Annotated in this window: 217 protein-coding genes, 3 tRNA genes and 1 pseudogene (1 of these 221 running past the window's edge); 98 read left to right on the top strand and 123 right to left on the bottom strand. The window is 72.5% G+C overall.

From position 1 onward, the window contains the following. The 10 genes from ACU436_RS20055 to ACU436_RS20010 all read left to right on the top strand — a co-directional run. A protein-coding gene (locus ACU436_RS20055; protein ID WP_459027426.1) for a TAXI family TRAP transporter solute-binding subunit crosses the window boundary here: on the top strand, positions 1–385 show its 3' end. It extends 605 nt beyond the left edge of the window; 385 of the gene's 990 nt are visible here — the last part of the coding sequence; its start codon lies beyond the left edge, outside the window; the stop codon is at positions 383–385. 91 nt (positions 386–476) lie between these two features. Then, positions 477–869 carry a hypothetical protein gene (locus ACU436_RS20050; protein WP_459027425.1) on the top strand — a complete coding sequence of 131 codons (393 nt, stop codon included), beginning with the start codon at positions 477–479 and terminating at the stop codon, positions 867–869. Between the two features lie 3 nt (positions 870–872). After that, positions 873–2,846 (top strand): TRAP transporter permease, encoded by a 1,974-nt coding sequence (locus ACU436_RS20045; RefSeq protein WP_459027423.1) that lies wholly within the window; start codon positions 873–875, stop codon positions 2,844–2,846. A gap of 53 nt (positions 2,847–2,899) precedes the next feature. Next, positions 2,900–3,694: a DeoR/GlpR family DNA-binding transcription regulator gene (locus ACU436_RS20040; RefSeq protein ID WP_459027421.1), complete on the top strand. Its 795-nt coding sequence runs from the start codon at positions 2,900–2,902 to the stop codon at positions 3,692–3,694. Positions 3,695–3,720: 26 nt separating this feature from the next. Continuing rightward, complete coding sequence (locus tag ACU436_RS20035; RefSeq protein WP_459027419.1) at positions 3,721–4,746, top strand: autoinducer 2 ABC transporter substrate-binding protein; 1,026 nt, start codon at positions 3,721–3,723, stop codon at positions 4,744–4,746. Beyond that, a complete protein-coding gene (locus tag ACU436_RS20030) occupies positions 4,746–6,272 on the top strand; it encodes a sugar ABC transporter ATP-binding protein (RefSeq protein ID WP_459027417.1) in 1,527 nt (508 codons plus the stop codon). Before ACU436_RS20035 ends, ACU436_RS20030 begins: the two co-directional genes overlap by 1 nt. Beyond that, positions 6,269–7,270, top strand: coding sequence for an ABC transporter permease (locus ACU436_RS20025; RefSeq protein WP_459027415.1), 1,002 nt, complete (start codon positions 6,269–6,271; stop codon positions 7,268–7,270). The genes ACU436_RS20030 and ACU436_RS20025 overlap by 4 nt, the downstream gene beginning before the upstream one ends. After that, complete coding sequence (locus ACU436_RS20020) at positions 7,267–8,343, top strand: ABC transporter permease (RefSeq protein ID WP_459027413.1); 1,077 nt, start codon at positions 7,267–7,269, stop codon at positions 8,341–8,343. Before ACU436_RS20025 ends, ACU436_RS20020 begins: the two co-directional genes overlap by 4 nt. Next, the gene (locus tag ACU436_RS20015) at positions 8,340–9,089 is read left to right on the top strand and encodes a class II aldolase/adducin family protein (protein WP_459027411.1); all 750 of its coding nucleotides are present in this window, start codon (positions 8,340–8,342) and stop codon (positions 9,087–9,089) included. Before ACU436_RS20020 ends, ACU436_RS20015 begins: the two co-directional genes overlap by 4 nt. Before the next feature lie 264 nt (positions 9,090–9,353). Further along, the gene (locus tag ACU436_RS20010; RefSeq protein WP_459027409.1) at positions 9,354–10,004 is read left to right on the top strand and encodes a hypothetical protein; all 651 of its coding nucleotides are present in this window, start codon (positions 9,354–9,356) and stop codon (positions 10,002–10,004) included. A gap of 17 nt (positions 10,005–10,021) precedes the next feature. Here the strand turns inward: ACU436_RS20010 and ACU436_RS20005 are convergent, their stop codons facing one another. Beyond that, complete coding sequence (locus ACU436_RS20005; RefSeq protein WP_459027407.1) at positions 10,022–10,903, bottom strand: LysR substrate-binding domain-containing protein; 882 nt, start codon at positions 10,901–10,903, stop codon at positions 10,022–10,024. 120 nt (positions 10,904–11,023) lie between these two features. Between ACU436_RS20005 and ACU436_RS20000 the strand changes: the two genes are divergently transcribed. The 10 genes from ACU436_RS20000 (at position 11,024) to ACU436_RS19955 (ending at position 20,582) form a co-directional block, all read left to right on the top strand. Next, entirely contained in the window at positions 11,024–11,485 is a 462-nt protein-coding gene (locus ACU436_RS20000; protein WP_459027405.1) for a tripartite tricarboxylate transporter TctB family protein, read from the top strand. A 164-nt stretch (positions 11,486–11,649) separates the two neighbouring features. Beyond that, positions 11,650–13,182, top strand: a complete 1,533-nt coding sequence (locus ACU436_RS19995) for a tripartite tricarboxylate transporter permease (protein ID WP_459027403.1) — start codon at positions 11,650–11,652, stop codon at positions 13,180–13,182. Then, positions 13,179–14,144, top strand: coding sequence for a tripartite tricarboxylate transporter substrate binding protein (locus ACU436_RS19990; RefSeq protein ID WP_459027401.1), 966 nt, complete (start codon positions 13,179–13,181; stop codon positions 14,142–14,144). The genes ACU436_RS19995 and ACU436_RS19990 overlap by 4 nt, the downstream gene beginning before the upstream one ends. After that, positions 14,134–15,765 (top strand): thiamine pyrophosphate-binding protein, encoded by a 1,632-nt coding sequence (locus tag ACU436_RS19985; protein ID WP_459027399.1) that lies wholly within the window; start codon positions 14,134–14,136, stop codon positions 15,763–15,765. The genes ACU436_RS19990 and ACU436_RS19985 overlap by 11 nt, the downstream gene beginning before the upstream one ends. Then, positions 15,762–16,421, top strand: a complete 660-nt coding sequence (locus ACU436_RS19980; RefSeq protein ID WP_459027397.1) for a 3-oxoacid CoA-transferase subunit A — start codon at positions 15,762–15,764, stop codon at positions 16,419–16,421. Before ACU436_RS19985 ends, ACU436_RS19980 begins: the two co-directional genes overlap by 4 nt. Then, the gene (locus tag ACU436_RS19975; protein ID WP_459027395.1) at positions 16,418–17,059 is read left to right on the top strand and encodes a 3-oxoacid CoA-transferase subunit B; all 642 of its coding nucleotides are present in this window, start codon (positions 16,418–16,420) and stop codon (positions 17,057–17,059) included. The genes ACU436_RS19980 and ACU436_RS19975 overlap by 4 nt, the downstream gene beginning before the upstream one ends. Further along, positions 17,056–18,006, top strand: a complete 951-nt coding sequence (locus tag ACU436_RS19970; protein ID WP_459027393.1) for a tripartite tricarboxylate transporter substrate binding protein — start codon at positions 17,056–17,058, stop codon at positions 18,004–18,006. Before ACU436_RS19975 ends, ACU436_RS19970 begins: the two co-directional genes overlap by 4 nt. Further along, positions 18,006–18,968: a Bug family tripartite tricarboxylate transporter substrate binding protein gene (locus tag ACU436_RS19965; protein WP_459027391.1), complete on the top strand. Its 963-nt coding sequence runs from the start codon at positions 18,006–18,008 to the stop codon at positions 18,966–18,968. Before ACU436_RS19970 ends, ACU436_RS19965 begins: the two co-directional genes overlap by 1 nt. Positions 18,969–18,976: 8 nt before the next feature. After that, a complete protein-coding gene (locus tag ACU436_RS19960) occupies positions 18,977–19,750 on the top strand; it encodes an SDR family oxidoreductase (protein ID WP_459027389.1) in 774 nt (257 codons plus the stop codon). 145 nt (positions 19,751–19,895) lie between these two features. After that, the gene (locus tag ACU436_RS19955; RefSeq protein ID WP_459027387.1) at positions 19,896–20,582 is read left to right on the top strand and encodes a pentapeptide repeat-containing protein; all 687 of its coding nucleotides are present in this window, start codon (positions 19,896–19,898) and stop codon (positions 20,580–20,582) included. A 9-nt stretch (positions 20,583–20,591) separates the two neighbouring features. Here the strand turns inward: ACU436_RS19955 and ACU436_RS19950 are convergent, their stop codons facing one another. Then, entirely contained in the window at positions 20,592–21,344 is a 753-nt protein-coding gene (locus ACU436_RS19950; protein WP_459027385.1) for an SDR family oxidoreductase, read from the bottom strand. A gap of 10 nt (positions 21,345–21,354) precedes the next feature. After that, positions 21,355–21,876: a class I SAM-dependent methyltransferase gene (locus ACU436_RS19945; RefSeq protein ID WP_459027382.1), complete on the bottom strand. Its 522-nt coding sequence runs from the start codon at positions 21,874–21,876 to the stop codon at positions 21,355–21,357. 19 nt (positions 21,877–21,895) lie between these two features. Between ACU436_RS19945 and ACU436_RS19940 the strand changes: the two genes are divergently transcribed. After that, positions 21,896–22,690 (top strand): helix-turn-helix domain-containing protein, encoded by a 795-nt coding sequence (locus tag ACU436_RS19940; protein WP_459027380.1) that lies wholly within the window; start codon positions 21,896–21,898, stop codon positions 22,688–22,690. 863 nt (positions 22,691–23,553) lie between these two features. Next, on the top strand, positions 23,554–23,862 hold the full coding sequence (locus ACU436_RS19935) for a hypothetical protein (protein ID WP_459027378.1): 309 nt from the start codon (positions 23,554–23,556) through the stop codon (positions 23,860–23,862). On the opposite strand, the gene ACU436_RS19930 is transcribed toward ACU436_RS19935, so the two are convergent. From ACU436_RS19930 to ACU436_RS19910, 5 genes are all read right to left on the bottom strand, one after another. Further along, positions 23,846–24,055, bottom strand: a complete 210-nt coding sequence (locus ACU436_RS19930; protein ID WP_459027376.1) for a ferredoxin — start codon at positions 24,053–24,055, stop codon at positions 23,846–23,848. The genes ACU436_RS19935 and ACU436_RS19930 overlap by 17 nt on opposite strands. Further along, positions 24,052–25,254 carry a cytochrome P450 gene (locus ACU436_RS19925; protein ID WP_459027374.1) on the bottom strand — a complete coding sequence of 401 codons (1,203 nt, stop codon included), beginning with the start codon at positions 25,252–25,254 and terminating at the stop codon, positions 24,052–24,054. The genes ACU436_RS19930 and ACU436_RS19925 overlap by 4 nt, the downstream gene beginning before the upstream one ends. A gap of 106 nt (positions 25,255–25,360) precedes the next feature. Next, the gene (locus ACU436_RS19920) at positions 25,361–26,908 is read right to left on the bottom strand and encodes a DHA2 family efflux MFS transporter permease subunit (RefSeq protein ID WP_459027372.1); all 1,548 of its coding nucleotides are present in this window, start codon (positions 26,906–26,908) and stop codon (positions 25,361–25,363) included. 3 nt (positions 26,909–26,911) lie between these two features. Further along, on the bottom strand, positions 26,912–27,670 hold the full coding sequence (locus ACU436_RS19915; RefSeq protein ID WP_459027370.1) for an efflux RND transporter periplasmic adaptor subunit: 759 nt from the start codon (positions 27,668–27,670) through the stop codon (positions 26,912–26,914). 72 nt (positions 27,671–27,742) lie between these two features. Then, positions 27,743–29,434 (bottom strand): HlyD family efflux transporter periplasmic adaptor subunit, encoded by a 1,692-nt coding sequence (locus tag ACU436_RS19910; protein WP_459027368.1) that lies wholly within the window; start codon positions 29,432–29,434, stop codon positions 27,743–27,745. Between the two features lie 161 nt (positions 29,435–29,595). Here ACU436_RS19910 and ACU436_RS19905 point away from each other — a divergent pair, with 161 nt between their 5' ends. Further along, positions 29,596–30,237 (top strand): TetR/AcrR family transcriptional regulator, encoded by a 642-nt coding sequence (locus tag ACU436_RS19905; protein WP_459027366.1) that lies wholly within the window; start codon positions 29,596–29,598, stop codon positions 30,235–30,237. A gap of 14 nt (positions 30,238–30,251) precedes the next feature. Here ACU436_RS19905 and ACU436_RS19900 read toward each other — a convergent pair whose 3' ends face one another. The 8 genes from ACU436_RS19900 to ACU436_RS19865 all read right to left on the bottom strand — a co-directional run bounded on the left by ACU436_RS19900 (position 30,252) and on the right by ACU436_RS19865 (position 39,481). After that, the gene (locus ACU436_RS19900; protein ID WP_459027364.1) at positions 30,252–31,118 is read right to left on the bottom strand and encodes an NAD-dependent epimerase/dehydratase family protein; all 867 of its coding nucleotides are present in this window, start codon (positions 31,116–31,118) and stop codon (positions 30,252–30,254) included. Between the two features lie 4 nt (positions 31,119–31,122). Beyond that, a complete protein-coding gene (locus ACU436_RS19895) occupies positions 31,123–32,400 on the bottom strand; it encodes a mandelate racemase/muconate lactonizing enzyme family protein (protein ID WP_459027363.1) in 1,278 nt (425 codons plus the stop codon). Beyond that, positions 32,397–33,218, bottom strand: coding sequence for an RraA family protein (locus ACU436_RS19890; protein ID WP_459027362.1), 822 nt, complete (start codon positions 33,216–33,218; stop codon positions 32,397–32,399). Before ACU436_RS19890 ends, ACU436_RS19895 begins: the two co-directional genes overlap by 4 nt. A gap of 20 nt (positions 33,219–33,238) precedes the next feature. Then, positions 33,239–34,015: an IclR family transcriptional regulator gene (locus ACU436_RS19885; protein ID WP_459027360.1), complete on the bottom strand. Its 777-nt coding sequence runs from the start codon at positions 34,013–34,015 to the stop codon at positions 33,239–33,241. After that, complete coding sequence (locus ACU436_RS19880; RefSeq protein WP_459027358.1) at positions 34,012–36,009, bottom strand: ABC transporter permease; 1,998 nt, start codon at positions 36,007–36,009, stop codon at positions 34,012–34,014. Before ACU436_RS19880 ends, ACU436_RS19885 begins: the two co-directional genes overlap by 4 nt. Before the next feature lie 5 nt (positions 36,010–36,014). Beyond that, positions 36,015–37,442 carry an extracellular solute-binding protein gene (locus ACU436_RS19875; RefSeq protein WP_459027356.1) on the bottom strand — a complete coding sequence of 476 codons (1,428 nt, stop codon included), beginning with the start codon at positions 37,440–37,442 and terminating at the stop codon, positions 36,015–36,017. A 201-nt stretch (positions 37,443–37,643) separates the two neighbouring features. Beyond that, positions 37,644–38,768, bottom strand: coding sequence for a Gfo/Idh/MocA family protein (locus ACU436_RS19870; RefSeq protein WP_459027354.1), 1,125 nt, complete (start codon positions 38,766–38,768; stop codon positions 37,644–37,646). Then, positions 38,765–39,481 carry a FadR/GntR family transcriptional regulator gene (locus ACU436_RS19865; RefSeq protein WP_459027352.1) on the bottom strand — a complete coding sequence of 239 codons (717 nt, stop codon included), beginning with the start codon at positions 39,479–39,481 and terminating at the stop codon, positions 38,765–38,767. The genes ACU436_RS19870 and ACU436_RS19865 overlap by 4 nt, the downstream gene beginning before the upstream one ends. Positions 39,482–39,534: 53 nt before the next feature. On the opposite strand from ACU436_RS19865, the gene ACU436_RS19860 reads away from it, so the two are divergent. From ACU436_RS19860 to ACU436_RS19850, 3 genes are all read left to right on the top strand, one after another. Further along, on the top strand, positions 39,535–40,689 hold the full coding sequence (locus ACU436_RS19860) for a mandelate racemase/muconate lactonizing enzyme family protein (protein WP_459027350.1): 1,155 nt from the start codon (positions 39,535–39,537) through the stop codon (positions 40,687–40,689). Next, a complete protein-coding gene (locus ACU436_RS19855) occupies positions 40,686–41,384 on the top strand; it encodes an RraA family protein (protein ID WP_459027349.1) in 699 nt (232 codons plus the stop codon). The genes ACU436_RS19860 and ACU436_RS19855 overlap by 4 nt, the downstream gene beginning before the upstream one ends. Before the next feature lie 109 nt (positions 41,385–41,493). Further along, positions 41,494–42,093, top strand: coding sequence for a hypothetical protein (locus ACU436_RS19850; protein WP_459027347.1), 600 nt, complete (start codon positions 41,494–41,496; stop codon positions 42,091–42,093). A 270-nt stretch (positions 42,094–42,363) separates the two neighbouring features. Here ACU436_RS19850 and ACU436_RS19845 read toward each other — a convergent pair whose 3' ends face one another. Continuing rightward, the gene (locus tag ACU436_RS19845; protein ID WP_459028157.1) at positions 42,364–43,584 is read right to left on the bottom strand and encodes an adenosylmethionine--8-amino-7-oxononanoate transaminase; all 1,221 of its coding nucleotides are present in this window, start codon (positions 43,582–43,584) and stop codon (positions 42,364–42,366) included. A 199-nt stretch (positions 43,585–43,783) separates the two neighbouring features. On the opposite strand from ACU436_RS19845, the gene ACU436_RS19840 reads away from it, so the two are divergent. Both ACU436_RS19840 and ACU436_RS19835 read left to right on the top strand, forming a co-directional pair. Next, on the top strand, positions 43,784–44,107 hold the full coding sequence (locus tag ACU436_RS19840; RefSeq protein ID WP_459027345.1) for a DMT family transporter: 324 nt from the start codon (positions 43,784–43,786) through the stop codon (positions 44,105–44,107). Between the two features lie 59 nt (positions 44,108–44,166). Continuing rightward, entirely contained in the window at positions 44,167–44,646 is a 480-nt protein-coding gene (locus ACU436_RS19835) for a TetR/AcrR family transcriptional regulator (protein ID WP_459027344.1), read from the top strand. Positions 44,647–44,961: 315 nt separating this feature from the next. Here the strand turns inward: ACU436_RS19835 and ACU436_RS19830 are convergent, their stop codons facing one another. Further along, positions 44,962–45,537, bottom strand: coding sequence for a TetR/AcrR family transcriptional regulator (locus tag ACU436_RS19830; RefSeq protein ID WP_459027342.1), 576 nt, complete (start codon positions 45,535–45,537; stop codon positions 44,962–44,964). An 83-nt stretch (positions 45,538–45,620) separates the two neighbouring features. Between ACU436_RS19830 and ACU436_RS19825 the strand changes: the two genes are divergently transcribed. From ACU436_RS19825 to ACU436_RS19815, 3 genes are all read left to right on the top strand, one after another. Then, complete coding sequence (locus ACU436_RS19825; protein WP_459027340.1) at positions 45,621–46,190, top strand: dihydrofolate reductase family protein; 570 nt, start codon at positions 45,621–45,623, stop codon at positions 46,188–46,190. A 77-nt stretch (positions 46,191–46,267) separates the two neighbouring features. Continuing rightward, entirely contained in the window at positions 46,268–46,660 is a 393-nt protein-coding gene (locus ACU436_RS19820; RefSeq protein WP_459027338.1) for a DUF4189 domain-containing protein, read from the top strand. A 16-nt stretch (positions 46,661–46,676) separates the two neighbouring features. Beyond that, positions 46,677–47,420, top strand: coding sequence for a dienelactone hydrolase family protein (locus ACU436_RS19815; RefSeq protein ID WP_459027336.1), 744 nt, complete (start codon positions 46,677–46,679; stop codon positions 47,418–47,420). Here ACU436_RS19815 and ACU436_RS19810 read toward each other — a convergent pair. The 3 genes from ACU436_RS19810 to ACU436_RS19800 all read right to left on the bottom strand — a co-directional run bounded on the left by ACU436_RS19810 (position 47,396) and on the right by ACU436_RS19800 (position 48,616). Beyond that, complete coding sequence (locus ACU436_RS19810; RefSeq protein ID WP_459028155.1) at positions 47,396–48,064, bottom strand: AAA family ATPase; 669 nt, start codon at positions 48,062–48,064, stop codon at positions 47,396–47,398. The genes ACU436_RS19815 and ACU436_RS19810 overlap by 25 nt on opposite strands. Before the next feature lie 14 nt (positions 48,065–48,078). Further along, positions 48,079–48,411 (bottom strand): TFIIB-type zinc ribbon-containing protein, encoded by a 333-nt coding sequence (locus tag ACU436_RS19805; RefSeq protein WP_459027334.1) that lies wholly within the window; start codon positions 48,409–48,411, stop codon positions 48,079–48,081. A gap of 61 nt (positions 48,412–48,472) precedes the next feature. After that, a complete protein-coding gene (locus tag ACU436_RS19800) occupies positions 48,473–48,616 on the bottom strand; it encodes a hypothetical protein (RefSeq protein ID WP_459027333.1) in 144 nt (47 codons plus the stop codon). An 18-nt stretch (positions 48,617–48,634) separates the two neighbouring features. Here ACU436_RS19800 and ACU436_RS19795 point away from each other — a divergent pair, with 18 nt between their 5' ends. Further along, complete coding sequence (locus ACU436_RS19795) at positions 48,635–49,042, top strand: hypothetical protein (RefSeq protein ID WP_459027331.1); 408 nt, start codon at positions 48,635–48,637, stop codon at positions 49,040–49,042. On the opposite strand, the gene ACU436_RS19790 is transcribed toward ACU436_RS19795, so the two are convergent. The 4 genes from ACU436_RS19790 to ACU436_RS19775 form a co-directional block, all read right to left on the bottom strand. Continuing rightward, positions 49,029–49,319, bottom strand: coding sequence for a DUF1905 domain-containing protein (locus ACU436_RS19790; protein WP_459027329.1), 291 nt, complete (start codon positions 49,317–49,319; stop codon positions 49,029–49,031). The genes ACU436_RS19795 and ACU436_RS19790 overlap by 14 nt on opposite strands. Before the next feature lie 145 nt (positions 49,320–49,464). Continuing rightward, positions 49,465–49,662, bottom strand: a complete 198-nt coding sequence (locus ACU436_RS19785) for a hypothetical protein (RefSeq protein ID WP_459027328.1) — start codon at positions 49,660–49,662, stop codon at positions 49,465–49,467. 29 nt (positions 49,663–49,691) lie between these two features. Then, positions 49,692–49,808 (bottom strand): DUF1905 domain-containing protein, encoded by a 117-nt coding sequence (locus ACU436_RS19780; protein ID WP_459027327.1) that lies wholly within the window; start codon positions 49,806–49,808, stop codon positions 49,692–49,694. Positions 49,809–49,948: 140 nt separating this feature from the next. After that, the gene (locus ACU436_RS19775; protein ID WP_459027325.1) at positions 49,949–50,410 is read right to left on the bottom strand and encodes a protein-tyrosine phosphatase family protein; all 462 of its coding nucleotides are present in this window, start codon (positions 50,408–50,410) and stop codon (positions 49,949–49,951) included. Between the two features lie 182 nt (positions 50,411–50,592). On the opposite strand from ACU436_RS19775, the gene ACU436_RS19770 reads away from it, so the two are divergent. The 4 genes from ACU436_RS19770 to ACU436_RS19755 all read left to right on the top strand — a co-directional run bounded on the left by ACU436_RS19770 (position 50,593) and on the right by ACU436_RS19755 (position 52,523). Continuing rightward, entirely contained in the window at positions 50,593–51,315 is a 723-nt protein-coding gene (locus ACU436_RS19770; protein WP_459027323.1) for an aspartate/glutamate racemase family protein, read from the top strand. A gap of 122 nt (positions 51,316–51,437) precedes the next feature. After that, complete coding sequence (locus tag ACU436_RS19765; protein WP_459027321.1) at positions 51,438–51,566, top strand: hypothetical protein; 129 nt, start codon at positions 51,438–51,440, stop codon at positions 51,564–51,566. A 161-nt stretch (positions 51,567–51,727) separates the two neighbouring features. Further along, positions 51,728–52,102 carry a YidH family protein gene (locus ACU436_RS19760; protein WP_459027319.1) on the top strand — a complete coding sequence of 125 codons (375 nt, stop codon included), beginning with the start codon at positions 51,728–51,730 and terminating at the stop codon, positions 52,100–52,102. 70 nt (positions 52,103–52,172) lie between these two features. Further along, positions 52,173–52,523, top strand: a complete 351-nt coding sequence (locus tag ACU436_RS19755; RefSeq protein WP_459027318.1) for a DUF202 domain-containing protein — start codon at positions 52,173–52,175, stop codon at positions 52,521–52,523. 7 nt (positions 52,524–52,530) lie between these two features. On the opposite strand, the gene add is transcribed toward ACU436_RS19755, so the two are convergent. Continuing rightward, positions 52,531–53,553 (bottom strand): adenosine deaminase, encoded by a 1,023-nt coding sequence (gene add / locus ACU436_RS19750; RefSeq protein ID WP_459027316.1) that lies wholly within the window; start codon positions 53,551–53,553, stop codon positions 52,531–52,533. A gap of 316 nt (positions 53,554–53,869) precedes the next feature. Between add and ACU436_RS19745 the strand changes: the two genes are divergently transcribed. Continuing rightward, complete coding sequence (locus ACU436_RS19745) at positions 53,870–55,183, top strand: right-handed parallel beta-helix repeat-containing protein (protein WP_459027314.1); 1,314 nt, start codon at positions 53,870–53,872, stop codon at positions 55,181–55,183. Between the two features lie 3 nt (positions 55,184–55,186). Here the strand turns inward: ACU436_RS19745 and ACU436_RS19740 are convergent, their stop codons facing one another. The 6 genes from ACU436_RS19740 to ACU436_RS19715 form a co-directional block, all read right to left on the bottom strand. Next, on the bottom strand, positions 55,187–56,554 hold the full coding sequence (locus ACU436_RS19740; protein WP_459027312.1) for a sensor histidine kinase: 1,368 nt from the start codon (positions 56,552–56,554) through the stop codon (positions 55,187–55,189). A gap of 12 nt (positions 56,555–56,566) precedes the next feature. After that, entirely contained in the window at positions 56,567–57,253 is a 687-nt protein-coding gene (locus tag ACU436_RS19735; RefSeq protein ID WP_459027310.1) for a response regulator, read from the bottom strand. 356 nt (positions 57,254–57,609) lie between these two features. Next, positions 57,610–58,095 (bottom strand): MarR family winged helix-turn-helix transcriptional regulator, encoded by a 486-nt coding sequence (locus ACU436_RS19730; RefSeq protein WP_459027309.1) that lies wholly within the window; start codon positions 58,093–58,095, stop codon positions 57,610–57,612. A gap of 78 nt (positions 58,096–58,173) precedes the next feature. Then, on the bottom strand, positions 58,174–58,773 hold the full coding sequence (locus ACU436_RS19725) for an ABC transporter permease (protein WP_459027307.1): 600 nt from the start codon (positions 58,771–58,773) through the stop codon (positions 58,174–58,176). Between the two features lie 16 nt (positions 58,774–58,789). Next, positions 58,790–59,341 carry a TetR/AcrR family transcriptional regulator gene (locus ACU436_RS19720; protein WP_459027305.1) on the bottom strand — a complete coding sequence of 184 codons (552 nt, stop codon included), beginning with the start codon at positions 59,339–59,341 and terminating at the stop codon, positions 58,790–58,792. A 65-nt stretch (positions 59,342–59,406) separates the two neighbouring features. Then, positions 59,407–60,453: a medium chain dehydrogenase/reductase family protein gene (locus ACU436_RS19715; RefSeq protein WP_459028153.1), complete on the bottom strand. Its 1,047-nt coding sequence runs from the start codon at positions 60,451–60,453 to the stop codon at positions 59,407–59,409. A gap of 104 nt (positions 60,454–60,557) precedes the next feature. Here ACU436_RS19715 and ACU436_RS19710 point away from each other — a divergent pair, with 104 nt between their 5' ends. Further along, positions 60,558–61,205, top strand: a complete 648-nt coding sequence (locus tag ACU436_RS19710; protein ID WP_459027304.1) for a TetR/AcrR family transcriptional regulator — start codon at positions 60,558–60,560, stop codon at positions 61,203–61,205. Here ACU436_RS19710 and ACU436_RS19705 read toward each other — a convergent pair. Continuing rightward, a complete protein-coding gene (locus tag ACU436_RS19705) occupies positions 61,196–62,077 on the bottom strand; it encodes a PaaX family transcriptional regulator (RefSeq protein ID WP_459027302.1) in 882 nt (293 codons plus the stop codon). The two genes, ACU436_RS19710 and ACU436_RS19705, sit on opposite strands and share 10 nt — an antisense overlap. Positions 62,078–62,183: 106 nt before the next feature. Between ACU436_RS19705 and ACU436_RS19700 the strand changes: the two genes are divergently transcribed. The 3 genes from ACU436_RS19700 to ACU436_RS19690 all read left to right on the top strand — a co-directional run bounded on the left by ACU436_RS19700 (position 62,184) and on the right by ACU436_RS19690 (position 64,376). After that, the gene (locus tag ACU436_RS19700) at positions 62,184–63,497 is read left to right on the top strand and encodes an MFS transporter (RefSeq protein WP_459027300.1); all 1,314 of its coding nucleotides are present in this window, start codon (positions 62,184–62,186) and stop codon (positions 63,495–63,497) included. A 33-nt stretch (positions 63,498–63,530) separates the two neighbouring features. Then, the gene (locus tag ACU436_RS19695) at positions 63,531–63,932 is read left to right on the top strand and encodes a DoxX family protein (protein WP_459027299.1); all 402 of its coding nucleotides are present in this window, start codon (positions 63,531–63,533) and stop codon (positions 63,930–63,932) included. Between the two features lie 132 nt (positions 63,933–64,064). Beyond that, positions 64,065–64,376, top strand: a complete 312-nt coding sequence (locus ACU436_RS19690; RefSeq protein ID WP_459027297.1) for an EthD family reductase — start codon at positions 64,065–64,067, stop codon at positions 64,374–64,376. Between the two features lie 38 nt (positions 64,377–64,414). Here the strand turns inward: ACU436_RS19690 and ACU436_RS19685 are convergent, their stop codons facing one another. The 6 genes from ACU436_RS19685 to ACU436_RS19660 form a co-directional block, all read right to left on the bottom strand. After that, entirely contained in the window at positions 64,415–65,191 is a 777-nt protein-coding gene (locus ACU436_RS19685) for a PIG-L deacetylase family protein (RefSeq protein ID WP_459027295.1), read from the bottom strand. After that, entirely contained in the window at positions 65,188–65,310 is a 123-nt protein-coding gene (locus ACU436_RS19680) for a hypothetical protein (protein ID WP_459028151.1), read from the bottom strand. The genes ACU436_RS19685 and ACU436_RS19680 overlap by 4 nt, the downstream gene beginning before the upstream one ends. 193 nt (positions 65,311–65,503) lie before the next feature. Then, entirely contained in the window at positions 65,504–92,407 is a 26,904-nt protein-coding gene (locus ACU436_RS19675; RefSeq protein WP_459027294.1) for a preprotein translocase subunit SecA, read from the bottom strand. Between the two features lie 77 nt (positions 92,408–92,484). Further along, the gene (locus ACU436_RS19670; protein ID WP_459027292.1) at positions 92,485–93,123 is read right to left on the bottom strand and encodes a response regulator; all 639 of its coding nucleotides are present in this window, start codon (positions 93,121–93,123) and stop codon (positions 92,485–92,487) included. Further along, on the bottom strand, positions 93,120–94,253 hold the full coding sequence (locus ACU436_RS19665) for a hypothetical protein (protein ID WP_459027290.1): 1,134 nt from the start codon (positions 94,251–94,253) through the stop codon (positions 93,120–93,122). Before ACU436_RS19665 ends, ACU436_RS19670 begins: the two co-directional genes overlap by 4 nt. Continuing rightward, on the bottom strand, positions 94,246–95,382 hold the full coding sequence (locus tag ACU436_RS19660) for a sensor histidine kinase (RefSeq protein ID WP_459027289.1): 1,137 nt from the start codon (positions 95,380–95,382) through the stop codon (positions 94,246–94,248). The genes ACU436_RS19665 and ACU436_RS19660 overlap by 8 nt, the downstream gene beginning before the upstream one ends. A gap of 453 nt (positions 95,383–95,835) precedes the next feature. On the opposite strand from ACU436_RS19660, the gene ACU436_RS19655 reads away from it, so the two are divergent. Beyond that, positions 95,836–96,396 (top strand): hypothetical protein, encoded by a 561-nt coding sequence (locus ACU436_RS19655; protein ID WP_459027287.1) that lies wholly within the window; start codon positions 95,836–95,838, stop codon positions 96,394–96,396. Between the two features lie 110 nt (positions 96,397–96,506). Beyond that, on the top strand, positions 96,507–97,931 hold the full coding sequence (locus ACU436_RS19650) for a PepSY-associated TM helix domain-containing protein (RefSeq protein ID WP_459027285.1): 1,425 nt from the start codon (positions 96,507–96,509) through the stop codon (positions 97,929–97,931). Here ACU436_RS19650 and ACU436_RS19645 read toward each other — a convergent pair. Continuing rightward, on the bottom strand, positions 97,852–98,346 hold the full coding sequence (locus tag ACU436_RS19645) for a hypothetical protein (protein WP_459027284.1): 495 nt from the start codon (positions 98,344–98,346) through the stop codon (positions 97,852–97,854). The genes ACU436_RS19650 and ACU436_RS19645 overlap by 80 nt on opposite strands. Positions 98,347–99,027: 681 nt before the next feature. Between ACU436_RS19645 and ACU436_RS19640 the strand changes: the two genes are divergently transcribed. Next, positions 99,028–99,873, top strand: a complete 846-nt coding sequence (locus tag ACU436_RS19640; RefSeq protein ID WP_459028149.1) for a helix-turn-helix domain-containing protein — start codon at positions 99,028–99,030, stop codon at positions 99,871–99,873. Between the two features lie 95 nt (positions 99,874–99,968). Here the strand turns inward: ACU436_RS19640 and ACU436_RS19635 are convergent, their stop codons facing one another. Both ACU436_RS19635 and tatB read right to left on the bottom strand, forming a co-directional pair. Further along, positions 99,969–100,895, bottom strand: a complete 927-nt coding sequence (locus ACU436_RS19635; RefSeq protein WP_459027282.1) for a ferritin-like domain-containing protein — start codon at positions 100,893–100,895, stop codon at positions 99,969–99,971. Positions 100,896–101,124: 229 nt separating this feature from the next. Continuing rightward, complete coding sequence (gene tatB / locus ACU436_RS19630; protein ID WP_459027281.1) at positions 101,125–101,427, bottom strand: Sec-independent protein translocase protein TatB; 303 nt, start codon at positions 101,425–101,427, stop codon at positions 101,125–101,127. Between the two features lie 250 nt (positions 101,428–101,677). Between tatB and tatA the strand changes: the two genes are divergently transcribed. Next, entirely contained in the window at positions 101,678–101,926 is a 249-nt protein-coding gene (gene tatA / locus ACU436_RS19625; RefSeq protein WP_459027279.1) for a Sec-independent protein translocase subunit TatA, read from the top strand. 7 nt (positions 101,927–101,933) lie between these two features. Next, positions 101,934–102,848 (top strand): twin-arginine translocase subunit TatC, encoded by a 915-nt coding sequence (gene tatC, locus ACU436_RS19620; RefSeq protein ID WP_459027277.1) that lies wholly within the window; start codon positions 101,934–101,936, stop codon positions 102,846–102,848. 100 nt (positions 102,849–102,948) lie between these two features. Here the strand turns inward: tatC and ACU436_RS19615 are convergent. The 4 genes from ACU436_RS19615 to ACU436_RS19600 all read right to left on the bottom strand — a co-directional run bounded on the left by ACU436_RS19615 (position 102,949) and on the right by ACU436_RS19600 (position 105,949). Beyond that, a tRNA-Arg gene (locus tag ACU436_RS19615) sits at positions 102,949–103,021 on the bottom strand. A gap of 56 nt (positions 103,022–103,077) precedes the next feature. After that, positions 103,078–103,167 (bottom strand) — tRNA-Ser (locus tag ACU436_RS19610). Positions 103,168–103,221: 54 nt separating this feature from the next. Next, entirely contained in the window at positions 103,222–105,192 is a 1,971-nt protein-coding gene (locus ACU436_RS19605) for an acetoacetate--CoA ligase (RefSeq protein ID WP_459027276.1), read from the bottom strand. Positions 105,193–105,250: 58 nt separating this feature from the next. Next, on the bottom strand, positions 105,251–105,949 hold the full coding sequence (locus tag ACU436_RS19600) for a dienelactone hydrolase family protein (RefSeq protein ID WP_459027274.1): 699 nt from the start codon (positions 105,947–105,949) through the stop codon (positions 105,251–105,253). Between the two features lie 61 nt (positions 105,950–106,010). Between ACU436_RS19600 and hisC the strand changes: the two genes are divergently transcribed. Next, entirely contained in the window at positions 106,011–107,063 is a 1,053-nt protein-coding gene (hisC, locus tag ACU436_RS19595) for a histidinol-phosphate transaminase (RefSeq protein WP_459027272.1), read from the top strand. A gap of 51 nt (positions 107,064–107,114) precedes the next feature. On the opposite strand, the gene ACU436_RS19590 is transcribed toward hisC, so the two are convergent. Together ACU436_RS19590 and ACU436_RS19585 are read right to left on the bottom strand one after the other, a co-directional pair. Continuing rightward, on the bottom strand, positions 107,115–107,390 hold the full coding sequence (locus ACU436_RS19590) for a GlsB/YeaQ/YmgE family stress response membrane protein (RefSeq protein WP_459027270.1): 276 nt from the start codon (positions 107,388–107,390) through the stop codon (positions 107,115–107,117). A 137-nt stretch (positions 107,391–107,527) separates the two neighbouring features. Continuing rightward, entirely contained in the window at positions 107,528–108,208 is a 681-nt protein-coding gene (locus ACU436_RS19585) for a response regulator transcription factor (protein WP_459027269.1), read from the bottom strand. A 312-nt stretch (positions 108,209–108,520) separates the two neighbouring features. Here ACU436_RS19585 and ACU436_RS19580 point away from each other — a divergent pair, with 312 nt between their 5' ends. Beyond that, a complete protein-coding gene (locus ACU436_RS19580) occupies positions 108,521–109,624 on the top strand; it encodes a glycoside hydrolase family 16 protein (protein WP_459027267.1) in 1,104 nt (367 codons plus the stop codon). Between the two features lie 73 nt (positions 109,625–109,697). Here ACU436_RS19580 and ACU436_RS19575 read toward each other — a convergent pair whose 3' ends face one another. Both ACU436_RS19575 and ACU436_RS19570 read right to left on the bottom strand, forming a co-directional pair. Continuing rightward, complete coding sequence (locus ACU436_RS19575) at positions 109,698–110,717, bottom strand: MsnO8 family LLM class oxidoreductase (protein ID WP_459027265.1); 1,020 nt, start codon at positions 110,715–110,717, stop codon at positions 109,698–109,700. Between the two features lie 54 nt (positions 110,718–110,771). Beyond that, positions 110,772–110,969 (bottom strand): hypothetical protein, encoded by a 198-nt coding sequence (locus ACU436_RS19570; protein WP_459027263.1) that lies wholly within the window; start codon positions 110,967–110,969, stop codon positions 110,772–110,774. Between the two features lie 119 nt (positions 110,970–111,088). Here ACU436_RS19570 and ACU436_RS19565 point away from each other — a divergent pair, with 119 nt between their 5' ends. Continuing rightward, a complete protein-coding gene (locus ACU436_RS19565; RefSeq protein ID WP_459027261.1) occupies positions 111,089–111,826 on the top strand; it encodes a maleylpyruvate isomerase family mycothiol-dependent enzyme in 738 nt (245 codons plus the stop codon). Here the strand turns inward: ACU436_RS19565 and ACU436_RS19560 are convergent. Further along, positions 111,813–112,379: a helix-turn-helix domain-containing protein gene (locus tag ACU436_RS19560; protein WP_459027260.1), complete on the bottom strand. Its 567-nt coding sequence runs from the start codon at positions 112,377–112,379 to the stop codon at positions 111,813–111,815. The two genes, ACU436_RS19565 and ACU436_RS19560, sit on opposite strands and share 14 nt — an antisense overlap. 48 nt (positions 112,380–112,427) lie before the next feature. Between ACU436_RS19560 and ACU436_RS19555 the strand changes: the two genes are divergently transcribed. Next, on the top strand, positions 112,428–113,597 hold the full coding sequence (locus ACU436_RS19555; protein ID WP_459027258.1) for a benzoate/H(+) symporter BenE family transporter: 1,170 nt from the start codon (positions 112,428–112,430) through the stop codon (positions 113,595–113,597). 73 nt (positions 113,598–113,670) lie between these two features. On the opposite strand, the gene ACU436_RS19550 is transcribed toward ACU436_RS19555, so the two are convergent. Beyond that, entirely contained in the window at positions 113,671–115,704 is a 2,034-nt protein-coding gene (locus tag ACU436_RS19550; RefSeq protein ID WP_459027256.1) for a M3 family metallopeptidase, read from the bottom strand. A 6-nt stretch (positions 115,705–115,710) separates the two neighbouring features. Between ACU436_RS19550 and ACU436_RS19545 the strand changes: the two genes are divergently transcribed. Together ACU436_RS19545 and ACU436_RS19540 are read left to right on the top strand one after the other, a co-directional pair. Then, entirely contained in the window at positions 115,711–116,130 is a 420-nt protein-coding gene (locus ACU436_RS19545; RefSeq protein WP_459027254.1) for a nucleotide triphosphate diphosphatase NUDT15, read from the top strand. A 34-nt stretch (positions 116,131–116,164) separates the two neighbouring features. Next, positions 116,165–116,941: an arylamine N-acetyltransferase family protein gene (locus ACU436_RS19540; RefSeq protein WP_459027253.1), complete on the top strand. Its 777-nt coding sequence runs from the start codon at positions 116,165–116,167 to the stop codon at positions 116,939–116,941. On the opposite strand, the gene mftG is transcribed toward ACU436_RS19540, so the two are convergent. Beyond that, the gene (mftG, locus tag ACU436_RS19535; protein WP_459027251.1) at positions 116,942–118,351 is read right to left on the bottom strand and encodes a mycofactocin dehydrogenase MftG; all 1,410 of its coding nucleotides are present in this window, start codon (positions 118,349–118,351) and stop codon (positions 116,942–116,944) included. 20 nt (positions 118,352–118,371) lie between these two features. On the opposite strand from mftG, the gene ACU436_RS19530 reads away from it, so the two are divergent. After that, positions 118,372–119,631: a M18 family aminopeptidase gene (locus ACU436_RS19530; RefSeq protein ID WP_459027250.1), complete on the top strand. Its 1,260-nt coding sequence runs from the start codon at positions 118,372–118,374 to the stop codon at positions 119,629–119,631. Here ACU436_RS19530 and ACU436_RS19525 read toward each other — a convergent pair. Then, on the bottom strand, positions 119,615–120,499 hold the full coding sequence (locus ACU436_RS19525) for an NAD(P)-dependent oxidoreductase (RefSeq protein WP_459027248.1): 885 nt from the start codon (positions 120,497–120,499) through the stop codon (positions 119,615–119,617). The genes ACU436_RS19530 and ACU436_RS19525 overlap by 17 nt on opposite strands. Positions 120,500–120,636: 137 nt before the next feature. Between ACU436_RS19525 and ACU436_RS19520 the strand changes: the two genes are divergently transcribed. Further along, positions 120,637–120,867 (top strand): hypothetical protein, encoded by a 231-nt coding sequence (locus ACU436_RS19520; RefSeq protein WP_459027246.1) that lies wholly within the window; start codon positions 120,637–120,639, stop codon positions 120,865–120,867. Between the two features lie 6 nt (positions 120,868–120,873). Here ACU436_RS19520 and ACU436_RS19515 read toward each other — a convergent pair whose 3' ends face one another. Continuing rightward, positions 120,874–122,085, bottom strand: a complete 1,212-nt coding sequence (locus ACU436_RS19515; protein ID WP_459027244.1) for an MFS transporter — start codon at positions 122,083–122,085, stop codon at positions 120,874–120,876. Positions 122,086–122,168: 83 nt separating this feature from the next. Here ACU436_RS19515 and ACU436_RS19510 point away from each other — a divergent pair, with 83 nt between their 5' ends. Together ACU436_RS19510 and ACU436_RS19505 are read left to right on the top strand one after the other, a co-directional pair. Then, complete coding sequence (locus tag ACU436_RS19510) at positions 122,169–122,705, top strand: phosphotransferase-like protein (RefSeq protein ID WP_459027243.1); 537 nt, start codon at positions 122,169–122,171, stop codon at positions 122,703–122,705. A 56-nt stretch (positions 122,706–122,761) separates the two neighbouring features. Continuing rightward, a complete protein-coding gene (locus ACU436_RS19505) occupies positions 122,762–123,082 on the top strand; it encodes a putative quinol monooxygenase (RefSeq protein WP_459027241.1) in 321 nt (106 codons plus the stop codon). A 132-nt stretch (positions 123,083–123,214) separates the two neighbouring features. On the opposite strand, the gene ACU436_RS19500 is transcribed toward ACU436_RS19505, so the two are convergent. Beyond that, a tRNA-Ser gene (locus tag ACU436_RS19500) sits at positions 123,215–123,302 on the bottom strand. A 69-nt stretch (positions 123,303–123,371) separates the two neighbouring features. Between ACU436_RS19500 and ypfJ the strand changes: the two genes are divergently transcribed. Then, entirely contained in the window at positions 123,372–124,292 is a 921-nt protein-coding gene (gene ypfJ, locus ACU436_RS19495) for a KPN_02809 family neutral zinc metallopeptidase (RefSeq protein ID WP_459027239.1), read from the top strand. Between the two features lie 501 nt (positions 124,293–124,793). Here ypfJ and ACU436_RS19490 read toward each other — a convergent pair. Further along, positions 124,794–125,438, bottom strand: a complete 645-nt coding sequence (locus tag ACU436_RS19490; RefSeq protein WP_459027238.1) for a GNAT family N-acetyltransferase — start codon at positions 125,436–125,438, stop codon at positions 124,794–124,796. A gap of 54 nt (positions 125,439–125,492) precedes the next feature. Between ACU436_RS19490 and ACU436_RS19485 the strand changes: the two genes are divergently transcribed. The 5 genes from ACU436_RS19485 to glfT1 all read left to right on the top strand — a co-directional run bounded on the left by ACU436_RS19485 (position 125,493) and on the right by glfT1 (position 129,718). After that, on the top strand, positions 125,493–126,479 hold the full coding sequence (locus tag ACU436_RS19485; protein ID WP_459027236.1) for an NAD(P)H-quinone oxidoreductase: 987 nt from the start codon (positions 125,493–125,495) through the stop codon (positions 126,477–126,479). A 34-nt stretch (positions 126,480–126,513) separates the two neighbouring features. Continuing rightward, on the top strand, positions 126,514–127,065 hold the full coding sequence (locus tag ACU436_RS19480) for a bacterial proteasome activator family protein (RefSeq protein WP_459027234.1): 552 nt from the start codon (positions 126,514–126,516) through the stop codon (positions 127,063–127,065). An 82-nt stretch (positions 127,066–127,147) separates the two neighbouring features. Then, positions 127,148–128,023: a galactan export ABC transporter permease subunit Wzm/RfbD gene (gene wzm / locus ACU436_RS19475; protein WP_459028147.1), complete on the top strand. Its 876-nt coding sequence runs from the start codon at positions 127,148–127,150 to the stop codon at positions 128,021–128,023. 7 nt (positions 128,024–128,030) lie between these two features. After that, complete coding sequence (gene wzt / locus ACU436_RS19470; RefSeq protein ID WP_459027233.1) at positions 128,031–128,795, top strand: galactan export ABC transporter ATP-binding subunit Wzt/RfbE; 765 nt, start codon at positions 128,031–128,033, stop codon at positions 128,793–128,795. Then, positions 128,792–129,718, top strand: a complete 927-nt coding sequence (gene glfT1, locus ACU436_RS19465; protein WP_459027232.1) for a galactofuranosyltransferase GlfT1 — start codon at positions 128,792–128,794, stop codon at positions 129,716–129,718. The genes wzt and glfT1 overlap by 4 nt, the downstream gene beginning before the upstream one ends. A gap of 115 nt (positions 129,719–129,833) precedes the next feature. On the opposite strand, the gene ACU436_RS19460 is transcribed toward glfT1, so the two are convergent. After that, complete coding sequence (locus ACU436_RS19460; protein ID WP_459027230.1) at positions 129,834–130,514, bottom strand: ArsR/SmtB family transcription factor; 681 nt, start codon at positions 130,512–130,514, stop codon at positions 129,834–129,836. Positions 130,515–130,579: 65 nt separating this feature from the next. On the opposite strand from ACU436_RS19460, the gene ACU436_RS19455 reads away from it, so the two are divergent. Next, positions 130,580–130,990 (top strand): nuclear transport factor 2 family protein, encoded by a 411-nt coding sequence (locus ACU436_RS19455; RefSeq protein ID WP_459027228.1) that lies wholly within the window; start codon positions 130,580–130,582, stop codon positions 130,988–130,990. A 3-nt stretch (positions 130,991–130,993) separates the two neighbouring features. Here ACU436_RS19455 and ACU436_RS19450 read toward each other — a convergent pair whose 3' ends face one another. After that, positions 130,994–131,407 (bottom strand): GtrA family protein, encoded by a 414-nt coding sequence (locus tag ACU436_RS19450; RefSeq protein WP_459028145.1) that lies wholly within the window; start codon positions 131,405–131,407, stop codon positions 130,994–130,996. A gap of 163 nt (positions 131,408–131,570) precedes the next feature. Continuing rightward, positions 131,571–132,974: pseudogene (locus ACU436_RS19445) on the bottom strand (MFS transporter); the annotation flags it as partial. Between ACU436_RS19445 and ACU436_RS19440 the strand changes: the two are divergent. Together ACU436_RS19440 and ACU436_RS19435 are read left to right on the top strand one after the other, a co-directional pair. Then, positions 132,964–134,643, top strand: a complete 1,680-nt coding sequence (locus ACU436_RS19440; RefSeq protein WP_459027226.1) for a DUF885 domain-containing protein — start codon at positions 132,964–132,966, stop codon at positions 134,641–134,643. The pseudogene ACU436_RS19445 and the gene ACU436_RS19440 sit on opposite strands and share 11 nt — an antisense overlap. A 171-nt stretch (positions 134,644–134,814) precedes the next feature. Beyond that, entirely contained in the window at positions 134,815–135,360 is a 546-nt protein-coding gene (locus ACU436_RS19435; RefSeq protein WP_459027224.1) for a dihydrofolate reductase family protein, read from the top strand. Here the strand turns inward: ACU436_RS19435 and ACU436_RS19430 are convergent. Further along, on the bottom strand, positions 135,351–135,950 hold the full coding sequence (locus ACU436_RS19430; protein WP_459027222.1) for a DUF1707 SHOCT-like domain-containing protein: 600 nt from the start codon (positions 135,948–135,950) through the stop codon (positions 135,351–135,353). The two genes, ACU436_RS19435 and ACU436_RS19430, sit on opposite strands and share 10 nt — an antisense overlap. Before the next feature lie 59 nt (positions 135,951–136,009). Here ACU436_RS19430 and ACU436_RS19425 point away from each other — a divergent pair, with 59 nt between their 5' ends. The 3 genes from ACU436_RS19425 to ACU436_RS19415 are packed head-to-tail and all read left to right on the top strand — an operon-like array spanning position 136,010 to position 138,505. Beyond that, positions 136,010–137,371, top strand: a complete 1,362-nt coding sequence (locus ACU436_RS19425; protein ID WP_459027220.1) for an FAD-binding protein — start codon at positions 136,010–136,012, stop codon at positions 137,369–137,371. Continuing rightward, positions 137,368–138,123 (top strand): decaprenylphospho-beta-D-erythro-pentofuranosid-2-ulose 2-reductase, encoded by a 756-nt coding sequence (locus ACU436_RS19420; protein ID WP_459027218.1) that lies wholly within the window; start codon positions 137,368–137,370, stop codon positions 138,121–138,123. Before ACU436_RS19425 ends, ACU436_RS19420 begins: the two co-directional genes overlap by 4 nt. Before the next feature lie 13 nt (positions 138,124–138,136). Then, entirely contained in the window at positions 138,137–138,505 is a 369-nt protein-coding gene (locus ACU436_RS19415; RefSeq protein WP_459027217.1) for a YciI family protein, read from the top strand. 17 nt (positions 138,506–138,522) lie between these two features. Here the strand turns inward: ACU436_RS19415 and ACU436_RS19410 are convergent, their stop codons facing one another. Together ACU436_RS19410 and ACU436_RS19405 are read right to left on the bottom strand one after the other, a co-directional pair. After that, the gene (locus ACU436_RS19410; RefSeq protein ID WP_459027215.1) at positions 138,523–140,028 is read right to left on the bottom strand and encodes an acyltransferase family protein; all 1,506 of its coding nucleotides are present in this window, start codon (positions 140,026–140,028) and stop codon (positions 138,523–138,525) included. A 160-nt stretch (positions 140,029–140,188) separates the two neighbouring features. After that, the gene (locus ACU436_RS19405; protein WP_459027213.1) at positions 140,189–140,827 is read right to left on the bottom strand and encodes a nitroreductase family protein; all 639 of its coding nucleotides are present in this window, start codon (positions 140,825–140,827) and stop codon (positions 140,189–140,191) included. Between the two features lie 54 nt (positions 140,828–140,881). On the opposite strand from ACU436_RS19405, the gene ACU436_RS19400 reads away from it, so the two are divergent. Further along, positions 140,882–143,833, top strand: a complete 2,952-nt coding sequence (locus ACU436_RS19400; protein ID WP_459027211.1) for an arabinosyltransferase domain-containing protein — start codon at positions 140,882–140,884, stop codon at positions 143,831–143,833. 78 nt (positions 143,834–143,911) lie between these two features. Then, positions 143,912–145,819, top strand: a complete 1,908-nt coding sequence (locus ACU436_RS19395) for a glycosyltransferase (protein WP_459027209.1) — start codon at positions 143,912–143,914, stop codon at positions 145,817–145,819. Positions 145,820–145,836: 17 nt separating this feature from the next. Here the strand turns inward: ACU436_RS19395 and ACU436_RS19390 are convergent, their stop codons facing one another. Continuing rightward, the gene (locus ACU436_RS19390) at positions 145,837–147,840 is read right to left on the bottom strand and encodes a glycosyltransferase (protein WP_459027207.1); all 2,004 of its coding nucleotides are present in this window, start codon (positions 147,838–147,840) and stop codon (positions 145,837–145,839) included. A gap of 241 nt (positions 147,841–148,081) precedes the next feature. Between ACU436_RS19390 and ACU436_RS19385 the strand changes: the two genes are divergently transcribed. Together ACU436_RS19385 and ACU436_RS19380 are read left to right on the top strand one after the other, a co-directional pair. After that, entirely contained in the window at positions 148,082–148,549 is a 468-nt protein-coding gene (locus tag ACU436_RS19385) for a hypothetical protein (RefSeq protein ID WP_459027206.1), read from the top strand. Between the two features lie 121 nt (positions 148,550–148,670). Then, positions 148,671–149,867, top strand: a complete 1,197-nt coding sequence (locus tag ACU436_RS19380) for an MFS transporter (RefSeq protein WP_459027204.1) — start codon at positions 148,671–148,673, stop codon at positions 149,865–149,867. A 79-nt stretch (positions 149,868–149,946) separates the two neighbouring features. Here ACU436_RS19380 and glf read toward each other — a convergent pair whose 3' ends face one another. Continuing rightward, complete coding sequence (glf, locus tag ACU436_RS19375; protein ID WP_459027202.1) at positions 149,947–151,143, bottom strand: UDP-galactopyranose mutase; 1,197 nt, start codon at positions 151,141–151,143, stop codon at positions 149,947–149,949. A 122-nt stretch (positions 151,144–151,265) separates the two neighbouring features. Here glf and ACU436_RS19370 point away from each other — a divergent pair, with 122 nt between their 5' ends. The 3 genes from ACU436_RS19370 (at position 151,266) to ACU436_RS19360 (ending at position 155,530) form a co-directional block, all read left to right on the top strand. Further along, the gene (locus ACU436_RS19370) at positions 151,266–153,212 is read left to right on the top strand and encodes a DUF6541 family protein (protein WP_459027200.1); all 1,947 of its coding nucleotides are present in this window, start codon (positions 151,266–151,268) and stop codon (positions 153,210–153,212) included. A 17-nt stretch (positions 153,213–153,229) separates the two neighbouring features. Continuing rightward, complete coding sequence (locus ACU436_RS19365) at positions 153,230–154,861, top strand: hypothetical protein (protein ID WP_459027198.1); 1,632 nt, start codon at positions 153,230–153,232, stop codon at positions 154,859–154,861. 90 nt (positions 154,862–154,951) lie between these two features. Beyond that, on the top strand, positions 154,952–155,530 hold the full coding sequence (locus ACU436_RS19360) for a Uma2 family endonuclease (RefSeq protein ID WP_459027196.1): 579 nt from the start codon (positions 154,952–154,954) through the stop codon (positions 155,528–155,530). 20 nt (positions 155,531–155,550) lie between these two features. Here ACU436_RS19360 and ACU436_RS19355 read toward each other — a convergent pair whose 3' ends face one another. The 6 genes from ACU436_RS19355 to ACU436_RS19330 are packed head-to-tail and all read right to left on the bottom strand — an operon-like array spanning position 155,551 to position 161,240. After that, positions 155,551–157,251, bottom strand: a complete 1,701-nt coding sequence (locus ACU436_RS19355) for a hypothetical protein (protein ID WP_459027195.1) — start codon at positions 157,249–157,251, stop codon at positions 155,551–155,553. Continuing rightward, positions 157,248–158,156 carry a glycosyltransferase family 2 protein gene (locus ACU436_RS19350; RefSeq protein ID WP_459027193.1) on the bottom strand — a complete coding sequence of 303 codons (909 nt, stop codon included), beginning with the start codon at positions 158,154–158,156 and terminating at the stop codon, positions 157,248–157,250. Before ACU436_RS19350 ends, ACU436_RS19355 begins: the two co-directional genes overlap by 4 nt. Then, positions 158,153–158,575: a DUF2304 family protein gene (locus tag ACU436_RS19345; protein WP_459027191.1), complete on the bottom strand. Its 423-nt coding sequence runs from the start codon at positions 158,573–158,575 to the stop codon at positions 158,153–158,155. The genes ACU436_RS19350 and ACU436_RS19345 overlap by 4 nt, the downstream gene beginning before the upstream one ends. A 6-nt stretch (positions 158,576–158,581) precedes the next feature. Then, positions 158,582–159,316 carry a glycosyltransferase family 2 protein gene (locus tag ACU436_RS19340; RefSeq protein ID WP_459027189.1) on the bottom strand — a complete coding sequence of 245 codons (735 nt, stop codon included), beginning with the start codon at positions 159,314–159,316 and terminating at the stop codon, positions 158,582–158,584. Positions 159,317–159,328: 12 nt separating this feature from the next. Beyond that, positions 159,329–160,618, bottom strand: a complete 1,290-nt coding sequence (locus ACU436_RS19335; protein ID WP_459027187.1) for a lipopolysaccharide biosynthesis protein — start codon at positions 160,616–160,618, stop codon at positions 159,329–159,331. Positions 160,619–160,634: 16 nt separating this feature from the next. Beyond that, complete coding sequence (locus ACU436_RS19330; protein WP_459027185.1) at positions 160,635–161,240, bottom strand: class I SAM-dependent methyltransferase; 606 nt, start codon at positions 161,238–161,240, stop codon at positions 160,635–160,637. 198 nt (positions 161,241–161,438) lie between these two features. On the opposite strand from ACU436_RS19330, the gene ACU436_RS19325 reads away from it, so the two are divergent. Further along, on the top strand, positions 161,439–161,756 hold the full coding sequence (locus tag ACU436_RS19325) for a ribbon-helix-helix protein, CopG family (RefSeq protein ID WP_459027183.1): 318 nt from the start codon (positions 161,439–161,441) through the stop codon (positions 161,754–161,756). Positions 161,757–162,198: 442 nt separating this feature from the next. Here ACU436_RS19325 and ACU436_RS19320 read toward each other — a convergent pair whose 3' ends face one another. Then, positions 162,199–163,389, bottom strand: coding sequence for a helix-turn-helix domain-containing protein (locus tag ACU436_RS19320; RefSeq protein WP_459027181.1), 1,191 nt, complete (start codon positions 163,387–163,389; stop codon positions 162,199–162,201). Positions 163,390–163,454: 65 nt separating this feature from the next. Here ACU436_RS19320 and ACU436_RS19315 point away from each other — a divergent pair, with 65 nt between their 5' ends. The 3 genes from ACU436_RS19315 to rfbD are packed head-to-tail and all read left to right on the top strand — an operon-like array spanning position 163,455 to position 165,800. Continuing rightward, positions 163,455–164,408, top strand: coding sequence for an NAD-dependent epimerase/dehydratase family protein (locus ACU436_RS19315; protein WP_459027179.1), 954 nt, complete (start codon positions 163,455–163,457; stop codon positions 164,406–164,408). Next, positions 164,405–164,953 carry a dTDP-4-dehydrorhamnose 3,5-epimerase family protein gene (locus ACU436_RS19310; protein ID WP_459027177.1) on the top strand — a complete coding sequence of 183 codons (549 nt, stop codon included), beginning with the start codon at positions 164,405–164,407 and terminating at the stop codon, positions 164,951–164,953. The genes ACU436_RS19315 and ACU436_RS19310 overlap by 4 nt, the downstream gene beginning before the upstream one ends. A 1-nt stretch (position 164,954) precedes the next feature. Continuing rightward, a complete protein-coding gene (gene rfbD, locus ACU436_RS19305) occupies positions 164,955–165,800 on the top strand; it encodes a dTDP-4-dehydrorhamnose reductase (RefSeq protein ID WP_459027175.1) in 846 nt (281 codons plus the stop codon). Here rfbD and rfbB read toward each other — a convergent pair. The 11 genes from rfbB to ACU436_RS19250 form a co-directional block, all read right to left on the bottom strand. Beyond that, on the bottom strand, positions 165,781–166,761 hold the full coding sequence (gene rfbB, locus ACU436_RS19300; protein WP_459027173.1) for a dTDP-glucose 4,6-dehydratase: 981 nt from the start codon (positions 166,759–166,761) through the stop codon (positions 165,781–165,783). The two genes, rfbD and rfbB, sit on opposite strands and share 20 nt — an antisense overlap. A gap of 9 nt (positions 166,762–166,770) precedes the next feature. Next, on the bottom strand, positions 166,771–167,658 hold the full coding sequence (gene rfbA / locus ACU436_RS19295) for a glucose-1-phosphate thymidylyltransferase RfbA (protein WP_459027171.1): 888 nt from the start codon (positions 167,656–167,658) through the stop codon (positions 166,771–166,773). A gap of 9 nt (positions 167,659–167,667) precedes the next feature. Next, entirely contained in the window at positions 167,668–168,594 is a 927-nt protein-coding gene (locus tag ACU436_RS19290) for a decaprenyl-phosphate phosphoribosyltransferase (protein ID WP_459027169.1), read from the bottom strand. Continuing rightward, positions 168,591–169,172, bottom strand: a complete 582-nt coding sequence (locus ACU436_RS19285; RefSeq protein WP_459027167.1) for a phosphatase PAP2 family protein — start codon at positions 169,170–169,172, stop codon at positions 168,591–168,593. The genes ACU436_RS19290 and ACU436_RS19285 overlap by 4 nt, the downstream gene beginning before the upstream one ends. 136 nt (positions 169,173–169,308) lie before the next feature. Further along, a complete protein-coding gene (locus tag ACU436_RS19280) occupies positions 169,309–170,103 on the bottom strand; it encodes an HAD family hydrolase (RefSeq protein ID WP_459027165.1) in 795 nt (264 codons plus the stop codon). Positions 170,104–170,149: 46 nt separating this feature from the next. Next, positions 170,150–171,193, bottom strand: coding sequence for a MerR family transcriptional regulator (locus ACU436_RS19275; RefSeq protein WP_459027163.1), 1,044 nt, complete (start codon positions 171,191–171,193; stop codon positions 170,150–170,152). Between the two features lie 26 nt (positions 171,194–171,219). Continuing rightward, on the bottom strand, positions 171,220–171,612 hold the full coding sequence (locus tag ACU436_RS19270; RefSeq protein ID WP_459027161.1) for a PIN domain-containing protein: 393 nt from the start codon (positions 171,610–171,612) through the stop codon (positions 171,220–171,222). Continuing rightward, positions 171,609–171,869, bottom strand: coding sequence for a type II toxin-antitoxin system Phd/YefM family antitoxin (locus tag ACU436_RS19265; protein ID WP_459027159.1), 261 nt, complete (start codon positions 171,867–171,869; stop codon positions 171,609–171,611). Before ACU436_RS19265 ends, ACU436_RS19270 begins: the two co-directional genes overlap by 4 nt. Positions 171,870–171,936: 67 nt before the next feature. Then, positions 171,937–172,398, bottom strand: coding sequence for a DUF350 domain-containing protein (locus tag ACU436_RS19260; protein WP_459027157.1), 462 nt, complete (start codon positions 172,396–172,398; stop codon positions 171,937–171,939). A gap of 11 nt (positions 172,399–172,409) precedes the next feature. Continuing rightward, complete coding sequence (locus tag ACU436_RS19255) at positions 172,410–173,576, bottom strand: glutathionylspermidine synthase family protein (RefSeq protein WP_459027155.1); 1,167 nt, start codon at positions 173,574–173,576, stop codon at positions 172,410–172,412. Then, positions 173,576–174,205 (bottom strand): hypothetical protein, encoded by a 630-nt coding sequence (locus tag ACU436_RS19250; protein WP_459027154.1) that lies wholly within the window; start codon positions 174,203–174,205, stop codon positions 173,576–173,578. Before ACU436_RS19250 ends, ACU436_RS19255 begins: the two co-directional genes overlap by 1 nt. A 183-nt stretch (positions 174,206–174,388) precedes the next feature. Between ACU436_RS19250 and ACU436_RS19245 the strand changes: the two genes are divergently transcribed. After that, the gene (locus ACU436_RS19245; RefSeq protein WP_459027152.1) at positions 174,389–175,795 is read left to right on the top strand and encodes a septum formation family protein; all 1,407 of its coding nucleotides are present in this window, start codon (positions 174,389–174,391) and stop codon (positions 175,793–175,795) included. 47 nt (positions 175,796–175,842) lie between these two features. Continuing rightward, positions 175,843–176,181, top strand: coding sequence for a metallopeptidase family protein (locus ACU436_RS19240; RefSeq protein WP_459027151.1), 339 nt, complete (start codon positions 175,843–175,845; stop codon positions 176,179–176,181). A 10-nt stretch (positions 176,182–176,191) separates the two neighbouring features. Here ACU436_RS19240 and ACU436_RS19235 read toward each other — a convergent pair whose 3' ends face one another. Next, positions 176,192–176,839, bottom strand: coding sequence for a histidine phosphatase family protein (locus ACU436_RS19235; RefSeq protein ID WP_459027149.1), 648 nt, complete (start codon positions 176,837–176,839; stop codon positions 176,192–176,194). After that, positions 176,836–177,780 carry a prephenate dehydratase gene (pheA, locus tag ACU436_RS19230; RefSeq protein WP_459027148.1) on the bottom strand — a complete coding sequence of 315 codons (945 nt, stop codon included), beginning with the start codon at positions 177,778–177,780 and terminating at the stop codon, positions 176,836–176,838. The genes ACU436_RS19235 and pheA overlap by 4 nt, the downstream gene beginning before the upstream one ends. Positions 177,781–177,802: 22 nt before the next feature. Between pheA and ACU436_RS19225 the strand changes: the two genes are divergently transcribed. Further along, entirely contained in the window at positions 177,803–178,345 is a 543-nt protein-coding gene (locus ACU436_RS19225) for a macro domain-containing protein (RefSeq protein WP_459027146.1), read from the top strand. A gap of 207 nt (positions 178,346–178,552) precedes the next feature. On the opposite strand, the gene ACU436_RS19220 is transcribed toward ACU436_RS19225, so the two are convergent. Further along, positions 178,553–179,431, bottom strand: a complete 879-nt coding sequence (locus tag ACU436_RS19220; protein ID WP_459027144.1) for a hypothetical protein — start codon at positions 179,429–179,431, stop codon at positions 178,553–178,555. 117 nt (positions 179,432–179,548) lie between these two features. Here ACU436_RS19220 and ACU436_RS19215 point away from each other — a divergent pair, with 117 nt between their 5' ends. Beyond that, positions 179,549–180,358, top strand: coding sequence for a DUF2470 domain-containing protein (locus ACU436_RS19215; RefSeq protein ID WP_459027142.1), 810 nt, complete (start codon positions 179,549–179,551; stop codon positions 180,356–180,358). Here the strand turns inward: ACU436_RS19215 and ACU436_RS19210 are convergent. Both ACU436_RS19210 and ACU436_RS19205 read right to left on the bottom strand, forming a co-directional pair. Next, entirely contained in the window at positions 180,351–180,668 is a 318-nt protein-coding gene (locus tag ACU436_RS19210; RefSeq protein WP_459027141.1) for a DUF3817 domain-containing protein, read from the bottom strand. The two genes, ACU436_RS19215 and ACU436_RS19210, sit on opposite strands and share 8 nt — an antisense overlap. Before the next feature lie 8 nt (positions 180,669–180,676). Beyond that, entirely contained in the window at positions 180,677–181,108 is a 432-nt protein-coding gene (locus ACU436_RS19205) for a hypothetical protein (protein ID WP_459027140.1), read from the bottom strand. A 36-nt stretch (positions 181,109–181,144) separates the two neighbouring features. Between ACU436_RS19205 and ACU436_RS19200 the strand changes: the two genes are divergently transcribed. Beyond that, positions 181,145–181,960, top strand: a complete 816-nt coding sequence (locus tag ACU436_RS19200) for a CPBP family intramembrane glutamic endopeptidase (protein WP_459027138.1) — start codon at positions 181,145–181,147, stop codon at positions 181,958–181,960. A 75-nt stretch (positions 181,961–182,035) separates the two neighbouring features. Here the strand turns inward: ACU436_RS19200 and ACU436_RS19195 are convergent, their stop codons facing one another. After that, a complete protein-coding gene (locus ACU436_RS19195; RefSeq protein WP_459027136.1) occupies positions 182,036–182,977 on the bottom strand; it encodes a DUF5926 family protein in 942 nt (313 codons plus the stop codon). Positions 182,978–183,052: 75 nt separating this feature from the next. Here ACU436_RS19195 and ACU436_RS19190 point away from each other — a divergent pair, with 75 nt between their 5' ends. Further along, on the top strand, positions 183,053–184,225 hold the full coding sequence (locus tag ACU436_RS19190; RefSeq protein ID WP_459027134.1) for a cytochrome P450: 1,173 nt from the start codon (positions 183,053–183,055) through the stop codon (positions 184,223–184,225). On the opposite strand, the gene ACU436_RS19185 is transcribed toward ACU436_RS19190, so the two are convergent. The 16 genes from ACU436_RS19185 to ACU436_RS19110 form a co-directional block, all read right to left on the bottom strand. Further along, positions 184,188–185,153: a DUF4328 domain-containing protein gene (locus ACU436_RS19185; RefSeq protein ID WP_459027132.1), complete on the bottom strand. Its 966-nt coding sequence runs from the start codon at positions 185,151–185,153 to the stop codon at positions 184,188–184,190. The genes ACU436_RS19190 and ACU436_RS19185 overlap by 38 nt on opposite strands. Before the next feature lie 14 nt (positions 185,154–185,167). Next, a complete protein-coding gene (locus tag ACU436_RS19180; protein ID WP_459027130.1) occupies positions 185,168–185,500 on the bottom strand; it encodes a rhodanese-like domain-containing protein in 333 nt (110 codons plus the stop codon). A gap of 124 nt (positions 185,501–185,624) precedes the next feature. Beyond that, the gene (locus ACU436_RS19175; protein ID WP_459027128.1) at positions 185,625–187,289 is read right to left on the bottom strand and encodes a solute symporter family protein; all 1,665 of its coding nucleotides are present in this window, start codon (positions 187,287–187,289) and stop codon (positions 185,625–185,627) included. Next, positions 187,286–187,573: a DUF485 domain-containing protein gene (locus tag ACU436_RS19170; protein WP_459028143.1), complete on the bottom strand. Its 288-nt coding sequence runs from the start codon at positions 187,571–187,573 to the stop codon at positions 187,286–187,288. Before ACU436_RS19170 ends, ACU436_RS19175 begins: the two co-directional genes overlap by 4 nt. A gap of 319 nt (positions 187,574–187,892) precedes the next feature. Continuing rightward, positions 187,893–189,641, bottom strand: a complete 1,749-nt coding sequence (locus ACU436_RS19165) for a sodium/solute symporter (RefSeq protein WP_459027126.1) — start codon at positions 189,639–189,641, stop codon at positions 187,893–187,895. A 51-nt stretch (positions 189,642–189,692) separates the two neighbouring features. Further along, positions 189,693–191,432: a sodium/solute symporter gene (locus ACU436_RS19160; protein ID WP_459027124.1), complete on the bottom strand. Its 1,740-nt coding sequence runs from the start codon at positions 191,430–191,432 to the stop codon at positions 189,693–189,695. 6 nt (positions 191,433–191,438) lie between these two features. Further along, the gene (locus tag ACU436_RS19155; protein ID WP_459027122.1) at positions 191,439–192,800 is read right to left on the bottom strand and encodes a hypothetical protein; all 1,362 of its coding nucleotides are present in this window, start codon (positions 192,798–192,800) and stop codon (positions 191,439–191,441) included. After that, complete coding sequence (locus ACU436_RS19150) at positions 192,797–193,669, bottom strand: LytR/AlgR family response regulator transcription factor (protein ID WP_459027120.1); 873 nt, start codon at positions 193,667–193,669, stop codon at positions 192,797–192,799. Before ACU436_RS19150 ends, ACU436_RS19155 begins: the two co-directional genes overlap by 4 nt. 132 nt (positions 193,670–193,801) lie before the next feature. Then, positions 193,802–194,674: a S49 family peptidase gene (locus ACU436_RS19145; protein WP_459028141.1), complete on the bottom strand. Its 873-nt coding sequence runs from the start codon at positions 194,672–194,674 to the stop codon at positions 193,802–193,804. A 101-nt stretch (positions 194,675–194,775) separates the two neighbouring features. Continuing rightward, entirely contained in the window at positions 194,776–195,981 is a 1,206-nt protein-coding gene (locus ACU436_RS19140; RefSeq protein WP_459027118.1) for a sensor histidine kinase, read from the bottom strand. Positions 195,982–195,989: 8 nt separating this feature from the next. Further along, the gene (locus ACU436_RS19135) at positions 195,990–196,865 is read right to left on the bottom strand and encodes an Fpg/Nei family DNA glycosylase (protein WP_459027116.1); all 876 of its coding nucleotides are present in this window, start codon (positions 196,863–196,865) and stop codon (positions 195,990–195,992) included. 4 nt (positions 196,866–196,869) lie between these two features. After that, complete coding sequence (locus tag ACU436_RS19130) at positions 196,870–197,313, bottom strand: hypothetical protein (RefSeq protein ID WP_459027114.1); 444 nt, start codon at positions 197,311–197,313, stop codon at positions 196,870–196,872. Positions 197,314–197,373: 60 nt separating this feature from the next. After that, the gene (locus tag ACU436_RS19125) at positions 197,374–198,606 is read right to left on the bottom strand and encodes a cytochrome P450 (protein ID WP_459027112.1); all 1,233 of its coding nucleotides are present in this window, start codon (positions 198,604–198,606) and stop codon (positions 197,374–197,376) included. Between the two features lie 11 nt (positions 198,607–198,617). Beyond that, positions 198,618–199,142: a methylated-DNA--[protein]-cysteine S-methyltransferase gene (locus ACU436_RS19120; RefSeq protein WP_459027110.1), complete on the bottom strand. Its 525-nt coding sequence runs from the start codon at positions 199,140–199,142 to the stop codon at positions 198,618–198,620. Positions 199,143–199,486: 344 nt separating this feature from the next. Then, positions 199,487–200,092, bottom strand: coding sequence for a TetR family transcriptional regulator (locus ACU436_RS19115; RefSeq protein ID WP_459027108.1), 606 nt, complete (start codon positions 200,090–200,092; stop codon positions 199,487–199,489). 77 nt (positions 200,093–200,169) lie between these two features. After that, positions 200,170–200,514 carry a winged helix-turn-helix transcriptional regulator gene (locus ACU436_RS19110; RefSeq protein WP_459027106.1) on the bottom strand — a complete coding sequence of 115 codons (345 nt, stop codon included), beginning with the start codon at positions 200,512–200,514 and terminating at the stop codon, positions 200,170–200,172. Between the two features lie 61 nt (positions 200,515–200,575). Here ACU436_RS19110 and ACU436_RS19105 point away from each other — a divergent pair, with 61 nt between their 5' ends. Then, positions 200,576–201,733 carry an enolase C-terminal domain-like protein gene (locus ACU436_RS19105; RefSeq protein WP_459027104.1) on the top strand — a complete coding sequence of 386 codons (1,158 nt, stop codon included), beginning with the start codon at positions 200,576–200,578 and terminating at the stop codon, positions 201,731–201,733. Here ACU436_RS19105 and ACU436_RS19100 read toward each other — a convergent pair. From ACU436_RS19100 to ACU436_RS19070, 7 genes are all read right to left on the bottom strand, one after another. Next, entirely contained in the window at positions 201,698–202,288 is a 591-nt protein-coding gene (locus ACU436_RS19100) for a carboxymuconolactone decarboxylase family protein (protein WP_459027102.1), read from the bottom strand. The genes ACU436_RS19105 and ACU436_RS19100 overlap by 36 nt on opposite strands. A gap of 17 nt (positions 202,289–202,305) precedes the next feature. Next, the gene (locus ACU436_RS19095; RefSeq protein WP_459027100.1) at positions 202,306–202,740 is read right to left on the bottom strand and encodes a VOC family protein; all 435 of its coding nucleotides are present in this window, start codon (positions 202,738–202,740) and stop codon (positions 202,306–202,308) included. Continuing rightward, a complete protein-coding gene (locus tag ACU436_RS19090) occupies positions 202,737–203,537 on the bottom strand; it encodes an alpha/beta fold hydrolase (protein ID WP_459027098.1) in 801 nt (266 codons plus the stop codon). Before ACU436_RS19090 ends, ACU436_RS19095 begins: the two co-directional genes overlap by 4 nt. A gap of 49 nt (positions 203,538–203,586) precedes the next feature. Further along, the gene (locus ACU436_RS19085; protein WP_459027096.1) at positions 203,587–203,994 is read right to left on the bottom strand and encodes a helix-turn-helix transcriptional regulator; all 408 of its coding nucleotides are present in this window, start codon (positions 203,992–203,994) and stop codon (positions 203,587–203,589) included. A 76-nt stretch (positions 203,995–204,070) separates the two neighbouring features. After that, positions 204,071–205,114 (bottom strand): ABC transporter substrate-binding protein, encoded by a 1,044-nt coding sequence (locus ACU436_RS19080; protein ID WP_459027094.1) that lies wholly within the window; start codon positions 205,112–205,114, stop codon positions 204,071–204,073. 10 nt (positions 205,115–205,124) lie between these two features. Then, positions 205,125–205,967: an ABC transporter permease gene (locus ACU436_RS19075; RefSeq protein WP_459027092.1), complete on the bottom strand. Its 843-nt coding sequence runs from the start codon at positions 205,965–205,967 to the stop codon at positions 205,125–205,127. Next, positions 205,964–206,743: an ABC transporter ATP-binding protein gene (locus tag ACU436_RS19070; RefSeq protein WP_459027090.1), complete on the bottom strand. Its 780-nt coding sequence runs from the start codon at positions 206,741–206,743 to the stop codon at positions 205,964–205,966. The genes ACU436_RS19075 and ACU436_RS19070 overlap by 4 nt, the downstream gene beginning before the upstream one ends. Before the next feature lie 500 nt (positions 206,744–207,243). On the opposite strand from ACU436_RS19070, the gene qcrB reads away from it, so the two are divergent. The 3 genes from qcrB (at position 207,244) to ACU436_RS19055 (ending at position 210,174) form a co-directional block, all read left to right on the top strand. Beyond that, complete coding sequence (gene qcrB, locus ACU436_RS19065) at positions 207,244–208,830, top strand: cytochrome bc1 complex cytochrome b subunit (protein ID WP_459027088.1); 1,587 nt, start codon at positions 207,244–207,246, stop codon at positions 208,828–208,830. A 105-nt stretch (positions 208,831–208,935) separates the two neighbouring features. Beyond that, the gene (locus ACU436_RS19060) at positions 208,936–209,637 is read left to right on the top strand and encodes a DUF4386 domain-containing protein (protein WP_459027086.1); all 702 of its coding nucleotides are present in this window, start codon (positions 208,936–208,938) and stop codon (positions 209,635–209,637) included. A 249-nt stretch (positions 209,638–209,886) separates the two neighbouring features. Further along, on the top strand, positions 209,887–210,174 hold the full coding sequence (locus ACU436_RS19055; RefSeq protein WP_459027084.1) for a hypothetical protein: 288 nt from the start codon (positions 209,887–209,889) through the stop codon (positions 210,172–210,174). Between the two features lie 3 nt (positions 210,175–210,177). On the opposite strand, the gene ACU436_RS19050 is transcribed toward ACU436_RS19055, so the two are convergent. The 5 genes from ACU436_RS19050 to ACU436_RS19030 all read right to left on the bottom strand — a co-directional run bounded on the left by ACU436_RS19050 (position 210,178) and on the right by ACU436_RS19030 (position 215,979). After that, a complete protein-coding gene (locus ACU436_RS19050) occupies positions 210,178–210,825 on the bottom strand; it encodes a response regulator (RefSeq protein WP_459027082.1) in 648 nt (215 codons plus the stop codon). Further along, the gene (locus tag ACU436_RS19045) at positions 210,822–211,976 is read right to left on the bottom strand and encodes a sensor histidine kinase (protein WP_459027080.1); all 1,155 of its coding nucleotides are present in this window, start codon (positions 211,974–211,976) and stop codon (positions 210,822–210,824) included. The genes ACU436_RS19050 and ACU436_RS19045 overlap by 4 nt, the downstream gene beginning before the upstream one ends. Further along, a complete protein-coding gene (locus tag ACU436_RS19040) occupies positions 211,973–212,794 on the bottom strand; it encodes a CPBP family intramembrane glutamic endopeptidase (RefSeq protein ID WP_459027078.1) in 822 nt (273 codons plus the stop codon). The genes ACU436_RS19045 and ACU436_RS19040 overlap by 4 nt, the downstream gene beginning before the upstream one ends. A gap of 139 nt (positions 212,795–212,933) precedes the next feature. Beyond that, positions 212,934–214,157, bottom strand: coding sequence for a glycosyltransferase (locus tag ACU436_RS19035; RefSeq protein WP_459027076.1), 1,224 nt, complete (start codon positions 214,155–214,157; stop codon positions 212,934–212,936). 115 nt (positions 214,158–214,272) lie between these two features. After that, a complete protein-coding gene (locus ACU436_RS19030; protein ID WP_459027074.1) occupies positions 214,273–215,979 on the bottom strand; it encodes a TM0106 family RecB-like putative nuclease in 1,707 nt (568 codons plus the stop codon). 164 nt (positions 215,980–216,143) lie between these two features. Between ACU436_RS19030 and ACU436_RS19025 the strand changes: the two genes are divergently transcribed. The 5 genes from ACU436_RS19025 to ACU436_RS19005 all read left to right on the top strand — a co-directional run bounded on the left by ACU436_RS19025 (position 216,144) and on the right by ACU436_RS19005 (position 219,569). Further along, a complete protein-coding gene (locus tag ACU436_RS19025) occupies positions 216,144–216,653 on the top strand; it encodes a DUF6474 family protein (RefSeq protein WP_459027072.1) in 510 nt (169 codons plus the stop codon). A gap of 84 nt (positions 216,654–216,737) precedes the next feature. Further along, positions 216,738–217,244 carry a hypothetical protein gene (locus ACU436_RS19020; protein ID WP_459027070.1) on the top strand — a complete coding sequence of 169 codons (507 nt, stop codon included), beginning with the start codon at positions 216,738–216,740 and terminating at the stop codon, positions 217,242–217,244. 41 nt (positions 217,245–217,285) lie between these two features. Beyond that, positions 217,286–218,014 carry a YcnI family copper-binding membrane protein gene (locus tag ACU436_RS19015; RefSeq protein WP_459027068.1) on the top strand — a complete coding sequence of 243 codons (729 nt, stop codon included), beginning with the start codon at positions 217,286–217,288 and terminating at the stop codon, positions 218,012–218,014. Next, on the top strand, positions 218,011–218,580 hold the full coding sequence (locus tag ACU436_RS19010) for a copper resistance CopC family protein (RefSeq protein WP_459027067.1): 570 nt from the start codon (positions 218,011–218,013) through the stop codon (positions 218,578–218,580). The genes ACU436_RS19015 and ACU436_RS19010 overlap by 4 nt, the downstream gene beginning before the upstream one ends. Beyond that, a complete protein-coding gene (locus ACU436_RS19005) occupies positions 218,577–219,569 on the top strand; it encodes a copper resistance D family protein (RefSeq protein WP_459027066.1) in 993 nt (330 codons plus the stop codon). Before ACU436_RS19010 ends, ACU436_RS19005 begins: the two co-directional genes overlap by 4 nt. Here the strand turns inward: ACU436_RS19005 and ACU436_RS19000 are convergent. Genes ACU436_RS19000 through ACU436_RS18990 form a run of 3 tightly spaced genes read right to left on the bottom strand, consistent with a single transcriptional unit; the run spans position 219,566 to position 222,094 of the window. Beyond that, positions 219,566–220,963: a dihydrolipoyl dehydrogenase family protein gene (locus ACU436_RS19000; RefSeq protein ID WP_459027064.1), complete on the bottom strand. Its 1,398-nt coding sequence runs from the start codon at positions 220,961–220,963 to the stop codon at positions 219,566–219,568. The genes ACU436_RS19005 and ACU436_RS19000 overlap by 4 nt on opposite strands. After that, positions 220,963–221,622, bottom strand: a complete 660-nt coding sequence (locus ACU436_RS18995) for an NAD(P)H-binding protein (protein WP_459027063.1) — start codon at positions 221,620–221,622, stop codon at positions 220,963–220,965. The genes ACU436_RS19000 and ACU436_RS18995 overlap by 1 nt, the downstream gene beginning before the upstream one ends. Positions 221,623–221,641: 19 nt before the next feature. After that, positions 221,642–222,094 carry a DUF4442 domain-containing protein gene (locus ACU436_RS18990; protein WP_459027061.1) on the bottom strand — a complete coding sequence of 151 codons (453 nt, stop codon included), beginning with the start codon at positions 222,092–222,094 and terminating at the stop codon, positions 221,642–221,644. A 233-nt stretch (positions 222,095–222,327) separates the two neighbouring features. Here ACU436_RS18990 and ACU436_RS18985 point away from each other — a divergent pair, with 233 nt between their 5' ends. Continuing rightward, the gene (locus ACU436_RS18985; RefSeq protein ID WP_459027059.1) at positions 222,328–223,020 is read left to right on the top strand and encodes a haloacid dehalogenase type II; all 693 of its coding nucleotides are present in this window, start codon (positions 222,328–222,330) and stop codon (positions 223,018–223,020) included. A gap of 42 nt (positions 223,021–223,062) precedes the next feature. On the opposite strand, the gene ACU436_RS18980 is transcribed toward ACU436_RS18985, so the two are convergent. Then, on the bottom strand, positions 223,063–223,800 hold the full coding sequence (locus ACU436_RS18980; RefSeq protein ID WP_459027058.1) for a class I SAM-dependent methyltransferase: 738 nt from the start codon (positions 223,798–223,800) through the stop codon (positions 223,063–223,065). Between the two features lies 1 nt (position 223,801). Next, positions 223,802–224,920 (bottom strand): 5-methyltetrahydropteroyltriglutamate--homocysteine S-methyltransferase, encoded by a 1,119-nt coding sequence (locus ACU436_RS18975; RefSeq protein WP_459027056.1) that lies wholly within the window; start codon positions 224,918–224,920, stop codon positions 223,802–223,804. Between the two features lie 54 nt (positions 224,921–224,974). On the opposite strand from ACU436_RS18975, the gene ACU436_RS18970 reads away from it, so the two are divergent. Further along, positions 224,975–225,808, top strand: coding sequence for an LLM class F420-dependent oxidoreductase (locus tag ACU436_RS18970; RefSeq protein ID WP_459027054.1), 834 nt, complete (start codon positions 224,975–224,977; stop codon positions 225,806–225,808). A gap of 147 nt (positions 225,809–225,955) precedes the next feature. Here ACU436_RS18970 and ACU436_RS18965 read toward each other — a convergent pair whose 3' ends face one another. After that, a complete protein-coding gene (locus ACU436_RS18965) occupies positions 225,956–226,240 on the bottom strand; it encodes a hypothetical protein (protein WP_459027052.1) in 285 nt (94 codons plus the stop codon). Positions 226,241–226,361: 121 nt separating this feature from the next. Between ACU436_RS18965 and ACU436_RS18960 the strand changes: the two genes are divergently transcribed. Both ACU436_RS18960 and ACU436_RS18955 read left to right on the top strand, forming a co-directional pair. Continuing rightward, a complete protein-coding gene (locus ACU436_RS18960) occupies positions 226,362–226,604 on the top strand; it encodes a DUF2630 family protein (protein WP_459027051.1) in 243 nt (80 codons plus the stop codon). A gap of 14 nt (positions 226,605–226,618) precedes the next feature. Next, positions 226,619–227,236 carry a nucleoside/nucleotide kinase family protein gene (locus ACU436_RS18955; RefSeq protein ID WP_459027050.1) on the top strand — a complete coding sequence of 206 codons (618 nt, stop codon included), beginning with the start codon at positions 226,619–226,621 and terminating at the stop codon, positions 227,234–227,236. Positions 227,237–228,149 lie beyond the last annotated feature (913 nt).

The raw sequence follows: 228,149 nt of genomic DNA, 5'->3' as shown, positions 1-228,149 counted from the left end.
GTTCTGGTCCGGCGGCCTGCCGACGGGCGCCCTGGTCGACCTGGCGACGACGGGGCAGATGGTGCTGATCCCGACCGCGGAGTACTCCGGGGCGCTGGTGTCGAAGTTCGGCCCCTACTACCAGACCGAGGACATCCCGGCCGGAACGTACGAGGGGCAGGCCGAGGCGAGCCCGCAGGTCGTCGTGCCGAACGTGCTGATCGTGCGTTCCGACATGCCGCAGCAGATGCAGCAGGACATCACGCGGACGGTCTTCGAGAACAAGGCGCAGCTCGCCACCGTGCACCCGGCGGCGAACGAGCTCGACCCGGCCACGGCCGGCGATGTCGGTTTCGTCGACGTGTGCCCCGGCGCGAAGGCTTACTTCGATCAGGCCGCCGGCTAGGCGGTCCGTACCGCGCGCGATCGCTGCCGTTCTCGCCGCGGGCCTGCTCGGAGCGGGATGTGCCGGGGCGGAGCCGGGTCCCGCCCTCACGGTGCGCGACGGCGGCGGCGCGCTGCTGACGCAGGTGCCCCTGCCTGCGGCGGAGTTCGCCGTGAGCTACCGCAACTCGATCTACGGGACGCTCGCCGAGGAGCGCTACCGCGTGGCCGGCGACGGGCGGTTCGGGCTGGTCGAGCTGGCGGCCGACCAGCTCGCGGTGCTGGAGGAGTACTACGCCGTGCCCGGACCGGTGCGCGCGGCGCCGGACGGCGACCGGCGCAGCTGGGTGGCAGAACCGCGCGACCACCCCGTGTTCGGCGAGCTGGCGATCGCCGCCACGGCGCTCGGCGAGCGGACGCTGCTGGTGCCCGGGCATGCGCCGGTACCGCTACCCCCGCTGGTCACCGACGGGGTCACTGTCGTTCTCGACGTCGAGATGAGGTAGCTGATGACCGCACGCCCCGACGGCGACGAGGTTCCCGCCGTCGACGAGGAGGCGCTGCTCGCCGAGTTCGAGGCCGAGAAGCCGGCGCGACGGCTGTCCGGGCTGCCGCTGCGGGTGGTGCAGGTGATCGGGGCGATCCTCACCCTGTACGGCCTGTGGTGGGTGTTCAACCCGATGCCGGCGCAGCTGTACCTGCCCTCGTTCCTCGCGATCGGGCTGGTGATGACGTTCCTGGTCTACCGCGGCTGGGGCCGCTCGCAGAAGGCCACCACCGACAACCCGCACGTGCTGGACTGGGTGCTCGCCGTGGTGGCGCTCGTGCCGTTCGTCTACATCGTGGCGGACTGGGACTCGTTCTTCCGCCGCGCCGTGGTGCCCACCGACCTCGACATCGTGATGGGCACGCTCGCGATCCTGCTGGTGCTGGAGGCCGCCCGGCGCACGGTCGGGCTGCTGGTGCCGCTGGTGGTGGTCGGCTTCCTCGCCTACGCCTACTTCGGCCCGTACTTCCCCGGCCCGTTCGCCACGTCGTCCTTCGGGTGGGAGCGCCTCGTCGGCCACAACATGATGGGGACCCAGGGCGTGTTCGGCGTGCCGATGGAGGTCGCCGCCACCTACATCATCCTCTTCACGTTCTACGGCGCGGTGCTCACGGCGTCTGGCGCCACCCGGTTCTTCATCGACCTGTCCTTCTCCGCGTTCGGGCAGTCGGGCGCCGGGCCGGGGCGCACGGTCACGCTCGCCGGGTTCCTGCTCGGCACGGTGTCGGGCTCCGGTGTGGCCACCACCGTGACGCTCGGTGGGGTGGCGTGGCCGCTGCTGCGCAGGGCCGGCTACCCGCAGGAGCACGGCGGCGCCGTGCTGGCCGCCGCGGGCATCGGCGCGATCCTCTCCCCGCCCACGCTGGGCGCGGCGGCGTTCATCATCGCGGAACTGCTGAACGTCTCGTACCTGCAGGTGCTGATCTGGGCGACGATCCCCACCCTGCTGTACTACCTGGGGATCATCCTCGCGGTGGAGATGGACGCCCGGCGCTACCGCACCCACGCCATCGACCTGGAGGTCCGCCCTCCGGGCGCCCTGCTGCTGCGGTTCGGCTACCACTTCAGCTCGCTGGTGGCGATCGTCGTGTTCATGGCGCTCGGCCTGACGCCGTTCCGCGCGGTCGTGTACGCCACGGTGCTGGCGTTCGGGCTGAGCTTCCTGGAACGCGGTGCGTGGATGACGCCGCGGCGCATCGGCGAGGCGCTCGCCACCGGTGCAACCGGGGCGCTCTCGGTGATCCCCGTGATGGCGGTGGCCGGGATCATCGTCGGGGTCATGACGCTCACCGGGCTCGGGCTGAAGCTCGCGGGGATCATCGTGGCGCTCGCGGGCGGGAGCCTCGCGCTGACCGCGATCTACTCGGCGGTGGCGGTGGTGCTGCTCGGGCTCGCCGTGCCGGTGACGGCGAGCTTCATCATCTCGTGGGTGATCATCGGCCCGGCGCTGCAGAACGTCGGCGTGCCCGGCTACGCCGCGGCGATGTTCATCTTCTACTACGCGGTGCTCTCCGAGGTGTCCCCGCCGACGGCCCTCTCGCCGTTCGCGGCGTCGGCGATCACGGGCGGGCGCGCGGTGCCGACGATGTGGCTCACCTGGAAGTACACGCTGCCGGCGTTCCTCGTCCCGTTCGTCGTGGTGCTCTCCCCCCAGGGGGTGGGGCTGCTGCTGGAGGGCGGCATCGGCACGGTGGTGGTCGCGGCGCTCGCGTCGGCGGCCGCGGTGGGCGCGCTGGCCGTCGTCACCGGGGCGTGGCTGTCCGGGCCGGCCGGTTGGCCCGAACGGGTGCTGTTCGCGGTGGCCGCGGTCGCGCTGCTGGTGATGGCGCCGCTCTCGCTGGGGATCGGCGTCGTGGCGGCGCTGGCAGGTGTCGGAGTGCACCTGATACGCCTTCGAAAGAAAGCGGATAGCAATCAACCGGAAGTCGAGAACTAGCAGTTACCAAACTGTTCGTTGACGCTTACGACGGTGCTTCCTACGGTTCGCGCGTGGCGGGCATCGCGGAGCACGAGCGGCAGCAGGAGGTGCTGCGCCTGCTCGACGTCGACGGCCGCGTGAGCGTGACCGATCTCGTCCGCCGCTTCGGTGTCACCGCGGTGACGATCCGCAAGGACCTCGAGGTGCTGGAGCGCCGGCACCTGCTCGCGCGGGTGCGCGGCGGGGCCGTCACGGCCGACGGGGCGGACGAGGGCGCGTTCGAGATGCGGCTGCGCCACGGGGCCGCGGCGAAGGCCGCCATCGCGCGGGCGGCCGCCACGCTCGTGCCCGACGGCGCCGCGATCGCGCTGGACTGCAGCACCACCTGCTACCACCTCGCGCAGGAACTGCGCGGACGGCGCAGCCTCATCGTCGTCACCAACGGCCTGCGCGCCGCCGAACTGCTCAGCGACAGCGGGGTCACCGTCGTGCTCCCCGGGGGCACGCTGCGGCGCTCGTCGTGGTCGGTCGTCGGCGACATCGGCGACGTGGTGGTGAGCCGGGGGCGCCTGACGATGGGCTTCTTCGGGATCCGCGGGCTCTCCCGCGAGCACGGCCTGATGGAGCTCTCGGTGGAGGAGACCACCGTGAAGCGGAGGCTCGCCGCCGCCTGCGTCGACGTCTACGGCCTCTTCGACTCGTCCAAGATCGGCCGGTTCGCACTGCACAGCTTCGTGCCCGCCCAGCGGATCGCCGGCCTGTTCACCGACGACGCGGCGGAGCCCGACGCGCTCGCCGGCTTCGCGGAGCAGGGCGTCAAGATCCACCGCGTACCCGTCGACGACACACCCGAGACGTCCGCCTGACCACAGGCGAAGAGGAAGGAGCGAGGATGCTCAGCAGGCGCATCACCGCGGCACTGGCCGTGGCAGCAGCGGGGGCGCTCGCCCTCACCGGCTGCACCCAGCAGAACCCCGGGGGCGGGGGTGGCGGAGGAGGCGGCGACGACAAGGTCAGCGTCGCGTTCGTGCCCAAGCTGCAGGGCATCCCCTACTTCGAGGCGATGAACACCGGCGGCCAGAAGGCCGCGCAGGAGCTCGGCATCGAGTGGATCTACCGCGGCTCCTCGACGGCCGACCCCGGCGCCCAGACCGAGATCGTCAACTCCCTCATCCAGCAGCGGGTGGACGTCCTCGTGGTGGCGCCGAACGACCCCGACTCGATGGCTCCGGTGCTGCAGGAGGCCGCCGACGCCGGCATCAAGGTCATGACCGCCGACACCGACGCGCCCAACTCCGTGCGCGAGGCGTTCGTGAACCAGGCCTCGCCCGACGGCATCGGCACCGCGCTCACCGACTCCCTGCTCGCGGCGATGGGCGGCCAGGGCAAGTACGCGATCGTCTCGTGCGGCCAGACCGCGGCGAACCTCAACTCCTGGATCGAGGTCCAGAAGAAGGTCACCGCCGAGAAGTACCCGAACGCCGAGATCGTCGACATCGTCTACGCGGGCGAGGACGAGGCCCAGTCGGTGACGATGGCCAAGGACCTGATGAACGCCCACCCCGACCTCACCGGCCTCGTCGGCGAGTGCACGGCGTCGGCACCGGGTGTCGCCAAGGCGGTCACCGAGGCCGGCAAGACCGGGCAGGTGTTCACGGTCGGGCTGGGCACGCCGCAGTCGATGAAGCAGTACCTGGAGAACGGCTCGTCGTCCGCGGCCATCCTGTGGGACGTCGAGCAGCTCGGCTACCTCACCGCGTGGGCCGGCAAGCAGCTGGCGGCCGGCACCCCGTTCCAGGCGACGAACAACGTGAACGCCGACCTCCCGGCCGTCGCGTGGGACGAGGGCAGCAAGGAACTGCTGCTCGGCGACCCGCTGCAGATCACCACCGAGAACGTCGACCAGTACCAGTACTGATGGGAGAGGCCCTGCTGCGCCTGCGCGGCGTCCAGAAGCGCTACGGCGGCGTGCGGGCGCTGCGGGGTGTCGACTTCGACGTTCTCGCCGGCGAGGTGCACGCCCTCGTCGGGGAGAACGGCGCCGGCAAGTCCACCTTGATCAAGATCGTGTCGGGCGCCGAGGTGGCCGACGAGGGCACCGCCGAGATCGACGGCGCCCCGCTCACCGGCGGGAACACCCAGGCGGCCATGGAGGCGGGGATCGCCACCGTCTACCAGGAGCCGCACCTGTTCGGCGAGCTCACCGTGGCCGAGAACGTGTTCCTCGGCCGCGAGCTGCGACTTGCTTCTGCTCGCGGCGCGGGGGCAGGGCGGGTGGACTGGGCCACCCAGCGCACGCGGGTGGGCGAGCTCCTCACCCAGATCGGGCTCGACCCGGCGATCGGCGACGTCCGCGTCGCCGACCTGCCGGTGGCCGAGCAGCAGCTCGTGTCGATCGCCAAGGCGTTCGCCCACTCGGCGAAGGTGCTGATCCTCGACGAGCCGTCGGCGATCCTCACCGACCGGGAGATCGACGTGCTGTTCGGCGTGGTCCGCAACCTGCGTGCCGCCGGCGTCGGGATCATCTACATCTCCCACCGGCTCGACGAGCTGTCGCAGATCAGCGACCGCGTCACCGTGCTGCGCGACGGCGAGGTGGTCGCCAGCAGGCCGACGAGCGAGCTGTCCGTGCGGCAGGTGGCCGAGCTGATGGTCGGCCACGAGCTCGGATCGGCCGCCTCCGACCGGCCGGCCCCCACCGGGGAGCCGGTGCTCGCGGTGACCGGGCTCGGCCGCACCGGGGGGTTCAGCGACCTCGAACTGCAGGTGCGCCCGGCCGAGGTCGTAGCGCTGTACGGCCTGGTGGGGTCGGGCACCGGCGAGATCGCCCGCGCCCTCTACGGGGTGAACCCCGCCGACTCGGGCACCGTCGAGGTGGACGGCGCCGCGGTGCGGCTGCACTCGCCGCAGGACGCCGCGGCGGCCGGCATCGCCATGCTGCCCGGCAACCGCAAGCAGCAGGGTGTGTTCGCGAACAAGTCGATCGCGTTCAACATCTCCAGCGCCCACCTGCGCCACCTCGCGAAGCTGGGCTTCTGGTTCGACCGGCGCCGCGAGCGCTCGATCGCGGAGGACTTCCTGCGCCGTATCTCGATCAAGGCGCCCGACGTCGGCACGGCCGTCGGGGCGCTGTCGGGCGGCAACCAGCAGAAGGTGGTCCTCGCCCGCCAGCTCGTGCGCGCACCCCGCGTGCTCGTGCTGGAGGAGCCCACCCAGGGCGTCGACGTCGGGGCGAAGGAGGAGATCCACCGCCTCGTCCTGGAGCTGGCCGACGGCGGCAGCGCGGTTCTCGTCATCTCGACGGATCTGCCGGAGGTGCTGCAGCTCGCCGACCGGGTGCTGGTCGTGCGCAAGGGGGCGGTGGTCCGGGAGTTCGAGCGCGGCGCGAGCCAGGCCGGCGTGCTCGCGGCCGCGGCGGGCGACGAGGGCGAGGCAGCGGCGTGAGCAGCACAGCAACGGCGGTGGCCGCACCGGTTCGCCGCAGACCGCGGGTGCGGGCGATCGAGGGGCAGGAGCTCGCGCTCATCGCGGTGGTCGGCCTGCTGTGGGTGGTGCTGACGCTCGTCACCGACACGTTCCTCACCACCGGCAACCTGCAGAACATCCTGTTCACGGTGGCGCCGATCGCGCTGATCGGGATCGGGATGACGGCGGTGATCGTCACCGCCGGGATCGACGTCTCGGTGGGCAGCCAGGCCGCCGTCGTGATGGTGGTCGTCGCGCTACTGGTGCGCGACTCCGGGCTGCCGTTCCTGCCCGCGGTCGCCGTGGCGGTGGTGGTCGGCCTCGTACTCGGCGCCGTCAACGGCCTGCTGGTGGCCTACGGCGGCATCCACCCGATCATCGTCACGTTCGGCACGCTCAACATCTACCGGTTCGTCTCGCTGCAGATCTTCGGCACCGAGCAGGTGGCGGGGGTGCCCGCCACGCTCTCGCCGATCGGCGGCGGGATGGAGGGCCGCCTGCTCGGCGTGCCCACGGCCTGGTGGCTCACGCTCGTGCTGGCCGCCGGCATGTGGTGCTACATGCGGTACTGGGCCACGGGCCGGCACCTCTACGCCGTGGGCGGCGACGCGTTCGCCGCGCGGCTCGCCGGCGTGCGGGTGCGGCGCCGCCAGATCAGCGCGTACGTGCTCACCGGGGCGTGCGTGGGGCTCGCGGCGTGCGTCCTCATCGGCAGCGGCGGGCTCGTGCAGCAGAACGTCGGCACCGGGCTGGAGCTGCGGGTGATCGCCGCCGTCGTGATCGGCGGCACCAGCATCATCGGCGGCCGCGGCACCGTGCTGGGCACGCTGCTCGGCGCACTGCTGGTCGGCACCGTGGGAAGCGCCGTCACGCTGCTGTCCTGGCCCACGGAGCTCGCGCAGCTGTTCATCGGCCTGTTCATCCTCGTGGCGGTCGGGGTCGACCTGCTGCGCGAGCGGCGGAGGAGCGCCCGATGACCGAGATCGAGACCGTTCCTCCCGCGGAAGGCACCCGCGCCGAGGGGCTCGCAGCGAGGGTGCTGCGCATCGGGCTGACCGAGCGCGTGGTGCTGCTCGCGGTGCTGCTGGTCGTCGTGATCGTGTGGTTCCGGGTGCTCGGCGCGGGCGGCTACCTCGTGGCGCCGTACGACGTCCGCTACCTCGGCAACGCGCTCGAGTCGATGGTGCCGTTCGCGCTGCTGGCGGTCGCGGAGCTGTTCGTGATCGTCTCCGGGCGGGGCGGGATCGACCTCTCGGTGGGCGCGATCGTGTCGTTCGCCGGTATGGCGTTCGGGCTCATGGTCGGCGTGTGGGGATGGCCGCTGCTCCCCTCGATACTCGGGTGCATCGTCGTGGGCGCGCTGCTCGGCGCGGTCAACGGCGCGCTCGTGGCCTACGTGCGGTTCCCGGCGCTGATCGCGACCCTCGCGACGTACTACGCCTACAGCTCGCTCGCCCTGATCAGCAACGCGAACGCGCCGATCTCCACTCCCCCGGTCGTCGCCCTGCACTCCCTGACCAGGAACGTCAACCTCCCGGCGCCGCTCCCGCCCGTCCCCCTCCACGTGTTCACGATCCTGCTCCCCTGCGCCGTGCTGGCCTGGGTGGTCATGTCGCGCTCGACGTACGGGCGGTCGCTCTACGCGGTGGGCACCAACGACGTGGCGGCCGCGTACGCCACGCAGTCGGTGGCGCGCACGCGGTTCACGGCGTTCGTGCTGTCCGGGCTGCTCTCCGGCGTGGTGGCCGTGGTGACGGTGGGCCAGTTCGCCTCGGCGCGCCCGGACGCCGGCATCGTCGGCAACGGGATGGCCCTGCCCGCGATCACCGTGGCCGTGCTGGGCGGCGTCGCGATCCAGGGCGGGATCGGGAAGGTCGGCGGGGTGCTGGTGGCGGCCCTGCTCGTCACCTGGCTGAACGCCGGGATGCTGCTGGCGTTCCCGGAGGGCGCCGAGGGCAGCCGCTACCAGCTGCTCGCGCTCGGGCTGGTGCTCGTGCTGTCCGCGCTGCTCAACACGGTCGCGCTGCGCCGCTACGGGAGGCTGTCGTGACCTTCGCGGTCCGGCCGTCCGAGGTGCCGGCGGAGCTGGTGGCGCTCACCCGGCGGATCGGCGACCCGGCGGCGGACCTGGTCGTCCTGGCCGAGGGCAACACGTCCGTGCGCCTGGGAGGCGACCGCTTCGCGGTCAAGGCCAGCGGGTCGCGGATGGACCTCGCCGAGGCCGGGGACTTCGTCGTCGGCGAGCTGCCCGAGCTCGTCGACGTGCTGGAGCGGGGCGGCACGGACCAGGAGTCGCTGTCGCGGGTGCTGTCCGCCGGCGCGTCGCGCGCGTCGATCGAGACGCTCGTGCACGTCGTCGCGCTCGCCGCCGGGGCCACCTGGGTGGCGCACACGCACCCGACCGCCGTCGTCGGGCTGCTCGCGGTGCGCGAGGCGCAGCAGCTGTGGTCGGCACCGCTCTTCCCGGACGAGGCCGTGGTGCTCGGCGAGCCGCTGTGGGTGCCCTACGCGGCGCCCGGCATCGCGCTCGGTACGGCCGTCCACACCGCCGTCCGGGACCGGCTCGACCGCGACGGCACCGCACCCCGGCTCGTCCTGCTCGGCAACCACGGCATCGTCGCCCTGGGGGCCACCGCCGCCGAGGTGGAGACCATCACGACGATGGCGGTGAAGGCCGCCCGCATCCGCACGGTGGCCCTGGGCGCCGGCACGATGTCTCCCTTGGACAGGGACCACGCGAGGGAACTGTCCGATCGCCCGGACGAGGCGGCCCGCCGCACCCGCCTCGGCTCATGATCTGAAGTATCGGTTGCTCATTGTCGTGGTGACAGCAATGGACAACCGATTCTCGAGATCATGGAACCGGACGGGCGGCGGCACCGTCAGTGCCGGGCATGTCCATCGATCTCAGCCGGCCGTTCCGGGCGTCAGCCGCTGTCGCCGCCGGGTTGCTGACCTGGGGTGAGGTGCGCGGGCCGCGGTTCCAGAAGCTGTTCCCCGACGTGTACGCGCCCGCCCACCTCCAGCCGGACATCGCGCCGCGATCGGAGGGCGCAGCGGGTGCTCGTCGCGGGACGTGGGGTGCTCGCCGGGTACTCGGCCGCCGAGCTGCTCGGGGCCTCCTGCGGGCCCGCGGACGCACCGGCCGAGGTGCTCCTGCTGCGACCGGGCGGCCAGAGCTACCGCTGCCCCGGCCTGCGGGTCCACCGCGATGTCGTCGATCCGACGGAGACCACCGAAGTCCGCGGTTCTGGCGTCACCACGGCCATCCGCACCGCTTTCGACCTCGGACGCTGGGTGCCGTCGTTCGTCGAGAAGGTGGTCGCCGTCGACGCGCTGGCGTTCGGGTGCAAGATCGCGCTCGAGGACGTCGCCCGAATGCGGCTGCTACACCCCGGTGCGTGGGGCGGCCGGCACCTCACCGCCGTGCTGCGACAGGCCAACTGCCTCGCCGAATCCCCGATGGAGACGCGGATCCGGATGGCGCTGCTGGCCGGCGGGCTGCCGCCACCGGGCGTCCAGTTCGAGGTGGTGGCCGCCGGGCGGGTGCGCCGGCTCGACCTCGCCTACCCGGAGGTCAAGCTCGCGATCGAGTACGACGGCGCGGACCACCGCACGCAGGGGCGCGCGCACCTCGACCTGCTGCCGCCGAGGTCTCGTCGCCTCATGATCCGAAGTATCGGTTGTCCATTGCTGCCGCCACGACCATGAGCAACCGATAGTCGCGATCATGGGAGGAGCTCGGCCGCCACCCCCAGGAAGCCGGACAGGATCCTCGACTCGTCGCCCGGGCGCCAGGTCAGCGCCACCGGGACCCGGACGTCGGCGCCCGTCACCGGGCGGAAGGCCACCCCCTCGAACTGCAGCCACTCGGCGGAGGCCGGGAGCAGCGCCACGCCGACGGCCGCCGCGACGAGTGCGACCACGGTGTAGGTGTCCTGGGCCTCCTGGACGACGCGGGGCCAGAAGCCGACGTCCGCGCAGGCCCGCATCGCCGTGTCCCGCAGGTTCGAGCCCTGCCGGTCGGGGTAGCTGACGAAGTTCTCCCCGGCCAGATCGGCCAGCGGGACGGAGCGGCGGGCGGCGAGGGGGTGCTCGTCCGGCAGCACGGCCACGAGCTCCTCGTCCAGCACGGTGCGGCTCTCCAGCAGCGCCGGGATGGGCGCGCGCAGCAGGGCCACGTCGATGCCGCCGTCGACCAGCGCACTGATCTGCGCGCCGCTGAACACGGAGGGGTGCAGCTCCAGCCGCACGAGCGGGTAGCGCACGCGGTAGGCGCGGGTCAGCCGCGGGAGGAGCCGCCAGGTGGTCGCACCGGTCAGCCCGACGCGGATCTCGCCGCGCTCACCCTGCTCGGTCCGCAGCACCGACTCGCGGGCGCGGTCCGCCTCGGCGAGCACGCGGCGGGCGTGCTCGAGGAAGACCGTTCCCGCATTGGTGAGCCGGACCTGGCGGGTGGTGCGTTCCAGCAGCCGCACCCCCAGGTCGCGCTCGAGGTGCTTGATCTGCTGGGAGAGCGGCGGCTGCGCCATGTGCAGGCGCGCCGCGGCCCGCCCGAAGTGCAGCTCCTCCGCCACGGCGGTGAAGGCCCTCAGGTGCCGCAACTCCACGATCAGCTCCCCATTGATACGAATTCGGTCTCAGTCGTCCCGACATCTTGTATTGGACCGGCCCTGCCCGCACTGCATACGTTCAGTCATCAGACATCCGGCCTCAGGGAAGAGGTGCAGATGGAGCAGCCGCGCGGGCAGCTGTACCGGATCGGTCCGTTGATCGTCGTGGCCGTGGGCGTCGGCGCCCTCGCCGGCTCGGTCGCGCTCTCGCTGGGCGAGCTCACCGCTCCGGGTCCGGGCCTGTGGCCGTTCGTCGTGGCGTTGCTCCTCACCGGCACGGGGCTCGTCCTCCTGGTGGTCGACGACCCCGCCGACTACGAGCCGTTCACGCGGGGCTCGGCCCGGATCGTGGGCGGGCTCGCGGGTCTCGCCGTCTTCGTGGCGGTGTTCGAGGTGATCGGCTTCCTGCTCCCGGCGTTCCTGATGCTCCTGCTCTGGCTGCGGGTGTTCGGGCGCGAGTCGTGGCGGTGGTCGGTCGGGCTGGCGCTCGTCGGGTCGGTCGGCCTCTACCTGCTGTTCGACACCGCGCTCGGGGTCCGGTTCCCCGACGACGTGGTGGCCGGGCTGGTGGGTGGCTAGTGCCCCCCGCCGGAGGTCCAGTGCTTGTATCGGCAGATCCAGGTTTCCTCTGGGTGCGCCGGCGGGCCGGACTCGTATGGGACATACCTGGCCGGTTCGCCGGTGCGGCCAGGGGGAAGCTGGGCCGTCGAGATATGTGTTGGACCTTCGACGGGGGGCACTAGGTGGGCCTGCTGGACGGGATCGCGCAGGGGTTCGCGGTCGCGCTCGACCCGGTCAACATCCTCTACGTCTTCCTCGGGGTGCTCATCGGCACGGTCATCGGGGTGCTGCCGGGCCTCGGCCCGACGGCGACGATCGCGCTGCTGCTGCCGCTGACGTACGAGATCGAGCCGCACACGGCCGTGATCCTGCTGGCCGGGATCTACTACGGCTCGATGTACGGCGGCACGATCACGTCGGTGCTGCTGCGCCTGCCCGGCGAGGCGGCGTCGGTCGTCACCACGTTCGACGGCTACCAGATGGCCAAGCAGGGCCGCGCGGGCCCGGCGCTGGGGATCGCGGCGCTCGGGTCGTTCATCGGGGGCGTGCTCGCCGTCATCGGGCTCGCGGTGCTCGCGCCGCCGCTCGCGGCGCTGGCCGTCTCCTTCGGCCCGCCGGAGTACGTGGCGCTGGCCGTGCTCGGCATCCTGCTGGTGACCTACCTCGGCACCGGGTCGGCGCTCAAGAGCCTCAGCATGGCTGCGCTCGGCCTGCTGCTCGCCACCGTGGGCCAGGACCCGATCGCGGGCACCACCCGGTTCACGTTCGGGCAGGTGGCGCTGTTCGACGGGCTGGACTTCGTGGCCGTCGCGATGGGCCTGTTCGGTGTCGGCGAGATCCTGCACAGCCTCGAACGCACCGAGAAGGTCCAGGCCGTCACGCAGAAGATCAAGAACATCTGGCCCAGCCGCAAGGACCTGCGCCAGTCGGCGGGCGCGATCGGCCGCGGCAGCGTGCTCGGCTTCCTGATCGGTGCGCTGCCGGGCGGCGGCGGGGTGGTCTCGTCGCTCGCCTCGTACGCGCTGGAGAAGCGGCGTGCCAAGGACCCGAGCCGGTTCGGCCGGGGTGCGATCGAGGGTGTCGCGGGCCCGGAGACGGCCAACAACGCGTCGTCGACGTCGGCGTTCATCCCGCTGCTCACACTCGGCATCCCGTCCAACGTCGTGCTCGCGCTGATCTTCGGCGCGCTGCTGGTGCAGGGCATCACCCCCGGTCCGCAGCTGATCGACCAGCACCCGGAGATCTTCTGGGGCGTGATCGCGTCGATGTTCGTCGGCAACCTCATGCTGCTGGCGCTGAACATCCCGCTGGTCGGGGTGTTCGTGCAGATCCTGAGGGTGCGCGCCGGGATCCTCGCCGCGTTCGCCCTGCTCCTCACGATGGCCGGCGTCTTCTCGATCAACAACGACGCCACCGACATGTGGGTGGTGCTCGCGTTCGGCCTGCTCGGCTGGCTGATGAAGAAGACCGGCTTCGAGCCCGGCCCGCTGGTGCTGGCGTTCGTGCTCGGGGAGATCCTCGAGCGCGCCTTCCGGCAGACGATGCTGATCTCCGGCGGCAGCCTGGGCGTGTTCGTCACGCGACCGATCTCCGGCGGGATCCTCGCCGCGACCGTGTTGATCATCGTGGTCAGCATCGTCACGGCCCGCCGCAGGGCCCGCGTGCTGCACCGCCACGACACCCCCGAACTCACGCCCGCCGAGGGAGACCGATGAACCGCCTACGCCTCGCCGCCGCGCTCGCGGTCGCGCTGCTGCTCGCCGCGTGCGGCGGGCAGGCCTCCGAGGAACCGGAGGCGTACCCCTCCGACCAGATCCGGCTGCTCGTGCCGTACACCGCGGGCGGGCCGACCGACATCGCCGCCCGCTCGCTCGGGAAGTTCATGGAGACCTCGCTCGGGCAGACGGTCGTGGTGGAGAACCTGCCGGGCGCCTCGGGTACCACGGCCTACCAGGAGCTGCTCTCCTCCGAGCCGGACGGCTACACGCTGTCGATGGTCGCTTTGCCGACGGCCGTGCTGAACTACCTGACCAACGACGTCGGCTACACCCGCGACGACTTCGCCATGGCCGGCGTGATCACCCAGGTGCCCTCGGCGCTCGTCGTGCCGGCGGCGTCGCCCCACGCCGACCTCGCGGCGCTCGTCGCCGCGGCACACGCCGATCCCGCGCTCGTCAGCGTCGGGACCCCGGGGGCGACCAACACGCACGCCGCGGAGACCCGCCGGATCACCCAGCTCTACGACGTGCCGCTCACCGTGGTGCCGTTCAACGGCGCCCAGGAGGTGTTCGCGGCGCTGCTGGGCGGCAACATCGTCGCCGGGTTCGTCAACGCGTCGCAGGACCTGATGCCCTTCATCGAGTCCGGCCAGCTCCGGGTGCTGGCCGTCGGCACCGGGGAACGGCTGCCGTACCTGGACGCACCCACGTTCGCGGAGCAGGGTTACCCGGAGATCACGCAGAGCACCACGACGTTCGGCGTGATCGCCCCGGCCGGCACGCCACAACCGGTGCTCGCGCGGCTGGAGGAGACCATGCGGGCGGCCTCGGCCGACCCGGAGACCCGGCGCGGGCTCGACGAGCGCTACGTGCCGGAGCAGTTCTTGGGCAGCGCCGACCTCACGGCGCTGTTCACCGAGACCGAGCAGACGTTCAAGGGGGTCGCGAGTGGCGGATAACGGGGCAACAGCACTGGTCGAAGCGCTGCGGGAGCTGGGCGTCGAGCTGGCGTTCGGGCTGCCGGGCGTGCACAACCTCGCGGTGTGGGAGGCGTGCGCCGAGGCCGGGATCCGCCTCGTCGGCGTGCGGCACGAGCAGGCCGCGGCGTACGCCGCCGACGGCTACGCGCGCACCACCGGCCGGCTCGGCGTGGCGGTCGTGACCACCGGACCCGGCGCGGCCAACACGCTCGGCGCCACCGGGGAGGCGATGACGTCGGGCGCGCCGGTACTGGTGATCGCCACCGACATCCCCACGACGGTGCGGCGGCCCGGCGTCTACCGCGGGGTGCTGCACGAGACCCGCGACCAGGCCGCCATGTTCGCGCCGGTCACCAAGGTAGCGAGGACGGCCGCGGCGGCGGCCGACCTGTACGCCGAGGTGTTCGAAGCCGGGCGGGCGGCGCTGCGGGCGCCCACCGGCCCCGTCTACCTGGGGGTGCCGACCGACCTGCTCACGTCGGCGGTGACCCGGCGAACACCCGTCGAGGCGGCCCCGCCGGGCCCGCCGGAAGCGGACCTCGACACCGCGCTCGCGCTGATCGAGCGCGCGGAGCGCCCGCTGCTGTGGGTCGGCGGCGGCGCCGTGCGCTCCGGCGCCGGGGACGCCGTGGGCCTGCTCGCCGAGCGGCTCGCCGCACCGGTCGTCACCACCTACCACGGGCGTGGTGTGCTGCCGCCCGACCACCCCTGCCTGGCCCCCGCCCTCGCCCACGTCCCGGCCATCGGCGCCCTGTGGGACGAGGCGGACCTCGTCATCGCGATCGGCAGCGACCTGGACGGGATGACCACCCAGAACTGGCGGATGCCGCAGCCGCCCACGCTGCTCGCGATCAACGTCGACGCCGTGGACGCCGGGAAGAACTACCGGGTCGACAACGTCCTCGTGGGCGACGCGCGCGCGGTGACCGAACGGCTCGCCGCCGCCGTCCCGCAGCGGGACGGGCTGGACGTGCTCGCGGTGCAGATCCGCTCGATGCGCGAGCAGGTGACCGCGCTCGTCCGCGAGGAGGAACCGCAGGCGGCCCTGCTGCTCGACACGCTCGACCGGCTGCTGCCCGCCGACGCCACGGTGCTCGCCGACATGTGCATCGCCGGCTACTGGGTGGCCGGCTTCCACCGGGTGCCCGGCCCGCGCCGCCTCGCGTACCCGATGGGCTGGGGCACGCTCGGCTTCGCCTTCCCCGCAGCGCTCGGAGCGGCCGCGACGGGCACCGGGCGAGCGGTCGCCGTCGTCGGCGACGGCGGGTTCCTCTTCGCCTGCGGTGAGCTGGCCACGGCCGTGCAGGAGCGGCTGCCCGTCACCGTCGTGCTGGTCGACGACGGGGGCTACGGCATGCTCCGCTTCGACCAGGAGCAGTCCGGCGTGCCCACCCGCGGGGTCGACCTGGTCACGCCCGACTTCGTGGCGCTCGCCCAGGCGTTCGGGGTGCCGGCGGAGGCCGTCGACGGGTTCGGCGAGGTGTTCGAGGACGCGCTGGCCAAGAGCCTCGCGGCGGACGGTCCGTCGCTGGTGGCGGTGCGGGCCGCGATGACGCCCCCGCCGTCCACCTCGCCGCGCTGGTACCGGGCGGCGGGATGATCGACAAGCGGGTGGCCTCCCTGGCCGAGGCCGTGGCCGATGTGCAGGACGGCGACACGGTGCTGGTCGGCGGGTTCGGCAACTCCGGTGTGCCGGTCGAGCTGGTGCACGCGGTGCTGGACCTGGGTGCGCGGGACCTCACGATCGTCACCAACAACGCCGGCAGCGGCGAGACCGACATCGCCGCGCTGATCCGCGAGCGGCGGGTCCGCAAGATCGTCTGCTCGTACCCGCGGTCGGCGGGCTCGGTGTGGTTCGAGAAGCTGTGGCGGGCCGGCGAGATCGAGCTGGAGCTCGTGCCGCAGGGCACGCTCAGCGAGCGGATGCGGGCCGCGGGCGCGGGGCTCGGCGGCTTCTTCACGCCGACCGGGGCCGACACGCCGCTCGCGCAGGGCAAGGAGGTCCGCGTGATCGGCGGCCGCCGGCACGTCTTCGAGGAACCGCTGCCCGCCGACGTCGCGTTGATCAAGGCCGATCTCGCGGACCGCTGGGGCAACCTCGTCTACCACTCCGCCGCCCGCAACTTCGGGCCGGTGATGGCCACCGCGGCGCGGCTCACGCTGGTGCAGGTGCGCGCGTTCGTCGAGCTCGGGGAGCTGGACCCGGAGGCGGTCGTGACACCGGGGATCTTCGTGGACCGGGTGGTGATCCCATGAGGTTGGACAAGCGGCAGATGGCCGCGCGGGTGGCCCAGGACATCCCGGACGGCTCCTACGTCAACCTCGGGATCGGGCTGCCCACGCTCGTCGCGGACGTGGTGCCTCCGGGCCGGGAGATCGTCTACCACAGCGAGAACGGGATCCTGGGGATGGGACCGTCGCCCGAGGCGGACACCGGGGACCCGGAGCTGATCAACGCAGGCAAGCAGCTGGTGACGCTGCTGCCCGGCGGCGCCTACTTCCACCACACCGACGCGTTCGTGATGATGCGCGGCGGCCACATCGACATCACGGTGCTCGGCGCGTTCCAGGTGGCGGCGAACGGCGACCTCGCCAACTGGGCCACCGACGACGCCACGCTGCCGCCCGCGATCGGTGGGGCGATGGACCTCGCGGTCGGCGCCCGGCGGGTGCTGGTCATGACCACCCACACCACCAAGGACGGCCGGCCCAAGCTCCTGCCGGCCTGCACCTTCCCGCTCACCGCCGCGGCCGTGGTGGACCGCGTCTACACCGATCTCGCCGTGCTCGACGTGACACCGGACGGTTTCGTCGTCCGGGAGATGGTGCCCGGCATCACCCGGGACGAGCTGCAGGCTCAGACCGCCGCCCCACTGCGCTGGGAAGCACCATGAGGATCATCGGGTTGCTCGTCGGGCTCGCCCTGCTGGCGGCGTGCGGCGGTCAGGCGCCCGCCGCGTTCCCCGGCGAGGAGATCCGGCTGCTCGTGCCGTACGCGGCGGGCGGTCCCACCGACCTCACGGCACGCGCCTACGGCGAGTTCCTCGAACGCGACCTCGGCCAGCCGGTCGTCGTGGAGAACATGCCCGGCGGCTCGGGCGCGCTCGCCACCCAGGAGCTCGTCCAGGCCGAGCCCGACGGCTACACGCTCTCGCTGATCACCGCCGGCACCACCGTGCTGACGCCGCTGGTGAACGAGGTGGGCTACACCGCCGCCGACGTCACGCCGGTCGGGGTGCTGTCGGAGGTGCCCTCGCTGCTCGCGGTCGCCGCGGACTCGCCGCACCAGGACATCGCCGCGTTCGTGGCGGATGCCCGGGCGCGGCCCGGCGCCGTCACCGTCGGTGTGCCGGGGGCGTCCACCCCGCAGGGCGTGGAGCTGCAGCGGCTGCGCGACGAGCACGGCGTGGAGGTCACCGCCGTCCCGTTCAACGGCAACGCGGAGATGACCACCGCGCTGCTCGGGCGCAACGTCGACGCCGTCCTGATCAACGCGTCGGAGGACGTCACCGAGAACATCGACGCGGGCGAGTTCCGGCCGCTCGCGGTGTCCACGGAGGAGCCGCTCGACTGGCTGCCCGGGGTGCCGACGCTCGTGGCCGCCGGGTTCCCCGGCCTGACCCTGTCCGGCTCGACGTTCGGGCTGGCCGGGCCGGCCGGGCTGCCCGAACCCGTCGTCACCCGGATCGAGGACGCGCTGCGCCGCGGCCACGCGGACCCGACGGTCGTCGAGACGGTCGGGGAGCGCTACCTCGGCCCGCAGTTCCGCAGCGCGGCCGACATGCGGACCGTGCTCGACCACACGCAAGCCGTCTACGAGCCCATCCTGGGAGGGTCGTAATGAGACGAGTGTGGATCGCGCTGGCGGCCGTGCTGGCCGTCTCCTGCTCGGCGCCCGACACCCCGGACGAGTACCCGAGCCAGGAGATCACCGTGCTCGTCCCGTACACCGCGGGCGGGCCCACCGACCTGGCCGCCCGCACCATGGGCGCCCACCTGGAGAAGGCGCTCGGGCAGCCGGTGATCGTGGAGAACCTGCCCGGCGCGGCCGGGTCCGTCGCGATGAACGAGCTGGTGGGGAGCGAGCCGGACGGCCACACGCTCACGCTCGTCGCGGCCCCGTCCACGGTGGTCACGCCCATGATCCAGGACGTGCCCTACGACGCGAGCTCGTTCGTGACGATCGGCGTGATCACCGAGGTCCCGTCGGTGCTGGCGGTGCCGGGAGACTCCCGGTTCCCGGACGCGGCCGCCTTCCTGGACGCGGCCCGGCAACGGCCCGGCGAGCTGACCGTCGGCACGCCCGGCGCCACCACCTCGCAGGCCATCGAGCTGCGCCGGCTGGCGGGCGAGTACGGCGTGCAGGTCACCGTCGTGCCGTTCAACGGCAACGCCGAGCTCATCCAGGCCGTGCTCGGCGGGGCCGTCGACGCGGTGCTCGTGAACGTCTCCCAGGACATCCGCGCCCAGTTCGACGCGGGCGCGTTCCGCCCGCTCGCGATCAGCCCGGCGGAACGCGTCGACTACCTGCCGGACGTCCCGACGCTCGCCGAGCTGGGCTTCCCCGACCTCACCTACAGCACGTCCGTCTTCGGGCTGGGCGCCCCGGCCGGTACCCCGCCGGAGATCGTCTCGCGGCTGGAGTCCGCGATGCGCGAGGGCCTGGACGACCCCGCGGTCCGGCAGCAGCTCGACGAGGCCTACGTGCCCGACGAGTTCATCGGCGCCGCGGAGTTCCGGGAACGCCTCGACCAGATCGTCCGCGTCTACGGGCCCGTGGCCCAGGATCTGAAGGGTGGTTGACTCGGGCCATGGACTTGGGACTGAAGGGACGCACCGCCGTCGTGCCCGGCGCGACATCGGGCCTCGGCCTCGCCGTGGCCCGCGCGCTCGCGGCCGAAGGGGCGAACGTCGTACTGGGCGGGCGGCGCGGCGATCTCGTGCGCGAAGAGGCCTCCAAGCTGCCGTCCGCGGTGGGGATCGAGATCGACATCACCGACCCCGCCGCAACGGACGCGCTGGTCGGCGCCGCGCAGGAGCACTTCGGCCCGGTCGACGTGCTCGTGCTCAACGGCGGAGGCCCGCCGCCCGGGGTGGCGGTCGACTTCACCCCCGAGAAGCTCGCCGACGCCGTCGCACTGCTCGTGCAGCCGCACCAGCGGCTCGTCCAGGCCGTGCTGCCGGGGATGCGCGAGCGCGGCTTCGGCCGGATCGTGGCGATCGGCTCCGGCGGCGTGCAGGCCCCGATCGAGCGCCTCGTCGCGTCCAACGCGGGGCGCGCCGCGCTCGCGGGCTACCTCAAGACCCTCGCCACCGAGGTGGCCGCCGACGGCGTCACCGTCAACATGGTGCTGCCCGGCCGCATCGCCACCGACCGCGTCGGCGTGCTCGACCGCGCCAACGCCGAGCGCTCCGGCAGGACCGAGGAGGAGGTGCGCGAGGCGGCCAAGGCCGCGATCCCGACGCGGCGGTACGGCACGCCGGAGGAGTTCGCCGCGGTCGTGACGTTCCTGGCCGGCGCTGCCGCCTCCTACGTCACGGGCGAGCAGGTCCGGTGTGACGGCGGGTTGGTGCGGACGCACTGACGGATCGCTCAGGGCTCCCGATCGGTGACCAAGGGCAGATGGTCGCTCCCAGAGATCGACTGACGACCATCTGCCCTTGATCGGCGACGGCCGGGTCCCGCTCGGTGACCAAGTGCTGTCGGCCCCACCCCGTACCGTCGGGCGCGTGGCTCCCCGAGGCAGCAGGTCCCGCCCCACCAAGCGCCGGCCCGAGCCGCCCGACCTGCCCACCGAGCTGGAGGCCGCGCCCGTGGTGGTGGAGGGCGGTGAGCTGTGGGACTGCGTCGAGGCCACCGCGGAGGTCCGGGTGCCCGAGCGCGTGGCCGACCTGCGGATCCACGAGAGCCGGTGGGGCGGCGGGAGCCTCGCGGGCGTGCGCCTCACCGGCCTGGAGTGCCGGGACGTGGAGTTCGTCCACTGCGACCTGTCCGGCGCCCGGCTCGAGGAGGCCCTGCTCACCCGGGTCGTCTTCACCGACTGCCGGCTCACCGGCACCGCGTTCGACGGGGCGCAGCTCACGGACGTCCGCATCGCCGACAGCACCGCCGACCTCGCCGGGTTCCGCATGGCGAAGGCGCGGTTCCTGCTCGTGGAGAACACCTCGCTGCACGGCGCCGACTTCTACGATTTCGACGGGGAGCACTGTGCGCTGCTCGGGTGCGACCTGGCCGAGGCGAGCTTCGACACGGCCCGGCTGCGGGAGACCGACCTGCACGGCTCCACCCTCGACGACGTCCGCGGGGTGCTCTCCCTGCGCGGCACGCGGATCAGCCCGGACCAGATCGTCCCGCTGGCCTCCGGCCTGCTCGACGCGCTGGGGATCCAGGTGACGGACCAGGCGTCCTGGTCCTAGTGGTCCCCACTAGCCGCGGCCGAGGAACGGCATCTTCGTCGCGGCGATCGTCAGGAACGGGACGTTCGCGTCCAGCGGCAGCCGGGCCATGAGCAGCACGGCGTCGGCCACGTGCGCCGGGTCGAACGTCGGCTCCGGGCGGACGCTGCCGTCGGCCTGCCGGGCACCCACCGAGATGCCGGCGGTCATCTCGGTGGCGGCGTTGCCGATGTCGATCTGCCCGCACGCGATGTCGTACGGGCGCCCGTCGAGCGCGATGGACTTCGTCAGGCCGGTGATCGCGTGCTTCGTGGCCGTGTACGCGGCGCTCCCGGGGCGCGGCACGTGCGCGGAGATGGAGCCGTTGTTGATGATCCGGCCGCCCTGGGGTCGCTGGGCGCGCATCGCGGTGAACGCCTCGCGGGCGCAGAGGAAGGAGCCGGTCAGGTTGGTGGCCACGGTGGACGTCCAGGCCTCGACCGGGATCTCGTCCACGCTGCCGGACGGGCCGAAGGTGCCGGCGTTGTTCATCAGCAGGTCGACCCGGCCCCACCGCTCCCGCACCTCGGCGAACAGGCCGGCCACGGACTCCGCGTCGCCGACGTCCGTGGGCACCACGAGCGCCGACGCCCGGCCGTCCGCGGTCTCCTCGAGCGCCGCCGCCCGGCGACCGGCGAGCGCCACCCGGTAGCCCGCGTCGAGCAGGGCCGTCGCCACCACCCTCCCCACACCCGAGCCCGCACCCGTCACCACTGCCACATCGCCGTCCGTCACGAGTGACATGATCTCCTGCTCAGGCGACCTGCGCGACCACGCAGCCTGCGCGGCCGCTCGCCAGGTCGGCGACGTGCCGCTCCACGACCGTGAACCCGCCGGCTTCGAGCACGCCGGCGAGCCGCCGGACGGTCGGCTCGGTGGACGCGGGGTCGAGCGGCTGGAACGGCAGCGCGAACCGTCCGCCGGGCGCCAGGTGAGCGCGCACGACCGCGAGCTCGCGGCCCGGATCGCCACGCAGGAGCACCGGGACGTGGATCGCGAAGGCGAGGTCGAACCGGGCGCCGTCGAGGTCGGCCTCGTGCAGCGCCGCCACCCGGAACGCCGCTCGCCCGCCGGCCACGTGCGCGGCGTTGCGCCGGCCCGCCGCCTCGATCATCGTGGCGGAGCGGTCGATGCCGAGGATGCTCCCGCCGTCGAGCCGCTCGCACACGAGCGAGACGGCCACGCCGTGCCCGCAGCCGATCTCGAGCACCCGGTCGTCGGGACGCACGCCCAGCGTCTCGACCGCCCACCGCAACCGCTCCGCCGCCGGCGCCATGTGTGGAAGCATCGCAGTCGTGCGGCACCTGACCAGGCTGGCCTCCGCCGAGGACGTCGCCGTCGACGACCTGCGGATCGTCGAGCGGACGCGCGCGTGGACCGCGCCCGAGCACACCCCCGGCCACCAGCTCGTCTTCGTGCGGCGCGGCGCGTTCGGGCTGCGGCTCCGCAGGGCGGAGACGACGGTGGACCCGGTCTCGGCGTTCGTGCGCCGCCCGGGCGACGAGCAGAGCATCGCCCACCGCCCGGGTCGTGAGGACGTCTGCACGGTGGTCTCGCTCGGCCCAGGGCTCGCGGCCGACGTGCTGCCGTGGCGGCTGCCCACCGCGCTGCGCACGTCCGGCCGGATCGACATGGCCCATCGCGCGCTGCTCGCCCAGGCCCGGCAGGGCACGGACGGGTTCGAGCTGTCCGAGCGGGTGGTGTGGCTCGCCGAGGCCCTGCTCCGCGAGCCCGCGCGCACCCCGGCCCGCGACGGCACCCCGTCCCACCGGCGGCTCGCCGACGCGGCGCGGGAGGTGCTGGTGGCGGATCCGGCGTTCGACGGCCTGGACCGGCTCGCGCGGCTGCTCGGCGTCTCCCGGTCGCACCTCTCCCGCGTGTTCCGCGCGGAGACCGGCGAGACCCTCACGCGGTTCCGCCTGCGCCTGCGGGTACAGGCCGCGCTCGACCGGCTCGCCGACGGCCACCGCGACCTCGCCGGGCTGGCCGCCGACCTCGGGTTCGCCGACCACGCGCACCTCACCCGGGCGATGCGGGCCGAGGTCGGCGACCCGCCCAGCCAGGTGCGGCGGTTCCTCGGAGCGCCCTGAACAACTCGCGCCTACTGCGCGACGCCCAGGCGGCGCCCTTGCCGCGTTGGACACCTTGGTTCACTCATTTGTTCCGTAAGCGGGCTTGGGTCGCTGCTCGCGCCGGCCACCTCGGAACGGGTTGATCGCCGCGATCGCGACATGACTGCTGGCGTGAGGGTGTTGCCGGATCGTCGCTGAGCCTGTCACGACGGTGCACCGCTGCGGTGGGCGCGCCGTGGCCGGCCGGTCACGGCCGGGCTCCCGCTTCGTCCTGGCCCGGCGCGTGTCCACTCCGGCTGATCCCGACCCCGCCGCCTTCGGTGGGTGGCCAGGTTGGGTGCACTACCGGGCCCTGGGCGATCGTCGTGCGTTCCGCGGAACCCTGCTGGGGTTGTCCACAGCCTCGAGATCGACGTGGTGGGGATCGGTTCAAGATCGAACCCCGATGAGGTCTACGTCGTCCCGGTGGACAACTTCGCCGGCCGGGTCCCCGCCGGCATCCGGCTCCGGCCCGTGATCGGCGGTATCGGCTGTCCATGGTTGTGGCAACGACGATGTGCACCCGATAACGGCAGGTCAGGGCGGCGATCAAGGGATGATGGTCGCTGTTGAAGATCGACTAGCGACCATTTCGCCTTGATCGCCGAACGCCAGCGCGGCCGATTCAGCAACACCCTCTGTGTGAGCGTCAGGTCCCGATTCCGTCGATCAAGCAGGCCACGGACCGGCTGGGCCACCGCGAGCAGCGGGCATCGGCCCGGTCGGCCGCCTTGCGATGACACCACCTGGACGCCGTTCGCTACGGCCGGAGTTGTTCAGGACCCTCCGAGGCGAGCACGAATCGTCAAGCCGCGCGCCGGGGCGCCGCGGAGGATCAACATATGATCATTCGAGTCTGGAGCGCCCGCACGTCCGGTGACCCCCACGGCTACGAGCACGAGTTCCGCGGCCACGTGCTCGGCGCGCTGGGTGGGATCGCCGGCTTCCGGGGCGCCTACCTGCTGCGCCGGACCACGGCGGCGAGCACCGAATACGTCACCCTGACGATGTTCGGCTCGCTCGCCGACGTGCGCCGGTTCTCCGGCCCCGACGTCGACGCGGCGAACGTCTCCCCGGCCGCGCGGGCGGCGCTCGACGACGTGGACGAGCGCGTGCGCCACTACACGGCCGTGGTCACTCCTCCTCGGTGAGCGACAGCGCCCCGGACGGGCAGTTCGCCACGGCCTCGCGCGCCGCCGCCGCGTCGGATGGGTGCTCGTCGAGCACCACGACGATGCCGTCGTCGTCCTGGTCGAACACCGCACCGGCGGTGAGGACGCAGAGCCCCGCACCGATGCAGACGTCGCGGTCTGCGTGCACCCCGGCCACCAGGTCTCCCTTCACCACGTCACCTGCAACGACGTCAGACCGTAGATGACGTGGAAGCTGCGGAACTCGGCGGTGCCGGGCACCTCGGCCAGGCCGGGGAACCGCTGCAACAGGGCCGGGAAGCCGATCTTCATCTCCATCCGGGCGAGCGGCGCCCCGAGGCAGTGGTGGATGCCGTGGCCGAAGGCGACGTGACCGGCCCCGCCGCGGGTGACGTCGAGCCGCTCCGGGTCGGTGCGCAGCTCCGGGTCGCGGTTGGCGGTGGGGAGCGCGCACATGACGATCTCGCCCGCAGCGATCGGCTGCCCGGCGATCTCGGTGTCGACGGTGGCGACCTTGGCGGTGCCCGAGTGCACGATGGTCAGCCAGCGCAGCAGCTCCTCCACCGCGGCGTCGACGCGGTCCGGCTCGTCCCGGACGATCGCCAGCTGGTCCGGGTGGCGCAGCAGGGCGAGCGTGCCCAGCCCGAGCATGTTGGCCGTGGTCTCGTGCCCGGCGATGAGCAGCAGCGACGCTATCCCGATCAGCTCGTCGGTGGTGAGGTCGTCGCCGTGCTCGCGCACCAGCATGCCGAGCATGTCCTCGCCCGGGTCGGCCTGCGCCCGCGCCACGAGCTCCGCCATGTAGGCCCGCGACTCCTCCCCCACTCGGATCCGTTCCTCGATCGGGAGGCCCAGGTCGAGCTGGCGGGTGGTGCGATCCTGGAACGCCGCCCGGTCGGTGTACGGCACGCCGAGCAGCTCGCAGATCACCAGCGACGGCACCGGCAGGGCGAACTCCGCCACCAGGTCGGCGGGCGGGCCGGGCCGCTCGATCGCATGCAGGTGCTCGTCGACGATCTCCCGGATGCGCGGCTCCAGCCGGCGCATCCGCCGCACCGTGAACTCCGGGGTGAGCATCCGGCGCAGGCGGGTGTGGTCCGGCGGGTCGGCGGCGAGGAGGTTCCCGGCCCGCATCCGCGCGAGCTCCTCGGGGGTCACCTCCGGGCCCCCCTTGCGGCGCCGGAAACGCGCGGGCATGCGGGCGTTGCTGAAGCGCTCCGGATCGCTCAGCACCTCCCGGACGTCGGCGAACCGGGTGACGAGCCACGCCTCCATACCGAACGTGTTGCGGATCCGCTCGATGCCCGTCCCGGCGCGTACCACGGCCAGCTCGGGCACGGGATCGAAGCCGTTGCGCTGCATGTGCACGGGCAGCGTTGGTGCTGTTGTCACCCGGACCTCCCCGACGACGCGCGCCCTCGTGACGCGCTCCTCCAGGAAAGACGAGGAGCGCCCACCGGGGAGTTCCGGCGTCACCCGCCTGCGCCTCAGAAACCCCTCAGTCGGCCATCGCCGGGCCCGCACCCCCGGCGGGCGCGCTGCGCCCGTGGCGGAGGAAGCAGGCGAGCACGACCGCGGCGCCGGTCATGATCGTGGTGATGAACATGACGTCGTCGAGGGACGACACGAAGACCTGCGTGTTGGTCTGCTGGTAGATCGCCATCGTGCCCAGCACCTGACCCGTCTCCCCCGGCCCGAGGTCCGGCATCATCGAGGGGTTCATCAGCCCGCTGCGGTCGGCGTTCAGCTGGGCCTGCTGGATCGTCATGAAGGCGGTCAGCGCGGCGAGCCCGAGCGCCGCCGAGACGCGCTGCACGACGTTGTTGAACGCGCTCGCCGAGCTGACGATCGTGGGCGGCACCGCCGAGATCCCGCTGGTCATGATCGGCATCATGCACAGCCCCGTGCCGAAGGCCCGCAGGCACAGCAGCCCGATGATCTCCCCCTGCGACGTGACGGCGGTCAGGTCCCGCATCATGTAGGTCGCGATCATCATGATCGTCAGGCCGATGACCGCGGGGACGCGCGCTCCGATCCGGTCGTAGATCTGGCCGGCGATCGGCATGAGGACGAGCATGACGAGCGCCTGCGGCATGAGCAGCAAACCGGCCTCGAACGCCCCCAGCCCGCGCGCCTGCTGCAGGTACACGGGGATGTAGAACAGCACGGAGAAGAGGCCGATCGAGAGCACCGAGATCAGCAGCAGGGAGTTCGTGTACGGCCACACCCGGAACACCCGGATGTCGAGCAGCGGGTTGTCGACCGCGTTCTCGATGACGACGAACAGGGCAAGGCACAGGACCCCGAGGATGATCAGGATCACCGTGGGGTATGCCGTCCACCCCCACGACTGCCCCTCGGAGAGCGCGAGCAGCAGCGACGAGAGGCCGGTGGCGATCGCCAGGAAGCCGAGGAAGTCGAACCGGCCGGCCGGCTGCCCGGTGAACGCGGGCAGGAGCATGAAGGCCGCGATCGCCCCCAGGACACCGACCGGGACGTTGATGAAGAAGATGAGCCGCCAGTCGACGTACTCGACCAGGTAGCCACCGAGGGTCGGACCGACGGCGGGCGCGACGACGACGCCGAGCCCGTAGATGCCCATCGCGCTGCCGATCTTCTCCTTCGGCACGATCTGGTAGAGCATCGAAAGGCTCACGACCGGCAGAACGCCGCCCGGGATGGCCTGCAGGACCCGGAAGGCGATCATGCTGTCCAGGTCCCACGCCACCCCGCAGAGCGCCGATCCAGCCGCGAAGGACAGCAGCGAGATGATGTACAGCCGGGTCATCCCGACCCGGTTGGCGAGCCACGAGCTCGCCGGCACGATCACGCCGAGCACCAGCGTGTAGGACGTGGCGATCCACTCGATGTCGTCTGCGGTGACCCCGAAGATGTTCTGCATCTTCGGGATCGCCACGTTGACGATGCTCGTGTCGAGCACCGACATGAACATGCCGGAGACGAGCACGATGAGCGGGAGCAGCCAGCCTCCCCCGCCGCCTGCCGCGGGAGCTTCCGCGCGGGACGGCGCCGCCGCTTGCGTCACCGCTCAGCCTTTGTGGATCTTCACGGTGACGTTCATGCCGGGAACGATCGCCAGGCCCTCCGGGTTCTCGATGTTGATCTTCACCGGGATCACCTGGGTGACCTTCTGGAAGTTGCCCGAGGTGTTCGACTCCGGGAACACCGAGAACACGCCCGCGGCGCCGCCCTGCACCTCGCGCACCGTGCCCCTGAACGTGTGGCCGGGGAACGCGTCGACGTCGATGTCGACGAGCTGGCCGGCGCGGACGTCGTCGATGTCCGTCTCGTCGACGCGCGCCGTGACGAAGATCTTGGAGAAGTCGTAGGCCACGGCCAGCTCCGTGCCCGCCGTGACGTACGTGCCCTCGACCGCGTTGTTGACGGCGACCGTGCCGTTGCCCGGCGAGCGCACCGCCATCTCCGGCTGGACGAACGCGCCCTGGATCCGGATGCGCCCGACGACCTTGTCCTCCTGCAGCTCCGCGCCCTGCGTGGCCCTCCAGTCGATGACCGTGCCGCTGGTGGGCGCGTTGACCGAGATCTTGTCCCCGTCGACCTGCGCGTTGTCCGTGGTGACGTAGTTCTGCGCGTCGATGAAGTACCAGGCGGTGACCCCACCGCCGGCCACCACCGCGAGCACGAGGATCACGATCAGGGCGATCCGCGTGCCCTTCGACATCTGCCGCTTCTGCTTCGGCTCCTCGCCGCCGCCGCCGGTGGTGGCGGCGGTGTTCTCGCCGCTCCTCGCGTCGGTGCTCCTGCCGTCGCCACTGCCGTTGCTCACTGTTGATACCGGCTCCGTGACCGGGCCCTCAGACATCGACCGACTCCCTCACCCGCTCGAGTATCCGCTCGTTCACCGTGCAGCGGGCAACAGAACCTGCTGCCCCTCCCGCAGGCCGGAGAGCACCTGGGTGCGGTCCGCCCCCACCTTGCCCGCCTCGAACGGCATCGGCTTCTGGGTCCCGTCGGCGTCCACGACCGTCACCGTCGGCCGGCCGTTCTCCTGGCGCACCGCCGAGGACGGCACGGTGAGCACGTTGTCGAGCTCCTCGGTCACGACGGTGGCACGCACCGTCTGACCGTCCTTGATCCGCGGGTCGCCCTTCTGGACGACGATCGTCGCGTAGTAGCTGACGACCCCGGAGATGGCCGTGCCGGTCGGGGCGACCGACAGCACCGTGCCCTCGAGCGTGACGTCCGGGACCGCGTCGACCGACACGTTCACCTTCTGGTTCGCCTGGATGGTCGCCGCGTCCGACTCGTTGAAGGGGACGACCACCTGGAACGCGTCGATGTTGTCGAGCACCAGGAACTGGGTGCCGCCGGGCCGGGCGGGGTTGGCGCCGACCCCGGCCGCGGCCTGCGCCGACGACGCGGAGTCCACCCCCGGGATGCCCGCGGAGCTACCCGGGGCGAGGGCGCTCGTGCCGCTGCTCGGCGACAGGTACTCACCCACCACGCCGTTGAGGGCCGAGACGGTGGCGGCCACCGGCGAGCGCAACGTCGCGTTGTCCACGTCGCGCTGCGCGGCGGCCACGGCCGCCTGCTGGCTCACGACGGCGCCGCGCTGCTCGTCGATGTCGAAGGGCCGGTCCGACTTCGCCGAGTCCGCGTTGTTGCGGGCGTTCACCACGCCCTGCTCCGCGTTCGCGATCGAGAGCTCGCCGCTGGCCCTCTGGTTGTCGCGCTGCTTCTCCGCGGACTCGACCGCGTTCTTGCTGACCACGACCTGCTGCTTGGCCTGCACGACCGCCTGCTTGTCCGCCGGGATGGCGCTGCAGGCGGTGGGGTTGCCCGTCGACACCAGCGGCTGCGACGAGAGGCTCGGGGCGAACACGCCCGACGACCCCTTGGTGCTGCCGTCGTCGTCCTCGTCGTCGTCCTGGCTGCCCTCGGTGCGCCGATTCCCCGCAGCGCTGTCGCTGTCGTCGGTGTCGCCGTCGTCGGTCGTGGGGCCGCTGTTGGACACCATGCCGTCGTCGTCGCCGCACGCCCTCTGGTCGGCGTGGAGCTTGTCCTCCGCCTTGTCCAGGGCCTTCTCGTCGATGTCGAGCTTGCGCTTGGCGTTGTCGATCTCCTGCTCGGCCGCGTCGAGGGCCTCGTCGGCCTGCTTGCGCGTCTTGTCCAGGATCTCCTGGGACGCGTCCAGCGAGTCCTCCGCACCGGAGGCGACCGGCGAGTTGGTCAGCCGGCCGAGGGCCGCCTGCTGCGAGTCGAGCTGCCCCTGCTGCTGCTGGAGCGCCTGGCGCAGGGCGAAGTCGTCGATCGTGGCGATCACCTGCCCCGGCTCGACGCGGTCACCGACCTTCACGAAGACGTTGGTGAGCTGGCCGCCGTTGGGAAAGCCCATGTTCTGCTGGCTGGCCGCGGTCATCGACCCGGTCCCGGACACCCCACTCGTCACCGCGGCACGCTCGACGGTGGCGGTGGTCGGTCTCCCGGACTCCTCGGTCGTACACGAGGCCAACAGCAGAACCGCCAGGGCACCGCAGCCCGCCACGCCGATCTGCTGCAGCCGTCCAGTCGGCACCCGCCGCCTGTTCATCCGCTGCACGCTCCCCTCCCCAAGATGCGGCACAATCACCACGCTCTGGAAACGAGAGAGGAGTCTCGCAGATACCGCTTCGCTCGATCGAGGGACCCCCGATCATGGGAAATAGCGCTCCGTGCTGATAGAACGCTGAGAACCAGTCAGGGAGGACGGCCGTGGGAGACGAGCAAGAGCCGCGTCTGCGGGCTGACGCGCGCCGCAACCGCGACCGTATCGTCGCCGCCGCCAAGACCTGGTTCGCCACGCACGGGCCCGAGGCGCCCACCGAGGAAATCGCCCGATCGGCTGGCGTCGCACCGGGCACGATGTACCGGCACTTCGCCGACCGGGAGGCCCTGATCCGGGCCGTCGCGGTGAACAACCTCGACCACGCGCTCGCCGAGGCCCACGCCGCCGTCGACGAGGAGGGCTCCGCGTGGGACGCCCTCGTGCGCATCCTGCGCCAGTCGCACGAGCTGCGGCTGTCCTTCCGGCTCCTCACCGCCTATCCCCACGTGCTCGCGGTCCTCAAGAAGGAACGCGAGGCCGACCGCGCCCGCCGGCAGATGGTCGACCTGCTCGACCGCGTGGTGCGCCGGGCACAGGCGGAGGGGACGCTGCGCTCCGACGTCGGCACCGGCGACGTCGCCGTGATGTTCGCGCTGCTGGCCCATCCGCTGTCCATCGAGTGGTCCGACACGGCGCAGCTGGCGTCGGAGCGCTGCATGGCGCTCCTCCTCGAGAGCCTCCGGGCCGGCGGATCGCACGTCACGCTGCCCGGACACCCCATCTGGCCGGAGCACATGACACCGCAGTGACCTCCTCGCCGCGCTCAGGCCGAGGCCGGGAGGCGGGACCGTTCGCCGGGGCCGATCTCCGGGTGGTCGTCGGAGGGATCCCAGCCGAGACCGGCCGTGGCCCGGGCCGTGGCGTAGAACCCCGCGGTGCCGGCCATCGACGTCCGCAGCGGCACACCCGGGTACCAGCGGGCCGCGAGCTCGGTGCTGGGCGTCGCGGTGGTCGTGCGGTCGGCCACGACGTGGTAGACGGCGTGGCCCGGGGTCGGGCGGAGCACCGCGAGCAGGCAGGCGGCCGCCGAGGCGTCGTACGACACCCAGCCCCACAGGTCCTTGCGGTTCCCCTCGTCCTGGCCGTTCCGCAGTGCCGACGCCTCGTCGTCGCGCAGGCCGTGCAGCCGCAGCGCGGAGAACGCGACGCCCGGCCGGCGGCGCGCGAACGCCGCCGACTGCTGCTCCACGATCCACTTCGAGAGGCTGTACGGGTCCTCGGCGTAGGTCGGGTGGTCCTCGTCCACCGGGAAGTGGTCGTAGCGCGGCGCGGCGCTGTAGACGCCGCCGATCGCGTTGATGCTCGACGCGAGGCAGACGCCGTCCAGCCCGTGCTCCTCGGCGGCGACCAGCACGTGGTAGGTGCCGTTCACGTTGACCCGGTGGACCTCCGGCTCCGGGTAGCGGGGGTGCACCAGCCCGCCCAGGTGGACCACGCACTGCGCTCCGGCGAGCGCGGCCCGGGCCTCGTCCAGGTCGGTGAGGTCGGCGGTGCGCCACTCCACCCGTCCGTCGGTCTCGCCCGCGACGCCGGGCAGGTCGGTCGCGATGACCTCGTGCCCGGCGCGCAGGGCCCGGGCGACGACGTGCCGGCCGAGCCGGCCCGCCGCGCCCGTCACAGCGATTCGCAAGGTCCTAGCTCCAGAGGCGGTCGTTGGCGTGCTCGCCGTCCCAGTGGGCGGTCTCGGCGAAGAACACCGGGTCGCGCGGGTCGAGGTGCTCGCGGAACAGCTCCTCGTTGATGTCGCCGAACCCGAGGCCGGGGGTGTCCGGCACCGTGATGAAGCCGTCCTGGATCAGCGGGCGGGGCAGGCCCGTGACCAGCTCGCTCCAGAACGGGACGTCCGCGGCGTGGTGCTCCAGCGCCAGGAAGTTCTCCGTGGCCGCCGCGAGGTGCACGGAGGCCATCGTGGCCACCGGCGACGCCGCGAGGTGCAGTGCCATCGCGACCCCGCGCTCCTGTGCGTAGTCCCCGAGCCGCTTGGTCTCGGCGATCCCGCCGGAGGTGGCGGGGTCCGGGTGCACGACGCGGATGGCGCCGGCGTCGAGGAGCGGCTTGAAGCCCTCGGTGAGGTAGATGTCCTCCCCGGTGCACGTCGGCACGGCCACGGCCTCCGTGAGCTGGCGCCACTGGTCGGTGTACTGCCAGGGGATGAGGTCCTCGATCCAGGCCAGCGTGAACGGTTCGAGGGCCCGCCCGATCCGGATGCACGAGTCGAGGGCGATGTGGCCGAAGTGGTCGGCCGCGAGCGCGACGTCGTAGCCGACGATCGATCGCACGGTGTCGACGTAGCTCGCCAGGTGCTCCACGCCCTTGGGCGTGACCTGGATCCCGGTGAACGGGTGCATCGTCGTGACGTCCTCGCGGGCGCCGGGTGGGACGACGAGCGTGCCGGGGACGTCCCAGAGCAGCGAGATGCCCACATCCATCTTGAGCATCGTGAAGCCGCGGCTCTTGCGCTCCAGCAGCCGCTCGCCCATCTCCTTCGGGTCCGACAGCGACGGCGTGTCGGCGTAGCACCGCACGGTGTCCCGGAACCTGCCGCCGACCAGCGCGTACGCGGGCACGCCGTACGCCTTGCCGGCCAGGTCCATCAGTGCCATCTCGACGCCGGACACGCCGCCGCCCTGGCGGCCGTGGTGCCCGAACTGCTTGATCTTGCGGAAGACCTTGTCGAGGTTGCACGGGTTCTCGCCGACGATGCGGCTCTTGAGCGCGAGCGCGTAGGTGGCGCTCGCGCCGTCGCGCACCTCGCCCCAGCCGACGAGCCCCTGGTTCGTGTCGATCCGCAGGATCGACGACCGGAACGGCACCCCGACCAGGTTCGCCACCCGCACATCGGTGATGCGCAGGTCGGTGGGCCGGGACCCGGTGCTGACGTACTCCTCGCTGATGGTGCTCGTGCTCGTCACGCGTTCTCCTTGCGCCACTGCTGGAAGTCGGCCTCGATGTCATCGGCCCAGGTCGGGACGTCGATCTGGGCGCTCGTGTAGCGACGCTCGGCCAGCGCCTGCTTGCCGAAGACGTCGCGGACGCGGGTGTCCTCGCTGGTGGCGGCCACCGCCTCGGCGAGGTGGGCGGGGATCACGGCGATGCCGGTCGGCGTGCCGAGGATGACGTCACCCGGCAGCACGGTGGCCCCGCCGATCCGGATCGGGATGTTGATCCCGGCCAGCGTCACCCCGCGGATCGGCGTCGGGTCGACAGCGCGGTGGAAGATGTTGACGCCACCGGGCAGCTGCTGCAGACCCTGCAGGTCGCGGATCCCGCCGTCGATGACCGCGCCCACACCGGTACGGGAGGCGACGGCCGTGCCCAGGTTGTCACCCACCACGGTGCCCTCGACGATCTTGCCGAAGATGTCGACCACCATGATGTCGCCGTTCTCGAGGGTCTCGATCACCCAGGAGTTCTGGCGGTCACCCTCCAGGTGCCCCTCCCGGGCGCCCGCGGCGACGACCACGGCGTCCAGGTCGGGGCGGTGCGGCAGGAACTGGGCCGTGACCGCCCGGCCGACGATCACGGTGCCCGGGTGCGTCTCGCGCCAGTCGCCCGCGAACTGCCGCACGTAGCCGGCCTGGAACAGGTGACCCCACGCCTCCTCCGTGGTGGCGAGCTTCAGGCTCGCCAGCACCTCGTCGGGCACGCGGGGCCGGCCCGACCCGAAGCGCTCACCGGTCCACGCCCCGGTGAGCTCCTCGAGATCGTCCTTGCCGGGATGGATGCGCACGTCCGCTTCGCCTTCTTCCTCTAGATCAGATCGGTCATTCCGTCAACGGTGGCTTTCAGCAGCGGCGCGTAGCCGAGCAGCTCGGCCCGGTCGACCGCGAACGTCACGGTCGAGATGCTCACGCCGCCGCGGGGCCGGCCCGTCCGGTCGAGGACGGCCGCGCCGAGGCAGCGCACGGTGGCCTCGTTCTCCTCGTCGTCGACGGCGAAACCGCGCTCGCGCACGGCGGCCAGCTCGGCGTGCAGGGCGGGGAGATCGGTGATCGTGGCCGGGGTCCTGGTCGGCATGCCGGACGAGGCCACGACCGCGTCCACCTCCTCGGGAGGCAGGTGCGCGAGGACCGCCTTCCCGATCGCCGTGCAGTGCAGCATCAGCTGGTTGCCCACCCTGGACCGCATCTCGTACGGCTTGTCGCTGTCGACCTTGTGCAGGTAGACGGCGTGGTCACCGACGCGGACCGCCAAGTGCACCGTGTTGCCGCCCGCGCCCTCCTGCAGCCGGCGCAGCGCGGGCACGACGCCGGCCGACACGACCGACACGATCTGCGCACCGAGCCCGGACAGGCGGCCCCCGACGCCGTAGCGCCCGTCGCCGCAGTTCTCCGCGAACCCCTCGGCCGTGAGCGTGGACAGCACGCGGTAGGCCGTGGAGCGGGGCACCGCCGCGCGCTCGGCCACGTCCATCAGCCGGTGCGGGCCGTCCGGCACGGCCAGCGCCTCCAGTATCCGCATCGCCTTCTCGACGGACGTGCCCGCTGCGCTGCTGCGGCCCCGGCGGGTGGGGAGAGCTGAGGTCATCCCTTCACAGCACCTGCAGTCAGTCCCTCGGTCAGGAACCGCTGGCCGAACGCGTACATGAGCACCACGGGAATGCTGATCAGCAGCGACGCCGCCGCCAGCTGGCCCTGCGGCACGACGTCGCCGAAGATCATCGACTGCATGCCGACGGGCAACGTCTTGTACTCGTCCCTGGTGATGAACACGAACGCGAAGAGGAACTCGTTCCACGCGTTCGTGAGGGTGAACAGCGCGACCGCGAGCAGCCCCGGCTTCGCCAGCGGCAGCACGATCCGCACGAACGCCCCGAACCGCGTGCACCCGTCGACCAGCGCCGACTCCTCGAGCTCGGCCGGGATCGACCGGAAGTAGCCCACGAGCAGCCACGTGGCGAACGGCAGCGTGAACGTCGGGTACGTGATCATGAGCGACCACAGTGAATCGTTCAGCCCGATGCCGCTCATCATCTGGTAGAGCGGGATGAACAGCAGCGCTCCGGGCATCACGTAGGTGAGCAGGATCGTCACCGTGAAGCTCTCCGAGCCGCGGAACTTCAGCCGGGCCAGCGCGTAGCCCGCCAGCGCGGCGCAGATCAGCGCGACCACGGTGGAGACCACCGACACCAGGACGGTGTTGATGTACCAGGTGCCGAACGCCCGGCCCGAGAAGAGGCTCGTGAACTGCTCCGTGCTCCACGGCGTGGGCCACAGGTCGTTGGTGCGCATGACGATCTGGTCGTCCGACTTGAAGGCCGTGACCGTCATCCAGTACAGCGGGGCGAGCACGAACGCCAGCAGGGCGACGAGCGCGAACCCCGAGCCGACGCCGTTCACCAACCGGGCCGCCGCCTGGTTGCCGCGCGCGGCGAGGGTGGAGACGATCCGGCCGACGGCGGCGGCGAGCAGGACGCACACACCCAGCACGAGCGCGGCCTTCCACACGATGTGCGGGGAGGCCCAGACGAGCAGCAGCACCGCGACGACGACCACCACCCACGGCATCGCCTTGCGCTGGGCCGGGGTGAGCCGGCTGCGCCCGAGGTCGCTCGTGCCGGGGCCGTCGCTGCGCCGCATCATGCGCACGAGGACCAGCACGAGGATGCCGACGATCGGCAGCATGACCAGGGTGACCGCGGCGCCCGCGCCCAGCTGCAGCTGCTGGATGGCCTTGGAGTAGGCCACCATCACGTACGGGGCCGTGGCGTCACCGGGCCCGCCCTGCGTCATGAGCCAGATCAGGTCGAAGTTGTTGAACGTCCAGATCGACGACAACAGCGTCGTCACGATCATGACGTGGCGCAGACCGGGCAGCGTGACGTGGCGGAAACGCTGCCACGGCGATGCGCCGTCGACCATGGCCGCCTCGTGCAGGCTGCCGTCGATCGCCTTGAGCCCGGCCAGGAAGGTCACCGTGAAGAACGGGATGCCCTTCCAGACGTTCACCAGGATGACCGCCGGCATCGCGAGCGCGGGGTCCGACAGCCACTCGGCGGGCCAGCTGTCGACGAGCCCGATCGCGGCGAGCACCGGCCCGATCCCGGAGTCGGTGAGCAGCACGTTGACGCTGCCGAAGATCGGGTCGAACAGCGACCGCCAGGTGAACGCCGTGACGACCGTCGGCACCACCCACGGCAGCAGGATGATGCCGGCGAGGACGGCCCGGCCACGCCGCATGTGGTGCAGCATCAGCGCCGCGATGAGACCGAGCGTGACCTTGAAGATCTCGGCGTAGGCGGTGAAGACGAACGAGTTGAGCACGCCGGTGTGGAACACCGTGTCGTGGACGAGCGCGGTGTAGTTGTCCAACCCGACGAAGACCGACTCCGCCCCGTGCCGCTCGGTGGTGCTGGTGATGACCGAGCTGACGATCGGGTACAGGATCAGCGCCGCGATCAGGACCCCGGTGGGTGCGAGGAACGCCGTGGCAAGGCGCCAGTCCCGCCCGAGCAGCCGCTGCGAGCCGCTGAGCGAGGACTGCCCGTCGGACGCCGGGCGGGTCGGCGCCGGCGGGCTCACAACGGTCACTGCTTGTAGCCCTGCTGCTCGAAGATCTGGACGATCCGGTTGTGGGTGTCGGCCACGGCGTCGGCCGGACGCGTGCCCTGGATGACCGACTGCATCATGTCGGTGAGCAGGTAGGCCGCGATGGCGGCCTGCTGGCCGGGGCTCGGCGGCTGCGGGAACTTGTAGCCGGTGGCGGTCGTGATCGGCAGCTCCTGCCGGGTCTGCTCGCGGATCGGGCCGAACGCCGGGTCACCGTTGGTGTAGTACGGGTCGGAGTCCCACACCTTGTCCCAGGACGGGTTCACCAGGCAGGGCGCCTCCTTCGCGACCCCGAGCAGGGCGGACCCGCTGACCATGAACTTCGCCACCTGCTTGGCGAGGTCCGGGTTCTTCGCCCCCTTGAACACGACGAAGGAGTTCGACTGGCCGTACGCGAGCGGCTTCTCGATCGCCGGACCCGACGCACCGTTGAACGGGTGGGTGTTCTCGTAGACCGGGTTGCCCTTGGTCTTCGAGTCGGCGTAGACGCTGTACTGGTTGTTGGTGAGCCCGATGATGTTCGCGAGCCAGTTCTCGTTGTTGCTGGAGTCGGTCCAGCTCTCGATCCCGGGCGGGAGCATGGGCTCGTACTTGGGGTTCGTGTAGATGTCGCCGATGAACGTGACGGCCTCGACGGTCTCCGGGGAGTTGAGCATCACCTTCTGCCCGGTGTTGTCCGCGATCGCGCCGCCGTAGGCGTTGATGACGGACTCGATGAACCCGTTGGCGTCACCGGAGCGGTTGACCGTGATGCCCCACCCGAAGCGCCGCTTCGACGGGTCGGACACCGCCAGCGCGTTGTCGCGCAGCTCCTCCCACGAGTAGACCGGCTTGATCGGGAGCCCCTTCTCCGCGTACCAGTCCTTGCGCAGGTACATCCCGGCCGCGATGAAGTGGTACGGGATCGCGAACCAGCGCCCGTCGAACACGCAGTAGTTGGTGGCCTCCGAGGCGGGCTCGCCGTAGAGCCCCTTCATCTCCTCGACCACGTCCGTGAGGTCGGTGAGGTCGCCGAGGTTGTGGAGCTGGCCGACGAACCGCTGGTCGCTCATGAACGCCAGGTCGCGGGCCGTGCCGGCCTTCACCTCGGCGTCCATCTTGGCGACCATGTCGCCGGAGTCGCCGGACACCAGGTCGTTCTGGACGGTGGTGCCGGTGGCCTGCGCGAAGGCCTGGAGCGACCGGTCGAGGGCCTGGTTGGCGGCATCGGAGTACAGCTTCTGGGAGAGCATCCCCACCGAGCCACCGCGGTACTGCGCCGCGGCGTCGAGGACTTCCTGCGGAACCTGGACGTCCACCTTGGGAGCGGCGGGCTCGCCGCCGCACGCGGTGAGCCCGACCGCGCCGAGCGCGCTCATTCCCAGGAACTTCCGCCTCGACCAAACGAGTCCGGACTTCTGTGCCATGACGACTCCTCCCGCGTCCTTGCGGTGGATCAGGTGTCTACGGGGTGACGGTGCTGCCGACGGGTCAGGAGGCACGAGCCCTTCGGGGGGACCCGCAGCCGCCCCTCTGCCAGGAGCGAGCTCTGCGCTTGCTTTTTACTTAGTGAAACGCCGTGCCGTGTAGTGCGATCGCGGTCACACTATGGGGGCCGGGGGACCGTGTCAACGGGTCATTTCGCCCGAGATCTCGCGCGTCCCGGGAAGGCCGTCGAAGAGGTCCGCCGCACCTCGCGGGCGCCACAGCGGAACACCCCCTTCGGCGGGGTTCTCGAGCTCGACGACCATGGCCCGCTCCGCCGAGTCGAGCGCCGCGAGGACGATCCGCATGTTCGCCACGCTCTGCGCGATCGTTCCCACCACCGGCCCGCCGTGGCGCACGGCGTCGGCGAAGTCGCAGAGCTCGGCGTAGTAGCCGTTGTCGATGCCGCGGAAGACGTCGCTCCCGGTGGTGCCGTCGGCCCGCAGCAGCGTCACGCGCCGCTCCGCCTCCGGCCCGGACAGCACCAGCACACCCTCCGTGCCGTAGAGGCGCATGTCGTTCGGCTCCTCCGGAACCGGCACCTCGGAGTAGCAGGCGGTGTAGTTGCCGATCGCGCCGCCGCTGAACGTCAGGTTCAGCGCGAGGTCCGACGGCGAGTCGATCGTGCTGTTGGCCCACTGCACCGCCCCGTGCACCCGGACCGCATCACCGCAGAGCATCCGGATCTGCGCGATGTCGTGCACACCCGCGTCGAGGTGGACCCCGCCGCGGTACTGCGGCTGCTGCCGCCACGGCGTGCTGGTGAACCGGCCCTCGCGCGGCACCAGCTGCCCGGCGCGCCGGTACGCCATCAGGTGCAGCTTGCCGATGGCACCGTCGTCGACCAGCGCGCGGGCGTGCCGGATGTCGTCGCGGTAGAAGTAGTTCTCCCCGACCAGCACGACCTGGCCCGGGAAGTCGCGCTCGAACGCCAGGAACGCCCTCGCCTGCTCCTCGTCGGTGCCGGTCGGCTTCTCGCAGAGCAGGTGCTTGCCCGCGACCAGCACGTCCCTCGCGATCCCGTAGAGCAGCGGGATCGGCACCGAGACCAGCACCGCGTCGACGTCGTCGCGGGCGAGCAGGTCGCGGTGGTCCTCGTGGAACCCGGCGGCGCCGACCCCGCTGTAGGCGGCGAACCGCGCCGCCTGCTCGGGCGACCGGTCGGCGTACGCCGTGACGACGAACCGATCCGGCATCCGGCGCAACGCCGGCCAGTGCAGCTTCTCTACCGCCAGCCCGGTGCCGATCAGGCCGAGCCGGATCCTCATCGCTGCCCCTCCTTCCGAGCGAGCAACGGGGCATTGCCCTGTACGTGGGTGCGCATGGCGGCCCGCGCGGCATCCGGGTCGCGGGACTCGAGCGCCCGGTAGATGAGCGCGTGCGCCGTGGTGGCGTTCGGCAGGCTCCCCTGGTTCGTCACCCGGCGGCTGGCGGTGCCCAGCCAACGCGCCGAGTACATGATCCGGTCGAGGATCCGGTTGTTCGCGGCCTGGCAGATCTCCATGTGGAACTCGTGGTCGACCTCGAGATAGGCGTCCGGGTCGGACTCGAGGCTCGCCATCCGGTCGAGCGCGTCACGCAGGCGGGCGAGGGTCTCGTCACTGATCTCGGCAGCGGCCATGGCCGCGAGTTCCGGCTCCAGCAGCTCGCGCATCTGGTGCAGCTCGCGCAGCAGACCGTCGACGTGCTCCTCGGGGAGCCACTCGGCGAGCAGGGGGCTCAGGTAGTCCCACTCCGCCTGCGGGCGGACGACGACCCGGCGCCCCTGGGCTATCTCGACGATGTCGAGCGACGCGAGGATCTTGAGCGTCTCCCGGGCCACCACCCGGGAGACGGCGAACTCACGCGAGATGTCCAGCTCGGACGGTGCACGGCCCGCCTCGATCTCCCCGTTGACGATCCGCCGGGTCAGGCGTGCGGCCACCTGCACCGGGAGGGTGCGGACCTTGACAACGTCCGCGGTCTCTTGTCTCCTCGGCATGTCATCAGCTTATATGACATGTGGCTTTTGTCACCTCTTCCAATGGAGGAAGCATGCGGATCGTCGACATCCGAACGGCAGTGGTCGCGTACCACGGCGAGGCCACGCTGGTGCGGATCGACACCGACGAGGGCATCACCGGCTACGGCGAGGCGAACCCGGACTCGGGTGCCGGCGGCGTCGTGGGGCTGATCGACAAGTTCAAGCACCTGCTGATCGGCGAGGATCCGCGCAACGTCGAGAGGTGCTGGGAGAAGCTGCGGCGCCGCGTCTTCGCGGGCCCGCAGGCCGGCGTGTTCGTGATCGCGCTCTCCGGCATCGAGCTGGCGCTGTGGGACATCGCCGGTAAGGCGGCCGGCCAGCCGGTGCACCGGATGCTCGGCGGGAAGTTCCGCGACCGGATCCGGATCTACGCCGACTGCGGCGACGGCGACGACCCGTCGGGCTCGATCTCCGGCTGCGTCGACCGCGCGCAGCGGATGGTCTCCGAGGGCTTCACCGCGATCAAGTTCGACATCGACGACCTGCACCACCCGGCCAAGTACGACGAGTTCAACCACACCGTGAACGCCGCCGAGCTGCGCTCGATGGTCGAGCGGGTGGCGGCCGTGCGCGAGGCGATCGGCCCGGACGTCGACCTCGCGATCGACCTGCACGCCCGGTACGACGTCCCGAGCGCCTGCAAGATCGCGTGGGCGCTGGAGCCGTTCGACCTCATGTGGCTCGAGGAGCCGGTCCCGGCCGAGAACATCGACGCGCTGGTCCGGGTGCGCGCGCAGACCCGCACCCCCATCTGCGTGGGCGAGAACCTCTACCTGCGGTGGGGCTTCCGGGAGCTGCTGGAGAAGGGCGCGGTCGACGTGATCGAACCGGACGTGCCAAAGTGCGGCGGCCTCGCCGAGGCCAAGAAGATCGCCAACCTCGCGGAGATGCACTACGTGCCGTTCGCCCCGCACCTGGTCTCCACGCCGCTGGGCACGATGGCCACGGCGCACCAGTGCGGCGCCATCCCCAACTTCCTCGTGCAGGAGTGGCACGCGCTCGAGGAACGCGAGGTCTGGGACAGCTACGTCCACGCCCCGGACGGCAGCGGCTCGATCGTCAAGGACGGCTACATCACCCTGCCCGACACCCCCGGCATCGGCGTCGAGCTCGACATGGACGGCGTCCGCAAGCACGCCGTCCCCGGCTTCGGGATCTTCGAATGACGGGGGCGGGCATGGACGTGGCCCAGACCGCGAAGCGGCTGAAGGCGCTCTACACGGCGGTGGCCTACGACATCATGGACGAGATGGGGCTGCCGCATCAGTGCCTCGACCTCGCGATCGCGCCGCTCGACCGCTCGATGCAGGTGGCCGGCCCCGCCTACACGGTCATGGCCGGGCCGGACATGCGCGAACGTTCCGAGATGCCGCCGAACACGAAGCTCGCCGACTTCGGCGTCTTCACGCAGATGTACGACGGCTGCGTGGTCGTCGTCGGCGCGGCGGGCGAGCGCCAGAGCGGCATCTGGGGCGAGCTCATGAGCAACGCCAGCCGCGCCCGCGGCGCCACCGGCGTCGTCATCGACGGCGGCATCCGCGACGGCCGGCTCGTCCGGGAGATCGACGGCCTCGGGGTCTTCGCCCGCTACACCTCGCCGATCGAGTCGCTGCGCCGCTCCCGGATCCGCGACATCGAGGTGCCGATCTCGATGACCGGCACCCTGACCAGCCAGGTGCGCGTGAACCCCGGCGACTGGATCTTCGGCGACGAGGACGGCGTCCTCGTCATCCCGAAGGACGCCCTCGACGAGGTACTGGCGAAGTCCGAGGAGGCCAAGGACATCGAGGACAAGGTCCGCGAGGAGGTGCAGGCCGGCGTCCCCGTGATCGACGTCTACAACAAGTACGGGCGGTTGTAGCAGCACCCCGATCGCTGGCCGAACGGCACTTTCGTCCCAAAAGTTGGTACGAACGTGCCGTTCGGCCAAGCATTTCCAGGAGCCTGCCCGCATCGCTATGGTCTGATCCGTGGACTTCGGGTCGGTTGCGGACTGGGTGAACGCCGTAGGAACGCTCGGCGCTTTCGGTGCCGCCCTGTTCGCCGGAATCGTGGCCGTCCGCAGCTACCGGACCCAGCAAAGGTCGATCGATCGTCAGCTGGCCGCCCATACCGAAGACCAAAACCGGCGGGTGCAGGGCGAACGCCAGTCGCAGGCGAGCAAGATAGCGGTTTGGGTGAATCGTGGGCGGCACCGCTGGACCGTGCACGCAGCGAACACCAGCGGCCTACCCGTCTACCGCCTCACGGTGCGCATATCAGGCGAGGAACCTCCGTTCTCGGTTGCGATAGAACGAGGCACGCAGGACCCCATCCCGGCCGATACCGCTCACAAACTCACCAACGCCCTGCGCGTCGTGCTCGATCAACGCAACGCCCTCCACATGGAGCCGAACAAGCTGCACGTCGCGATCACCTTCACCGACGCGGCCGGGATCCGCTGGCGACGAGACGAGCGCGGGAAGCTCGACGAGGTGCCGGACTCCTTCGACTTCGGCGAAGTCGATGAACGGCTGATCGACAGGCTGGTTCCGAGGCACGACCACCGAGACGACCGGGGGATCCTCTGACTCGGAACCCCGACCCACCGCCGCCGCGCAGATGCGGGCCAGGTCCTCTTCGCCCGTGCCGGAGCGCGGCATCGTGTAGCTCAGTTCGGGGCCAGGCACAGGATGTAGCCGTCCAGCCCACTGCCGCGCTGGATGCCCGACGTCGCTCCCGGCGAGGACCCGCAGGCCATGTCGATACACGCCCATGATCGGCGGATCGGCGCATTCTCGGGCCATATTCGCCCGCTTTCGCGCCGAAGCAACGATCATGGCCGTGCCATCGGGTGCCGATCAGCCCGCCGCGGCCGCGGCCACCGCGGCCGCGCAGATACGGGCCAGGTCCTCGTCGTCCGTGACGTAGGGCGGCATCGTGTACACCAGGTCGCGGAACGGGCGCAGCCACACACCCTCCCGCACGGCGGCGGCGCCCGCCGCGGCCACGTCGACCTCGTGGTCGAGCTGCACCACCCCGATGGCGCCGAGTGCGCGCACGTCGCGCACCCCGGGCAGGTCGCGGGCCGGTTCCAGGCCGGCGTGCAGCCCCTTCTCGATCCGGGCCACCCCGCCGCGCCAGTCGCCGCCGAGCAGCAGGCCGAGCGACGCGTTCGCCGCCGCGGCGGCGAGCGGGTTGCCCATGAAGGTGGGCCCGTGCGCGAGCACGGACAGCTCGCCGCGGGAGATCCCGTCCGCCACCTCGGGCGTGCACAGGGTGGCGGCCATCGACAGGTATCCGCCGGTGAGGGCCTTGCCGACGCACATGACGTCCGGGCTCACGCCGGCGTGGTCGGCACCGAACAGCTCGCCGGTGCGCCCGAACCCGGTGGCGATCTCGTCGAACACCAGCAGGACGTCGTGGGCGTCCGCGAGCTCGCGCAGGGCCTGCAGGTAGCGCGGCGAGTGGAACCGCATGCCGCCCGCGTTCTGCACCACGGGCTCGACGACCACCGCCGCCACCTCGTGCGCGTGCCGCTCGAGCACGTCCGCGAGGTGCTCGACGTAGGCGGGCTCGAAGTCCCGGGGCGGGGCGTCGGCGAATACCTGCTCCGGCAACGCGCCGGCCCAGATGTGGTGCATCCCGCCGTCCGGGTCGCAGACGGACATCGGGTGCCAGGTGTCGCCGTGGTAGCCGCCGCGCCAGGTGAGCAGGCGCTGCCGCTCCGGGCGGCCGCGGGACCGCCAGTACTGCAGGCACATCTTGATCGCGACCTCGACGGAGATCGACCCCGAGTCGGCGAGGAAGACGTGCTGCAACGGCTCGGGAGTGACCTCCACGAGCGTCGTGGCCAGCCGGATCGCCGGCTCGTGGGTGAGCCCGCCGAACATGACGTGGCTCATCCGGCCGACCTGGTCGCGCACGGCCTCGTCCAGCACCGGGTGGGCGTAGCCGTGGATGGCCGACCACCACGACGCCATCCCGTCGACCAGCTCGCGCACCCCGTCCACCGGCTCCGCGAGGCGCAGCCGCACCCCGGCGGCGGACTCCACCAGGTAGGGCGCCCGCACCCCGGGCATCGGCGAGTAGGGGTGCCAGACGTGTTTCCGGTCCAGGTCGAGCAGCTGGGCGGCGGTGAGTTCACCGGTGGGCACGGGGCCTCCTCGGTCGTTGGCCGGGCACGGTGACGATGCCAGCTCGCACCCTTGCCCGGGACGGGCGCCCCACCGTCCACTAGAATCTGGAGCGTTCGCTCAGGTTTCTGCTCCGGAGGTCCCTGTGCCCTGGCTCTTCCTCGCCGGCGCCATCGTCACCGAGGTGATCGCGACCACCGCGCTCAAGATCTCCGAGGGCTTCAGCAGGCCCGTCCCGTCGATCATCGTGGTGGTCGGCTACATCGCGGCGTTCGGCCTGCTGTCGCAGGCGCTCGTACGCGGCCTGGCGATCGGCGTGGCCTACGGCGTGTGGGCGGCGCTCGGCGTGGCGCTCGTCGCGGTCGTCGGGGCCGCGTTCTTCGGCGAGGGCCTGACGGCGGTGCAGATCGGCGGCATCGCGCTCGTGATCGCCGGGGTGCTCGCCCTCGAACTGGGGGCGGCACACTGACCACCGACGGACGCAGGCGCAAGGGCGAGCAGCGCCGCAGGCAGCTCCTCGACGCCACGATGCGCGTGATCGAGCGGGCCGGGGTCGCGGCCGTCAGCCAGCGGGTGGTGGCCCAGGAGGCGGGCGTCCCGCCCAGCGCCGTCACCTACTACTTCCCCGCCGTCGACGACCTCCTCGTCGCGGCGCTCGCCGACTGCAACGACTGCTATCTGCGCGAGCTCGACGAGTGCGCCCGCGATCCCGATCCGATCGCGGCGCTCGCACGCCTGATCACCGACGGCACCGGGGCGAGCCGGGCATACGTCGCGGCCGAGTACGAGCTCTTCCTGATGGCGGCCCGCCGGCCGGAGCTGCAGCCGGAGGCCGCCCGCTGGACGGCCGCCGTCGACGCCTTCCTCACGCCGCACACCCGCAACCCGATCGCGCGCGCCGGTGCGGCCGCGGCGATCGACGGCCTGCTCCTGCGCTGCTTCGTCGCGGAGGCCCCGCCGAGCGCCGACGAGGTGCACCAGGTGCTCGCTCGACTGCTCGGGGGATAGCCCGTTGCGACGAACGGCACTCCCGTTCGATAGGTCGGACGGAAGTGCCGTTCGTGCAACAGAAGGTCGGGGCTCGGGCGGATCGGGGCCTGGTGATCGATCCCAGATGCGGGAATTTGCCCTCACTAGGGCGTTGCGCGTGGTCTCGTAGCGATCAAGGTCGCAGGATCGGTCCGAGTTGCGGTGGATCGCCCTGCCCGAGGCGTTGAGCGGGGTCTCGCAACGATCATGCCGCCGAGTCCACGTCCGAGGCGGGCCCCACCTCACGGCTTCACCGACGCCTCCGAGCCGCGGGCGCAGCTGAACCCCGCCGGCCTACATCGAGGGCAGGATGCGCTCGACGACGTCGGTGACCAGGTCGTGGACCTGCTCCTCCGGGAAGACGTCGGGCAGGGTGAGCTGCTCGAGGATCAGCCAGTTGAGCGCGAGGTAGAGCGCCACCACCGTGGTGGCGTCGCCCGGCAGCCCGGCCTCCTCGTGGTAGCGGATGTTGGCGTCGACGTCGGCGCGGATCCGCTTGCTGAGCAGCGCGCGCAGCTCGGGCCGGCGGGTGCTCTCCAGGCGCAGCTCGAGGAGCGCCAGGTAGCCGGAGCGGAACGCGCTCACGCGCTCCACGACGTCGTGCATCAGCTCGGTGACGCGGTCGCGGTCCCGGGGCTCGGAGAGCCCGGCGGTGATCGTGGCGGCGTCGGGCTCCAGCCGTTCGTAGAAGCGGATCCCCACCTGGGTGAGCAGCTCGTCGCGGCTGCTGAAGTAGTTCGACGCCGTGCCGACGGGCACCTGCGCCTCCGTGTCGACGGCTCGGAAGGTCAGCCCCCGCGCCCCCTCCCTGGCGAGCACCTCGATCGCCGCGTCCAGGAGCGTCGCCCGCCGGGCCGGGTTCTGCCGCATCCGCATCTCCTCCTGTTGACACCACTTCAGATGTAGTACTACGTTCACACCACTACAAGTAGAGTAGTACAGAGGAGGCGCTCGTGCGAAGGCTCGTCTACTACGTCGGTATGACCATCGACGGCTTCATCGCCGCCCCGGACGGGAATGCCGACTTCTTCCCGGTCACCCCGGACGTGGTCGAGTTCATCGTCGGCTCCTACCCCGACGCCCTGCCCACCCACATCCGCGAGCAGCTTGGGGTGGACGTCCCGAACCCGAACTTCGACGTCGGCGTGCAGGGGCGCACGACGTTCCAGCCGGCCCTCGACATCGGCGTGACCAGCCCGTTCGCACACCTGCAGCAGATAGTGGTGTCCACGAGCATGGCCGGGAGCCCCGACCCCGCCGTCGAGGTCGTCTCGTCCGGCATCGCCGAACGGATCCGGAAGCTCAAGGCCGAGGACGGCAAGGACATCTACCTGATGGGCGGATCCAGGCTGGCGGGGTCGCTGCTCGCCGAGATCGACTCGCTCGTCCTGAAGGTCTACCCGCTGGTGGCCGGGGCCGGGATCCCCCTGTTCACCACGGACTTCAGCCCCACCGCCTTCACGCTGGCCGGAACGCGGACCCTCGAGGGCGGAACGGTGATCCTCGACTACGACCGGACCTGATCCGGCACCGGCCCCAACCGATTCGCGTCCCCACCGGTCGTCCCCGTCACAACGAGGAACTCCGAGGGAGAGCGACCATGATGTCCATCCGTTCCATGATCACCCGGGCGACCGTCGGCGTGGCACTCGCGAGCGGCGTCATGGTTCTCGGCGCGGCCCCGGCGAACGCCGGCCCGAACTCGTGGGCCGCGATCGCGATCTCCGTCGAGACCGGCAACATCGGCTACGCCTACGAACAGCCCTCCGGCGCCGCCGCGGCGAGCGCCGCGGTGAACGGCTGCGACGCGAGCGACTGCCAGGAGGCGGTGCGCGTGACGAACGGATGCGCGGCGGTGGCACAGGCGCGGAACCTCGCGTGGGGCTGGGCGTACGCCGCCTCCCTGGACGAGGCCAAGAGCGAGGCGGTCCGCTCGACCCCGGGCAAGGGCGCGCGCGTGCTGGCCTACGCCTGCAGCGGCGCGTACCGCTGAGTCCTAGGGTGGGGACGTGACTCGCGTCGACGTCGAAATCAGCACCCCCGACGGCACCGCTCCCGCCTCCCTGCACCTGCCCACCGGCGACGGGCCATGGCCCGGGGTGCTGCTCCTCCCGGACGCGGGCGGGCTGCGGGAGACGATGCGCGTGATGGCCGACCGGCTCGCAGGCATGGGCTACGTGACCCTGGTGCCGGACGTCTACCACCGCGAAGGCGACTGGCCGCCGTTCGACGTGGCGACCGTGTTCACCGACCCGGACGAGCGGGCCCGGCTGGGCCGGTACATGGGCAGCCTCACGCCGGAGCTGATCACCTCGGACACCGGCGCCTACCTCGACTTCCTGCTGGCGCGTCCCGAGGTCACCGGCGCCGCGGCCGGCACCACGGGCTACTGCATGGGCGGCCGGCTCTCGATGATCACGGCCGGCGCGCACCCCGACAAGGTCGCCGCGGCGGCGTCGTTCCACGGCGGGGGGATCGCCGTGGCGGACGACCCGCACAGCCCGCACCTCGCAGCCGGCCGCATCACCGCCACCGTGTACGTCGCCGGGGCGGAGGAGGACGACCACTTCACCCCGGAGCAGGCGCGGCTGCTCGACACGGCGCTCACCGATGCCGGCGTGCGGCACACCGTGGAGTTCTACCCCGCGAAGCACGGGTTCGCGGTGCCGGACAACCCCACGTACGACACGGCCGCCGAGGAGCGGCACTGGAAGGCGCTCGAGACGCTCTACGGGTCCGTGCTGCAGGCCTGACCCACGCCGCGCCGCACCCACTCGACGACGCGGCGCGCGGTCTCGGCGAGCTCGACCGCGGTGGTGTCGAGCAACTCGACGGGCGGGTCGAGGGTCGGCCCCTCCCGGCTCAGCCAGTCGTTGAACTCCACCGTCTCCGCGATGCGCAGCTCGTCCCAGCCGCGCCACGCCGGGCGAGCACGCAGCCGGGACCGCAGCGCGTCGGGGTCGGCCACCAGCGCCAGGTAGTGGATCTCCCCGACGAAGGCGCGCTCCGGCCGCCGCTCGAACTGCTCCGGCACGACCGTGCCGACGAGCACCACCGGGCGCCCGCCCTGGTGGATCATCCCGGCCATCCGCAGCCAGGTCCGGCGGAAGTCCGCGAAGTCGTCGGCCGGGTGCTGCAGGCCGGCGGCCCAGAGGACGTCCTGCTCGACCACCACCGCCGTGTCCGCGAGGGACTGCGGGAGCAGGCGGGCCACCGTCGACTTGCCCGCCCCGCTCGGGCCGGTGAGCGCGAACAGCGGCAGCCGCCGGAACGGCTGCCGGTGTCCGCACTCCCCGCAGATCAGCACCGGCGCGTCGGGTGCGACGACCGGGTTCGCGAACCGGACGCCACAGCCGAGGCAGATCTGCAGGTCGACCGGGCGTAGTTCCTCGCTCAGCGCTGTCTGCTCGCTCAGCCGAACAGCTCGTCGAGGAAGCCCTTGCGGCGCTTGTGCCCCTTGTGGTGCCCGTACGGCGGCGGCGAGTCGCTGTAGTGGCCGCGCTGTTGCCCGTAGGGCGGCGGGGAGTCGCTGTAGTGCCCGCGGTGCCGCTGGTGAGGAGGAGGTGAGTCGGCGTAATGGGGCCGAGAGCCCCCGTGGCCGCCGTAGAAGCTCTGTTCCGCGTTGGCGATCTGCTCGAGCTCGCCGCGGTCGAGGAAGATCCCTCGACAACCCTGGCACTGCTCGATGTGTACGCCACGCCGGTCGACGGTGTGCATCAGGTTCTGACACTTCGGACAGATCACCCAACTGAGGGTAGCGCGGGCGGTTGCGGACCGTGCACCCCCAACCACCCGCGGACACCACTCAGAAGTCCATGCCGCCGGAGGGCCCTGCCGGGGCCGGGTTCTTCTCCGGCTTGTCGACGATCTGCTTGAGCGGAGCCTTCACGAGAAGACCGCCACCCGGGAAGCCCTCAGCACCGCCGCTCTGCGCCTCGCACTGCAGCACGGCCCGGAGAACGTGCGCGTGGACGACATCGCGGAGGCCGCCGGGGTGTCGCCCCGGACGTACGACACCTACTTCTCGAGCCGCGAGCAGGCGATCGTCGCCGCGATCTCGGCGGAGCGGGCCCTGCGCATCGCCGCCGCGCCGCGGGACCGTCCGGCCGACGAGCCGCTCGCCCGCGCGGTCGTCGAGGCCGTGGTCGAGCAGCACGTGGCGGAGGCCGAACCGGGCAGCCCGGCGTTCGCGCTGCTGACCTCGGCACCGTCGCTGCGGGCGAGCGTGCTCGCGGCCGCGGTGTCGGCCGCCGCCCGGGTGGCCGCCGGCAGCTGGCTCCGGCCCGCCGGCGGGGCTCGTCGTGGCGCCGGCCACCTCGCTCGCCGACGCGCTCGCGCACATCGCCCCGCGCTGGAAGCCGTCAGCGCCCCGTGATCCGCTCGCAGAGGTGCACCGTGACCGTCTCGCCCGGACCCTTGCCGATGGCCCGCTGCAGGTCGCCCTTCACGGGGAGCTTGTGCCTGCCGTCGCCGAGCGCCATGAAGGAGCTCCGGAACGGGTGCCCGTCCACGGTGCCGCGAACCTTCACCAGGCCCCGGGTGCCGAAGAACTCCGCCGACCCGGGCATCACCACGTAGGTCCAGCCACCGGGGCTCGAGCTCTTCTCCAGGACGGCGCTGAACTCGTGATCGAGGGACTGGTTCTCGGTCATCGTTCCTCCTCGGCGGGACGTCCACGATGGCCGCCCACAACCGGAACGTCGAGGGCGGTCCCCCGTTCTCGACCTACCCGCCGACGCCGCCACCGCCGACGCCCTCGCCGCGCTCGCGGAACCGGGGCTGCTGCTGCGCTGACGCTCAGCCCGGCAACCTCAGGTGGTCGGCGCATCGGGCCCGCCGACCACCAGGCGCTGCCGTGGTGGGACCGAGCAGCTCCAGCAGCCACAACACGACGTAGGCGGCGGCCGCGCCCGCTACCCCGGCCGGAACGAGCACGAGCGCGGCCATCCACCCGAGCTCGGCGACACCGGCCCGCCCGGGCGGCTGATCACTCACATCGACAGCTCACCACAACGGACCGCGAGTCAGCTGAGCCGTTCCTCCAGCCGGAAGGCCACCTCCTCCCCCGCCCGGTGCTTGCCGATCAGCGCGCACAGCGCCGCCCGCACCGGCAACCAGTGCGGACCGGCGCCGGACGGCATGAGGGTGGCCGGTTGCCGAGCAGCTCCGCGGAGCCGGGAACCGTCACGTAGGTCGGGAAGGAGCCCTCCTTCTCCAGAGGGGCGGTGAACGAGAAGTCGAGATGCGTCATGCGAGGGGATTCGCCCGGCACGGCGCGGATTCATCGGTGCTCGGCGAACCAGGCGATGAAGCGGCGCTGACCGGGGGTCTCCACCGCGCGCGGCCGGTAGTGGCCGCGGGTCCAGGCCACGGCGTCCTCCGCGGGGTGCCCGGCCAGCACGGCCATGCAGGCGATCACGGTGCCGGTGCGGCCGGTGCCCCCGGTGCACGCGACCTCGACCCGCTCCCCCGACCGGGCTCGACGATGGGCCTCGACGATCTGCGCGGCCGCCTCGGCGGGGTCGCGCGGGGTGCGGAAGTCGGGCCAGTGGAGCCAGGTGGCGGGCCAGTCGGGCCGCCACTCCGGGCCCCGCCGGGGTAGCAGGCGCCGCCGGCCCGGGGGGAGCCCGAGGTAGAGGCCGAACTCGGGCAACGGCCCGGCCGGGAACGGCTCGCGACGGCCGCGACCGCGCACGAGCGTGCCGTCCGGCAGCGCGACGGCGCCGGTGAGCGGGCCGGTCATGCCACCTCTTCGGGCTAGTGGATCACGTACACGTGGGTACCCGGCCGGGTTGCGGCAGGCCCCTGGAGGGCCACTCACCCATACTCCCGCTCTCGCCGGCCGCACTTATAACCGGGCCAACGCTTGACGGGCGCATCCCCCGGCGCACACAAATAGCAGCCGGAGCAGGAAGGAGCGGCACCGTGCGGCTGCTCGTCGTCAACGTCAACACCACCGCGGCCATGACCGCGGCCATCGCGGCCTCCGCGCGCTCGGTCGCCGCCGCGGACACCGAGATCATCGGGTTGACCCCGACGATCGGAGCCGAATCGGTCGAAGGCAACTTCGAGAGCTACCTCGCCGCCGTGGCCGTCATGAACACCGTCGTGACGTACGACGGCCCGTTCGACGCGGTGGTCCAGGCCGGGTTCGGCGAGCACGGCCGCGAGGGCCTGCAGGAGCTGCTCGACGTCCCGGTCGTCGACATCACCGAGGCGGCCGGGCACGTCGCCTCGCTCATCGGCCACCGGTTCTCCGTGGTCACCACGCTCGACCGCACCGTCCCGCTCATCGAGGGCCGGCTCGCGACGGCCGGGCTGGCGGCCCGCTGCGCATCGGTCCGGTCGAGCGGCCTGTCCGTGCTGGAGCTCGAGGAGGACCCGGCGATGGCCGTCAAGGCGATCGTCCGGGAGTCCGAGCTCGCCGTCCGCGACGACCACGCCGAGGTGATCTGCCTCGGCTGCGGCGGCATGGCCGGGCTCGACGAGGCGGTGCGCCGCGCGACCGGCGTCCCGGTCGTCGACGGCGTCACGGCCGCGGTGAAGCTCGTCGAGAGCCTCGTCGGGCTGGGCCTGTCCACCAGCAAGATCCGCACCTACGCGCCACCGCGCCCCAAACGCATCACGGGCTGGCCCCTGCGCCCCTGAGCGGCAGGAGGACAGGCGTGGGCGGCGGTGGCCCACTGATTCGGCGCGACTTCACAAACCCGAGCGGGCCTTCACAGAAGGCCGGCGCCAGGCCGGCGCTGTGTGAAGCCCACCGTGGGTTTGTGAAGTCGCTCCGGGCGTTCCGAACCTTCGCGTCGACGGCGGGGCTGATCGCCCGCGCGCTCGGGGCCACGGCCGTGTCCACGAGTGGGACGGACTCGACGTACTTCCACAGCGCGAACCCGATCTGATGCGGGGTGGCGACACCCACCGCGCGCCGGACCCACGCGGCGGGCCGGCTCCCGTTCGGCGCGAGCCGTGGGATCGGTACCACAGCCGGCGTGAGGCGAGATCGGTCTCAGTCGCTGGGAGAACCTTCGATATGACCGGACATTGTGATGGACTGGCACCGATGAGTCGTCCGGTCGTGTCGCGTCGCTTCCCTCGCTGGGTGTTCGGCGAGGGCAGCGAGCCCGACCCGCGGTTCACCCTCGCCAACGAGCGCACGTTCCTGGCCTGGATCCGCACCTCGCTCGCCCTGCTCGCGTGCGGTATCGCGCTCGAGGCCGTCGCCCCGCCGATGCAGGCCGACCTGCGGTTCGCGGCCTCCGTGGTGCTGATCGTCCTGGGCCTGCTCACGCCCGTGCAGGCGTGGTTCGCCTGGAGCCGGGACGAGCGCGCCATGCGGAAGGGCTGCCCGCTCAGCGCGCCCTCGCTGATGGTGCCCCTGGCGATCGGCACGGCCGTCACGGGCGTGCTCCTCCTGGCGGCGCTGCTGTTGCGGTGAGCGAGCTTGCGAGCGAATCAATGTCACTGCGCCCGCGCGAAGCGCCCGGCGAAGCGCAGCGAGGCCGGGCGTGAGCGACGGCGGCCGGCTCTTCGACCCCGGGCTGCAGCCCGAGCGCACCGCCCTGGCCTGGCGCCGCACCGGCCTGGCCGTGGCCGTCGGGGCGTTCCTCGGCATGCGGGTGCTCGCCCCGGCGCTGGGCGCGGGAGCCGTGGTGGTCGGGTTGCTCGGGCTGGCCCTGGCCGCGCTGCTCGTCGTCGGCTCGACGCGCCGGGCACGCCGCGTCGAGGCCGCCCTGTTGCAGGACGGCTGCCTGACGTCCGGCCCCGGCGGCCGGCTGGTCGCGACGGTCTGCATCTCCTGCACGGCCGTCGGGGTCGCGGCGCTCGTTGCCGTCGTGGCCGCGCACGCGGCCCGGTGACCCCGCCTCATGCACCGTCCGAGGCCGCGTACTCGGCCAGCTCGTCGAGGTAGCGGGCGCGCTGCTCGTCCGACAGCCATGCGATCTCGAACGCGTTGCGCGCGAGCTGCACGAGCTCGGCAGGGGTCAGGTCGGCGACCCTCGCCACCATCAGCAGGTTCTCGGCCACATAGCCGCCGAAGTAGGCCGGGTCGTCGGAGTTCACGGTGACGCGCACCCCGTCGCGCAGCAGCCCGGCGATCACGGGGGCCTTCATGTCGCCGGTCACGAACCCGTTGGAGATCGGGCAGCAGGTGAGCCCGATCCCGCGGTCGCGAACGACCTGCACCAGCCGCGGATCCTCGACGACGTTGGTGCCGTGGTCGAGGCGCTCCACCCGGATGTCCTCGAGTGCCTGCCGGATGTGCTCGGTGGTGTCCTCCTGGTCGATGTCGCAGTGCATCGTGAGGTGCAGACCCTCGGCGCGGGCCTTCGCGAACACGTCCGCGAACTTCGCGGGCGGGTTGCCCCGCTCGTCGGAGTCGAGACCGAGGCCGAGGATGCGGTCCTTGAACGGCAGCGCCGCGTCGAGCGCCTCCATCGCGCTCTCGGCCGGCAGGTCGCGGACGATGCACATGATGAGCGCGCCGGCCACGCCGAGGTCGCGCTCGACGTCCTGCAGGGCGCGGTGGAAGCCGCGGATCACGACCTCGAACGGCACCCCGCGTCCCATGTGCACCTGCGGGTCGAAGAACATCTCCGCGTAGCGGACGTTCTGCGACGCCGCCCGCACGAGGTAGGCGTGCGCGAGGTCGTAGAAATCCTGCTCGGTGACGAGCACGTCCATCGCCGGGTAGTAGACGGCGAGGAACGAGGCCAGCGAGTCGAACCGGTAGGTGGCGCGGACCTCCTCGACCGTGCGCTGCCCGATGTCCACCGCGTTCCGCTCGGCGAGGGCGAGCTTCAGCTCCGGCTCGAGGGTTCCCTCCAGGTGCACGTGCAGCTCGCACTTCGGCAGTCCGGCCACGAACTCGCTGAGTTCCACGTCCATACCCCGCATCGTGCTCCAGGTGCCGGCCTCGTCGCGACGCCGACGAGCCGGATGGGCACCCGAGCGACCGGCGGTCGAGGGGCGACGGGTGCTTTCGTCAGCTGATCGTCAGGTGCTCCCCGCGCGTCTGCGCCCCGGCCCAGGCGCGCGTCGATCGTCGCGTCCCGGCCGGTTCTCCCGCAGGTCAGAGGCGTATCGACGGGACACGTCACCTCATCGAGCGGGCGTCGGTCCACCCGCCGGCCCTCACTAACGTCCGACGTGGCGAGATGCAGGGACCTGGGAGGGAGCTTTGTCGCCCGTGAGAACGTCGAAAGTGACCCTTCTGACTGTGGTCCTCGTCGGTGTGCTGGCGCTACTCATGAGCGCGTGCTCGACACCACCGGATCCGATACCGCGCCGGGAGGTGCCCGCCGACAAGTCCGTGGACCCGGCCAAGCCGTGTTCCCGCGACGCGAAGGCCGGCCCGTCGAACGCCACCGCGGACTCGTCCGACATCGACGTCCGCTACGACCGGGCCACCAGAACGATAACGCTGGCGCGCGGCGAGAACGTCTCGATCCCGGCGCTGAGCCACGAGGTGAACGACTCCCTCCTGCACGAGGTCGAGCCGGGCACGTGGCTGCTCGACGCCAGCATCAGCGTGCTCGCCGGTGCGTCACTGCAGATCAGCGCACCGGACGTGCGTTGGCTCAGGATGGCCAGCGGCGGTGGCGCGGTCACGGCGATCACGGCGCTCGGCGGCGGCATCTCGATCGCCGGATCCTGCGTCACGTCGTGGGACGACGGCACCCAGCGGGTCGACGAGGACTACAAGGACGGTCGCAGCTTCTTCCTCGCCCGCGACGGCGCCACGATGACGATCGACGACGCCGAGCTGCGGTTCCTCGGTTCCGGTGCCGTGGAGTCCTACGGGCTGTCCTGGCGGACCGAGGGGACCACGGGTCACATCAAGAACAGCGTGATCTCCCAGCTCTACTACGGGCTGTACTCGTACGAGATCGACGGCCTCGAGGTCACGGACAACGAGTTCCACGACAACGTGCTGTACGGGGTGGACCCGCACACGCACTCACGCAATCTGGTGATCGAGCGCAACGTGGTGCACGACAACGGGAAGCACGGGATCATCCTCGCCGAGGAATGCACGGACAGCGTGATCCGGGACAACATCGTCTACAACAACAAGCACCACGGCATCGTGATGTACCAGGACTCCGACCACAACATCATCGAGGGCAACGAGTCGTTCGGCAACGCCGCTCAAGGCATCAACATCAACGACTCCAACGAGAACACCATCCGCAACAACAAGGTCTACGACAACAACGAGTCGGGCGTCGGCCTCGCCCAGACATCACGCGACAACCTGGTCGAGGGCAACCAGCTGCGCGGCAACAAGAAGGACGGCATCCGGCTCGTCAGCGAGACCGCCACCACGACGGTGCGCGCCAACTCGATCGGGCGGAACGGCCGGTACGGGATCTACATCGACACCATCAGCGGGTTCGACCTCACGAAGAACGTCGTCTTCGGCAACCGCATCGGGATGGTGGTCCGGGGGGACCCGATCGACCAGGGCGACAACCAGGTGTTCGACAACACCGAGGGCGACATGATGGCCCGCTGACCGTCACCGCTCGGTCTCCGGGAGCTCGACGACGAAGCGCGCCCCGCCGCCCGGCCGGTCCTCGATCCACACCGAGCCCCGGTGGTACCGGACGTGCTGTGCGACGAGCGAGAGCCCGAGCCCGGTGCCCCAGCCCTGACCCCGCTGCCCGGCCTGCGTCCCGCGGGCGAAGCGCTCGAACACCCGGTCCCGCAGCTCCGCGTCCACCCCGGGCCCGGCGTCGTCGATCTCGAGCCGCGCCCGCCCGGCCCGCCGCAGGACCGCCACCCGTACCGGGCCTCCCGCATACCTGTCGGCGTTGTCGAGCAGGTTGGCCACGGTCCTGTCGATCCGGCGCCGGTCGCCGTGGACCAGTACCGGCTGGTCCGCGAGCTCTACGGTGCGCGGTGCCACCGGCCGCCCGTCGAGGACGTTGCGCACCAGCTCTCCCAGGTCCACGACCTCGCTGCTCAGGTCGCCGGACTCCTGGTCGTCCCGGGATATCTCGAGCAGGTCGACGACCATCCGCTCGAACCGATCGACCTCTGACAGCAGCAGGTCCAGCGCCCGGCCGGCCGTTCCCGTGAACTCGTCCCGGCGGCGGCGCAGCACGGCGGCCGCGTTCGCCATCGTCGTGAGCGGCGACCTGAGCTCGTGGCTCACGTTGCCGGCGAACCGCGCGTCCCTCCGGACCCGCGACTCCAGCTCCTCGGCCGTGTCGTTGAACGCCGTGGCGAGGGCGGCGAGGTCCCGGTCCGCGTAGCCCGGGAGCCGGGTCCGCAGGTCCCCCCGCGCCATCCCGGCCGCGGCGGCCGTCAGGTCGGCCAGTGGGCGCAGCGCGCGCCTGCTCGCCCACGCACCGAGGGCGAAGCCGAGCAGGCCGCTCGCCGCGACCCCGCTCGCAAGAACGATGCCGAGGAAGCTGAGCGTCCGGTTCAACTCCACCAGCGGGAAGAGCTCGACGTAGACGTCGGGGCCGGTCGCGACCGGGAAGGTGGCGACGACCACCGGGACCCGCTCCACGACGAGCCGCTCGGTCTCCGGGACGCCGCTCCGCGCGCGAGCCAGCTGTGATTCGGGCAGGGCCGCCGGGTCGACCCGGCGGCCGCTGGTGATCCACCCTTCGGGTCGCGACAGGAGCACGGTGGAGTCGGAATCGGACGTCAGGCCGGCGAGCAGCTCGTCGAGACCCTCCGCACCGGACTTCAGCGAGTCGTCGATGAGCCGGACGTTGACCTCGGCCTGGCGGGCGGCGCTCATCTCGCGCTGCCCCAGCATGTAGTCGCCCGCCAGGTTCCAGGTCGCGGTGGCGAGCGCGCCGGCGAGCAGGAGGGAGGCCAGCCCGAAGGCCGTGGCCACCCGCCAGCGGAGCGTGAGCCGCAGGATCGACACGTTGGCCTCGCCCTACCCGGCGTTGCCCGCCTTGTATCCGCGGCCGCGCACGGTGAGCACCCGCTCGGGCTCGTCGGGATCGCGCTCGATCTTGCGGCGCAGCCGCCGGATGTGGACGTCCAGGAGCCGGGTGTCACCGAAGTAGTCGTATCCCCACACGCGCTTGAGCAGCTCCTCCCGGGTCACGACGCGCCCTTCCGCGGCAGCGAGCTCGACGAGCAGGCGGAACTCGGTGCGGGTGAGGTGCACCTCGGCGCCGCACCGGCGAACCACGTCCTCCTCCGGCAGGATCTCGACGTCGCCGATCACGAGCGAGCGCCGCGGCTCGCCGGGGTGGTGCCGGCGGCGCAGGAGCGCACGGATGCGCGCGGTGAGCTCGCCCGCGACGAGTGGTTTGGTCACGTAGTCGTCGGCGCCCGCTTCCAGCCCTTGGATGACGTCCGCCGAGTCGGTCCTGGCGGAGACGATGATGATCGGAAGGTCGCCCTGGGCGCGAAGGGTCCGGCACACGTCGAGGCCGTCCACTCCCGGCAGCATGAGGTCGAGCAGGACGACGTCCACCGGGGTGGTGCCGAGCAGGCCGAGCGCCTCCTCCCCCGACGCGGCCTCCACGACGTCGCAGCCCTCGTCCGCCAGCGCCAGCCCGAGGGCCTGCCGGATCCGCTCGTCGTCCTCCACCAACAGGAGCCGGGCCTCCACGACGTGGATTCTCGCCGATCAACCGAGCACGCGGTCGTCGGGTCCCGCGCCTGAGCCGTTTCGCAAGTCGACCGTCAGGTTCGCCCGGCAGATGCCGACCTGACGAGGAGCTGACGATGGGCTCCGCCCCCTCGCCGCTGCCACGGTGTGCCGGATAGAAAGGTGCGGGTGGCCGGCAGCCCGAGATCGGCACGGGCAGGCCTCGTGCCGGATGGCCGGGAGCGGTGGAGGCGACGGGGCCGACCCGATCCGGCGAGGGCGGTATCCGGCCTGGGGCGCGGCTCCCGGGGCTCCGGCCACCCACCCCGGTCCCTGGGAGCTACCGACCCGACGCGCGCGGAGTCCGCGCCGGGGGATCAGTCGGACGTCGTCCAGCCCAACGCCCAGACGTCGCGGTGGGGCAGCTCACCGGCCGCCGCGGCGAAGGAGCGCAGGACGTTCGTGAGCGCGCGCCGCCGAGCGGCCGGCATCCGGTCGAGGATCTCGGCGATCGCGACCCGCCGGTGGGCCATCACCTGGGCGACGAGCTCGCGTCCGGACGGGGTGAGCTCGAGCAGGAGGTTGCGGCGGTCGGCGGGGTTGTCGCGGCGGTCCAGCAGGCCAGCGGCGACCAGGCGGTCGCAGGCGCGGGTGGCGTTCGACGGGTGGATGCCGAGCCCGTCCGCGACCGCGGCCAGGTTCAGCGGCCCGCGGCTCATCACCATCACGAGCAGCCGCAGCTGCGGCAGCGTCACGACGTCCTCGACCATGGCGACCGATCGCGCGCTCACCCCGACGAGCACCCGGGCGGCGAGCATGACCGCGTCGACCTCGTCCACCGGCTCCGGCTGCGCGCTCGCCATCGCGACAGTGTGCACGTCCCGGGGCACCGTGTGCGACAGCGCATCACGTGCATGGGCGCAACCGTCCGGGCTGGGACACTAGCCGCGGGCGGCGAGCCGGCGACGTTCCAGGACGGCCGCGACGGCGAACCCGCCACCACCGGCGACGGTGAGGACCCAGAACAGGCTGGGGATCCCGAGGAACAGGGCTGCGGTGGAGGTCAGGGCGAGCCACGTACCGAGGCCGTAGTGCAGGACGTTGCGGCGGGCGGCACCTTCGCCGAGGTAGAGCACGCCGACGAGGAAGCCCGACCAGGTCGGCCACAGCATCGTCTGCAGGTCGGGCCGGCCCAGCTCGGCGGTGAGACCGGTGATGGCGAGGAACAGCGCGGCGAAGGCGCTGATCCAGGAGAGCCCCAGCAGCTTCCCGGACAGGAGGTCGTGCCGGCTCGCGCCGCGCTGGGCCCGGTTGGCCGCGAGCATGGCGAAGACGGAGCCGGCGACGAGGCCGGCGCCGAGGAGGGTCATCGGCAGCCAGGCGGGGAGGGCGACCAACGGGTCGGGGCCCAGCGAGACCGCGGAGGCGCCGTGTCCGAGGACGTAGGCGAGCCCGAAGCCGACGTAGGCGGCGCGGCTGTCGACGTCGCCGCCGGTCGTGGCGGGAACGGTGGCCGGGGCGGGCAGGGTCGCGGCGTTCATGATCTCTCCGATGGGGTCAGGTGACGACGAGACGGGACAGGGGAGCGGCGATCCGGCGGACGATGTCCGCCGGCCAGGGGTATGACGTCGCGACGGCGTGCTGGTGGGCGAGACCGTGCAGGCCCATCCAGAGCGCGATCGCGTCGGCATCCGGGTCGGTGCTGGTGGACCGGCCGGCGGCGACGCATTCGGTCAGGGTCTCGGTGAGGATCCGCACCGGCTCGGCACCGAGGGCGGTCGGATCCTCCGGGGCGTGGGCGCGGTCGAACATCGCGCGGTACCGCTCGGGGTGGCTGTCCGCGAAGTCGACGTACGCGCGGCAGGCGGCGACCAGCCGGAGGCGGGGATCGTCATCGGCCGAGTCGATCGCCGAGCGGATCCGGTCGGCCAGCTCGACGAAGCCCTGCCGGACGACGGCCAGCACGATGGCGGGCCGGTCGGGGAAGTGCGGGTAGATCGAAGGGGCGGAGATCCCGACCCGGCGGGCCACTGCGCGCAGCGTCACCGCCCGCTCGTCACCACCCGCGTCGAGCAGCTCCGCCGCGGCGGCCAGGATCTCGGTGCGCAACAGCCGACCCTCTCCGCGGCGGCTCCTCGGCCGGATGCGGGTGCGGCGGCCGGCTGCCACGGCGATCACGCGTCCGGAACGATGACGACCTTGCCGGCGACGGTGCGCGACTCGGCCAGCGCCAGGGCCGACCCGGCCTCCGAGAGCGGGAACCGGCCTGCGACCTGCGCGGTGAGGACACCGTCGGCCAGGAGCCGGAACACGCTGCTGAGGTCGTCGCGCAGCCGGGCACGGAAGGCGTCGAGGCGGCGGCGCCCCGCCCAGAAGTTGTAGAAGCGCGCCGACCGGCCGTTGGGCAGCAGGTTCCACGCCATCAGGCGGGCGAACAGCAGCAGCACCGGGAGCCGGGAGTCGCCCTCCTCGTCCTTCGTGGCGGCGGTGCCGTAGGACACCAGCGCCCCGCCACGGCGCAGCAGCCGCCACGACTCGGTGATCCCGGGGCCGCCGACGTGGTCGAACACCGCGTCCACGCCGTCCGGCGCGATCTCGCGGATCCGCTGGTACATGTTCGGGTCGCGGTAGTCGACGGGCGTCGCGCCGAGCTCGCGCACAGCCGTGTGGTGCCGGCTCGACGCGGTACCGATCACCGTGATCCCGGCGTGGCGCGCGAGCTGGACGAGCGTCGTCCCGACGCCGCCGTTGGCGCCCAGCACCACGATCGTCCCCCCGGAGCGGACCCGGGCGACGCGGTGCAGCATCTGCCACGCCGTGATCCCGTTGACGACCACGGTCTCGGCGGCGGCCGCGTCCACGCCGTCCGGCACGGGCACCAGGTCGGCGACGTCGATCAGCTGGTGGGAGGCCCAACTCCCGATCTTGGTGGCGGCGGCGAACCGGTGCCCGACCAGCGTGGGATCCACCCTCGGCCCGACGGCGGTCACCGTGCCGACCACGTCGTAGCCGGGAACGAACGGGAACGGCGGCTGGTCGTAGTACTTGCCAAGGCGCATCTGCTGCTCGGCGAACGACACGCCGGTCGCGTCCATGCGCAGGACGGCCTGGCCCGCGGCCGGTGCCGGGAGCTCGCGCCTGCGCACCTCCAGGCCGTTCGACTCGACCTTGCCCGGCAGGACGACCTCGGTGATGTGCGTGGTGACGGCGGTGCGGTCCATGTCAGCTCCGTTCACGTAGGTAAGCTTACGGCCGTAAAGCTACACACGTTCACCTACAGAGCGCAAGACAAACACAAGTAAGTTTTCAGGTGTAAGCTGACGGCATGTCAGAGGAGCCCGCCACGTCGACCACCCGCACGCGCAACCGCCGCGGCGAGGGCGCGCGACTGCGCGACGACATCGTGGCCGGCGCCGTCGCACTCCTCGACGAGACCGGCGACGAGACGTCGGTGACGCTGCGCGCCGTCGCCCGCCGGGTCGGGATCACGGCACCCTCGATCTACCGCCACTTCGCCGACCAGCCCGGCATCATGCTGGCCGTCGTCCAGCAGGCCTTCGACGAGCTGGATGCGGATCTGCACCGCGCACGGGACGCCGCGGGCGACGATCCCCGGGAACGGCTCTTCGCCGTCTGCACCGCCTACCTGGAGTTCGCGCGGAGCCGTCCCGGGCGCTATCGCACGATGTTCGGGGGGCTCTGGATGCCCGACCTGGAGGCGAGCTCCATCACCGAGGCGGACATGCACGCGCTGGGCCTGGACAGCCTCGGGCTGCTCGCCGAGGTCCTGAGCGACTGCGTCGCCGCGGGCATCGCCACCAGCACCGACCTGTCCGCCGACGCGGTCGCGCTGTGGGTCGGTCTACACGGGCTCGCCCACCAGCAGTCCGTGACCGTCAGCTTTCCGTGGCCTCCGGACATCACCGAACGCCTCGTCGGCGCGCTGGCACACCTACGCCGAAGTTATTCATGATCGTGGCGGTCGTCAGCCATCTGTCTGATCTCGACGAGTTCGGCCGCGAGCGACTCGGCGGCAGGCTCGTACTGCGCCCGCAACCGCAGGGCGACGTGCTCGGCACGCACCGCAGGCCAGTCCGCCGGCAGGTACTCCACCGGTAGGCCCGGGTCGCGCCGGGCGAGCAGGCTCCACTCGCCGTGCAGCCAGAGCTGGCGGGCGAGGTCGTCGGGCACCCCCGGCAGCGGGTCGGCACGGTCCCAGCGGGCGAGGAAGTCCTCGTAGCCGCGGGCGATCCCGGTGACGTCCCAGGCGTCCTCGACGAGCTCGGCGACCCGGGTCGGCGCGTCGACGTGGGCCCGGAAGACCCTGACGTGGCCGAGCACGTCCAGCTCCTCGAGCAGCCGCTCCACGTCGACGGCCCGCGGAGCGACCCACAGCCCGCTCTGCAGCATTCCGAAGCCCGCCCACTGCAGCCGTGACCGCAGCAGGTGACGATCCGCCCGCCTGCTCTCCGGGAGGGAGAAGCCGAGCAGCGTCCACTGCCCGTCCCACGTGCGGTTCACCGGCGACTGCCAGGCGCGGACACCACCCTCCTCGAGGGCGGCGCGGGCGGACGGCGTCGGGGACAGGTGGACGCGCCGCCCGCGCCGCTGCCGCTGCAGCACGCCCCTGGTGGTCATCCGCGCGACCGTCGCGCGCGCCGCGTGCTCCCCGACCCCGACCCGGGCCAGCACGTCGATCAACCCGGCGGTGGCGATCGCGGTGCCCGGGCGACCCAGGTGGATCCCGCTGAACATCAGCACGTGGGTCTGGGGCCGGACCTGTGGCAGCCCGGACTGGTCGTCCGCGCCATCGGCCGGCCCGAGGGGCCGGGCACTGCTCGTCATCCCGCCATCTTCGCAGCTCGCCGGTATTCCGGACGTTAGACATCTTCTTGACGAGCGTGTTGATCACGCATAAAGTTCGTCCCCACCCATTCGAGAGGGCATCGCAATGGCGCATCCCGCCCACTCCACCGTTCAGCTCCGCCGCGCCGTGGTGTCGAGCTTCATCGGAACGGTGATCGAGTACTACGACTTCCTGCTCTACGCGACCGCGTCCGCCGTCGTGTTCAACCGGGTGTTCTTCTCCGACCTCGACCCGCTCGTCGGCACCGTCGCGAGCTTCGGCACGCTCGCCACCGGCTACCTCGCCCGCCCGCTCGGGGGCATCATCTTCGGCCACTTCGGCGACCGCATCGGTCGCAAGCGGATGCTGATGGTGACGATGTCGATGATGGGCGTGGCCAGCGTGCTCATCGGCCTCCTGCCGACCTACGCCCAGATCGGCGCGCTCGCCCCGATCCTGCTGATAGTGCTGCGCATCGCCCAGGGAATCGCGGTCGGCGGCGAATGGGGCGGGGGTGTGCTGATGTCGGCCGAGCACGCCGACTCGCGCCGTGGTTTGTGGGCGAGCTTCACGAACGCGGGCGGGCCGGCGGGAATGGTCGTGTCCACCCTCGTGCTCGCCGCGGCCACCGCCATCTCGGGTGAGGAGCAGTTCCTCGTCTGGGGCTGGCGGATCCCGTTCCTGCTCAGCGCCGTGCTGCTGGTCGTCGGCCTGTTCATCCGGGCCCGGGTGGAGGAGACACCGGTCTTCCGGGAGGCGGCCACCACACTGCCCAGCAGGCCTCCGCTGGTCGAGGTGCTGCGCAACCACCCGCGGAGCCTCGCGCTGTCCATCGGCATCGGCTTCGGCTCGTTCGTCGCGCAGAGCACGCTGACCACGCTCGTGATCTCCTACGCGGTCGGGGCCGGTTTCACGCGGCAGGCGGTGCTCACCGCGCTCACCGTCTCCTCCGTGGTGGCCGTCATCGGGGTGATCGGCTACTCCGCCCTGTCCGACCGGGTCGGGCGCAGGCCGGTGGTGCTCGCCGGCGCGATCGGCACCGGCATCTGGAGCTTCGTGCTCTTCCCGCTGGTCGACAGCGGTTCCACGCTGCTGCTCTGGCTGGCCGTCGTGGTCGGGCAGGGCGTGCTCCACGCCGCGCTGCACGGGCCGCTCGCCGCGCTCTACGCCGAGCTGTTCTCCACCGGGGCGCGTTACACGGGCGCCTCGCTCGGCTACCAGATCGCCGGCACCGGTGCGGGTCTCGCGCCCGTCACGTTCGCGGCGGTGCTCTCCGGGGGGGCCAGCACGGTCGTCGTCTCGCTGATCATCGCCGCCTGCTGCCTGCTGAGCGTCGTCTGCCTCCTGACCCTCGGCGAGACCTCGCGGGCCGACCTGCGCTCCACGGGGGACGCCACGACGAGCCGCGCACCCGCGTAGGCCGGTCACACTCCCGACCCGCACGGTGTCAACGTGCCAGAGCGGTTCCCGCACCCGGGTGGCCGCCTGGACCGAGAGGACCCCACCGTGGGCACCGTCACGACCGTCGTCACCGTTCTCGCCGCCGCCTGGACCGGCTTCTCCGCCTACGCCCTGCTGGCCCGCAAGGCCTTCGTGGTCGACAACCTCGTCGAGTACGGCGTTCCCGAAGGCTGGTGGCCGTGGCTCGCCGCCGCCAAGACACTCGGCGCCGCCGGCCTGCTCGCCGGCCTCGCCGTCCCCGGGATCGGCGTCGCCGCGGCCGTCGGCCTGTTCCTGTACTTCACCGGCGCCGTCATCACGGTCGTCCGGGCCCGCTCCTACGGCCACATCCCGTTCCCGCTGCTCTACCTCGTGCCCGCGCTCGCCGCCGGCTGGCTGCTCGCGGGCAGCTGACGAGGCCGGTCAGCCGACCTCGATGCCCGGCCGTGCTCCCACATCGTGGGAGCCCGTATCGCAGCCGGGATCGATCCACTAGAGATGGGCGTGATCCCGCGGGCGCCGCGGGCCCGGTAGCGGAGGTCCCTCGTGTTCCAGGTCACCGTGCTGTACAACCACCCCGAAGACCCGGCGAAGTTCGACAAGCACTACGACGAGGTCCACGCGCCTCTCGCTGCCAGGATCCCCGGCCTGCAGCGCTACACGATGACGCGGCCGGGACCGGGCCCCGACGGTGCGAAGCCGCCGTACTACCTCGTGGCTGTGCTCGAGTTCGAGTCCGAGGCGGCCCACGGTGCGGGCATGTCGACGCCGGAGGGGCAGGCGGCGGGGGCCGACCTGGCCAACTTCGCGACGGCCGGCGCGGCGCTGATGGCGGGACCGGCCGTCACCGTCGTCTGACGGGGCCGGCGCCCTCCCCGACCGAGCGGCCCTCGACCTCAGGTGTCGGCGCCGGTGTCCTCGGCGGGGAGCGCCGGCGGCGCCTGCAGGTCGCTGGCCCGGAACAGCATCGCGTGCTCGACCCCCATCTCCTTGCCGTTCAGCGCGAGGAACGTCGGGATGAAGTCCGCGGGCGCGGGATGGTCCGGCAGCGCGGCCAGGTATCCGGCGTGTGCCTCCAGGGACGCGACCCCGCGTCGCAGCGGTTCGCCGGTGACGTCCACGCCGTGGGTCACGCCGGGGTCGCCGGCGATCGCGGGGATGAGGATCCAGCGCACGCTGCACGGCTCGAGTCCCTCGTCGTCGACCTGCTCGGCGAAGACCCACCGGTTCCCGGCGTCGCGCACCGCGTCGAGGGTGGCCAGGCCGGCGGCACGGTGGTCGGCCTGGTCGTAGCCCATCGGCGTCTCGACCGCGTACCCGGATCCGACCACCGCGTCCGGTTGGAACCGGCGGATCTCCCGGCAGATGTCGCGGCGCAGGTCCAGGCCGTAGACGAGCATGCCGTCGGGGTGCTCCAGCACGGTGAGGCGCTCGACACCGACGGCCGCGCACGCGGCCCGCTGCTCGGCGAGGCGCAGGCGTGCGGTCTCCTCCGGCGGGTTCGGCATGCCCGCTTCCCCCCGGGTGAGCAGCAGGTAACCGACCTCGATCCCCCGCGCCGTCCAGCGCGCGACGGCGGTGGAGGTGCCGTACTCCATGTCGTCCGGGTGCGCGACGACGCACAGCACGCGCCGGAAGGACTCCTCGGGCAGGGTAGGCAGCAGTTCGGTCATCGGGCTGGCCGTCCTCTCTCCTGGACGACGGGCCAGATCGGCCCCGCCGTCGCGAACCCCACGACGGACAGGATCGTCTCCAGCAACGTCCGGATCCTCAGCGTGTCCTCGACCGACATGGTGAAGTACTTCGCGACGATCCAGAACCCCCGTCGTTCACGTGGCCGGCGATGATCGATCCCGCCGGGGCACGCAGGCTGCGGAGCATCGCTCGCTTCCAGCATGAAGTATGCGAACGTCGGCCGCGCGGCCCGGACCAAGAGCGACTCGTCAGCCGTGCGCTGGACGACGGGCTCATCACCCCGGCCGAGCTCAACCGTCGCTGACGCCGGCGACGGCCGAGGCGGCGCGGCGGGCGGTCGCGATCTGCCGCCGCGTGACCCCGGCCGCGACGGCCGCATCGATCGCGGCCTCGCGGTCGCGGTCGATCTCGGCGACGAGGGCAGAGACCCGGGCAGCCGCATACGCCAGTTCGTCGGCGCGATCGGTGACGTAGGCCCGGTAGGCCGCCAGATCGGCACGAAGGCGGTGGAGGCGACGGCCGGCCATCAGCACGGCGCCCGGTCGAGCGGACCGGCCGCCGGGCGAGGGCACCCGCAGCGCTCGGAGGTCGTCCGCGCTCAGTGCGTGGTCATCGGCGAGCCCACGAGCGAGCCGGCCGGCAGGAATTCCCTGGGCACGCCCCAGGGTGAACAGCAGCCGCTGCTCCTCAGCCAGCCGGGCGAGCGCGCTGTCGAGACCCGCACTCGCCGCGGCCAGCGCGGCGTCCACAGCGAGCTCGCGAACGCGTAGCTCGCGCAGGGTTCCGGTGAGCCGGTCGCGCTCGTCGCGGTGGGTGATCGCCCGCCATGCTCGACGCAACAACCCCGGACGCGCCTTCGTCCGCGCGACGGGCGTACCGGCACGGGGCATGGTGTTCCTGGGCGCGGGCGGTGGGGCACGCGGGCGGCGGTGGTAGCGCCGGCTGTCGAACCTGGCCGCCAGCCACATGGTTGCGACGGCTCCGCCGGCGACGAGCGCCACCGCGACCGGTCGGGTCGGCAACAGCGCGACCAGGGCGAAGATCAGCAGGCTGGCGTTGAGCGCCACGTTCGCCCATGCCCCCTTGCGCGGAGCGGGCCGGCCCAGCCGCAGCTCGCCGATCAGCCCGAGCTTGCCCAGAAAGCCCGCCGCCAGGACCAGCCAGATCGCCTGCCACATCGTCGGGTCGGCGACCAACCCGAGCTGGACGGCCAGCAGCACGTTCGCCACCGTGATCACCGGCAAGGCGACCAGGTGGATCATCCTGCGCAGCAGGGACGAGGCGCCGATGTCGTAGCCGGCCCACCCGGCGACCGCCGCGGGCAGCGCCTGGGCGAGGAACAGTGCATCGGCGACGGCGTAGGTGCCGTTGACCCAGAACGCCAGGCCGGCAGCAGCGAGCGTGGCGACGGTGTGCACGATCAGGTTGATCGCGAACGTGACGGCGATCGCGGTGTTGACCAGCTTGCCCAGCAGTCCGGCGTGCGGGGCGAGCCCGGTGAACGACTGTCCCTGGGCGCCCAGTGCGACCGAGGCCCTGTCGAGGAAGGTGGAGAACTCGGCGAGCGCCTTGTGGTGCCGGTTGGTCGCGTTCTCCCGGTCCCGCATCGGCAGCTCGAGCATCGTGATCGCGATGGCTCGGAAGTCGTTGACGGCGCGGTCGAACTCGTCCAGGCGCCACCGCGCGGTGGTCGGGTCGAGATAGGCGTACTTGCCCATGATCTCGATCAAGGTGTCGATCGTCCGGAGATCGAACTGACCGCGCTCCATGATCGACTCGATCAAGACCCGGATCTGCTGGCCGTACCCGGCGCGCAGCCCGTTCAGCCCGCCACGCAGCGCGAACATCCAGTAACCGGCGGCGGTGCCGGAGACCACCGCCCACAGCGCCGGCCCGCCGCCCACCAGTACGCCGGCGCCGACCACTACGAATGCCGCGGCCGCGAGCACGGTGCGAACGGTGAGCGCCCGCCGCAGCGCATCGATGTCCGTCCGGGCGCGGTTGCGGTCCAGCTGGGTCCGCTGCACCGCCCGCAGCACGTGCACCGGCCAGCTGTCCCCGCGGACCGGACGGTTCCCGGTCGCGGCCAACGCGGCGCCGGTCTGATGCGCGGCGATCAACGCCTCGACGGGGTAAGGCTCACCGTTGTCCGGGTCGACCAGGCCCAACGCGCCGGTGTCGGTGACCCCGGACAGCGGCGAGTCCTTCGCTTCGCGGCGGGCCGCCGTGCGTGCGGAACGGTCGGGAGCCGTGGCCCGCCAGTCGCTCCACATCCCGCTGAGGGCGGTGAACACCATCCCGGGCGTCAGACGGCGGCCGGCGACCACCGCCGGGGTGACCGCGTTGTGCCAGCGGATCGCATTGCGCATCTGGCGGTTGTCCTGCCAGCGCAGCACCGTGCCGTCGTCGAGCCGGTAGTCCGGCCCGACGGCGGGCGCGGTGACGGTGAGCCGGCCCTGCTGCTCGGCCGGCCAGCCGTCGATGATCTCCCGGCGTTCCGGCCTGAGCCGGACGAGGACTTCGTCCCACGGCCGCCTCGGGTCGGACAGCTCGTTGAACACCCATTGCTGGACATCACGCTTCGCGGCGACCAGCCGGCCCTCCAGGTTGGCGTGCCGCACCTTGCGGTATGCCTCCTCGCCGACCTCGGTCCGGATCCGCCTGAAGATCCACTCCAGGTCGTGCGCCGTGCGGAAGTACTGGGCGGCGGACTCGGCCTTGATCCCGTCCGAACCGAACACGAACCGGTCGGGGGAACGACGAACCAGCTCGATGAACGAATCCCCGATCTCGTCGCCGGCCATGAGGTGGCGGGCCACGTCGTTCCAGGAGAAGTCGAACGCTACGTGGCGGTAGCGCGTCTCAAGGAGGATCCGGCCCACCAGCTTCAGGTGGTCCACCGACAGCTTCGTGAACTTCCCGACCCCCAGGTGCGCCAGGACGATCTTGGCACCCGGGTGCTCGGCGAGCAGGTTGAGCAGCGGCATGCCGAACCGCTCGTCCGGCTCGGATTCGGTGAGCCGCCCATCACCTGCGATCGACGCCAACCCGAAGTCGTTGTGTATCACGACGAGGAAGCCGATCTCCTCGGAGGCCCGAAGGAGTTCGCGCAGGTGCGGGTTGTAGACCGGCAGCTTGTTGCGATCGATCCGCTGCTGGGCGCCACGCAGCTGCCGCGCTGCCGCACCGTGTCCCACACTCGCCAGCGCGGCCGCGATCTTGCCCGGCCTGCCGGGCGCGAGCATGTGCCCGACCAGGCCGGCCGCGGCCTGTCGCGGATCGGGGTGAGCCCGGGCGGCGATCAGTTCGCGGAGTTCGGGGCCCAGCCCACGCAGGTCGGGGTTCTCACCGTTCAGGTACGCGGCTCGCAACATGCCGACGGCGGCGAGCGACTCGCGCACCAGCTGGGCCCATGCCGGATGCAGCGTCTGGATCGCCTGCTCACCCAGCCCGTCGGTGACCACTTCCTTCGCCACCGTGGTCTCGCCGACCAGCACCGCGAGGTCGGGGTTGAACACCGCCATCGCCCGCAGGTAACCGAGTGCCCCAGGGATGTCCATGCGGGCACCGACCAGGCCGACCACCGCCTGCCACTGCAACATCGGCGGCAGCATGCGGATCGTGTCCAGCAGCCGGACGTCGGGGAACTGACCCCACATCCGCAACGTCTGCTTGCGGTAGACCATGCCGAGCGTCAGCACGTTGACCACCGCGTAGTAGAAGCTGCCGCCCACCGCGGCCAGCCCGACCCCGCGCTGCGGGATAGCGTGGAACGTGATCACACCCTGGTGCCCGGACTCGGCCAGCATCCGCAGGAAGCCCGAGATGTAGGCGCCGGACGGGTCGTCGTAGCCGGCGTGGTGGAAGTGCCCGTCGGACAGGTCGTAGAGCGCCAGGCCGTTGCTTCCCAGCAGCGCCGCGACGCGCCCGTCGACCAGCTGCACCAGCTGGTACTCGCCGATGTCCAGGCCCGACTCCCGCACTCGGCGTTTCAGCTCGTCAGGCTCCACCCGCTCACCGGTGGGCAGGGTCACCAGCTCGTCGGACCGTGACCGCGCACCCCAGAGCCGCAACGACAGTTCCCGCAGCGGATCGACCCACCTGGTCCGGGCGGCCGAATCCGGCTGCCACACGCCGGTCAGGCTCGCCACCCGGTCGTAGCCCAGCCCGGTCACCGCCTGGATCACCCGGTTCGGCACGCGCGCCTTCGAGGCCGCCCGCACGGCCGGACGCACCGCATCGGCGAACTCCTCGACCGCGTGATCCCGAGCCTTCACCTTGTCCACGGCGACGACGTTCGCGGCACCCAACGCGGCCCTCGACCTGGCGTCGGCCGCCGCCGAGGTCGTCAGAAGGCCGACCAGCCCACCCACCTGCGCCAGCACCTCGGTGCGCGCCGAGCGGCTCGACTCCCACGCCGACGCGGCGTCCGCGACCGCCTCGTCCAGCGGTCCCGCGTGCCGGCCGACCGCCCGCCGCAGCGCACGCAGACCCGGTGGGCCCCGGATCGGGTGCGCCCGATCGGCACGCCCGCCTCCGGCGTGTTCCGGGGCACGGATCTGCCAGCTGCCTCCCGAAGCGGTTCCGGGCTCGACCTCCGGCGCGCCGGCGTGCGCACCACCCGCGCCACCTCCTGCAGGCAGCCGATCCCGAGCCTCCCCGAGCGCGTCCACCAGCGCGGCCAGCCGGTCGTCGAAACGACCGAACCGCCGCGCGTCCATGCCGACGGCCCAGGGCACCCGCTCCCAGATCTCCGGGTCACGCCCGATCGACTCGATCAGCTCGACCGGCAGCGGCCGCCCGTCCGGCCGGAACGCACCGAGCGCCCGCGCGATCCGCCGCGCCGCGTCGGGCGGGTTCGGTGGGATCACCCCGGCGGGATCGGACGGCGGGTTCAGCAGCCACCGGATCCCGCTCAGGACGAGGTCTTCCACCACGACCGACGCAGCGATGGTCACCGGCACGGTCGCCCGGGACCGCCACGCACGGACCCAGCCCCGCACCACGCGCGCGAGCCAGATCGCGGTCACCACGGCGCCTGCCGCGAACCACACCTGCTCCCAGCCGGACGTGATCAGCAGTGCGGAGGCTGCGGACGTCGCGGCAACCGAGAGCGCGCCACCGGCCAGGACGCGCAGTGCCTTGATCCGATGCGCCTTGACCCGCGGCGTGAGGTGGTAGCGACCCACCGCCCAGTGCAGCAGTCCGCCGAGCGCGAGCAGGCCCGTCACCGAGACGAGCAGGGGGAGGTTGGGGAGCAGGTAGAGCATGCCGTAAGCGGCGATGGTCGCCGCCCCGTAGATGTTGATCGCGCTGGTCAGCCGCTTCGATGGCGCTGTGCCACGCCAGAACGTGCGGAACAGGTGGTATGCCGCCGCGCCCCCGAACCCGGTGAAGGTCATCAGCACCGCACCGAGGAGGACCGGGTGCCGGGCCACGATGGCATCGGGGTGCACGAACGCCGCGTAGATCATGAGCGGGATCGCGGTGACGGTCGCGGCCGAGCCGACGCCGTCGGCCCAACCGGTGATCCGCCCCCACCGGCGGCTGGAGAGGAAGGCCGCTCCGGCCTTCGTCGCCCAGGCCGCGGTCAGGTCGGCGAGGGCGCCGAGCGTCGTGGTCAGGGCCGCCACCCCGAACAGCCCAGCGATCCACTGATAGGCATCGGGCCGGGGTGCGGCCAGCGCGCCGTCGACGTGGAGCGGGACGTTGATGGCCAACGTGACGGCGATCGATGTCGCCACGACGCGCTGTACCCAGATGTTGCGCGACAGCACCGACCTGACGCTGTTGATCGTGCCGCGCACCTGGAACGCGGCCATCGCGGCGAGGGCCGGCAGAGCCCAGACCAACGAGGCCGCGGTGACCAGCCCGAACACGAGCCCGAACGCGAGATAGACGACGCCGGCGCCGAACCCGATGCCCTGCCTGACCACGCGGGCAGCCGAGGCAGGTCCGTCGACATCTCCCGTGCCCGGCCCCAGCCGGAGCGGTGGGGCGCGCGGTGCCACCGGGCTCGACACGCCCGGCGGTCCCAGCGGCCGGTGGAACGCCCCGTACACCGGCTCCGACCGGTGCCGCAGCGCAAAGGGTTGACCGACTCCGTCCACCGAGCCGTCCGGCTGCACCTCCACCCACGGACGGTCCGACTCGACGTACCCCGCTCCGCCGTCTGGTGCCGGCACCCGCACGTCCCCGGTCGGCGCGACGACCGGGCGCCCCAACGCGGCGGCGAGCGGTCGCGCGAGAACATCGACCTCCGCGCCCACCGAGCACGTGCACAGCACCACCGCCCCGACCGGGCCCCCCGAGGGGCGGCTCCGCGTGACGTACGCCGGGGTCCCGCCCACCAGGTCCACGAGGTGCTCCGGCGACAGCCGCACGTCCGCGTCGTCGCCCGGCCAGAAGATCCCGGCCGCATCGGCGTGAGCGACCAGCGTGAGGTCGGCCGGATCGCCCCGCAGCGCCAGCGCGTACCCGTGCTCCCGCTCCGGCAGCAGGATCACGGCATGCCCGTCCGGGTGGACGAGCATCTCGGACCGGATCCGCGCCAGATCGGCGCCGGTGGCCCACCGCGTCTCCCGACCCGCCACCGGCACCGGTGCGGCAGGCACCGGACGTGGCCGCGCACCGGCTCCGCCGTCCTCGCCGAGGGCGGCCAGCACGCCGCGCAGCCCGCTGGCGCGCAGGAACGCCCGCACCGCAGCGGTACTCACCCCGTAGGAGGCCGAGACGACACCGTCGTCCATCTCGATGCCGGAGACGACCCCGGCGAGCCCATCCCGGGTCACGCCGGGTTCCCCGACGAGGATCGGTCCGCCCGAGTTCCCGCCCACCGCCCATTCGCTGCCGCTACCGAACACCAGCACGTCGGACTCGGGCCGTCGCTCCCCGGGCCGCACCGGCGGAGCGGTCGCCCGGTCACCGGTCACCAGCAGGTGGGCCGCGTTGGTCTCGACCGGGACCACCGCGCCGCGATCCGACGCCGTGGGGATCGTCGTGTCCGGGAAGCCGAGCACCAGCCGGGGTGTGCCGGGCACGGGGCGGCCGACCAGCTGCAGCGGCGGCAGCCGCAAACCCGACAGCCGCGGGTCCGAGACCCGGACGACGGCGAGGTCCAACGCGTCCACAGCGCGCCCGACCTCGTGGCGGTGCAGGCCGTCCACCACCCCGTCGGCGATCAGCGTCTCGGTCAGGTGGGTGCGGCGGGGCCGGTCCAGCACGGTCCCCGGTACGACGATCAGCCCGTCCGCGGACGGGATCTCGACCGCGACGAGGTCCACGACGTAGCGCTGGTGGGGCTGTGCGACGTGACCGTTGGTGAGCACATGCCCGATCTCGCCGTCGACCGCGAGGAGGATGCCGGATCCGATGACCCAGGCGAGCCGGCCCTCCTCGTCGGTCACACTCAGCACCATGCGCACGACGCGTTCGACCGCGGCAGGCGGCTGATCACCCAGTCCCGGTGCCATCCAGGCGGTCCGTGCGCCACCGCCGACCCTGGTGAAGGTCCGCCCGGACCAGCGGACGGCGGCGGTCAGCGGGGCCAGGTCGGGCAGCGGCGCGTCGCGCAGCACGTCGTCCTCGACCAGGCCCGGTCGCGCGACGTGCAGCAGCTCGTGCTCGAACAACCGCCGCCGGGCGTCGGCGTTCAGCACCCCGGCCCGCAGCGCCGCCAGCACCGCGACGTCGGTGTACACCCACCCGCCGTCCGCCCACATCACCAGGTCGGCCGGGCCGCCCGCCTGCCGGATCCCGTCGTTGAACGACGTGACGGCGCGCAGGCCCCGAACGCCGCTGCGCTCCAGCACCGCCGTGCTCGTCCCGAACAGCGAGACCAGCTCGGGATCACCGACAGGCAGCTCGACAGCCGGTCGCGACCACGCGGCAGTCCGGGCGATCGCCGCCCGCTCGGCATCGCCGAGCTGGTCTGCACGTGAGAAGTTGCACTGATCGCAGTACCCGTCCTCGTCGAAGACGCCGCTCCCACGGCCGGGGCAACCCGACAGCCCGCACGTCGGCCTGGACATCCCGATCGTCGCCGTCCCCGACGGCGCGCGGCCCACGGCGTTCCGGTTGCCGACGCGGGCCCGGTCGAGCTCGTCGACCAGAACCTCGGCTCGCGCTCGACGCTCGCGATCCGAACCGATGCCCGCCACGCGGAAGTCGTGCTCGAACGCGAGCACCCGCTCCAGGTAGTCGGGGACCAGCAAACCTCGTGCCTGCAGCGCGCGGATCTCCGCGTAGGTGTCGGCGAACATCACGATCACCCGTTGGCCGCCGACGTGAATCGTGTAGGCGATGACCGCGTCGTAACCCGGCACTCGGGAGATCAGCACCAGCGGCGGGCCGCGCGGCCCGTAGGGGAGCTCGTCGACGCTCACCCCCACCCCGGACGCCATCCGGGCCCTGACCGCAGGCTCGAACGCGGTCCTCGCGGGGCCGTCCAGCTCGTAGCCGTCGACGCCGGCCAGCGACCCGTTGTTCGGGCCCTGGCCGGTGGAGTTGTCGATGACCGTGCGCAGGTGGGCGTCGGTCTGCGCGATGCGGGCCTTCTCGAAGACCACCACCGCGGTCGTGAGGACCGCCATGACGACCGGCACGGCGCTGCCGACCACCCCGGCGGTGGCGGCCAGACCCAGCCCGGGCACCACCAGCAGGGTGAGATGGGTGACCGCGGAGCCGGTGGCCAGCAGCGCCCTGCCCGCCCGCCAGGTGAACAGGGCCTTGATCCATCGACCGCCCCGACGCACCTGCTCGAAGCCGAGCTTGGCGTTGCTCTTGAGCGCCCACATCGCCGTCAGCACGGCCACCGGCGCCAATGCCGGTACGTCGGGCAGCAGCGGCTGCGGCGCCGTCATCAGTCCGAGCCCGACCAATGACAGCGAGAACATCGTGGTGGCGGTCGGCAACCGCCGGCTGATCCGCACGCCCAGCGCCAGCTCGGTCTGGAAGCCGAGTGCGGACAGGTAGCCGGTGGAACCGGTCAGGAGTGCGGAGGCGGCGACCTTGAGCGACAGCACCGCACCGGCCGTAGCCACCAGCCCCGACGCGACGGCGGCCCCGGGCAGGTTCTGCGTGCCGAACAACATGGTCAGCGCGATGTTGGCCGCGGTCACCAGCGGGAACGCCCAGTAGTTCGTCAGTTTCCGCGCCCACGGCCAGGACGCGATGTTGAACTGGAACCATCCGCTCACCGCCGGTGGCACGAACAGCACCAGGAAGATCACGTCCGTGACCGCGTAGAGCCCGTTGGTCAGAACCGCCAGCCCCCACTGCCCCGCCAGCAGGCCGGTGGCCGTCACGTAGAGGTGGTAGGCCAGGTTCCCGATGAACGTCGCCGCGATCGCCGCGCTGAACCAGCGCCCCCACCGGCCCTGCGGCGCGCTCGACAGCAGCGAGGTGATGCTCGGCCCGAGCGCCCGGTTGGACTTGTCGAACCAGCGCGAGTACTCCGCGAGGACCCGGCCGTGCCGAGCCCCCGGCGACTCCCCCGGCTGCAACGGCTTGCGCATCAGGCCCTTGCCGGGGTCGAACATGTCCACCAGGAACTGGTGGGTGACCTTCTCGAACTCGGCCAGCCGGCTCTTGTCGATCCCGTAAGCAGGGGCGTTGCGGCGCACCAGCCAGTACAGCCAGGCGATCTTCGCCTTGGTCACCCTGCCGCGCTCGACCATCGACTCGTGCACGACCCGCACCAGGCTCTGCTCGGCGGCCCGCAGCAGGTTGAGCTGGCCCCGGGCGACGAACGCGAGCGCGCTGATCCAGGGCAGCAGCTCCGGAACCCCCACGATCAGCAACCCGACCGCGGCGACGGTCAGCACTCCCGCCGCCCACAGCAGCGCCCGGAACGCCCGCCACACCTTCGCGGTCTTCCGCGCGATCGCCTCCCGGGCCGTGTCGTTCGCGGTCTGGCGCTGCTGGACCAGTTCCAGCGTGAGCTTCCGCTGACCGGGTGCAACGCCCACCCGCTCGGCCTGATCCGCGGCGATCAACGCCTCGATCGAGTAGGGCGCACCGGGTGCATCAGCGGGCACGTGGATGGGCCGTTCCGGACGCGCCATCCCGTGGCCGGGAGAACCAGGACCCCGCCGCAGCTCCCGCGCGGTGACCCGGAGCCCGTGCCACCACAGCCGCCGCGTCTGCCGGCCACCCGCCGAGCGGTCGCTGACCGCGTGATGCCAGCCGAGCATGTCGGCCAGCTGCTGGTTGCTGCCGAACGGTTCTGCACCCGGGTGGACCGCCGTTGCCTCGGCGGGGCCGGCTGCCTTGATCCGCGAGGACTGGGTGGTGTCCTTGCCGTAGTGGCGCTGCAGGGTCGCCCAGTCCCGCACCCGCTGCTCGTCGGCCGGCGGGAACCGGCCCAGGACCTCGTCCCAGTTGCCGGATTCGATGTTCTTCAGCGCCCACGCCTGCACATCGGCCTGCGACGCCGCGAGCAGCTCGGTCAGGTTGCGATAGCGGATGCGGTCCTTCGCGCCCGGAGCCCGCCGGTCGATCTCGGCCAGCAGCGGGTCCATGTCGTAGTGGTGCCGCAGGTAGTGCGGCACGTTCGCGGGCTTCACCCCGTCCGTCCCGAACACCAGGATCTTGTGGTACCTGACGCCCAGCTGAAGGAACTTCTTGCGGATGGCCGGGGACCGCTCGATGTGCTGCGCCAGGTCGTTCCACGAGACGTCGAGGTAGAGGTTCGGGAACTCGTCGTCCCGCTTCGCCATGACCTCTTCGTCGAGGAACCTCAGATACTCCTCGGAGAGCAACGAGAACTTCCCGGTCCCCAGGTGTGCATAGATCACCCGCGCCTTCGGGAACTGCCGCTTCGCGGCGAGGAACGCCATCAGGTACCGCATGTCCGGCGCCGCGGCGATCAGGTTGCCGTCCTCGCCCAGCAGCGGCTCGCCGGCGTCGTTGTGGGTGACCCCGGTCGCCCCGGTCTCCGACAGGAACTCGAAGTACTCGATCAGCCCCGACCCGTGGATGCGCCCGATCTCGAACCGGCCCAGCTCCTCGCCCGCCCCCAGGACCCCGATGGCGCGCAGCGCATCGCGCAGCTGCACCATCGTCGCGGCGTCGGCGACCTTCGGATCGGCCAGCCGGTGCAGCTCCTGGACCAGCCGCAGCGCCACCTCGCCGACCGGACCCGCGTACAGGCCGTCGACGATCGGAGCGACGGCCCGGTAGGCAGCCCGGTCCAGCCGACCGTCCTCGAACGCCGCTCGCAGCTGCGCCACCGCCGCGCGCAGCCGGTCCAGCGTCGGTGTGTACTCCGGATCGAGCAGGTTCGCGGCCTGCGGCCCGAGCTGCAGCTTGACGTTCTCCTTGGCGAACGTCATCTCCCCCAGGAGGAACGCCAGCTCCGGGTGCAGCACGACCATCGCCTGCAGGTACCGGCGCAGCCCCGGAACGTCGAACCGGGCACCGGTGATGCCGGGGATCACCCGCCAGCGCAGATGCGCGGGAAGGCCCCGGATCGCCCGGAACATCTGCGCATCGGTGAGCTTGCCGCGCATCGCCAGCATGGTCACGCCGAACCGGGTGGTGGCCACCTGAGCGTCCACGTCGCCGTAGTAGCCCATGCCCTTGATCCGCTGCGGGATCGGGTGGAACGTCAGCACCACGTCGTGGCCTGCCGCCAGCAACAACTCGACCAAGCCGCCCAGCGACGTCACCCGGTGGTACGGGTAGCCGGAGTGGTGCAGGTGCCCGTCGGCGAACTTCCCCAACCGGTTCACCGCTTCGTCCAGCCGCGGATCCGCCGTCGTCCCGGCGGGCCGCCGCAGGCGCACCCGGTTCCCGCGACCGGTCACCTTGAGCCCGGCCGACCGCAGCGCCGACAGGGCCGGGAGCACGATCCAGTCCGTCACGATCGGCGGCGCACTCGCCGTCTCCGGTTCGGGGGCCGGCTTGGGCAGCGCCGCCACCGCGTCGTTGGCCTGTCGCAACCGTTCCCGGCGCTGCGCCACGATCGCGGTCAGCTCCGTGACCAGCTCAACCGGTGTGAGCCGGCGGCCGGCAAGGCCGGGCGGGGCCCTCGGTGGGGCGGCGAGGTTCACGACGCTCGATCGGATCTCGACCTCGGTCAAGCGGAGCTTCTTCGCGAGGTCGGCCACGATCTGCGCCTCGTCGGGACGTCCACTCACCTGGTCGAACGCCCACGCCGTCCACAACCGCCGCTCGGCGAACGCCGCCGACGCCGACGCCAACTCCAACCACGACTCCCGCTCGGAAGTGCCGGTGAACAGCCCCGCCGGCCGCGGTTCCGGGCCCCCGGAACGCGGCTTCGGCTGCGGCCGATCGCTGATCACCGCGACCACGCCGCGTGGCACGTCGAGCACCCGCGCGATCCGCCGATCCGACATACCGGCCGCGAGCGCCTGATCGACCGCCGTCCCGATGACGTTGCGCGCCGTCTTCCGGGCTGCCTCGTAGGCGTCCTCTGCGCGCTCGACCCCCCGCTGAAGGTTCTCGACCTTCGCCTCGACCCGGGAGAGGAGGTCCCGCGTTCCCTCCGCCGCGAAGAACGAGAAGTCCGGTGCCGTCGTTCGCGGGTCGGTCAGGATGCGCTCCCACACTTCCTGCCGGTCGATCCGCAGCGTGCGTGCGACTCTCTTGACCGCCGCGGACTCGGAGATCTTCCCGCTCCCCTGCAGCTCGCCGGCCAGCCAGGCGGCCCACCCCAGCCGCGCTGCGAGTGCCTCGTGGGCCTTCCCCGCCACCCGAACCGCATCCGCCAGATCCGCAAGCACCTTCCCGGGCCCGGTGCCCTTCGAGGCCACATCGGCCCGGAGCCGGGCAGTGGCCTTGCGATCGAGCAGCCGCGGCAGCCACGGCAGCGCCGCCATCGGCGCCGCACCGCCCGCCATGACGTGTGCCGGGGCGTCAGCAGCGAGAGCCGCCTCGCCCGAACCGACTACGAGTAGCACGACCACGATGGCCACCAGCGCCGGCCGGACCACGGCAGCCCGCCAGGACGACGCAACCCGCAACAGCTGGACGGCGCGCTGGACGACGCCGGGCCGGACGGAATCCTGCGCCCGGTCTTCCGCGGCGATCGGCGCAGCTCGTCCGTCGACGGGCGGGGGGATCCCCGATGCCGTGCGCCCCGGCCGGTGGTCGTTCGCGCTGGGTTCCGCCGCTGCGATCGGCTCGGTGGAGTCGTCGGCCGTCCCGTTCGGGTCGGCGGTGCGCGGCGTCTGCTGCTGCGGCTCGTCCAGGCGCTCGGCCAACCGGAACAGGCCCTCGATCACCGCCGTCCGGATCTGGTCAGCCGTCATCGTGATCTGCAGCCGCGAGCTGACGCGGTAGATGGAGGTGAACCGTCCCGTGCCCGGGCGCTTCGAGACCTTCCGGCGCACGTCCGGCTGGAACGGGACCAACCCGTGAGCTTCGATCAGCGGTTCGCCCCCGCTGAGGTACTCCTGCCGGAACTGCGCCAACGCGATCGGTCGTTCCAGGCCCGCCCATTCGACGGTGAGCCGCGCACCACTTGCCTCGGCTTCGGCGATCTGCTCGAGCTCTTTGCGCAGCTTCTTCGGAGTTCGATCGAGTTCCTCCCGCGACCTGGGGCGCCGTCCCGTCGCCAGCCACGTCACCTCCACCAGGTCGTTCGAGGTCTTGACGTTTCGCGGGCTCATCTTCGCGCTGAAGAAGCGGATGCCAGCCGGGCCGATCAGGAGGTAGTCCAGCTCGGTCAGCTCCCGGGCGTTTCCGTTCGCCGATACCGCCTTCACCTTGACGGACCGGAAGACCGTCTCACCGCGCTCCCGCGCAAGATGCTGCATCAAGGGCTCGGCGAAGTCCTCGAGGACGAGCCCGACAACCGCGTTGAATCGGCTGTTGGAGCCATCCATGACGCCCGTCGGATCCGCGATCACGCCAGCAAGAAGCGATCGATCCCGCACGAAGGCGGGCGCCTTCTCCTGGATCAGACGGTCGACGATCGCCTGCCGCTCCGCGGCCGTGGGCAGAAGCGGCGGGCCACGCTCCTGCGCGTCGTAGCCGCCCGCTCCGCCGTTCCCATCGGCACCATGCCACCGGGGCCATGCGAGAACCCCGGCGGACGCTGCGCCCGCGACATCGGCCCCCACGCCGCCCGCATCCCCACCGATGAGTGCTAGGACGGCGACCAGTCCGGCCGCGAGCAGGATCCGCGACGCGGGTGTGTTGACGTTCGGCGCCGCCGGCGGGCCCCTGTTACGGACGATGTGGATCGCCGAGACCACCGCGGTGGCCAGTGCGGCACCGACGACCGCGTACAGCGCCACGGTGGTCCCGGCTGCGCCGGACAGCAGAGCCGCCCCACCGCCCGCACCACCGATCAGCGACGCAGCGACAGCGAGCGCGCGGGCCGGGAACCGGGCCGGTGCGGGAGCGGATGGGTCAGGCTGCGGCTGACCGCGCTGCGCGCGCACCTGTGCGTCGAGCACGAGCAGCGCCACATGCTGGCCCAGCCGGCCGACCGGGTGCGCACCGGTCAGCTGCGGCATCCGCAGCGAGCCGGAACCGTCGGCGACCAACGAAGCCAGCTCGGTCTCGGTGAGCTCACCGGCGCGCGCCCGAACCAGCAGGTCGAGCGCCTCCACCGGCAACCCGGCCAGGCCCGCACCCGTCAGCGTCCCGGTACGAACCCGCTCCAGTCGATCCAGCAGCACGTCGGCGAACAGGGCGAGATCGCCGATCCCGGTGCGCGTGCGCAGCCCGTCGATCCGATCGAAGGTGGCCGGGCGGGTCGGGTCGTAACGCTCCCCGGCAGCGATGTGCAGTGCGGCAAGCAGCTCGTCGTGGCTCCAGCCGGAGACCCGGGCCAGCCTGCCGGCCAGATGACGATCACGGGTGTCGCTGCGGTGAGCCACGCTCGCCTTGGCGAGCGCTCGGCGTACCGCCCGCGTCGCGGAGCCCGGCATCCCCAGCTCAGCGAGCTGATCGCCCGACATCGCGGCAAGCTGCGCGAGCGAGGTGATGCCTGCCCGCAGGAGCACCGCATACACCCGATCCCGGTGCCGTTTCGCCAGCCCCTCGATGAACTCCTCGAGCCGATCGACCCGCTGCCACAGCGCGGCTCGCTCGGCCGAATGCAAGCCGGCGGACTCCACGGCCCGCAACTCGTCGCGGACCAGCTCCCACAGCCCGTCCGTCGTGGCGGCCAGCTCGCCGAGGATCGCGTCGCGCACGGCTGCCTCGGTCCGCACACCCCGTCCCGCCGGCCGCCGGCCGAGCAGCGCGTCGTCGCGGTCGGAGCGGGTCAGCTTCTCGACGACCTGGTTGATGAACCAGTCGACCTCGTGCGGCTGGACCACGTCACCGCCGTGGCTCGCCGCGTTCAGTCGCTCGGCGATCCGCCCTCGGGTCAGGCCGGCGGCGTAGGCCAGGAAGGCCTGCAGCTCACGGTCGCGCACGCCGGAGAGCCGCAGCCGCTCGGCCGGGTCGCCTTCAGCCGCTGGCCCGGGTTGGATCTGCTCGCGCTGAGCCAGCAGCTGCGCGGCCACCACCACCGTCGCGGCGAACGTCTCGTGGTCCATGCCCAGCCGATCCCGCAGCTCGCTACCACGCTCGAAGGCGTTCAGCTGGGTCACGAGGGCCTCGTACCGCGCGGTGACCCTCGACAGGTCCTCCTCGGTGTAGCGGCGCGGCTGGAAGGAACGCTCCGGGATCAGCCCCGCCACGACGCGCGCCGACCGCTGCAGCTTCCGGGACTGCGTGTCGTGCTCGACTCCCCGCCGCGCGAGGACCTGCAGCACCGCGTTCTGCCGCGCGGTCAACCCCGCGATGTCCTGCCCGAGCCGGGCCGCAGCCAACTGCGGGAGGTCGATCCCGGCCGGGTTGGCCGGGACCCCGTACCGCTTCGTCCCGGCGTCCTTCGCGGAAAGCACGGCCCTGGCCGGTTGGGAACCCTTGCGGCTCCACCGGAAACGGGACGTCCAGCGGGACTGCTGGGCCACTCGGGCCTGCTGGAATGCGCCCCGCTCGTACCGTGCCGTCAGCTCGGCCTCCTGGCGCGCCAGCCTGAACAGCGCGTCCACCGTGGTGGAGTCCGCCCTGATCTCACCGGCATCGTCGACGGCGCGCGCCGCGGAGAACTCGGCCAGTCCGGGTGGCTGCAGCACCGGGTCCTCCAGGGAGCGGTGCAGCGTCGAGGAACCGTTGTCGCCCTGGCGACCAGCGCGGCCCCGGGCCTGCATCTCGATCCGGAGCGACTCGGCGAACTCGGTGAGCACGACGTGCAGGCCGCCGGCCTCGTTGAGCTCACTGCGTGCCGCCTTGACCAGGTCCGCGGCCTTGACGCGGGCGTCTCCGAGCAGGGACCGGTAGTGGGCCGGGTCGCTCGCGGCCAGGCCAGGGTGCTTCCGGTGCACCATCTGGCGGGCGAGGAACTCGACGTCACCACCGAGCTTGATGTCGATTCCGCGGCCGGCCTTGTTCGTGGCCACCGTGATCTGGTTCCGCCGACCCGCCTCGGCGATGATCCGGCCCTCGTGCGCGGCCGGGGTCCTGGCGGTGAGCAGGTTGTGCTCGATCCCGGCCTCGCGCAGCCGCAGCGAGATCTGCACGGCGTCGAGGATCGATCCGGCCACGACCAGCACCGGGCGTCCGCTCCTGCCATTGGCGACGACGTCGTCGAAGATGCCGTCCCACTTCTCCTGCGCCGTCAGGTAGTCGACGGTGTCGTCGACCCGGTTCCTGCCGTTGTGCGGCTCGATCTCGACGACGCCCTTGCCGTAGTCCCCAGCGAACGAGGCCCGGCCCTGCGCGCCACCAGCGGTACCGGTCATGCCGGCGAACGGGCGATCGCCGAGGAAATCGACGATGGTCATCGAGTCGAGCACCCGGGTGGGATCGCCCACCTTCACCGCCTCGGCGTACTCGATCGCCTCGTGCAAGCCGTCGTTCCAACGCCGCTCGTCCAGCCGCTGGCCGTGCTTGTCGACGATGACGATGCGCTTGTTGCGGCCCTCGCCCTCGACGATGTAGTGCACATCCGGCTTCATGAGCACCTTGGCGGTGAGCGCGTTCTCGACACGCCGGACGAGCGGCTTGTTCAGCCGGTTCGTCAGGTCCCTTCCGTCGCGCAGGGACTCGATGAACTCGAGGCCCTCCTTGGTCAGCCGCACTCGGTCACGTTCGATGACGTAGTGGCCGGGGGTGGTCCCGTTGCGTGGCTCCAGCTTCGCTGCGACGTAGGCCGACCACGCCAGGTCCATCAACGGCGCCTTACCGTTCTTGACCGCCGTCGCCAGCACGTGCGGCGTGAGCGCCTCGTCCAGCAGAACGAGATCGACCTCATCGAGCAGCCGGAACCCGCCACGGCCCTGGTGGACCCGCTGTCCCGTGCCGTTGCGGCCTCGCAGCACGTCGAACACGTACTCGCTGACCATGCCGACGGAGATGTCGGAGCGGTATGCCTTCCACTTGCCCCACCACGAGCGGCTCGGCATCACCTTGCCGACGCTCAGCCCGAGCCGATCGGCAATCGGCTTGAGCTCGTCGAAGGCTTCCGTGACGAGTCGCTCGTTCAGGGTCAGCCATTGCGCGCCCCTGCCCGTGGCCGGTCGGCCCCGAGCATCGCGCGCGTCCAGGCTGCGGACGATGACCGCGAGTGACCCGGTGAGCGACTTGCCCTCACCGGTGAGCATCTCGATGACGTCCTCGCGGATCAGCGCGAGAGCTCCCGCTACCTGTTCATCGTGCGGCTCCTTTCCTGCTCGTCGGGAGACCTCGCACACGAGCGCGGTGCACTCGTCGGCGACGTCCCGGATCGTGCGCCTGCCGGAAACGACCTCTTGCGCGAGCTCCCAGAACCTGTTCCGCAGGCCGGCGTTCGTGTACGTGCGGAACTTCGCCCAGAGCTCCTTGACCCTGCTGACGTCCTCCTTGAAGTCCCTCTCGGTACGGACGGTTGTCGTCGCACCCTCGGCGTCCCTGCCGCGCTCGGTGCGTGCTCCTGGACGCGGCTCCGGGGGCGACCGGCCGCCGGTGTTGTCCGCGTCGGGATCCAGCACCCGCTGTTCGCCGTCGCGGATCGCGCCGGGCGTCGAGTCATCGAGCCGGCCGCGCGCGCCACCGGCGGTGCTCGACTCCACCGGGAGCAGGTCGCCCCCGGCGCCGGACTGGCGCGCACCGCTGCCGACCCGTTCGGTCGGCATGCTGCCCGGGGCCACCGGCTGCCGGCCCGGTTCGTCCCCGCCGCGTGAGCCAGGACTCGAACCCGGCTCACCGCGCTCGACCCGTCGATCGACCCCACGGTCGGCGCCGGCGACGTCGCGCTCCCCGACCCGGTCGCCCCGGAGGGCCGCATCCCCGACGGCCTCATCGTCGGCGATCCGCTTGGCCGGGCTGACGTCGGCGCCGAGGTGGCGGGCCGGACCACCGCTGAGACGCATACCGTTCACGAGCTGGTCGAGATGGACGACGTTGACCGCACGATCGAGCCTGCCGCTCGGGTCGGCGGAGGCCTTCTTCCCGAGGGCCTTCAGTTCCTCGACCGTGAGTGCGCGACCGAAGGTCAGGTCGAGCGCGCGATAGGCGCGCACCGTGCCGATCAGGCCGGGAACAGCGCCTTCCGAAGTAATCCGACCGAAGATGCCGCCGTATCCGATGATTCTGCTCGAGCGGGCACCGGTCTCGACCATGCGCCCGAAACGGTCCAGCAGGTACGCGCCGGCACCATATTTCACGCCAACATCGGGTCGATTCCTCTCGAACGCGGTTGCCGCCCTGCTCACCAGGGCGTCCGTGCCGCGGGATGCCCATTTTCCGACGGGAGCGAGTGCGTACCGCGCCGCCAGACTTGCGACCTGCCGTTCGACCCAGAACGGCAGCCGATACGGGGCAATGGACAAGTTGCCCATCGTGCCGGTGAGATCGAAGACCCTGCTTGCGACGACATCGAACGCCGGTGCGGTGCGTCCGGCGAGCCTACCCATCGAAGCCAGCGCACCGCGGATCCCGCCGGTCGTGGCGGCGCTGGCAGCGGTTGCGCCGGCGGCCGTCGCACCCAGCGAGGCCCCCTTGATGATCGCCCCCGCCCCAGCAAGGATCAGGGATGCCGTGCCGGTGTCCTCCAGCAGCGTGGAGACGGGCGCGTAGTAGTAGTCGTTACCGAGACGCTCCCAGTCGTTCCACCGCTGGAAGGTGTTGGTGACCCCCTGGACGGTCCCGACGACGAGCGGGTATCCCTTGCCGACCGCCTCGATGAGTGAGGGCACGAAGTACACAGCGGTCTCGACGCTGTCCCGGATGTAGTTCTTGGCGAATCCACTCACGCTCTTGTGGGTGTCAGCATTCAGAACCCAGTACTCGCCATCGGCGCCCTCGACGGGCTTTTGCCCGCATCCCGAGCCGACCGAACATTCCGCGTTGAACTCCTCCCCGGGCGCCACCGAGTGCAGGTAGATGGTCCCGTCTTCCGAGTAGCCCCACGACCTCGCGTGGTCCGGGGCGGCCTCGCTGAAACACACCCCGTTGGCCGCCGAGTGGCAGTCGGAGAGCGTGTCGCGGTTGGAGTCGACGTGGGTGCGGAACTCACCCGAGCACGTCCCGTTGGTGTCTTCGCAGTAGCCGGTCGCGAACGCCTGCCCCTGCCGCTCGCGGTCTTCGCCGGCGGCGGTCGCGGCAGCGACGAGCGAGCAGACACCGGCACCGTCCGTCCCGCACTCCTTCACGGACTCGGCGAGGTTCCTCCCCGACACCGAGAGGTCGGCGATGTGAGCGGAGTAGGAGCACGTCACGCCCTCGCTGCCCTGGCACCAGACAATGGCCTGGACGGGATCGTCCGGCTCCGGGACAGGTGTCGGACTGGGCCCCGGCTCGTCGGTCGGCTCGGTGGGCTCGTCGTCCACCGGCACATCCCCCGGCTCCGAGGGGGGCGCCGGAGTGGGTCCGTCGGTCGACACGGGCCGGTCGGTCTCGTCGTTCACCGACACGGCCGCTGCCACCGAGCACCACTCGAAACCGGTGGAACCGGAAACGCTGCAGGCGCTGTTGGCACCGGCCTCCTGCTCGCCGTCGTCGCCGTAGGCATCGTCCAGACCGGTGGCCTCGAGGCTGAAGCTGCAGTTCGAGGCGGGTCCGTCGGTTTCGCATCCAGCGCCGAGCACGATGTACGCCGGGACCTCGACCTCCTCGCCGTTCTCATCGGTCGTGGTGGCCGGGTAGGTCTTGGCCAGCGACACCGAAGCGCAGTACCCGCTGGTCTGCACGCAGTCGGACGGTCCGGTCCCGGTCACCGTGCCGTCGGGCAGCTGCGCCCAGGCGTTCGTGTGGGTCTCGGACCTGGTGCACTCGCCGCCGCCCTCGGACTGGCAGTCCGTGAAGGCCTCCACCTGGCCGGTCTCGGGGTTGTAGGCGACCCAACCCACGATCGAGCACCTCCCGGAGGTACCCGAGCAGTCCGAACGGCCGTTGCCGGTGTGGCCCTCGTGCTCGCTCTCGTGTGCGACGTCGCCCGAGTAGTGCACCTCCTGGCTGCAGTGCGAGCCCTTGGGATAGCAGTCGGTCGTCGACTCCAGGTAGGCCGGGATGACGACCGGGTTGCCGTTGTCGTCGTAGACGATGTCGCCGTTCTCGTCCCGCTCGTACTGCGCCTTGTGGTACTTGAAGACCCCGTACACCGAGCACGCGCCCGAGGTCTTCACACAGTCGGCGATGCCGTCGGCCGACATCGTGCCGTCGGTGGGCCCGTCCGGCACCGCTTGCCCCGGCCCGGACACCTCCCCGTCGATGTGCGCCTCGGACTGGGAGCACTCGCCGGCGCCGCCGGCCTGGCAGTCGGAGTACGCGGGGGCCAGCCCGGTTTCCGGGTCGTACGCGCCGGCCACGACCGTGGTGCACCAGCCGGAGCCTCCCGAGCACACCGCGGTGGCGGTGCCGGTGACCAGGCCGTCCGGCGAGACGATGTACGCGTCTGCCCGGGAGCTCTGCGAGCACGACCCACCGCCCTGCGTGTCGCACCCGGTGGCGGTGACCAGCGTCGGCGGGATCTGGTTGCCGTCGTCATCGACCTCCGGCGCGTAGTACTTGGCCACACCGATGACCCCGCACGAGCCCACTCCGCCCGAGCAGCTCGCCTCTCCCTCGCCGGTCAACTCGCCGTTCGGCGATGCCGCGTCGATCTCCAGGTTCGCCCACCGTGAGCACCCCCCGCCCTCGGTCGCGCAGTACGAGGAGAGGGTCAGCTGACCGGTCTCCGGGTCGTAGGTCGCCTTCGAGCCGGTGGCGCAGTAGCCACCCGACGTGCCGCCACCCGAGCAGTTCGCACCCGCGTCCCCGCTGATGCCCTCACCGGAGCCGGAGGCGGCCGAGCTGGTGGCGTAGTGCGTCGAGCACGATCCCGTGCCCGAACACCCCGCCTGCGCGGTCGCGTGGGTGGAATCGACATCCACCACCGCGTTCGAGCCGCACGACCCGCCCGACCCGCCACCCGAGCAGTACGACCAGGCCTCACCGTGCTGCCCGCCCACGGTCTGGGACGCCTCGGCGCGGCTGGCGTAGCTCACCGAACAGTTCGACGCGCCGGAGCACCCGGCCATCGCGTTGGCGTAACCCTTGCCCACCTGGACGATCGCGTGCACCGAAACCCCGCCGCCGCCGGCGCGGCCGCCCCCCGAGCCGTCTGCATGAGCGCGTGCCGAGCTGCGATGCGTGCCGTCGTCGTAGGACCCTGAACCCGAGGCGGTGGCCGAGTAGGAGTGGCGGCAGCTCGAACCCTTCGTGCCGGCACACTCGGCGCCTGCCATGGCGTGCCCGGCACCCGCCGCGACCCGGCTCGAGCTCGCGCACGTCCCCTTCGGCCCGGCCGTGCAGTCGGAACGGGCAATCGCGCTGCTGTGCCCAACCGACGTGACCGCCTGCGCGTGCCCCTTCGCGTGGGTGCTGCAGCCTGCTCCGGCGCACTGCGCCGCGACCTGCGTGGTGTCCTTCGCGACGAACGCGCTGGTGAGTGCCCCGCACCCGCCGACACCCACGCAGGTCGCGGTGGACCTCGCCTTGACGTTCTTCCCAGCGACGGCGCCGGCCGTGCTCGACGTCCGGGTGGCGCAGCCGGCCTCGGTCCCGTTGTGGCAGACCGCGCCCACCGACGCGCTCGTCATGGCGTAGCGGTTCTCCCGCTCCACGCCGGGAGCGGTGACGGTGATGGACGAGCCGGCGCTGATCTCTGCCTGGCACGCGGTGGTGCCGTCACAGGCGGTCGCGCCGTCGCCGGTGCTGGTGGAGCGCTGTCCGTCCGGCCCCGCGATCGCCTCGGCCGAGGCGGTGAGGCGGGCGGTGCAGCCGGCCTCGGGGCACTCGGCCCGCGAGCCGGTCTCGCCGGCGCCGGCGAAGGTGGGAACCGGCTCGTCGGCGCGGCTGATCTGGGTGGTGGCGTTGCTGCTGGCCACGCAGCCGGAGGCGGCAGCGGCGCAGGTGGCCTCGGTGCGGGAGTCGCCGGCCAGGCCGGAGGTGGCGCCCGTGGTGGTCGCGGTGCAGCCGGCAGTGGCGCAGAAGGCCGTGGCGTCGGACTGGGCCAGGGTGGCCGGCGCCTTCTCGACCGGCTTCGCGGCGAGCTCGGCGGCGGTGACGGCGGACTGCCGGGCACCGGCGGCGGCCTGCGCTGCCTCGGCGGCGAACGACTTGTCCTCCGCGGTCGCCCCGGGCGCTGCGGCGGTGCGCGCGGCCTCGTCGGCGACCTGCTGGACCTGCTGCGCGTACGCGGCGGCCTGCTCGGCGGCGGTGTTCTGTTGTTCCGCGACGATGTCGGCCACGACCTGGCCGGATCCCGCGGTGGAGCTGGTCTGGGCGGTGCAACCCGACTCCGCGGCGGAGCAGCTGCTGGTGGTTCGGGCGGTGCCCTCCGGTGGGCCACGGGCCCCGCCGGACCCGTTCAGGGTGGCCGGGCCGTCGCTGCCGGAGGCGGAGCTGTCCACGGTGCCTGCGCAGGCGGTGGCACCGGCACAGTCCAGGGTGGCCGAGGCCATCGACCAGCTCGACGCGCCCGGCATCGTCGTGCCGCCGGAGCTCGCGCTCGAACCGGGGGCGACCGGGGTGGCAGGCTCCTGGGCCGGGGTGCCGGTCTCGCCCTCGGTGGGCTCGTCGGTGGTGGTGCTGACGTCGGCGTTCGACGTGCTGGCCGCCGTCATGACCGGCGTGATGATCGACGCATTCGGCTCGCTGGAGGCGCCCGAGTTCGTCACCGCCTGGCAGACCCCGCCCGTCACGCCGGTGCAGGTGCCCTCGCTGCGGGAGCCGCGCGGGTCCGGGGACACGCTCGGGTCCGTGGCCGAGACCGCGCTGGCGACCGTGCCGTCACAGACGGCCTGCCCGGCGCAGGTGAGCAGCGCGCCCGACACCGACGCCGCCGACGGGCCGGCCACCTGCCGCGCGGTGTTCACCACGGTGTCGGCGGACAGCTGCTGCGCGGAGCCGGGGGACGTCGATGCCACCGATGTGGTCTGCCCGGCGCAGGCGCCCTCACCCGTCGTGCAGGTCACCGAGCCGGTCGAGGAGCGCTGCAGCGACCCGTCCATGCCCGTCGCCGAGCTCGACGCGGTGCCGGTGCAGCCCTGCGGGCAGCTCAGCTGCGCGCTGGAGCTCGCCGTGCTCGACGGGCCGGCCGCGGGGAGCCCGGTCTTCGGGTCGACCGCCGCGTGGTCGGGCGCGGACGAAGCCGCCGACAAGGCGGTGCCGCCGCAGGTGCCGCCCACCACGGTGCACGAGGTGGTTGCGGTGGTGCCGCGCCGGTCCGGGTTCACCGCGGTGTCGCGGGCACTGCTCGACGCGGTGCCGGACACGCCGCACGTGCCCTCGCCGCCGGCGCAGGACGCCACCACCGTGGCATCCGACGTTGCCACCGGGCCGGTCACGGCGCCGGGCTCGTCCGACGGGGCCCGATCGGCAACGTGGCTGACCGAGTCGACGGCGCAACCCCCGCCTGCGCCGTCGACCGTGCACGACGCCGTGGCCACGCCGTCGCGCACCCCGGTGACGTCACCGGAAGCCGAGCCCTTCGAAGACGCAGTGCTCGAACCGTCGCAGCCGGCCACCTCGCACGCCACGTCCGCACCGGCCTGGCTGGACGCGAGGAGCGTCCGGGCCAGTACCGGGGTCTCTCGCGACTCGTCGGTGACATCGGAGGCCCCATCGGTGACACAGCTGCCGGCGGTGCTCACACAGCTGCTCGACGCGCTCGTGGTGCGCACCGCGGGGGCCACGGCGCCCGCGTCGAGGCCGCTCACCGTGCCCGCGGTTCTCGATCGTGCCGTGCCGGTGCACCCGGTCGGGGCGGTGCACTCCACGTCGGCGCCGGTGGTGCTCGACGCGTAGCCGTCGCCGTCGACGGCCTCCGGGCCAGTGGCGACCCCGAGGGCGGCCGCTCGCTCCGTGGTGTCGGTGGGATCGACCTCGTTGCCGACGGTGGTGTCGGAGCGCGCCCCGCACTCGCCGCCGCGCACCTCGCAGCCGCTGGTGCCGGTGCTGGCGCGGGTAGTGCTCGCGCTCACCCCGGTGGCGGTGCCGCTGGTGGTGGTCTTGCCGGAGCAGGCGCCGTCGCAGTCGAGCTCGACGGACGCGCTCCCTCCGGCGTCGACGTCCGACGAGTCGGCGTCGGCGTCGGCGCGGCTCGCCGCACGGCAGGAGCCGGAATGCACGGTGCAGCTCGCCGAGCCACCCGCCTTCGCCGTGGGCTCGACTGCTTTCTCGACCGATGCGGCCTTCTCGACCGAAGTCGTCCGGACCGAGGCCCGCTCGTCCGTCGCGTCCCGGGCGTCGGCGCCGCTCTTCGTCGACGCCGCGCCCCGGCAGCCACCGGAGTCCGCGGCACATCTGATCTCTGCGTCGGAGGAGGCCCCGTGATCGTCGGAGTCGCCGAGGTCCACCTCGACGGACGCGTCGCACCGGCCGGACTTCGTGGAGCACTCCCCGGAGGCGCTCGCGCTGCGGCGGCGCTCGTCGCTCACGACGGTGGCCGATCGGCCCGCCTCGCGGTCGGTCGCCCGCTCGGCCTTCGGCTCGTCCTTCGCCGAGCCGGAGCCCGCGACGCGGCACGCTCCCGCCTCGGAGGCGCAGTCGGCGTCCGCGCCGTCGGCGTCGGCACGAGCGCGCTGCTCGCAGTCGGCGCCGATCGAGCACCACGCGGTGGCGGTGTTCCCACCGCTGCTCGCGCTGCTCCCGCAACCCTGGTCCGAGCCACCCAGCTCGCACGTCGCCGACGCCTTGTCGTCGCCGCCACCGGCCTTGACCCCGCAGCCGGACGAGACGCCGGCCAACGCGACGCAGTGGTCGGAGTCGGTGTCGCCGTCCTCGTTCTCACTCGCGGCACCGCAGGCGATGAACGCACCGCTGGCCCCGCAGCCCGCCACCGCGCCGTCACCGTCGAGATCATCCTCGTCGACGATGCCCGGCTCGTCGCGGTCGGTGGCCTCACGCAGCTCGTCGGTGGCCTCGTACAGCCCGTCCCGGTCTTCTTCGAACGCCTCGACGTGGCGCTCGTAGGTCTCCTCGTCGACCTTGCCGGTCTTGACCTTCTTCTTCTCCGCCGCGAGGCGCGCTTCGCGCTTCTCCAGCGTGCGGTGGCCGTTCACCACGTCGTCGACCAGTTCGGCCTGCTCCGGCGACAGCTTCGCCGCCTGCGCGTCGGCCTTCTTCTCCCGCTCGGTCTGCGCGGCCTGCTTCTTCTTGTACTGCTTCGCACTCAGGTCACCCGAGCTGACCTTCTTCTTGTCCTTCGCCAGCGCCTCCGCGCCGTCGATGGCGTCGATCCGCTGCTGGAGCGCCTTCTCGACCTGCTCGGCCGAGTCGTCGTACTCGGGCTCGTCCTCGTCGTCGTCCTTGCCTTCGTCGGCCTTGCCTTCGTCGTCGGCGTCGTCCGACGGGGGCGCGCGTGCCGCGTCGGCTCCCGTGCGGGTGGTGCGGAGCTTCTTCGCCGACTCGCCGTCCGTCTTCCCGTCGACGGCGAGCAGGCGGGTGGCGGCTGCGTCGTCGCCGTCGCCGTCCTCGTCCTCGTCCTTCTTCTCCGACTTCGACCCGGCACGCTCGGCGAGCGCATCCCGGACCGCCTCGCGGACGCTCGAGCCGTCGCGCACGGCCTCCCGGACCGCCGCTGTGACTTCCTTGCGAGCCTTCTCGACGTCCGCTTCGGTGTCCTCGCGGTCCCGGTTCTCCGAGCGGTCGTCGTCGCCCTCGTCGTCATCCGAGTCGTGTTCGCGGTATTCGCGGACGCTGTTCTGGATGCGCTTCGTCACACGCTCGCGGTCTTCACGATCCAGGGACGCCACCGACGGGCGGACATCGGATTCGCGATCGTCGGCGTCCTCGTCGTCGTCCCGGGTCCGGCCGGTGGCCTTGTCGACGCGGAGCATCTTGTCCGACCTACCGGACGAGTTCTCCTCGCCGGCGTCATCGTCTTCGTCGTCGGACCTGTCGGACTCGACCAGACGGCCCGTGACCCGCACGGTCTTGTCCTTGTCTTCGTCCTTCTTGTCTTCGTCCTTCTTGTCTTCGTCCTCGTCTTCGTGCTTGTCCTCGTCGTCCTCGGAATTCGGCACATCCCTCTTCGGCTCGTCCTCGTCCTTCTCCTTCGAAGGGCGCTCCTCGTCGTCGCGCTCCTCGTCGTCGGAGTCGCCTCCGTCCGACGTTCGGGTCGAAGAGTGTCGGGTCGGCTCGTCGCTTTCCTCCGACTCTTCCTCCTGTGACTCCGACTCGTCGTCCTCGCCGTCGTCGGACTTCTTCTCCTTCTTCTCTTCCTTCTCCTCGCCGTCGCCGTCGCCGTCGTCTTCTCCGTCGTCGTCGCCACCGTCTGCCGCGGACCTCGAAACACCTCCCTTCAGGAGGCCCTGTTGGGTCGCAGCCACCACGGGGAGCGCCGCGGCAGCGGACGCCGGCGTCGCGAGGAACACCGCGCCGATCCACATGACGACCACTGCGGCGGCGGTGCCGAGCACCCACCGCAGGACGGTCAGGAGCCGCTCCGGCCACGAGGTGCGCAACCGGACGCACACGCCACCACGCGCGGCGAGGCCGATGGCCTCACCGTCACAAGTGGTGTGCGCTCGCATCGCTGATCGCTCCCGAAAGATCGGAGTGGAGGTACTTCCGAAAGATGGGCGACGAACACGCCCTGGAGAGAAACGCAGGTCTCGACCGGCACAGTTGCGCTCGAAGCAAGCAACCACGGCCGTCGACCGCGAGATGGACGGATCCAGTGCCGTTGCGCCATGGGCGAGCAACTGCGGTGGAAACGTGCAGGAAGGACGCTACGAGGACGGGTGCCCGCGCGATGTCCGGTGAACACCCGACACCGGCCTCACGGGCCGTTGAGCTCGGCGAGCGTGATGATCCCGTCGTCGAGGGCCCTGCTGACCAACTCGCTCTTCGTCCGGGCCGCCCGCCCGACGTTGGCGTACTTGACCCGCACCCGCGCGATGTAGGTGTCGACCGTCTTGACCGTGATGTGGAGCTTCGCGGCGACGAGCTCCTTGGACGCCGACGCGAACCAGGCCCGCAGCACCTCCGTCTCGCGCGGCGACAGTTGGGGCCGATGCGAGTCGTCGTCCGCGACGAGTGCACCCGACAGGTAAGGCGCGGTGTAGGGGAGCCCCCGGGCAGCCGCCCTGATGGCCGGAACGAGGTGCTCCGGACCCTCGCGCTTGGTCAGGTACGCGAGCGCTCCCAGATCGATGCATTTGACCACGGTGACGTTGTCGACGTGCTGGGAGTAGACGACGACACGACGCCCGCTGTCCACCAGCCTGCGAAGCTCACCGAAATCCGGGTTACCCGGCACCAACTCCAGATCGAACACCACCACGTCCGCGTCCGCCCCGGGCCCGGCCCACACGTCGGCGAGCCGCGCACCGGCATCCACGATTCCGATCGGTGGCACGGCCTGCTCGCACCAGAGCCGAACGCCCGCGATGATCGCCACATGATCGTCCACGATCACCGCGGTGATGGTTCTTGCCGCTGGCGGTTCGGCTGCCATCGCACCTCGATCCACACCATCTCCTCGTTGCTGAACTCGTTGATCGACACCCCCGCCGTCAGCGGTCGGGGAATGTCGACCGCATTGCAGTCCGCGACGACGTTGACCGACACCAGATCGGTGGCGCCGACAACGGTGACACGAGCCCACGACGACGCGGTGGCGAGGGCCATGAGTGCGGCCTCGGTGAGATCGCGGCGCACTTCCCGTGGCGGCGTCGGCCATTGTCCGCGCGCGTCCAACTCCACGACGACGCCCTTGCGATCCGCGACGTCGGCGCAATGCATGAGCTCGTGCAGCAGAGGATTCGCGACGTCGTCCACCTCGGCGAACAATCGCCGCATCCTCGCGGCCTCGATGGCACAGCGCCGCTGGACATCGGGGTCCTCAGGCTCGAGCGAGCCGACGGCGAGCCCTTCCAGCAAGGGGATCGTCGTGGCGGTGAGCTCGGCGATCCGCTGCCGCCGGCGCTGGTGCGTCTCCGTGGCGGCGGCCGCCTCGGTCTGCACCCGCTCGAGCTCCCGTGCCGACCCCGCCGCCGCGGCGTGGACCCTGCGCACCGCGGCCGCACCCACGGCAACACACAGCGGCACGCCGATCACGTTGACCGACCCCGTGGCGAGGCGCAGCAGCGCGACGCGGCTGACGTCGTGCAACAGGAACAGGTTCACCAGAGCGATCGACTCGTGGAGGAGCAGGAACGCCCCGACGGCTCGCAACGAGCGGTCGTGCAGCACGACGATGCCCGCGAAGTTGGCCGCGCCGAACATCCAGTCCACCGTCGTGGACGTCTGTCCGTCCGGCAGGGTGAGCGCCGAGAGGGCGGATGCCGCGACGATCGCGGCGATGGCGAGCCACTGCCACCGCCCCCACGGACGCCGGCGAAGGAGCAGCACGGCCTCGACGGCGAACACCGCGCCCAACACCGCGTAGCAACCCACCTGGACGAGCGGGAACTCGTAGTCCGCCAGGTGGCGCGCCATGTTGGCGCCGCCGAGCCCGAGCGCGATGACCGCGGAGATGATGAGCGTCGCGATCCGCAGACCGTGCGGGACCTGCGACCGCGCCGGCGACTCACCACCGTCATGCATCGCCGGGAGTCCATTCCAGCCGGACGACGGTGCCTTGCCCGACCGCGGAGGAGACCGTCGCCGTGCCTCCTACGCAACTCATCCGGCCTCGTACGGAATGCCGCAGCCCTCGGCTCGTGGCGGGCGTGTCGTCGACCGGGAACCCATTCCCCTCGTCGAGGACATCGAGCCGCACGCCACCGCCGTCGGAACGAAGACGCACGACCGCGCGGTCCACACCGGCGTGCCGCCGAACGTTGTTGAGCGCCTCCCGCATCGCGCCGGCGATCGCCCGTGCGACGCCGGACGGCAGCGGCAGCCGCTCGGGTCCCTCGAACTCGACGGCGATGTGCACCGCGTCGAGGTCCTCGCGCAGCAGCCCGACGAGGTCCACCCGTGTGGGCGGTCGACGGCCGTCGGTTCGCATCCGTTCGAGGTCTCGACGCGCCTGCGGCGCCAACCAGCCGGCGTCCGCGGGTACCTGGCCGCTCCCCACCATGAGCAGCGTGGTCGCCGCTGTGTCGTGCAACGCGTTGGCGAGCTCCCGCTCGTCGGCACGCACGGAGGCCTCCACGTACGAGGCGCGGCCCGCCCGCTCGGCTTCGGCCGCCAGGGCATCAGCCCGGTTCGCGGCGCGAACGACGAGCAGCCACGCGGCCCGCGAGAGTCCGGCCGCGACCAACGCCCACGCCTGTCCGCGCAGGATGTCCACGTCCGCACCCAGCATGACGCTCGTGGCGAGCATCCCACCGATCGTCACCAACGCTGCGAGGCCACCGAGGACGGGCGGCGCGTACCACTGGTAGGTCACAGCGGCGAACGTGACGAAGAGCCGAAGCAGGGCGCGGCCGGCGTCCCCGTCGACCGGGGACAGGGCTGTCGCGGACACGAAACAACCGACCAGCACGGCGACGACGTCGATGGTGAGCGGTAGGAGCACCTGGTCGGTGCGCGTCAACCACCACGCGTATCCGAGGGCCCACATCACCAGGACCGCGGCGAGGGCCACTCGGGCCTCGGTGAGCCCCGGTGACGCTCCGAGCACGCTGATCGCGCCGATCGGCAGTGCTGTCGCGATGCGGACGGCTCCGGCGTACCGACGCCCGAACCGGGCAAGCTCCCGCGCGGACCCACCGATCTCTTCGGACATCTGCTCCTCCCAGCGCCGGCGCCGGATGGGAGGCCCTGGGCAAGGCGGTCGGCCGGGGTGCGAGCGCTCGACCCGAGCGCCGAGCGGCCATCCCGCGAGGGCGAACGATACGTCGCACCGGTCCGGCGGCGACCGGCGCTCAGTGAACCTGAGCGTTCCGTACGCAGACAGGGGCACGTAACCCGCCGAACGGAGGAGTGCACGACCACTCGACGCCTCACCCATGGCGCACACCGTCGGCGATCCTCAGCTTCGCAACCCCTGCACGCCTCGGGTCCCTACATTGCGCGGTGCCACCGGTTTCGCGGTTCCCGCCCGCGCCGCGGCCGTGGCTGTCATCCTCGAGCAGCAGCCGTGCTGACCGATGCTGACCGAGCCGACCCGAGGAGCTCCCGTGACCGTCGTCCGCGACCGCGTCACGAGCACGCTCGCCCGGCGGGACTCCGGTAGCCCGTGAACCGCCGCCATCCGGTGCTCGCGCAGAGCCGATCGGGACGCGCCGTCGGGGCGGTGGCCGCCGCGATGGCCACCACGGCCGGCGGGCACCTGATCGCCACCGGTCACCCGCCGCCGCCGCCCGGGCTCCTGCTGGCGCTCGTGCTCATGGCGGTGCCCGCCTGGTGGTTGACCGGTGACGAGCGGGGCTGGGAGCGGTTGGCCGGGTTCCAGCTCGCCGCGCAGATCGGCGGGCACGCGCTGTTCGTGCTCACCGCGACCGATCCGACCGCGCACGCTGCCCACCAGCCGACCGGTCCTGATCTGGTGCTGCTCTTCCACGTGTTCGGCGCCGCCGTCGCCGCCGCATGGCTGCGCGCCGGCGAGCGCCGGGCCGTCATGGCCGCCCACCGCGCGGTCGAGGCGCTGCGCCGGCTCGTCTCGTGCCTGCTGAGGAACTGGCGCCCGGTCCGCCGGCTGCGCGCTTCCGCATTCCTGGCTCGCGCGGCCGAATGCCGTGTCGTCGTGACCCGGCTGCGCCATTCGATCGTGCACCGGGGTCCGCCGGCGGTCTGCTGACCTCCATCCCACCGGCCGAGCCGAGCTCGCCGGGTCACGTGCGCCGCCCAGGTGACGCCGTGCGCCCGGCCGGTTCGTGCCGCCCTCAGCGACCGAATCCGGAGCCTCGCTTGACCACGACCTCCCATCCCGCCGTCCCGCAGAGTCCCGCGAACCCGCCGTCCGATCCGCCCGAACGCCGGTCCGGCCTGCGCGGCCTGGTGCTGCGCCTGCACTTCTACGCCGGCCTGCTCGTCGGCCCGTTCCTCCTGGTGGCGACCACCACCGGGGTGCTATACGTGCTCACCCCGCAGCTCGAGTCCTGGATCTACACCGACCAGCTCCGCGTGCCCGCCACCGCCCAGCAGCTCCCGCTGGCCGACCAGGTCCGGGCCGCCGAGGCCGCCGAGCCGGGCGGCGAGCTCGCCGCCGTGCGGCCCGCGCCCGAGCCCGGTGCGACGACCCGGGTCCTGTTCAACGACGACGACCTCGGTGCGTCCGAGCACCGCACCGTGTTCGTCGACCCCGGCACCGGTGAGGTGAAGGGCTCGCTGGTCACCTACGGGACCAGCGGTGTGCTCCCCCTGCGGATGACCCTCGACCAGCTGCACCGCAACCTCCTCCTCGGCGAGCCGGGTCGCCTCTACAGCGAGCTCGCCGCGTCCTGGCTGTGGGTCGTCGCACTCGGCGGGCTCGTACTGTGGATCGGACGGTGGCGGGCCCGCCGCACCGCGAACCGCGCCGCCGTCCGCGACCTGGTCCGCCCGGAAGCGGGCGCGGCGGGCCGGCGGCGCATGCTGACCCGGCACGGCTCCCTCGGCGTCTGGCTCCTGCTCGGGGCCCTCTTCCTCTCCGCGACCGGGCTGACCTGGTCGACCTACGCCGGCGAGAACGTCACCGCCCTGCGCGCCTCCCTCGGCTGGAGCACCCCGGCACTGCAGACCGGCCTCGCCCACGAGCACGCCGGCCACGGTGGTTCCGCTCCGGGCGCCGCACCCGTCGAACCCGCTCGGTTCGATGCGATGCTCGCCACGGCACGGGCCGCCGGCATCGACGCCGGGCAGGTCGAGATCGCCCCGCCTGCGGAGCACGGTGCGGCGTGGACGGTGACGGAGGTCAAGCGGAGCTGGCCCACCGAGGTCGATGCGGTCGCGATCGACGGTGCCACCGGCGCCGTCGTGGACCAGGTGCGCTTCGCGGACTACCCGCTGATGGCCAAGCTCGCCCGCTGGGGCATCGACGCGCACATGGGCGTGCTCTTCGGTCTGCCCAACCAGCTCGTCCTGGTCGCGTTCGGCCTCGGGATGATCACCCTGATCGGGCTCGGCTACCGCATGTGGTGGCACCGCCGCCCGACCGGCGGCCGGGTCGGGCGGCCGGTGCCGCGCGGCCGGTTGCGGCGGGCCGGACTGCCGACCGCGCTCGTCGCGGTGGCGCTCGCCGTGGCGATCGGCTGGTTCGCCCCCCTGTTCGGGATCAGCCTGCTCGCGTTCCTGGTGATCGACGTGGTGCTCGGCCGCAGGCGCCGGGCCGCGTCGGGAAGTCCGGCAACGTGAGGGCGGTGTACCCCGGCCGGCCGGATTCCCGCGGCAGCGTCGTGAGGGCGCGGAGCCGCTCGTTGCGTTGTGCAAGGGCCTCGGCGGTGACCGGGAACAGCGCCGCGCCGCCCGCACCGACCTGCGCCTGGTTCAGCTCGACGAACCCGCGGGTGTCGCGTTCGTAGGCGGCGAACGCGCCGACGAGGTCACGTTGGGCCGCCGGGTCGCGGAAGGCGTCGTAGGGCGGTTCCGGACGCGCGAAGACGAGGAATCCGTGCAGGTCGGCGCTGTCGCGGACCGCGTAGAGCGCCGCACCCCGTCCGGGGGTGCTCCAGAGCACGGCCTCGTGGGAGAGACCGGAGGTGTTGGGCATGGTGAACCCGGCGAAGCAGTACCCCAGGTAGTGGTGGAACTGCTGCTCGGGGGCGAACACGAGCTCCCGGGTCCGCGAGTGCAGGCCGTCGCCGGGTGATCGCGTCGACGGAGTCGTCGAACACGAACTCGACGTCGGCTGCCACCGCCTGGTACAGGATTCCGGCCAGATCCCCCCGGCGCACCTCGACGTCCCGGCCCTCGACCCCGCCGGTCACCGCCTCCGGAGGTACCGATGCCACGGTGCTGCCGTCGACATCGACGAAGGTCATCCGGCGCGATCCGACGTGCAGGCAATTACCTACATCAGTTCGTGGACCGGTTGGTGGACCGAGATCAACTGACCGGGAGTCCCGAAGCGAGGTCGCGCTCAACCTCGGACCGGGCCATCGACCTCCTCCCTGCCCGTGGTGTCCCGCTCGACGCTCCCGACGCCGTGTCGAACTCCACCGCGTAGTGCCGGCAACGATCGCGTGCGCCCGACTCCCGCAGGGCGTGGACGCCGTCGTCACACGCCAGCGTTCGAGTGCCCGCCATGTGGGGAGCACATCGACTTCCTGGCGGGCGTGGGAGCAATCCGGAAGCGGTCGGACTCTCGAATACCTCGTATGTTCATGGTCCGCACCGTCTTCAGCCGGGTCAGGACGCGAGCAACGGTCGTGCTCCGGGACCGGCGGCGTTCGTTCTGATGCATCTCACGCCGCCGCTCGTCGTGGACCCGCGTGATGATCGCGTCTTGCAGGTGTGGATCCGCGACGGCCCGTCGGGATCGGCCAGGGCGCTCCGCGCTCAGATCGTCTTGCTGTCCCGGGACGGGTACGGGGCCACCGCGATCGCAGACCGGCTGGGGTGTTCCCGTCAGACGGTTGTCACCTGGCGGGAACGGTACCGCCTGAACGGTGTGCTCGGGCTGAGCGACGGGCCGCGATCCGGCCGGCCCATCACGGTGGACGCCACCGCCGTCGTGGCCCGAACGCTGTGCCCACCGCCCGCAGGGGCTCAGCGCTGGTCCACCCGACTGCTCGCGAAGGAACTCGGGATCAGCAACGCCGCGGTCGCCAACGTGTGGCGCAGCTGGGGAATCATCCCGTGGCTCGAGGGCGGGCTGCACCTGGTCACCGAACCGGTGCTCGACGCACCCATCACCGACGTCGCCGGGTTGCACGTCGACCCACCGCTGCGGTTGCTCGCCGTCCTCACCGGCGCAGCGCAGCCACGCGGTGGCGACCCGGGCGTGCACCTGGCCGCCCTTGGTGGGCGGTTGTCGGACCTGGAGCGCCTGCCCGCGGCTGGACCGGATCGCGCCGCTCTGACGCGCTTCCTCGCCCGGCTCGAGCAGTACGACGACGGGACGCCTCGGCTGCGGCTGGTGGTGGCGGGCGACCACCAGCCGGTGCGGGACTGGGTCGCCTCCCGACGAGTCGGCATCCACCTCGTCCCGGAGGCCGGATCGTGGGCACGGCTGGCGCAGGTGGCCTGCCTCCTCGCCGCGATGTCACGACCGCGGGCCGGATCAATGGCGGCGCTGGACGACGACCTCGACCACCACACCTGGCAGAGCCCGGTCTCCTGGCTGTTCGACGGCTGAGCGATCTCCCCCGATACGCATGTGGGCGGCGGAACGCGAGTTCCGCCGCCCACCGTTGGACACCGGGGTCAGTCGTTGTCGTCGCTCTTGGTGATCTAGCCGTTGACGCCCTCGGGGAAGAACCCGCCCTCGGTCACCGCGGAGGGGTTCAGGTACACGACGTTGAGGACCTCTCCCGCGCTGCGGGAGAACGCGATCCCGTTCTCGTCGGCCGGCACGATGTTCGCGTCGCCGTCCTTCACGATCCCCTGGTCCAGCCCGGACTCACCATCCAGCGAGTCACGCGCGTCGGAGATCTTCCCGGCCGGGTCCTCCAGCCCCTTCGACAGCAGGACCGTGCGGATCAGCCCGGCGTGGTACGCCTCGACCGCGAGGATGCCGGCGGCGGCCTCGAGGAACGTCTTGTTCGACACCAGCGGGGCTGCGCCCTTGTACGCGGTGACGCCCACGTCCTCGAAGATGAAGGCGCCGAGCAGGAAGCTGTTCTCGTCGGCGAACGGGTCGAACCTCTCGCCCTTCTTGATCACGCCGGCCGCGATGGCCGCCGCCGTGAACGCCTCGTCGAGGTCGATCTCCGGACGGGCGACCTTGGCATCGCCCAACGCGCTGCGCAGGAAGCCGACGTGGGCGCGCTCGTCGTCCGCGATCTCCTCGGCGTACTGCTTGCCCAACTTGGTCTCGAACTTGACCTTGCGCCCGCCGCTGACACCGCCGAGGTCCCCGGACCCGCTGATCTGGTTGTCCTTCAGGCCGCTTCCCGTGACGGCACGCAGGTAGAACTCCGCCTCGAGGTATTCCAGGTTCAGCGCGAAGTTCAGCACCGCGGCATCACTCGGACCGCCCTGGTCGTCGTCATCGTCGCCGGCGAACGCGGTGCCCGTGGTGACTCCGAGTGCACCGATGCTCGCCACCCCGAGCCCGGTCAGTCCTGCGGCACGCAGGAAACGACGCCGGTCGACATTGCTCTCCGCGCTGCGGCCGATCGCGTCCTTCACGAACGACTTGGTGAACCCCTCGAACACTCGCGTCTCCTCGATCTCGGAAGCGCCGAACCCGGGCGGATTGCCGAAGGCGACGCTTGGGGCAGGAATAGTGAAGACCGATTGGACGGCCCGCTACCCGAAGAAACGACCTTCGACACACAAAGATGTTCGTCCGATCGAGCGACACAAGAACTTTATGAACAATGTCCAAGGACTTTCCACACAGCCTGCTGTCGGGCGCGGACCGGAGCAAGCGTGGCGCTTGTCCTCAATTACGCCCGCGGTCCGGCCCGATCTTGGGTTCCGGCTCCTTCAGGAGCGCATCGAGCGCCGTCCGCCGAGGGTCCCGACCGCGCATCTTCCGCAGCTCGACCGCGGGCCGACGCAGCTCGTCGAACTCGGGGCCCAGTTCGTCACGGATCTGGGCGCCAGCACCGGCCGCATAGGACTTGACCTGCCGGATGGTCCTGCCCAGCCACTCCACGGCGCCTGGCAACCGCTCCGGCCCCAGAATGAACAGGCCGGCGACGGCGATGACCAGGACTTCGCCCCACCCGATGCTGTCGAACATTCGGCGAAGAGTACGCGTCGCCTGCCGCCGACCTCCGGAACATCCGTTAAAAATGTCCTTGGACGATTCGCGTCGATCGAACACCACCCGATCGGACGCATACCGTCGAGCCCTTTCCACGGTTGTAACGAGAGCGGCCCGAACGAACGACGGCAACAGCTGATCGAGCCACGACACACCGACGAGAAGCGCAGGCCTCCGCATGGTGCCTGGCCCCGTCGGCGCTCCCCTTCACGGAAGGACCACGCCCATGCCAAGCCTCGGTGGCTGGGAAATCGTCATCCTCCTCGGAGTCCTCGTGCTGGTCTTCGGGGCCAGGAAACTGCCCGACATGGCCCGTTCGGTCGGCCAGTCCGCCCGAGTGTTCAAGGGCGAGATGAAGGACCTGAAGCGGCAGGACGCGCCCGCCTCGAGCACGGGCCAGCCCACCCCGTCCCTGCCCACGGAGCCGGTGGCCGAGCCCGCTGCGCGACCTGCGACCGTCGCCATCGACAAGTAGCGGCGCCGTGGCCCCGACGCGGCGGCTGCGCGGGCGCCGCCCGGCGAACCCCCACGGCTCGATGTCGCTCGTGGACCACCTCTACGAGCTGCGCAACCGGCTCTCGGTGGCGCTGCTGGCGATCGTGGTCACGACCGTGTTCGGCTACATCTGGTTCGGCGCCGACCTGTTCGGCGCGCCGAGCCTCGGCGACCTGCTCAAGCAGCCCTACTGCTCGTTGCCCGGTTCCTCGCGCGCGGTCTTCACCGCCGACGGCTCGTGCACCCTGCTGGGCACCGGGCCGTTCGACCAGTTCGCACTACGGCTGAAGGTCGGAATGACAGCCGGCGTGGTGCTCGCCTGCCCCGTCTGGTTCTACCAGCTGTGGGCGTTCATCACGCCCGCGCTGCATCGTGGTGAGCGGCGCTTCGCCGTCGCATTCGTCTCGATCGCGGTCGTCCTGTTCCTCGTCGGTGCGGCACTCGCGTTCCTCGTGGTCGGCCAGGGACTGGGCTTCCTGCTCACCATCGGCAGCGAGGTCCAGACCACGGCGCTGTCCGGAGACGCGTACTTCTCGTTCGTCATCATGCTGTTGCTGATCTTCGGCGTCAGCTTCGAACTGCCGCTGCTCGTGGTCATGCTGAACCGCGTCGGAATCGTCAGCTACGAGAAGCTCCGCACGTCACGCCGCGGGCTGATCTTCGGGCTCTTCGTGTTCGCCGCCATCGCCACACCGGGCCAGGACCCCATCTCCATGACGGTGCTCGCCGCGGCACTGGTGCTGCTGTTCGAGCTGGCCATCCAGATCGCTCGCATCCACGACCGCCGCGCCGCCCGGCAACGAGCCGCCGAGGGCTGGGACGACTGGGACCCCGACGCCCCCAGCCCCATCGACACAAACCCGAGCCAGCTCGACCACACAGCGAACCGACCGCCCAGGTAGTACCCACGCGGCACGCCGACCGTCGGAGCACCGATCGGTCCACCACTCCAAAATGATCTAGCCCCGACCGTTCCTGCCGGTCAGGGCTAGATGGATCTTGTGCGCCCGAAGGGATTCGAACCCCTAACCTTCTGATCCGTAGTCAGATGCTCTATCCGTTGAGCTACGGGCGCGTGCTGTTCAGTTGTACATCATGCCGCGACCGACCGGGTAGTCGACCGCACCAGCGCGGAGGCTCCGGGATTTGAACCCGGGATGGGGGGTGACCCCAAACCGCATTAGCAGTGCGGCGCCATAGACCAGACTAGGCGAAGCCTCCCGGGGCCTCTCGGCCTCCAGCACGGACCAGAGTACATGGGCCCGTCCAGCGGGTTCACGACCCCCCGTCTGCGAGGGCGAGGAACGGGCCGAGCGCGTCCGGGTTCTGGAGGGCGCCGCGGCTGACGGCTCGGTCCGGCGCGACGCCGGCGAGGATCTTCTTGACCGGGACCTCGCACTTCTTGCCGTTGAGCGTGCGGGGCACGGCCTCGACCACCACGAACCGGTCCGGTACGTGGCGGGGGGACAGCTCCGTGCGCAGGGCGCGGCGCAGCGCCGGTTCCACGTCCTCGAGCGGGGCGCCGTCGGCGAGGACGAGGAAGCAGAGCAGGGCTCCCTCGTCGCGGGCGCCGAGCTCGGTGGTGTCGATCACCAGGGAGTCCAGGACCTGCTCGAAACCCTCGACGACCGCGTAGAAGTCGGCGGTGCCCATCCGCACACCGCCGCGGTTGAGCGTGGAGTCGCTGCGGCCGTAGATGACGAAGGAGCCGCGGGGGGTGCGGCGGACCCAGTCGCCGTGCCGCCAGACGCCGGGGAACTCGTCGAAGTACGCCTCGCGCAGGCGGGTGCCGTCCGGGTCGTTCCAGAACGCCACGGGCATCGAGGGCATCGGCCGGGTGATCACCAGCTCGCCGACCTCGTCGACGAGCTCCTGACCCTTCTCGTCGTAGGAGACGACGGCCGCGCCGAGCGAGGCGCAGCTGATCTCCCCGAGCCAGACGGGCAGGTTCGGCGCGGACCCGACGAACGCGGCGCAGACGTCGGTGCCGCCGGACACCGAGCAGATCTGCACGTGCTCGCCGACCGCGTCGCCGACCCAGCGGAAGCCCTCGACCGACAGCGGGGCGCCCGTGGAACCGAGCGCGCGCAGCCGCCCGAGGTCGAACCGGTCCCGGGGGCGCAGCCCGGCCTTCAGGCTCGCCTGGATGAACGGGGCCGACGTGCCGAAGTAGGTCACGCGGTGCCGCTCGGCGATCCGCCACAGCGCGTCGAGGTCGGGGTGGCCGGGGTTGCCGTCGAACAGGATCACCGTCGATCCGACGAGAAGGCCGCCGATGAGGAAGTTCCACATCATCCAGCCGGTGGTGGTGAACCAGAAGAACCGTTCGCCCGGCCCGAGCTCCATCTGCAGCCCGAGTGCCTTGAGATGCTCCAGGACGATGCCGCCGTGCCCGTGCACGATGCCCTTCGGCAGGCCGGTCGTGCCGGACGAGTAGAGCACCCACAGCGGGTGGTCGAACGGCACCGGCTCGAAGGCGAGCTCGCCGGGAGTGCCGGTGAACTGGGCCCACGGGACGGCGCCGTCGAGCGTGGCCGTCTCGTCCAGGTACGGCACGAGGACGGTGGCGTTGAGCGTCGGCAGCTTCTCCCGCAGCTGCTGCACGGTGTTCCGGACGTCGAACCGCTTGCCGCCGTAGACGTAGCCGTCCACCGCGAGGAGGACCGTCGGTTCGATCTGCGCGAACCGGTCGTGGACGGCGCGGGCGCCGAAGTCCGGCGAGCAGGAGGACCAGACTGCGCCGAGGCTCGCCGCGGCGAGGAACGCGACCAGGGTCTCGACGCTGTTGGGCGCCAGCGCGACGACGCGGTCCCCCCTTCCGACGCCGGCGCGCACGAGCCCGGCGCGCGCCCGCCCGACCAGGTCGCGCAGCTCGCCGCGCGTGACCTCGCGCTCGAGACCGTCCTCCCGGACGAATACGGCAGCGAGGTCGGCGTCGGAGCCGCCCGCGAGGGCCTGCTCGGCGTAGTTCAGCGTGGCGCCGGGGAACCACTCGGCGCCAGGCATCTCGGCGCGGCCGAGCACGGCCGTCGGCGGCTCGTGGAAGCGGACGCCGAGGAACTCGGCCACGGCCGACCAGAATCCGGCCTGGTCCTCCACCGACCAGGCGTGCAACGCGGCGTAGTCCGGTGCGTCGACGCCGCGGTGCTCACGCACCCAGTCCGTGAACTCGGCCAACCGGCCCCGGTGCTCCGGGAGAGGGGTCCACAGAACCTCGGGGGTGTCGGGAGCTTCGGCGCCGGTCATACGGGCAGCATGCAGTCCGGGGTCCCGCCCGCGCCAGGGGCGGCCGCCGGGATGTGGATCAGCGCAGGTGGGAGTCGAACCAGTTGAGGGTGCGCTGCCACGCGTCGGCGGCGATCTCCGGGTCGTCGTCGAAACGGTGGCCGTGGCGGGGGTAGACGACGACGTCCGTGGCCACCTGCGACGACGCGGCCGCGTCCCGCAGCCGGGTGACCTCGGGGTCGGTCTCGCCCTCGCCGGCCTCGCCGTAGATGCCCAGCCAGGGACAGGTGAGGCCGGGCGCGGCGTCGACGAGCGCGGGCAGCCCGGTGGCCGGGGTGGAGGCCACCCGCTCGCCGGCCACGGTGACGGCCGCGCCGAGCGTGCGTTTGGCGGCCACGAGCAGCGCCACCGAGCCGCCGAGGTCGAAGCCGATCACACCCATCAGGTCCGGGCTGATGTCGTGCTCGGCGAGCCACCCGAACGCCGTGTCGGTGTCGGCCATCACCTGCTCGCCCTCGAGCCGGTCGACCTGTAGCTGAACCTCGTCGTCGGCGCCGTCGAGCTCGTCGGCACCGTCACGGTGGTAGAGGTGTGGGGCGACGGCGAGCCAGCCGTCCGCGGCGAGGCCGTGCACGATGCCGCGTACGGAGTCGGTGACACCACGCGCCTCGTGCAGCACCACGATCCCCCCGCGGATCGCGCTGACCGGTTCTGCGACGGTCAGCCGCAGCGCACTGCCGTCGACCAGAGGGACGGTCTCGGTGCGAATTTCGGTCATCGGGCAAGGGTGTCACGGCTGGGTGAAGTCGGCGGCCCCGGGCACGATTACCGTGACCTTCATGACGCAGATCCGCCCCGACCTCGACACCCTGCCGGCCTACGTGCCCGGCAAGACCATCGCGGGTGCGATCAAACTGGCGAGCAACGAGGTGGCCCTGCCGCCCACCCCCAAGGTGCTGGCGGCCATCGCGGAGGCGGCGACCAGCGGCAACCGATACCCGGACCTGGCCGTCACCGGCCTGACGGCGCGGCTGGCGGAGGCCCGCGGCGTCGCGGCCGAACGGATCGCGGTGGGCTGCGGGTCCGTGAGCCTGTGCCAGCAGCTGGTGCAGGCCACCTGCCGGGAACCCGAGGACGAGGTCGTGTTCGCCTGGCGCTCGTTCGAGGCGTACCCGATCGTCACGCAGATCGGCGGGGCCACGATCCGCACGGTGCCGCTCGACGCCGAGTTCCGCCACGACGTCGACGCCATGGCCGCCGCGGTCGGGCCGCGTACCCGGCTCCTGTTCGTCTGCAGCCCGAACAACCCGACGGGCACCGTGGTGACGCGCGCGGAGCTGGAGCGGCTGCTCGCCACCGTCCCCCGGAACGTGCTGGTGGCGCTCGACGAGGCGTACCACGAGTACGTCACCGACCCGGACGCCGTCGACGGGATGGACCTGATCGACGCCCACCCCAACCTCGTGCTGCTCCGCACGTTCTCGAAGGCCTACCGGCTGGCCGCCGTGCGCGTCGGGTACGCGATCGGTTCGCCGGAGGTGGCCACGGCGCTGCGCAAGGTCTGCGCACCGTTCAGCGTGAGCACGCTGGCGCAGGCCGCCGCCGTCGCCGCGCTGGACGACGAGGAGGCGCTGCTCGCCGGCTGTGCCGCCGTGATCGAGGAGCGGGTGCGGGTGCGCGACGCCCTGCTCGCCGCCGGCTTCACGGTGCCGCCCACCCAGTCCAACTTCGTGTGGCTCTCCCTCGGGGAGCGCACGGCGCCGTTCGCGGCGCACTGCCTCGACCACAAGGTCGTCGTGCGCCCGTTCCACCCCGACGGCGTGCGCGTCACGGTGTCGGCCCCGGAGGAGAACGACGCGTTCCTGGCCGCTGCGCGGGCGTTCGAGGCGTGAAGGGGTGTGGCCCGGCCCCGCGGACGGGACCGGGCCGGTGCAGGACCCGGGTCAGCGCGTGGCGCCGCGCCTCCCCCAGATGCCCGCGACGACCGTCACGCCGATCGCGGCGACGATGATCTGCATGATCAGCTCGATCCAGTCGATGCCGCCGGTGTCGGCGACGCCGAACAGGCCGGCGATCCACGTCCCGATGAAGGCCGCCACGATCCCGACCAGGATGGTCAGCCAGATCGGGATGTTCTGCTTCCCCGGTGCCACCAGGCGGCCGACGAAACCGATGATGGCGCCGATGATGATGGCGGTGATGATCCCCGTGATGCTCATACGCGCTCCCGACTCTCGTGCGGGCAGCAGCCCGCGGCCCGTGTACGCACTTGGGTAGCACGGTGTGACGAGGGTCGCACTATGCATCCGCAGATGCCACCCGGTCGGGCCGAGTTCGGTAACGGTTCCGGCGCCGTTCAGGCCTCGAGGACGTAACCCTCACCGCGAACGGTGCGGATCCGGTCCGCTCCGATCTTGCGCCGGAGGTACGAGATGTAGACCTGCACGAGGTTCGGTGAGGCCGGCTCGGACCAGACCTCGCTCGCCAGCCGGTGCGGGGGCACCACCTCGCCCGGGTCGGCGATCAGGGCCATCAGCAGCGCGTACTCGGTGGGCGAGAGCGACACCGGCTGGCCGTCGACGCTGACGTCGCCGAACTCGGTGTCGACCACGAGCTCGCCGTGGCGCAGCACGGTGTTCTCGACGGCAGGGCCCATCCGCAGGCGCAGCCGGATCCGGGCGGCCAACTCGTCGACGGCGAACGGCCGCACCAGGAAGTCGTCGCGGTCGCCGCGCAGCAGCGCGAGCAGCCCGAGCCTGCGCTCGCGCGGCGTGACGGCGATGACCGGCACGTTCGGCGCCTCGTTCTGCACCGCGGCCAGCACGGCGGCCTGGTCGGGGCCCGGGAGCTCGACGTCGAGCACGACGAGGGCCGGGTCGCGGTTGCGAACGGCGTCGAGCACGCCGATGCCGTCGCTCACCGAGCTGACCGACACGCCTTCGGAACGAAGGCTGCGCAGCACGGAGGCGGACGCGGCGGTCGGGGGCAGCGCCAGCAGGACGTGGTTGTCGGTCGGGGGCATCGTGTTCGGGGGCACGGACACACGCGCCGACGCGGCGGTCGGCGTGTACGAGGACGCACCCCCCGGGGGAGCAGCGGGGAGCATCGCCGAACACCTTGGCGCAGCGGGCAGCCCGTAACAATCGGCTAACGGAGCGACATCGCTCCCGCGAGTACGACGCTTGCGCGCTAGCTGAGAGCCTTGCTAGGCCGAACGGAGTACAGGACGCGCACAACATCACCGATCAGGCGCGTTCCGGCGCGTACAACCGACCCCTGGGCGCGTGCGAGCAACCCGGACTCTCAGGTTTCCGATCACGGGACGCCACCGTCCCTATCGTTCGGCCCCATGCGAAGGACAACCTCCGCAGTGGGCGGTCGCTCGGGTTCTGCCACCGAGCTGATCGGACGGGTCACTGCCGAACGAGGCAGCGACGGCGTCACGGACACGGGCCGCCACCGGCTGCCATCCCGCCACGCGGAGGCCGTGGTCACCACCGATGCGCCCCGGACGAGCTCCACCGCCCGGCGGCTCGCACCGCTGGCGGCCGGCGCCGTCGTGATGCTCGTGGCCACCGTGGTCGCCACGCTGGCGCAGCCCCCCGAGGACCCCTCGGTCGCGGCCCAGAACCTGAGCAACACCATTGCCCGTACCGATCCCGCCCAGGCACCGCCGGCCCCACCGACCGCCGAGCCCACCGCCGAACCGGAGGTCGCCGCAGAGCCGACCGCCGAGCCGACCGCCGAGCCGGAGCCCGCCACCCGCAAGCCCGAAGCCGCGGAGCGCAAGACGAGCGGCGACGGGCAGGCCGCAGCCGCGCCCCGCAAGAGCGAAGGCAAGTCGGCCGCAGGGGCGCAGGGCTGGACGCGCGTGGGCGGCGACGAGTTCACCAGCGGGCTGAGCAACCTGTGGAGCCCCTACGACAGCGAGGGGCACGACGGCGAGGGCCGTCGCACGCCGGACGCGATCAGCGTCCAGAACGGCATGCTCAGGATCCGCGGCGACTCCGAGGGCAACACCGGCGGCATGTCCTGGCAGGAGGACCAGCGCTTCGGCCGCTGGGAGATGCGCGCCAAGTTCCCGAAGGGCGACGACCAGTACCACCCGGTGCTCATCCTCTGGCGGGACGGCGGCGGCAAGGAGAACGGCGAGGTCGACTTCGCCGAGACGACGAGCGCCTCGCCCGATGTCTCCTTCTTCCTGCACTACGGCAGCGACCAGAAGTACGCGAAGAAGACGATCGACATCACGCAGTGGCACAACTACGCCGTCGAGTGGGTGAACGGCCGGATCACCGGCTACATCGACGGGCAGAAGTGGTTCGAGAGCACGGACGAGGAGACGCTGCCGCCGGGCAAGATGCACCCGACGATCCAGCTCGACTACTTCCCCGAGGGCGGCTCGCCGAAGGCCACCGAGATGTACGTCGACTACATGCGGATCTACCGCTAGTCCCGAAGCGTTTCCGACGATTGCCCAACACCCCGTCCCGCCCGGCGCTCCCCACCGGGCGGGACGGGACGTTTCACGGTGACGTCAGCATCCTGGCGAGCCGCGCATCGGACTCCCGCAAGGCACCCAGGTCGAACGTCGAGGTGGACGCGAGCAGCTCGTCGGCGCCCGTGCGGTGGACCGCCATGCCCAGCTCGGCGGCGACCGTGGCCTCGTCGCCGTGCCTGGGGGATGGAGAGCCGGCGGAGCCGGCGGGGTGGGTAAGCGCAGTGCGACCCACGGCGTCCTCCACGACCGTGCGCTGCCGGTCGGACAGCACCCGGTCGGCGTCGACGGGCTCCAGCGCCGGGAACCGGCCGGTGGTGCGGGCCGCGGCCAACGCCCACGCCTCGGGGAGGGCGAGCTCGCGGGCGGCGGCCGTCGAGTCGGCGATCAGCACGTCGAGGGAGATCACCACGTACGGCCGGCCGCCGGCGGCCCGGGCCCGGGCCCGGTAGTCGTCGAGCGCGGCGCCGACGTCCGGGCTGTCCAGCACCGGGCCACCGAGCACCACGGGAAGGCCCGCGTCACCGGCGACCGCGAGGCCCCGCCCGGTGGCCAGCACGTACACCGGAACCGGGCGCTCCAGCCGGGGCCGGGCCGTGACGGGGCCGCGGCCCTCGAGGTAGGAACGCAGCTCGTCGAGATCGGCGGAGAAGGTGTCCGGCGCGTCGGCCGCGCGGCGCAGCGCCCTGCGCACCGGCGGGGTGAAACCGAGCGAGCGGCCGACGCCCAGGTCGATCCGGCCCGGGAAGAGGGCGTCGAGCATCGCGAACTGCTCGGCAACGACCAGCGGCTGGTGGTTGGGCAGCATCACGCCGCCGGAGCCGACCCGGATCCGGTCGGTGCGGGCGGCGACGGCCGCCATCAGCACCGGCGGGCTGCCGCTCGCGATGCCGGGGACGGCATGGTGCTCGGCCACCCAGAACCGGTGGTACCCGAGGCGCTCGGCGCGTTCCGCCCGCTCGACCGTGTGCCGGAGCGCAGCGGCGTCCGGTTCGCCGGCCCGCGTGCGCGAGCGGTCGAGCAACGAGAGCCTGACCTGCGGAACCACACCCGGGTCAACGCGGAGGGCCGGACCCACCATTCCGCCGGCGGGACGTCGGGGTCATCGGCGCCGTTTCGGGTGCGCAGGGCCGCCGCGGACCTGGCGGGCCAGGTCGCCGCGCGGGCCGACGTGGGTGGGGTCGGCCTTCCTGGCCTTGGCGCGGCGGGCCGCCCGGTTGAGCGGAGCGGGCTCCTCGTCCGGGGAGTCCGGCTCGACGGGCTCGGGCTCCTCGTGGCTGGGCTGGACTGGGTCGGTCACGGAGAACCTCCGAGGTCGGTGGTACGGGGCAGTGGTCTCAGAGGATCATCGACGCAGCGTAGCCCCCGCCCTGAGCAGCAACGAGCCTTTTCGTCAGAGCGCCGTGGCACGGTGCCCCCATGGACGTCTCGGAACACGTGGCCGCACTCGAGGTGCAAGGGAGAGCGCTCGCTTCGGCCGCGGAGCAGGCCGGACCCGACGCCGCGGTGCCGACGTGCCCCGGCTGGACCGTGCGCGACCTGGTGGCCCACACCGCCGGCGTGCACGACTGGGCGGCGTCGTTCGTGCGGGCCGACCCCGATGCGGAACAGGAGCGCGAGCTGCCACCCGCGCGACCTGGTGAGGACGTCGTGGCCCGGTACCGAACGGCCCTCACCGGCCTCGTGGCCGCGCTGCGGGCCGCGCCCGGCGAGCTCGTCACCTGGATCTTCCTGCCCGCGCCCAGCCCGCTCGCGTTCTGGGCGCGCCGGCAGTCCCACGAAGCGGCGATCCACCGAGCCGACGCGGAAGCCGCGGCGGGATCGTCGGTGACGTACCCGCGCGGCTTCGCCCTCGACGGCATCCGCGAACTGCTCCTCGGGTTCCACGCACGGCGCGGGCGGCGGCTGCGCTCGGAACGGCCGCGCCGGCTGTTGATCGCGCCCGACGACGCACCGGAGTCCTGGCTCGCCGCCATCGGGCCGGAAGGCTGTCGCACCGAACTCGCCGGCCCGGTGCCGGACGCCGACTGCACGCTCCGGGGATCGGCGAGCGATCTCTACCTGGCGCTGTGGAACCGGCCTGCGGCGGCGCGGGTGGAAGGCGATCCCGGGGTCCTCGACCTGTGGGGTGAGCGGGCGCGGGTCACGTGGAGCTGACCGGGCGCGGGGATCGGATCAGCAGGCTCGCCAGCACGTCGTCCGCCCCCAGCGCGGCGTAGGTGTGCGGCACGTCGGCCGCCCATTCGGCGTGCTCACCGGGGCCCGCCCGGCGTGGGGCGTCCACCGGGCCGGCCTGGAGCACGCCGGCGAAGACGGTTACGTGCTCGGTGACGCCCGAGTGATGGGCGGGTGAGCGTTGCGAGAGGCCCGCCGGGATGCGCATGTGGCACAGCTCGTAGGTCACCGGTCCGTCGTCGAACACCCGGAGCACCTGGATCTGCACCGCGGCGCCGCGGAGGGTCGTGGGCGGGCTGAGCAGAGTGGTCAGTGGCAGGTCGAGGGCGGCGGCCACGGCGTGCAGGGTGTCGAGGGTGGGGTTGCGGGTGCCGGCCTCCAGCCCGGAGAGCGTCGCCTTCCCCACGGCCGCGCGGCGGGCGAGCTCCGACAGCGACATGCCGCGGCGTTCGCGCAGCTCCCGGACCCGGCGTCCGACGTCGGCCGCGCCCTCGGTGAGGGCGGGTCGCGCAACACCCTCGCTCGCCGCTGACACATGGGTTATCGTCCCATCGTTCCGTAAACGGAACGGATGGGAGGGACCGTGCGACTGCAACCCGTCCTCGCCGGCATCGTGACGGCACTCGTCGGCTTCTCCAGCGCGTTCGCCGTAGTGCTCACGGGGCTGCGTGCGGCCGGTGCCGACGAGCGCCAGGCGGCGTCCGGACTGTTGGTGCTGTGCCTGGCCAGCGGCCTGGTGGCGCTCGTGCTGGGGCTGCGCCATCGGATCCCCATCAGCATCGCCTGGTCCACTCCGGGTGCGGCGCTGCTGATCTCGGCGAGCACGCCGCCCGGCGGCTTTCCCGCCGCCATCGGCGCGTTCCTCGTCTGCGGCGTGCTCGTCGTGGTCGCCGGGCTGGTGCCCGCGGTCGGACGGCTGATCGCGCTGATCCCGGTGCCCATCGCGAGCGCGATGCTCGCCGGGGTACTCGTGGAGCTGTGCCTCGCCCCGGTGCGGGCGCTGGCGGAGGTTCCGCTGCTCGCCGCGCCCGTGATCGCGATCTGGGCGCTCGTCGGCCGGTTCGCCCGGACCTGGGCGGTGCCGGCCGCGCTCGTGGCGGCGGCCGTCGCGATCGGGCTGACCGGTCCCGGGCTCGGCGACCTCGCGCTCGCCCCCGCGCTCGTGTGGACCACGCCGACGTTCGACCTCCCGACCGTCGTCGGGCTCGGCATTCCGCTCTTCCTCGTCACGATGGCCTCGCAGAACGTGCCGGGCGCCGCGGTGCTCGCCCAGTACGGCTACCGCGCGCCGATGCGCCCGATCCTGACCAGCACCGGCCTGGCGACGATCGCCACCGCACCCTTCGGCGGTCACGCGGTGAACCTCGCGGCGATCAGCGCCGCGCTCGCCGCAGGCCCCGACGCCCACCCGGACCCGCGGCGACGCTTCGTCGCGTCCGTGACGGCGGGCATCGGCCTCGCCGTCCTCGGCCTGGGTGCGGGCTTCGCAACAGCCCTGCTCGTGCTCTCCCCACCGGTGCTGATCGAGGCGGTCGCCGGGCTCGCGCTCCTGGGTGCGCTGGCCGGGGCGTTGTCCTCGGCCGTGTCCGAGCCGGACCGGCGCGAGGCCGCCGCCATCACGTTCGTGGTGACGGCCGCGGGAATCGGGTTCCTCGGGATCGGGGCCGCGTTCTGGGGCCTGCTGGCCGGGGCCGGAATGACCCTCCTGCACCGGCGACGGGCGAAGGCGGAGGCGGTGAGCGCGGCGCGGTGAGGCTCACCCCCGTTGCAGCAAAGCCACTTCCATGCACGCAGATGGCATGAATGTGGCTTTGCCGCAGTCGCGGTCAGCTCGTCAGGCCGCGGCGCACCAGGAGCGGCGCCAGCTCCGGGTCGCGGCCGCGGAAGGCGCGGTAGGCGTCCATCGGGTCCACGGCGCCGCCGCGGGAGAGCAACTCACGGCGGAACGCGTCGCCGTTCTCCCGGCTCAGGCCGCCGTTCTCGGCGAACCACTCGACGGTGTCGGCGTCGAGCACCTCGCTCCAGATGTAGGAGTAGTAGGCCGCGCTGTAGCCGCCGCCGAAGGCGTGGTTGAAGTACGTGGTGCGGTAGCGGGGCGGCGCGGTCGGTTCGGCGACACCCGCGGCGGCGAGCGCGTCGGCCTCGAACCGCTCGACGTCGGCGATGTCGTCGTCCGGCCCGAGCCGGTGCCACGCCTGGTCGAGCAGCGCCGCGGCGAGGTACTCGGTGGTGGCGAACCCTTCCCCGAAGCGGCGCGCCGCCGCCAGCCGCTCGACGAGCTCCGCCGGCAGCGGCTCACCGGTCGCGTGGTGGCGCGCGTAGCTCGCGAGGATCTCCGGGTCCTCCAGCCACATCTCGTTGACCTGCGACGGGAACTCCACGAAGTCGCGCGGCACCGAGGTGCCGGAGAACGTCGGGTACCGCACGTCGGAGAAGAGGCCGTGCAGGGCGTGGCCGAACTCGTGGAACATCGTGCGCACGTTGTCGACGGTGAGGAGGGTCGGCTCGCCGTCGGCGGGCTTGGCGATGTTCAGCGTGTTGAGCACCACCGGCGACGTGTCGAACAGCCGGGACTGCTCGACGAAGGAGTTCATCCACGCACCGCCGCGCTTGGAGTCGCGGGCGTAGAAGTCGGCGACGAACAGGCCGAGCTGGCCGTGCTCGTCGAGCACGTCGAAGACCCGGACGTCGGGGTGGTAGCGGGGCAGGTCGTCGCGCTCCGCGAAGCGGAGCCCGTAGAGCCGGCCCGCGGCGTGGAAGACGCCGTCGTGCAGCACGCGCTCCAGCTCGAAGTACGGCCGCAGCGCGCCGGTGTCGAGGTCGAAGCGCTCCCGGCGTACGCGCTCGGCGTAGAAGGCGCGGTCCCACGCCTCGATCGCGAAGCCGGCAGCGCTGGACAGCTCGGCCGCCTCCTCCCGCGCGTTCGCCACCGCCACGGGGGCGAGCTTGCCCAGCATCGCGTCGATCGCCTCGACGGTGCCCGCGGTGCCGACCTCGACGACCCAGGACGCGTGGTGCGGGTGGCCCAGCAGCGTGGCCCGCTCCGCGCGCAGCGCGACCATGCGCAGCACGATGTCGCGAGTGTCGTGGTCGCCACCGAGGCCACGGGCCGTGGAGGCGCGGTGCAGCCGCTCGCGCAGCCCCCGGTCGGTGAGCGAGGCGAGCGCCGGCTGCCCCGTCGGAAGCACGAGCGTGAGCAGGTGGGAACCCTCGTGCCCGCGCTCGGCCGCCGCCCGCGCCGCCGCCGAGACCGAGCCCGTGGGCAGGCCGTCGAGCTGTGCTGCGTCCTCGACGAGCACGGCCGCCGCGTTCGCCCCGGCGAGCAGCCGCGTGCCGAACTCCGTGGACAGCGCCGAGAGCTCGGCGTTCAGCTCCTTCAGCCGCTCCTGCTCGGCGGGCGCGAGGCGGGCACCCGCCCGGACGGCGTCGCGGTGGAGTCGTTCCAGCAACCGCAGCGACTCGGCGTCCAGGCCGAGGTCGTGCCGGGCCGCGAACAGCGCCTCGATGCGGGTGAAGAGCACCGGGTCGAGCATGATCGCGTCGGCGTGCGCGGCGAGCTGCGGCGCCACCTCCGCCTCGATCCCCCGGATCCCCGGCGTGCTGCACGAACCGACCAGCGTGAAGAACACCCTCGACACGCGCCCCAGGGTGGCCCCGGACCGTTCCAGCGCGACGATCGTGTTCTCGAACGTCGCGGGCCCCGGATCCGCGATGATCGCGGCGACCTCGGCCCGCTGCTCGGCCATCCCGGCGGTGAACGCCGGGAGGAAGTGCTCCTCGCGGATCGCGTCGAAGTCCGGGAACTCGAAGGGCAGCGAGCTGGGGGCGAGGAACGGGTTGCCGGTCACCCGCGCGAGCATAGGTCCGTGACACGGGTGCAGGTCGGGGTCGGAGCCGTGGTTCGGGACGACGGGCGGATCCTCGTGCTGCGCCGGGCGGGCGCCCACGGCGCGGGCACGTGGGGGCTACCGGGCGGGCACCAGGAGTTCGGCGAGTCACCGGAGGGCACGGCCGAGCGCGAGACGCTCGAGGAGACCGGTCTCGTCGTGCAGCCGACCGTACGGCTGGGTTTCACCGACGACCCGATGCCCGAGATCGGGCGGCACTACATCACGCTCTTCATCGGCTGCGCCCGACTCAGGGGTGAGCCGGAGCTGCGGGAGCCGGAGAAGGCCACCGCGCTCGCCTGGTTCACCCCCGACGAGCTGCGCGCCCGCCGCGCCGAGCTGTTCGAGCCGCTCCGCCGCTGCCTCGACGCCGGTCTGCTGGCCGCGAAACCTGCTTGACCTGAACCCGGGTCGAGGTCGCAGGCTGATCGTCATGGATGTCGCCGCCTACCTCACGCGGATCGAAGCCATCCGCCCGGCCGCCCCGACGAGTGCCGCCCTCACCGCGCTGCACCGCGCGCACGTGCGGTCCGTGCCCTTCGAGGACTACGACATCCACACGGGCGTCGCGATCTCGCTGGATCCGGACGCGCTGGAACGCAAGATCGTCCACAGGCGCCGCGGCGGGTACTGCTACGAGCTCAACGGGCTGTTCGGGGCGCTGCTGCGGGACCTCGGCTTCACGGTCACGCTGGTCGCGGCATTCTCGCTGGACGACGACGGCACCCGCGGCCCGGCGAACGACCACCTGCGGCTGCTGGTCGACGCCGTCGACGGCAGCTGGATCGCCGACGTCGGCAACGGCGCGCGGTGGCCGGAGCCGGTGCCGCGGCGACCCGGCGTGCACGGCCGGGTGCAGGTGCACCGCGACGGCGACGTCTGGTGGGCCAGCGAACGTCGCGGCGACGGGCGGTGGGAACGGGGCTGGGCCTGGACGCCGCAGCCGCGGGAGCTCCCCGACTTCGCCGAGCGCAACCGCTACCAGCAGCACGACCCGACCTCGGACTTCGCCGGCAGGCGGGTCGCCGCGCTGGCGACCCCGACGGGCCGGATCTCGCTGGTGAACGGAGTGTTCGCGGAGCTCGACCGGGGCGTGCGGACGGAGCGGGAAGTCTCGCCCGCCGAGGAGTGGGCGCTGCTCGCGGACCGGTTCGGGATCGTGCTGGACCGCTCGTGGGCCGAGCGCGTCCCTCAGCTCGCGGGCTGCTGATCACGACAGCAGTTGCGCGGCCTTCTCCCCCAAGGCGACCGCGGTGGCCGCCGTACCCCGCCGAGGAGCGACCGGCAACACCGACGTGTCCACCACCCTCAGCCCGGCGACCCCGTGGACGCGCAGGTGCGGGTCGACGACCGGCCCGATCGCGGCGCTCCCGCACATGTGCACGGCCGTGCCGAGGTGGGCGCCGATCCAGCCGTCGAGCGCGCGGTCGCTGCCCAGCACGTCGCCGCCGGGTGCCACGGGCGTGCCGACGCCCGCCCGCAGCAGGTCGGCGGCCGTACGGATGGCGTGCCGCAGCAGGCGGCGGTCGTGCTCCGTGCGCAGGTAGTGGTAGTCGATCCGGGGCCGGGCGCGGGGGTCGGGTGAGGTGAGGGTGATCGTGCCGCGGCTGTCGGGGCTCGACACCGTGCACATCAGGTGCAGCTCGCCCGTGGGCGTGAACGGCCGGACGAACGCGAGCACCTCGACGTCGCCCGCGGGGTCGGCGCCCGCGTCCCAGTCGAGCGCGGCCTGGCTGCCCGGCGCGTGCGGGTGCGCGGGCGGGTCGGCGGTGGTGAACGGCACGAACACGGCCGGGTGGTCGGTGAAGCCCTGCCCCACGGGCAGGTCGCGCAGGACCGGCACGCCCACGGCGCGCAGCGCGTCGGCGGGGCCGATCCCCGACAGCATCAACAGGTGCGGGGTGGCGACGCCCCCGGCCGCGAGCACCACCTCCCCCGCCTCGACGACCGTGCCGTCGAGCAGGGCGACGCCGCTCGCGCGGTCGCCGTCGAGGAGCACCCGGACCACCGGGGTGTCGGCCAGCACGGTCAGGTTCGGGTGGCCGCCGAGGTAGGCACCGGCGGCGCTGGTGCGCACCCCGTCCCCCGCGTTGCTCGGTACCAGGCCGGCACCGGGCGGCGCGCCGGCGTTCTTGTCGGGTTCCAGTGGGTGGCCGAGCCGCTGCGCCGCCGCCAGGAACCGCTCGGCCACCGGGTGCCGCAGCGGCCCCGCGGGGCGGCGGACCGGTACCGGTCCGCGGTCGCCGTGGCCGGGTGCGTTCGGGAGGTCGAGGTCGTGCTCGGAGCGGACGAAGTGCGGCAGGAGGTCGGCCCACGACCACCCGGGCAGGTCCCAGCGCGCGGTGTCGCCGGGGGTGGCACGCACCCAGTTGGCCCCGTTGATGGCGCTCGACCCGCCGACCACCCGTCCGCGCGGCACGGCGACGGTGTGCCCGGGCCGCAGCTCGGCGGCGTAGGACCAGTTCAGCGGGTGTCCGGGTCGGGCCCCGTCGAGCCAGTTCGGGGACGCCGCGACCGGCCCGGCCTCGAGCAGCAGCACCCGCCGCCCCGCGTCCTCGGCGAGCCGGCCCGCGAGGGCGCAGCCCGCCGATCCGGCGCCGACCACCACCACGTCGTACACATCAGGGAGGATGCCTGGTGATGAGCGATCTCGCGCAGGATCTCGCGGCCTTCCTCACCGCGGCGCCCACCCCGTACCACACGGTCGCCGAGGGCGTCCGCCGGCTGGACGCGGCGGGCTTCACCGAGCAGCCGGAGGCCGGGCCGTGGGAGGACCGTCCCGGTGGCCGCTACCTGGTGCGCGACGGCACGCTGCTGGCCTGGTTCGTCCCCGAGGGCGCCCCTCCCGGCACGCCCATGCGGATCTTCGCCGCGCACACCGACTCGCCCACGCTCAAGGTCAAGCCGCGTCCCGACACCGGGTCCGCCGGATGGCGGCAGGTGGCGGTGGAGGTCTACGGCGGGGCGCTGTGGAACTCGTGGCTCGACCGCGACCTCGGTCTCGCCGGGCGCCTCGCGCTCTACGACGGCTCCACCGTGCTGGTCGACGTGCGCCGCCCGCTGCTCCGGGTGCCGCAGCTGGCGATCCACCTGGACCGGCAGGTCAACCAGGGCCTCAAGCTGGACGCCCAGGAGCACCTCCTGCCCGTCTGGGGGCTGGGCGCTCCCGCTGCGGGCGACCTGATCGGGTTCCTGGCGAAGGAGGCCGGGGTCGATCCGGCCGAGGTGGCCGCGCACGACCTCGTGGTGCACGAGCTCACCCCACCCGCCCGGCTCGGCGAGCACGAGGAGCTCCTGGCCGGTCCGCGGCTGGACAACCTCGCGTCCGTGCACGCCGGCCTGTGCGCCCTGCTCGCCGCGGCCGACGACGCCGCCGGTGTGATCCCGGTGTTCGCCGGTTTCGACCACGAGGAGATCGGCAGCGCCTCCGCAACGGGGGCGGCCGGTCCCCTGCTCGAGACCGTGCTCACGCGGCTCGCAGGCGGGTTCGACGCCCGCGGTGCGGCGTTCGCCGGATCCCGCTGCCTCTCGGTGGACGTCACCCACGCCGCGCACCCGAACTACCTGGACCACCACGACCCGAGCCACCGCTCGGTGCCGAACGGCGGCCCGGCGCTGAAGGTCAACGCCAACCAGCGCTACGCCACCGACGCCCCCGGTGCCGCCGCGTGGCACCGCGCGTGCCGGGACTCCGGCACCCCCACGCAGGTGTTCGTCAGCAGGAACACCGTGCCCTGCGGCAGCACGGTCGGGCCGATCCTCTCCACGCGCCTGGGCATCCGCACCGTCGACGTCGGGATCCCCGTGCTCTCGATGCACTCCGCGCGCGAGCTGTGCGGGGTGCAGGACCCGGCCCACCTCGCCGCGGCGGCCACCGCGTTCCTCACCGACCCGCTCTGATCCCCTCGAAGACCCGGGCGAAGCTCGCGCCGCCGTGGCCCTCGGCGACCTGCCGGGTGAGGAGGGCCTGCAGCGGTGCCACGACGTCGGCGCCGACCCCGTGCTCGGCACTGACCTGCACGATCAGGTCGAGGGCGGCCTTGTTGAACGCGACCGTCTGCTCGCCGGCCGTGGTGTAGTCGCCGGAGTCGACGAACGCCGCGTTGCGGGGAAGGCCCGCCGCCATCGCCGTGACCCAGGACACGGCCCGCTCGGCGAACTCCCCCGCACCGACCCCGGCCGTGCCGACGAGCGCGGCGCCGTGGAAGAAGCCGCCGAACATCGTGTACATCCCCGTCAGGAGCGCGAGGTCGTACAGCGCGGCGAGCCCGGCGTCGGCGCCGAAGAACTCCGCCGTCCCGAGCAGTTCGAGCGAGGGCCGGTACCGGTCGAACCCGGCTTGCGAGCCGCTGTAGAGGAACCGCGCCCCGTCCTTCCCGATCATGGGCGGGGTCGCCATCATGCCGCTGTCGACGTAGTCGATGCCGTGCTCGGCGGCCCACTCGGCCATGTCGCGGGCCTGCCGCGGGGTGCCGGTGCTGAGGTGGACCAGCGTGCGTCCGGCGAGCTCGCCCGCGACGGGCTCGAGGAGCCCGCGGGCGGCGGCGTAGTCGAGCACGCAGACGAGGACGAGCCGGCTGGCCGTCACCGCCTCGGCGACGCCGGCGGCGGCGGGGGCCGCACCCCGGGCGACCAGCGGTCCGGCCCGGCCGGGCGTGCGATTCCAGACGGTGGTCGGGTGGCCGCCGGCGAGCAGTACCTCGGCGATCCGGGAGCCCATGGCGCCGAGCCCGATCACGGTGACGGGCGGGTGGTCGTGCTGAGACATGGTCTTCCTCTCGTCGATGTCCCGGTCGACCTCACGCTGCCGCCACCCGCTGTCGCTCCACGCACGGCTTTCGCACGGATCGGGGTGGATCTACCGTGGTGCGCATGCCCCCCGGAAGTCCGCACCGAGGAGGTCGCGTGAGCGAGGACGACTCCCTCGCCGACGGCCCGGACGTCTACTGGTTCGTCGGCGGCCCGCTCGACGGTCGCGTCGACACCCGCGAGCCGTCCAACCCGCCCCCCGGCACCGTGCGCTACGTGCACCTGCACGAAGGTCCGAAGATCGTGCACCACTACGACCTGCACGAGGTGGCAGGCCACGGCGGCGAGTACCGGCTGCGCGACCCGGGGTCCGACCAGGGTGAGTGACAGGCGTCACGCATCTGATCGCCCGCGAACGTCCTCCTCGGTCCGGCGGGTGGCGGCAACTCCGGGGGCGCCGCTACCCGCCACCCCCCGGCGCAGCAGCACCGGCAGCGCCCCCGCGATCAGCAGGCCCGCGGCGGCGAGCAGCGGCGCACCGCCGGCGGCCCACGCGGCGTACACCGCGAACGTCGCGACCTCGGTGCCCAGCCCGGCCACCGAGGTCACCGTGGCCCGCGAGGCGCTCGCGATCCGCTCCTGCAGCCGTGCGTCGAGGACCACGAGCACCGCCCGGTAACCGCCGTAGAACGCGGCGACGGCGACCACACCCGCCGGGTGCCCGACCACTCCGGCGGCGCCGAGGAGCACCATCGCCGTCCCGAGGAGCGCCGCCAGCGCCCACGCGGGCAACCGGCCGGCCGCTCCCCCGAGCGCCGCGCCCGCCGTCCCACCCAGGACGATCGGCACGGCCGCGAGCGGAACCGCGGCCGGCTCGATCCCCCAGCCCGCCAGCAGCAGCGGGAAGTACTCCTCGACCGCGTCGTACGCGGTGAGCACGGCGGCGGCCAGCAGCACGGGCCGCACGCCGGGGGTGCTCGTCGCCTCCGTGACGCCGGCGCGGAGCGTGGCGAGGTAGCCGGTCCCGCCACCGTCGTCACCGCGGGGCGGTTCCGGGAGCGTCGCGGCGACCCCGGCCGCGGCGAGGCAGGTGCCCACGCTCACCCAACCGACGAGCGGGAACCCGCCCACGACGAAGAGCCACGTGGCCGCGAGCGCCGCGGGGAGCTGGGCCACCAGCTCCACGGCCGCCACCCAGCCCGCGACGCGCGCGTAGTGCTCCCGCGCCCCGACCGCGTCGAGGCCGTCGTGGAGCAGCGCCTCCTTCGCCCCGGAGACCAGCGAACCGCCGCACCCCCAGAGCACGAAGCCGAGCGCGAACCCGGGGAAGCCGGGCAACAGCACCCACGCCGCATACCCGGCCGCCTGCAGCACCCCGGCCGCCACCAGGCACGAACGGCGGGAGAACCGGTCGGCGAGCGCACCGGACGGCACCTCCGTGAGCATCCCGACCGCCGACCAGATCGCGAACAGCGCGGAGACCTGCGCGACGGACAGGCCGGTGGCCGTGAACAGCAGCGCGTACAGCGGGTACAGCGGTACGAGGTCGGCGAGCAGCGCCCAGCCCACCAGGTGCCGGGCGAGCGGGCGTGCAGGGGGCGGCAACGTGCGTCAACCGGGCATGGCGGGAGGCTAACCGCATCGACGACCGGAACCCAGCGGTTTCCCGGCCTGGCAAGATCGAGAACGTGCTCACAGCTTCCGTGTACCTCGTCACCGGCATCCAGGCCGCGGGCAAGTCGACGGTGGCGCAGGCCCTCGCCGAACGGCTGCCGGGCCGCACGGTCCACGTCCACGGCGACCAGTTCCGCCGCTGGATCGTGAGCGGACGCGCCGAGATGACCCCGGACGCCGGCCCGGAAGCGGTCCGCCAGCTGCGGCTGCGGCACCTGCTCACCGCCCGGACCTGCGACACGTACGCCGACGCCGGATTCGCGGTGGTGGCCCAGGACGTCGTGCTCGGCGAGGAGCTCCCGGCGCTGGTGGCCGCGATCCGCACCCGCCCGCTGCACGTGGTCGTCCTCGCCCCACGCCCGGACGCCGTGGCGGCCCGCGAGGCGGCGCGCGGGAAGCGGGCCTACGGCCCGTGGACGGTGGAGGCGCTCGACCGGTCGCTGCGGACCGAGACACCGCGCGTCGGGCTCTGGCTCGACAGTTCCGAGCTGTCGGTCACCGAGACCGTGGAGGAGATCGTGCACCGGGCCGCCGAGTCGAAGGTCGGGTGAGGGCGCTGTCGCGAATGTGCAATCCCCGCGGACGGGCCGTGTGCGATGCTGCCCGCGTGTACGGCTACCTCGGCAGCATGCGGACCCGGCCCGGCAGGCGGGACGAGGTGATCGCCCTCCTGTTGAAGAGCCTCGACGCCCTCCCGGCCGCGGGGTGCCTGTCCTACGTCGTGAGCGGATGCGCGGACGACGACGACCGGATCTGGGTCAGCGAGGTCTGGGAGAGCGCGGAGCACCACAGCGCCTCCCTGCAGCTTCCCGAGGCCCGGGCCGCGATCACCACGGCCATGCCGATGCTCACCGGCGAGTTCACGAGGCAGGAGACGCGGGTGGTGGGCGGGCTCGGGCTCCCGGTTCCGGGGCCCGGGCGCGGGTAGTTCCACCTGGCGGCGCATCACGACACTGCGCCCGTCGACGCTGCGGCCCACTTCGGCGAGGGCTGTTCACCTTGCCCCCTGATCCGCCGTACTGAGCGGAGGGGGCTCCTGAGCAGGGCAGGCATCCCCATCTGGCGGAAGCGGGGGGATTCGAACCCCCGAGTGGTTTCCCACTGCTCGCTTTCAAGGCGAGTGCATTCGGCCGCTCTGCCACGCTTCCGCCGATCAGGGTAGCCGCCGGACCACCCACGTCGCGGGGGATGTGGTGGGATCTGCGCGGGAGGGCACCATGCGGTTCGACGAGAACGCCCAGCTGGACACGTCACACATCGACGACCTGCGCGGCAGCGGCGGCGGGATCGGCGGGCGGGTCGCGGTCGGCGGCGGCGGCCTCGGCGTCGTCGGCCTGATCGTGTACTTCCTGCTCAGCCAGCTGGGTGGCGGGGGTGGGGGGATCGACCTGGGTGGCCTCGGCGGGCTGGAACAGGGTCGGTCGGCCGACACGTCCCAGGCGGCGTCGACCTGCCGCTCCGGCGAGCAGGCCAACACCGAGCTGGACTGCGAGGTCGTCGCGGTCGTCAACTCGCTCGACGGGTACTGGAGCGACACCTTCGCCCGCTCCGGCATCACCTACCAGGCGCCGCGCACCAACTTCTTCAGCGGCGGCGTGCGCACCGGCTGCGGCAGCGCGTCGTCCGCGGTCGGGCCGTTCTACTGCCCGGCCGACCAGGAGGTCTACATCGACCTCACCTTCTTCCAGGAGCTCGAGACGCGCTTCGGGGCGGAGGGCGGCCCGTTCGCGCGGGCGTACGTCATCGCCCACGAGTACGGGCACCACATCCAGGCGCTGCTCGGCACGAGCGAGCGCGTGCGGGCGGGCGAGACCGGCCCGACGTCCGGCTCGGTGCGGCTGGAGCTGCAGGCCGACTGCTACGCCGGGGTGTGGGCGAACCACGCCGAGTCGGTGCCGACCTCGTCCGGGCAGCCCCTCATCGTCGGCGTGACGCGCGAGGACGTGGCGGCCGCGCTCGACACGGCCGAGCGGATCGGCGACGACTACATCCAGAGCAACCTCGGCGGCGGCCAGGTGGACGAGAGCCAGTTCAGCCACGGCAGCTCCGCGCAGCGCGAGCGCTGGTACAGCACCGGCTACGAGACGGGCGACCCGACGCGGTGCGACACCTTCGCCCGCGGGGTGAACCTCGGCTAAGTCCTGCAGCGGTAGATCGTGGTCATGTCTCGGGTCGGCGACCGTAGTGGCTGGTACGAGCGCTGTGGTGATGTCGGGTCGTCGGCCCGGCTGCGCGGCAGCTCATCCGAGCGGACCTGATCGGCTGGACGGGCCTGCGCACGCGGCGGCGGGGGCCGATGCCCGTCGATGCGCGGGCATGATCCGAAGTTTCGGTTGTCCATGGCTGTCGCCACGACCATGGACGCCCGATACCTCGGATCTTGGCGGGGAAGATCGCGAGTATCGGTTCATGAACCTCACCGGCTCGTAGCCCGATCGACCCACCCCTTCGGCCCGGCCCCGGGCGCGGCTACACCCGTTCCCACCCCGCGGGGTGGTCCGGTGGGCGCCACTACCGTCCCCCGGGGTGGCCGTCCCCGACGCGCTGGCACGCCCGTCCACGACGAGACCTGCGACGAGCCGTACCGACCGGGACGTCCTTCTCGCACCGAGCCCGTCGCTGGCCCAAGTCCGGGCGCGTCACTCCGCGTCGAGGAGCGCGCGGCAGGCGTCCAGGCCCTCGACCTCCAGCTTCCACTCCGGCCGCACGAAGCCCTCGGGAGTGAGCACCAGGCGCACGTCCTCCGCGGGCTCCCCGCGCCGGACGACCCAGGTGGAGCCGTCGGGCCGGTAGCCGAGGCGCGCCGACACCCGGTGCGAGGCAGCGTTGTCGGCGAAGGCGGCCGATCGGGCGCGCACGGCGCCGAGGTGGTCGAACGCGAACGCGAGCACGGCGGCACGCATCTCCGTGCCGAACCCGCGGCCCTGGTGGCGCATCCCGATCCACGAACCGGTCCCGACCTCACGGAGGGTCCGGAACTCGGCACCGGTGAGCCCCTGCATGCCGATCACCCGGCCGTCGTGCCGGACCAGGAAGTTGATCGTCCAGTCGTCGGGCGCGACCCGGGCGCGTACGCCCCAGTTGTGCTGCAGCACGCTGCGGCCCAGCTCACGCCGGTCGCCGTCGGTCCACGGAACGGCGAACGGCATCCGGTCCGGCGGGTGCACACCCCTGCGGGCCTCGTCGACGAGCTCCAGCAGCCCGGCGTCGTCGTCCGGCCGCAGCTCCAGCCGCGACGTGCGCAGCACGAGGTGGCGGAGGGGCCATGGCTCCGGCTGGTCCATGCGACCACCTTGCCGGAGCAGCGCGCTCCCGCTCGACCGAATAGCGTCACCGGCATGCATGCGATCACGGTGCGGGAGCCGGGCGGCCCGGAGATGCTCGAGTGGACCGAGGTCCCGGACCCGGTCGCGGGTCCGGGCGAGGTCGTCGTCGACGTCGTGGCGAGCGCGGTCAACCGCGCCGACCTGCTGCAGCGCCAGGGCTTCTACCCGCCGCCGCCCGGAGCGTCGGACACCATCGGGCTCGAGTGCTCCGGCCGGATCTCCGAGCTCGGGGACGGCGTCGAGGGCTGGCGGGTCGGCGACGAGGTGTGCGCGCTGCTCGCAGGCGGCGGGTACGCCGAGAAGGTCGCCGTGCCGGCGGCCCAGCTGCTGCCGATCCCGCCGGGCGTCGACCTCGTGACGGCGGGCGGCCTGCCCGAGGTGGTGTGCACGGTGTGGTCGAACGTCGTGGACAAGGGGCGGCTCGCCGCGGGCGAGACGTTCCTCGTGCACGGCGGGACGAGCGGGATCGGCTCCCACGCGATCCAGGTGGCCAAGGCGCTCGGCGCCCGGGTGGCGGCCACGGCGGGCGCCCCGGACCGCCTGGAGCGCTGCCGCGCGCTCGGCGCCGACATCGCGATCGACTACCACGACGACGTCCCGGCCCGGTTGAAGGAGGCCACCGACGGGCACGGCGCCGACGTCATCCTCGACAACATGGGCGCGAAGGGCCTCGCCGCGAATCTCGACGCCCTCGCGTACGACGGCCGCCTGCTGATCATCGGTTTCCAGGGCGGCGTGAAAGCCGAGATCAACCTGGGCAAGCTGCTGGGCAAGCGCGGCAGCGTCACGGCGATGGGGCTGCGCGGCCGCCCGGTCGACGGGCCCAACGGGAAGGGGGTCGTGGTCGCGGGTGTCCGCGAGCAGGTGTGGCCGCTGTTCGCCGACGGGCGCGTGAAGCCGGTCGTTCACAGCAGCGTGCCGCTGCCGGATGTCGCCAAGGCACACGCCCAACTGGAGTCGGGTGGCGTGATCGGGAAGATCCTGCTGCCCCTGGCCTGACGCGCCCGGGGGGACCACTCGTTACCGTGGTGCGGTGACCCAGCCACAGGAGAACAACGGCGAGAACGGCGACCAGCAGGTCATGGTCATCGGCCCGGACGGGCGGCCGGTGGGCGTGGCGCGGGTCCCGCAGCCCGACGAGGACGCCGAGGATCAGGGAGTCAGCTCCATGGTCGAGCAGCCGGCCAAGGTGATGCGGATCGGCACGATGATCAAGCAGCTGCTCGAGGAGGTGCGCGCGGCGCCGCTCGACGAGGCCTCCCGCAACCGGCTCCGCGAGATCCACGAGAACTCGATAAAGGAGCTGGAGGACGGCCTCGCGCCCGAGCTGCGCGAGGAGCTGCACCGGCTGAGCCTCCCGTTCACCGACGACTCGACGCCGTCGGACGCGGAGCTGCGGATCGCGCAGGCCCAGCTGGTCGGCTGGCTGGAGGGGCTGTTCCACGGCATCCAGACGGCGCTCTTCGCCCAGCAGATGGCCGCCCGCCAGCAGCTGGAGCAGATGCGCCGCGGCCTCCCGCCCGGGGCCGTGCCGCAGCCCGGCCAGGAGGGCGGGCTGGGCCGGGGAACGGGCCAGTATCTGTAGCCATCCGGCTCCGGACCGTCACAGCCGCACCGCCCGGGACGGCCCCGCGACCCGCCGGTACCCTCGCCTGGTGGCTCAGACGATGACCACCGGCGACGACCGGGCCGAGGGCGCCACCCCTGCCCGGCCGGTTGTGGCCGACGTCCCCGGCTCACGAAGCTGGCAGCGCGCGTTCGGTGACCTCGGGCAGGGTTGGAAGCAACGCCCGCTCTGGGGCTACCTGGGCTGGCAGGACATCAAGCAGCGCTACCGGCGCTCGGTGCTCGGGCCGCTGTGGGTCTCCATCAGCATGGCGGTCGTCGCCACGGCGATGGGCATCCTCTACGGCGCGCTGTTCCAGATGGACATCGCCACGTTCCTGCCGTACGTGGCCACGGGGTTGCTGATCTGGAACTTCGTCAACGGCTGCATCCTCGAGGGCAGCGAGGTCTTCATCGCCAACGAGGGCCTGATCAAGTTCCTGCCCGCGCCGCTGTCGCTGCACGTCTACCGGCTGGTCTGGCGGCAGACCCTGTTCTTCCTGCACAACGCCGTCGTGTGGGCCGTCCTGATGGTGATCTTCCCGCACCCGCTCGGCTGGTCGCTCCTGCTCGCGCTCCCCGCGTTCGCCATCCTCGTCATCAACGGGGCATGGATCTCCGTGCTCGCCGGCATCGTCGCCACCCGCTTCCGCGACATCCCGCCGATCATCGCGAGCGTCTCGCAGCTGCTGTTCTTCATGACGCCGATCGTCTGGCAGTACGACACGCTCCTGAAGAACCCGGCGGTGGCCGAGCGGGCACGCATCGCCGAGCTCAACCCGGTGCTGCACTTCGTGGAGATCCTGCGCCAGCCGCTCCTGGGCCAGACCATCGTCTGGCGGCACTGGTACGTCGTCGGTGTGATCACCCTGGTGGGATGCGTCGCCGCGCTCGTCTTCCTCCGCAACTACCGTTCCCGCGTGGCGTACTGGGTCTGAGGGGCGCATGGTCAGCATCGACATCGAAGGCGCCGCCGTCGACTTCCCCATCTTCGACGCCAAGACGCGGTCGCTGAAGAAGGCCGTGCTGGGCCGGGCGGGCGGCCGCATCGGCACGGACTCCAAGGTCCCGATCATCGAGGCCCTCCGCGACGTCACGGTGTCGCTGCGCCGCGGCGACCGCGTCGCGCTCGTGGGGCACAACGGCGCCGGCAAGTCCACGCTGCTGCGGTTGATGTCCGGCATCTACGAGCCCACCCGCGGGCGGGCGAGCGTCACCGGCAAGGTGGCGCCGGTGTTCGACCTCGCCGTCGGGATGGACCCGGAGATCTCCGGGCTGGAGAACATCATCATCCGCGGGCTGTTCCTCGGCATGACCCGTAAGCAGATGGAGTCGCGGGTCGACGACATCGCCGAGTTCACCGAGCTCGGCGACTACCTGTCGATGCCCCTGCGCACCTACTCCACGGGCATGCGGGTGCGGCTCGCGCTCGGTGTGGTCACGAGCATCGACCCGGAGATCCTGCTGCTCGACGAGGGGATCGGCGCCGTGGACGCCGAGTTCCTCGTCAAGGCACGGGACCGGCTGAACGAGCTCGTCGAGCGATCGGGCATCCTGGTGTTCGCCTCCCACTCCGACGAGTTCCTCGCCGACCTGTGCGACACCGCGATATGGATGGACCAGGGCACCATTCGCGAGCAGGGCTCGCTGCGCGAGGTGCTCCACCACTACAAGGGACGTGACGTGCTGGCCGAGATCGACGCCCGGTGAAATCTGCCCCGCTCCCGGCAGGTTCCGTCGTCGCGGTGGTGGTCACCCGCCATCGCACCGAACTGCTCGCGGAGTCGCTCGCCGCGCTCTCCAAGCAGACCCACCCGATCGCCCACCTGATCGTGGTCGACAACGGCCCCGACCAGTCCGCGCAGGCGGTCGTCGACAGCTGCGACCTGCCCTCCACCTGGATCCCGTCCTGGACGAACCTCGGTGGCGCCGGCGGGTTCGCCCTCGGCATGCTGCACGCCCTCGCGATGGGCGCCGGCTGGATCTGGCTGGGCGACGACGACGGCATGCCGGCCGACGAGTCCACCCTCTCGACGCTCGTCGACCTCGCCGAACGTCGGCGCCTCGCCGCCGTCTCGCCCACGGTGGCCGACAAGGCCCGCCCCGACCGGCTCGCCTTCCCCGTCCGGCGCGGGCTCACCTGGCACAAGTCTCGCGCCGAGCTCGCGGCCGACATCAAGCACGGCGCCGACGACGAGCTGCTGCCCGGGATCGCGGCCCTGATGAACGGCGCCCTGTTCCGGGCATCCACGCTCGACGTCGTCGGCGTGCCCGACCTGCGGCTGTTCGTGCGCGGGGACGAGGTGGAGGTGCACCGGCGGCTCGTGCGCTCCGGGCTACCCTTCGGCACGTCGCTGCGGGCGGCGTACCTGCACCCCGCCGGCGGCGGCGACGACAAGCCGATGCTCGGCGGCCGGCTGCACGCCCGCGACCCCGACGACCCGGTGAAGCGCTACTACACCTACCGCAACCGCGGCTTCCTGGTCTCCCAGCCGGGGATGCGCCGGGTCGGGGTGCTGGAGGTACCGCGGTTCGCCTGGTACTTCCTGGTGACGAAGCGCAGCCCGCGCGAGTTCCTGCAGTGGGTGCAGCTGGTCCGCCAGGGGCGGTCGGAGCGCTTCCGACGCCCCTGAGAATGTGTTTGAGAAGCGCGGAGCGGGCGGCAGAGGCAAGCCGGAACCGGTTTGGATCACTCGCGTCTGCCGCCCACGTGCGGGCTTCTCGAACACGTTCTTCAGGCGTCTTCGATCAGGCGGCGGGCAGCCAGGCGTCGAGGCGGCCGTCGTAGTCGGGCGCCGCCCGCAGGCCCCGTCCCGCCGCCCGCGTGAGCCAGCCGAGCTCGATGAGCCGGCGGGTGAGCGCCGCCGGTAGCGCGCCGGCCAGGTGTGGCCGCCGTTGGGTCCAGTCCACGCAGGTGCGGGCGAACACGCGCCGCGACCCCTCGATCGACCGCGGGTCGACTCCCACGGCCGTCACCAGCGTGCGCCCGGTGGCCGTGAGCTCGTGGTCCCGCTCGCCGACCGGCCTCAGGGCACCCGCCTCCATCAGGCGGTCGCGCAGCTCGACCCCGCGCCGGCCCGCGAGGTGGTCGTAGCAGGTCCGGGCCTCGGTGAGGGTCTTCGCGGCACGGTCGGAGCGCAGCGAGCGCACCGGTGTGGCCGGGGCCAGCTGTGCCATGGCTTCGAGGACCGCGGCCACCCGCGGCCCGGCCAGCCGGTGGTAGCGGTGCCTGCCCTGCACGTGCACCACGACGAGGCCGCCCTCCACCAGCCGGCGCAGATGACCGGTCGCGGTGGCCGGGTGCACCCCGGCGCGGCGGGCGAGCTCGCCCGCCGGCAGCGCGTGTCCCTCGGCCAGCGCCGCGAGGATGGCGATCCGCGCCGGATCGCCGAGGAGCGACGCCAGCGGCCCCAGGTCCCGGTCGAGCATCCCGCGAGCTTCCCACAACGACAGTTGGGCCCGGACCAAAGCGTCGGCTGCCTACCGTCATCCCCATGACGACCACGGAGCAGATCGAGCACATCTTCACGGCATGGGACGACGCGCTCGGCGCCAAGGACCTCGACGCCGCGATGGCCCTCTACCAGCCCGACGCCACGTTGGAGAGCCCGCTCGTCGCCTACCTTCTGGGCACCGGGCAGGGAGTGGTGCGCGGCCGGGAGAACCTGCGGAGGTTCGTCGAGAAGGTGTTCGCGCACCAGCCGGCGAAGCGGCGCCGGCACCGCGCCGGCTTCCTGACCGACGGCTCCCGTCTGACCTGGGAGTACCCCCGCGAGTCACCGGATGGCGACCAGATGGACCTCGTCGAGGTGATGGAGATCCGCGACGGGCTCATCGCCCACCACCGGGTCTACTGGGGCTGGGTCGGCGTGGCCATGCTCGCCGGCGGGGAGCACCCGAGGTGAGGGTCAGCGGCGGAAGACCACGGTGCGGAGCATCACGAAGTTGATGACCGTGGCCGTGCCCTGCGCGATCACCCAGGCCAGGCTCGTGCGGAACGGGAGCTGCGGCAGCACCGCCAGCATCAGGGCGTTCATGCCGATGTTGATGACGAACGTGGTGCCGTAGAGCAGCACGAAGCCGGCGAAGCGGGCGCTGCCGCCCTCGGTGGCGGTGAAGGTGAAGCGGCGGTTGAGCAGGTACGCCGTGGTGGTGCCGAGGATGAAGCTGATGGCCTTGGCCAGGTGCACCCAGGTGCCGAGCGAGAGCAGGGCGTGGTAGACGCCGAAGTCGACGAGCGCGGAGAGCACACCGACCACCACGAACCGGCTCAGCTGCGCGGCGAGGCCGGGCTGGGCCGATGCGGGCTGGGTCGCGGTCACCGGTCAAGGGTAGCGAGTGGCCGCGGTCCGGGCTGCCAGCGGTCTCCGCCGGGGGTACGGGGCGGTGGAGGCCCGTTGCGGCGATCGCGGCGCCGGCCACGGGCGGGCCGGTCACACCGAGCGGGGTGTCGATCGCGAGCCCGCCGACGTACGCGCCGAGCGCGGCACCCGCGTTCGTCGCCGATCCGCCCGCCGCGGCCGCGAGCAGCGGGGCACCGGCGGCCTGGTCGAGCAGCCGGGTCATGAACGGCGCCACCATCGCGAACGCGCCCGCCCCGACGACCACCAGCAGGACCGTGGCCACGATCGGCGAGCGCGCGCCGGCGGCCAGCCCGAGCAGCCCGGCGGCGAGCACCGCGAGCGCGGTGCCGAGCACGCGGAGCCGGGCGTGGCCGAACCTGCCCCCGACCGAGTTGCCGAGGAGAAGCCCGATCCCGAACAGGGCGAGCACCGGGCCGATCGCCTGGGGCGGGTAGCCGCTCGCCGACGTCAGCAGCGGCGCGATGTACGTGTAGGCCGCGAAGAGGCCGCCCGGCCCGGCCACCCCGATCGCGAGCGTGAGCCACACGTGGCGGTTCCGGAACGCCCCCGGCCCGTCCCGCGGTGTCCCGGGCACGGGCGGCGGCTGCGCGGGCACCGCGACGACGACCGCTGCCAGAGCGGCGGCTCCCAGCGCAGCGATCGCCCAGAAGGTGACGCGCCACCCGAGCAGCTGCCCGACCAGCGCTCCCAGCGGGCTCCCGGCCACGTTGGCGGCCGTGCCACCGGCGAACACGAGTGCGATGGCCCGGGTCCGCAGCAGCGGCGGGACCAGGTCGGCGGCGACGACCGACGCGGTGGCGAGGAACGCGCCCTGTCCGAGCGCGCCGAGCACCCGGCCCGCCATCAGCAGCCCGTACGAGCCGGCGACGGCGGCCAGCACGTTGCCGGCGACGAACACGGCCGCGGCGACGAAGACCGGGCCGCCGACGACGATGGCGGCGGCGTAGCCGGAGATCAGCAGGCCCGCCGTCGAGATGCCGACGCCCAGGTCCGCGGCGATGTCGGGCAGCAGGCCCGCGATCACGAACTCGGCCGTGCACATCACGAACGCACCGGCGGCGAGCGCGTGCAGCACCTTGCCGAGGTGCTCGGCCGCCCACGCGCCACCGTGGTCACCGGGGCTCGCGCTGATGACCGTCACCGGCTTGCCGGCGAGCGCCGAGTCGCCGTAGGGCCGCGAGGCCCAGTCGAGCGCGTTCTTCAGCTGTCCGGGGATCGAGCCGTTGTACTCGGGGGTGGAGATCAGCAGCGCGTCGGCGCCGGCGATCGCGGCACGCATGTCCGCCACGGAGGCAGGGGTGTCGTCCTCCCCGTCCTCGTTGAACGGCGGGATGGCGCCCAGGCCGTTCCAGAGCTCGACCCACGTGTCACCTGCGGTGGCGGCCGCCGCGCGCAGCAGGGCGGTGTTGACGGAGTCGGCGCGGAGGCTGCCGGAGATCGCGAGGATGCGCCTCGAAGGCCCGCGATCCCGCCGGAGCGAAGCGAAGGCAGTCGAATACAGCAGGATGGGCCGGGTGACGACCACCGACTCCGCCGTACGCTCCCTCGCCGACGACTACGTCCGGCGGCTCGCCGACCTCGACACCCGCGTGGCGACGTCACTCGGCACGCACCCCGGCGACGACCGGGTGCCCGACCTGTCCCCCGACGGTCAGGCGGCGGCCGACGAGCTGGCCCGCGCGACGCTCACCGCCCTGGCCACGGCGGAGGCGGCCGATGACGACGACCGCCGCTGCGCGCGGCTGCTGCGCGAGCGGCTCGACGCCCAGCTGCTGGCGAGCGACGCCGGGGAGCACCTCCGCGCGGTCCGCAACATCTTCGGGCCGCACGCGCAGGTCCGGCAGCTGTTCGAGCTGATGCCCACCGCAGGCCCGGACGACTGGGCCGTGGTCGCGCGCCGGATGGGCAAGGTTCCCGAGGCGTACCGCGGCTACGCCGCCTCCCTCGCGGACGGGTCGCGGCGGGGGCTGCACGCGGCGCCGCGGCAGGTGGAGACGGTCGTGGGCCAGCTCGACGAGTGGCTCGCGGGCGAGGGTGGCTCGTGGTTCCACTCGTTCGCGGCGAAGGCGCCGGAGGGCGTCTCGGCGGCGGTGCGCGCCGACCTGGCGAGCGCGGCGGATGCGGCGGCCGCCGCCAGCGCGACGCTGCGCGAGTACCTCGCCGGCACCTACCTGCCGGCCACGGCGGGCACCCCGGACGCCGTGGGGCCCGAGCGGTACCGGCTCGGCGCCCGCCTCTCCACCGGCGCGGACCTCGACCTGGCCGAGGCCTACGCATGGGCCTGGGAGGAGCACCGGCGGATCGACGCCGAGATGCGGCGGGAGGCCGAGACCGTACTGCCCGGCGCCGACCTGCGCACCGCGATCCGTCATCTCGACGAGAACGGGCCGGCGATGGAGGGCGTCGACGAGGTGCGGGCCTGGCTGCAGCAGATGATGGACACGGCGATGACCGAGCTGGACGGCGCGCACTTCGACATCGCACCCCCGGTGCGCGCGGTCGAGGCGATGATCGCCCCGGCGGGCAGCGCCGCGGCCCCGTACTACACGCGGCCGTCGATGGACTTCTCCCGCCCCGGCCGCACCTGGCTGCCGACGATGGGCGCCACCCGGTTCCCGCTGTGGCAGCTGGTCAGCACCTGGTACCACGAGGGCGTCCCCGGGCACCACCTGCAGCTGGCCCAGTGGACCCACCTCGCCGACCGGCTCTCCACGTACCAGAGTTCGGTGGGGGCGGTGTCCGGCAACATCGAGGGGTGGGCGCTGTACGCCGAGCGCCTCATGGACGAGCTGGGATACCTGACGCTCCCCGGCGCCCGGCTCGGCTACCTCGACGCGCAGCAGATGCGCGCCGTGCGCGTCGTCATCGACATCGGCATGCACCTGCAGCTGCAGGTGCCCGCCGACTCCCCGCTCCACGCGGGCGAGACCTGGACGCCGGAGATCGCCCGCGAGTTCTTCGGCGCGTACTCGGGGCGGCCGGACGCGTTCCTGGACAGCGAGATCGTCCGCTACCTCGGTTGGCCGGGCCAGGCGATCAGCTACAAGCTCGGGGAGCGCGCCTGGCTCGCCGGGCGGGAGGCGGCACGGTCGGCCCGCGGCGCCGACTTCGACCTGAAGGCCTGGCACGCCGCCGCACTGTCGCTGGGCAGCCTCGGCCTCGACGACCTCACCGACGAGCTCGCGAAGCTCTAGACCGACCCTTTGCCTTCGTCGGAGGGGTCGTGATCAGCGAAAACGGAACATGACGCGCATGGGTGAGCGTGATGTCCCGGTCCTGCCGATCAAGGCGTTCTGGGCGCCGGACCGATGAGATCCGCACCCCGGCGCGGTCTTCACCCCTGAGCACACCGAAGGAGACGAAGCATGGGATCCATCAAGTCCGCACTGTTCATCTCGCTCGACGGCGTGATCGAGTCGCCCGAGACCTGGCATTTCGACTATTTCAACGACGAGATGGGGGCGGCCGTCGGCGCGCTGATGGGAGGCAACGACGCCATGCTGCTGGGCCGCACGACCTACGACGGGTTCGCCGACTACTGGCCGAAGGCCGACCCGGAGGACCCGATGACCAAGCAGATGAACGCGTCGCAGAAGTACGTCGTGTCGACCACGCTCACCGAGGCGACCTGGGAGAACTCCACGATCGTCAGCGGCGACGTGAAGGCGGAGCTGACAAAGCTCAAGCGGGACAAGCAGCTCGGCACGACGGGCAGCGCCGTCCTGGTCCAGTGGCTGCTCGAGCAGGGGCTGGTCGACGAGCTGCACCTGCTGGTGCACCCGGTCGTCGTCGGGACGGGCCAGAAGCTGTTCGCCGACGGGGCGAAGGTGCCGCTCTCGCTCATCTCCTCCACGACGTTCGAGACCGGCGTCGTGCACCTCGTCTACGGCCCGGCGGCCCCTCAGAAGTAGCGGCCGGCGATGCGGAACCGCCGCCGCACCGTCACCGAACCCATCCCGGCCCGGCCGTGCACCACGAAATGGGGCACACCGGGCCGGGGTACGGACGGCACGCTGCTCTTGACCGTGCCCATGCTCGCCATGACGTCGTCGACGTTCGCGGTGGACTCGTCGGGCACGAGGAGCTTGGCCGAACCCGCGCCGAGATCGACCTCGATGTCCACCACCGGATGCGGGATCACCGTGTCGCAGAAGTCGAGCACGACCGAGCCCATCGCACTCTGCAGGCGCAGCCGCGGCGGCACGTCCCACGTGCCGCTGCGTTTGATCGTCGACATGCCGGCGCGGAGCACCACCGGCGGCGCGTCCGCCGGCACCACCGGAGCGGGGCGCGCGACGATCGCGTCGGAGTCCGGCAGGTCGACGAACGGCGGCCGCAGGTCGGCCTCGTAGCGCGCGGCGTAGACCACCGCCAGCCGCTCCTCCAGCTCGCTCAGCGAGATCCGGCCCTCGGCGAGGGCCTGGTGCAGCCGCTGGGCGGCGCGCTCGCGGTCCGCATCGGAGATGCGGAATCCCCGGGACTCGGACGACGGCTCGCTCACGAGCTGAGCCTAACGGCGGCGCGCGGCCGCTACCGGGGCGAGCGCTACCCTGGCCCGCGATGTCCGACTCCACGAGCCTGCGCGGTTGGGGACGTACCGCGCCCACCACCGCGAAGGTGCTGGTCCCCCGGTCCCCCGACGACGTGTCGGCCGCGATCGAGAAGGCCGGCCCGCGCGGCGTCATCGCCCGCGGCCTCGGCCGTTCCTACGGTGACCCGGCGCAGAACGCCGGCGGCACCGTCCTGGACATGACCGGGCTCGCCACGATCCACTCCATCGACGCCGGGAGCGGCCTCGTGGACCTGGACGCCGGCGTCAGCCTCGACACGCTCATGCGCGCCGCGCTGCCGCACGGGCTGTGGGTGCCGGTGCTGCCCGGCACCCGGCAGGTCACGATCGGCGGCGCGATCAGCGCGGACGTGCACGGCAAGAACCACCACACCAAGGGCAGCTTCGGCAACCACGTCCGCTCGCTCGACCTGGTCACGGCCGACGGCTCCGTCCGCAGGCTCACCCCGGACGGCCCGGACTCCGAGCTGTTCTGGGCCACCGTCGGCGGGATGGGCCTCACCGGGGTCATCGTGCGCGCCACGGTGGCGCTGCACCGCACCGAGTCGGCGTACTTCGTGGTGGACACCGACCGCACGGCCGACCTCGACGAGCTGATGGGCCTGCTCACCGACGGCTCGGACGACACCTACGGGTACTCGGCCGCGTGGTTCGACACCACCACCACCGGCGCGCAGCTGGGCCGGGCGGTGCTCACGCGCGGCTCGCTCGCCACCGTGGACCAGCTGCCCGCGAAGCTGCGCGGTGAGCCCCTGAAGTTCGACGCGCCGCAGCTGCTGTCGTTCCCCGACGTCTTCCCGAGCGGGCTCGCCAACCGGTACACGCTGCGGGCGTTCAGCGAGCTGTGGTTCCGCAAGGCGCCCAAGCGCCAGCGCGGCTCGATCCAGAACATCACGGCCTTCTACCAGGTGCTCGACCTGTTCGGCGACTGGAACCGCGTGTACGGCTCGCGCGGATTCCTGCAGTACCAGTTCCTCGTGCCGTTCGGCGAGGAGGCGACGTTCCGCCGGATCGTCGAGAAGATCGCCGCGTCGCCACACTCGTCCGGGCTCAACGTGCTCAAGCGGTTCGGTGCGGGCAACGAGGCGCCGCTGTCGTTCCCGCAGCCCGGCTGGACGATCACGGTCGACTTCCCGATCGCGCGCGGCCTGCACCGGCTGTGCGAGGAGCTGGACGCGCTGGTGCTCGGCGCGGGCGGGCGGTTCTACCTGGCCAAGGAGTCGCGGGTGAGCGCCGCGGCCTTCCGGCGCGGCTACCCGCGCTTCGACGAGTGGCGCAAGGTGCGCGACTCCGTCGACCCCGAGGGGGTCTTCGCCTCCGACATGTCCCGCAGACTGGAGCTGACGAAGTGATCGACGCCGTGGGCAACCCGCAGAGCATCCTGCTGCTCGGCGGCACCTCCGAGATCGGCCTCGCGGTCGTGGAGGCCTTCGCCAACGACCGGCCGTTGCGCGTGGTGCTCGCCGCCCGCCCGACCGAGCGGCTCGACGCCGCCCGGTCCCGGCTGGAGTCCCGCGGCTGCGCCGTGGAGATCGTCCCGTTCGACGCCGAAGCCTTCGACACCCACGCCGACGTGGTGCGCAAGGCCTTCACCGGCGGCGACATCGACGTGGCGCTGGTGGCGTTCGGCCTGCTCGGCGACAACGAGCAGGCGTGGACCGACATGTCGCAGGCCGTGCGGCTCGCCCAGGTGAACTACACCGCCGCGGTGTCGGTGGGCGTCGCGCTCGCCGAGCGGATGCGCGAGCAGGGGCACGGGTCGATCGTGGCGTTCTCGTCGGTGGCGGGCGAGCGCGCCCGCCGCTCGAACTTCGTGTACGGCTCGACGAAGGCCGGGCTCGACGCGTTCTACTCCGGCCTCACCGAGGCGCTGCGCCCGCACGGGGTCGCCGTCACCATCGTGCGCCCCGGCTTCGTGCACACCCGGATGACGGAGGGGATGCGGCCCACCCCGCTCGCCACCACACCCGAGGCCGTCGCGGCCATGACCGTCGACGCGGTGCGCAGGCGCCGCGAGCTGATCTGGACGCCCGCGGCGTGGCGGTTCGTGATGAGCGCCCTGCGGCACCTGCCGCGCGCCGTCTTCCGCCGACTCCCGATCTGAGGAGCGGACCGACGTGAAGTACATGCTGATCATGCAACTGAACCCGGCGGCCTTCGACGCGCTCACCGACGAGCAGCGCAAGGAGATCATGGAAGGCCACGGGGCGTTCATGGACACCATCAAGGCCTCCGGCGAGATGGTCGGGACCGACGCCCTCGCCGAGCCGGCCCGGAGCGCCGTGGTGCGGGTGCGCAACGGCGTTCCGGTGGTGACCGACGGCCCCTACCTCGAGTCCAAGGAGTTCATGGGGGGCTACTACATCGTGGACTGCGCCACCCGTGAGCGAGCACTGGAACTGGCTGCCCTGATCCCGGACGCCGGGGTGGAGGGCCTGGGCATCGAGGTCCGCCCGATCATCTTCTCCGCGGGCCCGACCGACTGAGTTGCTCCCCGCGCGGGTCAGAAGCCGGCGTGCAGGTAGCCGCCCCGGATGTACTCGGCACGCTCGTAGTCGGCCCACAGGTCCATCTCCTTGCGGTGGGCCGCCCGCCGGTGCTGGGCATTGGCCAGCGCGGTGGCGAGCGTCGCGGGCCGCAGCGCCGACGCGGCGTGCCGCGGCTCCGACGTGGCATCGTCGGACCAGCCCCCGAGCCGGGCGTGGGCCCGACGCTTGGCGGCGAACCGGGCGGCCGCGGTGGCCAGCGCGCCGTCCGAGGAGGCGGCGACGTCCGGCAGGGCGACCGGGCGGGCGCGCAGGACGCGGAGTGCGATCGCGACGCGCAGGGGCAGCCGCTCGACGGCCGGGGTGAGGTCCCGCAGCCTGCGCCGGCTCGGCTCCTCGACGAGGTGGAAGGTCAGCGCCGCGACGCCCACCGTGGACACCAGCACGACGACGCCGACGGCGTAGGCCTGCACGGTCTGCGGGCCCAGCCACGGGGAGCGCTCCAGGGCGTACCAGTAGATCTCGAAGAGCGGGATGTGCACGAGGTAGAGGCCGTAGGACAGCCGCCCGCCGTAGCCGAGCGCGGGTGTGGACAGCAGCATCGCCGGACCCCGGTCGGCCACTGCGAGCGCGGCCACGAGCAGCGGGAAGAGCCCGATCACCGCACCACCCCGGCCGGGGCCGGCGAGCTCCCCCGAGAGCAGGCCGGCAGCGATCACGACCGGCAGCACCGCCGCCGTGGCCGACGCGACGCGCCGGACGGTGGGTGTCCGGCGCAGCTTGCGGACGGCCAGGTAGGCGAGCGCGCCCGCCCCGAAGCCGCACAGGATGCGCACGAGCCAGCTCCACGGGAAGTACGGGCTGCCCGTGGCGAGGTACGCCCAGGTCATCGGCAGCATCAGCAGCAACGAGCCGCAGGCGAGCACCGCCGCGGGCAGCCGGCGGATCCGGTACAGCACGAGCGCGGCCACCGGGAAGAGCAGGTAGGCGAGCCACTCTGCGCTGATCGACCAGGTGGAGCCCACCCAGGAGGCACCGTCGAAGTAGGGGTCGTCCCAGAGCTGCACCAGGACGAGCTGCTGCAGGTACTGCCCGGCGTCGAGCACCGGCTGCACGGGCTGGAACGCGATCGCGCCGTCCGTGCCGACCGTCGCGCGCACGATCAGCCACACCCCGAACACGTGCAGCACCAGCAGGTACACCGGCCACAGCCGGCCCGCGCGCGCCCACAGGAACCGGACGGTGGCCCGCGGGCGCAGGGCGGGGCCGAGCTTGTCGAGGTAGGTGTAGGCGATCACGAACCCGCTCAGCACGAAGAACAGGTCCACGCCGAGGGAGCCCGAGGTGATCAGCGGCCCCAGTGCGCCGGCCACCTCGGCCACCCCCGGCAACGGGGTGAAGTGGAAGTGGAACAGCACCACCCACACCGCGGCGACGGCACGCAACCCCGTGAGGCCCCGGATTTCACCGGAGGATGCCGCTCGAGTACCGGATGGGGTGGCCGTAGGGCGCGAGCTCGTCACGCTCGGGAAAACGAAGCGTGGCTAAACAGCGGTGCGAGTGACACCCGGAACGTACCGGCTTGGCCGCCGTCCTCACGGAGCGTTCCCGCCCATGTCATCCGTTCGAGTGGACGATCCGAGGTCCTCGGCGCGCCTTCCCGCCGGTGGCGAGCACGGCGTGCTACCAGGCGTCGAGGTGCATCACGGTGTCCAAGGGCTCGCGCGGCGCCGGCCGGAACGTCTCGCCCGTGTAGTACGCCGTGGGCAGCAGCACGCCCTGACGCACGCCCTGCGGGATCCCGAGCAGCTCCCCGATCTCCCGCTCGTAGGCCAGGTGCAGGGTCGTCCACGCGGTGCCCAGCCCGCGGGCCCGGGCGGCCAGCTGGTAGCTCCACGCCGCCGGGAGCAGCGAGCCCCACAGGCCCGCCTGGTTGCCGGCCGGCAGCTCGCCTGCGACCGTGATGCACCCGAGGACGAGGACCGGCACGTCGCCCATCCGCTCCGCGAGGTGGTCGGCGGAGGTGGCGACGCGCGCGCCGACGACCTGCCGCTCGGCGGAGAGGCCCGCGAGCCGTGCGGCCCGCCGATCGCGGTAGGCGTCGTAGGACTGCTTGTAGTAGTCGCCGATGGCGCGGCGCCGGTCCGCGTCCGTGACGACGATCCAGTGCCACCCCTGCTCGTTGCTGCCGGTGGGGGCCTGCAGCGCCACCTCGAGGCTCTCCCGGACCAGCTCGATCGGTACCGGGCGTTCGAGGTCGAGGCGCTTGCGCACCGAGCGCGTGGTGGTGAGCAGGTCATCGGGGCCGAGTGGGAGAGTCATCCCCCGATCATGCCCTCACCCGGACGGGTCGCCGCGCTCGCTTAGGCTGCGCGGGTGCTTTCGCCTGCGCGGTCGGGGCCGGACAGCCCGCGGGACCCGCACCGCGACGGCGGCGCCGACACACCCGCCCGACCGGCTCCTGGTCCCGGCCGGGCCGCCGGCCTGTTCGGCCTGCTCGCCGTGCTCGCGGCGGTGGCATTCCCCCTCGCCCCCGTCGAGCAACCCGAGGCCACGTACTCCTGGACGGCGGCCGACGGCGCCGCCGCCATCCCGCTGCTGCCCTACCAACCCGTCGAGCTCACGGCGACCACGAGCTGCACGACCGCGCGGGAGGCGCCGCCCGGCCAGGTGCTGCTGTCCACGGTGCCGCTGAGCGCCGACGCGGCCGCCCGCCCCCTGCAGGGACTGCGGATCGCCGCCTCCGACGGGGCGGTACGGGTCGAGAGCGCCGGCGTCGACCTCGGCGCGGTGGAACTCCCGGCCGGCGACTGCACGCTGTCGGTCACCTCCGACCCGGGCCGCACATCGGTGCTCGTCGACGGCGAGCCGGCGCTCGTGCGGGAGGGGGACGTGCGGCCCGACGTCGCGGGCGCCTTCTCCGAGGTCCGCTCGGGGGTGGAGCTGCAGCTCACGACCGACAGCCGCTTCGAGACCACGATCTCCCCGCTGAAGACCGCGATCGGCGTGATCGGCGTGATCGCGCTGCTCGCCATGTTCGTCGCGCTGGGCAGGATCGACCGGACGCGACGCGTCCGGCTGCTCCCCCGGCGCTGGTGGCGGCCCCGGCCCGTGGACTGCGTGGTGACCGCCGGGCTCGGCGTGTGGTGGGCCATCGGCGCGATCACGGTGGACGACGGCTACATCGCGGGCATCGTGCGCAGCACCGGTAGCAACGGGTTCGTGGGCAACGCCTACCGCTGGCTGAACGCGCCCGAAGCGCCGTTCAGCTGGTTCTACGACCTCTACCGCCTCTGGTCCCTCGTCTCGGCGTCGACGCCGTGGATGCGCCTGCCGTCCACCGTGCTGGGCCTGCTCTGCTGGTGGCTGCTCTCCCGTCTGGTGCTCCCCCGGCTCGGCCGGTTCGCGAGTCGGCGCTGGGTGCCCTGGTTCGCCGCGCTGGCGTTCGCCACGTGGTGGATCCCGTTCGGCCTCGGGCTGCGGCCCGAGCCGTGGGTCGCCGTGGGTGCGCTCGCCGTGTTCCTGGCCGTGGAGCGGACGGTGGCGACGGCGCGCGTGCTGCCCCTCGCGGTCGCGCTCGTGCTCGCCGGCGCCACGACCGCGCTGACGCCGGGCGGCCTGCTCGCGTTCACGCCGTTCCTCGCGGCCGCACGTCCGCTGCTGGCCCTGCTGCGCACCCGCCACGACCTGCACACGCTGCCGCTGCTGGCCGTGCTGGTGGCCGCTCCGGCGTCGGCGGTGTTCCTGATGGTCCCCGACCAGAGCCTCGCCGCGATGCTGGAGTCCGTCCGGGTGCGCGCGGCCGTCGGCGGCGGCCAGCCGTGGTTCGAGGAGCCCGATCGGTACCGGCGCCTGCTCGAGTGGACGTTCCAGGGCGCGATCGGCCGGCGGGCGGCGGTGCTGGGCACGTTGCTCGCCGCGGTCGGCGTGCTGTGGTCGCTGCCGCGCACGAACACCGGAATCGCGGCCGGCCCGGCCCGGCGCCTCGTCGTGGGGCTGCTGCTGAGCTTGGCGACGCTGGCCTTCGCACCGACGAAGTGGACCCAGCACTTCGGCGACCTCGCCGGCTACGGCGCAGCCGTGCTCGTGCTGGGGGCGGTGGCGTGGTCGGCGGCACCGCTGCGACCCCGCCCGCGCGCCTTCGTCACAGGACTGGGGGTCACGACCGTCGTCTCCGCGATCGTCCTGGCCGGCTACAACCTCTGGCCCTACCAGGGCGCGTGGTTCACCCTCACGTTCAGCACGCTCTCCCCTCGGATCATGGACGTCCCGGTGGCGACGATCGTGCTGGTGGCCGGTGGCGGGGTCGTCGCCGTCCAGCTCGCGCGGTGGGTGTGGCAGCGGTCGGGCGGCGTTCCGGAGAGCCCGCTGCCCCGCGGGCTGCCGGCTCCCGCACCCCTCTTCGCCGTCGTGCTGGTGGCCGTTCTGGCGCTGCAGGTGCTCACCATCGTGCGGGTGGCGGTGACGCACCGCGACAGCTACACCCTCGCCTCGGACACGGTCTCCACCCTGGGCGGCCGGCCGTGCGGCTTGCAGGAACGGCTGTCGGTGGAGACCGATCCCGCGGCCGGGGTGCTGCCCGTCGCCGAGGGCGCACCCGGCGGCACGCTCCCGATCGACGTGGGCGGGCGCCTCGTCCCCGGCGTGGCGGTGGCCGGGCGGACCACCACGCCGTGGTTCGCGCTCGACCCGCAGCAGCGGACCCAGACCCTTCCCGTGGTCGTCTCGACGTCCGGGACGCTGCAGCCCGGTGACGGGCTGTTCCTCGAGTTCGGCGACGGGGCCGGCGTGCTGGAACGCAGGCGCATCACGCCGAGGCTGCCCCTGGACGACATCCGGGAGCTCGCTCCTCCCGGCGCCGTGACGGCGCGGCTGGACGTCGACGCGCCGGATACCGGCCGCGCGCTCGCGACGCTGCCGCGGGCGCCGCGGCTGACCCCGATGACGGCGCTGCTCCCGCCCGGCAGCAGCGCCGTCCTCGACTGGCCGGTCGCGTTCCTCTTCCCCTGCCTCGACCCGGAGCCCTTGCGGCTGGGCACCGCACCGCTCCCGGAGTGGCGCGTGGCGCCGCCCCTCGACGACACGGAAACGCACATCACGTACCGGCCCGAGTTCGGTGGGCCCTACGTCGCACCACGGCTGCTGATCACCGAACGGCGGATGCCCACCTACCTCGCCGGTGACCCACTCCGGGACGCGGGACAGGTCTACCGCTGGGTTCCCACCACCCCGCTCGCGCGACCGGAGCCGGCCGTCGCATGGCACACGGTGACCGGATGGCAGCAGAACGGCCACCCGCGGATACCCGGGATCGACCCGGTCGGGTAACCCCCCGGGCCACGGCCCGAACGCCCGGCCCCCACAATGGCCGGAAAGGCACCAGACGACCGGAGGACGGCCGCGCGCATGCTTCGCACATCGGACAGCACGGATCGGGCGGCCACGCCCGCGACGGAGGAGCGGCCGGCCGACCGGACCCCGACCCCCCTGCTGGCACAGCGCGGGCTCTTCTTCGGGCCGTCCTCCCTCGTGCCGGAGGACCTCTACTCGGTGGTCGAGCGGGGCGCCGCGCGCCGCGAGCGGGACCGGGTGGCGCTCGCCCCCGGCTCACGGGTGAGCACCAACACCTACTTCGGGCGGTTCCACGCCACCTACTGGCAGCGCTGGACCGACGTCGGCGAGGTCGAGGTCTCGGCCGTGGCCAGCGGCACCGGCCGGCTGCGGCTGATCGCGTCGGACACCAACAAGGTGTGGCGCATCGTCGCGGCCGTCGACGTCGAGGACGGCGAGGCCACCACGGTGCGGCTCGTCGGGCCCGTCGACCGGTTCGTCGACGGCGGTGGCATGTGGCTCGAAATCGCCACCGAGACCGATGAGCTCACCGTCTCCGACGTGCGCTGGACGGTGGCCACCACCCGCCCGGTGCCGCCCACGGACATCGCCATCACCACCCACAACCGCGTCGACGACTGCCTCAACACCCTCCAGGCACTCGCCCACGACCCCGAGGCCCTCGAGTGCATCCGCACGGTGCACGTCGCCGACCAGGGCAGCGACCCGATCGAGTCGCGCGAGCGGTTCGGCGAGATCGCCGCGGCGCTGGGCGAGCGCCTGAGGTACGTGCGCCAGCCGAACCTCGGCGGTGCGGGGGGCTTCGCGCGCGGCATGCTCCACTCCACCGAGGGCACGCCGGACCAGCACGCCGACGTCCTGCTCATGGACGACGACGTGCTCCTCGAGCCGGAGATCCTGGTCCGGCTCACGGCGTTCGCGGCGAGCACGCGACACCCGATGATCGTCGGCGGGCAGATGCTCAACCTGCTGCACCCCGGCCACCTGCACATCTCGGCCGAGTACGCCGACCCGGAGCAGCTCCTGATGGGGCTGAAGATGCCCGGTGCCCTGCGCGAGGCCTACCTGATGGGTGTGGACGAGCGGCGGATGCCGATCAACCAGGAGCGGCGGGTCGACACCGAGTACAACGGCTGGTGGTCCTGCCTGATCCCGGCCGCGGTCATCCGCGCGGTCGGCTACCCGCTGCCGCTCTTCCTGCAGTGGGACGACATCGAGTACGGATACCGGGCCCGCGAGCACGGCTTCCCCACCGTCTCCCTCCCCGGCGCCGGCGTCTGGCACGCCGACTTCGGCTGGAAGGACGGGGACGAGTGGCAGCGGTACTTCACCGTCCGCAACGGCCTCATCATGGCCGCGCTGCACAGCGGCTTCTCGATACGCAAGATCACCGGTCGGCTCACGCAGCTGGTGTCGCACCAGCTGGTGGCGATGCAGTACGGGATGACGGCCACACTGCTGCAGGCCGTCGAGGACTTCCTGGACGGGCCGGAGATCCTCTGGGACGGCTCCGCCGGAGCCCTCGCGCGGGTCCGCGAGATCCGCAAGGCGTACCCGGAGACCGTGATGCACCCGATGTCGGAGGCGGGCGGTGAGTTCCACGACCGGCCGGTGATCCGCGCGTCCAACGAGCCCGGGAGCGAGAGCCTCACCTTCCTGAAGCGGGTGGCCTACCAGGTCGCGGGCCGCTCGGCGTACCGCACGGGGTCCGTGCCCGCGGGCGACGCGCACTGGTGGCACGTCTCCCTGTTCGAGCGCGCCATCGTCACCGACATGTCCGAGCAGGGCTTCCGCGTGCGCACCCGGGACAAGCAGGAGGCCCTCGAGCTCGCCCGCCGCGGCGCGCACCTCCTGCGCCGCTTCGTGCGCGAGGCCCCGGCCGTCACCGGCCGCTACCGCACGGAGCTGGGGCGCCTCTCCAGCCGGGAGAACTGGATGCGGCTCTACGGGCTGGGCGACTGACGCCGGGGCTTCGCCCCTCAGCGCTCGAACACCTCGCGGGCCCACGCCTCCCGGCTGGTCAGCTCCGGCAGCGCGGCGCGGTAGCGGCGCTGCAGGCCGGGCCACGCCTTCGCGATGTGCCGGTACTCCGAGACCGCGTTCTTGAGCATGGTCCGGAACATGGCCGGGTCGCGGCGGCGGAACGTCACCCCGCGGCCGTCCGGGGTGGCGACGGTGGCGGAGTCGAGCCGCGACAGCACGAACCACTGCGCGTGCCGCGCCGGGACGTTGCGCTGCGGCACGGCCTGGTGGACGGGGTCGGGTGCGCGCAGGTTGTGCAGCACGCCCCGCGCCAGGCCCTTCACCGCACCGATCTTGCCCGCGGGCGGCTCCGGGAACACCTGGGCCGACAGCGCGTCGAGGTCGGAGAGCGGCACCTGCGTGGCCGAGTCCAGCGGGCGGCCGTCGTCGAACTCGGCGCGCTTCGCGCGGATGTCACCGAGCACCGTGGGCAGGCTCGGGAACAGGTGCTCGGGCCCGGACAGGAAGTCGCGCAGCGCCATCTGCTGCAGCGCGACCGCCGAGTACTCCAGCAGCAGCAGGTGCCGCACCGTGCGCTTGAGCGTGTCCCGCAGCAGCGCGGTGGGGTTGTCGGGCCCGTGCAGCGCGGCGGCGACGAACCGGTTGCGGTAGTGGAAGTAGGCCTGCCAGTCGCTCGTGTCGTCCTTCTCGAGGAACGACATGTGCCAGATCCCGATACCCGGCACGGTGGCCGTCCGGTAGCCCTTCGCGCGGGCGCGCAGCCCGTACTCGGCGTCGTCCCACTTGATGAACAGGGGCAGCGGCATGCCGACGTCCTCGGCGACCACGCGCGGGATCAGGCAGGTCCACCAGGCGTTGTAGTCGACGTCGACGCGCCGGTGCAGCCACGGGGTCTGGCGCAGCGGCCCGTCGGCCAGGTCGTGGTGCGGCTCGGTGCCGGGCGCGTTCCGCCACAGGAACGTGCCCCGGTCGACGACCTCGCCCATCGTCGAGAGCTGCGAGCGGGCCTGCAGCGACAGCATCTGCCCGCCGACGAGCATCGGCGAGCGGGAGTAGCGGGAGAACGCGACGGCCCGCAGCACCGAGTCCGGCTCGAGCAGGATGTCGTCGTCCATGTAGAGGATCTGCTCGCAGTCGGTGTGCTCGAGCGCCTCGTACATGATCCGCGCGTAGCCCCCGGAACCACCGAGGTTGGGCTGGTCGATGATCTTCAGCTTGTCGCCCAGCGCGGAGGCGGCCTGCTCGAAGCCCGGCTCCTCGCGCACCTTCTTGGTGCCCTGGTCCGGGACGATCACCGCGGTGATCGCCTCGCGCACGAGCGGGTCCTCGCCGAGGGCGGCGAGGGTGGCCACGCAGTCGGCGGGCCGGTTGAACGTGGGCGTGCCCACCGCAACCGCGGCCCGGCCGGTCGGCTCGTCGGCGGCGTACCAGCCGCCCGCGTGCAGGATCAGCTCGCCCTCGTCCGTGGTGAGGTCGAACCAGTACCACCCGCCGTCCTCGAACGGCCGCAGGTCGAGCGGCATGTCGAGCTCCTGGCGCCCCGTCACCACGACGCCCCGCTCGAAGATGGTGGAACCGTCGGACTTGGTGCGGTAGACGTCCACCCGGCCGGCCCCCTGGAGGGACAGCTTCAGGTGCACCTCGGTGAGCCGGCTCCAGCGCCGCCAGTACCCGGCCGCGAACGCGTTGAAGTACGCGGCGAAGGAGACCTCGCTCTGCTCCGGCACCACCGCCGACGTGCGTGACGTGGCGCGCAGCCTGCGAGCGCTGACCGCCGAGCCCGTGAGGTTCACCTTCTTCGGCTCCGCCCCCCCGGTGACGGCCGGCACCGCGGTGAGCCGCATCCCCGTCCGTTCGTCGAGGTAGAGCGAACGGACGCTCATCGGATCACCCGTGCGAGGCAGGATCACCCGCTGCAGCAGGTGACCGTCGACCGGAGGCGGCGTCGCGCCGCGGCGGCGCGCCGGCTTCGAGCGGGGCGGCGTCTCGGAAATCGTCATCGAGGGTGGGTCCTGTGTCGTCGAGGGCCGAGCAGATATCCGTGCGTTACTCAGCGCCCGAGAGTAGCGACGCTGCGTCCGGCCGCGCGCCGGCGGGGCGCCCTCGTCGACGTGGTCGGGCCGCTCCCGCGGGAGCGCGGGCTCTTCGCACCGGCTCGCGGAGCCCACGCGGCACGCCGTTCCCGCCGTCCGCACAGATGACAGGTGTCACCGGGACGGCTGACAGGCATCACGACGTTCCATGATCATCGTGACTGCCGCCGGCCGGTGCCGCGGCGCGAAGGTGGGACACGACGCCGAAAGGCGCTCCCCACGATCGATTGGACTCATGATGAGACCCAGATACTTCCGGGCAACGGCAGGCGTGCTCGCGATGACCGCGGCCGCGCTCGTCGGTTTCGCCGGCAGCGCCACCGCCGGCGAACCGCCGCCCAGTGAGTGGGACCACCGGTGGACCGATAGGGGCGTTGCGGTTTACGTCCGGGAGTACGGAGACCGCATCTCGGTCTGTGACACGGCCGCGGATGGATCCAACGCCTACGTGCAAGTTTCCTGGGGGTCGGACGCCGACGGCTACTCGTTCTACACGAGCGGGGGCAAGGGCGATTGCAGATCGTCTTCCCAGAACATCCCCGAAGGAGTGTGGGTTGGCATCAGGTACGCCGGCAGCGGACCCATCAAACCGGCGGAGTTCAAGAACGACCATTGATCCGACGTCCCGCGCACCGGACCAGGGGTTCAACGGGCTGACCCACGACGCACACCGCGGAGGCCGCCGGGTGGGGTAGCTTGCTTCTCGGCAAGCAACTTCACGTCGGAGGAGGCCCCGGGTGACGTCCGAGACCGGGGCGCTGCGGCGCCTCGCCGTCCCGGTGTTCCTGCCCGCCGCGGTGTTCGGCATCGGGCAGGGCGCCGCGGTGCCGGTGGTGGCGCTGCAGGCCAGGGAGCTCGGGGCCTCGGCGGGCGGCGCGGGGCTCATCGTGGCCCTCCTCGGCCTCGGCATGGTGGTCGGTGACCTCCCCGCCGGCCGGATCGTCACCCGCATCGGCGAACGGGCGGCCGTGCTGCTCGGGAGCGGGGTCGGGGCCGTGGGAACGGCGCTCTGCCTGCTGTCCTGGACGCCGGTGGTGCTCGGCATCGGCGTCGGGATGTACGGCGTCGCGACCGCCGTGTGGGCGCTGGCGCGCCAGGCCTACATCATCGAGACGGTGCCGACCGCGCTCAGGGCGCGGGCGCTGTCGGCGATGGCCGGGATGAGCCGGGTGGGCACCCTGGTCGGCCCCTTCCTCGGGGCGGCCGTCGTGTACCAGCTCGGCCCGCGGGGCGGCTTCCTCGTGGAACTGGTGGCCGTGGTCGTCGCCGGCGCCCTGATGGCCGGAATGCCCGCGGTCGAGTCCGACCGGGGTGGCGGCCGCCCCGCCCAGAGCCTCCTCTCGGTGCTGGTCGCCCATCGGCGGGTGCTGGGCACGCTCGGCGTGAGCGCCCTCGTCATGGGCGCCTCCCGGGCCTCTCGCACGGCGGTGCTGCCGCTGTGGGCCGACCACATCGGCCTCGACGCGACCACCACCAGCCTGCTCTTCGGCGTCGGCGCGGCCGTCGACGTCGCGCTGTCCTACCCGGCGGGACGGTGGATGGACCTGCGGGGCCGCCGGCCCGTCGCCGTCGGCTCGCTGGTGACGTTCGCCGCCGCGCACGTCGCCCTGCCGCTCACGGGGACCGTGGTCACCCTCGGGCTCGTCGCGGTGCTGATGGGCGTCGCGAACGGGCTGAGCAACGGCCTGATCATGACGTTGGGCGCCGACTCCGCGCCGGAGGACGGGCGCGCGGAGTTCCTCGGCGCGTTCCGCCTCTGCCACGACACCGGCGCCCTCGCCGGGCCGCTGGTGCTCGCCGGCGTCACCGCCGTGGCCACGCTGGGGCTGGGCTCCATCGCGCTCGGCGGGCTCTCGGCGCTCGGCGCAGGCGGCATGGCGCGTTGGGTGCCACGGCGGCCGCGGGCGGATCGGGGCTCGCCGGCCCGGCGGTGAGCCCACCGGCTCGACGAGCGGCACGTTCGTCGGCACCCAGCCGACGAGAGTGCCGTTCGTGCAGCTCAGCGGCGGCGCCTCAGTCCTCGGACTCCGTGCCCGACAGCGCCTTGCCGTCGGCGAGGTACGGGCGCAGGCGGTTGTCGAACATCGTGAGCGCCGAGCCGATGGCCATGTGCATGTCGAGGTACTTGTACGTGCCCAGCCGCCCACCGAACAGCACGTTCGAGTTCGCGGTCTCCTTGCGGGCGAGCTCGCGGTAGCGCTGCAGCTTCGTCCGGTTGTCCGGGGTGTTGATCGGGTAGTAGGGCTCGTCGCCCGACTCCGCGAACCGCGAGTACTCGCGCACGATGACGGTCTTGTCCGACCGGTAGTCCCGCTCCGGGTGGAAGTGCCGGAACTCGAGGATGCGGGTGTAGGGCACCTCGGCGTCGTTGTAGTTCACGACCGGCGTGCCCTGGAAGTCGCCGGTCTCGACCACTTCCTGCTCGAAGTCGAGCGTGCGCCACCCCAGCTCGCCCTCGACGAACTCGAAGTAGCGGTCGAGCGGGCCGGTGTAGACGGTGGGGGTGCGGGCCGGGATCTGGTCGCGCACCTCGAAGTAGTCGACGTCGAGCCGCACGTCGATGTTCGGGTGCTCGGCCATCCGCTCCAGCCACGCGGTGTACCCGTCGACCGGCAGGCCCTCGTACGTGTCGTTGAAGTACCGGTTGTCGAACGTGTACCGGACCGGGAGCCGCGTGATGATCGACGGGTCGAGCTGCGTGGGCTCGGTCTGCCACTGCTTGATCGTGTAGCCCTTGATGAACGCCTCGTAGAGCGGGCGCCCGACCAGCGAGATCGCCTTCTCCTCGAGGTTCTGCACGTCCTTCGAGTCGACCTCGGACGACTGCTCGGCGATCAGGGCGCGGGCCTCGTCGGGGGTGTGGCTGTGACCGAAGAACTGGTTGATCAGGGCCAGGTTCATCGGGAACGCGTAGACCTGGTCACCGGCACGGGCGAAGACGCGGTGCTGGTAGCCGGTGAACTTCGTGAAGCGGTTGACGTACTCCCACACCCGCTCGTTCGACGTGTGGAACAGGTGGGCGCCGTAGCGGTGGATCTCGATGCCGGTCTCCGGCTCGACCTCGGAGTAGGCGTTGCCGCCGATGTGCGAACGGCGTTCCAGCACCAGCACCCGCTTGCCCAGCTCACTTGCGGCCCGTTCGGCCACGGTGAGGCCGAAGAAGCCGGAGCCGACGACGACGAGGTCGTATCCCGCGTAGCTCACGCCCACCGAGGGTAGTGGGCACCTCCGGCACGCCCCGACCCTGGCATCACCGGGACGCGAGACCCGGGCGTGTAGGTTCGCGCAGGTTGCCGTGATCCGGCGACGGCGGGAGTCCGGGGGTTCGGCAGGTGAGTGGCGGCGCGCAGGTGGTGGCGCTGTACGTGCTCACACTCTGGGTGCCCGGTCTGGTGCTCGGCGGGCTCGCCGGGTTGCGTGGCTGGACGCTCGCCGCCGCCGCCCCGCTGCTCACCTATGCCGCCGCCGGGCTGTTCGGGCCGCTCTTCGCCGGGCTGGGCATCGGGTGGTCGCCGACGAGCGCCGGGCTGCTCCTCGTGGTGCTCTGCGCCGTGGCGGTGCTCGTGCGTTTCGCCATCCGGCAGCGGTACGGCGCCGCGGACCGTGCCGCGCCACCGGTGTGGGACCGCTGGACGCACGCCGGCGTGGCCGTTGCGCTCGGCGGGATCGTCGTCCTCGGCGGCACCGTGATCTGGGCGGGTGTGGGCCACCTCTCCGCGATCCCGCAGGACTGGGACGCCGCGTTCCACGCCAACGGCATCCGGTGGATCGCCGACACCGGCGACAGCAGCCTCACCGGGATGGCGAAGGTCAACTGGTACGAGGACGACGTCGAGGTCTTCTACCCGAACGCCTACCACCTGCTGGCGGCGCTGGTACGGGGGATCACGGACGCGGACATCCCCACCATCCTCAACGCGCACACCGTGCTGCTGCCCGGGATGGGCGCGCTGACCATCGTCGCGCTGGTGCACCGGTTCGGTGGGCGCGGCGTGCTCGCCGTGGCCGCGGCGGGCTGCAGCGTCGCCTTCACCTCGTTCTACGACATGCTGTGGCGCGGGCCGCTGCTCCCGTTCGTCACCGGCGCCGTGCTGATGCCACTGGCCGCCGTGCTGCTGGTGGACGTCCTCGACTCGCAGGGCAGGCGGCAGATCGGCCGCGGGCTCCTGTTCGGGCTGGGCCTGCTCGGCATGATCGCGCTCAACCCGGCCACCCTGTTCACCGCGGCCGTGTTCGTCATGCCCGCGATGGTGCAGCGGTGGGTGGGGCGGCCACGCCTGTTGCTGCGGGAGCCGCTGATCGTGCTCGGAGCCGGCACCGGAGCGGCCGTGCTCGCACTCCCCCAGGTGCTCGGTTCGATCGGCAGCGCATCGGGCGAGCCGGTGTACGACTGGCCTGCGGAGCTGACGCAGTCGGAGGCCCTCGGCGAGCTGCTGGCGCTCGCGCACGACGGCCTCCACCCGCAGTGGTGGCTGGTGCTCGTGGCCGCCATCGGCATCGCCGCGCTCCGGCGGCTGGGCGACCTGCGCTGGATCTTCGCCTCGGGGTTCATCTTCGGCACGATGTTCGTGCTCGCCGCGTCGTCGGACGATCCGTGGGTCAACACGATCACCCGGCCCTGGTGGAACGACCAGTGGCGGCTCATCGGGCTGTGCGTCGTGCCCGTCGCCGTGCTGGCCGGTCACGGCCTCGCCGAGCTGCAGCGCGACGCGGCCGCCGGCCTCAGCGCGATCGCCGAGAAGGTCGAGGCCGGCCCGCCGCCCCTGGCGCGCACCGCGGCGTCGGTCGTCGCGGCCGGCATGGTCCTGACGCTGTTCGTCGTGGCGAGCGAAGACCTGTACCTGGGGCGCAACGTGGCGCGGATGCGCCTGTCCGCCCCGGACGGGCCCGTCGTGTCGTCGCTGGAGGCCGACGCGATGCACGTGCTCGCGCGGCTGGTGCCGCCCGACCAGCGCGTCATGAACGACCGCGGCGACGGCTCGGCGTGGATGTACGCGATCGCCGGCGTGCACCCGGTCGCCGGCTTCTACAACTTCTCCGGCATCGGGCCGGACGCACAGCTGCTGAACACGCGCTTCAACAGCTACCCGGTGGACCGCTCGGTGCGCGCGGCGGTCGCCCGGCTCGACGTCTCCTACGTGATGCTCGGGCGGGGCTTCGTCCGCACCGACTGGCGCCGCGCCCCCGGCTTGCTCGGTCTGGAGGACGCCTCGTGGCTCCAGACGGTCTACCGGAACAAGGACGCGGTCATCTACCGGATCAAGGCTCGGCCCTCATAGGGAATAACCTTGCGCCCGTGTCTGCGCGCACGGAGGCGGGGACGGACGGGCCGGCGTTGACGGCCGCCGCCCCGGCTGTCGACGCGCCAGGTCGGCGAGCGCGCCTCGCGATCGGCGCGGGCGAGGTCGTCGCCTGCGTGGGCGCGGCACTCGGCTCGGTGCAGCTGAGCCAGTCGGTGGAGGTCGACCCGCTGGACCGGGTCGGCCAGGTGAGCGGCCTCGCGGCGCTCGACCTGCGGTTCGTCCTGCTGGGCCTGGCGGTACTCGTGGCCTGCGTCGCGACGGCACGCCACCCGCGGGTGTTCGCGGTGGTCAGCAGGCTCGCCTGCGCCGCCGTCGCCGGCCTCGCCACCGGGCTCGTCGCGGGCGGGATCGTGCTCGCGCTGCACGGCACGACGTGGGCGCTCTTCGCGAACTGGGGCGACTCCGGCCAGCTCATCCGCTGGGCGGACGACATCGTCGCAGGCCGGCCGGTGCCCGCCAGCTACCCGCCCGTGGCGCTGCACCTGATCGCCCGTTGGGCCGAGCTCACCGGTGACTCGACGGCGGGTGCCCTGCGCACGTCGCAGGTGGCGGGCACGGCGCTCTTCGGGCCGCTGGCATACCTGTCGTGGCGGCTGGTGGTGCCGCCGGTGTGGGCGCTGGCGGTGGCGCTCGTGGCGGCGATACCGCTGCTGGAGCCGTACAAGCCGTACACCACCGTGGTGCTCGTGGCGCTGGTGCCGCTGCTGGTCGCGTTCGTGCGGGCGCTCCACCGCGCCGCCACGACGACGTGGGCCCGCCTCGCGCTCGCCGGCGCCGCGACGGGCGTGGCGCTCGGGGTGCTGTTCAGCGTCTACTCCGGCTGGTTCCTCTGGTCGGCGCCGGGCGCGCTGGTCGTCGTACTGGTCCGGTTCCCGTGGCGCGCCCCGTTGCGCGGCCTCGCGCTGCTCGGGACGGCGGCGGCCGGCCTGGTCGCGGTGGCGTGGCCCCACCTGTTCGGGCTCATCGCCGCCGCGGGCACGGTGCAGGACCGCTACTTCTACTTCGACACCGCCGTCGAGCCCGCCTACATCGCGATGTGGCGCAACGACCTGCCCGGTGACGTCGGCCCGTGGCCACCGCTGGGCGAGCTCGCCGGCGTCGGCGTGTTCACGGTGCTGCTGGTGGTCGGGCTCGGCACGGCCGTCGCGGTGGCGGGCCGCCGGACCGCGGTGCTCACCGTGGGTGCCCTGCTGGCCGGGGCGTGGGTGCTGCGGCTCGCGATCGCCTCGCAGATGTACGAGACCCAGACCGTGCAGCTCTACCCGCGCACCACCGCCGAGATCCTCTTCTGCCTGCTGCTCATGGTGGTGCTCGCGGCGCGGTACGGGGGCAGGCGGCTGCAGGACGCCTGGCGGGCGCGGGCGGTCACGGGGAACGGGCACGTTCCGCGGAACGCGGCACCGCTCATCGGCGCCCTCTGCGCGGCGCTGCTGCTCGCGTTGTCGATGGGCTCGGCCACCGCAGACAGGTACCAGCCGCGCCACGATCACTCGGTCGGCCTGCTGGCCTACGTGGCGCAGCACGTGCGCGAGCCGGACGGGACGTGCCCCGAGTACAGCGGGCCGAGCGGGTGCGCGCCGGATCCGGGGGCGCTGCTGAGAGGCGGCTGGCCGCCGCATGGCTGATCTGCACTCGGCCCCGGGGTCGCGGCGCGGCTACTGCGATCTTCGACGGCCCGGGGTGTCACACTTGACGGTGACGTCGAGGAGGGCTCCATGACGATCCAGCCGGTCGCCCCGCTGCACCTGCTGACGGTGGCCGAGTACCTCGCCATCGGAGAGGTCGAACCGGGCTACTCGGAACTGGTCGAAGGGCGTTTGCTGATGTCACCGAGCCCGGTGCCGGATCACAACTACGCCGCGGCGGAGTTGCGAGACCAGCTGCGTTCCCAGCTGCCGAGCGGTATCGACGCCATCCCGGACATGGACGTCGACCTGCAGCTCGCCCCGCCCGAGACCCCCGGCACCGTCCGCCGTCCCGACCTGATAGTCGTGCCCCGAGACGCGCGGTTGCGGGTTCGCCGTGAGGGTGGGGTGATCCGCGCCTCCGAGGTGCTCGTGATCGTCGAGGTGCTGTCCCCCGGGACGAAGCGCACCGACAACGTCCTCAAACGCAGCGAGTACGCCGACGCCGGCATCCCGCACTACTGGATCGTCGACATCGAGCCGCCGGTATCGCTGCTCGCCTGCCACCTCGCCGGCGAGTTCGGCTACGCCGACGGCGGGGGCCTCACCGGCACGTTCTCGGCCGCGGAGCCGTTCCCGGTGGAGATCGACCTCGACGCGCTTCTCTGATCTGAAGGCGCGACCAGAAATTAGCGAGCCGGCGGGACGAGCGCGTTCCCGCAGGACGCGCGGGGCGATCGGCGGGCGTTCTCATCGGCGGCAACCGCCTGGGCGGCGCGCCCGCGAATCGCGGCGAGGTCCCCCGGCCCGAGCGCGTCCCGTCGCACCCAGTCGGTGACGCCGGCCGGGCTCGTCCCGATCCGGTAGTAGTCCGCGGACAGTCGCGGGTCGCGGAGCAGCCCCGTCATCCGCGCCCAGTCGAGGTTGAGCGTGAGGAAGGCCGGGCGCACCTCGCGCAGGAGGTGGGTACGCAGGCCGGGCATGTCACCGGCCGCCCAGAACCGGGCGATCCGCCGGTCGGCGAGGCCGACCATGTCGACCAGCCGCAGGTCGCTGACGAGCGCGGCGCCGCCGAGATCGGGCGCCGCCAGGACGGGGTCGGGGACGTCGACGAGCTCGGCGTAGGAGTTGATGGCCCGCCCGGTGTTCTCGGCCACCAGGCAGAGGGGTGCGGTCGGGGCGGCGCGGAAGGCCCGCGCACCGTCGACCAGCACCAGTCCCGAGACGGTGGCCGCTCCCACCGCGAGCACGACCGTGACTACCCGGCCGCGCGCCGCGAGCCGCGGCGCGACCAACTCGGCCGCCGTCACCCCGGCGAGCGCACCCAGCGGCCACACCGGCGTGGCGAACCGGAGCTGGCCCATCCAGTCCGGCGTCAGTACACCGAAGGCCACGGCGGCGAGCGCGAGCGGCACGAGCAGCACCACCAGCGCGCGGCGCCGGCTGTCCCGGCCGACCAGGGCGGCGCCGACGGCGGCGACGGCCAGCAACGCCGCGGGCCAGCCGATGTAGGTCACGAGCTCGCCGGGACGGGTGGCGGCGGCGAGGCCGGGCAGGCCCTGCGCCTTGGCGATGGCCGTGTTCGGCAGGTACTCCCCGAACACCGCCAGCCGCCAGGCCAGGTAGGCCCCCGTGGGCACGGCGAAGACGAGCAGGCTCAGCGCGGCGGCCCGCACGGCGCGGCCAAGGTCGGCGCGGTGGAGCAGCACGAGCGCGGCGAGGGGGAACGCCGCCGCGTACACCAGCCCGTCCGGGCGGGTGAGCGCGGCCAGCGCGGCGAGCAGCCCGCACCACACGGCGGTGGCGGGCTCGAGCAGGCGGCCTGCGACGACCGCACGGACCAGGACGGCCGCGAGCCCGGCCGCGGCGAGCGCCAGCAGCGCGTTCTCCAGCCCGGACACCGTCCAGATCACGAAGGACGGCACGGCCGCGGTCACCAGGCCCGCGACCGCGGTGACGAGGACGGGCCGGCGGCTCACCGCCGACGCCGCGGCGTAGCAGCAGGCGAACACACCGGCGACCATGAGCAGGGCGAGCAGCTTCGGGAACGCGACGTAGTCGGGCACCCCGAACCACGCGCCGCGGTCGAACAGCCCGACCCAGCGGGCCAGCACCAGCAGGCCGAGCCACGCCGGGTTCGAGAACCCCTCGACGGGCTCGGCCCCGGGCTGCAGCACCGCTCCCGCGCCGGTCGCGATCGACCGGGCGTACGCGAACGTGATGCCGGCGTCGTCGACGATCCACCGGCCGTAGAGCAGGGCGTGGGCACCGAACGCGGCCGTCGGCACGCCGACGGCGACGCCCGCCCGCAGCCACCACGCGGTGGGCGCGGGATCGTCGGGGATGGCTGCCGGCCGCGTGGCCACCGGCCCCCGGTGGGCCACGGTCACGCGCCGAAGGCGTGGCGGGCGAGCGTGCGGACACCGCCGAGCCCGCCGTGCCGGGCCGCGCCCGGCAACCGGGTGAGCGCGTTCAGCCGCGACGACAGGTGCCTGCGGGCCGCACCGGCCGCGCGTGGCCAGCCCCGCGCGGCCATCCGGTCGGCGGTCTCCAGGAAGAACGTGCGCTCCTCGGCGAAGCGCCTGCCGTCGGCGGCGTGCGCGGAGGACACCGACGCGTCGTGCCGCCGGTATCGGAAGCACGTGGCCGGCTCCACGAGCAGCGACTCGCCGTCGAGGACGAGGTCGAGCACGAGGGCGAGGTCCTGCACGACGTCGACGCCCTCGCGGAACCCGGTGCGCCGCAGCGGCTCGGACCGCCAGCAGATCGACGGGAAGTACAGCCAGTTGCCCCGCAGCAGGCTCACCGCGAGCTCCTGCCCGGAGAGGACGGTGGCGTCGGTGACCCGCGGCGCGTAGACCCAGCGCTTGCCCAGGTCCACCAGCGAGCGCGCGGGCGCGCCGTCGGCGTCCACCACCTCGACGCCGGGCTGGATGATCGCGACGTCGGGGTGTGCCGCGTGCGCGCGGCGCACGGTGCCGACGTAGCCGGGGAGCATCAGGTCGTCGTTGCCGACGAGCACGGCGAGGTCGTGCTCGACCAGGTCGACGCACTGCTGGAAGTTGCGGTTGATGCCCAGGTTGCGCGGGTTGAGCCGGTAGCGGACCCGCTCGTCGCCCAGGCCCGCGCACCACTCGGCGAGCGCGCCGTCGGCCGACTCGCCGGTGTCGTCGAGGATCGTGAGCCGCCAGTTCGGGTCGTCCTGGGCGAGCACGCTGCGGATGGTGGCCTGCACCAGGTCCAGGCGCCCGTAGTGGGGCAGCATGACGTCGACGGTGGGGCCGTCAGTGGTCACCGGGTGCCGTCCTCCGCCCCCACCGATGTGCGGTCACCGTCGCCGGTGGCCACGCTGACGACCTGCGCCGACTGCAGCCCGCGCTCGCGGTTGATGAGCTCCGCCTCGCGGATGGCGACGGTGCGCGCCAGCTCGGTGTAGCGCCGGTCGACCACCCGGAACCGCTGGTACATGCTGAACATCCCGGCCATGAACGCCACGACCAGTGCGTAGAGCACGAGGTCGGTGCCGCGCCCGACGCCGAGGAAGTGCGCGACCACCGAGAGGTCGTTCGGCCGCATCACCGCGTAGACGTTCGCCAGCGCGAAGAGCACGAGCGCGATCCGCTTGCTCGCCTGCACGTAGATCGTGCCGGAGCTGCGGACGAAGACGTACATGATCGTCAGGACCGCGAGCACGAGGATGAACTGGATGAGCACGGCTGGTCAGCCTCCCCGGTGGCGGACGGACAGGTCGAAGAGGATGTTGACCCCGTTCAGCAGCGACTGGCCCTTGCTGCGGGAGTACTCGGTGTAGCGGATCGACACGGGGATCTCCCGCACCCGCCACTTCGAGCGCCCGAGGTACGACACGATCTCCGACGCGTGCGCCATGCCGTTCATCGTGATCTGCATGTGGTCGGCGACGGGCCGGGTGAGCACCCGCATGCCGTTGTGCGCGTCGGTGAGACGCAGCTTGCGTCCCGCCGGGCTGAGCAGCACCGCGACCCGCAGCACGATCCGCTTGATCAGCGGGACCGACTCGGTGTGGTCGGCGAACCGGGTGCCGAGCACGACGTCGGCGGCGCCGGACCGGGCGAGGTCGACCATCGCGGCGGCGTCCTCCAGCCGGTGCTGGCCGTCGGCGTCGTAGGTGACGAAGTACTGCGCGCCGCGCTGCACCCGGGCGTAGGTCAGGCCCGTCTGCAGGGCCGCGCCCTGGCCGAGGTTCACCGGGTGCCGGACGAGGTGCGCGCCGGTGCGCAGCACGGCCTCGGCCGAGCCGTCCCCGCTGCCGTCGTCGACGCAGACGACGTTGGGGAAGACCGTCAGCACCTGACGTACGACGGACTCGAGCACCGGCGCCTCGTTGAAGACCGGGATCACGACCCAGACGTCCTCGTTGCGCCTGCCGTCGACGGTGGTCACACCGGTCTCCTCCGGGTCGATCTCTCCAGGCATGGCCGCGCCAACCTACCGGCGCCCCGTGGCGGGCGATGCACCCACGCCCGTGGACGGCGCGTGCAGCGCCCGGAACACCCCGACCAGCAGCACGGCGAACACCACGAGCGGGCCGACGAGCTGGGCCATGAGGGCCGCGGCGATCGGCTCCGGCCCTACCACCAGTACCACCAGGAACACGACCGAACCCGCGATCCACCCGATCGTGACCGTACGTTGACGGGCGAGCGCGATCAGCGTGGGCTGCACGACGAGCGCCAGCATCATCACCAGCGTGGCCGTGCCGAGCAGGGCGAGGGTGCCCACCGACGGCCGGTACGCCGTGTTGAACAGCCGCTCGGCGGCCCACGGGCCGAGCAGCACGCACCCGACCACCCCCAGCGCGCCGAGGCCTGCCACCAGCACGAGCACCTGCCGGAGCTTGCGCGTGAGCTCGTCGTGGCGGCCCATCGCCGCCGCCCTCGTGACCTGGGGAAGGAGCACCGCCTGCACCGGCGCGAACAGGAAGAGCGGGACCCGGGCGAGCACGAACGTCGACCCGAAGACGGCGGCGGTCACCAGGTCGTCCGGCGACCGGTAGGTCACGACGACCGGGGCGATGTTGGCCAGCAGCTGGCTGAGCGCGATCGCCCCGGCCAGGTACAGCAGCGAACGTCCCATGCCGTCGGGTGTGGTCGAGACGTCGGTGGCGGGCAGGCGCAGCGCGGGCAGCACGCTCAGAGCGGCGACCGCCGAGCCGACGGCGAACGCGAGGCCGTAGGCGGACGGTTCCTCCAGCGCGAGCGCCAGCAGGGCGAGGCAGGGCAGCAGCCGGACCGCGCCCTCCACGTAGAGCGTGCGCGCGTACGCGGTGAAGCGCTGCTGCCCGCCGAGCAGGCCGCGCGCCCAGTAGACGGCCCCGGAACCGGCGATCGCGACGAGCAGCGCGGCCAGCAGGCCCGGGCGCCATTCCAGCACCCGGCCCAGCACGAGCGGCCAGGCCACGAGCACGACCACGACGAGCGCGCCGAACGACCAGAGCGCGAGCACCCCGGCCCGGCGGGCGACCGGGCGCAGCGGCTCCCCGCGCGCCGCTGCGGCGCTGACCGCACGGCTGGTCTCCTGCTCGAGCGCGGCGAACACGCCCGGCCCGATGATGTTCACGAGCATGTACAGCGAGATGAGGGCGCTGAGCGCGCCCGCGTCGGCCGGGCCGTGGAACACGTGCCCGATCACCGCGACGAACGCGTAACCCGCGGCACCGAGCACCCCGAGCCCCGCGGCGAGATGTGCCGCGGTGCCGAGCCGGCGGGCGGGTATCACGTGACCACGGTATCCGTCAGATCCGGGCGAGGGTGACGAACTCGTTGTACGGGAACACGCGGCCCGCCGGGCGGGGGAACGGGAACGAGTACTGCCGGGCCACCGTCAGCCCCAGGGTCTCGCACAGGGCCGCGACCTCGGCGAACCCGCAGAACCGGATGTGCGTGGCATCGGTGGCGTAGCCCCGCTCCTGCGGGGTGATCAGCACGACCTTGCCGCCCTTGCGCACGAACGGCAGGTAGGTCCGGAGGAGCCCGACCGCGTCTTCCTCGGACATGTGCTCGACGACGTGTGCCGCGAGCAGGCTGTCGAACGCCCCCTCGCGCGCGTTCGGGCCGGCGAGGAACTCCTCGGACGTGTACGCCCGCAGCCCGCGCTCCCGCGCAACGGCCACCGACGCCGCGTTGTGGTCCACCCCCACGCCGTCACCGCCGAGGTGGGCCAGGTTGCGCCCGAGCCCGCAGCCCACGTCGAGGGTGCGGCCGAGGTCGAGACGGCGCACGTTCCAGCGGTACGGCGCCTGCACGTCGAGCCATTGCTTCCACCGGGCCTGCTCCAGGTTCTTCAGGCGTTCGGCGTAGCCGGGGGCATCGGTGCGCGGTCGACCCTCTGGAGCAGTCACGGCCCCCAGTGTGACGGCCGAGGCCCCATCCCCCGGCAGCTACCCCCGCGTGGAGCAGTGACGAGTGGCCGCCTACCCGCTTGACCGACATGTGAGTGCGGCGGGACGGTCCCACGCGACCGAATCGATCATCGCCGTGGAACTGCCGGACATGTGGCTGGTCATCCACGTCATGCCAACGGCCTTGAGGAGGAATCGATGAGCCGCCAACCCGGAGACTCCCCGGTGCCCGAGATCCTCGACGAGGAACTCGACCTCGAGCGCGAGGTCGTGCGCGACAGCCAGGGCCGGCGGATCGACGCCGCCTACGTCGACAGAGCCGTCGCTGACGTCCGCGCTCACCGCGGCCGCCCCTCCCTGTCGGAGCAGGGGAACCGTGAGCCATCTCCGCACGTGTCGTTCCGCGTTCCGGAGCAAACCCGCCGCCGCCTCGACGAGCGCGCCCGCGCCGAGGGACGCTCAGCCTCCGAGATCGCACGCGAGGCGCTGGACCGCTACCTGAGCGGCCAGGGGTAAGTCGGGCTCCACGTCCTGGCGCCCACCAGCCGCAGGTCGAGCCATTCCTTCCGCGGCCCAGGACGGATGATCGTTCCGAGATCGGCCTCAGCGCCTTGGACAGGTCGTTCCGGCTCATCTCGGACCAATCACCGAGCGGTGATCGTTCTGAGGTTCGTCTCTGCGTCCTGGTCTGGGCGGCCATGCCGGCCTCGGATGGATCTTGTCGCTGGATGTGTGCCATTCCTCCTCGAGCGCTACCGCTCGACCCGCGTACCACGCGATCTGGCAGGGCCAGCGCTGACGGATGCCCTGCGGGCCGGCGGAGCAGACGCGGCAGCAGCCGGGCAGCCATGCCCGGATGAAGGGCGAACGTGATGGCAAGGGTGCGGATCAGGGCATCGGACACGCTGCCCGACGCTATGGATCGGTCACACTCCGTTGTTGACAACGAGTTGACGATCTATCGGACGACGCCCATCCGCCAGGCCAGGCCACGGAGCTCCCGGTCGAGGGCGCCGGGCCGTCCGCGGCGCTGCAGGTCGGCAACGGTTTCCCGGAGGAGCGGATGCACACGTATCCGCTGGGGAGCGAGCTTCTCGGCGCGCAGGAGCGCCGTGATCGCCCCGTCCCGAGTGGTCTTCGAGGTCGCGAGCCCCCGCCCGATCTCGGCCCAGTAGTCGGCCCGGCGACCTGGGACCGGGATCGCTCGGACGTCCCATCCGGTCGTGAGCTCCCGGACTCGGCCGCCCTCGCCCGACTCCACGGCCACTGACATCCGCCACACACGGATATTGGTCGGGCCGAACAGCATCCCGGCGAAGCCATGATCGTCGCTCATCCCGGCCGCGAGATGAGTGGCCTCGTCGAGCCGTTCCGCGGCGCGGTCCGGTCGGCCGAGGGTGGCCTCGGACAGCGCGGCGCCCAGGTGCAGCGCTCCCGCCATCTCCCGACAACGTGGATCAATAAGCCGGTCGGCGAGCGCGTCGATCCCCCGATCGGCCAGCGCGACAGCGCGGGCACGGCCGCTCGTCGACACCGTCGCCACCGTGGCGAGCCCCAGCCATGCGGGGTCGCCGAGCAACTCGGCGGCCTGCCGGGCACGAAGAGCCGCGAATGCAGGCAGTCCGCGAACGCCGAGGGTCTTCGTAGTGACGGCCGCCCGCTGATACACAGCGCACAGCGCCTCCAGCGCGGCCGTTCGATGCACACTCCGCACCGAGCCGTTCAGGTCGAGGATGAGCCCTGGCAGCAGTTCGGCCTGGCGGGTGTAGTCATTGCGCAGCCGAGCCGCCGCCAGATCGTCGAGGCGTCGGCCGATGGCCGGCCACGGTTCGATCGCCGCGCCTTCCCCGACCTCGATGTCGGTCAGCGCCTCCTCGATCGGGGTGAGGTGCGTGCGGGCAGCCGCGAGCTCATCGGACCGGCCAGCTGGAGGGAAGGCCGAACCCAACTCGCTCGGGGCAACGCGCAACGCCGCGGCGAGCGCCTCCAGGGTCGACCGCTTGTCCACCGGACGTTCGCCGCGCTCGATCAGCGACAGGTAGGACGCCGAGAATCCCGCGAGCCCCGCCACAGCGCGCAGTGACATGCCGCGCCACAGTCGAATCTCGCGCAGCCGCCGCCCCACCGGCGCACCGCTGGTCTCGGACATCTCGATCTCCCACCGGGCCTGCTGGCGTCCACCACCGTACGCGGGCAGCCCGTTACGATCCCGCCGTGCGCGCCGTAGTAACCGGAGGGGCCGGGTTCATCGGGTCCCACCTCGTCGATTCCCTGGTCGCCTCCGGCGCCGACGTCCTGGTGCTGGACGACCTCAGCCACGGCTCCGCCGCCAACCTGGCCGGCTCCCCGGCCGCCGAACTGCTGGAGCTCGACGTGCGGGACGGGGAGGGCGTGCACCGGGCCGTCACCGCGTTCGCGCCCGACCTGGTGTTCCACCTCGCGGCGCAGATCGACGTGCGGAAGTCGATGGCCGATCCGGCCACCGACACCGCGATCAACGTCCTCGGTTCGGTCAACGTCTTCGCGGCGGCCCTGGCGGCGGGCGTGCGGCGGGTGGTGAACACCTCCACCGGCGGCGCGATCTACGGCGAGACCGACGTCGTCCCGACCCCGGAGACCACCCCCACCGACCCGCTGTCGGCGTACGGGCTGGGCAAGCGCACCGTCGAGCGGTACGGCAGCTGGTTCCGGCGCAGCCACGGGCTCGACGTCGTGACCCTGCGGTACGGCAACGTGTACGGCCCCCGTCAGGACCCGCGCGGCGACGCGGGCGTCATCGCGATCTTCTGCGATCGGGTGCTCACGGGCCGGCGCCCCACCGTGTTCGGGGACGGCCGGCAGACCCGCGACTACGTGTTCGTCGGCGACATCGTCGCGGCCAACCGGGCGGCCGCCGCCGCGACCGGCCTGCCGCACGAGGTCTACAACGTCGGCACCGGCACCGAGGTGGACGTGCTCGCCCTCGCCGAGGCCGTGGCCGCCGCGGCGGGGGTCGACGACTTCACCCCCGAGATCCGGCCCGCGCGGCCGGGCGAGGTCCGGCGCAGCTGCCTCGACGTCTCCCGCGCCCGGTCCGAGCTCGGGCTCCCCCCACCGACCGGCCTGACCGACGGCCTGCGCGCCACCCTCGACTGGGTCCGCACGCTCCCCCGGGAGCCCTCGGCATGACCGAACTCCGAGTCGAACGGACGTCGATCCCCGGCCTGCTGCACGTCGACCTCGTCCTGCACCACGACGGCCGCGGCTGGTTCAAGGAGAGCTTCCAGCGCGCGAAGCTCGAGGCTCTCGGGTTCCCGCCGTTCGAGATCGTGCAGAGCAACGTCTCCTACAACGCCGAGGTGGGCGTCACGCGCGGCATCCACGCCGAGCCGTGGGACAAGTTCATCTCGCTCGCGCACGGGAGGGCGTTCGCCGCGATCGTGGACCTGCGGGCCGGCGAGGCGTTCGGACGGGTGGAGACGTTCGAGCTGCACCCGGGCAACGCGATCTTCGTGCCGCGGGGCTGCGGCAACTCGTACCAGACGCTCACCCCGGACGTCGTGTACTCGTACCTGGTCGACGAGCACTGGACACCGGACGCGCGCTACACGCTGATCCAGGCGTTCGACCCCGCGCTGGGCATCGAGTGGCCGATCGGAGCGGACAAGGCGATCCGCTCGGACAAGGACCGCGGGCACCCACCGCTGGCGACCATCGCCCCGACGGGGGCGTGACGTGCGGGTTCTGGTTCTGGGGGCCGGTGGACAGGTCGGGCGGGCGCTGGTCGCCGCCCTGCCGGACGCCACCGCGCTGCGGCACGCCGATCTCGACATCGCCGACGCCGGGAACGCGACGATCGACTGGGCGGCCTACGACACCGTGGTCAACACCGCGGCGTTCACCGACGTGGACGGTGCCGAGACCGTCGAGGGGCGCGCGGCCGCATGGCGGGCCAACGCCGCCGGTCCGGCCGCGCTCGCCGCGATCTGCCGGCGGACCGGCTCCACGCTGGTGCACCTGTCCACCGAGTACGTGTTCGACGGCCGGTCCGCGCTGCCGTACCGCGAGGAGGCACCGGTGGCCCCGCTGTCGGCCTACGGTGCGTCGAAGGCCGCGGGGGATCTCGCCGTGCGGGCCGTCGACCGGCACTACCTGGTACGGCCGAGCTGGGTGGTGGGCGACGGCCGCAACTTCGTGCGCACGATGCTCCGGCTGGCCGAGAAGGGCGTCGAGCCGTCCGTGGTGGCCGACCAGGTCGGGCGGCCGACGTTCGCCGCCGACCTCGCGTGCGCGATCGTGCACCTCGTGGCGAGCGGCGCCCCGTACGGCAGCTACCACGTGACGGGTGGCGGCGAGCCCGCCTCGTGGGCCGACGTCGCCCGCGCGACGTTCGCGCTGGCCGGGCACGGCGACCTGCGGATCACCGACACGACCACCGCCGAGTACTTCGCCGACAAGCCGCACGCGGCCCGCAGGCCGCGCAACAGCGTGCTCGACCTGTCCCGGGCCGCCGCGGCGGGCGTGGCGCTCCCCGACTGGCGCGAGCGGCTCGCGGACTACGTCAGGGCGTCCGCTTCTTGAGGGGTTCCCACCAACCGCGGTGCTCGGTGTACCAGCGGACGGTGGCGGCGAGTCCGTCGTCGAACGACACCCGCGGGGCGTAGCCGAGCTCGTCGGCGATCTTCGTCCAGTCCACGCAGTACCGGCGGTCGTGGCCCAGGCGGTCGGGCACGTGCTCGATCATCGACTCGTCGGCGCCCACCGCCTCGAGCAGCCGCATCGTGAGATCGGCGTTGGTGAGCTCGGTGCCGCCGCCGATGTTGTAGACCTCGCCGTCACGGCCCTTCTCCGCCACGAGCTGGATGCCCCGGCAGTGGTCGTCGACGTGCAGCCAGTCGCGGACGTTGAGGCCGTCGCCGTAGAGCGGCACCTTCCTCCCGTCGAGGAGGTTGGTGACGAACAGCGGGATCACCTTCTCCGGGAACTGGTGGGGCCCGTAGTTGTTCGAGCAGCGCGTGATGCAGACCGGCAGGCCGTGCGTGCGGTGGAAGGAGCGGGCCAGCAGGTCCGAGCCGGCCTTCGACGCCGAGTACGGCGAGTTCGGTTCCAGCGGGTGCGTCTCGGGCCAGGCGCCGTCCTCGATCGAGCCGTACACCTCGTCGGTGGACACGTGCACGAACCGCGAGACCCCGCGCTCCAGGGCCGCCTGCAGCAGCACCTGCGTGCCGACGACGTTCGTGGAGACGAAGTCGGCGGCTCCGGCGATCGAGCGGTCGACGTGCGACTCGGCCGCGAAGTGCACCACGACGTCGGTGCCGTCCATGACCCCCGCGACGACGTCGGGATCGCGGATGTCCCCGCGGACGAACTGCATCCGCGGATCGGCCGCGCACCCGGCCAGGTTGGACAGGGTGCCCGCGTAGGTGAGCAGGTCGAGCACCACGACGTCCGCGTCGGCGTAGGCCGGGTACGCACCCGCCAGCAACGACCGCACGTAGTGCGAGCCGATGAAGCCCGCCCCTCCCGTCACCAGGACCTGCACGCCAACCTCCTAGCCGGCGAACGACTTCGCCACGTCCATCACGTACTCGCCGTAGCCCGACTTCGCCTGGCTCTCGCCCAGCGCGTAGCACGCGGCCGGGTCGATGAAGCCCATCCGCATCGCGATCTCCTCGATGCAGGCGATCCGCACACCCTGCCGGTTCTCCAGCACCCGCACGTACTCGCCCGCCTCCAGCAGGGACTCGTGGGTACCGGTGTCCAGCCACGCGAACCCGCGGCCGAGGCCGACGAGCCGGGCCGTGCCACGCTCCAGGTAGGCACGGTTGACGTCGGTGATCTCGAGCTCGCCCCGGGCCGACGGGCCCAGCCCGGCCGCGATCTCGACCACGTCGTTGTCGTAGAAGTAGAGCCCGGTGACCGCACGGTTCGACCGCGGGAGCTCGGGCTTCTCCTCGATGGACAGCAGCCGCCCGTCGGCGCCCGCCTCCGCGACGCCGTACCGCTCCGGGTCGCGGACGGCGTAGCCGAACAGGATGCAACCCGCCTCGCCCGCGGAGATCTCGGCGATCGAGCGCTGCAGCAGGCCGGAGAAGCCCGGCCCGTGGAAGATGTTGTCGCCGAGCACCAGCGCGGCGGGGTCGGACCCGACGTGCTCGGCGCCGATCACGAACGCCTCGGCCAGCCCGTTCGGCTCGGGCTGCTCGGCGTAGCCGATGCTCAGGCCGAGCTCACCGCCGTCGCCGAGGAGCCGCTGGAACGCCGGGACGTCCCGCGGGGTGGAGATCACGAGGATGTCCCGGATCCCGGCCAGCATGAGCACCGACAGCGGGTAGTAGACCATCGGCTTGTCGTAGACGGGCAGGAGCTGCTTCGAGACCGCCCGGGTGATGGGATGCAGCCGCGTGCCCGACCCGCCGGCCAGGATGATGCCCTTCATCGGCACCGGTCAGACGTAGACGGCCAGCGTGAGCGTGCCCACCCAGAGCACCGCCAGCACCTGCAGCACGCGGTCACCCAGCGCGATCTCCTCCGGCTCGCCGCCGTTGCCCGAGTCGACGTCCACGGAGTAGCGCAGCACGGCGATCACGAACGGCACGATCGAGATCACCGACCACATCTGGTTGTGCCGCACGACGCCGATGTCGAAGGCCCACAGCGAGTACGTGGTGATCAGGACCGTGGCCGACAGCGCCCACACGAACCGCAGGTACGACGACGAGTAGCTCTCCAGCGACTTGCGGATCTTCGCGCCGGTGCGCTCGGCGAGCATCATCTCGGCGTACCGCTTGCCCGCCACCATGAACAGCGAGCCGAACCCCGCCACCAGCAGGAACCACTGCGACAGCACGATGTCGGTGGCGGCACCGCCCGCGATCGCCCGCAGCAGGAAGCCGGAGGCGACGATGCAGATGTCGAGCACCGCCTGGTGCTTGAGCCAGAAGCAGTAGCCCAGCTGCACCGCGACGTACACGGCGAGCACGACCGCCAGCTGGACGCTGGCCAGCAGGCTCAGGGCGAGCGAACCCAGCAGCAGCACGACCGCGACGGCCATGGCGAGGCCCGGCGGGACGATGCCCGCGGCGATCGGCCGGTTGCGCTTCGTGGGGTGCGCCCGGTCCGCGGCCACGTCGTTCGCGTCGTTGATGAGGTAGATGCCGGACGCGGCGACCGAGAACGCCACGAACGCCACGGCGAGCTCGACGACGATGCCCTCGCGCGACAGGTCGCCGCTCGCGAACGGCGCGGCCAGCACCAGGACGTTCTTGACCCACTGCCGGGGCCGCATCGTGCGCACCACGCCCCGCGCCACGATCACGGGTGTGCGGGGTGGCGGCGGGACGGCCTGTTCGGTGGGCACGTCGGTGCTGGTCATCGCTTTTCCTTCCGGATGGCCCGGCGTGCCGCGACCGCGACGGCAGCGCCGAGCGCGGAGCCCGCGAGGACATCTGTGGGGTAGTGGACGCCGAGCACCATCCGCGAGAGCGCCATCGACGGCACCAGCGCGACGGCGAGCGGCTTGCGCAGCAGGGCGCCGAACAGGACCGCAGCGGCCGTGGTGGAGGTGGCGTGCGCAGAGGGGAAGCTCAGCTTGCTCGGCGTGCCGACGTGCACCCGCACCCGCGGGTCGTCCGGCCGCGGCCTGCGCACCACGCGCTTGACCCCGACCGACGCCCCGTGGGCCACGGCCACCGCGGCGGTGGCGGCGATCCAGTCGCGCCGGCGCCTGCGGTCGACCAGCGCCCCGATCGCGCCCATGGCGAGCCAGCCCGCCGCGTGCTCGCCGAAGAACGACATCCCGCGCGCGACCCGCACCACGGGCGGCCGCCCGAGCGCACCCTGCACGGCCTCCAGGATGCGCACCTCACCGGCCACCGGCGGGACGTCGACCGTGCCGTCCGGCTCGAGGGTCGGGACGGCGTGCGGGCCGGGGCGGTCGAGGAGCTCGGCCACAGGTGGGGCCTCCAGTACGGCGTGGCAGGCGGTGCATCCGCGGGAAGAGGTGCGGCACGGCGCCGCACCGAGTGCGCTGTCGTCGCCCGATGCTACGCCCGGTCACTGTGCGTAGCCGGGTGTGGGCAGAACCGTGTCAGAACCATCGCTCCAGGACGAGCGCCAGACCGTCCTCCGCGTTGCTCGCGGTGACCTCGTCGGCGACCTCGAGGAGCGCCGGGTGCGCGTTGCCCATCGCGACGCCGTGGCCGGCCCAGCGCAGCATCTCCAGGTCGTTGGGCATGTCGCCGAAGGCCACCACGTCGGCGGCCGGGACGCCGTGCCGGCGCGCCACCTCGGCGAGACCCGTGGCCTTCGTGACCCCGTGCGGGGAGGCCTCCACGAGCCCGCGCGGGTGCGAGAACGTGAGGTCGGCCTCGTGACCGATCACCGGTGTGAGGGCAGCGACCATCGCGTCGCTGGACAGCCGCGGGTCGCGGATGAGCAGCTTCACCGCCGGTCGGCCCAGCAGCGCGGAACGGTCCGTGGTGAGCTGGTCGCGGTTGTCCCAGGCGTCGCGGTAACCCGGCTCGGCGACGAACGGCGCGCCGAGGTCCACCCGCTCGACCGCGAGCCCGCATCCCGGCAGGGTCTCCGCGGCCACCGCGGCGATCCGGGCGAGCGCGTCCGGGTCGAGCGTGCGGGCCCACAGCACGCGGTCGTCCCCGGCGTCGTAGAGCACGCTCCCGTTGGCGCACACGGCGAGCGAGGCGACGTCCAGCTGCGCCACGACGGGCGGGATCCACCGCGGCGGCCGCCCCGTGACCAGCACGAACCCGACCCCGGCCGCGACCAGCCGCTCGACCACCGCGAGCGCACGCGGCGAGACCCGGTCGTCGGGGTCGAGCAGCGTGCCGTCGACGTCGGTGGCGACGAGGCGGGGAGGTTGCACCGGACCAGACTACGTTTCGCCGGGTGTGGCCCCCGGTCTCGCGGCTTCAGAGGCGCACCGGCATCAGTAGCGAGACCGACGGCGGCGCCTCCGAGGTGATGGCCAGCGGCGCGATCGGGCCGTCGAGGCTCAGCAGGAGCTGCCCGCCGCCGCCCGCGTCCAGCGCCTCCAGCAGGAACCCGCGGTTCACCGCCACACCGGGGCCGTCGGTGACCCGGACGCCGTCCGGCCCGCCCTCCAGGACCGTCACCTCGTACTCGGTGCCGTCGCGGCGCACCCGGCGCGCCGGTGCCGCGGCCACCGCGGCACGCAGCGCGGCGCCGTCGACGGGCACCGGCCGGTCGTCGACGGGCAGCAGCCTGCGGTGGTCGGGGAACCGTTCCGCGATCGGCGCGCCGTGCAGGACCTCGGCACCGGCCACCACCCGTGCGGAGCCGCCCGCCACGGTGATCGAGACCGTCTCGGCCTGCGGGATCCGGTCGACGAGCCCCACCGGCAGGACGGCCTCCACCGGTGGGCCGTCGAACGCGACGACGGGCGCGGCCGCCGTCGCGAGCCGGTACCGGTCGGTGGCGACGAGCGTGAGGGCGTCCGGCGCGATGTCCAGGAGCACGCCTGACAGCACGGGGTGCTCCGGGTCGGAGCCGACGGCGAACCGGACGGCGCGCAGCGCGGCCCCCAGGTCGCAGCCGCGGACGGTGACGGTGGTGGACGGCACGGGATCCTCCTGTGCGACGAGGGACCGGACGGCGGAGAGCTCGCGGCGGGCGTCGACCAACCCCTGCTCCAGGCGGCGCAGGTGCCGGTCGAGCAGGGCGTCGACGGCGGCCGGATCGTGCCGGTGCGCCAGCACCTCCCGGATCCCGGCCAGCGGCATCCCGACGCGGCGCAACGACGCCACGAGCCGGGCGACCACCACCTGGTCCGGTGCGTAGTACCGGTAGCCGGAGGCCGGGTCGACGCGCGCCGGGGTCAGCACCCCGGCACCGTCGTAGAAGCGCAGCGCGCTGACCGAGAGACCGCTCTCGCGGGCCATCCGGCCGATCGTGCGCGCTACCCCGTTCGAGCTCTCCACGTCACCGACCCTCACGCCTCGACATGGTCGAGGGTCAAACGTCAGACGCGCACGACCTGAAGGCCGGCGACACCCTCGACCGGGCCGAAGTCGTCGTCCTGGGTCACGACCGCGAGGCCGCGGGATGCGGCGACCGCCGCGATCCAGAGGTCGTTGACGTTCACCCGGAGACCACTGCCGGCGACGTGCACTCGCATCCGCGCCCACGTCCGCGCCGCGGACTCATCGATGTCGATCAACTCGATGTCGCTCACCGCGTCGAGGGTGGCCAAGCGACGCGCTCGCACGTCGACATCCACAGCGGCCAGCACACCGGCCTGCAGTTCGGCGAGTGTCACGACGGACACCGCCGTCTCATCGGGGATCCGCTGCTCGTCGAGCGGCCTACCGCTCTCCAGCGCGATGAACACGCTCGTGTCCAGCAGACCTTTCACCGGATCGGCCCAAGGTCGTCGGTCGTGTCGCCCGCGAGCCGGGCCAGGTCGTCTCGCAGTCCTGGATCCGCCTGCGCCCGTCGGAGCCGGCTGACGAGCTCGTCGCGACGGATCCAGGATCGGCGGGACCGCTGCACCGGCACCAGCTCGGCCACCGGCCGGCCGTTGACGGTGACCGTGACGCGTTCCCCGGCCTCGACCCGGCGCAGGACGCCTGCCGTGTCGTTGCGGAGCTCACGCGAGGGAACGCTCGACATGCTACGACCGTAGCACTCGAGTGCACAACTGTAGCCTTGCGAGCCGGAGACGCGGATCCGGCAGGCCTCAGAGGATGGCGACCGCCACCACGAGCCCGAGTGCGAGGTGAGCCGCCGCGACGACGAAGGCCTGGGCCCGGAGGGTGTCAGCGGCGAGCACGGCGCCGATGTCGATGCCCGTGACCCACTCCAGGAGCCGCACGCCGCCGACCTGCGCCACGATCCCGACCAGGCCGAAGATCAGCGACGAGAGCAGGCCCTCGAGCAGGCCACCGCTCGATCCGTAGATCGCGACGACCACGATGAACGCCATGCTCACCATGCCCGCGGACGTGATCGCCACGGCGTTCGGGAGCCCGTCGCGGACCATCCGGTTGAGCTTCCCCGGAGTGGTGATGTCGACGGCGTAGAAGCCGAGCAGCATCAGCAGGACGCCGAGCACCGCGTACAGCAGGATCGCGCCGATGCCGCGGCCGATCACCTCGCCGAAACCCGGACCGATCTGGGCGAGCGTCACGAAAACCTCCATGAAGGGGAGCGTCAGGTTGCGGGGATGCGGTGGGGTACGAACGCCGCGCCGTCGTCGGTGACCAGCCCGACGGTCTCGCGGATGCCCAGTCCGGCCGCGGCGTCACCGACCACCCACGCACCCAGCGCGGGACGGTAGCCGTCGAACTCGGGGAGCGGATCGAAGAGCTGGTAGACGTACCCCTCCTCGCCGTACACACCACCCGTCTGGTGTTCCATCCCGGGCGCGACGATCGAGATGTTCGCGCCCTCGCGGCCCAGTCGCGGCTTGCGGACGTACTCGGTGAGGAGGCCCGGCTGGTCGAGGTAGGCGGGCAGCAGGTTGGGGTGCCCGGGGTACATCTCCCAGAGCACGGCGAGCAGCGCCTTGTTCGACAGCAGCGCCTTCCACAGCGGCTCGATCCACAGCGTCTCCGGGAGGCTGCGCGCGACGCTCTTGCCGAACTGGTCGGTGAGCGCCCACTCCCAGGGGTAGAGCTTGAACACAGCCGACATGGGCGCTTCTTCGAGGTCGACGAACCGGTCGAGCGCGGCATCCCAGCCGAGGTCCTCGATGGCGAGGCCGACCGTGTCCAGGCCGGCCTCGGCCGCCGTCTCCTGCAGGTAGCCGACGGTGACGTGGTCCTCGCCCGTGGTCTCGCTGCCCGACCAGGTGAAGTGGATCTCGCTGCTCGGCAGCCTGCCCTTGATCTCGGTCCAGCGCTCCACGAGCTTCTCGTGGAGGGAGTTCCACTGGTCGTCGGCGGGGTGCACGTCCTTCAGCCAGTACCACTGCAGCAGCGACGCCTCCAGCAGCGACGTGGGGGTGTCGGCGTTGTACTCCAGCAGCTTGGCCGGGCCGCCGCCGTCGTAGCGCAGGTCGAAGCGGCCGTACACGTGCGGGTCGCTCCGCTTCCAGGACGCCGCCACGGCCTCCCAGCACCACTCGGGGAGGGCGAAGTCGCGGTACCGCTCGGTGGTGACCACGTGGTCGACCGCCTCGAGGCACATCCCGTGGATCACCTCGACGTCGGCCTCGAGCGACAGGACCTCGTCCATCGAGAAGGTGTAGTGGACCGACTCGTCCCAGTACGGCCGTGGCCCACCGTCGGCGCCGCGGCCCGGGGTGTCGAAGACCATGCCCTGTTCGCGGACGATGCGCTCCCACCCCGGTCGCGGCTCGCCTGTGTGTCTCTCCACTAGGACCCGCTGCTCGACTTACCGCCGGAGACGCCCAGCCCACCCCGCGACACGCTGCTGCTGCCGGACGAGATGGTCTTGCCGGACGAGGTGGTGACGCGGGTGCCGTCCTTCGGCACCGTGGTGGTGCCGCCCTGCACGTGCTGGCCGACGGAGCCGCTGCCACCGTACGTGTAGTGGTACTGCCGGCCACCGCCACCGATGAAGATCGGGTAGAAGCCGCCGCCCCCGTAGTAGCCACCACTCGCGCTCGCGGGCGTGACGCAGTTGGAGTCCTCGACGATCACGCCGTCCTCACCGACGCACTGCGCCTGCACCTCTTCGTCGGGCTGGGCCACCGAGTACCCGATGGCGATCAGCGCGACCACGCCGACCGTGACACCGGCGCCGACCAGGATGCGCTTGCGCTTGCGCGCCGAGCGCTCCCGTTCCTCGGCCTCCTCGCGCTCGGCCTCCTCCGCGCGCCGGGCCGCTACCTCACGGGCGCGGCGCTCGGCCAGCGTGGGTTCACGCGGCGTGGTGGTCTCGTCCTGGTACCGCATCCGGCCGCGCGTGCTCTCCTCCGGTGCCGCTGCACCGTCTGGCTGCTCGTCCGGCTCGCCAGCACCATCGGTCCTCTCGTCGGGCACCGCTCCCATCCCCCCTTCGGCCGTGCTCCGGGCCGGTGACAGGTCCGTCCCGCGCGCCGAACCGTACCTGGATGCCACCCACCGGCAAACGCTGACGTTCGCAGCACGCCGACGACCGATGGTCGCGCAGATCCACCCCTCCCCCTGGACGTGACCCCAGGTAACGGCATGATGACGGCCGACATGGACCGACTGACCGCTCCCCACGGCCGGCCCCGGATGCCGCAGAACGCAGGTGCCCCACACCTGCGTCCCGCACGGCATCCGGGGGATGCGCCCACCGTCGTCGTGCCGAACGTCAACCGCCTCGCCGCCGCGCGGGCGGCGACGTACGGCGACGCCGGCCCGGCCCGCACCGGTCGCCACAGCGTCCCGGCCCCGTCCGCGCGGCCGGCGCCCCCACCGCCCCCACCGGCGCGCGCCCCCGAGCCGCGGCTGGTGCGGCGCATGGTCATCGGCATCCTCGTCGGCTCGCTCACCATGCTGGGTGTCGCCACGCTCGACTCGTTCGCCGGCGCCACGGTGCCCGTGCTGGGCACGCTCGCGGCGCTCCCCGCGGCTGCGGGCTCGGACGCGCACGAGGTGCCCCCGCCGCCCGCCACCCCGGGCACCTGCCTGATGTGGAGCCGCTCCGACGCCGCCGACACCGAGGTCGTCGACTGCGCGCAGTCACACCTGTTCGAGCAGGCCGGCTCGGTCACGCTCGCGAGCGACATGGCGCTGCCCGACGACCGGCAGTGGCGCCAACTGGTCAACGACCGGTGCGAGCCCGTGGTGGTCGAGTACCTGGGCGGCAAGTACGACCCGGACGGGCGCTTCCGCGTGGGCGCCCTCAAGCCCTCGGCGTCCAAGTGGGCGGACGGCGACCGCGAGCTCCGGTGCGGCGTGCAGAGCGCATCCCGGTCCGGCGCCCTCCTCCCGCTCACCGGCCGCGCCGCCGAGTCCGACCAGGCGTCCGTCCAGGATCCCGGCACCTGCCTCGCCATCGACGGCCGCACGATCGGCGACCCGGTCGACTGCGCGGGTCCACACGCCGTCGAGACCGTCGGGGTCGTCGACCTCTCCGAGAAGTTCTCCGAGGGCTTCCCGGCCGTCGGCGACCAGGACGCGTACCTGCAGTCGCAGTGCGCGGACGTCGCCGGCAAGTACGCGGGCGACGCCGACGCCATCTCGGACAAGGGCCTCACCGTCTACTGGGACAACCTCACCGAGGAGTCCTGGAGCGCCGGCAGCCGCAAGGTGAACTGCAACCTCGCGGCGCTCCTGCCGGACCGGAGCGGGTTCGCGCCCGTCACCGGCCCGGTGAAGGGTGACGTCGTGGTGGGCGACGAGCCGGCCCCGCCGGTCACCAGCGCCCCGGACTCGCCGAGCACTCCCGCACCGCCGACGGACGGCCCGCCCGCCGAGGAGGCCCCCTCGGCGACGCCCACCCCGGCACCCACCAGCGAGCCGGCCGACGGCAAGCCCGAGGAGCCCGAGCGCCCCACGGCCACGCCGACCGCCCCGAGCAAGCCGGAGGAGCCCGAGCGGCCCGAGGCACCCCAGCCCACCATCCTGCCGGCGACGCCCGCGGACGCAGCAGGGCAGTGACGTCGAGGGCGGCCCGGCCCTCGCGATGCGAGTATCCAGTCGTGGACATGACGCGGCGTCAGTTCGAGGAGCTCGTCTCGGACGCACTCGACACCATCCCGCCCGAACTCACGGCGGCCATGGACAACGCCGTGGTGCTGGTCGCCGACCGCCACGACACCGATGACGGTCTGCTGGGCCTCTACGAGGGTGTGGCGCTCACCGAGCGCACGTCGCAGTACGGCGGCGTGCTGCCCGACCGGATCACGATCTACCAGGACGCCATCCTCGACATCTGCGACGACGAGGACGACGTGGTGCACGAGGTCGCCGTGACCGTCGTGCACGAGGTGGCGCACCACTTCGGGATCGACGACGAGGCACTGCAGGAGCTCGGCTGGGGCTGAGCCCGGCCGTTCAGTCGGGCGCGCCGCCCGCGGTGACGTCCCCGGCGACGGGCGTCGCGCCGTCCCAGTGCTCGAGCGTCCAGCCGCCGTTCTCACCCGCCTCCTCGGTGCGGCGCAGCACCACCAGCCCGGCGTTGGGGAGGAAGCGCGTCTCCGCGGTGTCGCCGAGCAGGGCGGCCGCCGCGAGGCGGATGGCCGCCCCGTGGCTCACGAGCACGACGTCACCGACCGCGCCGTCGAGGATGCGGTCCAGCGTCGGCAGGAACCGGTCCCGGACGTCGTGGGCGGACTCACCGCCGGGGAGGCGGGCGTCCAGATCACCGGTCCACCACGCGTTGTAGACGCCCATGAAGGTTTCCAGGGCCACGCGGCCGGACCGGCCTTCGAGCTCGCCGCAGAACACCTCGTGCACACCCTCGGCCACCTGGACGTCCAGGCCGTGTGCCGCGGCCACGGGCGCCGCCGTCTGCTGCGTGCGTACCGCCACCGACGCGTACACCACCGTGACGGGATCGGCGGCGAGCCGCCCGCCGAGCGCGGCCGCCTGGGCGTGCCCGCGCTCGTTCAGCGGTGCGCCCGGCGGGCGGGTGTCGAGCACGTGCTGCGCGTTCGCCGCGGTCTCGCCGTGCCGCGCCATCACGAGGCGGACACCGTTCACGTCGCACCTCCCGCACGCAGCGAGTCGAGCCACTCCTGGGCCGCCGCGAACCGGGCGGCGTCCGCGCCCCCGATCGGCAGCGGGGACGTGCTGGGAGCCGCCGCCGAGACGCCGTTGGCGGCCCGCGGATAGGAGCCGAGGAACCGGACGCGGTCGCACCTGCGGTGCAGCGCGGCGAGCGCCTCCCCCATGGCCGGCTCGGTGACGTGGCCGGTGCAGTCGAGGTGGAACCAGTACTCGGCGTGCCGGTCCTTGATCGGCCGGGACTCGATGCGCGTGAGGTCGATACCGCGCACGGCGAGCTCCGTGAGCAGGCCGAGCAGTGCGCCCGGCCGGTTCTGCGTGGTGGCGGCGAGCGAGGTGCGGTCGTGCCCGCTGGGTGCCGGTGGCGGCCCGGGTGGGGACACGAGCGCGAACCGGGTGACCGCTCCCGCGTTGTCGGCGATGTCGTCGGCGAGGATCTCCAGACCGTGCTGCTCGGCCGCCAGCGGTGCGGAGACGGCCGCGTCGAACTCGCCCCTGGCCACCTGCGCGGCCGCCTCGGACGTCGACGCCGACATCAGCACCGCGGCATCCGGCAGCCGGGCGGAGATCCACTCCCGGGTCTGGGCGATGGCGTGCGGGTGGGACGCGACCGTGCGAACGTCCCCGAGCCCCGTGCCCGGCCGCGCCAGCAGCGCGAACCGGACCGGCAGCACGGCCTCCCGCACGATCACCAGCGGCGGGTCGACCACGAGGCCGTCGAGCACCGCGGGAACCGCGCCTTCCACCGAGTTCTCGATCGGGACGCAACCGAGGTCGGCGGAGCCGTCCCGCACGGCGGCCAGCACGGCAGGCGAGCCGGTGGAGGGGATGAGCTCGGCCCCGGTGGCCTCGGGCATCGACCGCAGTGCCTGCTCGGTGAAGGTGGCGCGCGGCCCGAGGAACGCAATGCGGGTCACGTCCCGACCCTACTGTGGGCCCGTGGGCAACCTGACGCTGGTGCTGGTGGCCGTGAACGCACCGATGGCGCGGGCCTGGCACGCGCTCGCGGAGGAGCGCGGCGACCTCGTCGTGCACGAGGGCTCGATCACCGATGTGGACGCCGACGCCGTGGTGAGCCCGGCCAACTCGCTCGGGATCATGGGCGGCGGTGTCGACGCCGTGTACGCCCGCTGGTTCCCGGGCATCTCCGACCGGGTCCGCGCGACGTCCGGAGGCGAGCTGCCGGTCGGCGCGGCCGTGATCGTGCCGACCGGCGTCGAGCGCCCGGCCTGGCTGGTGAGCGCGCCGACGATGAACCGGCCCGGTCAGCGGCTACCGCCGGACGGCGGGCCCGCCCGCGCCGCCGCCGGCGCGGTGCTGCGGCTCTGGCGCGACGGCGTCCTGCCCGACGGCACCCGGGTGCGCGACGCCGTACGCACGATCGCCCTGCCCGGCCTCGGCACGGGCGTGGGCGGGCTGTCCCCGGACGTCTGCGCCACCCAGGTCGGCGCGGCGTGGGACGAGGTCCTCGGCGCGGGGTGACCCGCTCCCCGGTGGAGCTGGGGACGCTGCGGGTCCTCGGGCGGCCGCTCTTCCACCGGAGCTGCTTGATCAGATGATCATGCCCGCGCCACCGGAGGCAGCCGACCAGGTACAGCCCGAGAACCCGGCGCCCGTGATGAGCCCCAGGCTGGGGATCACGCTCGACATCGACCTGATGCCGAGCACCACATGGGGCTCTTCAGGGCATCAGGACAGCAGGCCGAGCCCGGCGAGCTGCGTGGCCGGCACGGGTTCCGGCTCGGAGCCGCACCGCGACAGCAGCCCGCGCACGCCCTTGACGGCGCGCTCGGACAGGCCGCTGACCTCGCTCGCCAGCGCGGTGCCGTCGCTGGACTCGAGCGCCTCGCGGACGTCGCCGCCGCCCAGCGCCCGCGCGACGCCCACCAGCAGGTTGAGGATGCCGTGGCGCCGCGGGTCGTCGTCCTCGCCGCGCACGACCTGACGGAGCCCGAGCGTGGTGAAGGGCCGCCCGGTGTCGACGACCACGTGCAGGAACTCCTCGACCTCCGCGACCGACGGCACGTCGGAGGCGCGGGGGCCGCCGCAGCGCAGCTTCGGCGCGCATCCGTGCTCGGCGACGCGGCGCACGGCGCCCAGCCAGGCGCTGATGTCAGCGGGCTCGATGCCGGCGGGACGGCGCGGCTCGACCACCGCGACGACGTCCTCGGGCACGAACTCCGACACCCGCTCCAGCCAGATCGCATCGACGTCGGGGGGTGCCGCGGTCTCGACGGTGCGCGGCGTCAGCAAGCTCGAGCGCGAGAAGACCGTGGAGAGCGCCTTCGGCACGGCGCCGAGCCCGGTGTCGACCACGAGCGACACGTCGACCGGGCGCGACGGCACCGACCGGGCCAGCTCCTGCACCAGCGCGGGAAGCCGCGACACCGGGCAGACGAGCTGCCCGACGAGGCCGCCGTACCGGCCGTCACGTGCGCTCAGGTACCGCGATACGACGGCGTCCACACCGGGCGCCACCGACCGCGGCTGCAGCAGGCTGGTGTCGTCGACCAGCTGCGCGAAGAGCGGTGGGATGGCCCAGGGATCCGCACCGGCCGCCGTCGTCACGGTTCCAGACGCTAACGGGTGGGCTCCGGCCGCCTGAAAGCGGCCGTGCGTTCGCGCCCTGGACACCCGCCGAAGCAGGCTATAGCTTAGGCTCACCTAAGTCACGGAGGTGTCTCGTTGGGATCCACCCGGCCCCGCCGACCGCCCGCTCCGTCGGCCGCCGAGCGCGCCCGCAGCATCGCCGCCCGCGGCGGCACGGCGAGCCTCGTCGGCACCGGTGCCGCCCAGGCCGCACCGCTCGTGCACCACGTCCGCGCCGACGGCTCCGCGGTCCTGCTGCTGGACGACGACGAACCCGTGCTCACCGCCATCCGGAACGCGCCGGGCGGCGAGTTCGCGGCGATGCTCGAGATCACCGACCACGCCCCCGTCGAGCTCAGGGAACCGGTTCGCGGCCTGCTGTGGATCACCGGCCGGTTGCGTGCCCCGGAGCCCGACATCGCCCGGCGGATGGCGCTCCAGGTCGCCGACGTGCGCCCGCACGAGGACCTGCTGCGGCTGGGCCACGGCGCCACCCTCGTGCGCCTCGACCCCGGGTCGGCCGTGCTCTCCGACGCCGAGGGCACCGCCGCACTCACCCCCGTCGACCTCGCGGCCGCCTGGCCGGACCCGTTCTGCCGCTACGAGGGCCACTGGCTCGCCCACCTCGAGGAATCGCACCCGGACGTCCTCGACGTCCTGACGCGGCACCTGCCGCCGGCGCTGCGCGACCTGCGCGACGCGCGGCTGCGCCCGCTCGGCATGGACCGCTACGGCCTGCGCCTGCGCCTCGAGGCCCCCGGCCGCGACCACGACGTGCGGATCGCGTGGCCCGAGCAGGCCACGACCGTGGAGGAGCTGCGCAGGCAGATGCAGCACCTGATCGGGTGCCCGATGCGGCGGGGAGCCGACGTCGACCCGCTCGGCGGGAGTCGACCCGCTAGCTGACCGGCGAGCGGCCGGCGCGCACCCGGTGGGTGACCCGGCGCTCGGCCACGAACGAGGCCACCGGGATGGTGCCCGCCACGAGGATCAGCAGGGCGTCGAGCGGCTTCCACCGCCCGCGCTCGGCCAGGAGCAGCGTGCAGACGATGTAGATCATGTACAGGAAGCCGTGGGTGACGCCCACGATGGCCACCAGCTCGGGCCGGCCGAAGATGTACTTCATGGGCATCGCCACCAGCACGAGGACGAGCAGTCCGACGCCCGTGACCCAGGCGGCGATGCGGTAGGCGATCAGGGCGATCTCGATCGGCACGATGTCTCTCAGCGGTCGGGGTTGCGTGCGGCCAGATCGGCCAGCATCTGGTTGTAGGCGACGAGCTCGGGATCGTCGTCCGCCGACGGCGGTGCGGCGTCGCGCGGGCGCGGGCCGAACGGCGCCGGGGCGTCTGCGGGCGTGGCCGGGCGCGGCTCCGGAACGGACGGGGCCGCCGCCTGGACGGGCTGGGCCTCCTCGACGGGCGGCGCGGCCTCCTCCAGCTTCGCCGCCTCCATCCGCAGCATCCGCCACCACATCACGCCGAAGAACACGGCGAAGAGCGGCCACTGCAGCCCGTACCCGACGTTGAGCGCGCTGCCCATGGCGGACCCGGCGCGGTGCCACTGCCAGGCGGCGAGGAAGCCGCACGTGACCATGGCGCCGAGCGTGACCACGTGCCAGACCATCCACCTCGGAGAGAGGATCAGCCGCCGCACACCAAGCAGATTACCTGCTGGGTAGGGTCCGCGACCGTGCCCCGCTCGACCACCCTCCGGGACTGGATCTCCCCGCCGCCACCCGGAACACCCCCGCTGACCGACCCGCGGACCCGCCGGCTCGTCGGTCTGGAGGTGCTGGTCGTCCTGACGGTGACGCTGGGGCTGTCCGCCGTGCGCAGCGGTCTGGCCCTGCTCGACGCCGTGATGCAGCCGGTACCCCTCAACGAGCAGCAGGTGGCGCTGAACGCGCCGGCGGCGCAGCTCGGGCTCATCGACCTCGCGCTGCAGCTCACGCGCGTGCTCCAGCTCGTCGGCTGGGGCGCGCTGGGCGCCTACCTGCTGCTGCGCGCCGGCTTCGCGATGCGCGACGTCGGGCTCGACCGGCGCCGGCCGGGCCGCGACGCGCTGGGCTCGGCCGGTCTGGCCGCGCTGATCGGCGTGCCCGGCCTGGGCCTGTACCTGTTCGCGCGGGCGATCGGGGTGAGCGTGACGATCGCGCCCACCACGCTCGACGACACCTGGTGGCGGGTGCCGGTGCTGCTGATGTCCGCCGCCGCGAACAGCTGGGCCGAGGAGGTGGTGATGGTCGCCTACCTGATCACGCGGCTGCGCCAGCTCGGCTGGTCGGAGAACGGGTCGCTGCTCGCCCAGGCCGTGCTGCGCGGCGGCTACCACCTCTACCAGGGGCTCGGCGGGTTCATCGGGAACATCGTCATGGGGCTGGTGTTCGGCCGGGTGTGGCAGCGCACCAACCGCCTGTGGATGCTGGTCGGCGGCCACGCCTTGATCGACATCGTGGCCTTCGTCGGCTACGCCGCCCTCTCCGGCCGTGTCGCCTGGCTCCCGTGAGGCTCACACACCAACTTCGGCGCCGGCACACCAACTGCAGTTGCTGTGCGGACGCGCATGTTGGTGTGCGAGCGGCTAGCGCAGGGTGATCTGCTTGCCGGCCAGGGCGTCGCGGGCGCGGCGCTCGGCATCGGTGAAGGGGGCGTTCTCGGCGAGCGCGGCCTCCAGGCGTTCCGCGAAGGCGGCCACCGGCTCGCTCCACTCCTTTGCGTGCAGCTCGCGGTCGAGGTCCCACACGGGCACGAGCAGGCCGTGCGCCCGGAACGACCCGGCGTACCGGGCGTCCTCGGCGAGCGCCAGCTCACCCCGGGCCTGCAACCGGGCCAGCGCCGCCAACAGGGCCTCCTCCGGCTCCGGGCGCACCCACCGCAGGTGGGCCTTCGAACCGGTGTCCACCCAGTAGGCGGCCCGGACACCCGGTGCCGGTACCGGCTCGGTCGGCATGATCGCCTTGTTGGCGCGTTCCAGGGACGCGGTGACGTCGGAGCCGGGCTCCGAGCCGTCCTCGGCCGGGGGGATCCACCAGCCGAAGTCCGCGTGCACGGTGACGTCGAGCGTGGCCTCCGGGTCGAGCACGTCCTGCAGGCGCACCAGCTCTCCGGTGACCCCGGGGCCGACGACCGGCAGCGCCGTTCCCGGTTCGGCCGCCTGCGCCCAGCGCAGGGCCTTCGCCAGGTCGGCCGACAGGTCGCCGGAGTGCGCCTGCACCTGCATACCGATGAGGATCGAGCCGTCCGGACGCACGAGGGCCGCGGCGGCGCCCGGCAGCACGGTGGCGAGCGTGGCCGGGGCGTCGCCGGGCTCGCGCAGCGGCAGCGGCGCCGTGGCCGACGGCAGGAACTCGCGCATCGCGACCAGGTCGCACTCCGCCGCGAGACCCTCGAACGGCCGGATGACGATGACGTCGTCACCGGCGCCGTGGCACGCCTTGTACCGCTTGCCCGAACCGCAGGGACAGGGGCGGCGGGGGTTCTCACCCGCGGGCGCCGCCGTCTTGGCACGTGTCTTCTTGGCCATGGTGCCGAAGACGCTAGTACCCCCCGCCGGGAGCCCGACACGTACCTCGCCGGCGCGGAGCAGGATGGTACCGCCATGACCCCATTCGATCCGGGTGATCCGGACTTCCTCGCCGACCCCTACCCGACCTTCGCCGCGCTGCGCGCGCAGCGCCAGGTGCACGAGCACCCGCTGCTGGGGATCCCGGTCGCGGTGTCGCACGCGGCGTGCTCCGAGGTGCTGCGCGGGCGTGACCTCGGCCGGATCTGGGTGGACGCCCAGCCGGCCGCGGAGTTCGCCGCCTTCAACCTGCTGCACCGCAACTCGCTGCTCGAACGCGAGGGCCCACCGCACGACCGGCTGCGCCGGCTGGTGGCGGGCGCCTTCAACCGTGGCCACACGGCCCGGCTGGAGCCGCGGGTCCGGGCGCTCGCCGACGGGCTCGTCGGCCGGCTCGCCGAGCGGGTCCGCGTCGACGGCAGCGCCGACCTGATGGCGGGCGTCGCGGCCGTTCTGCCGGTGGAGGTGATCGCCGAGCTGCTCGGCGTGCCGGAGCCGGAGCGTTCGGCGCTGCGCGGCTGGTCCAACACGATCGTCACGATGTACGAGCCGGACCCCGGCCGGGTCCGGCGCGCGGCGGCCGAGCGGGCGGCGGCCGAGTTCGTCGAGGCGCTGCGCGGGCTCGCCGCCCATCGCCGCCGGCACCCGGGCGACGACCTCGTCACCGACCTGCTCGACGCCGACCTGGGCGCCGACGAGCTGGTCGGCACGGCCGCTCTGCTGCTCATGGCGGGCCACGAGGCCACGGTCAACGTGATCGGGAACGGGGTGCTCGCCCTGCTGCGCCACCCCGGGCAGTGGCGCCGGCTGGTCGCCGATCCCGGTCTCGACGCGACCGCGGTCGAGGAGCTCATCCGCTACGACCCGCCCCTGCAGCTGTTCGAGCGCACGGCGGTGGCGGACACGGTCGTGGCCGGCCATCCGGTGCCGGCCGGCACGAAGATCGCCGCCCTGCTCGGCGCCGCTGCCCGGGACGCGGCGGTGTTCTCCCGCCCGGACGATCTCGACGTGGGCCGGCGGCCGAACCCGCACCTCGGGTTCGGGGCGGGCGTGCACTACTGCCTCGGCGCCCCGCTCGCGCGCGTGGAGGTCGCCGCCACGCTGGACGCGCTGCGCCGCGCGCTGCCGGGCATGCGCCTCGCGGCCGAGCCGCCGCGGCGGCCGGACTTCGTCATGCGTGGGCTGCGGGAGCTGCGGCTGGCGACGTGACGCGCATCAGCACCTCGCGCCTGCGGGGCGCGACGGGGGCGAGCAGCCGGGTGATCCGGAGCACCAGCCGCGCCGTGACGCCGGCGGTGACCGCCGCGAGCAGGTCGAGCACGGCGTGCAGCACGACGCCGTCGGCGCGGGCCTGCACGCCGTCGCGCAGCGACCACAGCAGCACGACCACGGTGAGCACGACGCTCGCCGCCCACAGCCCCCACCAGACGAGCACCAGCCGCGACGGCCGCGGCCGCCGCTGCACCGGCAGCCCGATGGCGCTGTGCTCGATCTCGGCGAGCACGGACCCGGGTATCGAGAGGTTCAGCCCGGGCACCAGCCAGCCGAGCACGATCATGCGTGTGGACCGGGACGGCCGGACCCGTGCCCGGTCGGCCGCCGCCTGTGCGGCGCGCACGGTCCACAGCACCATCAGCACGCCGACCACCAGGCTCAGGATGGGGGCGACGGTGCCGGCGGACGCGACGAGCGCGTCCGAGGCCGCCACGGACTCGGCCGTGAGCGCGCCCTCCCGGCTGTCCAGCAGGAGGACGTACCGCCACACCTCGGCGCCCGCGGCGAGCAGTGCCACCGCGGCCGTGGCCCACAGCAACGGCACCAGCGAGCCCACGACGGACCGCGCGGCGGTCAGGGGGTCCGGGCGCTCCTGCTCCGGCTCCGGGGGCTTCCACGGGCCGAGCGGGAACCCCCAGCGGGGGAGCAGGCGGTACCGCGGCGGCCCGGTGTAGCGGGTGCGCACGGATACCGGCCGGGCCGGCGTGGCGCCGGGTGGAGGCTCGGCCACCCAGCGCAGGGCGGCCAGGTAGCGGCCGCAGAACGGGCAGAACGGCCCACCACCGGCCGGGGCGCGACGCCCGCAGCGCGGGCAGGGCGGGCCGGTGGCGGTCTCCTCCGCTCCGGGAACCGGTGGCTGCACTGGGGATCGCCGTCCTAGACGATCTGCGGTTGGGTGCCGCCGTCGGCGACCACCTCGCGGCCCTGCCGGGCCCACGCCTGCATCCCGCCCTCGACGTTGACCGCCGGGTAGCCCTGCCCGGACAGGTAGGCGACCACGCGGGCGGAGCGGCCGCCGGAGCGGCAGACGACGTAGAGCGGGTCGGCGTCGGGCAGTTCGTCCATCCGGGAGGTGAGCTCGGACATCGGCAGGTGGGTGGCGCCGGGCGCGTGGCCCGCGACCCACTCGTCGGACTCGCGGACGTCGAGCAGAGCGGCGTCGGGCGGCAGTTGCTCCACCGCCATCGCCGGGACGGCTGGACCGGTCATGCCCTCAATCCTCGCACGCGGGGACGTCACAACCCGGTGACCGCAGCACCTACCCACCCCGCCGGCTCACCGTCCCCGGCGGCGCCCGGCCGCGTGGGCCGGGCGCCGCCGTGGTGCGTTCGGGTCAGTGCGAGACGGCCTTCTCGGATCCGGCACCCGTGAGCGACCGGACCTCCATCTCGGCGTACTTGCCCTCCTCGACGGGCTGCCGACCGCCCACGTAGGTGCCGACGACGCCCAGGACGAACGAGAGCGGGATCGACACCAGGCCGGGGTTGGCCAGCGGGAACAGGTCGAAGTCCGCGTTCGGGATCATCGACGTCGCCTTGCCGGAGACGGCGGGCGAGAAGATGATCAGCAGGACGCAGGACCCCAGGCCGCCGTAGATGCTCCACAGCGCGCCGGTGGTGTTGAACTTCTTCCAGAACAGCGAGTAGAGGATCGTCGGCAGGTTCGCCGACGCGGCCACCGCGAACGCGAGCGCCACCAGGAACGCGATGTTCTGGTTGCGGGCCAGCACGCCGGCCGCGATGGCCAGGATGCCCACCACGACCGCCGTGATGCGGGCCACCCGCACCTCGGCGTCCGGCGCGGTCTGACCCTTCTTGATGACGTTCGCGTACAGGTCGTGCGCGAACGAGGCGGACGCCGCGATCGTCAGGCCGGCCACGACCGCGAGGATCGTGGCGAACGCGATCGCCGAGATGATCCCGAGCAGAACCACGCCGCCCAGCTCGTAGGCGAGCAGCGGTGCGGCCGAGTTGGTGCCCCCGGGCGCGCTGCTGATCGTCTGTGCGCCACCGGGCACCAGCGCACCCGCCCCGTAGCCCAGCACCAGCGAGAACAGGTAGAACAGGCCGATCAGCCAGATCGCCCACACCACGGAGCGACGTGCCTCCTTGGCGCTGGGCACCGTGTAGAAGCGCATCAGGATGTGCGGCAGGCCCGCCGTACCGAGCACGAGCGCGAGCGACAGCGAGATGAAGTCGATCTTCGAGAGCGCGGTGGCGCCGTAGGCGAGCCCCGGGTTGAGCAGCTTGTCGCCGAGCTCCTTGGTGGTGCCCGACGAGCTGGTGACCGACGGGTTGGCGTCGACGGCCTGGCCGAGCAGTGCCGAGAGGTTGAACCCGAACTTCCCCAGGACCCAGATCGTGATCACCGCGGCGCCGATCATCAGCAGCGTCGCCTTGATGATCTGCACCCAGGTGGTGCCCTTCATCCCGCCGACGAGCACGTAGGTGATCATCAGGGCCCCGACGATGGCGATGACGATGCCCTGCCCGACGACGTTGTCGTTGTCGATCCCGAGCAGCAGCGTGATGAGCGCGCCCGCACCGGCCATCTGCGCGAGCAGGTAGAAGAACGACACCACCAGCGTGGACGTCGCCGACGCGGCGCGCACCGGGCGCTGCCGCATCCGGAAGCTCAGCACGTCGCCCATCGTGAACTTGCCGGTGTTGCGCAACAGTTCGGCCACCAGCAGCAGCGCCACCAGCCACGCCACCAGGAAACCGATCGAGTAGAGGAACCCGTCGTAGCCGTTCACCGCGATCGCACCGGCGATACCGAGGAACGACGCGGCCGACAGGTAGTCACCCGCGATCGCCACGCCGTTCTGCGGACCCGTGAACGCGCGGCCCGCCGCGTAGTAGTCCGACGCGGTCCGGTTGTTCCCGCTGGCGCGGAACACCACGACCAGCGTCACCACGACGAACGCGGCGAAGATGCTGATGTTCAGTAGCGGGCTGCCGACGCCACCGGACGCGGAAGCCTGGGCGAGAACGGTCACGAAGCACCTTCGATCTGCTCACGGATCTTCTCGGCGGCCGGGTCGAGGTGCCGGTTCGCATAGCTCACGTAGGCCGTGGTGATCGCGAACGTGGTCACGAACTGCAGGAGACCGATGATCAGACCAATGTTGATGTTGCCGAATACCTTGATCGACATGAATGCCGGCGCGTACGACGCCAGCAGCACGTAGATCAGGTACCAGACGAGGAAGGCGGCGCTCATCGGGAAGACGAACCGCCGGAGCTTCCTACGCAGCTCAGCGAATTCCGGAGTGGCTTGCATCTGTTCGTAGATCGTGCCGCCTGTCGATCGCTCGCCTGTGGCGCTCACGGCGTAGTCTCCGTTCCTCTTCCGTCGGCGCACTGCATCGTCGCCGCGCCTCCCGGGACACAACGGGGCGAACGATAGTTGAGTCACACTCCCGGTCTGGAATACTCCACTTGGGTGATGGCGGGCGTCGTGCAACTGTCGCGACAAGCTCGGGACCAACGGGGCGACAATGGGACGAGCGGTCGACGAACGGTTGACCAGCGGTGCCGACTCGGACGTACCGGACCGAAACACCGACCGCGACCGATCCCGATCTTCAGGCCCGAACGGCTCACCAGGTCGGCCGCTGGCGATCCTCGAGACGGTCCCGGCTCAGGCCGAGCCGCTCGGGTGCGTGCAGCCGCAGGAGTACCTGGTCGGCGTCCACCGGGCGTTGCCGGGCGGTCATCCTGCTCACCACGATCATCGTGGCGAACGCCGCCGGCACCGTGGCGAGCGCAGGCCGGTAGAGCAGCACACCCAGCGGGCCGGACTCGGCGAACCCGGCGAGGCTCAGGGCAACCGCGCCCGCCGAGCCGATCCCACCGACCAGCACGCCCGCGACGCCACCCGCCGCGGTGAGGCCGCGCCACCAGATGCCGAGCACCAGCAGCGGGCAGAACGTCGACGCAGCCACCGCGAACACCAGCGCGACGGCTTCGGAGAAGTCCAGCCGCGTGACGCCCACCGCCAACCCGAGCGGCACCGCACCGGCGACCACGGCCGCCAGGCGGAAGTCACGCACCCGGCTGCTGCCGATGAGGTCGCTGGACAGCACGCCGGCGACGCTCACGACCAGCCCGGACGAGGTGGACAGGAACGCGGCCCACGCGCCGGCCGCCACCAGCCCGCCCAGCAGGGCCCCGGCCAGCCCGCTGCCGAGCACGGCGGACGGCAGCAGCAGCACGGCCGCGTCGGTGTCACCGTTGACGAGCAGTTGCGGCGTGTAGAGCCGCGACAGCGCGCCGAGCAGCGTGACCGCCAGGTAGAAGCAGCCGAGGAGCGCTAGCACGAACACCGCGCTGCGGCGGGCCGCCCGCCCGTCCGGGTTGGTGTAGAAGCGCACGAGCACGTGCGGCAGGCCCATCGTGCCGAGGAACAGCGCAATGATCAGCGAGTACGTGGCGAGCAGGCCGTGCTCACGCCCCTCCGGGAACGGCGCGAGCCACGTGGCGTCCGACGCCGGCGCCCCCGCCACGATCGGCACCGCCGCGCCGGCCGGGAACTCCAGCTGCGCCCCCTCCGCGACCGTGTGCAGCCCGGTCTCCCAGCGGACGGGCCCGTCGACGACCTGCCGGCCGTCGACCACACCGGTGGCGGTGAACTCGACCGGCTCCGCCACCTGCAGCTCCACGTCGGTGCGGATGTCGACCGTCGCGTGGTCGGGGAACTGCGGCGGGGCCGGCCGGTCGAAGGTGAGATCGTCGCTGAGGAAGAAGATCGACGCGATGATCGCGGGAAGCGCCAGCGCGGTGAGCTTGATCCAGTATTGGAACGCCTGCACGAACGTGATCGACCGCATTCCGCCGAGCACGACCGTGGCAACGACGATGAGGGCCGCCAATGCGGCGCCCGTCCAGCCCGGCAGCCCCGTGACCGTCGTGACGGTGAGGCCCGCCCCCTGCAGCTGGGGAAGCAGGTACAGCCAGCCGATGATGACGACGAACACCGCGCAGACCCGGCGCAGCACGCCGGACCGCAGCCGGAACTCCGCGAAGTCGGGCACCGTGTAGGCGCCGGAGCGGCGCAGCGGGGCCGCCACGAACAGCACCAGTGCCAGGTAGCCGGCGGTGTAGCCGACGGGGTACCAGAGCGCGTCCACACCGTCGCGCAGGATGAGGCCCGCGATGCCGAGGAAGGACGCGGCGGACAGGTACTCCCCCGAGATCGCCCCCGCGTTGACCATCGGGCCGACCGTGCGCGACGCCACGAAGAAGTCCGACGTGCTGCGCGCCACCCGCACCCCGAGCGACCCGATCACGGCCGACGCCACCGCCACGAGGCCGATGGCCGCGATGGCGATGATGCCGGTCGTCGTCACGGGAAACACTATGTCAACGCGGTGCCCATGCCACCACTACACCTTCGTCGGTCATCGCCTCTGAGCGGGTGGGTCGAACCGGTCCCGGGAGAGGCCGAGCTGCTCCGGAGCGTGCAGGATCATCAGGGACCGGTCGACGTCGCGCGGGATCGAGGTGCGGGTGAACCGGCTCACCAGGATCATCGTGAGGAACGCGGCGGGCACGGTGACTGCGGCCGGGCGGTAGAGCAGCACCCCGACCCACCCCTGCGGCACCACCGCGAACAGCGACACCATGACGGACACGGCGGAAAGGCAGCCGCCGACGAGCACGCCGGCGATCGCGCCTGCCGAGGTGAGGCCCCGCCACCAGATGCCGAGCACGAGCAGCGGGCAGAACGTCGCGGCGGCCACCGCGAAGACCAGCGGCACGGTCAGCGCGAAGTCCAGCCGCGTCACGCCCAGGGCGAGCGCCAGCGGCACGACGACCGAGAGCCCGGCGGCCAGCCGGAAGTCGGTCCACCGTCCCCTCAGCACGTCGGTGAACAGCACTCCGGCCAGGCTGACGACGAGCCCGGACGACGTCGACAGGAACGCGGCCGCGGCGCCGGCAGCCACCAGCCCGCCCAGCACCCAGCCCGCCCACCCCTGACCGAGCACCGCGGTCGGCACGAGCAGCACGGCCGCGTCCGTGTCGCCGCTCACCAGGAGCTGGGGTGTGTAGAGGCGGGTGAGCGCGCCCAGCAGCGTGACGAGCACGTAGAACACACCGATCATGCCGAGCACGATCACCGTCGTGCGGCGGGCGGCGGTTCCGTCCGGGTTCGTGTAGAAGCGCACCAGCACATGGGGTAGGCCCATCGTGCCGAGGAAGCCGGCGATGAGGACCGAGTAGATCGACAGCAGCTGGTCGGCGGCACCGCCCGTCATCGGTTCGAGCCACTGGCGGTCGGTGGTGGGCGAGCCGTCGACGGTGGGCACGGCCGAACCCGCCGTGAACCTCAGCGTCGTGCCCTCGTCCACCTCGTACCGCCCGGCCGGCCACGTGGTGTCACCCCGCACCCGGCTGCCGTTCACGCCGCCGTCGACCCACACCTGCACCGGCTCCGTCACGTCGAGCACGACGTCGGTGCGCACGTCCACGGTCATGTCCTGCACGAACTGCGGGGACGTCGGCCGGTCGAAGCTGCGGGTGTCGTTCATGAACATGCCGCCCACCACGAGGGCGGGCACGAGGAGGGCCGTGAGCTTGAGCCAGTACTGGAACGCCTGCACGAACGTGATCGAGCGCATCCCGCCGCCGACGACGGTGAGCAGCACGACGACGCCCGCCCCGGCGATCCCGCTCCAGGCGGGCAGGCCGGTGAGCGTGGTGAGCGCGAGGCCGGCGCCCTGCAGCTGCGGCAGCAGGTACAGCCAACCGATCATCAGCACGAACACCGTGCACAGCCGGCGCAGTGCCGGGGACGCGAGGCGCAGCTCGGCGAAGTCCGGCACCGTGTGAGCGCCGGAGCGGCGCAGCGGGGCCGCCACGAACAGCAGCAGGGCGAGGTATCCCGCGACGAAGGCGGCCGGGTACCAGAGCGCGTCGGCGCCTTCCCGCAGGATCAGGCCCGCGATGCCCAGGAACGATGCCGCCGACAGGTACTCCCCGGAGATGGCACCCGCGTTGGCCACCGGCCCGACGGTGCGCGACGCCACCAGGAAGTCCGACGTGCTGCGCGCCATGCGGACGCCGTACGAGCCGATCAGCGCCGAGGCGAGCCCGACCAGCCCGATCGCGCAGAGCGCTACGAGAGCAGGGGTGGGCACCGACCGTCAGTCCTGGACGGTCTCGGCGAAGTCCTGCTCGAGGTGCTCCGCGGTGCGCGTGTGCCACAGCCCGAGCCCGAACAGGAACGGGTAGACGAGCACCCCGAGCAGGAGCCACGGCAGGCGGATCCCGAGCACCTCCACCCGCCCGATCTCCGGGACGATCGCGAACAGCAGGGGCAACAGCCCCAGCGTGAGGCCGGCGCCGATCGCGAACCGGAGGGCGATGGCCAGCTGCGACCCGATCAGGTTCCTGCGCAGCAGCTCCCCGACGCCGGAGCTCTCCTGGATGGTGATGACGGTGCGGACCGGGCGGGCCACGCCCTTGCGTTCGGCCAGCACCACCCGCACCCGCTTGTTCTCGGGGTCCTCGGGGTCCTCCTGGTCCGCCGTCGGGAGGGGGGACCTGGTACCCCGGAGTTCGGCGCCCCGCTGCTCGGGCACGCTGATCCCGCCGAGGGGCGAGCCGGCCCGTTCCGGAGCTCCGGACGGCTTCCGGACGGCCCGGACCGGTGCGGTGTGCTCGGCCACGTCGGGATCCGGGATGGTGGCGGGAAGCCGGGGCGCGGTGGGCGCGGACGGCCCGACGGCCTCGTCCGGTGCGGCGGGAGACGGAGCGGGCATGGGCCCCGCAGGTTCGGCGACGGGGCCCGGGGTGGTGTCCACCGGCGCGGCGTCTGCGGGGGTGGTCTCGACGGGCGCGGTGGCCGACGGGTCCTGCGGCGGTGCGTCGGCCGGGCTCTGAGGTGCCGGGGCGACGGCCACCGGCTGGACCGGGGCGACGGGCGCGGTCGCGGGACCCGTGGCCGCGCGGGCCCGCCCGCGAGCGGCACCCCGCATCGCGGCGGCCGCGGCGACGCCCGGGCGGACGGGGCGCACCCCGCCGTCCCGATCCGGCGGTCCGGGCGGCGCCGGCCCGGGCGGTGCATTCCCTGGAGCTGTCCCCGGCGGCGCCGCCGCCGCTTCGGGCGGTGCCGCTTCGGACCGGTTCTCGTCCGGCCGCGTAGGCGGGCCCGACCAGACCGGCTGAGCGGTGGTGCCCTCCGTGCGCTCGCGCCGCAGGAGCTCGCTCGCCTGCGACATCTGCCCGCCCACCGGGCCAGGGCGCGGCGCGCCGGGGCCGGGAGTGGCGACGGAGTGCCGCGCCACGTACTCCACCGAGCCCGCGGACGTTGGTTCGCCGCGACGGGCGTGCCGTCCCCCGCCCGCGGCAACGCCGTCGGCGATGCGGCGCTGGATCTCGTCGTGCAGCCAGGCGGACCCGGTGTCCGGATCCACGTCGGGCGCCTCGGCGCGGTGCGGGACGGAGCCGTCGTCGTCCGGCTCCGGGGTCACCGACGGCGGGTTGCCGTCGGTGAACGTGGTCACCGCTGGCTCCACGCCTGCTTCGTCGCGCGGACGAGCCGGTCCTTCAGCTCGCGGGTGTGGCGCCGGCTCACCGGGAGCTCGGCGCAGTCCGCGCCGGTGCCGACCCGGACGACGTACCCGGATCCGGACAGCCGCAGCTCCGTGACCAGCGGCAGCGCCACCAGGAACGAGCGGTGGATGCGCACGAAGCCGGCCTCGCGCCAGCGGTCCTCGAGCACCGAGAGCGGGATGCGCACGAGGTGGCTGCCCTCGTTGGTGTGCAGGCGGGCGTAGTCGCCCTGCGCCTCCACGTACCGGACCGCCGAGCGCGGCACGAGCTTCGTGGTGCCGGCGAGCTCGACCGGGATGACCTCGTCCTCGGTGCTCTGCTCCGGCTGCGGCTCGGCCACCATGGCGGCGCGGTTGGCGAGGATGCGGTCGATCGAGGCGGCCAGCCGCTCGGAGCGGATGGGCTTGAGCAGGTAGTCCACCGCCCCGACCTCGTACGCGTCGACGGCCCGGTCGTCATGGGCCGTGACGAACACGACGGACGGCGGCACGGCCATCGACGAGAACACCCGCGCCAGCTCCAGACCGTCGAGGCCGGGCATGCGGATGTCGAGGAACACGATCTCGACGTGGGTGCGGTCGGCCACCCGGGTGCCGCTCACCGGGTCGGAGAGCCCACGGATGCCCGGACCGGCCGTGGCGGCCTCACGGACACCTTGCCGGCTGTTCAGGATGCGGAGTGCGTCTGTGGCGTCCGATGCCTTGAGCACCGTGCCTACGCGGGGGTCCTCGCTCAGCAGGTAGGCCAGTTCTTCGAGAGCCGGCAGCTCGTCGTCCACCGCGAGGACGACCAGGCCGCCGGAGCTGTCGTTGCTGTCCACGATCTCCTCATCCTGCGTGTGTCCGGGGGCCGGGGCCGGGACGCCCTGCCCCAGCTCCGTCGACCATGGTGACGGCGAATCCGTGTGAGTGCCAGAGTCCAGCACCAATCGGGTTCGTCCGGTCACACCGCGCTACAAACCGTACCGCGCCCACGCGGCACGTATTTCGGCCGCCTGGGCAAATCCCAGCAGGGCATCCGTGCTGATCACGCTGGTCGCAGCCGCGGGCGGCGTCAACCCGAGCCGCGCGAGGAGCGGCTTGCGCCCCTCGACCGGAACGAGGTCGGCGTCCGGGAAGCGCTCCGAGAGCACCGCCCTCGGCGTGCCGAGCCCGTCGACGAGCCCGAGCTCGACGGCCTTCGCCCCGGTCCAGATCTCGCCCGTGAACAGCTCGTCCTTCTCGCGCAGGCGATCACCGCGCCGCGCGACGACCCAGTCCTGGAACATCGTGTGCAGCTGGCCCTGCAGGTCACGCAGCCAGTCGACGTCGTCCTGCTTCTCCGGCAGGAAGGGGTCGAGCCGCGACTTCGCGTTGCCCGCCGTGTAGAGCCTGCGCTGCACGCCGAACCGCTCGATCAGCCCGTCCAGCCCGAAGCCGTGGCTGATCACCCCGATCGAGCCGACGAGCGACGTGGCGTGCGCGTAGATCTCGTCGGCGGCACACGCCAGCCAGTAGCCCCCGGACGCGGCGACGTCCTCGCAGAACGCGAGCACGGGCACGCCCTTCTCCGCGGCGAGACCGCGGATCCGGTCGGCCACCAGCGCCGACTGCGTGGGCGACCCGCCCGGCGAGTTGACCAGCAGCGCGACCGCGGCAAGCCGGTCCGGAGCGAACGCCCGCTCGATCGGCTTCTCCAGCGCCACCGAGTTGATCACCGAGCGGGGCACGGGACCGGTGGTCGCCGTGATCACGCCGTGCAGCCGGAGCAGCGACACGACGGGCCGGTCGCCCCGTTCCCCGAGACGCCCGGGCAGGCGGGAGGCGAGCCGGTCCGGGAGGCGGATCACGTCCATACGGTCACGTTACGCGGCTGTGCGCCAGCCGCAAAGATCAAGAAGGTCGGGGCGCGGGGGCGCCGTGCGCCGCCGGAGCGGAGCGGAGACGATCAAACACGGATGCCCGCGCGGAACTTCGGGACCCTCAGGGTGATCTTCATGCCCTCGCCGGGCGCGGTGTCCACGACGAGGCCGAAGTCGTCGCCGAACGTGGAGCGCATCCGGTCGTCGACGTTGCCGAGCCCGACGTGGGCACCGGACTGGTGGGCGTCGTCCAGGTCCTCGTGCAGGCGTGCCGGGTCCATGCCGATCCCGTCGTCCTCCACGATGATCACGCACTCGGCGCCCGCGTTCTCCGCGGTGATCGTGATGGTGCCGCCGTTGGGCTTGCCGCCCAGCCCGTGCCGCACGGCGTTCTCCACCAGGGGCTGCAGCGCGAGGAACGGCAGCACGACGGAGAGGACCTCGGGGGCGATCTGCAGCTTGATGTTGAGCCGGTTGCCGAAGCGGGCCTTCTCCAGCCGGACGTAGCGCTCGATGTTGGTGAGCTCGTCCTGCAACGTCGTGTACTCGCCCGCCGTGCGGAACGAGTAGCGGGTGAAGTCCGCGAACTCGATGAGCAGCTCGCGGGCGCGCACCGGGTCGGTGCGGATGAAGGAGGCGATCGTGGTGAGCGCGTTGTAGACGAAGTGCGGCGAGATCTGCGCCCGCAGGGCCCTGACCTCGGCGCGGTTGAGCCGGGCGCGCGACTCGTCGAGCTCGGCGAGCTCCAGCTGGCTGGAGACGTACCGAGCGACCTCCGCCGAGGCCCTCAGCAGCACCGGGCCCGCGGTGGACGTGGTGAGCGCCGCGAGGGTGCCGACGATCGCTCCGTCGGTCTCCAGCGGCACGACGACGATGCCCCGGACCGCGCAGTTGGGGTGCTCGCAGGACAGGGCGGTGTGCGAGAGCACCTGCTGGCGTCCGGTGGAGATGACCTGGTCGGCGAGCGACCGGACGTCCGGCTCGTGCTGGTCGGCCTCGCCGTCCCAGGCCAGGGTGGTGCCCCGGTTGTCGGTCATGGCGAGCGCGCACGTGTCGAGCAGCTGCCGCAGGTACGGCAGCGCGAACGACGCGGAGTTCGGCGAGAGCCCCTCGCGCAGCGACGGCGCGGCCAACGCCACCGTGTGCAGCGTGGCGAAGGTGGCGCGCTCCAGCGGCGTGGCGAAGGTGTTGCGCCGGTTCTTCATGATCAGCCACACCAGCAGCCCGATCATGACGACGATGACGCCACCGGCAACGAGCAGCGCCGTGGAGCTGCCCAGGAGCTCAGTCACACCTCCACCTACCTCACCAGGCGTGAAAGCCGCCGGTCGGCTAGTGGTTTGCCGCCGGTCTGGCAGCCGGGACAGTACTGGAACGACTTGTTCGCGAAGGACACCTCCCGCACGGTGTCCCCGCAGACCGGGCACGGCAGCCCGGTACGCGCGTGCACCCGCAGGCCGGAGCGCTTCTCCCCCTTGAGCTCCGCCGCCCCATGGCCGACCGACCGCTCGACGGCGTCGGCGAGGACCGATCGCATCGCCGAGTAGAGCCCGTCGACCTGCTCGACCGTCAGCCGGCCCGCCGTGGCGTACGGGGAGAGGCGCGCGGTGTGCAGGATCTCGTCGCTGTAGGCGTTGCCGATACCGGCGAGCACCTGCTGCTCGACGATCAGGGTCTTGATGCGTTCGGTGCGCCCGGCGAGCAGCGCGGCGAACTCGTCACGGGTGAGGGCGAGCGCGTCGGGGCCGAGGCGGGCGATCCCCGGTACCTCCTGCGGGTCGGGCACCAGGTAGACGGACAGGCGCTTCTGGGTGCCGGCCTCGGTGAGGTCGAACCCCGGCCCGCCGACCGCGTCGAGGTGCACCCGCAGCGACAGCGGCCCCCGTCCCGGCTTGGGCGGCGTGGCGGACGCGGTCTCGTGCCAGCGCAGCCAGCCGGCGCGGGACAGGTGGGTGATCAGGTGCAGCGGCTCGTCCGGCCGGTCGGCGAACTCGACGGACAGGAACTTGCCGTAGCGGGCGGCGCCGGTGACCACCCGGCCGGCCAGCGCGGTGACCGGCGGGTCGAAGGTCTTCACGGCGCTCATGCTCGCCACGTCGACGCGCGCGACCGGCCGGTAGACGGCGTGCTCGCGCAGGTGGTGGGCCAGCGCCTCGACCTCGGGGAGCTCGGGCACGGCTCTAGTTGACGGGTTGGAGAGGGCTGTCGGCGTGTCCCGGCGTGCCCTGGGTACGGATGCGGCGCACGATGATGCGGATCTCCTCCTTGGCCTTCGACCCGCCGCGCACCATGCCCGTCCACCGCTCCGCAGGCAGGTCGTACCCGCCCGCGGTCTCGGCGACGATCGTCCACGGCCTGCGCAGGAACCAGCGAATCGGGAAGAACGCCACCACGACCACCGCGGTGACGTACAGGTACCAGGGGATGTGCACCCCCGCGGGCCGCCAGACGATGAGGATCAGCCAGAACACGAAGAGCGCCGACAGGATGAGCACGGCCGCCCCGCGACCGCCGTCGACGTCGTGCTCGAAGTCGTCGCCGACGGCAGGCAGGGACCACTCGATGTTGCGGCGCACCGACCACATGCGTCCGTCGACACCGGCGATCGTTCTCGTAGACATCATCCCCGCCGTGGTGAGTGCTGGTTTTCCCCAACTTTCCCACAGATCGGCCGCCGATGGCGGCTACCACCGCAGCGGGAGGCTCGTGATCCCGTTGATGAAGTTCGAGACGAGCCTGCGCGGCTCGCCGTCGGGCTCCGCCTGCGGCAGGCGCAGGAACTCCGTGAAGAACTCCCGCATCTGCAGCCGGGCGAACGCGGCGCCGAGGCACAGGTGCGGGCCCTGCCCGAACGACAGGTGGTCGTTGGGTTCCCGGGCGAGGTCGAGGCGGAACGGGTCGGCGAAGCGGCGCTCGTCGTGGTTGGCCGACACGTGGTAGACGACGACCTTGTCGCCACGCGCGATGCGCTTGCCGCGCAATTCCACGTCGCGGGCCGCCGTGCGGCGGAACGTGAGCACCGGCGGGTGCACGCGCAACAGCTCCTCGATCGCCGACGGCAGGAGCGCCGGCTCGGAGCGCAACCGCCGGTAGGCGTCGGGGTGGCGCACGAGGGCGAGCACACCTCCGGGGAGTGCGCTGCGCACGGTGTCGTTGCCCGCGATCACCAGCAGGAAGAAGAACATCTTGAGCTCGGCGTCGGTGAGCCGCTCGCCGTCGACCTCGGCCTCCACCAGCGCGGTCATCAGGTCGTCGGCCGGCTCGACGCGCTTGCGTTCGGCGAGCTGCTCGGCGTAGCCGAACATGTCGGCGAGCATCGCGGGAGAGCGCGGGTTGACCGGCCTCCCCTCGGCGTCGGTGACGACGTGGGCGTGCTCGGGGTCCTGGTAGCCGATCACGCGGTTGGTCCACTCGAGCAACATCGAGCGGTCGGCGGCCGGCACGCCGAGCAGGTCGGCCAGGTTCTGCAGGGGGAAGTCGTCGGTGACCTCACGCGGCAGGTCGCACCTCCCCCGGCCGGCCACGGCGCCGAGCAGCTCGGCGGCCCTCCCCCGCACGACACCCGCGAAGCGCTCCAGCCGCCTCCTGCTGAACGTGCCCGTGACGATCCGGCGCAGCCGCAGCTGCTCCGGCGGGTCCATGTTGAGGATCATGCGTCGCAGGAACGGCAGGTCGGCCGGGTCCGGATCACGGATCTGGGTGGCGCCGAGCGCGGAGGAGAACTGCTCGGGCGTGCGCAGCACGTGCTTGACGTCGTCGTGCCGGGTGATCGCCCAGAAGCCGGGCCCGGCGGGCCAGACCCCGATCTCGGGCTCCTCCTGCCAGCTCACCGGGTCGGTGTCGCGCAGCAGGCGCAGCGCGTCGTGCGGCACGCCCCGGCCGAAGGTGCGCGGATCGAAGACGTCGATGTCTGTCACGGACACACTTGCTACCCGAAATCGAGCGCGGGCGTGAGCACCCCTTCCAGCGCGAGCAGCCACTCCTTGGTGGCCCGGCCGCCGCCGAACCCGCCCAGCGAGTCCGAGCCGAGCACGCGGTGACACGGCACCACCACGGGCAGCGGGTTCGACCCCATGATCGACCCGACGCCGCGTGCCGCCGTGTAGGCCGGGCCGAGCCCGCTGCGGACCGCGAGCTCCCCGTAGGTGACGGTGGCGCCGTACGGCACGGTGTCGTGCAGGGCCTGCAGCACGACCCGCTGCGACCCCGCGGTGAGCGACCAGTCGAGCGGCACGTCGAACTCCCGCCGCGTGCCGGCGAGGTACTCGGCGAGCTGTGTCGCGGCCGCCCCGCCGTCGCCGTCGGCAAGCGGCTCGCCCAGCCGCTCGGCCGCGCGCTCCACGGTCTCGGGGACGTGGCCGAAGGCGACGAGCGCGAGACCACGGGGCGTGACGCCGATGGTGAGCCCGCCCATCGGCCCGGGCGCGTCGAGCACGGTGCGAACGATGGCCATGCCGACAGTGTGCCGCGGCTCTCCGACAGTTCGAAGGCCCTCGGGCCGCTGGCGCACCCGCGGCGCCGGGCGCGGCCGCTCGCGGGACCCGTGCTCGATCGGCGGTCCCGTGGCACCCGCCTCCTCGTTGATCGCTCCGAGCTGCGCGCACCTGCCCCCCCCCCGGACGGCGCTGAGCGGGATCTCGCAACGATCAACGCATCATGATCGGACCGACATCCGCCACAACGCCCACCCAAGGGCGGCCACGCCCAGGTGATCATGGAGAAGCCACCTCCGGTGGCGCCGCGCGCCCCACCACCCGGCAACCCTGGACGGGTGCTAGCCAGCCCCGCCCCTGGGGATCACCCCGGGAACAGGTCGACCGCCAGGTGGTGGGCGGCCCAGTCCGTCCAGTCCTGCAGCGGCCAGCCCTGGGTCACCGCCAGCAGGCCGAAGGTCTCGTGCGAGAGCAGGGCCGCGGTGATCTCGGTGGCGCGTTGCACCGAGATGTCGGTGGTGAACCCCGGCTTCTCCGCGAGCTCGTCCACGGCCTGGGCGTGCACGGCCAGCGCGGCCCGCCGGGTGCGGACGAGCAGCTCGGCGGGTTCGGGGTCGGCCGCCGCGGCCCGGAGCACGGCGTCGAGCGGGTAGCGGCGGTCGAGTTGCACGGCCGTGTGCTCGACGTACCGGCGCAGCGCCGCCGGGCCTGCCGGCTCGGAGCGGACGCCCGTCAGCCACTCGTTCGGCTGGTCGTCGGGCTCGACGGCGAGCGCGGCCTCCAGTACCGCGGCCTTGCTGCCGAAGGACAGGTAGAGCGTCTGCACCGCCACGCCCGCCGCGCCGGCGATGCCGGCCATCGTCGTCTCCACGTACCCGTCGCGCACGAACAGCGGGGTCGCGGATGCGACCACCCGCTGCCGGGTGGCCTGGGCGCGGCCGGCGCGAGCGGCCCGAGTGCGTGTCGACAACTGGAACCCCTTGATGGAATGTCATTCCATCATCAAGCTACAGCATCAGGATCCATAACGATCTTCAACCCGCCGGTTCAGGTGCGGCCGACCGCCTCCGCCCACCGCACCGACCACGCGCGGAGGGGTGCGATCGCATCACCCAGGTCCGCCCCCACCGCGGTCAGGCGATGAGCCCGGTTCTCGTCGTGCTCCACGAGGCCCGCCGCGCGGAGCTCCCCGAGGCGGGTGTTCAGGACGGTCGGCGACAGGCCGTCGCACCGCTCCTGCAGTGCCCGGAAGCCGACGGCCCCGTCCCGCAGCTCCCACAGGATGCGCAGCGCCCATCGCCTGCCCAGCAGGTCGAAGGCGGCCATGATCGGGCGGCCGGTCTGCGATCCCCGGACGGGCGAGCCGGGAAGGGGTGTTGCGCGGTCGTCCACGGCCGCCATTGTCCTCCCACGAGCCCGTGCGCTACGAAGTACGTAGCGAAAGGAGGCACGGGTGCGCGTTCTGGAGGTCCGGGAGCGGACGGTGCCGATCTCGCGCTATGCCCCCGGCGACGCCCTCGGTGGCGACCTCGACACCACGGCGGTCGCGGTGGTGACCGACGTCCTCCGCGACGGTGAGCCGGTCGTCGGGTTCGGCTTCTCGTCCATCGGACGGTTCGGGCAAGGCGGGTTGATCCGCGAGCGCTTCGCGCCCCGCCTCGTCGCCGCGGGGGACGAGGTGGCGGCGGCCTCGGGCGGCACCATCGATCCGTTCCGGGCGTGGGACCACATGATGCGCGGGGAGAAGCCCGGAGGGCACGGCGAGCGGTGCGTCGCCGTGGGGACGCTGGACATGGCGCTCTGGGACGCGGCGGCCAAGATCGCCGACCGGCCGCTGCACGCGTTCCTCGCCGATACGACCGGTGCGAGCGGTTCCGCCGCCCGCGTTCCGGTCTACGTGGGCGGCGGCTACTACTTCCCCGAGGACGACATCGGCCGGCTGACCGGCGAGGTGCGTGGGTTCCTGGACCGCGGCCACACCCACGTCAAGATCAAGATAGGAGGGCGGGCGCTCGCCGAGGACCTCGAGCGGATCGAGGCCGTCCTGTCGCTGCTCCCGAGCGCGGACCGGCTCGCGGTGGACGCCATGAACCGCTACGACCCCGACCAGGCAGAACGCGTCGCAGGCGCGCTGGCGCCGTACGGACTCCGGTGGTTCGAGGACGTGTGCGACCCGCTCGACCTCGCGGCGCACGCGCGGATCGCCGGGCTCTACGCCCCACCGCTCGCCGCGGGCGAACCGCTGTTCTCGGCTTCCGACGCGCGGAACCTCGCTCGGTACGGCGGTTTGCGGCCGGACCGCGACGTGCTGCTCTTCGATCCCGCACACTGCTACGGCCTGCCCGGCTACCTGCAGATCGTGCAGGTCATGGAGGCGGCGGGGTGGAGCCGCGGCGCATTCCAGCCGCACGGCGGGCACCTGTTCTCGCTCCACGTCGCGGCCGGGCTGGGCCTCGGTGGGAGCGAGGCGAACCCGCACAACTTCCAGCCGTTCGGCGGGTTCGCGGACGGCACCGTCGTCGAGGACGGCTCCGTCCGGCCGCCCGATGCGCCCGGGATCGGCTTCGAGCGCAGGTCAGGCCTGTTCGCCCGCTTCCGTTCGCTGCTCTGACCGCGGGAAGCGGGCCGCCCACGGCTCGAGCGGAAGGCGCAGTGTGTTGATGACCGTGGACAGGGTCCGGTACCACCCGCAGAGGATGATCAGCTCGAGCAGCTGTGCCGGTTCGAAGGACTCGGTGAGCCCCTGCCAGGTTCCGTCGGTCAGCGCCCCGTCGTCGGCGAGCTCGTCGGCCGCCGTGACCAGCAGCCGCGTGCGCGCGTCGAAGACCGGGTCGTCGGACGGCGCGGTCGCCAGCGCCCCCAGGACGGCCTCGTCGAGCCCGACCGAGGGGCCGAAGACGACCGCGTGCACCCCCCACTCGTACTCGGCGCCTGCGCGGGCGGTGGTGCGTTCGATGAGCACCTCGCGGTCCCTCGCCGGCAGCAGCCCCTTGTTCAGCAGCCCGGACGCCATCGGCCGCATCCGGTCGGCGAGGTCGCGGTGGATCGCGAGCGCCCGGAACAGCAGGAGCGGATCGTGATCGGCCCCCGGCGGCATCAGCTTGCCGAGCAGCCGCTCGACGTCCTCGTCGTAAGGAGGGCACACCGGGGCGAGTCGCGGTTCCATCCTCCGAATGCTACAGATTACGTAGCACCTTCGCGGATCTCGTCGAGCTTCTTGGGCTGCGTCAGCCGCCAGTGGTTGCCGAACGGATCGCGGAACGCGGCGTCGATCCCGTAGAAGCGCTCCTCCGGCTCCTCGATGAACTCGACGCCCCGCGCCGTCAACTCCTCGTAGGTGGCCCGGCAGTCGTCCGTCTCGAGGGCGCCGAGCCCCAGGTACCCGCGCGCGATCATGCTGCGCATCTGCCCGGCGATCGGTTCCTCGACCACGGGCGGCTCCGGGACGACCAGCATCATCGGCAGGTCGGGGCGGCGGTTCGGGTGCACCGTCAGCCAGCGGAAGCCGTCCATCTCGCGGTCGATCCCCACCTCGAAGTCGAGCACGTCCACGTAGAAGCGCTTCGCCTCGTCGAGGTCCAGGACGTTGAGGCAGACCAGCGCGAATCCGGTGATCACGGCTGGCGAGCGTAGGGCGCGTGCGCTTCGACGAAGTCGTGCACGGCCGTGGCGAGCGCGTCCGGGGCGACGTCATGGGTCTGTCCGGGCAGCTCTGCGTGGATCGCACCGGGGATCGCGTCGACGGCGGCCTCGCCCACGGCACGGAACCAGTCCGGGCTCGCCGCGCCCGTGAACACCGCCGTGGTGGCCGTGATCGCGGCGAAGCGCTCGCGGGGAATGCTCCCGTCGCCCATCACCTCGGCGTCGTAGGCGAGCGTGTGCGCGAGACCCTCGCCCAGGGCCCAGTACGGCGACCGCCGGACGCCGGCGATCGCCTCCGCGGGTAGGCCGACCACGGTCATGAACAGCTCCAGTGCCTCACCACGGCGGCCTTCGGCCAGCAGGGCACGGGTCCGTTCCGCGTACTCGAGCGAGGCGCGCTGTGCCGTGGCGTCGAGCCGGAAGGGCGGCTCCCACACCACCAGGTGCCCGACCGGCAGGCCCGCCGCGGCGGCGTGGGCCGCGAGCACCCCTCCCGAGGAGAGGCCGACCGCCGTGGCGGAACCCCCCGCCGCGGCGAGCAGGATCTCCAGGTCCTCGATCTCGCGCTCGACGGCGTAGGGCGGGGTGTCGGTGCTGTCGCCGCGGCCCCGGCGGTCGTAGTTGAGCACGGTGAAGTGGGCGGAGAGGCCCTCCGCGATGCGCGCGTCGACGGCGCGGTCGCACGACGCGCCCGCCACGAGCACCAGCGGCGGACCCGCGCCGGTCTGGTCGAACGCGATGATCGTTCCGTCCTGGGAAGTCACTGTCTCCATGGCGGGAACGCTATGGGCGGGACCGGCGTCGCGGCTTCTCCGAAACCGCTCAACCCGCGGGACGCGTGTACCGGCGGACCAGGCACGACGGGATGGCGGCCAGATCGTCGTGGCCGTGCTCCCGCCGCCGGTAGGACGTCGGGCTCTCGCCGACGAACCGGCGGAACTGGGTGCTGAAGGAGCCGAGGCTGGTGAACCCGACGGCGAGGCAGACCTCGGTGACGGACAGCTCGCCGGCCCGCAGCAACGCCTTGGCTCGCTCCATCCGCCTGCGCAGCAGGTAGCGGTGGGGCGTCTCCCCGAAGGCTGCCTTGAACGACCGGCTGAAGTAGTCCTCGGAGACGTACGCGCTCCGCGCGAGCGCGGGGACGTCGAGCGGCCCGGCGAAGGCGCGGTCGATCAGGTCCCGCACCCGCAGCAGGTGCCGGGAGAGCGGGATGGCCGGGGGCGCCGTCACCGCGCCGACGGTACTCAGGTCTCCCGCCGGGCGGCGGTGGCGCCGTCCCCGCCGGTGCTGTTGGTGCAGCCGTGCCTCAACGCCTGGTGTTGGGCAGCTCGCCGAGGTTCTTGATGGCCTCGTCGGCGGGCCCGGTGTCGACCAGCCGGTCGATCGGCGGCGCCTGGTTCTCGAGGATCCCGAGCTGGCCCATCGTGTCGACCGTGGCGCTGATGCGGTTCTTGTCGAGGCCGGTGTTCAGCGGGAAGACCTGCCGCTCCGTGAGCAGCCTGTCATACGACTCGGAGATGATCGAGTCGTCGAAGCCGGTGGCGTCGGCGACGATCCGCACCGTCTCCGCCTTGTTGGCGTACATGTACCGGTGGGCCTTGGTGAGGGCCGTGAGCAGCCGGCTGGCCGCATCCCGGTTCTTGTCCAGCCAGGCCCGCGACGCGAAGATCGCGCCATAGTGGTAGTTCGGGAGGATGTCGACGAGGTCCGTGAGGACGTGCAGGTTGGGGTAGGCGTGCGCCGCCGCGACGGCTTGCTCGGTCTGCAGGATGGCGGACTGGATGCGGCCGTCCACTAGCGCCGCCGTGTAGGACTGCGCGTCCACCGGCACGTACTGCACGTCGTTCGGTGTGAGCCCGCCCTGCTGGAGCACGAGCCTGGTCATGACCTCCCGGAACGCGCCCACCTCCTGCACGCCGACCGGACGTCCACGCAGGTCGGCCGGGGTGAGGATGTCCTTCGGCGTGACCGCGGAGATGGACAGCCGGTCGGCGTAGGCGCCGATGATGACGGTGTCCTTACCGCTCCCGGCGGAGTTCACCACCGGCTCGATGCTGGCCGCCCCCACGTCGATCTGCCCGTCCTCGACGGCCTGCACTACCGAGACGCCGGACTTCAGGTTCTGGATCTGGACCGCGACGCCGTAGTCGGCCAGGAAGCCCTTCTGCTGGGCGACGAGGATGTCGGAGTTGGCGAAGCTCGTGACGCCGGTGGGCAGGGCGATCCGCAGGATGGGGGGCCCGTCCGCGGCCGCCGCCTCGGGCTCCTGCCCCAGAGCCCCGCACCCCGCGGTGAGCGCGGACAGCGCGACGAGCAGCACGGCGAGCAACCGGTGCGGTCGTGACGACATGGGGAACCTCTCAGTCTCTCGCCGACCAGCGGACGACACGACGCTCGACGAACTCGAGGAGCGCGGTGAGGAGCACGCCGAGGGCCGCGATCACGAGGATGGGCACGAACGTGCGGTCGGTCTGGAAGCTGTTGGCACTGGTGACGATCAGATAGCCGAGCCCGGAGAAGGCGGTGAAGAACTCGGCCACGATGACGCCGATCAGCGCGCGCCCGATCGCGAGCCGCAGGCCCGTGACGACGTACGGCAGCGCGGACGGCAGGATGAGGTCGAACCACATGCGACGCTCGCCGGAGCAGAACGAGCGCGCCACCTCGATGAGGTCGCGGTCGACCTCCTGCACCCCGCGCATCGTGTTGATCAGCACGGGGAAGAGCACGAAGAGGATCACCACGACCGTCTTGGCGGTGGGCCCGAACCCGAACCAGACCACGATCACGGGGATCAGCGCCACGCTCGGGGTGGCGTAGAGGGCGTTGAGCGGCAGCTCGATCAGCGTGCCGAAGACCTGGCTGCGGCCGGCGGCCAGGCCGATCACGAGCCCCGCGACGACGCCGATCAGCGAGCCGACGCCCAGTACGACGAAGCTCTCGCTCATCGCCTTCGTGAGGGAGCCGTCCCCGATCATCTCGAAGGTGGCGGCGATGATCGCGGTCGGCGAGGACAGCAGCACCGGGTTGATCGCGTTGCCGTAGAGCTCCCACGCCACCGCTATGGCGAGCACGGACCCCAGGCGAAGGACCCACTTCGTGGTGGGCGTCAGCGGCCGGCGCGCGCCGCGCGCGGGCTTGCCGGTTCGGCGCGGCGAGCCGCCGCTGCTCGGCGTGCCGGCGTCCTCGGCGACGGTGGTCATGTGCGCTCCAGGACGCGGTCGGTGTCGCCCTGCAGGGCGTTCCACAGCTGCTCGCGCAGGTCGGCGTAGGACTCGTGGGACCGCACCGAGCGCGCCGTCCGCGGCCGGGGGATGGACACCGGGACCTCGAGCGCGATGTGGCCGGGCGGGCCCTGGATCACGATGATCCGGTCGGCCATCAGGATGGCCTCGTCGACGTCGTGCGTGATCAGCATCGCCGACATGTTCTCGTTGCGCTCCCAGAGCTGCAGCACCTCGTTCTGCAGCACCTCGCGGGTGATCGCGTCGACCGCGCTGAAAGGCTCGTCGAGCAGCAGCAGTTCGGGCTCCATGGACAACGCGCGCGCGATCCCGACCCGCTGCTTCATCCCCCCGGAGAGCTGGTGCGGATAGCGGTGCTGGGCGTGGGTGAGGTTCATGATCTCGAGCAGCTCGTCGACGCGGTCGGCGTAGCCGCTGCGGCCCTGCACCCGGAGCCCGTACTCCACGTTGGTGCGCACCGTCTTCCACGGGAAGAGACCGAAGTGCTGGAAGACCATCGAGATCTTGGGTGTGGGGCCGGTGATGACGTCCCCGTCCAGCTGCACGGACCCGCCCGCGGGCGGGAGCAGCCCGGCCACCGACCGCAGCAGAGTGGTCTTGCCACCACCGGACGTGCCGATGATGCACACGAACTCGTGGACGTCCACGGAGAGTTCGATGTCGTCCAGGATGTGGTTGCCGCCCAGCGACACGGACAGGCGGTCGACGACGACCCTGGGCTTCGCTTCCTTCATCGGCCCCCCGCGGGCGTCACTGCTCTACCGGTCTCAGCAGAAAGACTACAACGAGTACCAGAAACCCTTTACATTCGAGGGCACCGTAAGGCCGTTCGGGTTGCACTGTCAACACCCATGGTCACACACCGCCACCACCGGACTGGGCAGATAACCAGCTATTTTCCCACAGCACGCGAGAAGGCCCGACATCGACCCCCGGGACCGATGTGCGAATTGATCGGAAATGCGTTCAGCGACCCCGCGAGTCCGGGCCCAGCACGCTCCCGACCTCCCGAGCCGGTAGTCGCTGTTGCCGTCGCCGTGGTTGGTGAGCGCGCAGCCCACGCTCGCGTTGCAGGTGTGGTCGGCGTGCCCGTCCTTCGAGTGCCGGCTCGTCTGCGGGTTAGCCGCTTCATCAACTACGCGAGCCCGCAACCCGACCGTATCCTCTACACAACGTAGAAGATACGTTCTACACTGGGTAGAAGGACGGTTCCCTCCGACGGTGGAGAGCGGGCATGGGCGCGATCGACGCATCGACAGGGGCGCGGCTGCGCGGCGCGCTCGACGCCGCGGACCAGCGGTACCACCCGGCGGCGGGTCTGAGGAGGCAGTTCAACAAGGTCTTCCCGACGCACTGGTCGTTCATGCTCGGCGAGGTCGCTCTGTACAGCTTCGTCGTCCTGCTGCTGTCCGGGGTCTACCTCGCCCTGTTCTTCGACCCCTCCATGGAGGAAGTCACCTACAACGGAGTGTTCGAGAACCTGCGCGGCATCCACATGTCGCGGGCGTACGAGAGCACCCTGCAGATCTCCTTCCAGGTCCGCGGCGGGCTGTTCGTCCGCCAGGTGCACCACTGGGCGGCACTCCTGTTCATGGCCGCGATGGTCGTGCACATGTTCCGCACGTACTTCACCGGCGCCTTCCGCAAACCGCGCGAGGCCAACTGGGTGATCGGCGTGCTGCTGCTGTTCGTCGGGGTGTTCGCCGGGTTCACCGGCTACTCGCTCCCCGACGACCTGCTGTCCGGCACGGGCCTGCGGATCGCCTCCGGGATCACGCTGTCGGTGCCGGTGATCGGCACCTGGGCGCACTGGGCGCTGTTCGGCGGCGAGTTCCCCGGTACGGAGATCATCCCGAGGTTCTACATCCTGCACGTGCTGCTGCTCCCGGGCGTCCTGCTGGCGCTGATCGCGGTGCACGTCGGGCTCGTCTGGTACCAGAAGCACACCCAGTTCCCCGGCCCCGGCCGCACCGAACGCAACGTCGTCGGCGTCCGGATCCTCCCGGCCTTCGCAGCCAAGGGCGGGGCGTTCTTCACCGTCGTGGTCGGCGTGCTGGGAATCATGGGCGGGCTGTTCCAGATCAACCCGATCTGGAACCTCGGGCCCTACAACCCGGCCCACATCTCCGCGGGCTCCCAGCCCGACTGGTACATGGGCTGGTCGGACGGGATGGCGCGGCTCTTCCCGCCCTGGGACATCTCCATCGGCGACTACAACATCCCGCCCGTCTTCTGGGCGACGGCCGCCTTCCTGCCCGTACTGTTCGTGGTGGCCGGGGCCTACCCGTGGGTGGAACGCCGCCTCACCGGAGACCGGGCGGCGCACAACCTGCTGCAGCGCCCGCGGGACGTGCCGGTGCGGACGTCGCTGGGGATCATGGGGATCACGTTCTACGGGGTGCTGCTGCTCGCGTCGGCCAACGACGTGTTCGCCCTGTTCTTCGACGTGTCGCTCAACGCCACCACGTGGGTCGGACGCGTCGGCCTGCTCGTGCTGCCGCCGATCGGCTACTGGGTGACGTACCGGATCTGCCTCGGGCTGCAGCGCTCCGACCGTGCGGTGCTCGAGCACGGCATCGAGACCGGCATCGTCCGGCGGCTGCCACACGGTGCGTACGTGGAGGTGCACCAGCCGCTGGGCGGCGTCGACGAGCACGGCCACCCGATCCCGCTGCAGTACCAGGGCGCTCCCGTCCCGAAGAAGCCGAACCAACTCGGGTACGGCGGCACACCGGCTCCCGGCTCCTTCCTCACGCCGGACCCGGCCGACGAGACCGCGGCGCTCTCCCGGGCGCGGCGGAGCCTCCAGGGAAACCGGTAGCGCCCTCGGAGTCCTGGATGTGCGCCTCGCCCGCGCCGCGGCCGTTCGGGTGCTCGGTGCACGGGCCCGCTCACGATCCCGAGCCCTGCAGCGAGTCAGAACTCCATGAGCATCAGCGGCCCGACCGCGGCCCGGACCCCGGTCCCCACCGACTCATCGAGGCGGACCGCGCTGGTCGCCGGTGTGCTCTACCTGCTGACCTTCGTCTCGATCCCGACCCTCGCCCTCTACGGCCCGGTCCGGGCCCCGGGCTACGTCACCGGCCCCGGCCCGGACACCCCCGTCGCCGTCGGGGGCATCCTGGAGATGATCGTGGCGTTGGCCTGCATCGGCACAGCCGTCGCGCTGTACCCGGTGGTCAGGAAGCAGAACGAAGGGCTCGCGCTCGGCTTCGTCGCGGCGCGGGTCCTGGAGGCGGGCACGATCGTGATCTGCGTCGTGAGCCTGCTGTCGGTGGTGAGCCTGCGCAAGGCCGGGACCGGCGCCGATGGCCTGATCGCCGGCCAGGCGCTGGTCGCCGTCCACGACTGGGTCTTCCTCCTCGGGCAAGGCACCATCCCGGCGGTGAACGCCCTGCTGCTGGGCACCCTGCTGTACCGGTCCCGCCTCGTCCCGCCGGTCCTCCCGCTGATCGGGTTCGTCGGGGCGCCCCTGCTCGTCGCCTCCGTCGCGGCCACCCTGTTCGATCTCTGGGGTCAGCAGTCCGCCATGTCGGCACTGTTCGCGCTCCCGATCGCCGCGTGGGAGTTCTCGCTGGGCGTGTACCTGATCGCCCGGGGCTTCCGGCCCTCACCCATCACCGCCTGAACCGGCCTGCTCCACGCCCCCGATGAAGCGCTGACCACGAGAACGCGTGCGGCGGTCTCTCAGCGTGGCTTCAGCACCGCGCGCCACTTCTCAGCGCCACCTCAGCGTCCGCCTCAGAGAGTGACCCCCACATCTCCGGGCCGGGCGCATCGAGGCCCTCGAGCGGAAGGGCCGACGACGACCTTGCCCAACCGATCCACGAGCACCGACGACAGCGTCGTCCGAGCGCTCGTCGATCTCAGGATCGGCGTGACCGACACCATCGCCGGCCTCCTCGCCGCCGTCGAACAAGCCGACTCCATGATCGACAAGCGGCGGAGTGGACGATCGTGGTCCGACATCACCACGAGTGCACCGAACCCCATGATCACCGAGATCCTCACCCACGCGCTGGAGGACCTGGGCGAGGTCGGCAGCCGCTATCGGCACGAGAAGGCGGTCGCGCTCCGGCGCGAAGGACTGAGCACGAGGTCGATCGGCGAGCTGTTCGGGGTCAGCCGCCAGCGCGTGTCGACCTTGCTGCGGCAACGCCGGTGAGCCTCAGGCCACCAGCCCGCTCCGGAAGGCGTAGACCACCGCCTGCACGCGGTCCCGCAGATCGAGCTTGGTGAGGATGCGCGACACGTACGTCTTCACGGTCTCCTGGCTGATCACCAACGTCGCGGCGATCTCGCTGTTGGACAGGCCGTCCGCGATGAGGCGCAACACCTCCAGCTCGCGCGGGGTCAGCGCGTCGTGCGGGGTGTCCCCCGCGGGCCGGATCCGCGCCGCGTACCTGCCGACGAGCTGCCGCGTCACCTCGGGTGCCAGCAGGGCGGCCCCGGTCGCGACCGTGCGGATGCCGTGCAGCAGCTGTGCCGGTGGGGAGTCCTTCAGCAGGAACCCGCTCGCCCCCGAGCGCAGCGCCTCGTACACGTACTCGTCCAGGTTGAACGTCGTCACCACGAGCACCTTGACGGGGTCCACCACCCCGGCGCCGGCCAACAGGCGGGTGGCCTCGATGCCGTCGAGCACCGGCATCCGCACGTCCATCACCACCACGTCCGGGCGCAGCCGGCCGGCGAGGTCGACCGCGGCCCGGCCGTCCCCGCACTCGCCCACCGCCTCGAGGTCGGGCTGGGCATCGATGATCGTCGTGAACCCGGTGCGGATCAGCGCCTGGTCGTCGCAGACCAGCACCCGGATCACGACGGGTTCCCCGTCGGGATGGATGCCCGCACGACGAACCCGCCGCCCGCCCGCCGGTCCGCGCTGAACTCGCCGCCCAGCGCGCCGACCCGCTCGCGGAGCCCGGCCAGCCCCCGCCCGCTCCCGCCGGGAGAACCCTTCCCCGAGCCAGAACCGTCGTTCCCGACCTCCACGGCGATCCCCCCGACGCCGTAGTGGACGCGGACCACGGTGCGGCTTCCGTGGGCGTGCTTGAGCGCGTTCGTCAGGGACTCCTGCACAACCCGGTAGACCGTGAGCTCGGCGCTGCCGCTCGGCTCCGCCGGCCGGCCCTCCTCGGTGAACTCGACCGGCTGACCGGCCTGGCGCGTCTGCTCCACCAGGGGGCCCAGCTCGCGGACGGACGGTGCCACGACGCCGGTCTCGTGGTCGGGGTTGAGCACATCGAGCAGGTGCCGCAGGTCCGAGATGGCCCGGCGACCGGTGTCGGTGACGGCCGTCAGGGTCTCGTCGAGGCGATCGGGGGCGGCGGTCAGGTAATGAGCCGCCTCCGCCTGGATGACCATCGCCGTCACGTGGTGGGTCACGACGTCGTGGAGCTCGCGGGCGATGCGGGTGCGTTCGGCGGCGCGGGTGGCCTCGGCGACATGGCGGCGCCGGTCGGCCTCGGCGGCCCGGTTGGAGCGCAGCCAGGCACCGATGACCCACGCGGCGACCAGGGCCAGGTAGAACACCACGAACCCGTCCACGGTCTCGGGTGCTCCGAGCATGAGGAGCACGACCGCCAGCGACGCGTACGCCACCGAGAGGACGACCGCGGTGACGCGCCGGCGACGTTCCAGATGGGCGCCCGCGCTCACCAGCGCGATGGGCAGTGCGGTGCCGGCGACCATGTGGTAGCTGCCGAGCTCGGCGACGGCGAAGCCGAGCGACACGAGGGCGAGACACGCGGCCGGCCACCGCCTGCGCACGGCGAGGGGGAGGCACTCGAGCGCGAGCACGACGGCCGCGAGCGCGTCGAAGGGGCGGGCCGGCAGGTCACCGACCTGCGTCTCGTGACCGTTGAGCACCGGAAGGAACGACGCGACGACGAGCAGCAGCGCGAGCGGGAGATCCCGAACGGTGACATCCAATCGCCGCCACAGGTCCGCGACCCGCCGGAGATCGATCACCGCGCGAGCCTAGCGGCGGCGCGGCGGCGGGCCGGCACCACGCGGCCGCGCCGGTGGGCCAGCCACATGAACACGATCGTCAGCACCACGCCGGTCACCACCGTGTACAGGCTCCCCTCCGGCCCGAACTCACCGCCGCTGAGCAGCATCGGGCCGGACGTCACACCGTTCAGCAGCCCCTCCGGCGCACCGTTGCCCGAGACCTCGGCGCCGAAGATGCCGGCCGCGGTGAAGTTCCAGCCGAAGTGCAGGCCGATCGGCAACCACAGGGTGCGGGTGGCGGCGTAGGCGGCGGCGAACATGCCGCCCGCCTCGATCGCGATGGCGATCGCCCCCCACAGGCTGGCGTGCTCGTTGAGCAGGTGAGAGAGGCCGAACAGCACACCGGTCAGCGCCAGTGCCGTCCACGTACCGGTCCATTCCTCGACGATCCGGAAGAGGATGCCGCGGAACATCAGCTCCTCCGTCACCGCGGCGGCGGCCATGAAGCCGAACAGCCCGACCGGGCCCGTCGCCGAACCGAAGCCCTCGACCCGGAAGCCACCGAGGAAGGCGATGTTCACGATGACGAAGGCGAACATCCCGACACCGATCAGCAGCCCACGGCCGGTGGCCGCGGCGGCACCGGTCGCCGCCACCTCCGTCGGCGCGCGGCGCTCGCTCCACCGCACCATCGCGGCGTACGTGACCACGGCGAGCACCGCCGTCGCGAGGCCGACGACCAGGGTGAGGAGCCCGTTCCCCGCCACCACCCCGATCGCCTGGCCACCGGCGAAGGCGACCGCCGCGACGGGCACGAACTGCTTCAACAATCGCATGACGACTCCGTTGCGGGATTCCGCGGCCGAGCGCCGCGGCGACGTCGGAAACGCTATGGATTCGACGGCCCGGAATCGTCACCGTGCGGTGGACACTCGTGGGTAGCTCGCTCGGGGGACAACCCGGCGGCGCCCACCGTCAGAAGCGCCGTCCGTGCCCGGCTTCCAGCTGCGCGATCAGCGAGAGCACGACGGCCGGGCCGTCGTCGGCACGGACCTGGCGCGCGAGCTCGGTGGCGCGGTCGCGGTAGGTCGATCGGTCGAGGCAGGACCGCAGCGCACCGGCCAGGGCGTCGGCGGTGAGCTCCGCCAGCGGCAGCGGGGGCGGCGCAACACCGAGGCGGTGCAGCCGGTCCGCCCAGAAGGGCTGGTCGACCAGGACGGGCACGGGGACCGCCGGCACCCCCGCGCGCAGCCCGGCCCCGGCGGTGCCCGCTCCGGCGTGGTGGACGACGGCGGCCATCCGGGGGAACAACCAGTCGTGCGGCACGTCGCCGACGAGCAGGGTGTCGTCACCGGCGGGTCCGAGCTCGGCCCAGCCGGACTGGACGACGGCGCGCACGCCGGCGCGTTCGACGGCGGCCCCGACGATGTCGTGCAGCCGCTCGTGGTCCGCGGTCATGCTGCCGAAACCGACGAACACCGGCGGCGGACCGGCTTCCAGGAAGTCCACCAGCCGATCCGGTGGCCGCCATCCCAGCGGTGTAGCCGGCCACCAGTACCCGGTCACGTGCGTGGTGGCGGGCCAGTCGGCCGGTCGCGGGACGACGGCGGGGCTGAAGCCGTGGCAGATCGGCCAGTCGTCCGGTGGGCCCGCCGCCTCCGCGGGGAGATCGAACCGGGCGCGCAGCCGCCGCAGGACGTCGGCGTAGAGGGAGCCGGTCCGCGCGAGCAGCTCGCGGCCCGCGGCGAGGTTCTCAGCGGGCGAGGGCAGCCCGGTGACGGGCCGGCCGGGTGGTGGGAACTCCCGGGTGGGGACACCCGGCGCGAGGTAGACGCCGAGGCTCGGGATGCCGAACCCGTCGGCCACGAGCCGGCTCACCGGGGCCGGGCCGAATGCGGTGAGCAGCAGGTCCGTACCGGCGGCGACGGCGGCGGTCACACCATCGCCCAGCTCGTCGAGGAACGCGGCGAACACCGATCGCGCCGCCTCCGGCGAGGGGGCGGCCGTGCGTGCGCGTACCTGCTCGACCGGATCGCCGGGCAGGGTCCGGTACTCCAGCCCACACTCGCGCACGAGGTCCGCGAAGCGGTCGTGCGCGGCGAGAGCCACCTGGTGGCCCGCCTGCTGCAGCCGCCGGCCCAGGCCCGTGAACGGCGCGACATCACCGCGCGAACCCGCTGTCACGATCAGGATCCGCATCGGGGTCTCCGGCTACTCGCCACGGCGGCGTTCGGATGGACGATCATCCAGACCAACATCACCGTGGCGGGACGTGAACGGCGTGCACCCAAACGATGATCAAGGCTGGCGGAGCCTACAGGTCGGCGGCCAGCGGGACCTGCTCGACGGCGGGCGACGTCATCCACTCCCGCAGGGCGTGGGTGGCGTGGACGTCGTCGGCGTTGTAGGCGAGCAGCCGCTCCCGCTGTTGCGGGTCGGGGGGTGCGCCGTCCATGCCGACGGCGTCGCGGTACCAGCGCATGGAGTTCTCCCCACCCGCCTCCGGGTCGCGCCAGGTGAAACCGGCCACCGGAGCGATGCGCTTGAGCCCCTTACCCTGCGAGCACAGGAACCACTCGCTGACCACCGCGAACAGGTCGATCCAGCCGGGGTGGGCGATGAACTCCTCCACCTCGGCGAGCGCCGGGATGCCCGGCATCCCGGCGAACCGGGTGGCCGAGGCGAGGAGCCAGCGGTTCTCCGCCTGCTCGTTGTAGCAGTAGGCGGCGAAGGTGCGCCCGGTGGCGGCGGCCCGGGCCCGCACCGCCGAGAGCCATGTCCAGAACGCCGCGAACGACCGCGCCTCGTCGTCGGTGGGCACCGGGTCCCAGGTGGCGAACGCGCGGTAGCCGTCGGCGTCGTCGCCGGGCTGCCGACCGCCCGGGTGGCGCAGCAGCGCGCCCCACATGTAGGCGCCCGCCTCGCCGAAGCTCTCCATGTCGACGTCGACCTCGACGTCGGCCCGCACCACCGCGACCTGCGGCACCCGCCGCACGACCGCGAGCCCGCGCAGCCGCGCCCGCGCCAACGCGACGAGGTCGGCGAACGGCATCCCCGGCACCTCCGCCGGCGGCTCCGCCGCGAGGTCGAGCGCGGCGAGCGCGGCGACGGTGCCCACGCCGACCTCCCGCAGCACACCGGCGGACTCGCCGCGGACGACGAGGCTGACGTCCTCCGCCCGCTCCAGCACGGCCTCGCAGGTGGGCCACCACTGGCAGCGCCGGCACTCGGTGATGCGCGACGGCTCGGCGAGCGCGGGCGCACCGGTGGCGGCCGCCGTGGCGACCGCCAGCCGGTCGGCGAAGCGGGCGTCGTACTCGGCGAGGGTGGACCGGGCGCCGGGCCAGTGGCCTGCACGCAGGTCGTGCCACACGACGACGTCGGCGTCGAGCCCGATGACCCCGCCGTGGTCGCCGTGCCGGAGCCGGGGCTCCGCGGCCCAGCCCACGGCGTGCAGCAGGCGGTTGAGGTGGGCGAGCCGCATCAGGTCACGTGGCTGCGAGCGCACCTTGCGCTCCTCGTCGACGCGGGCACGCTGCGGCCACGGGGCGTCGAGGGCTGCCGTGAGCGCGCCTGCACCGGGATCCGTGATCCGGTGGCGCACGACGATGACCGGCACGTAGCCGCCGCCCGGCAACCGGACCAGCAGTTCTGGACTCCCCCGGCGCCCGGCCGCGCGATCGGTGGGCAGCGCGGCCCCCCAGATGAGCCGGGCCCCCGACGCCACCGCGCGGGCCGTGGCGTCGACCCGCTCGGCGCCGGGCGCACCCGGCGGCACCGCGAACCAGTCGCCCGCGAGATCCGCGGCCAGCCGGGCACCGATGTGCTCGCGGTGGGCGACGGCGTCGGCGCGGCGCTGCTCCAGCGCCGGATCCGGCATCGCCCGAGGCGCCGCGGCCGCCTCCGGGTCGTGGTCGAGGTGGACCCGCCGGCGGCAGCGCGTGGTGGCCGCTGCGTCGAGCACCGGGCTGCTCCCCGCCGTGGGATCCACCACGGGATACCGGTTCTCGATCGCCGTCACGTACCAAAGGGTAATGACACGTACCGACAGTCCGGGCCGATCGGGTCGTTCCGCGCGGCGGGCCTCACCACATCGGGACACGCGGCGGCGTCGAACCACGCGCCCGGGGGCGGGACCCCGTTAAGCTCGGGCACCCGATCACCGGGCACGAGGAGGACGAGCGGATGGGGCTGCGGCGACGCCGGTCGACGCCCGCGGCGGGCGAGGCCACCGGAAGCGCGGACGCCGCGCCGGCCGCCCGCAAGCCGCTCACCGCGGCGCGGGCCAAACGCATGATCGGCGTCGGCAAGGCCGTCGCCCCGCTGCTCGCGCCGTACGCACTCGCGGCCGCCACCGTCGCGCGGGCCCGGTGGGACGCCCACCGGGCCGCCCGCCTCGGCGTCGAACCCGGCCAGCTGGCCGCGTACGCCGGGCCCGGCGGCGCGCTGCACGCCCGCCTGTCGCGGATGGCGGAGGCGCTCGACCGGCTCGAGTCCGGCGCCGAGGTGCACGGCAGCGACGCGGCGCGGCGCTTCGCCATCGACACCCGCCCGCGCCTCGCCGACCTGTCCGTCGCCGTGCGCGCGGCCGAGCAGATGCCCACGCAGCGCCGCCGCACGGCCTACCGCTCCGTCGGCGCCGAGCTGGACCGGCTGGAGGTGGCCCTGCTCAAGCACCTCGGCATCCACGGCTGACCGCGGCCCCGGTTCCGCCACGGCGCTGTGGGTCGAACGGGTGCGCTGACTCGTCCACCCGCGCGGCGGCTACCGTCGGGCCCCGTGACGAGCGGTCCGGACGGTGGTGTGCTCCGGGGTGCCGTCCTGGCCGGGTTGAGCGCGCTGCTCGCGGCCGTCGGGCATGCGGCGGGCGGGGGCGCGGTCCCCGACCTGGCGGTACTCGTGCCGGTGCTCCCCCTGCTCGCCTGGGTGTTCACCGGTCGCGCGAGCCGCTGCCAGAGCCTGGCGGGCACGGTCACGGTGCTGGCGGTGGGGCAGTTCGTGCTGCACAACGCGATCGAACTGCTGCACCCCGCCCACGCCGGTTCGGCGATGCTCGCGATGCACGCCGGGGCCACCCTCGTCACCGCGTTCGCCCTGCGCCACGCCGACCGCGGTGCCGCCGCGTTGGTGGCGGCGCTGCGGCGGGTCCTGCCCCACCGCCTCGTGCCGCCCCCGGCCGACCGACCGCTCCCGGTGCTCGCGGTGCCGGGCCCCGCGGTGCCTCCCCGGCTCACCCGCGCCTTCGTCGTCGCCCACGCCCGGCGGGGCCCTCCGGTGACGTGCTGACCACTCCCCGCACGTCCCACACCACCCACCGGAGAGCATCCATGCCCTCGTCCACCCGCCGGAGCGCGCTGCGCGTCGGCGCCGTCCTCGTGGCCGCCACCGCGGTCACGCTCGTCGGCGCGGCGCCGGCGTTCGCCCACGTGACGGCCCAGCCCCAAACGGCCGAGCAGGGCAGCTACGCCGTGATCGCCATGCGCGTCCCCACCGAATCCGACACAGCGGGCACCGTGTCCCTGCAGGTCACGCTGCCCTCCGACCACCCCATCACCTCCGTCCGCACCACCCCGCGGCCCGGCTGGACGGCCACCATCGCCAAGGCCCCGGTCAACCCGCCGGTCGAGTCCCACGGCCGCACGATCACCGAGGCCGTTCGCACCGTCACCTGGACCGCCGACCCCGGCGTCCGCATCGGCCCCGGCGAGTTCGTGGACTTCCCGCTGTCGCTCGGTCCGCTCCCCACCGAGACGGACCAGCTCGTGCTGCCCGCCGTGCAGACCTACGACGACGGCGAGGTCGTCGCGTGGGACCAGCCGCCGGCCGCAGACGGGTCGGAACCGGAGCGACCGGCGCCCAGCGTCACCCTGACCCCGCCGACCGGCGACGACGCCCACGTCGCGGCCGCCATGGCGGACCCGGGCGACATGAGCGGCACGGCCGACACGACCGCCCGCTGGCTCGGCGGCATCGGCCTGCTCGTCGGGGCGCTCGGGCTCGGGGTCGGGGTCGGCGCGGTGCTCCGGTCCCGCCGATCCACGGGGGCGGACCGATGACCGCGCGGCTCCTGCGCACCCTGGCCGTCGGCGTGCTCGCCGGGCTCGCGCTGCTGCTCGGCGCGACCCCCGCGCTCGCGCACGCCCGGCTGGAGAGCAGTGATCCCACCGACGGCGCGAGCCTCGACGCCGCGCCGCAACGGGTCACCCTGACCTTCAACGAGGCGATGACGCCCGGGTTCAACACGCTCACCGTCGTCGGTCCCGACCAGGGCCACTACGAGACCGGCGACGTCGCCGTCGACGGCTCGTCGGTGAGCATCGAGGTGCAGCCGCTCGGCCCGGCGGGCCAGTACGAGGTCGGCTACCGCGTGGTGTCGGCCGACGGCCACCCGATCAGCGGCAGCGTCGGTTTCACCCTGACCACCGCCGGCACGGGCACGCCCGCCGCCGCAGCAGCGCCTTCCGCGAGCCCCGCGGCCCCGACGGGCCAGCCGGCGCCCGCGCCCGCGGCCGCCGCCCCGGCCGACGACAGCGGCGGCACCCCGGTGTGGCCGTGGATCGTCGGCGCCGTCGTGCTCGTCGGCGGCGGGGTCGTCGCGGCGCTCCGGCTGGGCCGGGGATGACCCCGCCGACCGCGGACCCGCTCCCGCTCGACCGGCTGCGCCCGGTCGGGTGGGCCGGGCTCGCGGTCGGGGCCGCGCTGGCGGCGAGCATGCTCACCGGGGCGCTGGCGGGAACGACGCTGCCGGTGCTGGTCGGGACGTCGGTCACCCGGTCCGGGATGGACGTCGCCGGTGTCGCGTCCGCCGGGCTGGCCGTGCTCGCGCTGCTGCTGCCGGCGGCCCGCCGCCTGCCCGGTTCGGCGCTGCGCCCGCTCGAACGCGTCCGGGCCACCGCCGACCGCGCACTGGTCGCCGTGGCGGGCGCGTGGTTGGTGCTCGTGCTGGTCGGGATCATGTTCCGGACGGCCGACGCGTTCGGCAGGCCGGTCGGGCAGCTCGCAGCCGGTGAGATCGGCAGCTTCGTCACCGAGCTGGCCGGGGGCCGCGGGCTGCTGCTCACAGCCGTCTGCACCGTGGCGCTCGTCGTCTGCGCGGTCATGCGGCTGCGCGACCGCGCGCGGGTGCAGGCCAGGGTGCCGCTGGTCGCCGCGCTGCTGGGGCTCGTCACGCCGGCGGTCACCGGGCACTCGGGGACCCACCCCGACCACCAGCTCGCGATCATGTCGATCGGGATCCACGTGGTCGCGGCCGCGCTCTGGGTGGGCGGGCTCGCGGTCGTGCTCGCGCTCGTGGCGCGCCACCGCGCCCTGCTCGAGGCCGTTCTGCCCCGGTTCTCGCGGCTCGCCGGCTGGTGCATCGGCGCGGTCACGCTGACGGGCCTGTTCACCGCCGTGATCCGGCTCGGGACGTGGGATGCGGTCGTCACCACGCGGTACGGCGCGCTCGTCCTCGCGAAGATCACGTGCCTCGTGCTGCTCGGCATGCTCGGCGCGCTCCACCGGCGCAGGCTGGCCGCGGGGCGCATCCCCGTGCTGCGGTGGGCCGGTGTCGAGGTGGCGGTGATGGCCGCCACGATCGGCATCGCGGCCGCGCTGTCGCAGTCCGCCTAGGCTCGGTAGGTCTCCAGGAGGCGCAGCCACACCTCGCTCATCGTGGGGAATGCGGGCACGGCGTGCCACAACCGGTCCAGCGGGACCTCCCCGACGATGGCGATGGTGGCGGCGTGGATCATCTCGGCCACGTCCTGGCCCACGAACGTCACACCGACGAGAACGCCCCGTTCGGTGTCGACCACCATCCGCGCCGCACCGTCGTAGTCGTCGGCCTGCACCGACGACCCGGCGACGGCGATCGGGATGTCGACCACCCGGACGTCGATGCCCGCGGCGCGCGCCTGCGCCTCGGTGTGCCCGGCCGTGGCCACCTCGGGGTCGGTGAACACGACCTGCGGGACGGCCACGTGGTCGGCCGTGGCGACGTGCTCGCCCCACGGCCTGGTGTCGAGCTCCTCCCCCGCCGTCCGGGCACCGATCGCGGCACCGACGATCCGCCCCGCGTACTTGCCCTGGTGGGTGAGCAGCGCCCGGCCCGTGACGTCTCCCGCGGCGTACAGCCACTCCCCCGCGACGCCCTGGACCAGCCCGGTGTCGTCCACGGCGAGCGGCTTCCCGGGTTCGAGACCCACCGCGTCGACCCCGATCGACGCGGTGTCGGGCCGCCGCCCGGTGGCCACGAGCAACTCGTCGACGACGACGGTGCCGTCCTCCGTGCGCAGCTCGATCTGGTCGCCCGCAGCGGCCACCGACTCGAGCCGGTGCTCCAGCCGCACGTCCACGCCTTCCGCGCGCAGACCGGCCGCCACCCGCTCGCCCGCGAACGGCTCCATCGCCGGCAGCAACCGCGGACCGCGCTGCAGGAGCACGACCTGCGAGCCGAGGCGCCGGAACGCCTGCGCCATCTCGCAGCCGACGACGCCACCGCCCAGCACCCCGAGCCGGGGCGGGATCTCCTTGGCCGAGGTGGCGTCGCGCGAACCCCATGTGCGCACGCCGTCCAGACCGGTGACGGACGGCGCGGCCGGCACGCTGCCGGTGGCCACCACGACCGCCCTGCGGGCGACGAGCGTCTCCCGGCCGGCCGGGCCGTCGACCTCCACCGTGCGCTCACCCACCAGGCGGCCCTTGCCGCGCAGCACCCGGATGCCGGCGCCGGTGGCCCACCGCACCTGGCTCTCGTCGTTCCAGTCGTGCGTGAACGAGTCGCGGCGTGCGAGCACGGCCGCGGGGTCGAAGTCGACCGTCGTGCCGGGCAACCTCCGCACCGCGGCCACCGCGTGCCCGGTGCGCAGCAGGACCTTCGACGGGATGCACGCCCAGAACGAGCACTCGCCCCCGAGCAGCTCCGACTCGACGATCACCGCCGAGAGCCCGGCGCGGACGGCGTAGTCGGCGGCGTTCTCGCCCACCGGCCCGCCACCGATCACGATGACATCCACGTCCGCCATCAGGACACCCCCGCCACGGCCCCGACCACGTCGGTCTCCCCTTCACGCAGCTCCAGAACCTTGCCCGCGCTGCCCGGCGTGTCCAGCAGCGCGACGAGCACGGCTGCCGTGTCATCGCGGGTGACGCTGCTCCGCGCTACCGGTGGAGGCGCCAGCAGCACCCTCCCGACGCCCGGGTCGTCGGTGAGCGAACCCGGCCGCAGGATCGTCCAGTCGAGGTGGTCGGCGCCGCGGATCGCCTCCTCCGCCGCCCGCTTCGCCGCGATGTACGCCGCCCAGACGTCACCGCGGTCCGGCGCCGGTGGTTCGTCGACGCCCGCCGAGGACACCAGCAGGTAACGCCGCACCCCCGCGATCCGCGCCGCGTCCGCGAGCAGCACCGCGGCGGCCCGGTCGACCGTCTCCTTGCGGGCGACCCCGCTGCCCGGCCCGGCGCCGGCGGCGAACACGACGGCGTCGGCACCCTCCAGCACGGCCGCGAGCTCGTCCGCCCGTGCCGCCTCGAGGTCCAGCACCACGGTCGTGGCCCCTGCCCGCTCGAGGTCGGGGCCGTGGTCCGGGTTGCGCACCACCCCGGTGACCACGTCCCCGCGGCCGGCGAGCAACGCGGCCAGCCGCAACCCGATCTTCCCGTGTCCCCCAGCGATCACCACGTGCACGCGCGTGACGGTAGCGTCGTCAGCGGTTCGGCCGCAGCGTCCAGACGACGGTCATGCGGGTGGTTTCCCGGCCGTCGCCGTCGGTGATGGTGACGTCGATCCCGAACTCCGGGCGCGCGCCCGCGTCGAGCTCGGCCAGTACGTCCGCGGCCGGCCTGCCCAGGACGGCCTGTGCCGTGAGCGGGCCGCGCGCGATGCGCTGGTAGGCGATCTCGGATCGGACGGGCAGCGGGGTCGCCCGCTCCATCGCGGACGCGAACGCCGCCAGCGTGACGGCACCGGTGGCGGTCTCGGCCAGCCCGAAGATCATCGCCGCGTGCGGTCCGCCGACGTGGTTGCGCAGCTCCGGCTCGTCGGACAGCCGCAGGACCGCGCGCTCCGGCGTGACCTCGGCGAACTCGATACCGGCCGTGCGCACCCACGGCACGGTCTGCTGCATGGTGGCGCCGACCCAACTCGACTCTGTCGTCACCGACGTGATGTTACTGCCCGGTAACCACCGTCGGGAACTCCCTGGTCGGCGCCCGGCACCTCACCCGACGGCGAGGTGAGACCCGCTTTCCCACTCCGCGGAAAGCGCTCCACCGCGCGGGCGTGGGTGAAGCTGGACCCTTCGACGAACCCGGCCGATGTCGGCATCGAAACCAACCGGCCACACCTGCCGAGACCTGCTCGGGAAGCGGTACGCGATCTAGGCTCGGGCTCGTGGAGATCAAGGCTCTCGTCTTCGACGTCTTCGGCACGGTGGTGGACTGGCGCTCCGGCGTCGCGCGGGATGTGCGACGCCTGCTGCCCGGCGTCGACGCCGAGGCATTCGCCGACGCGTGGCGCGGCCGGTACGTCCCGTCCATGGACCGCGTGCGCCGCGGCGAGCAGCCCTGGACCGCGCTCGACGACCTGCACCGGGTGTCGCTCGACGAGCTGCTGGCCGAGTTCGGCCTGCCCGACGTGGCCGGGGACGTCCGCGCCGAGCTCGTGCTCGCCTGGCACCGGCTCGACCCGTGGCCGGACTCCGTCGAAGGGCTGACGAGGTTGAAGGCCCGGCACGTGATCGCGACGCTGTCCAACGGCAACGTCGCACTGCTCGTCGACATGGCCAAGCACGGTGGCCTGCCGTGGGACACGGTGCTCTCGGCCGAGCTGTTCGGGCACTACAAGCCCGACGACGAGGTCTACGACGGCGCCGCCCGGCTCCTCGGCCCGGCACCGGAGCGGGTCATGATGGTGGCCGCCCACACCAACGACCTCGCCGCCGCCCGCGCCCGCGGCCTGCGCACGGCCTACGTCCACCGCCCGGACGAGAAGGGCCCCGCAGCGGCCCCGCCCCCCGCGACCGACCCGGCAGCGGATTTCTCGGTGGCCTCCCTCGCGGAGCTGGCGACCCGGCTCGGAGGTTGAGGCCCCGCCGGTTCAGGAAAGCCACATTGCTGTCCTGCAGGTTCAGGAATGTGGCTTTCCTGAACTTCCGGGCCGGGCCACGAGCACCCGGAACCGGTTCCGGAGCACGTAGCCGCCGGTTCTCGTCCGGTTGACATCGAGGCGGGTCAGGACCGCCCGGCGGACGGCCGGCTCGCCGGCCCTCGCGGCCGCCGCCCGGCCGATCCCCGACGCGAGGAGGGGACCGACCAGGGCGTCCGCGTCCGCGTAGGTGAACGGGCACTCGACCTCGTCCTCGGCCGCGACGTCCAGCCCGGCGAGTCCGACGACCTTGCGCAGGCGCGCCGGGTCGGTGAGCGGAGGCGGCCCGGACCGCGGTCGGCGGGGCGGGACCCAGGCCGCGAGAGCCTCGCCGAAGGCACGCACGTCGCACTCCTCCTCGGGCCCCCAGGTCGTGACGGCGGCGGCGCTGCCCACCCGCGCGGCGGCGCGCAGCACGGCGACCGGGTTGGCGACGTGCTGCAGCAGCTGCACGGCCGCGACCAGGTCGAACGGGCCGGAGGGCGGGTCGTGGGCGTCGCCGAGCAGGAAGTTCGCACCGGGTACCGCGGCGGCGGCCGCGGCCACCGCGGAGCGGTCGCCGTCGATGCCCACCACCCGGGCGCCGCGCGCGACCGCCGCCGCCGCGAACGTCCCGGGCCCGCAGCCCAGGTCCAGCACCGTGGTGCCGGCGCCGGCACCGGCGAGGTCGAGCACCCGGGTGTGGAGCGGTGCGCCCCAACCCGGCGGGCCCTCGGTCACGTCAGCCCCAGACGTCCTCCGCCACCTGCACGATCAGGCGCAGCTTCGCCGCCTCTTCCTCCAGCGTGAGGGTGTTGCCCTCGACGGTGGAGGAGAAGCCGCACTGCGGGGAAAGGCACAGCTGGTCGAGGGGCACGTACTTCGAGGCCTCGTCGATGCGGCGCTTGAGGTCGTCCGGGTCCTCGAGCCTGCCGGTCTTCGTGGTGACGAGCCCGAGCACCACCTGCTTGCCCGGCGGCACGAACCGCAGGGGCGCGAACCCGCCGGAGCGCTCGTCGTCGAACTCGCAGAAGAAGCCGTCGACGTCGAGCTCGCCGAACAGCGCCTCGGCGACGAAGTCGTAGCCGCCCTCGGCCGCCCACGAGGAGCGGTAGTTGCCGCGGCACATGTGCGTGGTGATCCGCATGCCCTCCGGCCGGCCCGCGACCGCCGCGTTGATCTGCTTGATGTAGCGCAGGTGGGCGTGATCGGCGTCCTCGCCCCTCGCCGCGATCTGGGCGCGGTGGGCGGGGTCGTTGAGGTAGGCGAGGCTGGTGTCGTCGAGCTGCAGGTAGCGGCAACCGAGGTCGGCCATGGCGCGCACCTGCGCCGCGTAGGCGGCGGACAGGTCGTTCCAGAAGTCCTCGACGTCCGGGTACACGGTGCGGTCGACGGCCGCGATGCCGGCACGGTAGTGGACCATGCTCGGGGACGGGATCGTGAGCTTCGGCGTCGCGCTGGTGGTGAGCGAGGCGAGGTACCGGTACGCGTCGGCGAAGATCGGCTCGTCCAGCCGGACCCTCTCGCGGACGGCGAGGCCGGCGCTCGTGAACGCGTTCTCCCCCTCCGCGTTGTGCATGCTGACCCGGATCTTCTCCTCGGTCTTCGCGATGCCGCCGAGCTGGTAGATGAAGTCCATGTGCCACGAGGTGCGGCGGAACTCCCCGTCGGTGGCCGACTGCAGCCCGATCTCCTCCTGCATCGCGACGGCGTCCCGGATGGCCGCGTCCTCGGCGGCGCGCAGGCCCTCGGCGTCGAGGGTGCCGGCCGCGTACCGTTCCCTCGCGTCGAGGAGCGCGGGCGGGCGCAGGAGGCTGCCGACGTGGTCGGCGCGGAACGGCGGTTCGGTGCGTCGCTGCATACCCCGGAACGTAGCCCCGTGCGCGGCCCCCCGCCCAGGTGCGAGGCTGGTCACGTGGATCACGGCGTCTTCACCTTCCTGACCGACTACGGCATCGACGGACCGACGCTGGCGCGCGCCACCGAGGAGCGCGGCTTCGACGGGCTGTTCCTCACCGAGCACACGCACATCCCCACGAGCCGGGAGTCCGAGTGGTCGGGCGGGGCCGAGCTGCCCCGCCGCTACTCGCACACGTACGACCCGTTCGTGGCGCTGGCCGCGATGGCGATGGTCACCGAGCGGATCACGCTGGGCACCGCCGTCTCCCTGGTGCTCCAGCACCACCCCATCGGCCTCGCCAAGACGGTCGCGAGCCTCGACCGGATCACGGGTGGCCGGTTCGAGCTCGGCGTCGGGCCGGGGTGGAACCGCGAGGAGATGGCCAACCACGGCGTCGACCCGCGCACCCGGACCCGGCGAATGCTCGAACACATCGCCGCCATGCGGGCGATCTGGACCGAGGACGCGGCCGAGTTCCACGGCGAGTTCATCGACTTCGACCCGGTCTGGTCGTGGCCCAAGCCGGTGCGCACACCGCCGGTGCTGATCGGTGGGGAAGGACCGTCCGTGCTGGACCGGGTGCTCGCGCACGGCGACGGCTGGATGCCGCGCAGCGTCTCGGGCGACGACGTGGACGCGCTCGCCGGGCGCATCGCCGAACTGCGCCGCCGCGCCGTCGACGCGGGGCGCGGCCACCTCACCGTCAGCGTGTTCGGCGCCGCGCCGGACCGCGCCGTGCTCGAGGCGTACACGGCCGCGGGGGTCGACCGGGTGCTCTACTCACTCCCCGACGCCGGGAAGGACGAGGTGCTGCGCACCCTCGACGACCTCGCCGCCCTCCGCGCCTAGGCTCGCGCGCGCTGAGCGGCACCTAGCGACCGAGAGTGCCGTTCGCTCCACGACTGCCGTCTTGGGCATGACCGATGCAAGCCGCGGCCTCGCGCACGGCCCGCGCCGGCTCGCTTCGACGAGCGGTCCGTTCCGCACGAGGAACGGTCAACCCGAGTGCGCCGCAGACCGCGGCGCCGTCCCGGTCGTGCAGGGAGCCACGATCCCGGCCGTGCCCGGCCGGTACTCGTGGGCCTCCACGGCGCTGCCGGCGGCGCGGATGAGCTCGGCGTCGTCGACGGCGCCGGACCGGGCCGCGAGCCGGGCGAGCGAGCCGGTCGCGGGTCCGCGAGCACCCTCTTGCCCGCGGCCGCGGTGCACGTCGTGCAGCACCTGCCGGACGAGCGCGGACGGCCGCATCTGGTCGGCGAAGCTCCGGTACAGCTGCGCCACCCGGTTGCCGAGGCCGTAACGCGCGGGTGATGGAGGTGCCGGTGGCGCGGTCCGGTGCCACGGTGTCGAGTGTCGGGTACAACAAGCGGCGACGGCACCCACCGATCGGACGGGAACCCGGATGAACGACGACGAGCTGCACCGCCACATCGACGAGTTGGTGGCCGAGGAGCACCGGCTCGAGCGGGCCCACGTGGGCCAGGCGCTGTCGGAGGCCGAGCAGCAACGGTTGAACGAGCTGGGTGTCCAGCTGGACCGCTACTGGGACCTGCTGCGCCAGCGAGACGCGCGCCGCCGCGCCGGGCTCGACCCGGACTCGGCGGAGGAACGCTCCGCGAATGTCGTGGAGGGATACCGCCAGTAGTCCGGCAGTAGGTCGTGCAGATCACACCCGTCACCCCCGCCCGGCTCGTCGACGAGGTCGTGGCGCTGGTCGACGCCCGTCCCGGCCGGGTGCGCCTCGCGCTGGACGGCGCACCGCCCGCGCGTCCGCTCGCGCTCGCGGGAGGGACGGCCGACGCGCTGCGCACGCGGGGCCGCATGGCCGTGGTGGTGAGCGCCGCCGACTTCCTGCGGCCGGCCTCCGTGCGGCTGGAGTTCGGCCGCGAGGATCCCGACGAGTTTCTCGACGGCTGGCTCGACACGAGCGGCCTGCGCCGCGAGGTGCTGGACCCGGCGGGGCCGGGCGGCTCGGGCCGGGTGCTCCCCCGCCTGTGGGACGCCGGGGCCGACCGGGCGCACCGGGACCGTTACGTCGAGCTCCCCACCGACGGGGTGGTGCTCCTGGCGGGCGCTCTCCTGCTGGGCCGCGGCTTGCCCGTGGACCTGTCGGTGCACCTGAGTATGTCGCCCGCCGCCCTGTCCCGCACCCTCCCGGAGGACGAGCGTTGGACCCTTCCGGCGTACAGCCGTTACTCCGAAGAGCGCGCTCCCGAAGCGGAGGCCGACCTGGTCGTCCTGTCCGACCACCCCGACCGCCCCGCCGTCCGCCGCTGACGCGGCCGTGATCGCCGGCGGTCGGGGACCTGACGCTCGTGGGGAGCGTGTTGCTGGCGGCGGTGGTCCTCAGGGGCCGCTCTGTTCACCGGGAGCGCCTTGATCAGCGGATCGGTGCACCCACGGCCACATGTGGCCGCCCTCGCACCAGGCGGCCGATCATGCTCGCCGGGCAGTGGCTTGATCAGCCGATGGGTGCATCCCCGGCCGTATGTGGCCGCCGCGGCACCGAACACCATCGCCGTCGCCACCACGGTGGCGTGCTCCTGATCAGCGCCGACCCGGACCGACGGTGACCGGCGCGTCGGACACCACTCGAACGACTGTCGTCCGGTTCCCCCGACCGCTCCCCGGCTACCCACTGTCGTGGTCTGGACCAGAACCCCGACCCATGATCGGATGACGGGAGATCCAGACGCACCGAGCGAAGGGAGACGGGCGGAGACCCACCACGAGGAGACGACCCCGATGGCGGTATGGAACGCCAGAGGCACGGAGGGCGACAGTCCACGGAAGCCGCCCACCCGGAGGGCGACAGTCCAACGGAAGGTGCCCACCCGGAGGGCGACAGTCCAACGGAAGCCGCCCACCCGGAGGGCGACAGTCCAACGGAAGGTGCCCACGTGGAGGGCGACAGTCCAACGGAAGGTGCCCACGTGGAGGGCGACAGTCCAACGGAAGGTGCCCACGTGGAGGGCGACAGTCCAACGGAAGGTGCCCACGTGGAGGGCGACAGTCCAACGGAAGGTGCCCACGTGGAGGGCGACAGTCCAACGGAAGGTGCCCACGTGGAGGGCGACAGTCCAACGGAAGGTGCCCACGTGGAGGGCGACAGTCCAACGGAAGGTGCCCACGTGGAGGGCGACAGTCCAACGGAAGGTGCCCACGTGGAGGGCGACAGTCCAACGGAAGG

Source organism: Pseudonocardia wallangbongensis, from assembly GCF_054486945.1.
This window is presented reverse-complemented; position numbering and strand designations above follow the sequence as displayed.

What these genes read in the sequence shown, in the direction of transcription:
- ACU436_RS19320 (WP_459027181.1), bottom strand. Translation starts at nt 163,389, where the DNA reads ATGTCCGAGACCAGCGGTGCGCCGGTGGGGCGGCGGCTGCGCGAGATT.
- ACU436_RS19425 (WP_459027220.1), top strand. Translation starts at nt 136,010, where the DNA reads ATGTCCGACTCCACGAGCCTGCGCGGTTGGGGACGTACCGCGCCCACC.
- ACU436_RS19190 (WP_459027134.1), top strand. Translation starts at nt 183,053, where the DNA reads ATGACCCCATTCGATCCGGGTGATCCGGACTTCCTCGCCGACCCCTAC.
- ACU436_RS19910 (WP_459027368.1), bottom strand. Translation starts at nt 29,434, where the DNA reads ATGAACAGGCGGCGGGTGCCGACTGGACGGCTGCAGCAGATCGGCGTG.
- ACU436_RS19780 (WP_459027327.1), bottom strand. Translation starts at nt 49,808, where the DNA reads ATGCCGTCCGGCGCCGGTCCGCACTGGTTGCCGGTGCGGGCGGCGCTG.
- ACU436_RS19455 (WP_459027228.1), top strand. Translation starts at nt 130,580, where the DNA reads ATGACGACCACGGAGCAGATCGAGCACATCTTCACGGCATGGGACGAC.
- ACU436_RS19075 (WP_459027092.1), bottom strand. Translation starts at nt 205,967, where the DNA reads ATGACCACCGTCGCCGAGGACGCCGGCACGCCGAGCAGCGGCGGCTCG.
- ACU436_RS19660 (WP_459027289.1), bottom strand. Translation starts at nt 95,382, where the DNA reads ATGTCCGAAGAGATCGGTGGGTCCGCGCGGGAGCTTGCCCGGTTCGGG.
- qcrB (WP_459027088.1), top strand. Translation starts at nt 207,244, where the DNA reads ATGGGCGCGATCGACGCATCGACAGGGGCGCGGCTGCGCGGCGCGCTC.
- ACU436_RS19590 (WP_459027270.1), bottom strand. Translation starts at nt 107,390, where the DNA reads ATGAGCATCACGGGGATCATCACCGCCATCATCATCGGCGCCATCATC.
- wzt (WP_459027233.1), top strand. Translation starts at nt 128,031, where the DNA reads ATGGTCAGCATCGACATCGAAGGCGCCGCCGTCGACTTCCCCATCTTC.
- ACU436_RS19010 (WP_459027067.1), top strand. Translation starts at nt 218,011, where the DNA reads ATGACCGCGCGGCTCCTGCGCACCCTGGCCGTCGGCGTGCTCGCCGGG.
- ACU436_RS18975 (WP_459027056.1), bottom strand. Translation starts at nt 224,920, where the DNA reads ATGCAGCGACGCACCGAACCGCCGTTCCGCGCCGACCACGTCGGCAGC.
- ACU436_RS19490 (WP_459027238.1), bottom strand. Translation starts at nt 125,438, where the DNA reads ATGGACCAGCCGGAGCCATGGCCCCTCCGCCACCTCGTGCTGCGCACG.
- ACU436_RS20030 (WP_459027417.1), top strand. Translation starts at nt 4,746, where the DNA reads ATGGGAGAGGCCCTGCTGCGCCTGCGCGGCGTCCAGAAGCGCTACGGC.
- ACU436_RS19485 (WP_459027236.1), top strand. Translation starts at nt 125,493, where the DNA reads ATGCATGCGATCACGGTGCGGGAGCCGGGCGGCCCGGAGATGCTCGAG.
- ACU436_RS19945 (WP_459027382.1), bottom strand. Translation starts at nt 21,876, where the DNA reads ATGGCGCCGGCGGCGGAGCGGTTGCGGTGGGCGGTCGAGACGCTGGGC.
- ACU436_RS19710 (WP_459027304.1), top strand. Translation starts at nt 60,558, where the DNA reads ATGTCAGAGGAGCCCGCCACGTCGACCACCCGCACGCGCAACCGCCGC.
- ACU436_RS19195 (WP_459027136.1), bottom strand. Translation starts at nt 182,977, where the DNA reads ATGGCCAAGAAGACACGTGCCAAGACGGCGGCGCCCGCGGGTGAGAAC.
- ACU436_RS20045 (WP_459027423.1), top strand. Translation starts at nt 873, where the DNA reads ATGACCGCACGCCCCGACGGCGACGAGGTTCCCGCCGTCGACGAGGAG.
- ACU436_RS18960 (WP_459027051.1), top strand. Translation starts at nt 226,362, where the DNA reads ATGAACGACGACGAGCTGCACCGCCACATCGACGAGTTGGTGGCCGAG.
- ACU436_RS19715 (WP_459028153.1), bottom strand. Translation starts at nt 60,453, where the DNA reads ATGGACCGCACCGCCGTCACCACGCACATCACCGAGGTCGTCCTGCCG.
- ACU436_RS19405 (WP_459027213.1), bottom strand. Translation starts at nt 140,827, where the DNA reads ATGACTCTCCCACTCGGCCCCGATGACCTGCTCACCACCACGCGCTCG.
- ACU436_RS19040 (WP_459027078.1), bottom strand. Translation starts at nt 212,794, where the DNA reads ATGCGATTGTTGAAGCAGTTCGTGCCCGTCGCGGCGGTCGCCTTCGCC.
- ACU436_RS19605 (WP_459027276.1), bottom strand. Translation starts at nt 105,192, where the DNA reads ATGACCGGCGCCGAAGCTCCCGACACCCCCGAGGTTCTGTGGACCCCT.
- ACU436_RS19120 (WP_459027110.1), bottom strand. Translation starts at nt 199,142, where the DNA reads ATGGCCATCGTTCGCACCGTGCTCGACGCGCCCGGGCCGATGGGCGGG.
- ACU436_RS19005 (WP_459027066.1), top strand. Translation starts at nt 218,577, where the DNA reads ATGACCCCGCCGACCGCGGACCCGCTCCCGCTCGACCGGCTGCGCCCG.
- ACU436_RS19290 (WP_459027169.1), bottom strand. Translation starts at nt 168,594, where the DNA reads ATGACCAGCACCGACGTGCCCACCGAACAGGCCGTCCCGCCGCCACCC.
- ACU436_RS19310 (WP_459027177.1), top strand. Translation starts at nt 164,405, where the DNA reads ATGACCGAACTCCGAGTCGAACGGACGTCGATCCCCGGCCTGCTGCAC.
- ACU436_RS20020 (WP_459027413.1), top strand. Translation starts at nt 7,267, where the DNA reads ATGACCGAGATCGAGACCGTTCCTCCCGCGGAAGGCACCCGCGCCGAG.
- ACU436_RS19090 (WP_459027098.1), bottom strand. Translation starts at nt 203,537, where the DNA reads ATGGAGACAGTGACTTCCCAGGACGGAACGATCATCGCGTTCGACCAG.
- tatB (WP_459027281.1), bottom strand. Translation starts at nt 101,427, where the DNA reads ATGTTCGACAGCATCGGGTGGGGCGAAGTCCTGGTCATCGCCGTCGCC.
- ACU436_RS19025 (WP_459027072.1), top strand. Translation starts at nt 216,144, where the DNA reads ATGGGGCTGCGGCGACGCCGGTCGACGCCCGCGGCGGGCGAGGCCACC.
- ACU436_RS19935 (WP_459027378.1), top strand. Translation starts at nt 23,554, where the DNA reads ATGATCATTCGAGTCTGGAGCGCCCGCACGTCCGGTGACCCCCACGGC.
- ACU436_RS19965 (WP_459027391.1), top strand. Translation starts at nt 18,006, where the DNA reads ATGAGACGAGTGTGGATCGCGCTGGCGGCCGTGCTGGCCGTCTCCTGC.
- ACU436_RS19980 (WP_459027397.1), top strand. Translation starts at nt 15,762, where the DNA reads ATGATCGACAAGCGGGTGGCCTCCCTGGCCGAGGCCGTGGCCGATGTG.
- ACU436_RS19990 (WP_459027401.1), top strand. Translation starts at nt 13,179, where the DNA reads ATGAACCGCCTACGCCTCGCCGCCGCGCTCGCGGTCGCGCTGCTGCTC.
- ACU436_RS19180 (WP_459027130.1), bottom strand. Translation starts at nt 185,500, where the DNA reads ATGACCGGTCCAGCCGTCCCGGCGATGGCGGTGGAGCAACTGCCGCCC.
- ACU436_RS19870 (WP_459027354.1), bottom strand. Translation starts at nt 38,768, where the DNA reads ATGAGGATCCGGCTCGGCCTGATCGGCACCGGGCTGGCGGTAGAGAAG.
- ACU436_RS19265 (WP_459027159.1), bottom strand. Translation starts at nt 171,869, where the DNA reads ATGTCGAGCGTTCCCTCGCGTGAGCTCCGCAACGACACGGCAGGCGTC.
- ACU436_RS19970 (WP_459027393.1), top strand. Translation starts at nt 17,056, where the DNA reads ATGAGGATCATCGGGTTGCTCGTCGGGCTCGCCCTGCTGGCGGCGTGC.
- ACU436_RS19835 (WP_459027344.1), top strand. Translation starts at nt 44,167, where the DNA reads ATGCGCGTGATCGAGCGGGCCGGGGTCGCGGCCGTCAGCCAGCGGGTG.
- ACU436_RS20000 (WP_459027405.1), top strand. Translation starts at nt 11,024, where the DNA reads ATGGAGCAGCCGCGCGGGCAGCTGTACCGGATCGGTCCGTTGATCGTC.
- ACU436_RS19865 (WP_459027352.1), bottom strand. Translation starts at nt 39,481, where the DNA reads ATGCCGAGGAGACAAGAGACCGCGGACGTTGTCAAGGTCCGCACCCTC.
- ACU436_RS19015 (WP_459027068.1), top strand. Translation starts at nt 217,286, where the DNA reads ATGCCCTCGTCCACCCGCCGGAGCGCGCTGCGCGTCGGCGCCGTCCTC.
- ACU436_RS19730 (WP_459027309.1), bottom strand. Translation starts at nt 58,095, where the DNA reads ATGGCGAGCGCGCAGCCGGAGCCGGTGGACGAGGTCGACGCGGTCATG.
- ACU436_RS19700 (WP_459027300.1), top strand. Translation starts at nt 62,184, where the DNA reads ATGGCGCATCCCGCCCACTCCACCGTTCAGCTCCGCCGCGCCGTGGTG.
- ACU436_RS19325 (WP_459027183.1), top strand. Translation starts at nt 161,439, where the DNA reads ATGAGCCGCCAACCCGGAGACTCCCCGGTGCCCGAGATCCTCGACGAG.
- ACU436_RS19665 (WP_459027290.1), bottom strand. Translation starts at nt 94,253, where the DNA reads ATGCATGACGGTGGTGAGTCGCCGGCGCGGTCGCAGGTCCCGCACGGT.
- ACU436_RS19580 (WP_459027267.1), top strand. Translation starts at nt 108,521, where the DNA reads ATGCGAAGGACAACCTCCGCAGTGGGCGGTCGCTCGGGTTCTGCCACC.
- ACU436_RS19340 (WP_459027189.1), bottom strand. Translation starts at nt 159,316, where the DNA reads ATGCCTGGAGAGATCGACCCGGAGGAGACCGGTGTGACCACCGTCGAC.
- hisC (WP_459027272.1), top strand. Translation starts at nt 106,011, where the DNA reads ATGACGCAGATCCGCCCCGACCTCGACACCCTGCCGGCCTACGTGCCC.
- ACU436_RS19130 (WP_459027114.1), bottom strand. Translation starts at nt 197,313, where the DNA reads ATGATGTCTACGAGAACGATCGCCGGTGTCGACGGACGCATGTGGTCG.
- ACU436_RS19360 (WP_459027196.1), top strand. Translation starts at nt 154,952, where the DNA reads ATGACGATCCAGCCGGTCGCCCCGCTGCACCTGCTGACGGTGGCCGAG.
- ACU436_RS19685 (WP_459027295.1), bottom strand. Translation starts at nt 65,191, where the DNA reads ATGACCGAACTGCTGCCTACCCTGCCCGAGGAGTCCTTCCGGCGCGTG.
- ACU436_RS19395 (WP_459027209.1), top strand. Translation starts at nt 143,912, where the DNA reads ATGCTTCGCACATCGGACAGCACGGATCGGGCGGCCACGCCCGCGACG.
- ACU436_RS19100 (WP_459027102.1), bottom strand. Translation starts at nt 202,288, where the DNA reads ATGGAACCGCGACTCGCCCCGGTGTGCCCTCCTTACGACGAGGACGTC.
- tatA (WP_459027279.1), top strand. Translation starts at nt 101,678, where the DNA reads ATGCCAAGCCTCGGTGGCTGGGAAATCGTCATCCTCCTCGGAGTCCTC.
- ACU436_RS19775 (WP_459027325.1), bottom strand. Translation starts at nt 50,410, where the DNA reads ATGACCGGCCCGCTCACCGGCGCCGTCGCGCTGCCGGACGGCACGCTC.
- ACU436_RS19240 (WP_459027151.1), top strand. Translation starts at nt 175,843, where the DNA reads ATGACGCGGCGTCAGTTCGAGGAGCTCGTCTCGGACGCACTCGACACC.
- rfbA (WP_459027171.1), bottom strand. Translation starts at nt 167,658, where the DNA reads ATGAAGGGCATCATCCTGGCCGGCGGGTCGGGCACGCGGCTGCATCCC.
- ACU436_RS19035 (WP_459027076.1), bottom strand. Translation starts at nt 214,157, where the DNA reads ATGCGGATCCTGATCGTGACAGCGGGTTCGCGCGGTGATGTCGCGCCG.
- add (WP_459027316.1), bottom strand. Translation starts at nt 53,553, where the DNA reads ATGGACGTGGAACTCAGCGAGTTCGTGGCCGGACTGCCGAAGTGCGAG.
- ACU436_RS20035 (WP_459027419.1), top strand. Translation starts at nt 3,721, where the DNA reads ATGCTCAGCAGGCGCATCACCGCGGCACTGGCCGTGGCAGCAGCGGGG.
- ACU436_RS19680 (WP_459028151.1), bottom strand. Translation starts at nt 65,310, where the DNA reads ATGTCGGTCGAGGACACGCTGAGGATCCGGACGTTGCTGGAGACGATC.
- ACU436_RS19855 (WP_459027349.1), top strand. Translation starts at nt 40,686, where the DNA reads ATGACGGGGGCGGGCATGGACGTGGCCCAGACCGCGAAGCGGCTGAAG.
- ACU436_RS19845 (WP_459028157.1), bottom strand. Translation starts at nt 43,584, where the DNA reads ATGCCCGGGGTGCGGGCGCCCTACCTGGTGGAGTCCGCCGCCGGGGTG.
- ACU436_RS19725 (WP_459027307.1), bottom strand. Translation starts at nt 58,773, where the DNA reads ATGAACGCCGCGACCCTGCCCGCCCCGGCCACCGTTCCCGCCACGACC.
- ACU436_RS19170 (WP_459028143.1), bottom strand. Translation starts at nt 187,573, where the DNA reads ATGCAAGCCACTCCGGAATTCGCTGAGCTGCGTAGGAAGCTCCGGCGG.
- ACU436_RS19060 (WP_459027086.1), top strand. Translation starts at nt 208,936, where the DNA reads ATGAGCATCAGCGGCCCGACCGCGGCCCGGACCCCGGTCCCCACCGAC.
- ACU436_RS19875 (WP_459027356.1), bottom strand. Translation starts at nt 37,442, where the DNA reads ATGGCACAGAAGTCCGGACTCGTTTGGTCGAGGCGGAAGTTCCTGGGA.
- ACU436_RS19820 (WP_459027338.1), top strand. Translation starts at nt 46,268, where the DNA reads ATGATGTCCATCCGTTCCATGATCACCCGGGCGACCGTCGGCGTGGCA.
- ACU436_RS19760 (WP_459027319.1), top strand. Translation starts at nt 51,728, where the DNA reads ATGAGTCGTCCGGTCGTGTCGCGTCGCTTCCCTCGCTGGGTGTTCGGC.
- wzm (WP_459028147.1), top strand. Translation starts at nt 127,148, where the DNA reads ATGACCACCGGCGACGACCGGGCCGAGGGCGCCACCCCTGCCCGGCCG.
- ACU436_RS19860 (WP_459027350.1), top strand. Translation starts at nt 39,535, where the DNA reads ATGCGGATCGTCGACATCCGAACGGCAGTGGTCGCGTACCACGGCGAG.
- ACU436_RS19070 (WP_459027090.1), bottom strand. Translation starts at nt 206,743, where the DNA reads ATGAAGGAAGCGAAGCCCAGGGTCGTCGTCGACCGCCTGTCCGTGTCG.
- ACU436_RS19385 (WP_459027206.1), top strand. Translation starts at nt 148,082, where the DNA reads ATGATCATCGTGACTGCCGCCGGCCGGTGCCGCGGCGCGAAGGTGGGA.
- ACU436_RS19390 (WP_459027207.1), bottom strand. Translation starts at nt 147,840, where the DNA reads ATGACGATTTCCGAGACGCCGCCCCGCTCGAAGCCGGCGCGCCGCCGC.
- ACU436_RS19960 (WP_459027389.1), top strand. Translation starts at nt 18,977, where the DNA reads ATGGACTTGGGACTGAAGGGACGCACCGCCGTCGTGCCCGGCGCGACA.
- ACU436_RS19565 (WP_459027261.1), top strand. Translation starts at nt 111,089, where the DNA reads ATGGACGTCTCGGAACACGTGGCCGCACTCGAGGTGCAAGGGAGAGCG.
- ACU436_RS19080 (WP_459027094.1), bottom strand. Translation starts at nt 205,114, where the DNA reads ATGTCGTCACGACCGCACCGGTTGCTCGCCGTGCTGCTCGTCGCGCTG.
- ACU436_RS19600 (WP_459027274.1), bottom strand. Translation starts at nt 105,949, where the DNA reads ATGACCGAAATTCGCACCGAGACCGTCCCTCTGGTCGACGGCAGTGCG.
- ACU436_RS19540 (WP_459027253.1), top strand. Translation starts at nt 116,165, where the DNA reads ATGGATGTCGCCGCCTACCTCACGCGGATCGAAGCCATCCGCCCGGCC.
- ACU436_RS19525 (WP_459027248.1), bottom strand. Translation starts at nt 120,499, where the DNA reads ATGTCTCAGCACGACCACCCGCCCGTCACCGTGATCGGGCTCGGCGCC.
- ACU436_RS19975 (WP_459027395.1), top strand. Translation starts at nt 16,418, where the DNA reads ATGAGGTTGGACAAGCGGCAGATGGCCGCGCGGGTGGCCCAGGACATC.
- ACU436_RS19245 (WP_459027152.1), top strand. Translation starts at nt 174,389, where the DNA reads ATGGACCGACTGACCGCTCCCCACGGCCGGCCCCGGATGCCGCAGAAC.
- ACU436_RS19705 (WP_459027302.1), bottom strand. Translation starts at nt 62,077, where the DNA reads ATGACGAGCAGTGCCCGGCCCCTCGGGCCGGCCGATGGCGCGGACGAC.
- ypfJ (WP_459027239.1), top strand. Translation starts at nt 123,372, where the DNA reads ATGCGGTTCGACGAGAACGCCCAGCTGGACACGTCACACATCGACGAC.
- ACU436_RS19000 (WP_459027064.1), bottom strand. Translation starts at nt 220,963, where the DNA reads ATGGCGGACGTGGATGTCATCGTGATCGGTGGCGGGCCGGTGGGCGAG.
- ACU436_RS19885 (WP_459027360.1), bottom strand. Translation starts at nt 34,015, where the DNA reads ATGACCTCAGCTCTCCCCACCCGCCGGGGCCGCAGCAGCGCAGCGGGC.
- ACU436_RS19550 (WP_459027256.1), bottom strand. Translation starts at nt 115,704, where the DNA reads ATGCTCGCGCGGGTGACCGGCAACCCGTTCCTCGCCCCCAGCTCGCTG.
- ACU436_RS19260 (WP_459027157.1), bottom strand. Translation starts at nt 172,398, where the DNA reads ATGGAGGTTTTCGTGACGCTCGCCCAGATCGGTCCGGGTTTCGGCGAG.
- ACU436_RS19830 (WP_459027342.1), bottom strand. Translation starts at nt 45,537, where the DNA reads ATGCGGCAGAACCCGGCCCGGCGGGCGACGCTCCTGGACGCGGCGATC.
- ACU436_RS19950 (WP_459027385.1), bottom strand. Translation starts at nt 21,344, where the DNA reads ATGTCACTCGTGACGGACGGCGATGTGGCAGTGGTGACGGGTGCGGGC.
- ACU436_RS19530 (WP_459027250.1), top strand. Translation starts at nt 118,372, where the DNA reads ATGAGCGATCTCGCGCAGGATCTCGCGGCCTTCCTCACCGCGGCGCCC.
- ACU436_RS19435 (WP_459027224.1), top strand. Translation starts at nt 134,815, where the DNA reads ATGGGATCCATCAAGTCCGCACTGTTCATCTCGCTCGACGGCGTGATC.
- ACU436_RS19790 (WP_459027329.1), bottom strand. Translation starts at nt 49,319, where the DNA reads ATGACCGAGAACCAGTCCCTCGATCACGAGTTCAGCGCCGTCCTGGAG.
- ACU436_RS19460 (WP_459027230.1), bottom strand. Translation starts at nt 130,514, where the DNA reads ATGCTCGACCGGGACCTGGGGCCGCTGGCGTCGCTCCTCGGCGATCCG.